At 67.1% G+C, this 200,839-nt stretch carries 204 protein-coding genes, 1 tRNA gene, 2 pseudogenes and 1 riboswitch (1 of these 208 only partly in view); of the genes and pseudogenes, 107 read left to right on the plus strand and 100 right to left on the minus strand.

The features are described from left to right. A protein-coding gene (gene mbfA, locus M9945_RS11320) for an iron exporter MbfA (protein WP_367944572.1) crosses the window boundary here: on the plus strand, window positions 1-137 show its 3' end. The gene continues 856 nt to the left of window position 1, outside the view; only the last 137 of its 993 coding nucleotides appear in the window; the start codon falls outside the window, past its left edge; it ends in the stop codon at window positions 135-137. 181 nt (window positions 138-318) lie between these two features. Continuing rightward, window positions 319-894, plus strand: a complete 576-nt coding sequence (locus M9945_RS11325; RefSeq protein WP_367944573.1) for a DoxX family protein — start codon at window positions 319-321, stop codon at window positions 892-894. A 62-nt stretch (window positions 895-956) separates the two neighbouring features. Here the strand turns inward: M9945_RS11325 and M9945_RS11330 are convergent, their stop codons facing one another. Beyond that, on the minus strand, window positions 957-1,805 hold the full coding sequence (locus tag M9945_RS11330) for a hypothetical protein (RefSeq protein WP_367944574.1): 849 nt from the start codon (window positions 1,803-1,805) through the stop codon (window positions 957-959). A gap of 284 nt (window positions 1,806-2,089) precedes the next feature. On the opposite strand from M9945_RS11330, the gene cckA reads away from it, so the two are divergent. From cckA to M9945_RS11345, 3 genes are all read left to right on the plus strand, one after another. Next, a complete protein-coding gene (cckA, locus tag M9945_RS11335) occupies window positions 2,090-4,681 on the plus strand; it encodes a cell cycle histidine kinase CckA (RefSeq protein WP_367944575.1) in 2,592 nt (863 codons plus the stop codon). 133 nt (window positions 4,682-4,814) lie between these two features. Beyond that, the gene (locus M9945_RS11340) at window positions 4,815-5,147 is read left to right on the plus strand and encodes a hypothetical protein (protein ID WP_367944576.1); all 333 of its coding nucleotides are present in this window, start codon (window positions 4,815-4,817) and stop codon (window positions 5,145-5,147) included. A gap of 215 nt (window positions 5,148-5,362) precedes the next feature. Then, window positions 5,363-6,178: a L,D-transpeptidase gene (locus M9945_RS11345; RefSeq protein WP_367944820.1), complete on the plus strand. Its 816-nt coding sequence runs from the start codon at window positions 5,363-5,365 to the stop codon at window positions 6,176-6,178. Window positions 6,179-6,229: 51 nt separating this feature from the next. Here the strand turns inward: M9945_RS11345 and M9945_RS11350 are convergent, their stop codons facing one another. The 3 genes from M9945_RS11350 to M9945_RS11360 all read right to left on the minus strand — a co-directional run bounded on the left by M9945_RS11350 (window position 6,230) and on the right by M9945_RS11360 (window position 8,616). Beyond that, a complete protein-coding gene (locus M9945_RS11350) occupies window positions 6,230-7,543 on the minus strand; it encodes a DNA polymerase IV (RefSeq protein ID WP_367944577.1) in 1,314 nt (437 codons plus the stop codon). 105 nt (window positions 7,544-7,648) lie between these two features. Then, window positions 7,649-8,320 carry a hypothetical protein gene (locus M9945_RS11355; protein ID WP_367944578.1) on the minus strand — a complete coding sequence of 224 codons (672 nt, stop codon included), beginning with the start codon at window positions 8,318-8,320 and terminating at the stop codon, window positions 7,649-7,651. Further along, window positions 8,317-8,616 (minus strand): DUF3572 domain-containing protein, encoded by a 300-nt coding sequence (locus M9945_RS11360; protein ID WP_367929705.1) that lies wholly within the window; start codon window positions 8,614-8,616, stop codon window positions 8,317-8,319. The genes M9945_RS11355 and M9945_RS11360 overlap by 4 nt, the downstream gene beginning before the upstream one ends. A gap of 191 nt (window positions 8,617-8,807) precedes the next feature. Between M9945_RS11360 and M9945_RS11365 the strand changes: the two genes are divergently transcribed. Further along, window positions 8,808-9,164: a response regulator gene (locus M9945_RS11365; RefSeq protein WP_367929713.1), complete on the plus strand. Its 357-nt coding sequence runs from the start codon at window positions 8,808-8,810 to the stop codon at window positions 9,162-9,164. A 37-nt stretch (window positions 9,165-9,201) separates the two neighbouring features. Beyond that, on the plus strand, window positions 9,202-10,575 hold the full coding sequence (locus tag M9945_RS11370) for a PleD family two-component system response regulator (RefSeq protein WP_367944579.1): 1,374 nt from the start codon (window positions 9,202-9,204) through the stop codon (window positions 10,573-10,575). Between the two features lie 392 nt (window positions 10,576-10,967). Here M9945_RS11370 and rpmG read toward each other — a convergent pair whose 3' ends face one another. The 7 genes from rpmG to topA all read right to left on the minus strand — a co-directional run bounded on the left by rpmG (window position 10,968) and on the right by topA (window position 19,133). After that, the gene (rpmG, locus tag M9945_RS11375; protein ID WP_367929707.1) at window positions 10,968-11,135 is read right to left on the minus strand and encodes a 50S ribosomal protein L33; all 168 of its coding nucleotides are present in this window, start codon (window positions 11,133-11,135) and stop codon (window positions 10,968-10,970) included. Window positions 11,136-11,277: 142 nt separating this feature from the next. After that, window positions 11,278-11,706 carry a VOC family protein gene (locus M9945_RS11380; RefSeq protein WP_367944580.1) on the minus strand — a complete coding sequence of 143 codons (429 nt, stop codon included), beginning with the start codon at window positions 11,704-11,706 and terminating at the stop codon, window positions 11,278-11,280. Window positions 11,707-11,788: 82 nt separating this feature from the next. Next, complete coding sequence (locus M9945_RS11385) at window positions 11,789-12,940, minus strand: MFS transporter (protein ID WP_367944821.1); 1,152 nt, start codon at window positions 12,938-12,940, stop codon at window positions 11,789-11,791. A gap of 76 nt (window positions 12,941-13,016) precedes the next feature. Beyond that, window positions 13,017-13,751 carry an NUDIX hydrolase gene (locus tag M9945_RS11390; protein WP_367929715.1) on the minus strand — a complete coding sequence of 245 codons (735 nt, stop codon included), beginning with the start codon at window positions 13,749-13,751 and terminating at the stop codon, window positions 13,017-13,019. Window positions 13,752-13,779: 28 nt separating this feature from the next. Further along, complete coding sequence (locus tag M9945_RS11395; RefSeq protein WP_367944581.1) at window positions 13,780-14,205, minus strand: DUF983 domain-containing protein; 426 nt, start codon at window positions 14,203-14,205, stop codon at window positions 13,780-13,782. Continuing rightward, window positions 14,205-16,502, minus strand: a complete 2,298-nt coding sequence (gene rnr / locus M9945_RS11400; protein WP_367944582.1) for a ribonuclease R — start codon at window positions 16,500-16,502, stop codon at window positions 14,205-14,207. Before rnr ends, M9945_RS11395 begins: the two co-directional genes overlap by 1 nt. 6 nt (window positions 16,503-16,508) lie before the next feature. After that, entirely contained in the window at window positions 16,509-19,133 is a 2,625-nt protein-coding gene (gene topA / locus M9945_RS11405) for a type I DNA topoisomerase (protein WP_367944583.1), read from the minus strand. Window positions 19,134-19,383: 250 nt separating this feature from the next. Between topA and M9945_RS11410 the strand changes: the two genes are divergently transcribed. After that, a complete protein-coding gene (locus tag M9945_RS11410) occupies window positions 19,384-19,626 on the plus strand; it encodes a hypothetical protein (RefSeq protein ID WP_367944584.1) in 243 nt (80 codons plus the stop codon). Here M9945_RS11410 and dprA read toward each other — a convergent pair. The 4 genes from dprA to M9945_RS11430 all read right to left on the minus strand — a co-directional run bounded on the left by dprA (window position 19,549) and on the right by M9945_RS11430 (window position 23,676). Beyond that, window positions 19,549-20,691, minus strand: coding sequence for a DNA-processing protein DprA (gene dprA / locus M9945_RS11415; RefSeq protein WP_367944585.1), 1,143 nt, complete (start codon window positions 20,689-20,691; stop codon window positions 19,549-19,551). The genes M9945_RS11410 and dprA overlap by 78 nt on opposite strands. Before the next feature lie 5 nt (window positions 20,692-20,696). Continuing rightward, window positions 20,697-21,284: a glycerol-3-phosphate 1-O-acyltransferase PlsY gene (plsY, locus tag M9945_RS11420; protein WP_367944586.1), complete on the minus strand. Its 588-nt coding sequence runs from the start codon at window positions 21,282-21,284 to the stop codon at window positions 20,697-20,699. Between the two features lie 131 nt (window positions 21,285-21,415). Continuing rightward, a complete protein-coding gene (locus M9945_RS11425) occupies window positions 21,416-22,708 on the minus strand; it encodes a dihydroorotase (RefSeq protein ID WP_367944587.1) in 1,293 nt (430 codons plus the stop codon). Beyond that, on the minus strand, window positions 22,705-23,676 hold the full coding sequence (locus M9945_RS11430; protein ID WP_367944588.1) for an aspartate carbamoyltransferase catalytic subunit: 972 nt from the start codon (window positions 23,674-23,676) through the stop codon (window positions 22,705-22,707). Before M9945_RS11430 ends, M9945_RS11425 begins: the two co-directional genes overlap by 4 nt. 156 nt (window positions 23,677-23,832) lie before the next feature. Between M9945_RS11430 and M9945_RS11435 the strand changes: the two genes are divergently transcribed. Then, on the plus strand, window positions 23,833-25,461 hold the full coding sequence (locus M9945_RS11435) for an acyl-CoA dehydrogenase family protein (protein ID WP_367944589.1): 1,629 nt from the start codon (window positions 23,833-23,835) through the stop codon (window positions 25,459-25,461). A 165-nt stretch (window positions 25,462-25,626) separates the two neighbouring features. Beyond that, the gene (locus tag M9945_RS11440; protein WP_367930290.1) at window positions 25,627-25,947 is read left to right on the plus strand and encodes a DUF6105 family protein; all 321 of its coding nucleotides are present in this window, start codon (window positions 25,627-25,629) and stop codon (window positions 25,945-25,947) included. Here M9945_RS11440 and ruvX read toward each other — a convergent pair. After that, on the minus strand, window positions 25,901-26,371 hold the full coding sequence (ruvX, locus tag M9945_RS11445; protein WP_367944590.1) for a Holliday junction resolvase RuvX: 471 nt from the start codon (window positions 26,369-26,371) through the stop codon (window positions 25,901-25,903). The two genes, M9945_RS11440 and ruvX, sit on opposite strands and share 47 nt — an antisense overlap. Window positions 26,372-26,455: 84 nt before the next feature. Between ruvX and M9945_RS11450 the strand changes: the two genes are divergently transcribed. The 11 genes from M9945_RS11450 (at window position 26,456) to M9945_RS11500 (ending at window position 34,952) form a co-directional block, all read left to right on the plus strand. Then, complete coding sequence (locus M9945_RS11450; protein ID WP_367944591.1) at window positions 26,456-27,163, plus strand: metal-dependent hydrolase; 708 nt, start codon at window positions 26,456-26,458, stop codon at window positions 27,161-27,163. A 95-nt stretch (window positions 27,164-27,258) separates the two neighbouring features. Continuing rightward, window positions 27,259-27,546 carry an Asp-tRNA(Asn)/Glu-tRNA(Gln) amidotransferase subunit GatC gene (gene gatC / locus M9945_RS11455; protein WP_367944592.1) on the plus strand — a complete coding sequence of 96 codons (288 nt, stop codon included), beginning with the start codon at window positions 27,259-27,261 and terminating at the stop codon, window positions 27,544-27,546. 3 nt (window positions 27,547-27,549) lie between these two features. Continuing rightward, the gene (locus M9945_RS11460) at window positions 27,550-28,017 is read left to right on the plus strand and encodes a GNAT family N-acetyltransferase (RefSeq protein WP_367944593.1); all 468 of its coding nucleotides are present in this window, start codon (window positions 27,550-27,552) and stop codon (window positions 28,015-28,017) included. After that, the gene (gene gatA, locus M9945_RS11465; RefSeq protein WP_367944594.1) at window positions 28,017-29,498 is read left to right on the plus strand and encodes an Asp-tRNA(Asn)/Glu-tRNA(Gln) amidotransferase subunit GatA; all 1,482 of its coding nucleotides are present in this window, start codon (window positions 28,017-28,019) and stop codon (window positions 29,496-29,498) included. The genes M9945_RS11460 and gatA overlap by 1 nt, the downstream gene beginning before the upstream one ends. 61 nt (window positions 29,499-29,559) lie before the next feature. Beyond that, window positions 29,560-30,180 carry a hypothetical protein gene (locus M9945_RS11470; protein ID WP_367944595.1) on the plus strand — a complete coding sequence of 207 codons (621 nt, stop codon included), beginning with the start codon at window positions 29,560-29,562 and terminating at the stop codon, window positions 30,178-30,180. Window positions 30,181-30,187: 7 nt separating this feature from the next. Then, a complete protein-coding gene (locus M9945_RS11475) occupies window positions 30,188-30,979 on the plus strand; it encodes a YdcF family protein (RefSeq protein ID WP_367944596.1) in 792 nt (263 codons plus the stop codon). A 220-nt stretch (window positions 30,980-31,199) separates the two neighbouring features. Continuing rightward, window positions 31,200-31,328 carry a hypothetical protein gene (locus tag M9945_RS11480; RefSeq protein WP_367930298.1) on the plus strand — a complete coding sequence of 43 codons (129 nt, stop codon included), beginning with the start codon at window positions 31,200-31,202 and terminating at the stop codon, window positions 31,326-31,328. A 173-nt stretch (window positions 31,329-31,501) separates the two neighbouring features. Then, window positions 31,502-32,908, plus strand: a complete 1,407-nt coding sequence (locus M9945_RS11485; RefSeq protein ID WP_367944597.1) for an L-serine ammonia-lyase — start codon at window positions 31,502-31,504, stop codon at window positions 32,906-32,908. Window positions 32,909-33,011: 103 nt separating this feature from the next. Beyond that, window positions 33,012-33,446, plus strand: coding sequence for a DUF1489 family protein (locus M9945_RS11490; protein ID WP_367944598.1), 435 nt, complete (start codon window positions 33,012-33,014; stop codon window positions 33,444-33,446). 73 nt (window positions 33,447-33,519) lie between these two features. Further along, window positions 33,520-34,260 (plus strand): VWA domain-containing protein, encoded by a 741-nt coding sequence (locus M9945_RS11495; protein ID WP_367944599.1) that lies wholly within the window; start codon window positions 33,520-33,522, stop codon window positions 34,258-34,260. Then, window positions 34,257-34,952: a DnaJ domain-containing protein gene (locus M9945_RS11500; RefSeq protein WP_367944600.1), complete on the plus strand. Its 696-nt coding sequence runs from the start codon at window positions 34,257-34,259 to the stop codon at window positions 34,950-34,952. Before M9945_RS11495 ends, M9945_RS11500 begins: the two co-directional genes overlap by 4 nt. Before the next feature lie 33 nt (window positions 34,953-34,985). On the opposite strand, the gene M9945_RS11505 is transcribed toward M9945_RS11500, so the two are convergent. Then, window positions 34,986-36,377, minus strand: a complete 1,392-nt coding sequence (locus tag M9945_RS11505) for a serine hydrolase (RefSeq protein ID WP_367944601.1) — start codon at window positions 36,375-36,377, stop codon at window positions 34,986-34,988. Between the two features lie 268 nt (window positions 36,378-36,645). Here M9945_RS11505 and M9945_RS11510 point away from each other — a divergent pair, with 268 nt between their 5' ends. The 5 genes from M9945_RS11510 to M9945_RS11530 all read left to right on the plus strand — a co-directional run bounded on the left by M9945_RS11510 (window position 36,646) and on the right by M9945_RS11530 (window position 41,260). Next, complete coding sequence (locus M9945_RS11510; protein ID WP_367930304.1) at window positions 36,646-36,975, plus strand: phasin family protein; 330 nt, start codon at window positions 36,646-36,648, stop codon at window positions 36,973-36,975. A gap of 272 nt (window positions 36,976-37,247) precedes the next feature. Continuing rightward, window positions 37,248-37,577 carry an ATP-dependent Clp protease adapter ClpS gene (gene clpS, locus M9945_RS11515; RefSeq protein ID WP_367930325.1) on the plus strand — a complete coding sequence of 110 codons (330 nt, stop codon included), beginning with the start codon at window positions 37,248-37,250 and terminating at the stop codon, window positions 37,575-37,577. 8 nt (window positions 37,578-37,585) lie between these two features. Next, a complete protein-coding gene (clpA, locus tag M9945_RS11520; protein ID WP_367944602.1) occupies window positions 37,586-40,045 on the plus strand; it encodes an ATP-dependent Clp protease ATP-binding subunit ClpA in 2,460 nt (819 codons plus the stop codon). 97 nt (window positions 40,046-40,142) lie between these two features. Next, on the plus strand, window positions 40,143-40,907 hold the full coding sequence (locus tag M9945_RS11525) for an AzlC family ABC transporter permease (RefSeq protein ID WP_367944822.1): 765 nt from the start codon (window positions 40,143-40,145) through the stop codon (window positions 40,905-40,907). Further along, entirely contained in the window at window positions 40,904-41,260 is a 357-nt protein-coding gene (locus M9945_RS11530) for an AzlD domain-containing protein (protein WP_367944603.1), read from the plus strand. Before M9945_RS11525 ends, M9945_RS11530 begins: the two co-directional genes overlap by 4 nt. 3 nt (window positions 41,261-41,263) lie before the next feature. On the opposite strand, the gene M9945_RS11535 is transcribed toward M9945_RS11530, so the two are convergent. The 4 genes from M9945_RS11535 to M9945_RS11550 form a co-directional block, all read right to left on the minus strand. Next, on the minus strand, window positions 41,264-41,698 hold the full coding sequence (locus tag M9945_RS11535) for an HIT family protein (RefSeq protein WP_367944604.1): 435 nt from the start codon (window positions 41,696-41,698) through the stop codon (window positions 41,264-41,266). Window positions 41,699-41,797: 99 nt separating this feature from the next. Further along, a complete protein-coding gene (locus M9945_RS11540) occupies window positions 41,798-43,012 on the minus strand; it encodes a GNAT family N-acetyltransferase (RefSeq protein WP_367944605.1) in 1,215 nt (404 codons plus the stop codon). 64 nt (window positions 43,013-43,076) lie between these two features. After that, window positions 43,077-43,802 (minus strand): glycerophosphodiester phosphodiesterase, encoded by a 726-nt coding sequence (locus M9945_RS11545; protein ID WP_367930309.1) that lies wholly within the window; start codon window positions 43,800-43,802, stop codon window positions 43,077-43,079. Window positions 43,803-43,806: 4 nt separating this feature from the next. After that, window positions 43,807-44,271, minus strand: a complete 465-nt coding sequence (locus M9945_RS11550; RefSeq protein WP_367944606.1) for a RidA family protein — start codon at window positions 44,269-44,271, stop codon at window positions 43,807-43,809. Between the two features lie 190 nt (window positions 44,272-44,461). On the opposite strand from M9945_RS11550, the gene M9945_RS11555 reads away from it, so the two are divergent. From M9945_RS11555 to M9945_RS11625, 15 genes are all read left to right on the plus strand, one after another. Next, complete coding sequence (locus M9945_RS11555; protein ID WP_367944823.1) at window positions 44,462-45,301, plus strand: cell envelope integrity EipB family protein; 840 nt, start codon at window positions 44,462-44,464, stop codon at window positions 45,299-45,301. Window positions 45,302-45,485: 184 nt separating this feature from the next. Continuing rightward, window positions 45,486-46,265, plus strand: coding sequence for a 30S ribosomal protein S2 (gene rpsB, locus M9945_RS11560; protein ID WP_367944607.1), 780 nt, complete (start codon window positions 45,486-45,488; stop codon window positions 46,263-46,265). A gap of 114 nt (window positions 46,266-46,379) precedes the next feature. Continuing rightward, window positions 46,380-47,303: a translation elongation factor Ts gene (gene tsf / locus M9945_RS11565; protein ID WP_367944608.1), complete on the plus strand. Its 924-nt coding sequence runs from the start codon at window positions 46,380-46,382 to the stop codon at window positions 47,301-47,303. A 100-nt stretch (window positions 47,304-47,403) separates the two neighbouring features. After that, window positions 47,404-48,129, plus strand: coding sequence for a UMP kinase (pyrH, locus tag M9945_RS11570; RefSeq protein WP_367944609.1), 726 nt, complete (start codon window positions 47,404-47,406; stop codon window positions 48,127-48,129). Between the two features lie 75 nt (window positions 48,130-48,204). Next, window positions 48,205-48,768, plus strand: a complete 564-nt coding sequence (frr, locus tag M9945_RS11575) for a ribosome recycling factor (RefSeq protein ID WP_367930314.1) — start codon at window positions 48,205-48,207, stop codon at window positions 48,766-48,768. Between the two features lie 62 nt (window positions 48,769-48,830). Continuing rightward, window positions 48,831-49,550, plus strand: a complete 720-nt coding sequence (locus tag M9945_RS11580) for an isoprenyl transferase (protein ID WP_367944824.1) — start codon at window positions 48,831-48,833, stop codon at window positions 49,548-49,550. Next, complete coding sequence (locus M9945_RS11585; protein WP_367944610.1) at window positions 49,547-50,380, plus strand: phosphatidate cytidylyltransferase; 834 nt, start codon at window positions 49,547-49,549, stop codon at window positions 50,378-50,380. Before M9945_RS11580 ends, M9945_RS11585 begins: the two co-directional genes overlap by 4 nt. 49 nt (window positions 50,381-50,429) lie before the next feature. Then, window positions 50,430-50,675: a hypothetical protein gene (locus tag M9945_RS11590; RefSeq protein WP_367944611.1), complete on the plus strand. Its 246-nt coding sequence runs from the start codon at window positions 50,430-50,432 to the stop codon at window positions 50,673-50,675. A gap of 125 nt (window positions 50,676-50,800) precedes the next feature. Next, window positions 50,801-51,943 carry an RIP metalloprotease gene (locus M9945_RS11595; RefSeq protein WP_367944612.1) on the plus strand — a complete coding sequence of 381 codons (1,143 nt, stop codon included), beginning with the start codon at window positions 50,801-50,803 and terminating at the stop codon, window positions 51,941-51,943. 216 nt (window positions 51,944-52,159) lie between these two features. Then, window positions 52,160-54,568: an outer membrane protein assembly factor BamA gene (bamA, locus tag M9945_RS11600; protein WP_367944613.1), complete on the plus strand. Its 2,409-nt coding sequence runs from the start codon at window positions 52,160-52,162 to the stop codon at window positions 54,566-54,568. Between the two features lie 54 nt (window positions 54,569-54,622). Further along, window positions 54,623-55,690: a UDP-3-O-(3-hydroxymyristoyl)glucosamine N-acyltransferase gene (gene lpxD, locus M9945_RS11605; protein ID WP_367944614.1), complete on the plus strand. Its 1,068-nt coding sequence runs from the start codon at window positions 54,623-54,625 to the stop codon at window positions 55,688-55,690. Then, window positions 55,683-56,150 (plus strand): 3-hydroxyacyl-ACP dehydratase FabZ, encoded by a 468-nt coding sequence (gene fabZ / locus M9945_RS11610; RefSeq protein ID WP_367944615.1) that lies wholly within the window; start codon window positions 55,683-55,685, stop codon window positions 56,148-56,150. The genes lpxD and fabZ overlap by 8 nt, the downstream gene beginning before the upstream one ends. Window positions 56,151-56,161: 11 nt before the next feature. Continuing rightward, on the plus strand, window positions 56,162-56,992 hold the full coding sequence (lpxA, locus tag M9945_RS11615; RefSeq protein ID WP_367944616.1) for an acyl-ACP--UDP-N-acetylglucosamine O-acyltransferase: 831 nt from the start codon (window positions 56,162-56,164) through the stop codon (window positions 56,990-56,992). Beyond that, the gene (locus M9945_RS11620; RefSeq protein ID WP_367944617.1) at window positions 56,979-57,866 is read left to right on the plus strand and encodes an LpxI family protein; all 888 of its coding nucleotides are present in this window, start codon (window positions 56,979-56,981) and stop codon (window positions 57,864-57,866) included. The genes lpxA and M9945_RS11620 overlap by 14 nt, the downstream gene beginning before the upstream one ends. Continuing rightward, window positions 57,863-59,044: a lipid-A-disaccharide synthase gene (locus M9945_RS11625; RefSeq protein ID WP_367944618.1), complete on the plus strand. Its 1,182-nt coding sequence runs from the start codon at window positions 57,863-57,865 to the stop codon at window positions 59,042-59,044. Before M9945_RS11620 ends, M9945_RS11625 begins: the two co-directional genes overlap by 4 nt. A 78-nt stretch (window positions 59,045-59,122) precedes the next feature. Here M9945_RS11625 and gltA read toward each other — a convergent pair whose 3' ends face one another. Together gltA and gltX are read right to left on the minus strand one after the other, a co-directional pair. Beyond that, entirely contained in the window at window positions 59,123-60,412 is a 1,290-nt protein-coding gene (gltA, locus tag M9945_RS11630; protein ID WP_367944619.1) for a citrate synthase, read from the minus strand. A 192-nt stretch (window positions 60,413-60,604) separates the two neighbouring features. Further along, window positions 60,605-62,026, minus strand: a complete 1,422-nt coding sequence (gltX, locus tag M9945_RS11635) for a glutamate--tRNA ligase (RefSeq protein ID WP_367944620.1) — start codon at window positions 62,024-62,026, stop codon at window positions 60,605-60,607. Between the two features lie 130 nt (window positions 62,027-62,156). Between gltX and M9945_RS11640 the strand changes: the two genes are divergently transcribed. Further along, on the plus strand, window positions 62,157-64,529 hold the full coding sequence (locus M9945_RS11640) for a ComEC/Rec2 family competence protein (RefSeq protein ID WP_367944621.1): 2,373 nt from the start codon (window positions 62,157-62,159) through the stop codon (window positions 64,527-64,529). Here M9945_RS11640 and M9945_RS11645 read toward each other — a convergent pair. Then, window positions 64,499-65,512 (minus strand): P1 family peptidase, encoded by a 1,014-nt coding sequence (locus tag M9945_RS11645; RefSeq protein ID WP_367944622.1) that lies wholly within the window; start codon window positions 65,510-65,512, stop codon window positions 64,499-64,501. The genes M9945_RS11640 and M9945_RS11645 overlap by 31 nt on opposite strands. A gap of 9 nt (window positions 65,513-65,521) precedes the next feature. Then, window positions 65,522-66,586: a branched-chain amino acid ABC transporter substrate-binding protein gene (locus M9945_RS11650; protein ID WP_367944623.1), complete on the minus strand. Its 1,065-nt coding sequence runs from the start codon at window positions 66,584-66,586 to the stop codon at window positions 65,522-65,524. Between the two features lie 150 nt (window positions 66,587-66,736). Here M9945_RS11650 and M9945_RS11655 point away from each other — a divergent pair, with 150 nt between their 5' ends. Both M9945_RS11655 and M9945_RS11660 read left to right on the plus strand, forming a co-directional pair. Next, a complete protein-coding gene (locus tag M9945_RS11655) occupies window positions 66,737-67,240 on the plus strand; it encodes a flavin reductase (protein WP_367930747.1) in 504 nt (167 codons plus the stop codon). A 21-nt stretch (window positions 67,241-67,261) separates the two neighbouring features. After that, window positions 67,262-68,167 carry an alpha/beta hydrolase gene (locus M9945_RS11660; protein ID WP_367944624.1) on the plus strand — a complete coding sequence of 302 codons (906 nt, stop codon included), beginning with the start codon at window positions 67,262-67,264 and terminating at the stop codon, window positions 68,165-68,167. Window positions 68,168-68,172: 5 nt separating this feature from the next. Here M9945_RS11660 and M9945_RS11665 read toward each other — a convergent pair whose 3' ends face one another. Further along, the gene (locus M9945_RS11665; RefSeq protein ID WP_367944625.1) at window positions 68,173-68,781 is read right to left on the minus strand and encodes a DUF1176 domain-containing protein; all 609 of its coding nucleotides are present in this window, start codon (window positions 68,779-68,781) and stop codon (window positions 68,173-68,175) included. Window positions 68,782-68,836: 55 nt separating this feature from the next. Next, complete coding sequence (locus M9945_RS11670) at window positions 68,837-69,010, minus strand: hypothetical protein (RefSeq protein ID WP_367944626.1); 174 nt, start codon at window positions 69,008-69,010, stop codon at window positions 68,837-68,839. A 179-nt stretch (window positions 69,011-69,189) separates the two neighbouring features. Here M9945_RS11670 and M9945_RS11675 point away from each other — a divergent pair, with 179 nt between their 5' ends. Continuing rightward, the gene (locus M9945_RS11675; RefSeq protein WP_367944627.1) at window positions 69,190-69,675 is read left to right on the plus strand and encodes a hypothetical protein; all 486 of its coding nucleotides are present in this window, start codon (window positions 69,190-69,192) and stop codon (window positions 69,673-69,675) included. Window positions 69,676-69,683: 8 nt separating this feature from the next. On the opposite strand, the gene gloA is transcribed toward M9945_RS11675, so the two are convergent. Further along, window positions 69,684-70,124 (minus strand): lactoylglutathione lyase, encoded by a 441-nt coding sequence (gene gloA / locus M9945_RS11680; RefSeq protein ID WP_367944825.1) that lies wholly within the window; start codon window positions 70,122-70,124, stop codon window positions 69,684-69,686. Between the two features lie 202 nt (window positions 70,125-70,326). On the opposite strand from gloA, the gene M9945_RS11685 reads away from it, so the two are divergent. Genes M9945_RS11685 through M9945_RS11700 form a run of 4 tightly spaced genes read left to right on the plus strand, consistent with a single transcriptional unit; the run spans window position 70,327 to window position 73,127 of the window. After that, on the plus strand, window positions 70,327-70,920 hold the full coding sequence (locus M9945_RS11685) for a cold-shock protein (protein ID WP_367930726.1): 594 nt from the start codon (window positions 70,327-70,329) through the stop codon (window positions 70,918-70,920). Between the two features lie 34 nt (window positions 70,921-70,954). Next, window positions 70,955-71,464, plus strand: a complete 510-nt coding sequence (locus tag M9945_RS11690; protein ID WP_367930727.1) for a DUF192 domain-containing protein — start codon at window positions 70,955-70,957, stop codon at window positions 71,462-71,464. Window positions 71,465-71,493: 29 nt separating this feature from the next. Continuing rightward, the gene (locus M9945_RS11695) at window positions 71,494-72,264 is read left to right on the plus strand and encodes an alpha/beta fold hydrolase (RefSeq protein WP_367944628.1); all 771 of its coding nucleotides are present in this window, start codon (window positions 71,494-71,496) and stop codon (window positions 72,262-72,264) included. After that, a complete protein-coding gene (locus M9945_RS11700) occupies window positions 72,261-73,127 on the plus strand; it encodes an alpha/beta fold hydrolase (RefSeq protein ID WP_367944629.1) in 867 nt (288 codons plus the stop codon). Before M9945_RS11695 ends, M9945_RS11700 begins: the two co-directional genes overlap by 4 nt. Window positions 73,128-73,145: 18 nt before the next feature. Here M9945_RS11700 and M9945_RS11705 read toward each other — a convergent pair whose 3' ends face one another. The 4 genes from M9945_RS11705 to M9945_RS11720 form a co-directional block, all read right to left on the minus strand. Continuing rightward, complete coding sequence (locus M9945_RS11705) at window positions 73,146-74,453, minus strand: hemolysin family protein (RefSeq protein ID WP_367944630.1); 1,308 nt, start codon at window positions 74,451-74,453, stop codon at window positions 73,146-73,148. A gap of 62 nt (window positions 74,454-74,515) precedes the next feature. After that, on the minus strand, window positions 74,516-75,298 hold the full coding sequence (locus M9945_RS11710) for an extensin family protein (protein ID WP_367944826.1): 783 nt from the start codon (window positions 75,296-75,298) through the stop codon (window positions 74,516-74,518). 154 nt (window positions 75,299-75,452) lie between these two features. Then, window positions 75,453-76,076 carry an extensin family protein gene (locus M9945_RS11715; protein WP_367944631.1) on the minus strand — a complete coding sequence of 208 codons (624 nt, stop codon included), beginning with the start codon at window positions 76,074-76,076 and terminating at the stop codon, window positions 75,453-75,455. 216 nt (window positions 76,077-76,292) lie between these two features. Then, window positions 76,293-76,721, minus strand: coding sequence for a DUF3775 domain-containing protein (locus M9945_RS11720; RefSeq protein WP_367930732.1), 429 nt, complete (start codon window positions 76,719-76,721; stop codon window positions 76,293-76,295). Between the two features lie 99 nt (window positions 76,722-76,820). Between M9945_RS11720 and M9945_RS11725 the strand changes: the two genes are divergently transcribed. The 4 genes from M9945_RS11725 (at window position 76,821) to M9945_RS11740 (ending at window position 79,680) form a co-directional block, all read left to right on the plus strand. Continuing rightward, window positions 76,821-77,168 (plus strand): DMT family protein, encoded by a 348-nt coding sequence (locus M9945_RS11725; RefSeq protein WP_367944632.1) that lies wholly within the window; start codon window positions 76,821-76,823, stop codon window positions 77,166-77,168. Between the two features lie 205 nt (window positions 77,169-77,373). Next, a complete protein-coding gene (gene greA, locus M9945_RS11730) occupies window positions 77,374-77,847 on the plus strand; it encodes a transcription elongation factor GreA (RefSeq protein WP_367930733.1) in 474 nt (157 codons plus the stop codon). A 41-nt stretch (window positions 77,848-77,888) separates the two neighbouring features. After that, on the plus strand, window positions 77,889-78,956 hold the full coding sequence (locus M9945_RS11735; protein WP_367944827.1) for a glycosyltransferase family 4 protein: 1,068 nt from the start codon (window positions 77,889-77,891) through the stop codon (window positions 78,954-78,956). Then, entirely contained in the window at window positions 78,946-79,680 is a 735-nt protein-coding gene (locus M9945_RS11740) for a glycosyltransferase family 25 protein (protein ID WP_367944633.1), read from the plus strand. Before M9945_RS11735 ends, M9945_RS11740 begins: the two co-directional genes overlap by 11 nt. Here M9945_RS11740 and M9945_RS11745 read toward each other — a convergent pair. The 7 genes from M9945_RS11745 to lgt form a co-directional block, all read right to left on the minus strand. Next, window positions 79,677-80,489, minus strand: coding sequence for a glycosyltransferase family 2 protein (locus tag M9945_RS11745; protein ID WP_367944634.1), 813 nt, complete (start codon window positions 80,487-80,489; stop codon window positions 79,677-79,679). The two genes, M9945_RS11740 and M9945_RS11745, sit on opposite strands and share 4 nt — an antisense overlap. A 92-nt stretch (window positions 80,490-80,581) precedes the next feature. Then, the gene (locus tag M9945_RS11750; RefSeq protein ID WP_367944635.1) at window positions 80,582-81,514 is read right to left on the minus strand and encodes a ribose-phosphate pyrophosphokinase; all 933 of its coding nucleotides are present in this window, start codon (window positions 81,512-81,514) and stop codon (window positions 80,582-80,584) included. 109 nt (window positions 81,515-81,623) lie between these two features. Beyond that, entirely contained in the window at window positions 81,624-82,196 is a 573-nt protein-coding gene (locus tag M9945_RS11755) for a hypothetical protein (RefSeq protein WP_367944636.1), read from the minus strand. A 75-nt stretch (window positions 82,197-82,271) separates the two neighbouring features. Further along, window positions 82,272-83,423, minus strand: a complete 1,152-nt coding sequence (locus tag M9945_RS11760; protein ID WP_367944637.1) for a M24 family metallopeptidase — start codon at window positions 83,421-83,423, stop codon at window positions 82,272-82,274. Continuing rightward, window positions 83,423-84,217, minus strand: a complete 795-nt coding sequence (gene pgeF, locus M9945_RS11765; protein WP_367944638.1) for a peptidoglycan editing factor PgeF — start codon at window positions 84,215-84,217, stop codon at window positions 83,423-83,425. The genes M9945_RS11760 and pgeF overlap by 1 nt, the downstream gene beginning before the upstream one ends. A 180-nt stretch (window positions 84,218-84,397) precedes the next feature. Next, window positions 84,398-85,486, minus strand: a complete 1,089-nt coding sequence (locus M9945_RS11770; protein WP_367944639.1) for a class I SAM-dependent methyltransferase — start codon at window positions 85,484-85,486, stop codon at window positions 84,398-84,400. Beyond that, window positions 85,483-86,322: a prolipoprotein diacylglyceryl transferase gene (gene lgt, locus M9945_RS11775; protein WP_367944640.1), complete on the minus strand. Its 840-nt coding sequence runs from the start codon at window positions 86,320-86,322 to the stop codon at window positions 85,483-85,485. The genes M9945_RS11770 and lgt overlap by 4 nt, the downstream gene beginning before the upstream one ends. Before the next feature lie 177 nt (window positions 86,323-86,499). Here lgt and M9945_RS11780 point away from each other — a divergent pair, with 177 nt between their 5' ends. The 4 genes from M9945_RS11780 (at window position 86,500) to M9945_RS11795 (ending at window position 88,826) form a co-directional block, all read left to right on the plus strand. Continuing rightward, a complete protein-coding gene (locus M9945_RS11780) occupies window positions 86,500-86,811 on the plus strand; it encodes an accessory factor UbiK family protein (RefSeq protein WP_367944641.1) in 312 nt (103 codons plus the stop codon). A 441-nt stretch (window positions 86,812-87,252) separates the two neighbouring features. Beyond that, entirely contained in the window at window positions 87,253-87,753 is a 501-nt protein-coding gene (locus M9945_RS11785) for a YbjN domain-containing protein (RefSeq protein ID WP_367930743.1), read from the plus strand. 7 nt (window positions 87,754-87,760) lie between these two features. Further along, window positions 87,761-88,126 carry a tRNA-binding protein gene (locus M9945_RS11790; RefSeq protein WP_367944642.1) on the plus strand — a complete coding sequence of 122 codons (366 nt, stop codon included), beginning with the start codon at window positions 87,761-87,763 and terminating at the stop codon, window positions 88,124-88,126. Between the two features lie 88 nt (window positions 88,127-88,214). Continuing rightward, the gene (locus tag M9945_RS11795) at window positions 88,215-88,826 is read left to right on the plus strand and encodes an AAA family ATPase (RefSeq protein WP_367944643.1); all 612 of its coding nucleotides are present in this window, start codon (window positions 88,215-88,217) and stop codon (window positions 88,824-88,826) included. Here the strand turns inward: M9945_RS11795 and M9945_RS11800 are convergent. From M9945_RS11800 to M9945_RS11810, 3 genes are all read right to left on the minus strand, one after another. Continuing rightward, window positions 88,807-90,102, minus strand: a complete 1,296-nt coding sequence (locus M9945_RS11800; RefSeq protein ID WP_367930752.1) for an ATP-binding protein — start codon at window positions 90,100-90,102, stop codon at window positions 88,807-88,809. The two genes, M9945_RS11795 and M9945_RS11800, sit on opposite strands and share 20 nt — an antisense overlap. Before the next feature lie 155 nt (window positions 90,103-90,257). Further along, complete coding sequence (locus M9945_RS11805; RefSeq protein WP_367944828.1) at window positions 90,258-90,962, minus strand: response regulator; 705 nt, start codon at window positions 90,960-90,962, stop codon at window positions 90,258-90,260. 68 nt (window positions 90,963-91,030) lie between these two features. After that, a complete protein-coding gene (locus M9945_RS11810; RefSeq protein WP_367944644.1) occupies window positions 91,031-91,591 on the minus strand; it encodes a MarR family winged helix-turn-helix transcriptional regulator in 561 nt (186 codons plus the stop codon). Between the two features lie 250 nt (window positions 91,592-91,841). Here M9945_RS11810 and M9945_RS11815 point away from each other — a divergent pair, with 250 nt between their 5' ends. Both M9945_RS11815 and M9945_RS11820 read left to right on the plus strand, forming a co-directional pair. Beyond that, window positions 91,842-92,732: a branched-chain amino acid aminotransferase gene (locus M9945_RS11815; RefSeq protein ID WP_367930746.1), complete on the plus strand. Its 891-nt coding sequence runs from the start codon at window positions 91,842-91,844 to the stop codon at window positions 92,730-92,732. 222 nt (window positions 92,733-92,954) lie between these two features. Then, window positions 92,955-93,257 carry a hypothetical protein gene (locus M9945_RS11820; RefSeq protein ID WP_367930754.1) on the plus strand — a complete coding sequence of 101 codons (303 nt, stop codon included), beginning with the start codon at window positions 92,955-92,957 and terminating at the stop codon, window positions 93,255-93,257. Between the two features lie 179 nt (window positions 93,258-93,436). Here M9945_RS11820 and M9945_RS11825 read toward each other — a convergent pair whose 3' ends face one another. Next, complete coding sequence (locus M9945_RS11825; protein WP_367930684.1) at window positions 93,437-94,066, minus strand: PAS domain-containing protein; 630 nt, start codon at window positions 94,064-94,066, stop codon at window positions 93,437-93,439. Between the two features lie 411 nt (window positions 94,067-94,477). On the opposite strand from M9945_RS11825, the gene M9945_RS11830 reads away from it, so the two are divergent. After that, window positions 94,478-95,164: a rhomboid family intramembrane serine protease gene (locus M9945_RS11830; protein WP_367944829.1), complete on the plus strand. Its 687-nt coding sequence runs from the start codon at window positions 94,478-94,480 to the stop codon at window positions 95,162-95,164. A gap of 104 nt (window positions 95,165-95,268) precedes the next feature. Further along, entirely contained in the window at window positions 95,269-95,700 is a 432-nt protein-coding gene (locus M9945_RS11835) for a CBS domain-containing protein (RefSeq protein ID WP_367930685.1), read from the plus strand. Between the two features lie 59 nt (window positions 95,701-95,759). Here M9945_RS11835 and M9945_RS11840 read toward each other — a convergent pair whose 3' ends face one another. Then, window positions 95,760-96,017, minus strand: coding sequence for a YjhX family toxin (locus tag M9945_RS11840; RefSeq protein ID WP_367930686.1), 258 nt, complete (start codon window positions 96,015-96,017; stop codon window positions 95,760-95,762). A gap of 308 nt (window positions 96,018-96,325) precedes the next feature. On the opposite strand from M9945_RS11840, the gene gatB reads away from it, so the two are divergent. Next, window positions 96,326-97,825 carry an Asp-tRNA(Asn)/Glu-tRNA(Gln) amidotransferase subunit GatB gene (gatB, locus tag M9945_RS11845; protein ID WP_367944645.1) on the plus strand — a complete coding sequence of 500 codons (1,500 nt, stop codon included), beginning with the start codon at window positions 96,326-96,328 and terminating at the stop codon, window positions 97,823-97,825. Window positions 97,826-97,832: 7 nt separating this feature from the next. After that, the gene (locus tag M9945_RS11850; RefSeq protein WP_367930688.1) at window positions 97,833-98,333 is read left to right on the plus strand and encodes an N-acetyltransferase family protein; all 501 of its coding nucleotides are present in this window, start codon (window positions 97,833-97,835) and stop codon (window positions 98,331-98,333) included. A gap of 9 nt (window positions 98,334-98,342) precedes the next feature. On the opposite strand, the gene M9945_RS11855 is transcribed toward M9945_RS11850, so the two are convergent. Further along, the gene (locus M9945_RS11855; RefSeq protein WP_367930689.1) at window positions 98,343-98,804 is read right to left on the minus strand and encodes a hypothetical protein; all 462 of its coding nucleotides are present in this window, start codon (window positions 98,802-98,804) and stop codon (window positions 98,343-98,345) included. A gap of 157 nt (window positions 98,805-98,961) precedes the next feature. On the opposite strand from M9945_RS11855, the gene M9945_RS11860 reads away from it, so the two are divergent. Then, window positions 98,962-99,357 carry an NADH:ubiquinone oxidoreductase subunit NDUFA12 gene (locus M9945_RS11860; RefSeq protein WP_367930690.1) on the plus strand — a complete coding sequence of 132 codons (396 nt, stop codon included), beginning with the start codon at window positions 98,962-98,964 and terminating at the stop codon, window positions 99,355-99,357. A gap of 104 nt (window positions 99,358-99,461) precedes the next feature. Then, on the plus strand, window positions 99,462-99,899 hold the full coding sequence (locus tag M9945_RS11865) for a DUF2155 domain-containing protein (protein WP_367944646.1): 438 nt from the start codon (window positions 99,462-99,464) through the stop codon (window positions 99,897-99,899). Between the two features lie 15 nt (window positions 99,900-99,914). On the opposite strand, the gene aat is transcribed toward M9945_RS11865, so the two are convergent. The 5 genes from aat to M9945_RS11890 all read right to left on the minus strand — a co-directional run bounded on the left by aat (window position 99,915) and on the right by M9945_RS11890 (window position 104,866). Beyond that, the gene (aat, locus tag M9945_RS11870; RefSeq protein ID WP_367944647.1) at window positions 99,915-100,532 is read right to left on the minus strand and encodes a leucyl/phenylalanyl-tRNA--protein transferase; all 618 of its coding nucleotides are present in this window, start codon (window positions 100,530-100,532) and stop codon (window positions 99,915-99,917) included. Window positions 100,533-100,549: 17 nt separating this feature from the next. Continuing rightward, window positions 100,550-101,893, minus strand: coding sequence for an acetyl-CoA carboxylase biotin carboxylase subunit (accC, locus tag M9945_RS11875; protein WP_367944648.1), 1,344 nt, complete (start codon window positions 101,891-101,893; stop codon window positions 100,550-100,552). A 14-nt stretch (window positions 101,894-101,907) separates the two neighbouring features. Then, window positions 101,908-102,381: an acetyl-CoA carboxylase biotin carboxyl carrier protein gene (gene accB, locus M9945_RS11880; RefSeq protein ID WP_367930694.1), complete on the minus strand. Its 474-nt coding sequence runs from the start codon at window positions 102,379-102,381 to the stop codon at window positions 101,908-101,910. Between the two features lie 273 nt (window positions 102,382-102,654). Further along, window positions 102,655-103,458: a DsbA family protein gene (locus M9945_RS11885; protein WP_367944649.1), complete on the minus strand. Its 804-nt coding sequence runs from the start codon at window positions 103,456-103,458 to the stop codon at window positions 102,655-102,657. Window positions 103,459-103,483: 25 nt separating this feature from the next. Continuing rightward, complete coding sequence (locus tag M9945_RS11890) at window positions 103,484-104,866, minus strand: M48 family metalloprotease (RefSeq protein WP_367930696.1); 1,383 nt, start codon at window positions 104,864-104,866, stop codon at window positions 103,484-103,486. 129 nt (window positions 104,867-104,995) lie between these two features. On the opposite strand from M9945_RS11890, the gene M9945_RS11895 reads away from it, so the two are divergent. After that, window positions 104,996-106,141, plus strand: a complete 1,146-nt coding sequence (locus M9945_RS11895) for a pyridoxal phosphate-dependent aminotransferase (RefSeq protein ID WP_367944650.1) — start codon at window positions 104,996-104,998, stop codon at window positions 106,139-106,141. Window positions 106,142-106,480: 339 nt separating this feature from the next. Here the strand turns inward: M9945_RS11895 and M9945_RS11900 are convergent, their stop codons facing one another. Continuing rightward, window positions 106,481-109,378: an Rne/Rng family ribonuclease gene (locus M9945_RS11900; RefSeq protein ID WP_367944651.1), complete on the minus strand. Its 2,898-nt coding sequence runs from the start codon at window positions 109,376-109,378 to the stop codon at window positions 106,481-106,483. A gap of 680 nt (window positions 109,379-110,058) precedes the next feature. Between M9945_RS11900 and M9945_RS11905 the strand changes: the two genes are divergently transcribed. After that, the gene (locus tag M9945_RS11905) at window positions 110,059-111,240 is read left to right on the plus strand and encodes an N-acetylmuramoyl-L-alanine amidase (protein WP_367944652.1); all 1,182 of its coding nucleotides are present in this window, start codon (window positions 110,059-110,061) and stop codon (window positions 111,238-111,240) included. A gap of 199 nt (window positions 111,241-111,439) precedes the next feature. Continuing rightward, a complete protein-coding gene (locus M9945_RS11910) occupies window positions 111,440-113,908 on the plus strand; it encodes a penicillin-binding protein 1A (RefSeq protein ID WP_367944653.1) in 2,469 nt (822 codons plus the stop codon). A 39-nt stretch (window positions 113,909-113,947) separates the two neighbouring features. Here M9945_RS11910 and M9945_RS11915 read toward each other — a convergent pair whose 3' ends face one another. Further along, window positions 113,948-114,607: a glutathione S-transferase family protein gene (locus M9945_RS11915; protein ID WP_367944654.1), complete on the minus strand. Its 660-nt coding sequence runs from the start codon at window positions 114,605-114,607 to the stop codon at window positions 113,948-113,950. Between the two features lie 187 nt (window positions 114,608-114,794). Between M9945_RS11915 and prfB the strand changes: the two genes are divergently transcribed. Next, a protein-coding gene (prfB, locus tag M9945_RS11920; protein ID WP_367930702.1) for a peptide chain release factor 2 occupies window positions 114,795-115,926 on the plus strand; the annotation gives its coding sequence in 2 pieces (ribosomal slippage) (window positions 114,795-114,860 and window positions 114,862-115,926; 1,131 coding nt in all). Between the two features lie 20 nt (window positions 115,927-115,946). Here prfB and M9945_RS11925 read toward each other — a convergent pair. Further along, a complete protein-coding gene (locus M9945_RS11925; protein WP_367930703.1) occupies window positions 115,947-116,399 on the minus strand; it encodes an Lrp/AsnC family transcriptional regulator in 453 nt (150 codons plus the stop codon). A gap of 144 nt (window positions 116,400-116,543) precedes the next feature. Here M9945_RS11925 and putA point away from each other — a divergent pair, with 144 nt between their 5' ends. Then, window positions 116,544-120,152, plus strand: coding sequence for a bifunctional proline dehydrogenase/L-glutamate gamma-semialdehyde dehydrogenase PutA (gene putA / locus M9945_RS11930; RefSeq protein ID WP_367944655.1), 3,609 nt, complete (start codon window positions 116,544-116,546; stop codon window positions 120,150-120,152). Between the two features lie 96 nt (window positions 120,153-120,248). Here putA and M9945_RS11935 read toward each other — a convergent pair whose 3' ends face one another. From M9945_RS11935 to M9945_RS11960, 6 genes are all read right to left on the minus strand, one after another. Then, window positions 120,249-120,773, minus strand: a complete 525-nt coding sequence (locus M9945_RS11935; protein WP_367944656.1) for a BA14K family protein — start codon at window positions 120,771-120,773, stop codon at window positions 120,249-120,251. Between the two features lie 123 nt (window positions 120,774-120,896). Beyond that, window positions 120,897-122,108, minus strand: a complete 1,212-nt coding sequence (glp, locus tag M9945_RS11940) for a gephyrin-like molybdotransferase Glp (protein ID WP_367944657.1) — start codon at window positions 122,106-122,108, stop codon at window positions 120,897-120,899. Window position 122,109: 1 nt separating this feature from the next. After that, on the minus strand, window positions 122,110-122,592 hold the full coding sequence (gene moaC, locus M9945_RS11945) for a cyclic pyranopterin monophosphate synthase MoaC (RefSeq protein WP_367944658.1): 483 nt from the start codon (window positions 122,590-122,592) through the stop codon (window positions 122,110-122,112). A gap of 3 nt (window positions 122,593-122,595) precedes the next feature. After that, window positions 122,596-123,396, minus strand: a complete 801-nt coding sequence (trpC, locus tag M9945_RS11950) for an indole-3-glycerol phosphate synthase TrpC (protein WP_367944659.1) — start codon at window positions 123,394-123,396, stop codon at window positions 122,596-122,598. Next, window positions 123,393-124,433: an anthranilate phosphoribosyltransferase gene (gene trpD, locus M9945_RS11955; protein ID WP_367944660.1), complete on the minus strand. Its 1,041-nt coding sequence runs from the start codon at window positions 124,431-124,433 to the stop codon at window positions 123,393-123,395. The genes trpC and trpD overlap by 4 nt, the downstream gene beginning before the upstream one ends. Before the next feature lie 10 nt (window positions 124,434-124,443). Then, a complete protein-coding gene (locus M9945_RS11960; protein ID WP_367944661.1) occupies window positions 124,444-126,330 on the minus strand; it encodes a SurA N-terminal domain-containing protein in 1,887 nt (628 codons plus the stop codon). 127 nt (window positions 126,331-126,457) lie between these two features. Between M9945_RS11960 and tpiA the strand changes: the two genes are divergently transcribed. Together tpiA and secG are read left to right on the plus strand one after the other, a co-directional pair. Then, window positions 126,458-127,222 (plus strand): triose-phosphate isomerase, encoded by a 765-nt coding sequence (tpiA, locus tag M9945_RS11965; RefSeq protein ID WP_367944662.1) that lies wholly within the window; start codon window positions 126,458-126,460, stop codon window positions 127,220-127,222. A 142-nt stretch (window positions 127,223-127,364) separates the two neighbouring features. Further along, window positions 127,365-127,736, plus strand: a complete 372-nt coding sequence (gene secG, locus M9945_RS11970; protein WP_367930712.1) for a preprotein translocase subunit SecG — start codon at window positions 127,365-127,367, stop codon at window positions 127,734-127,736. A 79-nt stretch (window positions 127,737-127,815) separates the two neighbouring features. On the opposite strand, the gene M9945_RS11975 is transcribed toward secG, so the two are convergent. Then, a complete protein-coding gene (locus M9945_RS11975; RefSeq protein WP_367930713.1) occupies window positions 127,816-128,226 on the minus strand; it encodes a universal stress protein in 411 nt (136 codons plus the stop codon). On the opposite strand from M9945_RS11975, the gene M9945_RS11980 reads away from it, so the two are divergent. From M9945_RS11980 to M9945_RS12020, 9 genes are all read left to right on the plus strand, one after another. Next, window positions 128,210-128,386: a hypothetical protein gene (locus tag M9945_RS11980; protein WP_367944663.1), complete on the plus strand. Its 177-nt coding sequence runs from the start codon at window positions 128,210-128,212 to the stop codon at window positions 128,384-128,386. The two genes, M9945_RS11975 and M9945_RS11980, sit on opposite strands and share 17 nt — an antisense overlap. A gap of 12 nt (window positions 128,387-128,398) precedes the next feature. Continuing rightward, window positions 128,399-130,027, plus strand: coding sequence for a CTP synthase (locus M9945_RS11985; RefSeq protein WP_367944664.1), 1,629 nt, complete (start codon window positions 128,399-128,401; stop codon window positions 130,025-130,027). Next, window positions 130,024-130,866, plus strand: coding sequence for a VOC family protein (locus M9945_RS11990; protein ID WP_367944665.1), 843 nt, complete (start codon window positions 130,024-130,026; stop codon window positions 130,864-130,866). The genes M9945_RS11985 and M9945_RS11990 overlap by 4 nt, the downstream gene beginning before the upstream one ends. Next, window positions 130,863-131,696: a 3-deoxy-8-phosphooctulonate synthase gene (gene kdsA / locus M9945_RS11995; protein WP_367944666.1), complete on the plus strand. Its 834-nt coding sequence runs from the start codon at window positions 130,863-130,865 to the stop codon at window positions 131,694-131,696. The genes M9945_RS11990 and kdsA overlap by 4 nt, the downstream gene beginning before the upstream one ends. Window positions 131,697-131,762: 66 nt before the next feature. After that, window positions 131,763-132,128 (plus strand): PRC-barrel domain-containing protein, encoded by a 366-nt coding sequence (locus M9945_RS12000; protein WP_367944667.1) that lies wholly within the window; start codon window positions 131,763-131,765, stop codon window positions 132,126-132,128. Between the two features lie 108 nt (window positions 132,129-132,236). After that, window positions 132,237-133,511, plus strand: coding sequence for a phosphopyruvate hydratase (gene eno / locus M9945_RS12005; RefSeq protein WP_367944668.1), 1,275 nt, complete (start codon window positions 132,237-132,239; stop codon window positions 133,509-133,511). A 72-nt stretch (window positions 133,512-133,583) separates the two neighbouring features. After that, the gene (locus M9945_RS12010) at window positions 133,584-134,030 is read left to right on the plus strand and encodes a YcgN family cysteine cluster protein (RefSeq protein ID WP_367929818.1); all 447 of its coding nucleotides are present in this window, start codon (window positions 133,584-133,586) and stop codon (window positions 134,028-134,030) included. After that, the gene (locus M9945_RS12015; protein WP_367944669.1) at window positions 134,027-134,440 is read left to right on the plus strand and encodes a ketosteroid isomerase-related protein; all 414 of its coding nucleotides are present in this window, start codon (window positions 134,027-134,029) and stop codon (window positions 134,438-134,440) included. The genes M9945_RS12010 and M9945_RS12015 overlap by 4 nt, the downstream gene beginning before the upstream one ends. Before the next feature lie 4 nt (window positions 134,441-134,444). Further along, on the plus strand, window positions 134,445-135,038 hold the full coding sequence (locus M9945_RS12020) for a GNAT family N-acetyltransferase (protein WP_367944670.1): 594 nt from the start codon (window positions 134,445-134,447) through the stop codon (window positions 135,036-135,038). A 6-nt stretch (window positions 135,039-135,044) separates the two neighbouring features. Here the strand turns inward: M9945_RS12020 and M9945_RS12025 are convergent, their stop codons facing one another. The 3 genes from M9945_RS12025 to cobS form a co-directional block, all read right to left on the minus strand. Continuing rightward, window positions 135,045-135,845 carry a glycosyltransferase family A protein gene (locus tag M9945_RS12025; protein ID WP_367944671.1) on the minus strand — a complete coding sequence of 267 codons (801 nt, stop codon included), beginning with the start codon at window positions 135,843-135,845 and terminating at the stop codon, window positions 135,045-135,047. Between the two features lie 77 nt (window positions 135,846-135,922). Next, on the minus strand, window positions 135,923-136,936 hold the full coding sequence (gene cobT, locus M9945_RS12030) for a nicotinate-nucleotide--dimethylbenzimidazole phosphoribosyltransferase (RefSeq protein ID WP_367944672.1): 1,014 nt from the start codon (window positions 136,934-136,936) through the stop codon (window positions 135,923-135,925). An 11-nt stretch (window positions 136,937-136,947) separates the two neighbouring features. Then, on the minus strand, window positions 136,948-137,694 hold the full coding sequence (gene cobS / locus M9945_RS12035) for an adenosylcobinamide-GDP ribazoletransferase (RefSeq protein WP_367944673.1): 747 nt from the start codon (window positions 137,692-137,694) through the stop codon (window positions 136,948-136,950). 214 nt (window positions 137,695-137,908) lie between these two features. Here cobS and cobU point away from each other — a divergent pair, with 214 nt between their 5' ends. The 10 genes from cobU to M9945_RS12085 all read left to right on the plus strand — a co-directional run bounded on the left by cobU (window position 137,909) and on the right by M9945_RS12085 (window position 148,219). Next, window positions 137,909-138,427, plus strand: coding sequence for a bifunctional adenosylcobinamide kinase/adenosylcobinamide-phosphate guanylyltransferase (gene cobU / locus M9945_RS12040; RefSeq protein WP_367944674.1), 519 nt, complete (start codon window positions 137,909-137,911; stop codon window positions 138,425-138,427). A gap of 136 nt (window positions 138,428-138,563) precedes the next feature. Beyond that, entirely contained in the window at window positions 138,564-139,769 is a 1,206-nt protein-coding gene (locus M9945_RS12045) for an NnrS family protein (RefSeq protein WP_367944675.1), read from the plus strand. Between the two features lie 145 nt (window positions 139,770-139,914). Continuing rightward, window positions 139,915-141,093: an AI-2E family transporter gene (locus tag M9945_RS12050; protein WP_367944676.1), complete on the plus strand. Its 1,179-nt coding sequence runs from the start codon at window positions 139,915-139,917 to the stop codon at window positions 141,091-141,093. Window positions 141,094-141,292: 199 nt separating this feature from the next. Beyond that, window positions 141,293-144,208 (plus strand): monovalent cation/H+ antiporter subunit A, encoded by a 2,916-nt coding sequence (locus tag M9945_RS12055; protein ID WP_367944677.1) that lies wholly within the window; start codon window positions 141,293-141,295, stop codon window positions 144,206-144,208. Continuing rightward, the gene (locus tag M9945_RS12060; RefSeq protein WP_367944678.1) at window positions 144,208-144,552 is read left to right on the plus strand and encodes a Na+/H+ antiporter subunit C; all 345 of its coding nucleotides are present in this window, start codon (window positions 144,208-144,210) and stop codon (window positions 144,550-144,552) included. The genes M9945_RS12055 and M9945_RS12060 overlap by 1 nt, the downstream gene beginning before the upstream one ends. After that, window positions 144,549-146,189 carry a monovalent cation/H+ antiporter subunit D gene (locus tag M9945_RS12065; RefSeq protein WP_367944679.1) on the plus strand — a complete coding sequence of 547 codons (1,641 nt, stop codon included), beginning with the start codon at window positions 144,549-144,551 and terminating at the stop codon, window positions 146,187-146,189. Before M9945_RS12060 ends, M9945_RS12065 begins: the two co-directional genes overlap by 4 nt. Then, window positions 146,186-146,671 (plus strand): Na+/H+ antiporter subunit E, encoded by a 486-nt coding sequence (locus M9945_RS12070; RefSeq protein ID WP_367944680.1) that lies wholly within the window; start codon window positions 146,186-146,188, stop codon window positions 146,669-146,671. The genes M9945_RS12065 and M9945_RS12070 overlap by 4 nt, the downstream gene beginning before the upstream one ends. Further along, window positions 146,668-146,949, plus strand: a complete 282-nt coding sequence (locus M9945_RS12075) for a K+/H+ antiporter subunit F (protein ID WP_367944681.1) — start codon at window positions 146,668-146,670, stop codon at window positions 146,947-146,949. The genes M9945_RS12070 and M9945_RS12075 overlap by 4 nt, the downstream gene beginning before the upstream one ends. Beyond that, on the plus strand, window positions 146,946-147,359 hold the full coding sequence (gene mnhG / locus M9945_RS12080) for a monovalent cation/H(+) antiporter subunit G (RefSeq protein WP_367944682.1): 414 nt from the start codon (window positions 146,946-146,948) through the stop codon (window positions 147,357-147,359). Before M9945_RS12075 ends, mnhG begins: the two co-directional genes overlap by 4 nt. A gap of 137 nt (window positions 147,360-147,496) precedes the next feature. Next, a complete protein-coding gene (locus M9945_RS12085; RefSeq protein ID WP_367929784.1) occupies window positions 147,497-148,219 on the plus strand; it encodes a DUF502 domain-containing protein in 723 nt (240 codons plus the stop codon). Here M9945_RS12085 and M9945_RS12090 read toward each other — a convergent pair. Together M9945_RS12090 and M9945_RS12095 are read right to left on the minus strand one after the other, a co-directional pair. Further along, window positions 148,158-149,090 carry a YbhN family protein gene (locus M9945_RS12090; RefSeq protein WP_367929783.1) on the minus strand — a complete coding sequence of 311 codons (933 nt, stop codon included), beginning with the start codon at window positions 149,088-149,090 and terminating at the stop codon, window positions 148,158-148,160. The genes M9945_RS12085 and M9945_RS12090 overlap by 62 nt on opposite strands. 284 nt (window positions 149,091-149,374) lie before the next feature. Further along, window positions 149,375-149,629 carry a hypothetical protein gene (locus M9945_RS12095; protein ID WP_367944683.1) on the minus strand — a complete coding sequence of 85 codons (255 nt, stop codon included), beginning with the start codon at window positions 149,627-149,629 and terminating at the stop codon, window positions 149,375-149,377. Here M9945_RS12095 and M9945_RS12100 point away from each other — a divergent pair. Both M9945_RS12100 and M9945_RS12105 read left to right on the plus strand, forming a co-directional pair. Further along, window positions 149,628-151,073, plus strand: a complete 1,446-nt coding sequence (locus M9945_RS12100) for a pyridoxal-phosphate dependent enzyme (RefSeq protein WP_367944684.1) — start codon at window positions 149,628-149,630, stop codon at window positions 151,071-151,073. The genes M9945_RS12095 and M9945_RS12100 overlap by 2 nt on opposite strands. Next, entirely contained in the window at window positions 151,070-152,239 is a 1,170-nt protein-coding gene (locus M9945_RS12105) for a PLP-dependent aspartate aminotransferase family protein (protein ID WP_367944685.1), read from the plus strand. The genes M9945_RS12100 and M9945_RS12105 overlap by 4 nt, the downstream gene beginning before the upstream one ends. 1 nt (window position 152,240) lies before the next feature. On the opposite strand, the gene M9945_RS12110 is transcribed toward M9945_RS12105, so the two are convergent. Next, entirely contained in the window at window positions 152,241-153,359 is a 1,119-nt protein-coding gene (locus tag M9945_RS12110; RefSeq protein WP_367944686.1) for a DegT/DnrJ/EryC1/StrS family aminotransferase, read from the minus strand. Window positions 153,360-153,621: 262 nt separating this feature from the next. Between M9945_RS12110 and M9945_RS12115 the strand changes: the two genes are divergently transcribed. Then, complete coding sequence (locus M9945_RS12115) at window positions 153,622-154,458, plus strand: universal stress protein (RefSeq protein WP_367944687.1); 837 nt, start codon at window positions 153,622-153,624, stop codon at window positions 154,456-154,458. A gap of 9 nt (window positions 154,459-154,467) precedes the next feature. Here the strand turns inward: M9945_RS12115 and M9945_RS12120 are convergent, their stop codons facing one another. Beyond that, window positions 154,468-156,306, minus strand: a complete 1,839-nt coding sequence (locus M9945_RS12120) for a PHA/PHB synthase family protein (protein ID WP_367944688.1) — start codon at window positions 156,304-156,306, stop codon at window positions 154,468-154,470. A gap of 161 nt (window positions 156,307-156,467) precedes the next feature. Here M9945_RS12120 and M9945_RS12125 point away from each other — a divergent pair, with 161 nt between their 5' ends. Continuing rightward, window positions 156,468-159,200: a cation-transporting P-type ATPase gene (locus M9945_RS12125; RefSeq protein ID WP_367944689.1), complete on the plus strand. Its 2,733-nt coding sequence runs from the start codon at window positions 156,468-156,470 to the stop codon at window positions 159,198-159,200. A gap of 6 nt (window positions 159,201-159,206) precedes the next feature. On the opposite strand, the gene M9945_RS12130 is transcribed toward M9945_RS12125, so the two are convergent. From M9945_RS12130 to M9945_RS12140, 3 genes are read right to left on the minus strand one after another with little or no spacing between them, the layout of a single operon-like run. Continuing rightward, window positions 159,207-159,410 carry a hypothetical protein gene (locus tag M9945_RS12130; protein ID WP_367944690.1) on the minus strand — a complete coding sequence of 68 codons (204 nt, stop codon included), beginning with the start codon at window positions 159,408-159,410 and terminating at the stop codon, window positions 159,207-159,209. A gap of 47 nt (window positions 159,411-159,457) precedes the next feature. Beyond that, on the minus strand, window positions 159,458-160,144 hold the full coding sequence (locus tag M9945_RS12135; protein ID WP_367944691.1) for a DsbA family oxidoreductase: 687 nt from the start codon (window positions 160,142-160,144) through the stop codon (window positions 159,458-159,460). A 13-nt stretch (window positions 160,145-160,157) separates the two neighbouring features. After that, window positions 160,158-161,972: an extracellular solute-binding protein gene (locus tag M9945_RS12140; protein ID WP_367944692.1), complete on the minus strand. Its 1,815-nt coding sequence runs from the start codon at window positions 161,970-161,972 to the stop codon at window positions 160,158-160,160. A gap of 244 nt (window positions 161,973-162,216) precedes the next feature. On the opposite strand from M9945_RS12140, the gene M9945_RS12145 reads away from it, so the two are divergent. Further along, the gene (locus tag M9945_RS12145) at window positions 162,217-162,849 is read left to right on the plus strand and encodes an invasion associated locus B family protein (protein ID WP_367929772.1); all 633 of its coding nucleotides are present in this window, start codon (window positions 162,217-162,219) and stop codon (window positions 162,847-162,849) included. A gap of 85 nt (window positions 162,850-162,934) precedes the next feature. Here the strand turns inward: M9945_RS12145 and hspQ are convergent, their stop codons facing one another. After that, window positions 162,935-163,267 carry a heat shock protein HspQ gene (hspQ, locus tag M9945_RS12150; protein ID WP_367929771.1) on the minus strand — a complete coding sequence of 111 codons (333 nt, stop codon included), beginning with the start codon at window positions 163,265-163,267 and terminating at the stop codon, window positions 162,935-162,937. A gap of 130 nt (window positions 163,268-163,397) precedes the next feature. On the opposite strand from hspQ, the gene M9945_RS12155 reads away from it, so the two are divergent. Next, window positions 163,398-164,360 carry an AEC family transporter gene (locus M9945_RS12155; RefSeq protein WP_367944693.1) on the plus strand — a complete coding sequence of 321 codons (963 nt, stop codon included), beginning with the start codon at window positions 163,398-163,400 and terminating at the stop codon, window positions 164,358-164,360. 69 nt (window positions 164,361-164,429) lie between these two features. Here M9945_RS12155 and M9945_RS12160 read toward each other — a convergent pair whose 3' ends face one another. Further along, complete coding sequence (locus M9945_RS12160) at window positions 164,430-165,617, minus strand: UbiH/UbiF family hydroxylase (protein WP_367944694.1); 1,188 nt, start codon at window positions 165,615-165,617, stop codon at window positions 164,430-164,432. Window positions 165,618-165,915: 298 nt separating this feature from the next. On the opposite strand from M9945_RS12160, the gene pcsA reads away from it, so the two are divergent. The 6 genes from pcsA (at window position 165,916) to M9945_RS12190 (ending at window position 172,532) form a co-directional block, all read left to right on the plus strand. Then, the gene (gene pcsA, locus M9945_RS12165; protein WP_367944695.1) at window positions 165,916-166,686 is read left to right on the plus strand and encodes a phosphatidylcholine synthase; all 771 of its coding nucleotides are present in this window, start codon (window positions 165,916-165,918) and stop codon (window positions 166,684-166,686) included. Window position 166,687: 1 nt separating this feature from the next. Beyond that, on the plus strand, window positions 166,688-167,665 hold the full coding sequence (locus M9945_RS12170) for a quinone oxidoreductase (RefSeq protein ID WP_367944696.1): 978 nt from the start codon (window positions 166,688-166,690) through the stop codon (window positions 167,663-167,665). 172 nt (window positions 167,666-167,837) lie between these two features. After that, window positions 167,838-169,406: an ABC transporter ATP-binding protein gene (locus M9945_RS12175; protein ID WP_367944697.1), complete on the plus strand. Its 1,569-nt coding sequence runs from the start codon at window positions 167,838-167,840 to the stop codon at window positions 169,404-169,406. Then, window positions 169,406-170,503 (plus strand): ABC transporter permease, encoded by a 1,098-nt coding sequence (locus M9945_RS12180; RefSeq protein ID WP_367931766.1) that lies wholly within the window; start codon window positions 169,406-169,408, stop codon window positions 170,501-170,503. Before M9945_RS12175 ends, M9945_RS12180 begins: the two co-directional genes overlap by 1 nt. Continuing rightward, window positions 170,496-171,410 (plus strand): ABC transporter permease, encoded by a 915-nt coding sequence (locus M9945_RS12185; RefSeq protein WP_367944698.1) that lies wholly within the window; start codon window positions 170,496-170,498, stop codon window positions 171,408-171,410. Before M9945_RS12180 ends, M9945_RS12185 begins: the two co-directional genes overlap by 8 nt. Before the next feature lie 54 nt (window positions 171,411-171,464). Continuing rightward, window positions 171,465-172,532, plus strand: coding sequence for a BMP family ABC transporter substrate-binding protein (locus tag M9945_RS12190; protein WP_367944699.1), 1,068 nt, complete (start codon window positions 171,465-171,467; stop codon window positions 172,530-172,532). Between the two features lie 119 nt (window positions 172,533-172,651). Here the strand turns inward: M9945_RS12190 and M9945_RS12195 are convergent, their stop codons facing one another. After that, window positions 172,652-172,954 (minus strand): hypothetical protein, encoded by a 303-nt coding sequence (locus M9945_RS12195; protein ID WP_367944700.1) that lies wholly within the window; start codon window positions 172,952-172,954, stop codon window positions 172,652-172,654. A 168-nt stretch (window positions 172,955-173,122) separates the two neighbouring features. Between M9945_RS12195 and M9945_RS12200 the strand changes: the two genes are divergently transcribed. Then, window positions 173,123-173,198: transfer RNA gene (locus M9945_RS12200), tRNA-Lys, on the plus strand. A 500-nt stretch (window positions 173,199-173,698) separates the two neighbouring features. Here M9945_RS12200 and M9945_RS12205 read toward each other — a convergent pair. The 12 genes from M9945_RS12205 to M9945_RS12260 form a co-directional block, all read right to left on the minus strand. Then, entirely contained in the window at window positions 173,699-174,274 is a 576-nt protein-coding gene (locus M9945_RS12205; protein ID WP_367944701.1) for a hypothetical protein, read from the minus strand. Next, window positions 174,274-175,362, minus strand: coding sequence for a phage portal protein (locus M9945_RS12210; protein WP_367944702.1), 1,089 nt, complete (start codon window positions 175,360-175,362; stop codon window positions 174,274-174,276). Before M9945_RS12210 ends, M9945_RS12205 begins: the two co-directional genes overlap by 1 nt. After that, complete coding sequence (locus M9945_RS12215; protein ID WP_367944703.1) at window positions 175,362-175,904, minus strand: hypothetical protein; 543 nt, start codon at window positions 175,902-175,904, stop codon at window positions 175,362-175,364. The genes M9945_RS12210 and M9945_RS12215 overlap by 1 nt, the downstream gene beginning before the upstream one ends. A 2-nt stretch (window positions 175,905-175,906) precedes the next feature. Then, the gene (locus tag M9945_RS12220; protein ID WP_367944704.1) at window positions 175,907-176,524 is read right to left on the minus strand and encodes an HK97 family phage prohead protease; all 618 of its coding nucleotides are present in this window, start codon (window positions 176,522-176,524) and stop codon (window positions 175,907-175,909) included. Further along, a complete protein-coding gene (locus M9945_RS12225) occupies window positions 176,524-177,807 on the minus strand; it encodes a phage major capsid protein (RefSeq protein WP_367944705.1) in 1,284 nt (427 codons plus the stop codon). Before M9945_RS12225 ends, M9945_RS12220 begins: the two co-directional genes overlap by 1 nt. 39 nt (window positions 177,808-177,846) lie before the next feature. Continuing rightward, complete coding sequence (locus M9945_RS12230; RefSeq protein WP_367944706.1) at window positions 177,847-178,155, minus strand: HNH endonuclease; 309 nt, start codon at window positions 178,153-178,155, stop codon at window positions 177,847-177,849. Beyond that, on the minus strand, window positions 178,146-179,780 hold the full coding sequence (locus tag M9945_RS12235) for a terminase large subunit (RefSeq protein WP_367944707.1): 1,635 nt from the start codon (window positions 179,778-179,780) through the stop codon (window positions 178,146-178,148). The genes M9945_RS12230 and M9945_RS12235 overlap by 10 nt, the downstream gene beginning before the upstream one ends. Then, window positions 179,777-180,157 (minus strand): hypothetical protein, encoded by a 381-nt coding sequence (locus M9945_RS12240; RefSeq protein WP_367944708.1) that lies wholly within the window; start codon window positions 180,155-180,157, stop codon window positions 179,777-179,779. Before M9945_RS12240 ends, M9945_RS12235 begins: the two co-directional genes overlap by 4 nt. Before the next feature lie 204 nt (window positions 180,158-180,361). Then, window positions 180,362-181,423 carry a bifunctional DNA primase/polymerase gene (locus M9945_RS12245; RefSeq protein WP_367944830.1) on the minus strand — a complete coding sequence of 354 codons (1,062 nt, stop codon included), beginning with the start codon at window positions 181,421-181,423 and terminating at the stop codon, window positions 180,362-180,364. Continuing rightward, the gene (locus M9945_RS12250) at window positions 181,357-181,605 is read right to left on the minus strand and encodes a hypothetical protein (protein ID WP_367944834.1); all 249 of its coding nucleotides are present in this window, start codon (window positions 181,603-181,605) and stop codon (window positions 181,357-181,359) included. The genes M9945_RS12245 and M9945_RS12250 overlap by 67 nt, the downstream gene beginning before the upstream one ends. Continuing rightward, a complete protein-coding gene (locus tag M9945_RS12255; protein WP_367944709.1) occupies window positions 181,605-181,826 on the minus strand; it encodes a hypothetical protein in 222 nt (73 codons plus the stop codon). The genes M9945_RS12250 and M9945_RS12255 overlap by 1 nt, the downstream gene beginning before the upstream one ends. Before the next feature lie 590 nt (window positions 181,827-182,416). Further along, a complete protein-coding gene (locus M9945_RS12260; RefSeq protein WP_367944710.1) occupies window positions 182,417-183,670 on the minus strand; it encodes a tyrosine-type recombinase/integrase in 1,254 nt (417 codons plus the stop codon). Between the two features lie 600 nt (window positions 183,671-184,270). Here M9945_RS12260 and M9945_RS12265 point away from each other — a divergent pair. After that, complete coding sequence (locus tag M9945_RS12265) at window positions 184,271-184,963, plus strand: Crp/Fnr family transcriptional regulator (RefSeq protein ID WP_367944711.1); 693 nt, start codon at window positions 184,271-184,273, stop codon at window positions 184,961-184,963. Window positions 184,964-185,004: 41 nt separating this feature from the next. On the opposite strand, the gene M9945_RS12270 is transcribed toward M9945_RS12265, so the two are convergent. The 7 genes and pseudogenes from M9945_RS12270 to M9945_RS12300 form a co-directional block, all read right to left on the minus strand. Further along, entirely contained in the window at window positions 185,005-185,778 is a 774-nt protein-coding gene (locus M9945_RS12270; RefSeq protein ID WP_367944712.1) for a sulfite exporter TauE/SafE family protein, read from the minus strand. A gap of 30 nt (window positions 185,779-185,808) precedes the next feature. Continuing rightward, window positions 185,809-187,215 (minus strand): amidase, encoded by a 1,407-nt coding sequence (locus M9945_RS12275; protein WP_367944713.1) that lies wholly within the window; start codon window positions 187,213-187,215, stop codon window positions 185,809-185,811. Continuing rightward, the gene (locus M9945_RS12280; RefSeq protein WP_367944714.1) at window positions 187,212-188,003 is read right to left on the minus strand and encodes an ABC transporter permease; all 792 of its coding nucleotides are present in this window, start codon (window positions 188,001-188,003) and stop codon (window positions 187,212-187,214) included. The genes M9945_RS12275 and M9945_RS12280 overlap by 4 nt, the downstream gene beginning before the upstream one ends. A 16-nt stretch (window positions 188,004-188,019) precedes the next feature. Next, the gene (locus M9945_RS12285; protein ID WP_367944715.1) at window positions 188,020-188,769 is read right to left on the minus strand and encodes an ABC transporter ATP-binding protein; all 750 of its coding nucleotides are present in this window, start codon (window positions 188,767-188,769) and stop codon (window positions 188,020-188,022) included. A 4-nt stretch (window positions 188,770-188,773) separates the two neighbouring features. Then, window positions 188,774-189,754, minus strand: a complete 981-nt coding sequence (locus tag M9945_RS12290; RefSeq protein ID WP_367944716.1) for an ABC transporter substrate-binding protein — start codon at window positions 189,752-189,754, stop codon at window positions 188,774-188,776. 270 nt (window positions 189,755-190,024) lie between these two features. Then, a pseudogene (locus M9945_RS12295) lies at window positions 190,025-190,440 on the minus strand (transposase); the annotation flags it as partial. A 235-nt stretch (window positions 190,441-190,675) separates the two neighbouring features. Then, complete coding sequence (locus M9945_RS12300) at window positions 190,676-191,875, minus strand: IS256 family transposase (protein ID WP_367944717.1); 1,200 nt, start codon at window positions 191,873-191,875, stop codon at window positions 190,676-190,678. A gap of 110 nt (window positions 191,876-191,985) precedes the next feature. Between M9945_RS12300 and M9945_RS12305 the strand changes: the two are divergent. Then, window positions 191,986-192,628 (plus strand): annotated as a pseudogene (locus M9945_RS12305) (transposase); the annotation flags it as partial. Here the strand turns inward: M9945_RS12305 and M9945_RS12310 are convergent. Next, entirely contained in the window at window positions 192,558-192,920 is a 363-nt protein-coding gene (locus M9945_RS12310; protein WP_367944718.1) for an S-adenosylmethionine synthetase N-terminal domain-containing protein, read from the minus strand. The pseudogene M9945_RS12305 and the gene M9945_RS12310 overlap by 71 nt on opposite strands. Window positions 192,921-193,183: 263 nt before the next feature. After that, a riboswitch (SAM-I-IV-variant riboswitch) is annotated at window positions 193,184-193,286 on the minus strand. A gap of 201 nt (window positions 193,287-193,487) precedes the next feature. Between M9945_RS12310 and M9945_RS12315 the strand changes: the two genes are divergently transcribed. Then, on the plus strand, window positions 193,488-194,498 hold the full coding sequence (locus M9945_RS12315) for a hypothetical protein (RefSeq protein ID WP_367944719.1): 1,011 nt from the start codon (window positions 193,488-193,490) through the stop codon (window positions 194,496-194,498). Between the two features lie 309 nt (window positions 194,499-194,807). On the opposite strand, the gene M9945_RS12320 is transcribed toward M9945_RS12315, so the two are convergent. From M9945_RS12320 to M9945_RS12350, 7 genes are all read right to left on the minus strand, one after another. Continuing rightward, window positions 194,808-195,089: a helix-turn-helix domain-containing protein gene (locus tag M9945_RS12320; protein WP_367944720.1), complete on the minus strand. Its 282-nt coding sequence runs from the start codon at window positions 195,087-195,089 to the stop codon at window positions 194,808-194,810. A 437-nt stretch (window positions 195,090-195,526) separates the two neighbouring features. Continuing rightward, the gene (locus tag M9945_RS12325) at window positions 195,527-197,056 is read right to left on the minus strand and encodes a phage/plasmid primase, P4 family (RefSeq protein WP_367944721.1); all 1,530 of its coding nucleotides are present in this window, start codon (window positions 197,054-197,056) and stop codon (window positions 195,527-195,529) included. 5 nt (window positions 197,057-197,061) lie between these two features. Continuing rightward, window positions 197,062-197,997, minus strand: a complete 936-nt coding sequence (locus tag M9945_RS12330) for a bifunctional DNA primase/polymerase (RefSeq protein WP_367944722.1) — start codon at window positions 197,995-197,997, stop codon at window positions 197,062-197,064. Window positions 197,998-198,070: 73 nt separating this feature from the next. Further along, on the minus strand, window positions 198,071-198,280 hold the full coding sequence (locus M9945_RS12335; RefSeq protein ID WP_367944723.1) for a hypothetical protein: 210 nt from the start codon (window positions 198,278-198,280) through the stop codon (window positions 198,071-198,073). A 93-nt stretch (window positions 198,281-198,373) separates the two neighbouring features. Beyond that, window positions 198,374-199,033 carry a hypothetical protein gene (locus tag M9945_RS12340; RefSeq protein ID WP_367944724.1) on the minus strand — a complete coding sequence of 220 codons (660 nt, stop codon included), beginning with the start codon at window positions 199,031-199,033 and terminating at the stop codon, window positions 198,374-198,376. Next, window positions 199,017-200,276 (minus strand): tyrosine-type recombinase/integrase, encoded by a 1,260-nt coding sequence (locus M9945_RS12345; RefSeq protein ID WP_367944725.1) that lies wholly within the window; start codon window positions 200,274-200,276, stop codon window positions 199,017-199,019. Before M9945_RS12345 ends, M9945_RS12340 begins: the two co-directional genes overlap by 17 nt. Before the next feature lie 316 nt (window positions 200,277-200,592). Next, window positions 200,593-200,839: hypothetical protein (locus M9945_RS12350; RefSeq protein ID WP_367944726.1), on the minus strand; the 247-nt coding region annotated here is incomplete at its 5' end.

Raw genomic sequence — 200,839 nt, forward strand, 5'->3', positions numbered from 1 at the left:
TGGTCTTCCTCGAATTGTGGGCCATCGTCTGGATCCAGAACCGCTTCATGGAAACGCCGTTCCTGCGCGCGACCTTCCAGGTCGTGCTCGGCGGCAGCCTCGTCCTCGCCGCCGGCATCCTCATCGGCGGAGCCTGAAGGCCATCCGGGCTTACCGAGCGTCAGCCCGGCGACGGACAGATTTCTCCTTCGTCTTCGCTTTTGCGCAAATTCGGCCGCGCCCTGCCGGCGCTAGGCTGGCTTGCCGCGCGTCATGCCGGCGCGCGCGGGCCGGCGCAGAAACGGCCGCGCAACATGCACCCCATGAGGAGGAACCCCGATGAGCAGCAATCCCGGCAACGCCGATTCCGTGAAACTGATTGTCCCGGCCCTTGGCGGCTTCTACCGATCCTTCGCCCAGCCCGCCGCCTGGGTGGCGCTGCGCGTCGCCGTCGGCGTCATCCTCGCCATCGAGGGCTGGTCGAAGATGATGGCGCCGATGGCCATGACCGGCTTCGTCGAGAGCATCGGCTTCTATCCCGGCTGGTTCTGGTCGCCCTTCCTCGCCGCCCTGCAATTCTTCGGCGGGCTGGCCGTCGCCGTCGGCCTGTTCACCCGCCCGGTCGCGCTCGCCAATGCGGTGATGCTGGCCATCACCTTCTGGTTCCACGCGGTCAATCCCTATGGCGACGCCTTCCTGACGCCGGCCGGCATCGAGGCGCTGACCTCGAACAGCGAGCTGTTCACGCCGCAGGCGATGCGCCGGCTGGCCGATGGCGGTACGCAGTTCCTCCATCAGGTGCAGGGCAAGGCCGAGCACCTGTCGCTGCTGTGGGCGCTGGGCATGGCGCTCTTCGCCGGCTATGGCGGCGGCCCGCTCTCGGTCGACCGCAACGTGCTGAAGAAGGAATTCTGACCGGGAGCCGGAGGCCTGCCCGGAATACCGGGCGGGCCGGCCCGGCCGCTGCCGGGTGGACCCTAGCGCTTGCCGGCGAGGTCGCTGAGCAGCTTGCTCATTTCCTCGTCGAGGGCGTCGTCCAGCGATGCGCTGGCGGCGGGCTGCGGCGCGGGCGCCGGCTGCGGGCGCGGCGCGCCTGACACTTCCTTGTCGAGCGTCACCTCGAGCTCCTTGGCGAGCGCGTCGTCGAGGTCGGCCTTCGGCACGTCCGGCTTGTGCACCGGCGGCGCGACATGCGGCGCGGTGCTCGCCGCCGGCGCGGAAGCGACCACGGGGCGCATCGGCTGGATGCCGGCGGCCGGGGCCGGCACGGGGCGCGGCGCGGCCGGAGTTCCATAGGACGAGGTGCCGTGCGCGGCGGCAGCGGGCTGCGAAGGCCGCGGCTCGGGCCGTGCCGGCGTCAGCGCCGCGACGGGCGCGGAAACCGGTTGCGGCGGCGTGGGGCGCGGCGGCGCGGCCGGCCGGGGCGCCGGCTCGGCATGGCGCGGCGCGCGCGGCTCCTCGGACGCATGGGGATGGTCGTGGAAATGCGGCGGATAGGGCTCGTCGCCGCCCGCCCGCCGCGTCGGCGAGGCGAGGCGGATGTTCTGCTCGACCACCACGTCGGTCGGGCCGCCGATCAGGATCAGGTGCTCGACGTCGTCGCGCCGCACCAGCACGAGACGGCGATGGCTGTCCACGGCGGTCGCGTCCATCACCGCGAGACGGGCCTTGCGGTTCCGCCCGCCCGAGACGAAGGTGCCGATGCTCAGGCTCCGCGCGATGCGGATCAGCACGAGCAGCACCAGCAGAACGATGAGGGCGACGATGGTCCACAACAGGGCCGAGGCGTAATCGGGCCCCACCAGATTCTCCAGCCATGCCTTCATGCCACCCTCCTTGGCGCGGGCCGTGCCGTCGCGCTTTCTTTACCCCGGCGGACAGTAGAGCATCGGGCCGGAAAGGGGAAACGCGTTCTGGGGAAAACCCGACGCCCCCGGCCGCGACGCCCAGGCCCCTGGCGAGCCCGATTCCATCGTCCTTCGAGCGGAACTTGCCCGCCGAAGCTTGAGCGAACCCTGCGCGCCGCCCTCCATGGCCTTGCGGACTGCGAACGCCATGATGTATGCCGGGCCATTCCACGAACCGTTATGGCCACGGCAGGCAGGAACGAATGGCGAAAGAAAGCGGCGATCAGGCCCGTCCTGCTCCTATCGTGGACCAGAGCACGCGCCCCGGCGTCATCGCTCGCCTGTTGATCTTCATCGTCGTGCTGATCTTCGCGGCCATCGCCTTCGTGGTGTTCCGCGACCGGATGGGCGATCCGTTCCTGCTCGGCCTGCTCGGCATCCTGGCGATGATCGGCGTCGGCTTCCTGTTCACCGCCGCCATCGGCTTCATCCACATCGCCCCGCGCTCGACGGCGGACGAATTGTCGCGTTCCTTCGTCGACACGATGGGGCAGGGGCTGATCGTCACCGACGTCAAGGGGCGGATCATCTACGCCAACCGCGCCTATGCCGAGATGACGGGCGCGGCCTCCGCGCCGGACGTGCGCACGGTCGAGGGGCTGCTTTCCGACAGCGTCGAGGCCTCGCCGGTCGTCTACCGGCTCGCTGCCGGCCTGCGCGACGGGGTGGCCGGCGACGGCGAGTTCCGCCTGCCGCGCGCCATCCGCGCCGGGGCCGAGCCGCGCGCCCACTGGTATCGGGTCAAGGCCCGCACCTTCAAGGTTCCCGGCTATCGCCAGCCGCTCTCGGCCTGGCAGATCGCCGACATCTCGGCCGAACGCGCCGAGCAGGAGCGCTTCTTCCTCGATCTGCAAAAGGCGATCGACCATCTCGACCACGCGCCGGCCGGCTTCTTCGCCGCCGACGCGTCGGGCCGCGTCACCTATATCAACGCGACGCTCGCCGAGTGGCTCGGCGTCGACCTCGCCTCCTTCACGCCCGGCTCGCTCACCCTCGCGCAGATCGTCGCCGGCGACGGCATGGCGCTGGTCCGCTCCGTCAGGGCCGAGCCCGGCCAGACGCGCAACGCCGTCATCGACCTCGATCTCCTGACCGCCGGCGGCGCGGGCCTGCCCGTGCGCTTCATGCACCGCGTGGTGGCAGGCCGCGACGGCGCGCAAGGGCCCTCGCGCACCATCGTCTTGAACCGCAACCAGGGCGAGGACGCCTCCGCCGACCTCAGGGCCGCCGAGGTGCGCTTCACTCGCTTCTTCAACTCGACGCCGATGGCCATCGCCGGCATCGACGGCGAGGGGCGCATCCTGCGCACCAACGCGCCGTTCCTGTCGCTGTTCTCGCCGGCCGTCGACCGCGACATGCTCGACCGTCGCATCAAGCTGGAAAGCGTGATCCACCCGCGCGACCATGCCGCCTTCGAGGCGGCGCTTGCCAAGGCGCGCCAGCACCAGGCCGACATCACGCCGATCGACACCGTGCTGCCCGACAACGAGGAGCGCCACATCCGCTTCTACGTCAACGCGGTCGCCGATGCCGGGCCGGGCGAGAGCGTCGAGGAGGCGGCCATCGTCTACGCCGTCGAGACGACGGAGCAGAAGGCGCTCGAGGCGCAGATGGCGCAGAGCCAGAAGATGCAGGCGGTCGGCCAGCTCGCCGGCGGAATCGCCCACGACTTCAACAACGTGCTGACCGCCATCATCATGGCCTCGGACCTGCTGCTCGCCAACCACCGGCCGTCCGACCAGTCGTTCCCCGACATCATGAACATCAAGCAGAACGCCAACCGCGCCGCCTCGCTGGTGCGTCAGCTCCTGGCGTTCTCGCGCAAACAGACGCTGCGGCCGGAGGTGCTGAACCTCACCGACGTGCTGGCGGACCTGCGCATGCTGCTCTCGCGCCTCGTCGGCAACGAGATCAAGCTCGGCATCGAGCACGGCCGCGACCTGTGGCCGGTCAAGGCCGATATCGGCCAGTTCGAGCAGGTCGTCGTCAACCTGACCGTCAACGCCCGCGACGCCATGCCGGAGGGCGGGGCGCTCACCGTGCGCACGCGCAACGTGCCCGAGGCCGAATGCGCCGCCTTCGGCCACCGCGAGCTGCCCGCCGCCGACTACGTCATGGTCGAGATCGAGGATTCCGGCACCGGCATCCCGCCCGAGCTCACCCAGAAGATCTTCGAGCCGTTCTTCACCACCAAGGAAGTCGGCAAGGGCACTGGCCTCGGCCTGTCCATGGTCTACGGCATCGTCAAGCAGACCGGCGGCTTCATCTTCTGCGTCTCCGAGCCGGGCAAGGGCGCGACCTTCCGCATCTTCCTGCCGCGCCACGCCGTGGAAGCGCAGCCGGCCCCGGCCGACGGGGCGGGCGAGGGCGACGGCGCGGCCGCGCAGGCCCAGCCCAAGACGCCGGCCGCCGCCACCGACCTTTCCGGCTCGGCCACGGTTCTCCTCGTCGAGGACGAGGACGCCGTACGCATGGGCAGCGTGCGCGCGCTCGTCTCGCGCGGCTACACCGTCCACGAGGCCTCCTCCGGCGTCGAGGCGCTGGAGCTCTACGAGGAGTTGGACGGCAAGGTCGACATCGTCGTCTCCGACGTGGTGATGCCGGAGATGGACGGCCCGACGCTGCTCGGCGAGCTGATCAAGCGCCAGCCCGACATCAAGTTCATCTTCGTCTCCGGCTATGCCGAGGACGCCTTCGCCAAGAACCTGCCGCAGGAGGCGAAGTTCGGTTTCCTGCCGAAGCCGTTCACGCTTAAGCAGCTCGCCACCACCGTCAAGGAAATGCTCGACTCCTAAGGTCGCTGACTCCGGCACTTCGCGCGGTTGGTAGAATTTGAATCGAGTTTCACGGCCGGATTGAACCGGATCGCTACCGCCGCCCTGCTACGAAGCGGATGAAGGGCTTTGGTACTGCGGTTTGGGGCTTGCAATGCTTGTTACAGGTTCACTTTACGCCGACTTGTTCGCGCGCACCGGCGTGTCCGGTTCGCGGCAGGATGCGTCCGCCTCGCGCGAAACCGGCGCGGCGTTCGTCCGCTCGTCCGCCGGCGATGCGGCGGCGGCCGGAGAGCGCCCGGCGCATTTCAGCGTGATCTCGACGATCAGCCCCGGCTCGCTCGCCGCCGCCTATCAGGTGATGCGGGCGCGGGAGGACGGCGGCGAGACGGCCGCGTCCGGGCCGGCGCAGGGCAGGGCGATCCTGTCGGGTCTCGGCATCCCCTCGGCGCTCGCCGCCTATGGCGAGGTGCTTGATTCCGACTGAGGACCGGCGGCGGCGATGTGGCATTCGTGCAACAGGTATGCGCCTGCCACGTTTCCGCCGCATCTCGCCCCAGCGGAAGCCCCATTTACCGGCCAGTGACGGAACCGGCGCTGGATGTGGCGCGTTCGCCTAAAACGATAACAGGTTCCGGATTTCTTCTGATGTGTGTCAAGACTGCCTCCCCGCTGCGCGAAGGGGCCTCGTCTGCGGGGGCGATGTCGCGCCGCCTGTTCATGGTTTCGATGCCGGCCTTTCTCGCCGCCTGCTCGACGACCGGAGGAGGGCTCGAGAGCATCGCCCCGACCGGCCCCGATCCTTACTACGTCGCGATGTACGGCCCGCAGCCTCAGGAGCAGTTCCCGCTGCCGGCGACCGATATCTCCAAGGTGGACGAGCGCTTCTTCCGCCAGCAGGTCGATTACCATCGCTACGAGACGCCCGGCACGCTGGTCGTCGACACCGCCAACCGCTTCCTCTACCTCGTGCAGGAGAACGGCAAGGCGATGCGCTACGGCATCGGCGTCGGCAAGGCCGGCCTTGAATTCGAGGGCACGGCGCGCGTCGCCCGCAAGGCCGAGTGGCCGCGCTGGACGCCGACGCCGGCGATGATCGCCCGCGAGCCGGACCGCTATGGGCAGTATGCCGGCGGCATGGAGCCGGGGCTGACCAATCCGCTCGGCCCGCGCGCGCTCTATCTGTTCCAGGGCAACCAGGACACGCTCTACCGCATCCACGGCACGTCGGAGCCGTGGTCGATCGGGCTCGCCGTGTCCTCGGGCTGCATCCGCCTGTTCAACCAGGACATCATCGACCTCTACAACCGCATCGCGCTCGATACGGTCGTCGTCGTGCTCCAGAACGAGCCGCTGATGTACCCGCAGAAGGAAGTGCCGGAATGGGTGGCGCGCCAGATCGGCACCGGCCAGCAGCCGGCCGCGCCCCAGCCGGTGGCGGAGGCCTATCCGGCCGAGACCTATCCGTCCGCGGATCCCGGCGCGCCCCAGCCGCGCCGGCCGGCGATCGGGATATGAGTGAGTAGGGAATAGTGAGTAGTGAATAGAAAAACTATATTTCACTACTCACTACTCACTACTCGCTCTCCCTTTCCCCCTGACCCCACGCCCGAACGTATAGCCCGTCTCCACGGCCTTTCCGCCGAATTTCGCCCGCAGCGCGTCGATGGCGCCTTCGGCCTGCGCGCGCTTGCGCGCCGACTGGTCAACGAGGTCCGGCGGGTCGGCGCGCGCGTCGTCGGTCAGGTCGGCGACGCCGATGCCGAGGAGGCGGAAGCGCGTGCCGTCCGTCTCCTTGCGCAGGAGGTCGAGCCCGGTCGAGAAGATGCGGTCGGCGAGGCGCGTGGCGTCGGCGAGGCGGCGATTGCGCGTGCGGATGCGGAAATCGGCGGTCTTCAGCTTCAGCACTACGGTCTGGCCGGCGATGCCCGCCTTCTTCAGCCGCGCCGACACCGTTTCGGACAGGGCCCGCAGCACCGGGGTCAGGTCAGCGAGCGATGCCATGTCGACGTCGAATGTCGTTTCGGCCGAGACGCTTTTCGCGTCGTGGCCGGGATCGACCCGGCGGTCGTCCTCGCCGCGCGATAGGCGGTAGAGCCGGTCGCCCATGGTGCCGTACCGGCGCAGCAGCTCGTCGCGCGCCATGGTCTGCAACTGACCGATCGAGACGATCCTGTCGCGCTCGAGCGTGGCGGCGAACGCCTTGCCGACGCCCCAGATCATCGACACCGGCTTGTCGGCGAGGAAGGCCAAGGCCTCGGCCTCGCCGATGACGGAAAAGCCGCGCGGCTTCTGGAGGTCCGACGCCACCTTGGCGAGGAACTTGCAGTAGGACAGCCCGACCGAGGCGGTGATGCCGATCTCGCGCTCGACCCGGCGGCAGAACTCGGCCAGCACCATGGCCGGCGATTTCCCGTGCAGCCGTTCGGTACCGGAAAGGTCGAGGAACGCCTCGTCGATGGACAGCGGCTCGACCAGCGGCGTCAGCGCCTGCATCATCGCCCGCACCTGTCGTCCCACAGTGGCGTACTTCTCCATGTCGGGCTTGAGCACCACCGCGTCCGGGCAGGCCTCCAGCGCCTTGAACATCGGCATGGCCGAGCGCACGCCGCAGATGCGGGCGATGTAACAGGCGGTCGAGACGACGCCGCGCTTCGCCCCGCCGACGATCACCGGCCTGTCGCGCAGCTCCGGCCGGTCGCGCTTCTCCACCGCGGCGTAGAAGGCATCGCAATCGATATGGGCGAGCGACAGCGAATAGAGCTCCTTGTGGCGCACGAGCCTCGGGCTGCCGCAGGACTGGCAGCGCGTGCGCGCCGTCCGTTGCGGGGTCAGGCAGTCACGGCAGAAACCGTGCTCGGGATCGTTGGCGGCACTGTTCATCGCTTGACCGCAGAAAGAGCGCCGCCACCCTATCGCATGCCGCGCCGAAACGGGAGCGGGCGCGGCGGCGGCGCCATGCTTGGCAACAGGATTCCGAAGCGCCGCTTAAAGCCGCAGTGCGCTGGCGATGCCGTCGCCGGCCTCGCGCCAGTCCATGGCGATGGCCGTGTCCTGCGGCAGCTCGGGCAGCAGCGGGCGCAGCGAGTTGTCGGCGATCAGGTGGAAGAGGTGGGAATCGGTGACCGAGACCCGCGCCGAGGCGAGGTTGTGCGGCATGTCGTCGACGAAGGCGACGGCGCGCCCGCTCTGGCCGCGCAGGTGGCGAATCGCCGGCCCCTTGGCCATTTGCGTGGTCAGCAGCGGGTAGGAGAGGCCGATGCGGTCGAGGAACGTGCGCCGCGTGTCGCGGTGGCGGTGCGGCATGGCGGTCAGCAGCACCACCTCGGCCTTGCCGGCGATCTTCGCCACCGCCTGCGCCGCGCCTTCGACCGGCGTCTGCCAGTCGGTCTGGAGGTGGAAAAAGCCGTCGAGCAGCGCCGTGACCCTGGCGTTCTCCACCGCAACGCCGGTCTCGATCTCGAAGACGTTGCCGAACAGGCGGAAGGTCTCGAGCCGCAGCGTGCAGCCGTTGCGCTCGAAATAACGCAGGAGCGGCCCGACGAAATGCAGCAGCACGTCGTCGACGTCGAGGACGAGCAGCGGCCGCTCGCGGGCGAATCGCTCGTCCGGCACCAGCGCCTCGATCTGGCGCAGCGTTTCGGGGTCCAGCGTCGTCATGTCGAGGCCTCGAAGCGGTCGTCGCCGAAGGGGAGGGCCGCAAGCGCGGCCGCGACATGGGCCGGCGTGACCGGCGCGGACCCGCCGCCGCTCGCCTCGCAGAAGGCGGTCAGCGTCGGCTCGTGCGCCATCAGGAATTGCAGCACGCCGGCGAGGAAGCCGGGTTCGGCCGCCGCGCGCCGGATCTGCCCGGCCTCGATGCCGGTGATGGCGAGGAAGCGCGGCAAGAGCACGGGATCGGCCGCGACGAAGCCGAGCGCGGCAACGGCGATTGCCTCGGCGGTTTCGCGGTCCATTCTGGCGGGAGAGGGCGGGCGCATGGGCAGGCTGTAGCGCAGGCTTGAGGGCCCGGGCAAGCGGGTTTGCCATTCGTCAATCAAATTGCGCTAGGGTAGGCGCGGATTATCAGCCGCCGTGGCGGCCGGATGCCGGGAGCGGGTGTGCGTCGATCCTGGCGGGGGTTAGGGAAGACATGCCGAAGAAGGTTATGATCGTCGAAGACAACGAGCTCAACATGAAGCTCTTCCGCGACCTGATCGAGGCTTCCGGCTACGAGACGGTGCGCACCCGCAACGGGCTGGAGGCGCTCGACCTCGCCCGCGCCCACAAGCCCGACCTCATCCTGATGGACATCCAGCTTCCGGAAGTGTCGGGGCTCGAGGTCACCAAATGGCTGAAGGAGGACGACGAGCTGCACACCATCCCGGTGATCGCGGTCACCGCCTTCGCCATGAAGGGCGACGAGGAGCGCATCCGCCAGGGCGGGTGCGAGGCCTATATTTCCAAGCCGATCTCGGTGGCCCGGTTCATCGAGACGATCAAGTCGTATCTGGGCGACGCCTGATGGCCGCGCCTTCCGTTGTCGTGGAGCTCGTCGCGCAATGACCGCCCGTATCCTTGTCGTGGATGACGTCCCGGCGAACGTGAAGCTCTTGGAAGCGCGGCTGCTCGCGGAATATTTCGAGGTCATCCCGGCCTTCAGCGGCGCGGAGGCGCTCGACGCCTGCGAGAACGGCCGGGTCGACGTGGTGCTGCTCGACGTGATGATGCCGGACATGGACGGCTTCGAGGTCTGCCGCCGGTTGAAGAACGATCCGGCGACCCAGCACATCCCCGTGGTGATGGTGACGGCGCTCGACCAGGTCTCCGACCGCGTACGTGGGCTGGAGGCGGGGGCCGACGACTTCCTGACCAAGCCGGTCAACGATTTGCAGCTGATGACGCGGGTGAAGAGCCTGGTGCGGCTGAAGACGCTGACCGACGAGCTGCGGCTGCGCGCCGCCACCACGCGCAACATCGGCATCGAGGAGCTGCTGAGCCGGCGCGACGCGGTGACGGAAGCGCCGGCGCACGTCCTGCTCCTCGAGGAGCGCGCCTCGGCGGCCGAGCGCGTGGCGAAGATGCTGCGCGGCCGCTGCCGGCTCTCGGTGGCGGTCGATCCCAACGCCGCGTTCTTCCAGGCCGCCGACGGCGACTATGACTGCATCATCGTCTCGACGGCCTTTTCCGATTACGACCCGCTCAGGCTATGCTCGCAGCTGCGCACGCTCGACCGCACACGCTTCGTGCCGATCATGCTGCTGGCGGACCAGGGCGAGGACGCGCGGCTGGCGCGCGGGCTGGAGCTCGGCGTCAACGACTATCTGGTGCGCCCCATCGACCAGCACGAGCTGATCGCGCGCCTCGTCACCCAGATCAAGCGCAAGCGCTACAACGACCATCTGCGCGAATCCGTCGCCCAGACCATCGAGATGGCCGTCACCGACGGCCTGACCGGACTGCACAACCGCCGCTATCTCGACAGCCACCTGACGACCCTGTTCGAGCGCGCGCGCAACCGCCGCCGGCCGCTGTCGCTGATGATCACCGATATCGACCGATTCAAGGCGATCAACGACACATACGGCCACGACGTCGGCGACGAGGTGCTGCGCGAGTTCGCCAGCCGCCTGCGCAAGAACGTGCGCGGGATCGATCTCGCCTGCCGCATGGGCGGCGAGGAGTTCGTCGTCGTCATGCCGGACACGGAAGGCCCCATCGCCGAGAAGGTCGCCGAGCGCATCCGCGCCCAGATCGCCGACACGCCCTTCGTCGTCGGCGCCGACAGGCGCGAGATCACGGTGACGGTCAGCGTCGGCGTCTCGGCGATGATGCGCGAGGCGGATGCCGTGGAGGCGATGATGAAGCGCGCGGACCTCGCCCTCTACGAGGCCAAGAACGGCGGCCGCAACCGGGTCGTCGCCGCTGCCGCCTGATGGCGGAATTTCTGTAAAAATTGATATGAATCAAGCGGCTCCAGCCGCTTCCTGCGCCAAATTTACCCTGTTTGTGGAGAGTTGGCGCCGTAGTTAAGAAAGTGTTGATTTTATTGCGCCTGTGCGCAACTGTGCCCGTGGGACATACGGGCGGGGTTGAACGGGGCGCAAGAGCCCTTCTTTTCCCTTTCCGTAGACGTAACACCCCATGATGCTCAGGTCCGCCGCATCTCCTGGGTTCGTGGGGTCGGCCGGTCGGCGCTGGTACATAGTGGCCTCCTCGTACCGCTGCCAGATTGCTGACCGGCCCCCTTATTTCCGGCACTTGATGGCCGAAACGAAAAACGCCGCCTGAAAAGGCGGCGTTTTTCTCGTCCGCGCCGGGGCGCGGATTACTTGATCTTCGTTTCCTTGAATTCGACGTGCTTGCGGGCGACCGGGTCGTACTTCCGCTTCGTCATCTTCTCGGTCATGGTGCGGCTGTTCTTCTTGGTGACATAGAAGAAGCCGGTGTCCGCGGTGGACAGAAGCTTGATCTTGATGGTCGTAGCCTTGGCCATTTTCGTGTCCGCTGTTCTTGAGGGTCAGGTCGCCGCATAGGTTCGGGCGGCGAGCCCGGCTGCGGAAATCTCGCGCGGAGACATAAACAAGCACGGCGGAAAGTCAAGCCCGTTCGTGCCCGGGCCGGCTTTCAGCCGGCATTCAGAACGTGATCCGGATCGAATCCGCGCTCTTCTTCGCCTCTCCGTGGTAGACGGCCTCGATGTTGTTGCCGTCCGGGTCGATGACGAAGGCGGCGAAATAGCCGGGATGATAGGGGCGTTCGCCCGGCGCGCCGTTGTCGCTTCCGCCATTGGCGAGGCCCGCGTCGTAGAACGCCTCGACGGCCGCGTGGTCCTGCGCCTGGAAGGCGAGGTGGACGCGTCCCGTCAGCCGCCCGAGCGCCGCGGGGCTGCTGACCGAGGAGACGAAGAGCTCGTCGGCCCAGAAATAATCGTCGCCGACGCCGCCGATCGGGATGCCGAGCGCGCCCAGCGCCGCCTCGTAGAACCGGCGGCTCGCCTCGACATCCTGGACGACGAGCTGGATGTGGTCGATCAGGCGGCCACGGTAAAGTTCGTTGGTTTCCATGCCGGCATCCTCGCTGCTTGTTTCGCGAGCCAAGGTAGCGCGTGACGATGTCCCGTCAATGACGGGGTTCAGCGGCGGGATTCTAGCGACGTCCGGCGATGCCGGCGAGCCGCACCGCCGCCAGCGCCAGATAGGCGGCGAAGAACAGCGCCAGCGTCCAGGCGAAGCCGTTGGGGCCGGCGATGTCCATGCCGATGCCGATGGCCTGCGGGCCGATCAGCATGCCGATGCCGTAGCAGAAGACGAAGGCGGCGTTGGCCGAGGCAAGGTCGCGCCCGGAGAGCTTGGAGCCGAGATGGGCGAGGCCGACCGTGTAGAGGCCGGCGACCACGCCGCCCCAGACGAACAGGATCGCCGCGCTCATGCGCCAGTTGCCGGCGACGAACGGCAGCGCGAGCACGCCGATCAGGCCGACGAAGGCGCAGAGCGCGAGCAGGATTCGCCGGTCGCGCATGCGGTCGCTGACGAGGCCGAGCGGAATCTGCAGCAGCACGTTGCCGAGGCCGACCGCGGTCAAAAGCAGCGCCGCGTCGGCCTCCGGATAGCCGATGCGCGCGCCGTAGACGGGAAACAGCGCGAAGCCGCCGGTTTCCACCGCGCCGAAGACGAGGACGGCCGCCGTCGCCGTCGGCACCAGCCAGATGTAGCGAGCGAATCCGCCGCTACTACCATGCGCCGATCCGGCGATGTCCGGGCTCTCGCGCCAGGCGAGCGAGACCGGGATCGCGGCGAGCGCGATCAGCCCGAAGGCGATGCCGAACGGCGCGAAGCCGGCCGACCCGATCTGCGCGAACAGCCACGGCCCGAAGGCGAAGCCGAGCGACAGCACGGTCGCGTAGATGCCGAGGATGAGGCCGCGCCGGTGCGCCGGCGCCGAGGTCGAGATCCAGAACTCGGACAGGATGAACAGCACCGTCAGCGCGAAATGCAGGCCCGCGCGCAGCGGAAACCACATCCAGAAATACGGCACGAAATAGAAGCCGACGAAGGCGAGGCCGCCGGCGAGGATCATCGCCAGCATCAGCGGCACGACGCCGAAGCGCGCGGCGAGCGGCGTGGCAAAGGGGGCGGCGACGATCGAGGCGATGCCGGCGATGGCCGTGTTGGCGCCGATCATGGTCGCCGAATAGCCGCGCGTCTCGAGGATGACGGACAAGAGCGGCACGCCGAGGCCGATCGCCATGCCGACGACGCTGATCGAGGCGATGGCCGCGGCGATCGAAAGCCAGCGCATGCCCTCGGCCTCGCCGGCGGCACCGTTGGAAGCGGACGGCGGCTCTACCATCACGTCACCTGCGATGAGGACGATGTCAGAGGATGTCGCGGCAGAAGCGGTTGTGCCGCATGTAGTAGAACGGCACGGGCGAGGCGGGCGACAGTTCGGGATCGTCGCGCAGCCGCGACAGGAGATCGCCGAGGATGGTGCGGGTGATCGCGGGGATATCGGCCTCGCCGGCCTTTTCCAGCGGAAGCCACATGATCTCCTCGAGCTCGTCCGTCGGGCCGCCTTCGGCCAGCTCGACGGCGACGTCGTCGCGGAACGCGGCGAGGAAGCGGGTGTCGAAGCGGCGCACGCGGCCGGGCGGCGTGATGGCGCGGGCGACGAAGCGCAACCCGTCGAGCGCGGGCGCGACGCGGTGCTCGACGAAGCCGTGCCAGTCGGCCTTCGGGGTGGCGAAATCGCCGGGCCGGCCGATCAGCAGGCCGGCCTCCTCATAGGTCTCGCGCACGGCGGACAGCGCGATGGCGCGCGCGCGCGCCGTCGTGGTGCGCCCGCGGGCGAGCTTCGATTCGACGTCCGGATGGAGGCCGGAGGCGACGGGGATGCGGCTGTCGGCGGGGTCGGTGCGTCCGCCGGGAAACACGAACTTGCCCGGCATGAAGGCATGGCGCATGTGGCGCCGGCCCATCAGAACGCGCACGTCGCCGCCCTTGCGGTCGAGCAGGATCAGCGTCGCCGCGTCGCGCGGGCGCTTCGGCCCGCTGCCGAGGGCGAAATCCTTGTTCTCGACGCGGTCGACTTCCGCCCGCGTCATTCCCGCCATGCCGATCCTGTCGCCCGTCATGCCTGCCTCACAATTCCGGATGTGTTTCGAGCGCGTCCGGCTTGCCCGAAAATCCATGCATTCTCAAGGCCCATTGCAGGCCGACGACCACGCCCTTGGTCGGCTGGAGCAGGCCGATGGTCATCACCAGCGTGATCGGCACCCAGATGGCGAGATGCTGCCACGTGGTCAGCGTGAACATGCTCTCGAATCCCATGAACGCGCCGACGATGATGTGGCCGACGACGACGATCACCAGATAGGCGGGCAGGTCGTCGGCACGGTGGTGGTGGTACTCCTCGCCGCAGACGTCGCAGGAATCGGCGACCTTGAGGAACTTCCTGAACAGGCGGCCCTCGCCGCAATGCGGGCACTTGCCCCTGAAGCCGCGGCCCATCGCCTGCGCCAGGGAGCGCGGGCTCTCGGCCGGCTGGCCGAAGATCTTCTCTTCCATCATCTTCTCCGGGAGCGGCCGCGGGGCTGCGGCCGTTGCGCGCCAGCCCTGCCGCGGCGCGCCTTGTGGAACGACTGTCTCGAGCCGGGCAGGGGTTTCGGCTCGCTCAGCATCGCGAAACGCATGGCGCCGGCCATCGGCGCGACCTCGACCAGCCGCACCTCGACCTCGTCGGCGAGCTGATAGCCCTTTGCGCTCCGCTCGCCGAACAGCGCATGCGCCGATTCGTCGTAGATATAGTAATCGTCGCCCAGCGATGACACCGGTATGAAGCCGTCCGCGCCGTTTTGCGGAAGCTGGACGAACAGGCCCGCCTTGGTCACGCCCGAGATGCGTCCCGCGAAACTCTCGTCCAGCCGCTGCGCCAGATGCGTGGCGATCAGCCGGTCCACGGTCTCGCGCTCGGCGGCCATGGCGCGCCGCTCGGCGGCGGAAATCAGCGCCGAGATCTCGTCGAGCCGCTTTTCCTGCTCGCTGGAAATGCCGTCTTTTCCGAGCCTTAGCGCGCCGATCAGTGCCCGGTGGACGACGAGGTCGGCATAGCGGCGGATCGGCGAGGTGAAGTGCGCGTAGCGTCTGAGGTTGAGGCCGAAATGGCCGATATTCTCCGGCGAGTAGATCGCCTGGCTCTGGCTGCGCAGCACCACCTCGTTGACGAGGGTCTCGTGATCGGAGCCCTTCACCCGCGACAATATGCCGTTGAAGGAGGAGGGCTTCATCTGCGCGCCGCGGGCCAGCGGCAGGCTGAGCGTGGCGAGGAATTCGCGCAGGGATTCCTGCTTGGCGAGCGAGGGCGCGTCGTGGATGCGGTAGATCAGCGGCAGGCGCTTGGCCTCCAGCGTCTCGGCCGCGGCCACGTTGGCCTGGATCATGAATTCCTCGATCAGCTTGTGGGCGTCGAGCCGGTCCGGCACGAAGACGCGGTCGACGGTGCCGTCCGGCTTCAGCAGAATCTTGCGCTCCGGCAGGTCGAGTTCCAGCGGCTCGCGCGCCGCCCGGCCGCGCTTCAGCACGGCATAGGCGTCCCACAGCGGCTTGAGCACGGCGTCGAGGATCGGCCCGGTCTTGTCGTCGGGTCGGCCGTCGATCGCGGCCTGCGCCTGCGGGTAGGCGAGCTTCGCGTGCGAGCGCATCATCACGCGGTGGAACGAGTGGCGGAGCTTGCGCCCGTCCGCGGCGAAGGTCATGCGCACGGCAAGGGCAGGGCGGTCCTCGCCCTCGCGCAGCGAGCACAGATCGTTCGAGATGCGCTCGGGCAGCATCGGCACCACCCGGTCGGGGAAATAGACCGAATTGCCGCGCCGGAGCGCCTCGCGGTCGAGCGCCGAGCCGTCGGTGACATAGGCGGCGACATCGGCGATGGCGACGGTGACGACATGGCCGCCGGGATTGGCCTCGTCCGCGTCCGGCGCGGCATGCACGGCGTCGTCATGGTCCTTGGCGTCGGCCGGGTCGATGGTGATCAGCGCCAGATCGCGGAAATCCTCGCGGCCGGCCATCGTCGCCGGCTTCGCCCCTTCCGCCTCGGCGATCACCTCGGGCGGGAAGATGTGCGGGATGTCGTGGGCGTGGATGGCGATCATCGAGATCGCCTTTTCGCTGGTCAGCGAGCCGAGGACGGTCAGCACCTTGGCGCGCGGCAGGCCGTAGCGGCCGCTGGAGGTCTGCTCGACCTCGACGAGGTCGCCGGCCTTCGCGCCGTTGGCATAGTCGGCGTCGACCGTCAGCTCCGCCTGCCGGCGCTCGACCGGCTCGATGCGGAACGAGCCGTCCTGCAGCACGCGGAAGATGCCGAGAACCGCCTCGCGCCGCTTCTCGAACACCTTCATCACCCGCGCCGTATAGGCCGGGCCTTCCTTCTCGCCCGCCCCCTCGCTTGCCGGGAACACCTTGGCCAGCACCCGCTCGCCGATGCCGGGAACACGCGCCTTGTCGCTGCGCGAGGGGCGGATCGAGACGAGCGGCGTCGCGCCGTTCTCCTGCGGCCACTCGGAAGGGCGGGCAAGCAGCAGGCCGTCGGGATCGCGAGAAAACACGTCGAGCACGACGACATGCGGCAGCGCGCCGGGGCGGGTGAACCGCTTGGCGCGCTTTTCCAAGAGGCCCTCGTCCTGCAACTCGCGCAGCATGTCCTTGAGCCAGACCCGGTCCGCGCCCTTCAGGTTGAAGGCGCGGGCGAGCTCGCGCTTGCCGGCCTGGTCGGGATTGTCCCGCACGAACGCGACGATCTCGTCGCGCGACGGCCGGAAGCCCTCGGACGCGCGTCCGCCTTTGCCCCCGGAAATCCGTCTTGCCAAGCTGCGCTATTCCTTCTTGCTTGCGGTCTTTTTGGCTGGAGCCTTCTTCGCCGGGGCCTTCTTCGCGGCTGGCTTTTTGGCGGGAGCCTTCTTCGCAGCCGCCGTCTTCTTGCCGCCCCCCGACTTGCCGCCCTTGGCGGCGATCAGCGCAAGCGCCTCCTCGACCGTCACCGAGGCGGGGTCCTTGCCCTTGGGCAGCGTGGCGTTGACCTTACCCCAGTTGACGTAGGGTCCATAGCGGCCGTCGCGGACGGTTATTGGTCCACCGTCGGGGTGGTCGCCCAGCTCCTTCAGCGCCGCCGCGGCGGTGCGGCCTCGGCCGTTGGCGAATTTCGACTTCTTCTCGGCGAGCACCGTGACGGCGCGGTTCAGGCCGATGGAGAATACGTCCTCGACGCTCTCCAGATTGGCGTAGGTGCCGTCATGCAGCACGAACGGGCCGTAGCGGCCGATGCCGGCCGAGATCATCTTGCCGGTCTCGGGGTGCTGGCCGACGTCGCGTGGCAGCGAGAGCAGCGCCAGCGCCTTCTCGTGGTCGATATCCTCGACCTTCCAGCCCTTGGGCAGGCTGGCGCGCTTGGCCTCCTTGCCGTCGCCGCGCTGGACGTAGGGGCCGAAGCGCCCGTTCTTCAGCACGATCTCTTCCTGCGTGTACGGGTCCTTGCCCAGCGCCTTGTCGCCGGCCTCGCCGTTGCCATCGCCATCGGCGGCCTCGCCAAGCTGTCGGGTGTAGCCGCATTCGGGATAGTTGGAGCAGCCGACGAAGGCGCCGAACTTGCCGAGCTTCAGCGACAGGTTGCCGGTGCCACATTTCGGGCATAGCCGAGGGTTCGAGCCGTCCTCGCGCGCCGGGAAGACCAGCGGCGCCAGCTCCTCGTTCAGCGCGTCGAGCACGTCGGTGACGCGCAGCTCCTTGGTCTCGTCGACATGGGCCGAGAAGTCGCGCCAGAAATCGCGCAGCACGTCCTTCCACGACAGCTTGCCGTCGGAGATCTCGTCGAGCTTCTCCTCCAGCGCCGCGGTGAAATCGTACTCGACATAGCGCTCGAAGAAGTTCTCGAGGAAGGCGGTGACGAGCCGGCCCTTGGCCTGCGGCAGCAGCCGACGCCGCTCGATCGTCACATAGTCGCGGTCTTCCAGCGTCTTCAGCGTCGCGGCGTAGGTGGAGGGGCGGCCGATGCCGAGCTCCTCCATCTTGCGGATGAGCGAGGCCTCCGAATAGCGCGGCGGCGGCTCGGTGGTGTGCTGCGTCGCCGTCACCGTCTTGCGCGCGAGCGCCTCGCCGGCCTTGATCTCAGGCAGGCGGCGGCTTTCCTCGTCCTCCGAATCCTCGTCCTTCTGCTCGGTATAGGCGGCGAGGAAGCCGTCGAAGCGGACGACCGAGCCGACGGCGCGAAGGGCGGCGGTGCGCGCCCCGTTCACCGCCTCGATCTCGACCGTGGTGCGCTCGATCTCGGCCGGGTTCATCTGGCTGGCGATGGCGCGCTTCCAGACGATCTCGTAGAGCCGCGCCTGGTCGGCATCGAGATATTTGCGCACGGCTCCCGGGGTGCGGCGGAAGTCGGTCGGGCGGATCGCCTCGTGGGCTTCCTGTGCGTTCTTGGCCTTGGTCGAATAGTAGCGCGGCTTTTCCGGCAGGTACTTTTCGCCGAACTCGGCGCCGATGGCCGAGCGCGCGGCGGCGATCGCCTCCGGCGCCATCTGCACGCCGTCGGTTCGCATATAGGTGATGAGGCCGACGGTCTCACCGCCGACATCCGCGCCCTCATAGAGTCGCTGCGCCACCTGCATGGTGCGCGAGGCGGAGAAGCCGAGCTGCGAGGACGCCGCCTGCTGGAGCGTCGAGGTGGTGAAGGGCGGGGCGGGGTTGCGCTTCGTCGGCCTGGCGTCGACCGACAGCGCCCTGAACGCCGCGCCCTCCAGCATCGCCTTGATGCCGGCGGCCTGCTCGCCGGTCTTGATGTCGAGCTTCTGGAGGCGCTTGCCCTCGAAACCGGTCAGCCTCGCCTCGAAATCCTCGGCGCGCGGCGTGGCGAGAAGGGCTGCGATCTGCCAGTACTCCTCGCGCACGAAACGCTCGATCTCGGCCTCGCGGTCGCAGACGAGCCTGAGCGCCACCGACTGCACGCGGCCCGCCGAGCGGGCGCCCGGCAGCTTGCGCCACAGCACCGGCGAGAGCGTGAAGCCGACGAGATAGTCGAGCGCGCGGCGGGCGAGATAGGCGTCGACCAGCGGCGCGTCGATGTCGCGCGGGTTGGCCATCGCGTCGAGCACCGACTGCTTGGTGATGGCGTTGAAGACGACGCGCCGCACCGGCTTGTCCTTCAGCACCTTCTTCTGGCGCAGCACGTCGAGCACATGCCACGAGATCGCCTCGCCCTCGCGGTCGGGGTCGGTGGCGAGGATCAGCGAATCCGCATCCTTCACCGCCTTGGCGATGTCGCCGAGCCGCTTGGAGGAGGGGCCGTCCACCTCCCACGACATGGCGAAGTCGTCATCCGGCCGGACCGAGCCGTCCTTGGCCGGCAGGTCGCGGACATGGCCGAAGGAGGCCAGAACCTTGTAGTTCGAGCCCAGATATTTGTTGATGGTCTTGGCCTTGGCCGGCGATTCGACGACGACGACATCCATGTGGTGACGCAGTTCCCCTCACGCGCGGCGCTTTCCGCCGGCGTCTTTACAGCAAAACAGACCGTGACATGGCCGTGCTTGACGGTCCGGTCAAGGGTCTTGGCTCTTTTCTTGGAACTGGACCAAGAATACAACCGGAAATCGTATTCTGACAGATTGCAATTATAGATAAATTCACTAGGCTCTAATTCACGCATAAGTTGCTTGTTCGGTTTTATGCAATCGACATGTGAGCGACGGAGGAAGGCGCATGCGACAAGAGCCCAACCGGAGACGCACCGAAACGCTGGATTACATGCAGTCCATGCTTGGACAGCTTCGCACCATGGCCGAGGCCGAGCGCTGCGACATGCTGGCCTACCTGATCGAGATGGCCTATGTCGAGGTCAGCGACATTGTCCGTGGCGAGCGGCCGCTACGGGTCGGGGAAGAGAAGCGAGACCGCGCCTCCGGCGTGTCGTTCCAGACGCCCGGCAAGATCAAGTTCCAGTAGCACCGTCGCGAGCTGCGCCGGGTGAAGGCCCGTGTGGCGCAGGAGTTCGTCGCAATGCACCGGCGTGGGGCCGAGCGCCTCCAGCACGATGGCGCGCTCGCCCTCTGCTGGAGGCGGCACGGAAGCGAAGTCCTCCGTTTCCTCGATGGGCAGCATCGGCGGGAATCGGGTTGCGCCGTCCCACGCGCCCGACAGCGGCGTCAGCGCCTCGACCACGTCCTGCGCCTGCGTCACCAGCGTCGCGCCGTCCTTGATCAGGCCGTTGGTGCCGGCCGCGCGCGGGTCGAGCGGCGAGCCGGGCACGGCGAAGACGAGGCGTCCCATCTCGCCGGCCAGCCGCGCCGAGATCAGCGAGCCGGACCGCTGCGCCGCTTCCACGACGACGAGGCCGAGGCCGAGGCCCGCCACCAGCCGGTTGCGGCGCGGGAAGTCGCGGGCGCGCGGAACGTGACCGAAGGGCATTTCCGAGATCAGCACGCCCTCGGCCGCGATCCGCTCGGTGAGCGCGACGTTCTCGGGCGGGTAGGGGCGGTCGAGGCCGCCGGCGAGCACGGCGACGGTGCCGGTGGCGAGGCTCGCCTCGTGCGCCGCCGCGTCGATGCCGCGCGCGAGGCCGGAGACGACGACGAAGCCGGCCCTGCCGAGCCCGGCGGCCAGCATCCGCGCCATGCGCGTGCCGGCGGCCGACGCGTTGCGCGCGCCGACGATGGCCGCCGCCGGCGGCTGGAACAGCGCGGCGTCGCCCTTGACCGCGATCAGCGGCGGCGGCAGCTCCATGCACCGGAGCATCGGCGGGTAGTCCGGCTCGCCGATGGCGGCGAAGCGCGCGCCGAAGCGGCGGGCCGTCTCCATCTCCTGTTCCGCTTCCGCCTCGGAGGGGATGCGCGAGCGCCTGCGCGCCCCGCCGGCGAGCGCCAGCTCGGGCAAGACGGCAAGCGCCGCCTCGGCCGAGCCGAACCGGTTGATCAGGCCGCGAAACGAGGCGGGGCCGACATTCTCGGTGCGGATCAGGCGAAGCCAGTTCAGTCGCTGGCGGTCATTGAGCGTCGGGCCGGCGGGCGCCATCGCCGTCACCCCTTCCGGCCGATTTTCGATTCCGTGCCAGCGAGAAGACGGGAAATGTTCGCGTGATGCTTGACGACGACGATGATGCTCATCACGGCCAGCGCCGCCGCATGGAGGGGCAGGCCGAGGAAATGGAGCGCCAGCGGCGAGGCGACCGCCGCGACGAGCGCCGAGAGCGACGAGTAGCGCGTGAGGATGGCGACCGCGAGCCAGACGGCGGCGAAGACCAGCGCCGCCTGCCAGGCGAAGGCGGCGAGCACGCCGAGATAGGTGGCGACGCCCTTGCCGCCCCTGAAGCCGAGCCAGACCGGGAAGAGATGGCCGAGGAACGCGGCGAAACCGGCGGCGATGCCCGCCTCGACGCCCCAGCGCTGGGCGACGAGGACGGCGAGCGCGCCCTTCAGCGCATCGAGCAGCAGCGTCGCCGCCGCCAGCCCCTTGTTGCCGGTGCGCAGCACGTTGGTCGCGCCGATATTGCCGGAGCCGATCTTGCGCACGTCGCCGAGGCCGGCGGCGCGGGTCAGGAGCAGGCCGAACGGCACCGAGCCGAGGAGATAGCCGAAGGCGAGCGCGATCAGAATGGTCGTCGTCATGCGGCTTTCCCCTCCCGCGAGCCGGCCCTTAGAGCGGCGGACGCCCGGATAAATCCGGGCTGCCGCTCTATCCGTTTGTTTCAGCCGCATTTATGCGACGTCAAGTGATTCCACTTGACTGCAAAATGCTCTTAGGCTTCCAGCCTGTAGACTGTGCGGCCGGCGACGAGCGTTTGCAAGACCTTGCCTTGCAGGCGCGCGCCCTCGAAGCAGGTGTTCTTGGAGCGCGAGCGAATGTCCTCCTCGCGCACCACCCAGGGATGGTCGAGATCGACCACGATCATGTCGGCCGCCGCTCCGGGCGCGAGCGTGCCGCCCGGCAGGCCGTAGAGCCGCGCCGGCGCGGTCGACAGCGCATCGACGAGCCGCATCAGCGGCACCTCGCCATTGTGATGGAGGCGAAGCGCGGCCGAAAGCAGCGTCTCCAGCCCGATGGCGCCGGAAGCGGCGTCGGCGAAGGGCAGGCGCTTGGTGTCGACGTCCTGCGGGTCGTGCGAGGAGACGAGGATGTCGATGGTGCCGTCGCGCAGCGCCTCGACCATCGCCTGCCGGTCGTCCTCGCCGCGCAGCGGCGGCGACAGGCGGAAGAAGGTGCGGTATTCGCCGACATCGTTCTCGTTGAGCGTCAGGCTGGCGATGGCCGCGCCGGCGGTGACGTTGGCGCCGTCCGCCTTGGCGCGGGCAATGGCCGCGGCCGACATCGCGGCCGAGATCTTGGCGGCGTGGTAGCGGCCCTTGGTCAGCCGCGCCAGCATCAGGTCGCGTTCGAGCGGGATCGCCTCGGCCTCGCGCGGGATGCCCGGCAGGCCGAGCCAGCTCGCGTAAAGCCCCTCGTTCATCACGCCGGAGGAGGCGAGGTCCGGGTCCTGCGTCTCGTGGTCGATCACCGCGCCGAAGTCGCGGGCATAGGTCAGCGCGCGGCGCATGACGAGGCTGGAGGCGATGGTGTGCCGCCCCTCGGTGAAGGCGACCGCGCCGGCCTCGCGCAAGAGGCCGAACTCGGTCATCTCCCGGCCTTCGAGGCCTTTGGTGATCGCCGCCGCCGGGAAGATGTTGACGAGCGCCGTGTCGCGCGCCGTGCGCAGCACGAACTCGACCAGCGCCACGTCGTCAATCACCGGGTCGGTGTCCGGCATGGTGATGATCGAGGTGACGCCGCCGGCCGCAGCCGCTTCGCTGGCCGAGGCGATGGTCTCGCGATGCTCCGCGCCGGGCTCGCCGACATGGACGCGCGCGTCGACCAGCCCCGGCAGGATCGCCCGGCCGGCGCAGTCGATAATGTTCGCGCCCTCGGGAATGCCCTGATTGCGCACTGACGCGCCGGCGGCGCGGATCGTCCCGCCCTCGACGATGACGGTGCCGGTCTCGTCGAGATCGCGCGAGGGATCGACGATGCGGGCGTTCTGGAAGACGGTGACGCTCATGCCGCGTCTCCTTCCGCGCCGTCGCGGCGCGGGTCGAGCAGCGCCTCCATCACGGCCATGCGCACGGCCACCCCCATCTCCACCTGCTCCTGGATGACGCTCTGCGGGCCGTCGGCGATCGCCGAGGCGATCTCGACGCCGCGGTTCATCGGGCCGGGATGCATGACGAGCGCATCCTCCTTCGCCGCCTTCAGCTTTTCCGCGTCGAGGCCCCAGTAGCGGAAATATTCGCGCACAGAGGGCACGAAGGCCCCGGCCATGCGCTCGCGCTGCAGGCGCAGCATCATGACGACGTCGGCGCCCTTGAGCCCGTCCTCCATGCGGTTGAAGACCTCGACGCCCATCTGCGGGCCGATGCCGGAGGGCAGCAGCGTCGATGGCGCGACCACGCGCACCCGCGCGCCGAGCGCGTTGAGCAGGATGATGTTGGAGCGCGCGACGCGCGAATGCGAGACGTCGCCGCAGATCGCCACCGTCAGTCCGGCGATTGCCCCGCGGGCGCGGCGGATCGTCAGCGCGTCGAGCAGCGCCTGCGTCGGGTGCTCGTGCGCGCCGTCGCCGGCATTGACCACCGAGCAGCCGACCTTCTGCGCCAGCAGCGCGGCCGCGCCGGCCGAGGAATGGCGGATGACGAGGATGTCGGGGCGCATGGCGTTCAGCGTCATCGCCGTGTCGATCAGCGTCTCGCCCTTCTTCACCGAGGACGAGGCGACCGCCATGTTCATCACGTCGGCGCCGAGCCGCTTGCCCGCCAGCTCGAACGAGGATTGCGTGCGGGTCGAGGCTTCGTAGAACAGGTTGATCTGGGTGCGGCCGCGCAAGGAGGAGGATTTCTTCTCCTTCTGGCGCGACAGGCCGACGGCCGCGTCCGCCCGGTCGAGCAGGAGCTCGATGTCGAGCGGCGAAAGGCCGTTGATGCCGAGGAGGTGTCGGTGGGGGTAGAGCGGGAAGGGCACGCGCGCTGTCATGGTAAAGCCGTGCTATAGGCATGCATGGGCCGACCGGCAAGCCGCTTTCGGGCAATGCCGGCGATTTCCAGCGGTGAATTTCCTCGCACTGCGGCCTCATTTGCCTGTAACTGGGCGCAAGCTCCCGAATCGACCGGCCTGACGGAGGCTTCAGACGTGACGCATCAGGTATTGAACCAAAGCCCGCCCCTGTCGGGATCGAGCGCCTGGCGCGCCGACCCGCTGCTGGTGCAGCTGGCCGAGGGCTGGCCGGAGCCCGTGCGCCGCGATCTCGAGCAGGTCGGCCGCTATGTCCGCTCGTCCGAGGCGCAGGAGATGGCGCGGCTCGCCAACGTCGAGACGCCGAAGCTGAGGACCCACGACCGGCAGGGCCGCCGCATCGATGTCGTCGAGTTCCACCCGGCCTATCACGCGCTGATGCGCCGCTCGATCGCGCTCGGGCTGCACTCCTCGATCTGGGAGGACGCGCGCGAGGAGGCGGGGCGTCGGCACCAGGTGCGCGCGGCGCGCTTCTTCCTCACCGCGCAGCTCGAATGCGGGCATCTGTGTCCCATCACCATGACCAGCGCCTCGCTGGCGGCGCTGATGGCGAGCCCGCAGCTCTTCCGCGATCTCGCCCCGCGGGTGCTGACCCGCAAGTACGACCAGTCGCAGAAGCCGATGGCCCAGAAGGCGGGCCTGACCTTCGGCATGGGCATGACCGAGAAGCAGGGCGGCACCGACGTGCGCGCCAACACCTCGCGCGCCGTGCCCGCCGGCGGCCGCTTCCACAGCCTCACCGGCCACAAATGGTTCATGTCCGCGCCGATGTCGGATGCCTTCCTGATGCTGGCGCAGGCCGAGGCCGGGCTTTCCTGCTTCCTCGTGCCGCGCCTGCGCGATGACGGCAGCCACAACGGCCTCGAGCTCCAGCGCCTGAAGGACAAGCTCGGCAACCGCTCCAACGCCTCCTCGGAGGTCGAGTTCGACGGCGCGCTGGCCGAGATGGTCGGCGAGCCGGGCAAGGGCGTCCGCACCATCATGGACATGGTGACGCTGACGCGGCTCGACTGCGCGCTGGCCAGCGCCGGCATCATGCGCGCCGCGCTCGCCGAGGCCGTCCACCACACCCGCCACCGCAAGGCGTTCGGCACGGAGCTCGCCGACCAGCCGCTGATGCAGCGCGTGCTGGCCGACATGGCGCTCGACGTCGCCGCCGCGACCGCGCTTTCCATGCGGCTCGCCCGCTCGTTCGACGAGGCCGCGCGCAATGCCGGCGAGGCGGCGTTCGCCCGCACCATGACCCCGGTGGTCAAGTACTGGGTGTGCAAGATCACGCCGCCGCTGGTCTACGAGGCGATGGAGTGCCTCGGCGGCAACGGCTATATCGAGGAGGGGCCGCTGGCGCGCGCCTATCGCGAGGCGCCGGTCAACGCCATCTGGGAAGGCTCGGGCAACGTCATGGCGCTGGATGTGCTGAGGGTGCTCGCCCGCGCGTCGCAGCTCTTCGAGGAAGTGCTCGCGGGAATCGGCCGCGACCTCGGCGCGGCCGGCAAGGGCGTGCTCGGCGTGCTGCGCGCCGCGCTCCAGGTCGCGGCCTCGGACGAGGGCTCAGCCCGCATCCTCACCGAGCAGCTGGCGCTGTCGGCCGCCGCCGCCGAGCTGCGCCGGCTGGGGGCAGGGCGCATCGCCGACGCCTTCGTCGAGACGCGCCTCGCCGGCCAGTGGCGCACCAGCTACGGCATGCTCGACGCGCGCCACGATTCGCGCACCATCCTCGAAACGCTCTATCCCGAACTCGGCTGAAACGCTCCGCCGCCGGCGCCGCCAATGCGGCGCACCGGGGTTTTCCCCGGTTCGGGCCCGGCCGTTAACCTTAACAAATGGTTTCCGTTGCCGCTCGCATGCGACGGGTTCAGTGTCGGCCGGTCGCGTCATCGGCGCGGCGTTCCGCTCTCGAGAGGCCGCGCCATGCGTTACATCCTGATCTTCTGGGCCGTGCCGATGGGGCTGTTCTGGGGCTGGTACTATCTGTCGTACCACGACATGAATTTCGGCTTCCTCGTTCTCTCGCGCGCGGTGCACGACTACGCCTTCGGCTTCTACGGCAACATCATCGGCATCGACCCGGCGACCATCGGCCCGATGGTCATGCGCGCCTGCGTCATCGACACGGCGCTGATCTTCTCGATCTACGGCTTCCGCAAGCGGCGCGAGATCGCGGCATGGTGGAACGCCTCGCGCGTCAGCGCGCCAGAGCCGCAAGCCGGTCGAGCGCCCCCTGCAGAATGAAGGCGGCCGCCGCCGAATCGATGCGCTCGCCGCGTTTCGCCCGCGACACGTCCATGGAAATCAGCGCCCGCTCTGCCGCGACGGTCGACAGCCGCTCGTCCCAGTAGACGAAGGGCAGGTCGGTCAGCCGCTCCATGTTGCGCACGAAGGCCCGTGTCGCCTGGACGCGCGGCCCTTCGGAGCCGTCCATGTTGACCGGCAGGCCGACGACGATCGCGGCCGCCTTCTCCTTGTCGAGCGCGGCGAGGAGCGCCTGCGCGTCGAGCGTGAATTTTTTGCGCGCGATCACCGGGCGCGGATGGGCGAAGGAGAGGCCGGCATCCGACATGGCAAGGCCGATGGTCCTGGTGCCGAGGTCGATCCCCGCGAGCGTCGCCCCCGGCGGGAGGACGGCCGGCAATTCGGCAATGTCGATCACCGGCATTTTTCGCTTCGCCCCTTTGCCTCTTCGCTTCCCGCTTCTATCCTGCCGCAGAGCCGAAAGCGAGCATGTGAAGGAGACCCTGCGATGAAGCTGACCTGGTACGGCCATTCCGCCTTCGCCGTCGAGGCGGGCGAGGCGCGAATCCTCATCGACCCGTTCCTGAGCGGCAACCCGTCATGGGGCAAGGGCTGGGAGGAAGCGGCCGAAGGCGTCACCCATGTCCTGCTCACCCATGGCCACAGCGACCATATCGGCGATGCCGTCGCCATCCTGAAGAAGACCGGCGCGCAGCTCGTCGCCAATTTCGAGCTGTGCATGTATCTCGTCGGGCAGGGGGCGAGCGGCGAGCGGATCAATCCCGGCAACACCGGCGGCACCGTCGATTGCGGCGGCTTCACCGTCACCTTCGTCCAGGCGCTGCATTCCTCGTCCTTCGGGCAGGATGGCGGGGCGAACGTCTATCTCGGCAACCCGCTCGGGCTGGTGCTGCATTTCGCCGACGGCCAATCGCTCTATCATATGGGCGACACCGACATCTTCTCCGACATGGCGCTCATCGAGGAGTTGCATGCGCCGAAGGTCGGCATCGTGCCGGTCGGCGACCGCTTCACCATGGGCGGCGCGGTGGCCGCGCTCGCCTGCCGGCGGTTCTTCAACTTCGAGACCGTGATCCCGGCGCACTATGCCACCTTCGGCCTGCTCGACCAGAACGCGGACAAGTTCGTCGAGGGCATGGAAGGCTCGAAGACGAAGGTGCTGGTGCCGAAGATCGGCGAGCCGTTCGCGCCTTGACGGTTCTTTCCCTGTTGCGCCCGGCCTGTTGCGCTCGTGGGGCAGCGCCGCTATAGCCCGGTGAGTTGTTTCCCATCCATTCGCCGGAGCGAAGAATGTCCGTCGATCTCGACACCGTGAAGCGCGTGGCGCGGCTTGCCCGCATTGCCGTGACCGAGGAGGAAGCCGGCCGCATGACCGGCGAATTGAACGTCATCCTCGGCTTCGTCGAGCAGCTTTCCGAGGTCGACGTCGACGGCGTCGAGCCGATGACCTCGGTCATGCCGATGGAGATGCGCAAGCGGCAGGATGCCGTCACCGACGGCGGCAAGGCGGCCGACATCGTCGCCAACGCCCCGGCGACCGAGGAGAATTTCTTCCTCGTTCCCAAGGTGGTGGAGTAGGCGGTGACCGTGGAGATCGCGGTCGAGACGCCGCTGCAGGACGACATACGCCGGCTCGTGGGCGAGTTGAACGCCTACATGATGCCGCTCACGCCGCGTGAGTTCCAGTTTCAGCTTACGGTCGAGCAGATGACCGAGCCTTCGGTGACGCTGTTCGTCGCGCGCGATGCCTCCGGCCGTGCGGTCGGCATGGGCGCGCTCAAGGAGCACGGCGACGGGCTCGGCGAGGTCAAGCGCATGTACACCCTGCCCGAGACGCGCGGCCGGCGCGTCGGCTCGCAGCTCCTTGAGCGCATCGAGGAGCTCGCCCGCGAGAAGGGGCTTGGCCACATCGTGCTGGAGACCGGCGAAGCGCCCGGTTTCGAGCCGGCGTGGCGCGTCTACGAGCGCGGCGGCTTTACGATGTGCGGCGCGGTGCTCGACTATCCCGATTCCGGCTATTCGCGATTTTACGAAAAGAAGCTTTCCTAATGACCGACCTGACGACACTGACGATTGCCGAAGCGCGCGACGGGCTGACGGCCAAGGACTTTTCGGCCCTTGAGCTGACGGACTCTTATTTGTCAGTCATCGACGCCTTCAACCCGACCTTCAACGCCTATGTCACCGTCACCCACGACAAGGCGCGCGCGATGGCGAAGGCGTCGGACGGACGGCTTGCCAAGGGCGAAAGCGGCGCGCTGGAAGGCATCCCGCTCGGCATCAAGGACCTGTTCGCGACCGAGGGCGTCCACACCCAGGCTGCCAGCCACATCCTCGACGGCTTCGAGCCGCGCTACGAATCGACTGTCACCGCCAATCTGTGGGCCGACGGCGCGGTCATGCTCGGCAAGCTCAACATGGACGAGTTCGCCATGGGCTCGTCCAACGAGACCTCGTACTACGGTCCGGTCAAGAATCCGTGGCGCGCCGAGGGCTCGAACCGCGACCTCGTGCCCGGCGGCTCGTCCGGCGGCTCGGCGGCGGCCGTCGCCGCGCGCCTGTGCGCCGGCGCGACCGCGACCGACACCGGCGGCTCGATCCGCCAGCCGGCCGCGTTCACCGGCACCGTCGGCATCAAGCCGACCTACGGCCGCTGCTCGCGCTGGGGCATCGTCGCCTTCGCCTCGTCGCTCGACCAGGCCGGGCCGATCGCCCGCGACGTGCGCGACGCCGCGATCCTGCTGAAGTCGATGGCCTCGGTCGATCCGAAGGACACCACCTCCGTCGACCGCCCGGTGCCGGACTACGAGGCCGCGCTCGGCCGCTCGCTCAAGGGCGTGAAGATCGGCATCCCGAAGGAGTATCGCGTCGAGGGCATGCCGCAGGAGATCGAGGCGCTGTGGCAGCAGGGCATCGCCTGGCTGAAGGACGCGGGCGCCGAGATCGTCGACATCTCGCTGCCGCATACGAAATATGCGCTGCCGACCTACTACATCGTCGCGCCGGCCGAAGCCTCCTCGAATCTCGCCCGCTACGACGGCGTGCGCTACGGTCTGCGCGTGCCGGGCCGCGACATCGTCGAGATGTACGAGAACACGCGTGCCAAAGGCTTCGGGCAGGAGGTCAAGCGCCGCATCATGATCGGCACCTATGTGCTGTCGGCCGGCTATTACGACGCCTATTACGTCAGGGCGCAGAAGGTGCGCACCCTGATCAAGCGCGATTTCGAGGATGCCTTCCACGCCGGCGTCGACGCCATCCTGACCCCGGCGACACCGTCCGCCGCCTTCGGCATCGCCGACCAGGAGCTCGCTTCCGACCCGGTCAAGATGTATCTCAACGACGTCTTCACGGTCACCGTCAACATGGCCGGCCTGCCGGGCATCGCGGTTCCGGCCGGGCTCGACGGGCAGGGGCTGCCGCTCGGCCTCCAGCTGATCGGCCGGCCGTTCGACGAGGAGACGCTGTTCTCCGCCGCCCATGCCGTCGAGCGCGCCGCCGGCCGTTTCACGCCGCGGAAATGGTGGTAGGCGCGGCCGCGCCTTCTCGCCTTCCGCCGCGCGATCCTGCTATCCTCGCCGCAGATTCGAGGTGGAGAGGCTGTTCATGGCGCGGGTGCCGCAGGTAAGGGACCATCAGGCCCGGACGGTCGAGACCTCCGAGAACCGGATCACCATCCGCGAGACGCTCGACGGCCTCGGCATCTACAACCCGGCGCGCCGCAACATCGTCCTCGTCCTCTTCCTCATGCTGTGGCTCACCGGCTGGGCGTTCGGCGAGTATTTCGCACTGTCGCAGATCCTGCGCGGCGGCAATATCTTCGGCTCGCTGTTCCTGCTCGTCTGGGCCTCGTTCTGGACGCTGGGCGGCCTTTTCGCCGCCAGGGTCCTGCTGTGGAACCTGTTCGGCTCCGAGCGGCTGTTCATCACCGAGGGCATGCTGGTCCATTCCTCGGGTTTCGGCCCGTTCCGGCGCAAGCGCATCCACCCGCTCGCCGAGGTCGGCGATTTCCGCCTCAACCTGAAGGGCGATCCTGCCGCCAACGCCATACCGTTGCGCTCGATCGAGTACCGGGCGGGCGGCAGCGTGCGCAGCTTCGGCGTCGGCATGACGCGCGAGGAGGCGGAAGCCTCGCTCGCCGCCATCCGCCGGGCGCTGCCGTTCGACGCGCCCGGCAGCGAGGTCCGTAGCGAGGCCCGTAGCGAGGATTGACGCGCCGGTGTTCTTCTATTTCTCCAAGCTGTTCTGGATCGTCGTCCAGCCGATAAACCTGATCGGCATCCTCGTGTTCGCCGGGATCGTCCTGGCCCTGCTGCGCTTCCGGTGGTCGGGGATCGCGCTGTCCTTCGCCGGCTTCCTCATCCTGGCGCTCGGCGCGTGGTCGAGCCTCGGGGCGGTGCTCCTCCATCCGCTCGAGGACCGTTTCGCCCGGCCCGATCCCGCGCCGCGCGAGGTCGCCGGCATCATCGTGCTCGGCGGCGGCTTCGAGGGCGGGGTCAACCTCGCCCGCGGCGGCTACGAGATGAACGCCTCCGGCGACCGCTTCGTCGAGGCCGCGGTCCTCGCCCGCCGCTACCCGCGAGCGCGCGTCGTCGTCACCGGCGGCACCGGCGCGCTGCTGCTGGCCGGCGAGGGCGACGGCGACACCGCGCCGAAGCTCCTGACGGCGCTCGGCGTCGCGCCCGGGCGCCTCGTCCTCGAGACCCGTGCGCGCAACACGCAGGAGAACGCCCGCTTCACCCGCGAACTGGTCGAGCCGCAGCCCGGCGAGACGTGGCTGCTGGTGACGTCGGCCTTCCACATGCCGCGCTCGGTCGGCCTGTTCCGCAAGGCCGGCTTCGACGTCGTGCCGTGGCCGGCCGACTACCAGACCGCCGGCACCGAGACCTTCGGCCTGGCGCAGGACAACGCCATGGATTCGCTGCGCAACCTCGCGCTGGCGATTCGCGAGTGGATCGGCCTCGTCGCCTATCGCGCCACCGGCCGGATCGACCGGATCCTGCCCGATTGAACGGCCACGATTTCGCCACGCAGGTTTAAAATCCGTCAACACGAGACGGCGTGTCTAATCGTTTGATTTTACATCGAATTGCATCTTTAAACGGTTTGACCTCGCCGCCGCTGCCACGGTTCCGCCTTTTTGTGCATTGCGAAGAGAGGGGGAAAGGTCTATCTAGCAGCCCTCTCGAACCGCAGTCGGGATCGGGACGGAAACTGAAGACAGGGAAAAAATGGACGAAAGCGTTCAGAAATCCTGCTGGGGCGTGACCGCCAAGGCAGTAATCGGTTTCGCCGGCATCATGATGCTGGCTTGGCTTTTCGGAGGCGCGGAAGTCGCGACGGTCGTCGCCGGCGGCTGACAGCCCCACCAGACTGAAGGATCTTTTTTCAAGGACGCGGCCTCGGGCCGCGTCTTTGCGTTTCGGGGTCTGTTTTCCCGTGAAATGTCGCCGGCCGCGCATCGCGTGTCGGCCTGCCTGTTGCGAAACGCCGGGAAAGGCGCGAAACATCGGGCGTCGTTTCGGAGATCGCGATGTTCCTTTCCGTGTTCGAGCTGTTCAAGATCGGTATCGGCCCTTCCTCCTCGCACACGATGGGGCCGATGACCGCGGCGGTGCGCTTCCTCGACGAGATCGCGGGGGGCGACTGGCCGCGTCCGGCGGGCGCGAAGGTCCATCGGCTGACCGCCAGCCTGCATGGCTCGCTCGCCTATACCGGTGTCGGCCACGGCACCGACCGGGCGGTGGTCCTCGGCCTGACCGGCCTGACGCCGCTGACCGTCGACCCCGACACGGTGGAGGCCGTGCTGGAGGAGGTGGCCCGCGAAAAGCGCGTCTCGCCGCCCGGCCATCCCTTCTACCGCTTCGATCCGGCGGCCGATCTCGTCCTCGACAGGAAGACGCCGCTGCCGGGCCACGCCAACGGCATGGCGTTCTGCGCCTGGGACAAGCAGGGGCGGATGCTGCTGCGGCGCATCTACTTCTCCATCGGCGGCGGCTTCGTGGTGTCGGAGGAGGAGTTGCAGCGTCTCAAGGCCGAGGGGCCGGTGCGCGGCAGCGGCGACAAGGGCGTGCCCTATCCGTTCAGGAGCGCGAAGGAGATGCTGGCGATGGCGGCGCGGAGCGGCCTTTCCGTCGCCGCGATGAAGCGCGCCAACGAGGAGGCCCACATGCCGCGCGAGGAGCTCGACGCCGGCCTCGACCGCATCTGGGAGGCGATGCGCGGCTGCATCGAGCGCGGCATCGCGCGAGAGGGCATCATGCCGGGCGGGCTCAAGGTGAAGCGCCGCGCCGCCCGTCTGCACGACAGGCTGCTGGAGGACTCGACCCGCAACATGCCGAACCCGCTGCTGGCCAACGACTGGCTCTCGGTCTACGCCATGGCCGTCAACGAGGAGAACGCCGCCGGCGGGCGCGTGGTGACCGCGCCCACCAACGGCGCGGCCGGCGTCGTGCCGGCGGTGCTGCGCTACTGGCTGCATTTCCATGTCGAGGCCGATCCGGCGTCGATCCGCGATTTCCTGCTGACGGCCGCGGCAGTGGGCGGGATCATCAAACACAATGCCTCGATCTCGGGGGCCGAGGTCGGCTGCCAGGGCGAGGTCGGCTCGGCCTCGGCCATGGCCGCCGCGGGCCTGTGCGCCGTGATGGGCGGCACGCCCGAGCAGGTCGAGAACGCGGCCGAGATCGCGCTGGAGCACCATCTCGGCATGACCTGCGACCCCGTCGGCGGGCTGGTGCAGGTGCCGTGCATCGAGCGCAACGCGCTCGGCGCGGTCAAGGCGGTGACGGCCGCCTCGCTGGCGATCAAGGGCGACGGTACCCATTTCGTGCCGCTCGACGCCGCCATCGAGACCATGCGCCAGACCGGCATGGACATGAACGAGCGCTACAAGGAAACGAGCCTCGGCGGGTTGGCGGTGAACGTCGTCGAATGTTGAGGAAGGAGCGATGAGGGAGTAGCGAATAGCGAGTAGTGAGTAACAGGTGGATAATTTCCCCTATTCGCTACTCCCTATTCGCTATTCGCTCTAGACTGACCCCATGCCTCTCCACCTGATAAAACTCTGCGTCGGCTGCGACAGCGTCGAGGACCTCGAGGACTGGATCGCGCTTAAGCTGGAAGAAAAGCGCCGGGCCGGCCAGCCGGTCGAGCAGTTCCACACCACGCGCATGGTGCCGAAGCGCGTCGACGATCTCGTCGACGGCGGCTCGCTCTACTGGATCATCAAGGGCGGGGTGCAATGCCGCCAGCGTCTGACAGAGATCAGGCCGTTCACCGACGCCGAGGGCATCGGCCGCTGCCGGCTGATGCTCGATCCCGTCGTGGTGCGCACCGAGTGGCAGCCGCGCCGCCCGTTCCAGGGCTGGCGCTACCTCGATCCCAAGGATACGCCGGCCGATCTTGCGGGCGCCGGGACAGGCGAGGAACTGCCGCTCGCCCTGCGGCGCGAGCTGACCGAGCTCGGCCTTCTGTAAGCGCAGCCTTGTGACCGGCTTGTGACCGGGTCGGGGGCTTGCAAGCGGGCCCCGGCAGCCACATCTTGCAGGCATGGGCAAGGACAGGATTCCGCAGCGCAGCGCCTCCGACACGCAACCGGCCGTCAAGCGGTCCGACAGCGCGGCCATTGACGCCTTCGTGCGGCAGGCGAGGGCGCTCGCCACTCCGGCGGGCGAAGGCGAAGGCAGGCTGATCCTCGCGCTCGACGCCACCATGAGTCGCCAGCCGACCTGGGACCTAGCCTGCCGGCTCCAGGGCGAGATGTTCGACGCGGTCGGCAAGGCCGGCGGGCTTTCGGTGCAACTCGTCTATTTTCGCGGCTTCGGCGAGTGCCGGGCCTCGCGCTTCGTGCGCGACACCAGTTCGCTCAAGGACCTGATGACGCGGATCGACTGCCGCGGCGGCCATACGCAGATAAGCAAGGTGCTGGCCCATGCGCTGAAGGAGACCGGCCAGCAGAAGGTCAACGCACTCGTCTATATCGGCGACGCGATGGAGGAGGAGGTCGACGATCTGGCGGCCAAGGCGGGCCGGCTCGGCCTGCACGGCGTGCCGGTCTTCGCCTTCCAGGAAGGGCACGACCCGGCCGCCGAGACCGCGTTCCGCGAGATTGCGAAGCTCTCCAAGGGCGCATGGTTCCGCTTCGACCGCGACGCGGCAGGCACGCTGTCGAAGCTGCTCTCGGCCGTCGCCGTGTTCGCCTCGGGCGGGCTGAAGGCGCTGGAGGCGAGGGGCCGGCCCGAGGACCGGCTGATGATCGAGCACCTGAAGAAGGCGGGCGGGCGCGGATGACGGTGCTGTTCTACGTCGTCGCCGGCGCCCTGGTCGTCGGGCTTTTCGCTGCCGCCTTCGTGCGCCTCGACGCGGCGCGGCTGGCGTCGGGCCTGCGCACCGCGGGGCCGGTCGCGGCCGGCATCGTCGGCGTCGTCCTGTTGCTCGCCGGCCGTGCCGCTGCGGGCGGAATGCTGCTCTCTGGCGCTTTCGCCTGGTACATGAATGCGCGCCGGCGCCGTTCCACGCGCCCGACGCCCGGCCGGCGTTCGCGGGTGCGCACCGCGGCGCTCGAAATGGAGCTCGACCACGACAGCGGCATGCTCGAAGGGCATGTCCTGACCGGCCGGCACGAAGGCGCGCGGATCGCCGATCTGGGGCTGGAGGATCTGCTCGATCTCGGACGGGAGCTGGCCAGCGACGCCGAGAGCGTCCAGCTACTCGAAACCTATCTTGACAGCCGTTTTCCCGTCTGGCGCGAGCACGCGAAGGCGGATACGGGCGGGCGGCAGGCTGGCGCGCCAGCTTCGGGCGCCATGACCAAGCAGGAGGCCTACGAGATCCTTGGTCTTGAAGCGGGCGCTTCCGCGGCGGATATCCGCAAGGCGCATCGCCGCCTGATGCAGCGCCTGCACCCCGATCTCGGCGGTTCCTCGTTCCTTGCGGCGCGGATCAACGAGGCCAAGGAAATTCTGCTGGATGGTCACAGGTAAACTCCCCCTTCGACGCGGGTACACGGGGCGGCGCTAGAGCTGCGCCGCGAAACAATCGATCTTCTGCTTCTTGAGCGCGTTGCAAGCGTTCCACGCCTGGTTCTTCGAGGCGAAGCCGCCGAAGCGCGCGCGGTAGTAGACCGTGCCCTTGTTCTCGAATTCCTCGATGAAGGCGTTGGCCGCGCCGAGGACGCCGGAAGCTTCCTTGCCGGTGCGCACGAGGGCGGCGAACGCCTCGGACTGCGACGGCGACGAGGCGATCTGCACCGCCCAGCCGCTGGTCGGCGCGGTCGAGGCCGTCTGCATCGGGTCGATGGCGTTGGCGAAGCGGTCGTCGGTGGCCGCCACCGGGGTCGGAACCGGCGCGGACGGCACGGGAGCGGCCGTCGTCGGCATCGGCGCGGTATTGCGCGGCGTCGCCGCATAGGCCGTCACGGCGGCCGCGACCTCGACGGTCTCGCCGGTCGGGCGGAAGGCCGGCATCGGGATGTTGGTGCGCGGAAGGGCGACGGCAGCGGCCGCGACGGCGGCGGTGCCCGGCGTCAGCTTGCGCGAGGCCACCAGCGGGCCGCTGTCCTTGCGCGAGGCGCGCGGCAGGTGGTCGCGGATCAGCGCCGCCATGTGGTCATCGCGCGAACGGCCGGACTGGCCGCCCATGACGACGGCCACGACCGAGCGGCCGTCGCTCTGCACCGAGGTGACGAGGTTGAAGCCCGAGGCGCGCGTATAGCCGGTCTTGATGCCGTCAACGCCCTTCACCCGGCCGAGCAGGCGGTTGTGGGTGGAGATGCGCTGCTTGCCGTAGGCGAAGGAACGCGTGGAGAAATAGTCGTAGCGGCGCGGGAAGTGCTCGCGCAGCGCGACGCCGAGGATCGCCATGTCGCGGGCGGACGTGTATTGCTGGGTGTTGGGCAGCCCGTGCGCGTTGCGGAACTGCGTCGAGTTCATGCCGAGCTGCCGGGCCTTGGCCGTCATCATCTGCGCGAACTTGGCTTCGGACCCGCCGAGAAGCTCGGCGACGGCGGTGGCGACGTCGTTGGCGGAGCGGGTGACGAGCGCGCGGATGGCGGTCTCCACGGTGATCGAGCCGCCTGCCTTGACGCCGAGCTTGGTCGGCGGTTCCGCCGAGGCGTTCCGCGAGAACGGCACCTGCGTCTTTTCGGTGATGCGGCCGGCCTCGATCGCCTCGAAGATCATGTAGATCGTCATCATCTTGGTCAGCGAGGCCGGATAGCGCCTTGCGTCCGCGTTGCGCGCGAACAGCACCTGGCCGGTGTTGGCGTCGAGCACGTAAGCCGCATAACGCTGATTGGCTGAGGCCCGATCCGTCGTGCCGCCGAGGGCGACACCCAATGCGACAATGAGAAGGCCGGCATACCCGGCGATCCGCGAAAGAAAGCTCGCCGACGCTTTACTCGAAACCATACCTGCTACGCCCGTTTGTTACCCGAAGAAATCCGGAGCGCCCTGTCCGCACCCTGAGACCTGACGATAACGGCCGGGCCGTTACCAATCCGTTTATGGTAACCGGCCCGTTCACCATTTCGGTCAACTTCAAATTAAGAACCGGACATCGTTCGGGGGAGCGCGTGGCGGAGGTTGGGAATCGCGGTTCTTGACAAATTGTGCAGTGCAACATAAATAGGGTGCAACGCATATGGAATGCGCCTCCACCCTATGAAAGGAACCCGTCATGGTTCAGTCGTTTGAAGACGCCGGCAAGGCCGGCAAGGAATTCCTCGACGCCGGCCTGAAGAATTTCGCCGCGATGTCGAAGAGCGCCCAGGCGCTCGCCGCCGAGGCCGCCGAGTACTCGCGCAAGACGTTCGAGGACGGCGCCGCCGCGCTCGAGAAGCTGACCGGCGCCCGCTCGCTGGAGAAGGCGGTCGAGATCCAGACCGACTATGCCCGTCAGGCCTATGAGAGCTTCGTCGCGCAGTCGACCCGCGTCAGCGAGCTCTACGCCGAGATCGCCAAGGAAGCCTACAAGCCTTTCGAGTCCGTCGTCGCCAAGGCGAAGTAACGGCCGCTTCCGCGATTCGCCGTTTCGGGCCTTCAAGGCCCGGCTTCAACCCGGCCCGCCCCGTCGCGCGGCCGGGTTTTTGCTGTCCCGCGCCCTGCCGGGGAGGGCGATGGCCGACAAATTCACCGGCTCACGCCGGTCCGCCATATTGTCAGCGGGAAAGAAGGGCTTACAATTCGTGCGGGAGTGCCTACATGTCGCACCCTGCGCAAGGTGTGAAGGAAGACGATGTGAAGACCGGCAGGCAAACCATGCCGAACTTTGCGGCAAGGATGCAGGGCGACGATGAACGCGGCGACGGGACTGGCCGCGGGACGGCGGTCATTACCCGCACGCAGCCCAAGACCAAGAAGCCGTCGCTCTATCGTGTCCTGATCCTCAACGACGACTACACGCCGATGGAGTTCGTGGTTCACGTCCTGGAGCGTTTCTTCCAGAAGGACCGCGAGGCCGCGACGCGCATCATGCTGCACGTCCACAACCACGGAGTGGGGGAATGCGGGGTCTATACATACGAGGTCGCCGAGACCAAGGTGGCCCAGGTGATGGATTTCGCCCGACAGCACCAGCATCCGCTACAATGCGTGATGGAAAAGAAATGAGGTTCTGAATGCCGGCATTCTCCCAAGGCCTCGAGCGGGCGCTTCATCAGGCGCTCACCTTCGCCAACGAGCGCCACCACGAATATGCGACGCTGGAGCACCTGCTTCTGGCGTTGCTCGACGACGCCGACGCCGCCGCCGTCATGCGCGCCTGCAACGTCAATCTCGACGAGCTGAAGCAGACGGTCCTGACCTATATCGACACCGAGCTCGACAACCTCGTCACCGGCTACGACGAGGATTCCAAGCCCACGGCCGGCTTCCAGCGAGTCATCCAGCGCGCGGTGATCCATGTCCAGTCGTCCGGCCGAGAGGAGGTCTCGGGCGCCAACGTGCTCGTCGCCATCTTCGCCGAGCGCGAGAGCCACGCCGCCTATTTCCTTCAAGAGCAGCAGATGACCCGCTACGACGCGGTCAACTACATCAGCCACGGCATCGCCAAGCGGCCAGGCGCTTCCGAATCCCGCGCCCCGCGCGGCGCCGAGGAGGAGAGCCAGGGCCAGCAGGGCGGCGGCGAGGGCGAGGACGGCCGCAAGAAGCAGCAGGACGCGCTCACCGCCTATTGCGTCGACCTGAACGCCAAGGCGCGCGCCGGCAAGATCGACCCGCTGATCGGCCGCGACAGCGAGATCAACCGGACGATTCAGGTTCTGTGCCGCCGCTCCAAGAACAACCCGCTCTATGTCGGCGACCCCGGCGTCGGCAAGACCGCCATCGCCGAAGGGCTGGCCAAGCGCATCGTCGAGGGCGACGTGCCCGAGGTGCTGCTCGACGCCACCATCTTCGCGCTCGACATGGGTACGCTGCTCGCCGGCACCCGCTATCGCGGCGATTTCGAGGAGCGGCTGAAGCAGGTCGTCAAGGAGCTCGAGGAGTTCCCCGGCGCGGTGCTGTTCATCGACGAGATTCACACCGTCATCGGCGCGGGGGCGACCTCGGGCGGGGCGATGGACGCCTCGAACCTCTTGAAGCCGGCGCTGTCGTCGGGCGCGATCCGCTGCATCGGCTCCACCACCTACAAGGAGTTCCGCCAGTTCTTCGAGAAGGACAGGGCGCTGGTGCGCCGCTTCCAGAAGATCGACGTCAACGAGCCGTCCGTGCCGGACACCATCGCCATCATGAAGGGGCTGAAGCCCTATTTCGAGGACTTCCACAAGGTCAAGTACACCAACGAGGCGATCAAGGCGGCGGTGGAGCTTTCGGCGCGCTACATCAACGACCGCAAGCTGCCCGACAAGGCCATCGACGTCATCGACGAGACCGGCGCCTCGCAGATGCTGCTGCCCGAGGGCAAGCGCAGGAAGACCATCGGCATCCGCGAGATCGAGGCGACCATCGCCACCATGGCCCGCATCCCGCCGAAGACGGTCTCGGCCGACGACGAGAAGGTGCTGGCCAATCTCGAAGCCGAGCTGAAGCGCGTCGTCTACGGCCAGGACACGGCGATCTCGGCGCTCGCCGCCTCGATCAAGCTCGCGCGGGCGGGCTTGAGGGAACCGGAGAAGCCCATCGGCTCCTACCTGTTCTCCGGCCCGACCGGCGTCGGCAAGACCGAGGTCGCCAAGCAGCTCGCCGCCTCGCTCGGGGTCGAGCTCCTGCGTTTCGACATGTCGGAATACATGGAGCGCCACACCGTCTCGCGGCTGATCGGCGCGCCGCCCGGCTATGTCGGCTTCGACCAGGGCGGCCTGCTCACCGACGGCGTCGACCAGCACCCGCATTGCGTGCTGCTGCTCGACGAGGTCGAGAAGGCGCATCCGGACCTGTTCAACATCCTGTTGCAGGTCATGGACCACGGCAAGCTGACCGACCACAACGGCAAGTCGATCGACTTCCGCAACGTCATCCTGATCATGACGACCAATGCGGGCGCGTCCGACCTGCAAAGGGCGGCGATCGGCTTCGGCTCGTCGAAGCGCGAGGGCGACGATATCGAGGCGATCAACCGGCTGTTCACGCCGGAGTTCCGCAACCGCCTCGACGCCATCATCCCCTTCGGCTCGCTGCCGGTTCCGGTCATCCATCAGGTGGTGCAGAAGTTCGTGCTCCAGCTCGAGGCGCAGCTCGCCGAGCGCCGCGTCACCTTCGAGCTGTCGCCGGAGGCGGTCGCCTGGCTGGCCGACAAGGGCTATGACGAGCGCATGGGCGCGCGTCCGCTCGCCCGCGTCATCCAGGAACACATCAAGAAGCCGCTGGCCGACGAGGTGCTGTTCGGCAAGCTGAAGAAGGGCGGCACGGTCCGCGTCGGCGTGGCCACCGACGAGGCGGGCGACGAGGTGCTGAAGCTCGACGCCATCGCCGACGAGGTGCCGGTGAAGCCGAAGAAGGAAGAGCCGGAGCCTAAGGCTGTACGCGCCAAGCCGGCGAAGAAGCCGGCGGCGAAGGCGAAGCCGAAGGCCGAGCCGAAAGCGAAGGCCGAGCGCGGCCCGCCCAAGCGCAGCTCCGTGCCGCAGCTTCCGCGCAAGTAACCCAACTGTCCCGCCACGCGCGGCAGGCCCCTGAAGGCCGCCGCGCGTGGCGGCATCCACTCCGGGCGGTTCGCCGCGCATCCCTTTCTCCGCTGCGATGGCCGAACCACAGTTCCAGATCGAGCCGGCATTCTCCGACTACCGCCACTGGTTTCTCCGCGGCGTGTGGGCGTCTTTTTCCGTTCCGCTGCTGATCCTGATGAGCGCCTTCGTCGGCTTCGCCGGCCTGGCGCGCGAAGCGGGAATCTCCCTGGCGTACACCGTGTTCATGACCGGAATCGTCTGGGCCCTGCCGGCGAAGGTGGTTCTCCTCGGCGGCATCATGACCGGCGCAAGCCTGCCTGCCGCCGCTTTCGCCGTGGCGCTGTCGTCGGTGCGGCTGACGCCGATGGTGGTCTCCATCGTGCCCGAGCTGCGCACGGAGAAGACGCGGCCGATCACCCTCTACTTCCTGTCGCATTTCGTCGCCGTCACCTCGTGGGTGCTGGCGATGGAGCATATCCGCGAGGTTCCGCGCCCGGTGCGCACGGCGTGGTATTGCGGCCTCGGCAGCGCCCTCGTCATCGTCAATATGGTCGTGGTGGTCGTCGTCTACCTGTTGGCGGCAAGCCTGCCGCCGATTCTCTCGGCCGCGCTGCTGATGCTGACGCCGCTCTATTTCCTGACCTCGCTGTGGGGCTCGGCGCGCGAGAGTGCCAGCCACTTCGCCATGGTCTTCGGCATCGTCCTCGGGCCGGTCTTCCACGTGTTGACGCCGGGCTTCGACCTGCTCTGCGCCGGCTTCGTCGGCGGCGGGGCGGCCTATCTTCTCCACCGCCTCGGCAAGCGCCGGCGCGGCAGGGGCGGCGAGGCGCGGCCATGACGTTCTCCGCGATCAACGCCTGGTGGTGGCCTTACGTCTTCATCCTCTTCGGCGGATGGCTGACGACGGACGGCTTCCGCTTCCTCGGGGTCTATTTCGGCGGGCGCATCGGCGAGGATTCGGAGGCGCTGGTCGCCGTGCGCGCGCTGGCGACGGCGCTGGTCGCCGCCGTCATCGGCAATCTCGTCGTGTTCCCGTCCGGCGCGCTGGCCGAGGCGCCGCTGTGGATGCGCGTCGCCTCGATCGCCATCGGCTTCGCCGGCTATCTCGCCCTGCGCAGGAACGTCCTTCTCGGCATCCTGATCGGCGAGGCCGTCCTCTTGGCCGGCCTCTACGCCGTCGGCTTCGGATAGGCGTCAGGACGCCGCGAGCGCGTCCCTGATCTTCTGCGCGTTGGCGGCAAGCACGCCCTGATCTTCCATCTGCCCGGTATGCGGCTTGAGGGCGACCCCCTCGAAGCGCGGGATGACGTGGAAATGCAGGTGGAACACCACCTGTCCGCCGGCCTGCTCGTTGAACTGCTGGACCGTGACGCCGTCGGCCGCGAACGCCTTCATCACCGCGCGGGCGAGCTTCTGCGTCGTCGCCATCACCGCGTCAAGGCTTTGCGTATCGACGTCGAGGATGTTGCGCGACGGCTTCTTCGGGATGACGAGGCAATGCCCGTCGCCGCGCGGCATGATGTCCATGAAGGCGAAGGTGTCGTCGTCCTCGTAGAGCTTGTGCGCCGGCAGCTCGCCGCGCAGGATCCTGGCGAAGATGTTGTCGGGGTCATAGGCGGACGCGGTCATGGGAACTCCGAGTGAGTAGGGAATAGTGAGTAGTGAGTAGCGAATAGGAGGGGGAAGGTCTACGCCGTTGCCCGCCTCCCGTTCACTACTCACTATTCCCTACTCACTACTCCCTTCCTTCTTGAACGGCCCGTGCTCCTCGAGATACTCGCCCACCGCCTCAACCTCGCGCCGCTCGCGCTCGAGATAGTCGGCGACAGCGCGGCGCAGGCCCGGATGGGCGATGTAGTGGGCGGAGCGGGTGGTGACGGGCCGGTAGCCGCGCGCCAGCTTGTGCTCGCCCTGTGCGCCGGCCTCCACCACCTTCAGCCCGTGCGCGATGGCGAAGTCGATGGCCTGATGGTAGCAGACCTCGAAATGCAGGAACGGATGGTCCTCGATGCAACCCCAGTTGCGGCCGTAGAGCGTGTCCGAGCCGATGAAGTTGATCGCGCCGGCGACGTAGCGCCGCCCGCGCCGCGCCATGACGAGAACGATGTCGCGCGCCATCTTCTCGCCGACAGCCGAGAAGAACGCCCGGTTGAGATAGGGCCGGCCCCATTTGCGGCTGCCCGTGTCCATATAGAAGGCGAAGAAATCGTCCCACACCGCCTCGGTCAGGTCGCTGCCGGTCAACCAGTCGATCTCGATGCCCGGCGCCAGCGCCTCGCGCCGCTCGCGCTTCAGTGCCTTGCGCTTGCGCGATGCGAGGGTGGCGAGGAAATCGTCGTAGCTCCGATAACCCTCGTTGAGGAAATGGAACTGGGTGTCGGTGCGGCGAAGGAACTCCGCTTGTTCCAGTGCCGCGATGTCCGCCGCTTCGGCGAAGGTGACGTGAACCGACGACGCCCCCGTCTGCCCGGCCAGCGCCTTCAGCCCCTGCGCCAGTGCCGCCCGTACTGCTGTGCCGTCCATGCCGCGTCGCACGAGGAGGCGCGGGCCGGTCGCCGGGGTGAACGGCACCGAGACCTGAAGCTTGGGATAGTAGCGCCCGCCCGCGCGCTCGAAGGCGTCGGCCCAGCCATGGTCGAAGACGTATTCTCCTTGGCTGTGGCTCTTGGCGTAGCAGGGCGCGGCGCCGACGAGAACGCCTCCCGCCGTTTCGAGCCGAAGGTGCAGGGGCTGCCAGCCGGTGCGGGTGTCCGCGCAGCCGCTTTCCTCGAGGATCGCAAGAAAATCGTGCGAAACGAACGGGTTGTACGGACTGCCGGACTCAGCACCCGAACCGGCCGGATCGATGCGCGAAGCGCCGTCGAGCGCTGCCCACTCCTCGGGAGAGAACGCCGCCATGCCCTGCGCGACCCGAAGGACGAAATCCCCGTCCTTCTCCGTCATGTTGTCATCGCGGCGCGTCGTCATGGCCTTGCAGATAGGTCGCGGCCTGGGCGCTGCAAGCGGCTCACGCCTCGAAGCCCTCGAAGGTCATCTGGTCGGCATGGGCGAAGGTCGCCGCCTTTGCATGCTCGTTGCGCACGGTCCAGGTGATGACCGGCATGGCCAGCTTCTCGCGCACGAAGGCGACGAACGGGTTGGGCAGGTCGGCGACGCTGAACGAGACGAAGGAGATCGGGTGCGCCAGCATCGAGAAATGCGCCTCCAGCGCCTGCTGCGTGATCTTCTCCGCCGTCAGCCCGGCCGGAATGCCGGGCGCATCTACGGCGAAGCGGCGGACCAGCCAGTGGTCGAACGACATGATCGCGGCCTTGCCATCATAGCCTGCAAGCGTTTTCGCCACCGCGGCAACGAGACCCCCTTCATTGCTTTGGGCATCCTCGCCTTCGACGCCCTTCAGCTCGATGACCAGCGGCACGCGCCCGCGCACCCGCGCCAGCATCTCGGCGAGGGTGGGGATGCGGTCTTCCGTGCCGCCGATCCGCAGTTGGGTGAGCTCGGCCGCCGTCATCTCGTGGACGAAGCCGTCGCGCCCCGCGAGCCGGTTGAGCACTGAATCGTGGAACACGACCGGCACGCCGTCGGCCGAGAGATGGACGTCGCATTCGATGGCGTAGTCGTGCTCGATCGCCGCGTCGAAGGCCGACAGCGTGTTCTCCCAGCGCGTGCGGTTCAGGTCGTGATAGCCCCGATGGGCGATCGGCCGCCGGGTCAGCCAGGACAGGTCGCCCATGATGTCAGGCGAGCTCGGAGATGGCTTCGACCTCAACCGGCGCGTTGAGCGGCAGCGAGGCGGTGCCGACGGCCGCGCGCGCATGCTTGCCCGCTTCGCCCAGCACCTCGACGAGGAAGTCGGACGCGCCGTTGGCGACGAGGTGCTGCTCGGTGAAATCCGGCGTCGAGGCGACGAAAACCGTGATCTTGACCAGCCGCGCGATCTTTTCGAGGTCGCCCGTCGCCGCCTGGAGCTGGGCCAGCACGTTGATGGCGCAGTATTTCGCCGCTTCCTTGCCGGCCGCCACGTCGAGCTCGCGGCCGAGCAGTCCGGTCGCGACGAGCTTGCCCTGATCGAGGGGGAGCTGGCCCGATGTCAGGATCAGCTTGCCCGACTGCGCGAAGGGAACGTAGTTGGCAGCGGGCGCGGGAGCGGCGGGCAGCGTGACGCCGAGCGCGGCGAGGCGATTTTTGATTGTGTCGGCCATGGTCTATTCCTTATGCTGATGCGCGCGGGAAGAGGCCGCGCGGCTACGCCATGCTTCTGCCACGAATGCTCGTCGTGGTGAATAGCGCCCCCGGCGAATAGTGCCCGGCCAGACCCTTGGCCAAGAGTGTGCCCGGCCAGGTCCCTGGCCAAAGAGTGAATGCGGTTTGCCGCATGGAGACCCGATGAAGATGCGCGCCGCGCTTGCTACCAATCTCGTTTTCGCCGCCTCGCTGGCCTCGCCCTTCGCCGCCACCGCGGCCGAGGCGGGCGCGGTGACGCTGGTCCCGCACCGCGCCGTCTACGACCTCGCGCTCGACAGCGCCTCCGACCGTTCGGGCATCACCGGCCTGTCGGGGCGCATGGTCTACGAGTTCGCCGGCTCGCCCTGCGACGGCTATACGGTGACGTTCCGCTTCGTCACCCGCATCGACACCGAAGACACCTCGCGCCTGACCGACCAGCAGACCACGACCTATGAGGACGGGGAGGGGGCGAGCTTCAACTTCGTCACCCGCTCCTTCGTCGACGAGGCGCTGGAGACCGAATTGCGCGGCTCGGCCCGCCTCGACAGCGACGAGACGCTCGTCTCGCTCGAGAAGCCCGAGAAGCAGGACGTGACGCTGGAGGCGGCGCAGTTTCCCACCCGGCACCTGAAGGATCTGCTCTCGCGGGCGAAGAGCGGCGAGACCTTCTACGAAGCCTCGCTGTTCGACGGCTCGGAGGACGCCGACAAGGTGATGACCACCACCGTCATCATCGGCAAGCCGGCGAAGGCGAATGCGTCCGACCCCGAGCTGAAGGCGATGGGCGACCTCGCCGGCGCGGCCTTCTGGCCGGTCGACATGGCCTATTTCGACCTCGCCGGCGACGGCGCCGACGGCGAGGAGCTGCCGACCTACCGCATCAGCTTCAAGCTCTACGAGAACGGCATGACGCGCGACCTCGTCATGGACTACGGCACCTTCTCCATGACCGGCACGCTGGTCGACCTCGCCACCTTCGACGCGCCGGACAACTGCACGCAGTAGGCTTTTTCGCCGCGCGTGGGTGCACGGTTGCGTTTTGCGGCCATACCCTCTATATACGCGCTCATTCCACACACGGGCTTAGGGTCTGCGTCCGGGAGAAATCCGGGCCGGACCTCCGGTGGCGGCAGGGCAAGCGCCCGAACCGTCGATGGCCCGTGGAGGCTAACCGGAAAGGAAGAAACGAATGGCTACGCCTGATTTCAGCATGCGCCAGCTTCTTGAGGCTGGTGTTCACTTCGGCCACCAGACCCACCGCTGGAACCCGAAGATGGCGCCCTACATCTTCGGCGCGCGCAACAACATCCATATCATCGACCTGTCGCAGACCGTGCCGCTGCTGCACCAGGCGCTGAAGCAGGTGTCCGACACCGTCGCCCGCGGCGGGCGCGTGCTCTTCGTCGGCACCAAGCGCCAGGCGTCCGACATCGTCGCCGAATCCGCGCGCCGCTCGGCCCAGTACTACGTCAATTCGCGCTGGCTCGGCGGCATGCTGACCAACTGGAAGACGATCTCGAACTCGATCCAGCGCCTGCGCAAGCTCGACGAGCTGCTGTCCGGCGAAGCCCAGGGCTTCACCAAGAAGGAGCGCCTGAACCTCGAGCGCGAGCGCGAGAAGCTCGACAAGGCCCTCGGCGGCATCAAGGACATGGGCTCGACGCCGGACCTGATGTTCGTCATCGACACCAACAAGGAAGCGATCGCCATCCAGGAGGCCAAGCGCCTCGGCATCCCGGTCGTCGCCGTCGTCGATTCGAACTGCGATCCCGACCGCGTCGATTTCCCGATCCCCGGCAACGATGACGCGGCCCGCGCCATCCAGCTCTACTGCGACCTTATCTCGCGCGCCGCCATCGACGGCATCGCCCGCCAGCAGGGCGCGCTGGGCGTCGACGTCGGCGCCGCGGCCGAGGCCCCGGTCGAGCCGGCGCTCGGCGAGGACGCCGGCGAGAGCAAGGACGCCTGATCCTGCCCGGTCACGGCCATGTGACCGACACCATGTAAGCAAGGCGGGCGCACCTGGACATTCCCATCCCGGTGCGCCGCTCCTTTTGAAGAAGACGGATTTGAAGAGGCGACAATGAGCATTTCTGCTGCACAGGTCAAACAACTGCGCGACATGACCGGCGCGGGCATGATGGACTGCAAGGCCGCGCTGGCCGAGACCAATGGCGACATCGACGCCGCCGTGGACTGGCTGCGCAAGAAGGGCATCGCCAAGGCCGACAAGAAGGCCGGCCGCACCGCCGCCGAAGGCCTGATCGGCGTCGCCGCCGACGGCACGAGCGCCGTGGTGGTCGAGGTCAATTCCGAGACCGATTTCGTCGCCCGCAACGAGGCCTTCCAGGATCTGGTGCGCTCCGTGGCCGAGGTCGCGCTCGGCACTGACGGCACGCGCGACGCAGTCGGCGCCGCCACCTATCCGACCACCGGAAAGCCGGTCGACGAGGCGATCAAGGACGCCGTCGCCACCATCGGCGAGAACATGAACCTGCGCCGCTCGGCGAAGCTCGCGGTTCCGGCCGGCGTCGTCGCCACCTACATCCACAACGCGGCCGCCGACGGCCTCGGCAAGATCGGCGTGCTCGTCGCCATCGAGACGACGGGCGATGCGGACGCCGCGCGCGCCTTCGCGCGCCAGGTGGCGATGCATGTCGCGGCCACCAGCCCGCTGGCGCTGACCCCGGAAGAGGTCGACCCGGCGGCCGTCGCCCGCGAGAAGGAGATCTTCGCCGCGCAGGCCCGCGAGTCGGGCAAGCCGGAGAACATCATCGAGAAGATGGTCGAAGGCCGCATGCGCAAGTTCTTCGAGGAAGTCGTGCTGCTGAAGCAGGCTTTCGTCATGAACCCGGACCTGACCGTCGAGGCGGCGCTGAAAGCGGCCGAGAAGGACATCGGCGCGCCGGCGAAGCTCGCGGGCTTCGTCCGCTTCGCGCTGGGCGAGGGCGTCGAGAAGGAAGAGAGCGATTTTGCGGCGGAAGTCGCGGCGGCCGTCAAGAGCTGATAGCGCCTCGATCTTCAACCGATCGAACGAAGGGCGCCGCGTGACATCGCGGCGCCCTTCGTGTATCGCCTGACCGCGTAGCGCGATAAGAGGATATTCCATGACGTCCAGGCCAGCCTACCGCCGTGTCCTTCTCAAAGCGTCCGGCGAGGCGCTGATGGGCGAGCAGGGATTCGGCATCGACGTCTCCGTCGCCGACCGCATCGCCGCGGACGTCGCCGAGGCGCGTGCCATGGGCGTCGAGGTCGGCATCGTCATCGGCGGCGGCAACATTTTCCGCGGGGTCGCCGTGGCTTCAGCGGGCGGCGACCGCGTCACCGGCGACCACATGGGCATGCTGGCCACCGTCATCAACTCGCTGGCGCTGCGCACCTCGCTCAACAAGATCGGCGTCGAGGCGGTCGTGCTGTCGGCCATCGCCATGCCCGAGCTGTGCGAGAGCTTCTCGCAGCGTCAGGCCACGGCCTACATGGATCAGGGCAAGGTGGTGATCTTCGCCGGCGGCACCGGCAATCCCTTCTTCACGACGGATTCGGCGGCGGCGCTGCGCGCGGCCGAGATCGGCGCCGACGCGCTGTTCAAGGGAACGCAGGTCGACGGCGTCTACACCGCCGACCCCAAGCGCGACCCCACGGCGCGCCGCTACGAGCGCATCACCCATGACGAGGTGATCCGCGGCGGCCTCGCGATCATGGATACGGCCGCAATTGCACTTGCGCGCGAGAACAACATTCCGATAATCGTTTTCTCGATTCACGAGAAGGGCGGTTTCGGCGCCATTCTGCGGGGCGAGGGCCGCGGCACCGTCGTCAGCGACGCCTCCTGAGGCGACACCCGGGCGCCGACAGAACGGGCGCGAACAGCAAGCAAGGATGCCGGCCTGCCGGCAGCGGAGAGTCGAATGAGCAGCACCGGAGTCGATTTCAAGGATTTGCAGCGGCGCATGGACGGCGCGATTTCCGCCTTCAAGCACGATCTCGCCTCGCTGCGCACGGGCCGAGCCTCGGCGAACCTACTCGACCCGATCCAGGTCCAGGCCTACGGCTCGCCGATGCCGATCTCCCAGGTGGCGACGGTCAGCGTGCCGGAGTCGCGCATGCTCTCCGTCTCGATCTGGGACAAGCAGCTCGTCGGCGCGGTCGACCGGGCGATCCGCGAATCCAATCTCGGCTTCAACCCGATCGTCGACGGCACCACGCTGCGCATCCCGCTGCCCGAGCTCAACGAGCAGCGCCGCAAGGAACTGGTCAAGATCGCGCATCAATATGCCGAGCAGGCCAAGGTGGCCGTACGCCACGTCCGCCGCGACGGCATCGACCATGCCAAGAAGGCGGAGAAGGACGGCGACATCAGCCAGGACGACGCCCGCGTCCAGAACGAGAAGGTCCAGAAGCTGACCGACGATACGATTTCCTCGATCGACAGCCTGCTGGCCGAGAAGGAAGCGGAAATCCTGCAGGTTTGAGCGCGGCGCGCCGCGAAACCCGGTATCGGCGCGCCGGCATGGGTTCTCCTGAAAGGGGCCGCATCGTGAAGCCTGCCCATATCGCTATCATCATGGACGGCAACGGCCGCTGGGCCAAGGCGCGCGGGCTGCCGCGCGCCGCCGGCCATCGCGCCGGGGTCGAGGCACTGCGCCGCACCGTGCGCGCCGCCGGCGATTTCGGCATCGACTGGCTGACCGTCTACGCGTTCTCGTCGGAGAACTGGTCGCGGCCGAAGGCCGAGGTGAGCGACCTGATGGGCCTGCTCAAGACCTTCATCCGCCGCGATCTCGCCGAGCTGCACCAGTCCGGCGTCAGGGTGCGGATGATCGGCGCCCGCGAGGGCCTGTCGCCGGACATCCGCGCGCTGGTCGAGGAAGCCGAGACGCTGACGGTGGCCAACCGCGCCATGAACCTCGTCATCGCCTTCAACTATGGCGGCCGCGACGAGATCGCCCGCGCCGCGCGGCAGGTGGCGGAGGCCGTCGCCGCCGGCACGCTCGATCCGGCCGAGATCACGCCCGAAGCGTTCGCCCAGTTCCTCGACACGCGCCTGATCCCGGACCCCGACCTCGTCATCAGGACCAGCGGCGAGCAGCGCCTGTCCAATTTCCTGCCGTGGCAGAGCGCCTATTCCGAGCTCGTCTTCATGCCGTGCTACTGGCCCGATTTCGGCCCTGCCGAGCTCGACGAGGCGATCAAGCGGTTTTCCGAGCGGGAAAGGCGGTTCGGCGGCGTGGTCGCCCGCACGGTCGCGTCATGAGCGGCGGGCAGGCGAGCAACCTCCAGCAGCGCGTCATCTCGGGCGCCGTGCTCATCGTCGTCGCGCTGGCGCTGACCTGGGCCGGCGGCGTCTGGTATCGCCTGCTCGCGGCCGCGATCTCCGGGGCGGTGCTCTACGAGTGGCTCACCATGACCGCCCGCTCCGAAAAGCCCTCGAACCGCTGGCTGGCCATCGGCCTTCTCGCCGTCCTCCTCATCCTGCTCGTCACCGGCGCGTCGAGCTCGTTCCTGTCGATGGCGCTGGTCGGGGCCATCGTCGTCACCGGCGCGCATGCGGCTAGGTTCGAGGCGGGCGTCTGGCCGACCTTCGGCCTCGCCTATGCCGGGCTGCTCGGCATCGCGCTTTCGGCGCTGCGCGGGGCCGACGCCGTCGGCCTCGCGGCGACGCTGTTCCTGTTCGCGGTGGTGTGGGCGACCGACATCCTCGCCTATTTCGTCGGCCGGGCCGTCGGCGGGCCAAAGCTCGCGCCTGCCATTTCGCCCGGCAAGACGTGGAGCGGCGCGGTGGGCGGGACAGTCGCCGCGGTTTTAGCCGGCATCTTCGTCGCCGGCCAGCTCGGCTCGCCGCTCGGCTGGGGCGCGCTGCTGGCGCTGACGCTGGTGCTCTCGGTCGTCTCGCAAGGCGGCGACCTCTTCGAATCCTGGATCAAGCGGCGTTTCGGCGTCAAGGATTCGAGCCAGCTCATCCCCGGCCATGGCGGCGTGATGGACAGGGTCGACGGGCTGGCCACGGCCGCCTTCGCGCTTTTCCTTCTCGGCGCGGCCATTGCCGGGCCGAACACGCCGGCGGACGCGTTCTTCGGTCGTTGACAGCAGAGGGCTCGCCCCGAGCGCGAGCCCGCAAATGAAGAGGTTCTTCATGACGGAACAGCGTGATGTGGCGAGCTGGCGCATCATCCTCGCCTTTCTTCTCGACGCGATCACCGCCTTCGTCGTGGTGGGCCTAGTGGTCGGCGTTGTATTCGGCGGCCTCACCGAGAACGGCTTCCAGCTCGAAGGCTGGAGGGCGCTGCTGGCCTTTGCGCTGATCGTCGCCTATTTCGTCGTCTTCAACAGGTTCCTCGGCGGAACGATCTGGAAGCGTATCCTGCGCGCCGTGCGCTGACGGCATCCCCGAATATCCGTCCCGTGACCTGCCGTTGCGAATTTGGTCAGGCTCGGACACGGAATTGCCGGTATTGGGCTTGATGTCAGCGCATTGCCGGCGCCGAGGGACGGACAGGGATCACAGTGAACGAATTTCTCGCCACATTCTTCAGCTTCGACAACATCGTCTTCACAACCATCATTCCCTTCCTGTTCGTGCTGACGGTCGTCGTCTTCGTGCATGAGATGGGCCACTATCTCGTCGGCCGCTGGTGCGGCATCGGCGTGCGCGAGTTCTCCGTCGGCTTCGGCCCCGAACTCGTCGGCTTCAACGACCGCCGCGGCACGCGCTGGAAGCTGTCGGCCATCCCGCTCGGCGGCTACGTCAAGTTCGTCGGCGACATGAGCGTGACCAGCGATCCTTCGTCGCAGGAGGATGCCGGGCTGAGCGCGCAGGAGCGCCGCACGGCCTTCCACCTCCAGCCCGTCTGGAAGCGCGCCGCCACCGTCTTCGCCGGCCCCGCCTTCAATTTCCTCCTCACCATCGCCGTCTTCGCGGTGATGTTTTCGATCTACGGGCGGATGATCTCAGAGCCGATGGTGGCCGAGGTGCGCGCCGGGTCTCCGGCCGAGGCGGCCGGCTTCCAGCCGGGCGACCGCTTCGTTACGGTCGACGGCACCCGCGTCTACACCTTCGGCGACGTGCAGCGGCTGGTCTCCGGCCGCGCCGGCGATCCGATCGTCTTCGTCATGGCGCGTGGCGAGGAGGAGGAGGTCACCCTGACCGCGACGCCGGAGCTGGTCGAGCAGACCGACGCGCTCGGCAACACCATCCGCGTCGGCATCATCGGCGTCGTCAACAACGAGGAGATGGGCCAGCCGCGCCATATCGAGTACGGGCCCGTCGAATCGGTGGCGGAGGCGGTCAAGGAAACCGGCCACATCATCGCCCGGACCGGCCAGTTCCTCCAACGTTTCGTGTCCGGGCGGGAGGACCGCTGCCAGCTCGGCGGGCCGGTGCGCATCGCCGACATGGCCGGCAAGGCCGCCTCGCTCGGCTTCGAATGGCTGGTGCAGCTCGTCGCAGTCCTGTCCGTCGGCATCGGCTTCCTGAATCTGTTGCCGATTCCCCCGCTCGACGGCGGTCATCTCGCCTTCTACGGGGTCGAGGCGGTGATGCGCCGCCCCGTCTCGGAACGGGTCATGGAGCTTTTCTACAGGGTGGGCATGCTGGCCGTGCTCGCCTTCATGGGCTTCGTCTTCTGGAACGATCTGTTCGGATGCTGAAGGAGCGCACTATCGACCGGACCGGTGGCGTTGACCGCTCATTTACCATAGAACGGCGCAGACGTGACGCGAATGTCACGCCGCGCATTTTAGTAAACGCATGTTAACCCGGAGCCTTGCTTGTAGGGAAAATCCGGGTAATACGGTAGGCGGACTGACCGCGTCGCCCGGTCTTCTCGCCGTGGGGACTACGAGAATAAAAGGTTTCAAAGCCCAATGAAGGCAGTTTCCAGTTTCATGAGCGCCGTTTCGGCGGTGGCTCTTTCGGCCGGCCTCGTGGTTTCCGGCGCGACCGCTCTGCAATTCGCCACCGCCAGCGTGGCCGAGGCGGCGGTCGTCAGCTCGATCGAGGTTCGCGGCAATCGGCGCGTCGATGCCGAAACGATTCGCAGCAATGTCGGTATCCGGCCGGGGCAGAACTTCGGCGCCGGCGATATCGATGAGGCGGTGAAGCGGCTGTTCTCGACCGGTCTGTTCTCGGACGTGCGCATCAACCAGGTCGGCTCGACCCTCGTCGTCAGCGTCGAGGAATATGCGATCGTCAACCAGGTGCTGTTCCAGGGCAACAAGAAGATCAAGGACGCCGACCTCGTCCGCCAGATCCAGCTTCAGCCCCGCAACTCGTTCTCCGATTCGCTGCTTGCTGCGGACGTGGAGACGATTCGCCAGGCCTATGCCCGCATCGGGCGCGACGACGCGACCGTTTCCTCGCAGGTCTCCGATCTCGGCGACGGCCGCGTCAACGTCATCTTCGACATCCAGGAAGGCGACCGCACCAAGATCGCCGACATCGCGTTCGAGGGCAACGACGCCTATTCCGACTCGCGCCTGCGCGACGTCATCGCGACCAAGCGGTCCGGTCTCCTGTCCTTCCTGTCGCGCAACGACATCTATGACGAGGACCGCCTGCGCGCCGACGAGGAGCTGCTGCGCCGGTTCTATTACAACCGCGGCTATGCCGACTTCCGCGTCATCTCGTCCAACGCCGAGTTCGACGACGCCAAGAACAGCTATCGCGTCGTCTTCACCGTCGACGAAGGGCAGCGCTATCGCTTCGGCTCGATCGACGTCGAGAGCACCGTCGCCGGTCTCGACGGCGAGACGCTGAAGGGCTCGATCAAGACCAAGGAAGGCAACCACTACAGCGCCAAGGCTGTCGAGGACACGCTGGTCGCGCTGAACGAGCAGGCTGCCGGCCTCGGTTACGCCTTCGCGCAGGTCACGCCGCGCGGCGACCGCAACTTCGAGAACCAGACGATCTCGGTGGTCTATTCGATCGACCAGGGACCGCGTGCCTATATCGAGCGCATCGAGATTCGCGGCAATGCGCGCACGCGCGACTATGTCATTCGCCGCGAGTTCGACATCAGCGAAGGCGACGCGTTCAACCAGGCGCTCATCCAGCGCGCGAAGCGGCGCCTGGAACGCCTTGATTACTTCGAGACCGTCAACATCGCCACCGCGCCGGGTTCCGAGGCGGATCAGGTCGTGCTGGTCATCGACGTGGTCGAGAAGTCGACGGGCGAGCTGTCGATCGGCGGCGGCTATTCGACGGGCGGCCAGAACAAGGGCTTCTCGGTCGAGGGCTCGATCGCGGAACGCAACTTCCTCGGTCGCGGCCAGGCCATCCGGTTCTCGGCCGGCGGCGGCAAGGATTCGCGCAACTACCAGCTTTCGTTCACCGAGCCGTATTTCCTCGGCCGCCGCATCAGCGCCGGCTTCGACATCTATCGCAACACGGCCGAGTACGACGACTACAAGACCGAGCTGACGGGCGGCACCGTGCGCTTCGGCTTGCCGATCACGCAGGCCCTGACGGCGCAGGTCGCCTACAACCTGACGCAGGAGAAGTACGAGTACACCGATTACTGCGATGAGAACGGTGATGGTATATTGACCGGAACCGAGTGCCGGTCGAGCGGTTCGGTTCGCATCTCCCGCTATCTTCAGCACGCGATTGAAGAGCAGAGCCCGTGGGTGAAGTCGTCGGTGAGCGGCACGCTGCTCTACAACACCATCGATGACATGAAGAACCCGCGCAGCGGCATCTATGCCAACCTGACGCTCGAGACCGCCGGTCTCGGCGGTGACGCGCAGTGGGTCAAGCTTTCGGGTCGCGGCACCTATTACAAGACCCTGTCTGACGAGATGGACCTCGTCGGCATGCTCTCGGCCGGTGGTGGCCATATCGAGAGCTTCGGCAGCGAGGGGCTGCGGGTGTTCGACCATTTCCAGAGCAACGACCGCATCATTCGCGGCTTCAAGCACAACGGCATCGGTCCGTTCGATTCAGCTGCGACCGGACGCGAAAGCCGGCATCTCGGCGGCACGACCTACTTCCACGGTTCGGCCGAGGTCCAGTTCCCGTTCCCGGTTCTATCCGAGGGTATTGGCCTGCGCGGCGCGGTCTTCGCCGACGCCGCCACCCTCTACGGCAGCGATCTAAAGGGGATTCCGGGCGTTACCATTGACGGAACCGGCATGGAGTGGCGCGCGTCCGTCGGCGCCTCCATCATCTGGGCTTCGCCCTTCGGGCCGCTGCGCGTCGACTATGCGGTTCCGGTTGCCAAGGAAGACAGCGACCGGGTTCAGAACTTCAACTTCGGCGTCTCGACCCGCTTCTAGCAATCGGGTAGCGCGCTTCCGGGCCTCGTTAGAGGCCCGGAAGAGAAAGCTTGCATGAGCGATCCGGTATTCTTTGCGCCGTCGCGCCGTTTCAATGCTGACGAAGTGGCGGCATTGACCGGCGCGACGCTTCTCACCCCCGACTATGCCAGCAACGAGATCGTGACCCTCGCCCAGGCCGATCGCGGCGGCAAGGGCGCGCTCGTTTTCGTCGACGGCAAGCGCAATGCCGGCATGCTCGCCGGCGTCGAGGCTTCTGTCCTTCTGTGCTCGCAGGACGTGGCCGCGCTCGCGCCGGCAGGCGTCGCCGTCCTTGTCTCCAGGCACCCGCATCGCGATTTCTCGATGATCGGGCGGCTGATGTTCCCGGCGGCGAGCCGGCCGGGCGCGATGACCGGCGAGACCGGCATTTCCCCCGCCGCCCATATCCATCCTTCCGCGCTCGTCGAGGCGGGCGCGATCGTCGAGGCCGGGGCGGTCGTCGGCCCTGACGCGCAGGTCGGCGAAGGCACGATCGTCGGCCCCAATGCCGTCATCGGGCCATCATGCCGCATCGGGCGCGGCGGCTCTGTCGGGGCGGGCGCGGCGATCCAGCATGCGCTTCTCGGCAATCGCGTTATCGTCCATCCCGGCGCGCGGATCGGCCAGGACGGCTTCGGCTACGTTCCGGGCGCGGCCGGTCTCGAGAAGGTGCCGCAGCTCGGTCGCGTCGTCATCCAGGACGATGTCGAGATCGGCGCCAACGCCGCCATCGACCGCGGCGCCCTGTCCGACACGGTGATCGGCGAGGGGACGAAGATAGATAATATGGTCCAGATCGCCCATAATGTGCGGATCGGGCGCTTCTGCGTGCTTGCCGCGCATTGCGGCATCTCGGGCTCCGTGACCATCGGCGACGGGGCGATGCTCGGCGGGCGGGCGGGTGTGGCCGACCACCTTAGCATCGGCGCGGGGGCGCAGATCGCCGCCGCCAGCGGCGTGATGACCGACGTGCCCGCCGGCGAGCGCTGGGGCGGCGTGCCGGCCCAGCCGATGAAGCAGACCATGCGCCAGATCGCCATGCTGCGTGCGATGGCGGGCAGGAACAGGGACGAGACGAAGAAGGCAGGACGCGATGGCTGAACAGGCGGCGGCGCTCGAAAGCGTCGATATTCTCGGGCTTCTGCGGCTCCTGCCGCATCGCTATCCGTTTCTCCTCGTCGACCGCATCGTCGACATCGACGGCGACAATTCCGCCGTCGGGATCAAGAACGTCACCTTCAACGAGCCGCATTTCCAGGGCCATTTCCCCGGCCAGCCGGTGATGCCGGGCGTCCTCATCGTCGAGGCGATGGCGCAGACGGCGGGCGCGATCTGCATCCGCTCGACCGGCGAGGACAAGCCCTCGCTCGTTTATTTCATGACAATCGACAACGCCAAGTTCCGCCGGCCGGTCGTGCCGGGCGACAGGCTGGAAATCCATGTCCGCAAGCTGAAGCAGCGCGGCAACATCTGGCGGTTCGCCTGCGAGGCGCTGGTCGACGGCACCAAGGCGGCAGAAGCCGAGATTTCCGCCATGATGTCGCCGAAGCCGGCCGCCTGAAGGGAACCGAGATGAGCGGAACCGTCATCCATCCGAGCGCGGTGGTCGAGCCGGGCGCCAGGCTCGGCGTCGATGTCGAGATCGGGCCGCTTTGCTATGTCGGTTCCGGCGTGGTGCTGGGCGACCGCGTCCGCCTCGCCAACCAGGTCTCCGTCATCGGCGACACCGCCATCGGCGCCGGCACGCAGGTCCAGGCCTTCGCCGCGCTCGGCGGCCTGCCGCAGGACAGGAAGCACAAGGGCGGCCCCTCGACGCTGACCGTCGGCGAGAACTGCGACATCCGCGAATCCGTCACCATGCATCGCGGCACCGATTACGGCCGCGCCGCCACCGTCGTCGGCAACAACGGCTTTTTCCTCGCCTATTCGCACGTCGCCCATGATTGCATCGTCGGCGACAACGTCACGCTGACGCATGCCTCCACCCTCGGCGGCCATTGCGAGGTCGGCGACGGCGCTATCATCGGCGGCCACGCCGCCGTGCACCAGTTCGTGCGCATCGGCCACCACGCCTTCATCGCCGGCATGGCCGCCGTCGTCGGCGACGTCATTCCCTACGGCATGGCCATGGGCGACCGGGCGCGGCTGCGCGGCTTCAACATCATCGGCCTCAAGCGGGCGGGAATGAGTCGCAGCGAGCTCGGCACCATGCGCGCCGCCTATCGCATGCTGTTCTCGCCGGAAAAGACCGTGGCCGAGAACGCGGAGGAGGTCCGCAAGGCCTTCGCCGATTCCGCGGCGGTGATGGACATCCTCGATTTCCTGACCAGCCGCGGCAAGCGGCACTTCACCGTGCCGGCGCTCGGCGACCGTGGCGAAGACGCCGGCGATGGCGGGGATTGAGCCATCCACCACCACTGACGAGGCCGGGCGAGGGCGCATCGCCGTCATAGCCGGCGGAGGCACGTTGCCCGTCGCCGTGGTCCGCACCCTGATCGCCAGAGGAAACGCCCCCTTCGTCGCCGTGGTCGAGGGCGAGGCCGACGATGCCGACTACGATGGCGCCGAGCGTTTTTCCGTTTCCGTCGAGGATCTCGGCCCGCTGCTGTCGCGCCTGCGCAAGGAAGGCGTCGGCCGGGTCGTGCTCGCCGGCCTTATCGAGCGCCGGCCGCGCCTTCTTTCCATACGCTGGTCGTTTCGGCTGCTGGCCGGCCTGCCGCGCGCCGCCGCCGGCCTCGTGAGCGGCGACGACGGCCTGCTGCGCGCCGTCATCGGCATGATGGAGGCGAACGGCATCGCGGTCGTCGGCGCGCACGAGATCGTGCCCGACCTGCTGACGCCGGAGGGCGTGATGACGCGCGCAAGACCGTCCGCGTCCGACCGGCGCGACATCGAGGCGGCGGCAATAGCCGCGCGCGCCATCGGCAGGCTCGACATCGGCCAGGCGGCGATCGCCATCGGCGGCCGCGCGGTCGCGCTCGAGGGTATCGAGGGTACGGACGGGCTTCTGGCGCGCACCGCGCAGATGCGCGGCCACGGCCGGCTGGCCGGCAAGGCCGGCGGCGTCCTCGTCAAGTGCTGCAAGCCGCAGCAGGACCGCCGCGCCGACCTGCCGGCGATCGGGCCGCAGACGATCGAAGGCGCGAAGGCGGCGGGGCTTTCCGGCATCGCCCTCGACGCCGGCGCCTCGTTCATCCTCGATTTTTCGCAGACCGTCGCGCTCGCCGACAGGGAAGGGCTGTTCGTCGTCGGCCTGAAGCCGGAGGCCGGCGCATGACCGGGCCGGGTCCGCTGCGCATCGGCGTCGTTGCCGGCGAGGAATCGGGCGACCTGCTCGCCGCCGACCTCGTCGCCGCGCTGTCGCGCCGGACGGGCCGGCCGGTCGAGCTCGTCGGCGTCGGCGGCCGTCATCTCGCCGCGCTCGGCCTGGAGCCGCTGTTCGACGGCTCGGAGATCGCCCTGATGGGCTTCACCGCCGTGCTGCGCGACCTGCCGCGGCTGATGCGGCGGATCGGCCAGACCGCCGCTGCCATCGCCGAGGCGCGGCCCGATTGCCTGATCACCGTCGACAGCCCGGATTTTTCGCTGCGGGTGGCGAAGAAGGTGCGCGCCGCCGCGCCCGGCATCCCCATTGTCCATTATGTCTGCCCCAGCGTCTGGGCCTGGCGGCCCGGCCGGGCGGCGGCGATGCGCGCTCATGTCGACAAGGTGCTGTGCGTCCTGCCGTTCGAGCCCGAGGCGCTCCGGCGGCTCGACGGCCCCGAGGGCGTCTATGTCGGCCACCGGCTGACGGCGCATCCGGGCGTTCTCGCCGCGCGGGCGGCGCAGACGGCCCGGACCGCCGGCACAGGGGACAGACCACAGCGGCTGCTCGTGCTTCCCGGCTCGCGCCGCAGCGAGGTGCGCCGGCTGCTAGGGCCCTTCGGCGAGACGCTGTGCGCCCTCGGCCAGCGCAACAACACATTCGAGGTGATCGTCCCGACCGTGCCGCATGTCGCCCCCCTTGTCGAGGAAGCCGTGTCGGACTGGCCGGTGCGCACGCGTGTCGTCACCGGCGAGGAGGGCAAGTGGCAGGCTTTCGGGGAGGCCGACGCCGCGCTCGCCGCCTCCGGCACCGTATCGCTCGAGCTTGCGCTGTGCGGCGTGCCGATGGTGTCGTGCTACCGCACGGACTGGATCCTGTCGGCCATCATGCCGTTCGTCACCGTCTGGTCGGCCTCGCTGCCGAACCTCATCGCCGACTGGCCGGTCGTGCCGGAGGCCTACAACGAATATCTGCGGCCAGCCTATCTCGCGCGGCTGATCGAGCAGCTATGGGCCGACACACCGGTGCGCGCGGCGCAGGTGGACGGCCTCGCCCAGGTGGCCGCGCGGATGACGACCGAGCGCCCGGCCGGCGACCTCGCCGCCGAAGAGGTGCTGTCGCGGATCGGGAGTGCTCAGGATCAGCTTTAGGAAATTGTCGCAGTGCCAGGATAAGGAAAGAAAAAGGGCGCTTCGAGCGCCCTTTTTCTTTCCGGATGCGAATGCCGCTCAGCGCTTGGCGATCGGCACGTAGTCGCGCGACGGGTGGCCGGTGTAGAGCTGGCGCGGACGGCCGATCTTCTGGCTCGGGTCCTCGATCATCTCCTTCCACTGCGCGATCCAGCCGACGGTGCGGGCCAGCGCGAACAGCACGGTGAACATGGTGGTCGGGAAGCCGAGCGCCTTCAGCGTGATGCCGGAATAGAAGTCGATGTTCGGATAGAGCTTCTTCTCGATGAAATACTCGTCGGTCAGCGCGATGCGCTCCAGCTCCATGGCGACGTCCAGCAGCGGGTCGTCCTTGATGCCGAGCTCGCCCAGCACCTCGTGCGTGGTCTGTTGCATGATCTTGGCGCGCGGGTCGTAGTTCTTGTAGACACGGTGGCCGAAGCCCATCAGGCGGAACGGGTCGTTCTTGTCCTTGGCGCGGGCGACGAATTCGGGGATGCGGTCGACCGAGCCGATCTCGGCCAGCATGTTCAGCGCCGCCTCGTTGGCGCCGCCATGCGCCGGGCCCCACAGGCAGGCGATGCCGGCGGCGATGCAGGCGAACGGGTTGGCCCCGGACGAGCCGGCTAGGCGCACCGTCGAGGTCGAGGCGTTCTGCTCGTGGTCGGCGTGGAGGATGAAGATGCGCTCCATGGCGCGGGCGAGCACGGGATTGACCTTGTACTCGTCGCACGGCACCGCGAAGCACATATGGAGGAAGTTGGCGGCGTAGTTGAGGTCGTTCTTGGGGTAAACGAACGGCTGGCCGATATGGTACTTGTAGGCCATGGCGGCGATGGTCGGCATCTTGGCGATCAGCCGGATCGAGGCGACCATGCGCTGGTGCGGGTCGGAGATGTCGATCGAGTCGTGGTAGAAGGCCGACAGCGCGCCGACGACGCCGCACATCACCGCCATCGGATGCGCGTCGCGGCGGAAGCCGGAGAAGAATTTCGACATCTGCTCGTGCACCATGGTGTGGTGCGTGACGCGGTAGTCGAAATCGTCCTTCTGCGATTTTGTCGGCAGCTCGCCATAGAGCAGCAGGTAGCAGACCTCGAGGAAGTCGCCGTGCTCGGCAAGCTGCTCGATCGGGTAGCCGCGATGCAGCAGCATGCCCTCGTCGCCGTCGATATAGGTGATCTTCGACTCGCAGCTCGCGGTCGAGGTGAAGCCGGGATCGTAGGTGAAGGCGCCGGTGGTGGAGTAGAGCGCGCTGATGTCGATGACATCCGGCCCGACCGACCCTTTTCGGACCTTGAATTCTTGGGTCTTGCCGTCGAAATCAAGCTTTGCGGTCGAACTGCTCATCACCATCACCTCTTAATTCAGGGCGCCCCGCCTCAGTGCCGTCCCTTGGGCCGATCCCTTGGGTCAATCCATTGGATTAAATAGGCAACCAACTCCCGATTGCGCGCCCTTGCTATCCGATTTGCGGGGGCCTGCCAAGCGATTCCGCAATTGCGCTTCGGCGCTGCACCATGGGGTGGAAACGCCGCCGCCTCACGCCGCCTGGTCGCGCAGGCGGGCGAGGCTTTCCTCGCGCCCGAGCACCGCGATCACGTCGAAAACGCCGGGCGAGGTCGAGCGGCCGGTCAGCGCCGCGCGCAGCGGCTGCGCCACCTTGCCGAGCTTCAGCCCGGCCTCATCGGCATAGGCGCGCACCGCCCCTTCGGTCGTCTCCACCGACCAGTCGCCCAACGCCTCCAGCGCCGGGATGAGGCCGGAAATCGTCGCGCGCGCGCCGGCGTCGAGGATCTGCGCCGCCTTTTCGTCGAGGGCGAGCGGGCGCGTCGCGAACAGGTACTGCGCGCTGTCGGCCAGCTCGACCAGCGTCCTGGCGCGTTCCTTCAGGCCCGGCATCGCGGCGAGAAGCATCGCCTTCTGCTGCGCGTTCGGTTCGGCCGGAATCGCGCCCCGCTCCGCGATGAAGGGCAGGGTGGCGAGGAAGCGCCCGAGAAGGTCGGCGTCGTCGCTCTTGCGCATGTAGAGCCCGTTCAGCGCCTCGAGCTTGGCGTAGTCGAAGCGGGCCGCGCCGCGGTTGACGTCCTCGATCTCGAACCAGCGCACCATGTCCTCGGTGGACATCACCTCGTCGTCGCCATGGCTCCAGCCGAGGCGGGCGAGATAGTTGCGCAGCGCCTCCGGCAGGTAGCCCATGGCGCGGTAGGCCTCGACGCCGAGCGCGCCGTGGCGCTTGGAAAGCTTGGCCCCGTCCGGGCCGTGGATCAGCGGGATATGCGCCATCACCGGCACCTCCCAGCCCATGGCCTCGTAGATCACCGTCTGGCGCGCGGCGTTGGTCAGGTGGTCGTCGCCGCGGATGATGTGGGTGACGCCCATGTCGTGGTCGTCGACGACGACGGCGTGCATGTAGGTCGGGTTGCCGTCCGAGCGCAGGATGATGAAGTCGTCGAGGTCCTTGTTGGGGAAGCGCACGTCGTCCTGCACGCGGTCGCGCACCAGCGTCTCGCCCTCCTGCGGCGCCTTGATGCGGATGGCGGGCTTGACGCCCGCCGGGGCCTCCGAGGGGTCGCGGTCGCGCCAGCGGCCGTCATAGCGCGGCGGGCGCCCTTCCGCGCGGGCCTTCTCGCGCATCTCGTCGAGCTCGGCGGGTGTCGCGTAGCAATGATAGGCCTTGCCGAGGCGCACCAGCTCCTCGGCCACCTCGCGGTGGCGTGGCGCGCGGGCGAACTGCGACACCGGCTCGCCGTCCCATTCGAGGCCGAGCCATGTCAGCCCGTCGAGGATCGCGGCAGTCGCGGCCTCGGTCGAGCGCTCGCGGTCGGTGTCCTCGATGCGGAGCAGCATCGTGCCGCCGGTATGCTTCGCGAACAGCCAGTTGAACAGCGCGGTGCGCGCCCCGCCGATATGCAGATAGCCGGTGGGCGAGGGGGCGAAGCGGGTGACGACCTTGTCGGACATGGCTTCCTGCCTGTGAGAAGGGAACGGGTGCGGGCGCGACGCCCGATGATCTTTTTCTGGCGCTCATGTAGCATAGGCGCTTCGACGTGCAAGCGATTACCGGGAAACCAGCCCGGGCGGGGAGCGCGGCATGGAGGCGAGGGAAGCGGGGCGCACCGACGAGCGCCGGCAGTTCGCGCTGCCGGGCGCGGCGCCGCTTGCGCCCATGCCGGCCCGGCGCGAGGCCGTGTCCGCCGACAGCCGCCCGGCCTTGCCGGAACGCCCTCCCTCCCATCCTCCGGTCGCGGTGGCCCGGGGCCTGCCGGCAACGCTGCGCCGCGCGCTCGACGGCGAGCCGGAGCGCGGCAACGGCTTCCTGTTCGCGCCGGTGTTCATGGCGGCCGGGGCGCTCTCCTATTTCACCCTCGCGGCCGAGCCGTCCTTTCTTCCGCTCCTGCTCTCCTTCGTTTTGGCGTCGGGGTTGGCCTTCGCGCTCCTGTCGCGCCCGCTTCTCCATGCCGCTCTCGTCGCGGCGGCGATGGTCTGCGCCGGCATGCTGGCGGGCAAGGTCGAGACGTGGCGCGCGGCGACGCCGATGCTGGGGTCCGAGATCACAACCCGGCTGACCGGCCGCGTCGTGCGCATCGAGCATCAGGCGAGCGGCCGCGTGCGGCTGACGCTCGACCTCGTGGCGACGGAGCGGCCGCAGCTGCGCTACGCGCCGCACCGTATCCGCGCCACCGCGCGCGCCGCGCCGGAGGGGCTGGTTCCGGGCGAGACGGTGCAAGGCGTGGCGCGGCTGATGCCGCCCTCCGGCCCGGTGCGCCCCGACAGCTACGATTTCGCCTTCGAGAGCTACTTTTCCGGGATCGGCGCGGTCGGGTTCTTCCTCTCCCGGCCCGAGCGGGTGGCCGAGACCGGCCCGCCGGACTTCGGCGAGCGGCTTGCCGCATGGGTGGAGGAATGGCGCGGGCGCATGGCCGCGCGCATCGAGGCGCAGATAAGCGGGCCGGAGGGCGCCATCGCCGCCGCGCTGATCACCGGCATTCGCGCCGGCATCCCCGAGGAGATCAACGAGGCGCTGCGCGTCACCGGCCTCTACCACATCATCTCCATATCCGGCCTCCACATGGCGCTGGTGGCCGGTACGCTGATGGTTTCCCTGCGCGCCGGCTTCGCGCTGTTCCCGTCCTTCTCCATGCGCCGCCCGGTCAAGAAATACGCCGCCGCCGCGGCCCTTGCCGCCACCGCCTTCTATCTCGCCCTGTCGGGCGGCGACGTCGCGGCCCAGCGCAGCTTCATCATGCTCGCCGTGATGCTCGCCGCCGTCATCGTCGACCGCGCGGCGCTGACCATGCGCAACCTCGCGATCTCCGCGCTCATCATCCTGATCGTCGCGCCGCACGAGGTCGTCGGCCCCTCGTTCCAGATGTCGTTCGCCGCCACCGCCGCGCTGGTCGCCGCCTACGCCGCGTGGCGAGACCGTCGCGAGCGGCGGCCGCGAGCGTCGATCAGTCGGGGGATGCCCGTCGCCATGCTGCGCACCGGCCTCGGCTACGCCGCCGGCCTGTCGATGACCTCGGTGGTGGCGGGGCTGGCGACGGCGCTGTTCACCGCCTGGCATTTCCAGCAGGTCTCGCCGCTCGGCCTCGTCGCCAACCTTGCCGCGATGCCGGTGGTGTCCGTCGCCGTGATGCCGATGGCGGTCCTTACCGCGCTGCTGATGCCGTTCGGCCTCGACGCCGCGCCGCTGTGGGTGATGGGGCAGGGCATCGCGGCGATGAACGCCATCGCGCTGTGGCTGGCCGAGCGCTCCGCCTTCGACGCGACGGGCGCGATTCCGCTTGCGGCGGTGCTGGTGCTGACCGTGGCGCTCGCCGTGCTGACCATGGCGACGAGCGCCCTGCGCTGGCTCGCGCTGCCGCTCATCGGGCTCGGCGTCGGCCTTCTTGCCGCGCGCGACCTGCCTGACGCCTTCGTGTCGGAGGATGCGGTCCTCGTCGCCATGCGGCTGGAGGACGGGCGCATCGCCGTCAACCGGCCGCGCCCGCGCGCCTTCACCCTCGACAACTGGCGGCGCGCCTTCGGCGGCGGCGAGATCGTCCGGCCGGTGGACGCGGCACCGGGCGAGGTGATGGAAAGCCGGCTGGCCACCGCCGGTTTCTCCTGCCGCGACGGTCTTTGCCTCGTGGACCGGGGTGACGGTGCGGTGCTGGCCCATGCGGCGGATGCCGCTGCCGCGCGCCCGGCCTGCGGCGTGGCTGGGCTGATCGTCATCGCCGATGCGACGGCGCGCAGCCCGTGCGGGCAAGGGGAAGCCGCCGTCATCACCGCCCGCGACCTCGCCCGCAAGGGCAGCGCCGAGATCAGGTTCGGGCAGGGGCCTGCCGCGATCCGCTTCGCGATCACCGAGCCTTATCGCCCCTGGCACGAGCATCGCCGCTTCTCGCGCGCCGCGCGCGGGCTCGCGCCATGGCGGCGGCAGGAACGCGATCAGCCGCGCAGCGACGACCAGACGGGATAGAGATCGCCCTCGGCCGGCGTCGCGGCATGGACGCCGCGCGCGATGGCGCGGGCCATGGTGGCGCCGGCGGCGGCGTAGAGCGCGGCCGCGCCCTCGATGCCGAGCTCGACACCGCTTTTGCCGGTGGCCAGCGCGAAGACGAGATCGCCGTCGGCCGGCGTGTGCGTCGGCCAGATGGCGCGGGCGAAGCCGTCATGCGCCGACACCGCCAGCCGCTTGGCCGCCGCCTTGGACAGCTTCGCGTCGGTGGCGACGATGGTGATGGTGGTGGCGCGGCCGGGCAGCGGTCCTTCCTCGAACTTCCAGCGCAGATCGGTCGCCTCCGGCGGCAGCGGCGCCGGCAGGCCGAGGCCGCCGAACTCGCCGCCGATCTCGAACGGAGCCGCCCAGAAATGCGACCCGCGCCCGACCGTCACCGAGCCGACCGGATTGACGGCGGCGAGCGCGCCGACGGTGACGCCGTTCGGCAGGCGGGTCGAGGCCGAGCCGAGGCCGCCCTTCAGCCCGGCGGTCAGCGCGCCTATCCCTGCGCCCACCGTCCCAAAGGCGAAGTCGGGGCCGGCATTCGCTACCGCCTCGTAGCCCATCTCGCGATAGGGCGGGTAGCGGCCCCAGTCCTTGTCGCCGCCATTGATAAGGTCGAACAGGATCGCCGCAGGCACCACCGGCACCAGCGCCGAACCAACCTTGAAGCCGACGCCCTTCTCGCGCAGCGCCGCCTGCACGCCGGAGGCCGCGTCGAGCCCGAAGGCCGAGCCGCCGGACAGCACGAAGCCGTGGAACTCGTGGAGCGTGTTGTGCGGCTCGAGCGCGTCGGTCTCGCGCGTGCCCGGCGCGCCGCCCAGCACCTGCACCGAAGCGACGCACGGCTCGTCCGGCAGGACGACGGTGACGCCGCTTTTCAGCCGCGCATCGCCGGCATTGCCGACCCTGAGGCCGGCGACGTCGGTGATGAGGTTCTTCGGACCGGGAACGAAGGGCATGGGCGGGCTCTATTCTGTTGGCAGGAAGCGTTCGCCGTCGTAGCGATGGAGGATGACGGGGAAACGCGCCGGATCGCCCTTGTCGTCGAACGACACGGGGCCGACCAGCGTCTCGAACCGCTCGCGCGCGAGCATGTCGGCGGGCGCGAGGTCTTCCGCCCGCGCCCGCCGGAGCGCCTCGATGGCGACGGTGACGGCCGCATGGGCGGGCAGGACATAGCCTTCCGGGACGATTTCCGCTTCGGTGAAGCGCCGGAGCGTATCGCCGTCGATGCGGTCGACCCATTCGGGCGGGGCGATCATCAGCGTCCCGGTCGCCAGCGGCACGTCGCCCGGCGCGCGCAGCGCCTCGCCGCCGGCGAAGGTCAGCGCATGGCCGAGCTGGGCCGCGTCGCGCGCCATGATGGCGATGTCGTCGCGGTCGCCGCCGACGAAGACGTGCGTGGCCCCGGCGCGCGCCAGCCGGCCGACGAGGCCGATCTGGTTCTCCATCTGCGGCCGGTAGGTGTCGAGGAACACCGGCTTCAGCCCGGCGATCTCGGCGGCGAGCCGCAGCGATTCGGCAAGCTCGCGGCCATGGATGGTGCCGTCGTCGACGATGGCGAAATGCTCGGTGCGCCATTGCCGCGGCAGGATGGCGCCGATGGCCGCCGCCTCGGCATCGGCGCGCGGTGCGAGCCGCCATACAAGCCAGCCGGTGCGCACGCGCCGGTCGGTCAGGCCGTTGGCGCGCACCCCGGGCGTGACGACGGCGATGCCGGCTTGCCTGAAGACGGGCAGCGCCGCCTCGATTGCTTCGAGGCACAGGAACCCGGCAACGGCCGCCACGCCGGCCTCCGCGAGCTCCTGCGCCGCTGCCTCGCCGCCTTCGGCCGTGCATTGGTCGTCGGCGACGACGAGCTCGGCTCCCGTATCGGCGGCCGCGATTTCCGCGCCCGCCCGCATCTGCGCGCCGAGCAGGGCGAAGGGCCCGTCGAGCGGCGCGGCGAGCCCGACCCGCAACGTGTCCGCCTGCGCGCCGCCGGCAAGGGCGAGCACGGCTGCGGCGAGCATCGTTTTCAGGGCGGGCTGCATGGTTCGCCTTTTCGGGAAGCCTCGTGCCGGACGGTCCGTCAACTTGGTAAAGGCTGGCGGGAAGGCGTGCAACAGGTTAGGAGCAGCATGTTTGCCGGCGGGGCCGGGGTGCCTATATGCGGCGGAAACCATCAAGTGCAGGTGAAAAACGTGCTGAACAAGAATGCTGTCGAGCCGCCGCTTTACCGCGAGGCGATGAGCCGCTTCGCCGGGGCGGTGCATGTGGTGGCGACCGACGGGGCGCATGGACGGCGCGGGACGACGATCATCGCCGCCTGCTCGGTCTCGGACGAGCCGCCGACGATCCTCGTCTGCCTCAACCGGATGAAGCCGGAAAACGACTGCTTCGCCGACAACGGCGTCTTCGCGCTCAACACGCTTTCGCCGCAGCAGCAGCCGCTGGCCGACGCCTTTTCCGGCCTGACCGGGCTCAGCCAAGACGAACGCTTCGCGCTCGGCGAGTGGGAGACGGGCTCGTCCGGCGCGCCGATCCTGCGCGGCGCGCTCGCCACCTTCGATTGCCATCTGGTCGAAGCGAAGGACTTCGCCACCCACCGCATCCTGCTCGGCCGGGTGACGGATATCCGGATCGGCGAGGCCGAAGAGCCGCTGCTCTACTTCCGGCGCGCCTATCGCCGGCTGGGCGGAGACTGACGGACGGGAGGAGACGGTAGGATGACGCGCACCGGCCACGGCAGGACCAGAGCGATGCCCGTCCTCGCGGCCGCCCTTTCGCTGCTGCTGGCGCTGCCCGCCGCCGCGGCGGAGCTGCTCTCTCCGTTCAAGGACAGGCTGTTCGCCTATCCGGCGACGCTGGCCGAGGCCGATGGCGGTCGCCACGTCACGGTCGACTATCGCGAAGAGCGCGACATCAACGGCCGCGACGAGGTCCCCGAGCGCCGCGTCCACGGCGCCTATGTCGATCTCGGCGTGCGCCGCGCCCAGAAGGATCTCATCGCCGAGACCGCCGCCGGGCGCATCGCCCACATGGCGGTCGGCCGGCAGGAGAAGGCGCGCTTCATCGTCGTCTACCTGCACGGGCAGGGCGGCAGCCGCCGGCAGGGCATGGACGATTTCACCTTCGGCGGCAATTTCAACCGCATCAAGAACCTCGCCGCCGGCAATGGCGGCCTTTACCTGACGGTGGATTTTCCCGATTTCGGCGCCGGCGGCGCGCGCCTCGTCGCCGAGCTGGCGGGCCACTACGCCGCCCGCTCGCCCGGCGCGCCGGTCTTCGTCGCCTGCGGCTCGATGGGCGGCGGCCTGTGCTGGCGCCTCGCCGACGACGCCGCGCTCGCGCCCCGCCTCGGCGGGCTGCTGCTGCTCGGCTCGCACTGGGACGAGGGGTTCTTCGCCAGCCGCGCCTTCAAGCGCAAGGTGCCGCTGTTCTTCGGCCATGGCGGCAACGATCGGGTCTATCCGGTCGAAAAACAGGAAGCGTTCTTCCGCGCGATCCTTGCCCGCGCGCCCGGCTATCCCGCCCGCTTCATCCGTTTCGAAACCGGGAGCCACGGCACGCCGATCCGCATGTCGGACTGGCGCGCGACGCTGAACTGGATGGTCTCGGCCGCCGGCCGCTGAGGCGCTCAGCGATAGTCGACGATCGCCTGCGGATTGATCTCGCCGTCATAGGAGGCGTCGACCTCGTAGTGGACGAGGCGGAACGTGCCGTCGACGAAGGTCCACGTGCCGGTGGACGAGGCGTCGCCCACGCCGCGCCATAGCGAATGGGCGGTGATGGTGCGGGTCTCGGGATCGTAGCCGGAATTGACGAGCTGGCCGGTGGCGGCGAAGCCGGTGATGGCGACGGCCTCGACCTTCTCGTCGCTCTCGCCGGCATAGCGCACGTCGTATTGCGGCTCGGCGAAATGGAGCGGCGCCAACGCGCCTTCGCCGTCGGTGATGTAGTAGACGTGGATTTCGTTGTAGGCGCCGCTGAAGCAGAAGAAGCGGAAGAGATGCGCCGTGCGCTCCGGGTCCTCCTCGGCGTCGTAGCTGTAGCGGAAGCCGATGGCGTGGCTTTCCGGCGCGTTGTCCTCGCTTCCCGGCCCGTCCGGGTCGCAGGTCGCGGCGGCGGTGGCCTCGAACATCGCCTTCGCCTTGTCCTTCAGCGCCGCGTCGCCGGCGGCGTCCTGCGCATGGGCGGCGGTGGCCGTGGCGGCGGCGAAAAGGACAGGCAAGACCATCAAGCGCATGATTCCCTCCATCGGACGCCGGATGGTACGCGCCGTGACGGCGCGACGCAAAGCGTCAGGAGGGGCGGCGCTCCGTCATCTCGCGCGCGATGCGCGGAAAATCGGCCGGGCGGATGCCGATGTCGGCCCGGTCGGCATGGCTCATCGATTCGAGAAAAGCGAGCGCGTTGCGGAAACGCTCGACCTCTTCGGGCCGCGGGCGGGAGAACATCTCGGTGAAGAAACCCATGGCAGGCTCCGATTCGCAAGTCTTCCTCCCTTGGAGATCATAGGCCGGCCGCCTCGAATTGTGCAGCGCAGCATGCACATGGCAGCCATGCAGAAAATCCGCTCGATTATGAGGGGAGGTTTTTAACCTGAACCTGCAACTCTGGCCCCGAGTATGCGTTGCCCCGGGTGGAGGTTTCTGTGGGCGTCAAGGCCGAGCTGGATTTCACCGAATTGCTGGACGATCTGCTTGCCGCCTCGGCCGAAGCCGAGGAGGAGGTTGACGACGCGGCCGCGCCGTCGCTGCGGGTCGACATGCTGGCCCAGATCGAGCGGCTTCAGGCGCACAGCCGCCCGCTCTTCGCCGACCGGGCGATGAAGGAATATGGCGACAACGCCGGCAACGCCGCTCAGGGCGGCGCTCAAACCCGCAAGGCCGAGACGCCGAAGGCCGCGCCCGATCTCCAGCCGGCGCTCGACGACCTGTTCTTCCTCGATCCGCAGTCGATCTCGCGCGAGCTCGGCATCGACGGCATGTCGAAGGCCGAGGAGTTCGACCGCGCGCGGCGCAGCTTCGCCCTGCGCTATCACCCCGACCGGGTGCCCGAGGAGATGCGCGAGCGCGCCGTCCTCAGGATGCAGATCGCCAACATGCTGATCGACGAGGCCAAGCGGCGCGCCAGATAAACGCCGGGTTACCAGCTTCCGATATTGGCCATCGACGCCCAGGGCTCGGCCTTCGGCTGGGCATCGCCCTTCTGCAGAAGCTCGATCGAGATGCCGTCGGGCGAGCGGATGAACGCCATGCGCCCGTCGCGCGGCGGGCGGTTGATCGTCACGCCCTTGTCCATCAGCCACTGGCAGGTGGCGTAGATGTCGTCGACCTCGTAGGCGAGGTGGCCGAAATTGCGCCCGCCCGCATAGTCCTCGGAGTCCCAGTTCCAGGTCAGCTCGACCAGCGGCGCATGGCTGGCGACGCAGGATTCCTCGTCCTGCGGCGCGGCGAGGAAGACGAGCGTGTAGCGCCCCTCGCTGCTCTCGTGGCGGCGAACCTCCTTCAGCCCGAGCTTATTGCAGTAGAAATCGAGGGAGTCGTCCAGATCTTTGACGCGGACCATCGTGTGGAGATAACGCATCGCATTCATGTTCCCGTTTCGTCGACTGGCGATGATATGGCGCGGCTGTCGCGGCTCGGCAACCTCCGAAAGGGCCAAAAACCGGCCCTTTCCCGGCGGGATATGTTGAAAAATACGGCTTGGTACTTGCTAACACACAAAGACGAAGTGCTATTCTGCCAACTCAGAATCAATCGGGTGGTTGCAGGGAAGGTGCGTCAGGATGGGGGACAAGGCCTCCTCGCAAGGGCGATATGCGGCCAGTGACCAAGCCTTGAAGCCGGACAACGGGGACGAGGTCGCGCTGACGGAGATTTCCGGCGCGATCAAGTGGTTCGACGTCGCCAAGGGCTATGGCTTCATCCTTCCTGACGAACCGGGCATGGACGACGTGCTCCTTCACGTCACCTGCCTGCGCAGGGACGGCTTCAACACCGCGCTCGAGGGCGCGCGCGTCGTCTGCCTGATCCATCGCGGCGAACGCGGCCTCCAGGCGTTCAAGGTCGTGTCGATGGACAACACCGGCGCGGTCCATCCCTCCGAGCAGCCGGTCCAGCGCACGCATGTCCAGGTGGTGGCCGAGAGCGGGCTCGAGCGCGCGCTGGTCAAGTGGTTCAACCGCACCAAGGGCTTCGGCTTCCTGACCCGCGGCGAGGGCACCGAGGATATCTTCGTCCACATGGAGACCCTGCGCCGCTACGGCATCGCCGAGCTGCGGCCCGGACAGGTCGTCCTCGTCCGCTTCGGGCGTGGCGACAAGGGCCTCATGGCTGCCGAAATTCATCCCGATATTGGCACGCTGCCGGCATCCCACTGATTTGCCCATTCAATCCCGGCAGGCAAGGTGAACCATGATGCGTTGCTTGCGGCCTCTCCTGCTTGCGTCGGCCCTCGTGCTTGCCGCCGGCCTCGCGCCCGGCGTGGCCGGCCTTTCGCCCGCGCAGGCGTCGGAGCCGATGATCCTGCCCGTCGACCCCGCGCCGCTCAGCGTCGAGACCGATGCCGGCGAGACGCGCTTTTCCATCGAGGTCGCCGACGACGACCGCGAGCGGTCCGCCGGGTTGATGTTCCGCACCGAGATGAAGGACGACCACGGCATGCTGTTCGTGTTCGAGCGCACGCGCCGGCTGTCCTTCTGGATGAAGAACACGCCGATGCCGCTCGATCTCGTCTTCATCGACGAGGAAGGCATGGTGGTCGACGTGCTGGCGGGCGAGCCGTTCTCGGTCGCGCCCATCGCCCCGGAGGCGCCGGCGCGTTTTGTGCTTGAACTCAAGGCCGGAACGGCTGAAAAGACCGGCATTGCCAGTGGCGACCGTGTCAGCCACCCCCGGATCGACGGCGTTTCGCGGGGGAATTGATCGGTCGCGGAAAGGGATCGCCGCAATCGATGTCCAGTTTCGTTCATGACGGGTTCGAGATCGCATTCCTCGACCGCCGGCCGGAAGCCGGCGCGGGAGAGCCGGTTCTCCTCATTCACGGCTTCGCCTCGACCCATCACGTCAACTGGGTCGCGCCCGGCTGGGCCAAGACGCTGGGGGACGCCGGCTATCGCGTCATCGCGCCGGACAATCGCGGCCATGGCCGCTCGCAGAAGAGCTACGACCCGGCGGATTACACCCCGCAGGTGATGGCCGAGGACGCCGCGGCGCTGCTCGATCATCTCGGCATTCCGCGCGCCCATGTCTTCGGCTATTCGATGGGCGCGCGCATTTCGGCGTTCCTGGCGCTGCGGCATCCCGACAAGGTGGCGACGCTGGTCCTCGGCGGGCTGGGCTACGGCATGGTCGACGGCGTCGGCGACTGGGATCCCATCGCCGCCGCGCTGGTCGCCGAAGACCCGGCGACGGTCGACAACCCGCGCGGCAGGATGTTCCGCGCCTTCGCCGACCAGACCAAGAGCGACCGCCTCGCGCTCGCAGCCTGCATTGCCACCTCGCGCGAGCTGGTGTCGGAGGAGGAGATGGCCGGCATCGCCGCGCCGACGCTGATCGGCGTCGGCACCAAGGACGACATCGCCGGCTCCGCCGAGCGCCTTGCCGCGCTGATGCCCGATGCCGAGCCCTTCGACATCGTCGGGCGCGATCACATGCTTTCCGTCGGCGACCGCAGCTGGAAGGCGAAAGTTCTCGAATTCCTGAAGGACCATCCCATCCCATGACCCCGAAGCCGATCGAATTCACCGGCGCCGAAGGCAACCGGCTCGCCGCCGACTTGTGGGACGGGCGCGGCCATCCCGTTCTCCTGCTGCATGGCGGCGGCCAGACGCGCCGCGCCTGGGACATGACCGCCCGCCGCGTGGCGGACGCCGGCATGCGCGCCGTCACCGTCGATCTGCGCGGCCATGGCGAGAGCGAGTGGGCCGGGAGCGGCGACTACAGCTTCGCCGCCTACGGCGCGGACGTGGCGGCGCTGGTGCGCCAGACGGCCGAGCGCTTCCATGCCGCGCCCTCGGTGGTGGGCGCCTCGCTCGGCGGGCTTTCGGCGCTCGTCGCCGAGCTCGATCACGGGCCGCTGCTCGATTCCCTCATCCTTGTCGACATCACGCCGCGCATGGATGTCGGCGGCGTCGACCGCATCCAGGGGTTCATGGGCGCACGCATGGAGGAAGGCTTCGCCTCGCTGGAGGAAGCCGCCGATGCCATCGCCGGCTACCTGCCCAACCGCAAGCGGCCGCGCTCGCTCGACGGCCTGCGCAAGAATCTGCGCCTCGACGCCGACGGCCGCTATCGCTGGCACTGGGACCCGGCCTTCATGAAGAGCGAGCGCAACATCAATTTCCGCTCGCGCGAGACCATGGAGCACCTGCTGGCCGAGCTGCCGCGCCTGCACCTGCCGGTTCTGCTGGTGCGCGGCATGCAGTCGGAGCTGGTGCACGAGGACTACGTCAGGGAGTTCGTCGACCGCGCGCCGTCGGCGAGCTATGTCGATGTCGGCGGGGCCGGCCACATGGTCGCCGGTGATCGCAACGACGTGTTCTGCGAGGCGATCCTCGATTTCCTCACCGACAGGAAGGCGGCGTAGTAGGCCGCACCGTCCCGCTCAGCCGCGGGCTTCGCGGTGGGTCAGGATGCTGCGCGAGGCCAGCACCTTGTCAATGCGCCGGCCGTCGAGGTCCATCACCTCGAAGCGCCAGCCCATGATGTCGACATGCTCGCCGACCTGCGGCAGACGGTGCATGTGCGAGAGCACGAAGCCGGCCAGCGTCTCGTAGTCGCGCTTCTCGGGCAAGGGAATGCCGAGCGTGTCGGCCATCTCGTCGATGGGCATGTAGCCGGCGAGCAGCCACGAGCCGTCGTCGCGTTCGACCGCCATCTCCTCGTCCTCGTCGACGTCGGAGCGGAACACGCCGACGATGGTCTCGAGGATGTCGGCCGGCGTCACCACGCCCTCGAAGTCGCCATATTCGTCATGGACCAGCGCCATCGGCACCTCGGCTTCCTTGAGCGTGGCGAGAACGTCGAGCGCGTCGGCATTGTCGTGGACGATGGGCGCGGGGCGCACGAAGGTTTCCAGGTCGAACGCCTGGCGCCCGACGAGCGCGGTCAGCGCCTCGCGGACGAGCACCACGCCGACCATCTGGTCGACGCTGCCGCGGCCGGCGGGCAGGATGGAGTGGCCGGATTCGAGGATCTTCCTGCGGTTGTCGGTCTTCGAGGCTTCGAGGTCGATCCATTCGACCTCGGTGCGCGGCGTCATGATCGCGCGCACGCTGCGGTCGGCGAGGCGCATGACGCCGGCGATCATCTTGCGCTCGTCGCTCTCGACGACGCCGTGGCTTTCGGCCTCGGCGATCAGGCTGGCGATCTCCTCGTCCGTGACCTTGGTGCCGCCCTCGTCGGCCTGGCCGAGCAGGCGCAGCACCGTGCGGCCGGAAATGTCGAGCAGCCACACCAGCGGCGCGGCGACGACGGAAAGGCCGCGCATGGCCGGCGCGATGCGCGAGGCGACCGCCTCCGGGTTGCGCAGCGCGATCTGCTTCGGCACCAGCTCGCCGATGATGAGCGAGCCGTAGGTGATGACGGCGACGACCGAGCCGACGCCGAGCGTGCCGGCCATCCCCGCGGGCACGCCGGACTGGATGAGCCAGTCGGTCAGCCTGAGGCCGAGCGTCGCGCCCGAGAACGCGCCGGACAGGACGCCGACCAGCGTGATGCCGATCTGCACGGTGGAGAGGAAGCGGCCGGGATTGGCCGCGAGCTTCAACGCCGTCTCCGCGCCCGAATGGCTGCGGTCGGCCATCGCTTTCAGCCGGCCCGGCCGTGAGGACACGACCGCCAGCTCGGACATGGCCAACAGGCCGTTGATGCAGATCAGAACAACGACGATGGCGATTTCGACGGTAAGCATGATGTCGCTGATACCATCAGCGCGGCGCGGGCGCGACAGGAATTTTCACGGAGGCCAACCTGCTAGCGGCAGGCGACGTAGCCGTTCCTGCGGTTCTTGATGTCGAAATGGAAGTGGTCGGCGTGGTCGGCGTCGTAGCCGGGGCCGAGGACGGTGGTGAAGTACTGGCAGCCGCCGGCGCGGACATTGTTGAGCAGCCCGCGCTCGCGGAACGCGAACCAGCCCGGCTTGCGCACGTCGATGTCGCGGCCGTTGCGCAGCTCGATCCGCATCACGTCGAGCGCGTTGCCCTTCGAGTGCTCGGAGGCGACGCCGCCCGAGCGGCGGATGTTGCGGCACGAATAGCTCGATCCCTGATGGATCGTCTTGACGCCGGAGAGATAGCGCCAGCGCGCGGAGGGCGTCAGCTCCTTGCGGGTCCATGTCGCGAAGGCGAGCGCCATGTCGCAGGACAGCGTCGCCGCCGGCTTCATATCGATCGAGCCGGGCAGCCCCGACACCTGCACCGGCCAGTCGATGCGGCAGGCGCCGCCGTCGTTGATCGGCGCGAGGTCGCGGAAGGTGACGCCGAGGCGGCGAAGCTGGCGGCGGCAATCGGTCTCGCTGGCCGGCATCTGCGCGCCCGGCTCGGCGAAGGGGCGTTGCAGGCGCGGATAGCCGACGCTCATCATCGCCGAGGGCGAGGCGAGGCGGGCAAGGCCGCGCGGCTGCGCCCCGACCGACGCGGTCTGCGTGCCGACATCGACGCGCGGCGTCAGGACGTCCGAGGCCGTGCAGGAGGAGACGGCCAGCGCGCCCGCGCCGATCACGCCGAGCGCCGTGGCGAGGCGCGCGCGCCGACGCAGCGCGCCGGCAAGCCCTGCCGCAAGTCTCAATGCCCGGATACGCAACACGCTGGGCTTCCCGAATTCCCTGTCCCTGGAACCGGAATGCTAGCGCCGAACGGTAAAGGAAACCTCAGTGCCGGCCTTTACCCCTGTGGCGCAAATGGGGCGGCGATCACTGGCAGAACGGGTTGCGCCGTTTCGCGAGGTCGAAATGGAAATGATCGGCGTGGTCGGCGTCCGAGCCGGGGCCGAGGACGGTCGCGAACGGGCCGCAGGCCCGCTTGTGCAGCTTGGAGATCAGGGCGAAAGCGCGCGGCTCCTTTTCGGCGTCGTGGGCGCGCACCTCGATGCGCGTGCCGTCGGCCAGCGTCAGCGCGCTCCAGTCGAGCGCGTTGGCGAAGGCGTGCTCGGACAGCTTCGCACCGCCCCTGCGAGCGCGGCAGACATAGGACGACGCCTGCTCGACGGTGACAAGCGGCGCGCCGAACTCCTCCCTGGCGAGCGGGGCGGCGTGGTCGCGCACGAACCGCGCCGAGGCTTCCGCCATGGCGCAGGTCAGTACCGCCTGCGGCTCCAGCGCGACGCCGGCGGAGAGTTTCGAGACGGTGAGGGGATGGGCGGCGGTGCAGCCTTCCGGCTCGCTTATCGGCGTGGCCTCTTCGAAGGCGGCGCCGAGCGCCTTCAGCCGCTCGCGGCAGCGCCTCTCGTCGTCGGGCACCGGAGAGGCGGCGGATTCTGACGCGGGCGAGGGTGCCTCGGCCGGCTTCTCCCGCGGCTTCGGCGCAGGCGTGGCCATGGTCTCCGGCACTTCCCGCGCCTGCGGCCTTTCGGCAGGGGGCGGCATCCTTTCCGGCAAATCCTGCGCATTCCCGCAAACGGGCGGGGCAAAAGCGAGAAAGGGGACGAGAAAGGCCGCGAGGCCTGCGCGTTTTGCCGTGGACATCCCTTCGAGATGGGCAAAGGGCGGGCATCCCGCAACGGCCCGCCGCTTCACTTCGCGTTACGCGCCGTTTCAGGCGCCGATGGCTTCCAGCCCTTCCTCCAGCCAGTCGCCGAGCATCGGCATGCCGAGCAGATAGTTCGACGCCCGTCTGCCTTGGCCGCGCTGGCGCGCCTCGGCGACGACGTCGTCCCATTCGGACGGATCGAAATCGCCGCGGCCGATCCAGGCGAGCGCGATCAGCTCGGCCGCCTCGTCGACATTGAGGTCGTTGATGAGGGCGCGGAGCTCCCGCTCGGTCAGGTCTTCCTCTTCCTCCTCGGCGAGGCCGTCATGCAAGTGGCCGTCGCGCGACTGCTCGTCCAGCTCCACCTCATGCTCGGATCCGGCCTCGTAGTCGCTGCTCAGGCCGGCGGCGATGGCTTTCGCCTTGAGGATGAACAGACGCACCGTGTCCGGGTCGATCGTCAGTTCCCATTCCTTCTCCAGGGGTCTGCGCATGAGAGCCTCCATTGACGGGAGGATGATAGCGGATTTGCCGTGATTTTGACGAGACGGATGTGCCAATGAGATTGCGACTTCTTGTCCGGAAACGATTCGATGTCCCTTCTGTCGCCCAAGATCCTGCCGATCCTGCTTCTCGTCGCCTCCAACGTTTTCATGACCTTCGCCTGGTACGGCCATCTGAAGTTCAAGGCCGCGCCGCTCTACGCCGCCGTGCTGTTCAGCTGGATGATCGCCTTCGTCGAGTACTGGCTGGCCGTGCCCGCGAACCGCATCGGCCACGAGGTCTATTCGGCGGCCGAGCTGAAGACCATGCAGGAGGTGATAACGCTCTGCGTCTTCGTCGTGTTTTCGGTGTTCTACCTCAAGGAGGCGATCACCTGGAATCACCTCCTCGGCTTCGCGCTGATCGCGGCCGGCGCGGCCGTCATCTTCCGGGCGTAGCCCGCTTCCGGCCCTGCGCCTGCGTGACCCGCCGCGCCCGGACGCTTTGCCGCGCGCCAAGATTTCGCGTGAAAAGCGTACAGGAATTGCTATATTTACGCATGAGAAGCATAGAACGGTTCGTTGGCCGAGGCTGCCGGACCGTTTTCTTTTTGTGTGGCGCGCCTTGCGGCGCGGGACGGAAAAGGACGAAAGGTCGAACGACATGAACAAGGTTCCGATGACGGTCGGTGGGTTCGAGGCTCTGAAGGAAGAGCTGCGCTGGCGTCAGCAGGAGGAACGCCCGCGCATCATCGAGGCGATCTCTGAGGCGCGCTCGCACGGCGACCTTTCGGAAAACGCCGAATACCATGCCGCCAAGGAAGCGCAGAGCCTGAACGAGGGCCGCGTCGGCGAGCTGGAAGACCTGATCGCGCGCGCCGAGGTCATCGACGTGACGAAGCTTTCCGGCGACACGATCAAGTTCGGTGCGACCGTTGTGCTCGTGGACGAGGACACCGAGGAGGAGAAGACCTACCAGATCGTCGGCGACCAGGAAGCCGACGTGAAGGCCGGCCGCATCTCCATTTCCTCGCCGATCGCGCGCGCGCTGATCGGCAAGGCCGTCGGCGACGAGATCGAGGTCAACGCGCCGGGGGGCGCGCGCGGATACGAGATCGTCCAGCTGCGCTGGGCGTGAGCCTGCCGCGCGAACCGGGCCCTGAAATCGCCCGCGTCGAGATGGCGCGGGTGGAGGTCGTCGTTCCGAATTTCAAGCAGCGGCTTTCCGGGGTGACCAGCACCATCATCCAGCTCGTCCCCCTCCAGAAGAAGATGATCGGCGTCGCGACGCTCGGTCCCGGCCTGCCGGACGAACTGCCGAGGATCGCCTGGTGGCAGGTCCCGGCGCTGCTCGGGCGGCCGAAGGGCGCGCCGTTCCGCGTCTGGCATGCGCGGCGCAATGTCGAGATGCTCGGCGGGCTGATCCTGCGCCACGTGTTCCGCGCGCCGCTGAAGCTCGTCTTCACCTCCGCGTCGCAGCGTGTGCACACCGGCTGGACTCGCTTCCTCATCGCCCGCATGGACCGGGTGATCGCCACCAGCCGCAAGACCTCGGCCTATCTCAGGGTGCCGAACACCGTGATCATGCACGGCATCGACACCGGACGCTTCCGCCCGCCGCGCGACCGCGCCGAGGCGGCACGGGAACTCGGCCTCGACCCGGAAAGGCTCTATGCCGGCTGCTTCGGTCGGGTGCGCCGTCAGAAGGGCACCGATCTCTTCGTCGACGCGATGATCGCGCTGCTGCCGCACCATCCGCAATGGTCGGCCCTCGTCGCCGGCCGGGCGACGTCCGGCCACGCCGCCTTCGAGGAAGAGCTGAAGTCGCGGGTGGCGCAGGCCGGGCTGGCCGACCGTATTCTTTTCGTCGGCGAGCATCGCGACATCGACCGCTGGTATCGGGCGCTGTCGCTCTATATCGCGCCGCAGCGCTGGGAAGGCTTCGGCCTGACCCCGCTCGAGGCGATGGCGAGCGGCGCGCCGGTGGTGGCGACCGATGTCGGCGCGTTCTCAGAACTGATCGTGCCCGGTGAGACCGGCAGCATCGTTCCCGCGAACGATCTCGGGGCCATGCAAGCCGCCGTCGAGCCCTATCTTGCCGACCCTGCCTTCACGGCAAAGCAGGGCGAGGCCGGCCGCCGCCATGTCGAGGCCAACTTTCGGCTTTCTGATGAGGCCGGGCGACTGGTCGAAATATACAGGCGGCTTGCCGAAGGCCGCGAAGCGAAGGGCCTCGATGCGTGTTGAAGGCTTCGTCATCCATCTCGCGCGCGCCACGCAGCGCCGGCCGCAGGTCGAGGCATTGCGTGCCCGCCTGCCGATGCCGGTCCATGTGATCGACGCCGTCGACGGCCGTGCGATGACGCCGGCCGAGATCGCCGTCGTCTGCCGGCCCGCGCTCTATCGGCCGTATTATCCCTTCGCGCTCAATTGCGGCGAGATCGGCTGCTTCCTCAGCCATCGCAAGGCGTGGCGCGAGATCGTCGAGCGCGGCCTCGACGCCGGGCTGGTCGTGGAGGACGACGTCAGCGTCGACATCGACGGGCTGGCGCGGATCATGGACCTCGTGAAGACGCGCGCCGGGCCGGGGGATTTCGTGCGGTTCCCGCAGAAGCACGGCGGCGAGACCGGGCCGGTCGTCGGCACCGGCAATGGTGGCGCGTCGCTCATAGAGCCTGTGACGCCGGCCTTCGGCATGGTGATGCAACTCGTCGGCCGCGACGCGGCGCAGAAGCTGCTGGCAGCGACGGAAACCTTCGACCGCCCGGTCGACGCCGTCCTCCAGATGCGCTGGCTGCACGGCGTGCGCATCCTTTCGGCACGGCCGCTGGTGACGAAGGAGATCAGCCACGAGCTGGGCGGAACGCTGGTCCAGGCAAGCCGGCGCGGCCTGATCGAGACCATCGTGCGCGAGGTGCGCCGCCCGCTCTATCGCGGCTCGGTGCGCCTGAAGAACCGGCTCGGGACCTAGGAACCGGGGTCGAAAGTGTCCGGCCGTCGCGCGGCGCGGTATTTCTGGTAGAGCATCGCCTCGGCCATGAAGGCATAGGCCGCGCCCGTCGCCGCGTGGATGAAGCCCGGCCAGCCGCACAGGAAGAACCGCTTGGCGAGGTAGAGCTTCAGGAAATAGAGCGGCGGGTTGAAGACCAGCCGGAAGAAGCGCGGCGACTTCCCCTTGCGCAGCAACTGCTTGGCCTTGAGGTTGGCGTAGGTCTTTTCCTTGACGATCTGCTCCTCCAGCGGCAGCGCGCGGGCGTGGAGGATCTTTCCGCGCGGGGCCGTGCGGAACTCGCCCTCGACGAAAAGGCTCTCATGCACCAGCGTGTCGGTGGCGTAGGCGGCGAAGCCGCGCCGCGTCAGCCGCACGGACGCGCCGTAGCGCACCGCCTCCGGCACGTAGCCGTAGGCGTAGAGCGACAGGCGGAAATCGAGGCGCCACGCATTGACGCCGGCGGACGCTGTGACAAGGCGACCGAGTTCCTCCCGCAGCGCCTCGTCGAGGCGCTCGTCCGCGTCGAGCGAAAGGCACCAGGGCTGGCTGCACTGGTCGAGCGCGAACTGCTTCTGCGCGGCGTAACCGGGCCATGGCCTCTCGAACAGACGTATCGGATAGCCCTTGCCGATATAGTCCTCGATCAGCGCCAGCGTGCCGTCGGTCGAGCCCGAATCGACGATGATTATCTCGGCGCAATCGGAAAGGCTCTCGATGCAGCCGCCGAGCCAGGCGACCTCGTCGCAGCATATGACATAGGCGGAAACGGGCAGGCGCGAACCGGTCATCGAGCGTCTCTGCTTTGCAGATGAGGCACGTATGTGGCAGAAGCCGCGCCGGTTGCCAACCGTCGGCGTTTCCCACCATCAGCCGAACAGGTTCAGTCGAACAGGCTTGAGACGGACTGCTCGCTCGCCGTGCGCGAGATCGCCTCGCCGATCAGGTCGGCGATCGAGATCACGCGGATGTTCGGCGCGGCCTCGACCGCCGAGGTCGGCTGGATCGAATCGGTGATCACCAGCTCCTTCAACTTGGAGGAGGTGATGCGCGTCACGGCGCCGCCCGAAAGCACGCCATGGGTGATGTAGGCGGTGACGCTCGTCGCGCCGTTGGCGAGCAGCGCGTCGGCCGCGTTGCACAGCGTGCCGCCGGAATCGACGATGTCGTCGATCAGCAGGCAGTCCTTGCCGCGCACGTCGCCGATGATGTTCATCACTTCCGATTCGCCGGGCTTCTCGCGGCGCTTGTCGACGATGGCGAGCAGCGCGTCGAGCCGCTTGGCGAGCGCCCGGGCGCGCACCACGCCGCCGACGTCGGGCGACACGACCGTCACGTTCGGCAGCTCGTAATGCTTCTTCACGTCGCGGGCGAGGACCGGAACCGCGAACAGATTGTCGGTCGGGATGTCGAAGAAGCCCTGGATCTGCCCGGCGTGGAGGTCGAGCGTCAGCACGCGGTCGGCGCCTGCCTGGGTGATGAGGTTCGCCACCAGCTTGGCCGAGATCGGCGTGCGGCCCGAGGCGCGGCGGTCCTGCCGCGCATAGCCGAAATAGGGGATGACCGCCGTGATGCGCCGCGCCGAGGACCGGCGGAAGGCGTCGATCATGATCAGCAGCTCCATCAGGTGGTCGTTGGCCGGAAAGGAGGTCGACTGAAGGATGAAGACATCCTCGCCGCGCACGTTCTCCTGGATCTCGACGAAGATTTCCTGGTCCGCGAAGCGGCGCACGCTGGCCTTGCCGAGCGGAATGTTGAGATAGCGGGCTACGGCCTCGGCCAGAACCCGATTGGAGTTGCCCGCAAAAAGCTTCATGAACGTTCCCCGGCGAAGGATATGTGCGGGCTTTTAACGGCGTCAGCCCGTATTGCAAGCGCGAAGGGCAAGATACGCCCTGTTTCCGCAGATTGGATCGGCGCCCTGCCTATCCCTGGCGTCCCGAAAGCCAGGTCGCGAGGCGGTCGATGGTCTCGTCGGCGATCGATTCCATCGTCGCCGGGCGCACGTCGTCCCAGCCGTCCGCGCCGGAGGAGGGGGCTTTCGCCTGCCCCTGGATGCGGTGGACTCGGGTGCCGGCGGGGTCGGTCACGTCCCAGACATAGATCACCGTCGTCTGGCCGCTGTCGGAGATGGCCGAGAAATAACCCTTCATGACCAGCGTCGCCGAGGAATCTCCGGTGCCGACCAGCGCGATGCCGTGCGCGCCGGCCCGTGCGGAGAGCCTGCCGGCAAGTGGCGTCGCCGCGTTGGCGGGCGCGCCGACCACGGGCGCGAACTGGACGCGCGCGTCGGTGGCGATGGCCGCGACCTGTCCGGGCGTCGTGCCCGGCGCGGCCGGCGTCGCCAGCGGAAAGGCCGTCGGGGAGGCGGGGGCGGGAGGGGTGCCGACCAGCGCGGTCGGCTCCAGCACCTGCGAGCTGGTGCAGCCGGCAAGGCCGAGTGCCGCGCAGACGAGGCCGGCCGCGGCGAAGACGATGTGAGGCGCGCGTGGCATCATGAAGCCCTCCTGCGCCGCGCACGGCACGACGGCGGCCGCCATCGGCCGTTGCGGCGACATCCGCGCATAATGCCGTCAGCGGACGATCAAGTCGAGACCGTGGCGCGAAAGCGGCTTCGGCGCGCCTTCGCTGGTCAGGTAGGTGCGGCCGAGCGTCATCGCCGTCCCCGAATCGGAGTCCATCACCACCATGTGCGCGAACAGCGTCATGCCCGGCGCGATCGGCTCGGGATTGCCGGCGAGGAACATCTGCGGCTCCATCCACGACGGCGCGAAGCGCGCGCCGACCGAATAGCCGCAGGCGTTCAGCCGGTGGCGGGTCAGGCCATGCGCTTCCATGATTCGGGCATGGGCGTCGAACACGTCGCCGAAGGTGTTGCCCGGCACCATCGCCTCCTCGCAGGCGACCAGCGCGTCATACGCGGCCTCGTAGAGCTCCTGATGCCGCTTCGTCGCCTTGCCGGTCAGGACCGTGCGCATCATCGGCGCGTGGTAGTGGTGGAAGGCGCCGGCCCATTCCAGCGTCAGCTGGTCGTTCTTGTTGAGCTTGCGCCGCCCGCTCTTGTAGCGGCACAGGAGCGCGTCCGCGCCCGAGCCGATGACGAACTCGTTGGCCGGATAGTCGCCGCCGCCGATGAACACCGCGCCCTGCATCGCCGCCAGGATCGCGCCTTCGTCGCCGCCCTGCTTGATGAGCGGCAGCGCCGCGTCTAGCGCGTCGTCGGAAAGCGCGGCCGCCTTTTCCGCCTTGGCGATCTCGGCCGCGCTCTTGAACAGGCGAAGGCGCGGGATGATGGCGGAGGCGTCCTCCGCGGTGCCGAAGGTCTTCAGCTCCTCGTCGAGCAGGCGGCCGTTCTTCGCCGTCAGCCCGTGCGTGTCGTATTCGACGCCGATGCGGCAGCCGAGAAGATCGAGATCGTTCAGCAGGTTGCGCAGCTCGGCCGCCGGGTTGGCCCCGTCGCGGTCGGTCCAGACGACGACGTTGTCGAGGGTCGAGGTCTGGCGTGCCTGCCTGATATCGGCCGAGCGTGTCATCAGCACCATCTGCCCGTCCGCCTTGACGACGAGGCACTGGAAGAAGCAGAAGCCGAACGTGTCGTAGCCGGTCAGCCAGTACATGCTTTCCTGCGCGAACACGAGCAGCGCGTCGAGCTTCCTCTGCGCCATCTCGATGGTGAGCCGGTCGCGCCGCGCGTCGAATTCTGTCTGGTCGAAATGCAGCGCCATCAGCGGTCCTCCAGCACGATTGCCGAAATCTGTCTTCCGTAGTCGCCTTCGCCCCGGTGCGTCGCGCGCCGGTAGGAGAAGAAGCTCTCCTCCTCGGCATAGGTGCAGCGGTCGATGCCGTGCGCCGTCACGCCGGCCTGTGAGAGACGGTCGAGCGTATAGCGGTTCAGGTCGAAAAGCGCATGCCCCGGCTTGGGGGACGGCCGGAAATAATCGCCGTTCGCGGCCGAGGCGGCGGCGAAACGGTCGACGAATTCCGGCCCGACCTCGTAATTGTCCGGCCCGATGGACGGGCCGAGCACGGCGACGATACGCTGGCGCCGCGCGCCGAGCTTCTCCATCGCCTCGATGGTCGATTCGAGAACTCCGGTCAGCGCGCCCTTCCAGCCGGCATGGGCCGCGCCGATCACGCCGGCTTCCGCATCGGCGTAGAGGACCGGGCCGCAATCGGCAGTCAGCACGCCGAGCGCCAGCCCCGGCCGGTCGGTGACGAGCGCGTCGGCCTTCGGCCGCTCGCCATCGAACGGCTCGCGCACGACGAGCGCGTCGGGCGAGTGGATCTGGTAGAGGCTGAGCAGGTTCTGCGGCGCGACGCCGAGCGTCGCGGCGATTCGTGCACGGTTCTCGACGACGTTCTCGCGCGCATCCTGCGAGCCGACGCCGGCGTTCAGCCCGCGATAGATGCCGTCCGACACGCCGCCGGCACGGGTGAAGAAACCGTGCCTCAGCCCTTGTCGCGCCAGCTTTTCGAGCGCGGGGGACCGGATCGGGTCCGGTTTTACGCTGTCGTGCATCCGCTGTCCTGTTGTCCTTCCGGCCGCCCTTTAAAGGCGTGTTTTCGTCACGCCTCGCGACCCCTCGTGGTTCGGCGCGGCCCTGTTGGTTCGCTCCGGATCGTGAGACAGGCGGGGGCGCGCTGTCAATCCGCCCCGTGGCCGCCCCGTGACCGCCCCATGGCCGCCCTGTCGCCGCTGTCAGCCCTGCGCGGCAAATGGCGGCAGCACCGTCCCCTTGCGCGTGACGCACAGCACCTTGAAAAGATCGCCCATCGCCTCCGGCCCGGCCAGCCGCTCGACCTCGCCGCGCAACCGCTCGCGCGTGGCCTCGTCCGCCGCCGCGCCGAGCGCCCCGGCGCGCTCCAGAAGGCCGAGGCCGACGAGGAAAGCGCCCTGCGTCGTCGTCCGTACCTCGAGGCCGTGCGCCTGCGCGATACGGGCAAGGGCGAAGAAATCGACATGGCTTGTCAAATCCGCCTCGCCGGGATTGGCGAGAGCGTCGTCATAGGCATGCTTGCGCACCGCTTGCAGCGTGTCGCCGAGCCCCGGCCGGAGATGGCCGTAGTCGATGAACAGCGCCGCGCCGCCGTCGCGGACGATGCGGGCGGAAATCCCGGCCATCAGCGCCTCGCGCGCCGGGGCGGTCTCGAAGATCGCGCCTTCGGGCGCATCCATGGCCCCGTGCGGCAGGAGGGCGGGGTCGATGCCGGCCGCGCCGGCCATGAAGCGGAGCGCGCCGTCGTTATCGAGGCCGACCACGCGCTCGGGCCAGCCCTGCGCCGTCCTGACGAACTGGCGCACCGGCAGCGCGTCGAACAGCTCGTTGCCGACGATGACGAGCGGCGTCGCGGGAAGCGCAGCGATCTCGGAGAACCATGTCGGCCGGCCGCGCCCGCTGGCGAGCCGCTCCTTCTGGAGCGCGGCGAGGCGCGGGCTCGCCTCGATCAGCGCGATGCGCGCGCGGGTGACGAAGCCGGTGTCGAGCCGGTCGAGCGTGCGCAGCATATCGGCCATCAGCGTGCCGCGGCCGGGGCCGATCTCGGCCAGCGTCATCGGCATCGGCCGGTCCATGGCCGCCCAGGCCGAATAGGCCCAGACCGCGACCAGCTCGCCGAACATCTGGCTGATCTCCGGCGCGGTGGTGAAGTCGCCCGCGACGCCGAACGGCTCGCGGGTTGTGTAGTAGCCGGCGTCCGGGTCGAACAGGCAGGACGCCATGTAGTCGGAAACGGAGATCGGGCCCGCGGCGGCGATGAGCTCCCGCAGCCGCTCCTTCAGCGCCGTCATGAGGCGGCGGCCTTCGCGCGCAGCATCGCCCACAGGCCGATCAGCACCATCGGCACCGACAGAACCATGCCCATGGTCAGCCAGCCGCCGGCCAGATAGCCGATATGGGCGTCCGGCTCGCGGAAGAGCTCGACGAGGATGCGCGCCGTGCCGTAGCCGGCGACCATCGCCCCGGCGACGAAGCCGGGCGCCTTCAGCTTCAGCGCCGAATGGGTGAGGAGCCGCAGCACGAGGAACAGGACGAGCCCTTCGAGCAGCGCCTCGTAGAGCTGGCTCGGATGGCGCGGCTCCGGCCCGCCATTGGGGAAGACGAAGGCCCAGGGCACGTCGCTGACCCGGCCCCACAGCTCGGAATTGATGAAGTTGGTGAGCCGCACCAGCCCGAAGCCGACCGGCACGCCGGCGGCGATGACGTCGAACAGGCTCCACGCGCTGAACCCGCGCCGGCGCGCGAACAGGATCATCGCGACGGTGACGCCCGTCAGCCCGCCGTGGAACGACATGCCGCCCTGCCAGACGGCGAGGATGTCGCCGGGCCTCTCGATGTAGCGGGCGAAATCGTAGAACAGGATGTAGCCGAGCCGGCCGCCGAGGACGACGCCGGCCGCCGCCGAGAGCAGGAAATCGTCGATGTCGACGCCCGAGATCGGCGCCTTGCCGCCCGCCCACAGGCGGTCGTTGGCGACAAGGCGCTTGGCGTACCACCAGGCGAACAGGATGCCGACGACATAGCCGAGCCCGTACCAGTGGACCGCCAGCGGGCCGATGCGGACGATCACCGGGTCGATTTCGGGAAAGGGCAGGGCGGCGAGCGGCAGAAAGAGGAGGTCGCTCAAGACGGGTGTTTCCTTGCCGGTTCAGTGGCTGCGCATGGGGCCGCATATGGAGCGCAAGCGCTGTCGAGGTCAAGGCAAAGACAAGCGCCGCGAAGCGGCCTGCGACGCCGCGCACCTTGCAATCCGCCGCGCCGGGGACTACTTCCCTCCTGTCGAGCGAAAGCAGGGCCGCCAGCCATGACCACCGGACCGAACCGCATTCTGGACGAATTCGCCAAGCTGATGACCGACGCGGCCGGGGCCGCGCAGGGCGTACGCCGCGAGGTGGAGACGGCGTTCCGCGCCCAGGCCGAGCGCCTGTTCAACTCGATGGACATGGTCCAGCGCGAGGAATTCGAGGCGGTGCGCGAGATGGCGCTGAAGGCGCGGGCCGAGAATGAGGCGCTGTCCGCCCGTATCGCCGTGCTCGAGGCGAAGCTCGGGCTCGCCGCGGCCGCCGAAGAGCCGAAGAAGCCGGCCGCGAAGCCCCGGGCGAAAAAAGCCGACTGACGGGCTGGAGCAGTAGGCGTTCTGACGAACGCAGCTTCCGTTGCTCCAGCTTCTTTCCTTCAGCCGCATTTATGCGACGTCAGACGATCCCGTCTGACTGCAAAATGCTCTAAGCTTTTCCACATTGCGGTGCAGCGAAAAAGTGCTTGCGCCAGAGTCGCTTAGGCGTTGCCGCGCGTGGCGCGCCGGCTTTCTATCCACACCGCAGATTGTTACGCCTCAAAAAAGGGGCTGTTCAGACGACTCCGCTGCAATAGACTGAATTTGCTGCATGATTCGAAGCGTGATTTGACGCTCGCATGCGCCGGGCGGCGGGGCCGGCCGGGCAGAGGTTGCGTCGCCCGCCATCCCGCTTTCCTCGAGTGCCGGTTTCCGTAACGCGTGCTCCGACCCATGGCGTACGCGAACGCCCTTTTGCGACTGACAGGAAGAGACTTCCTTATGAATCTTCTGGAACTCGACATTGCCCGCGACCTTCATCCGGTGGATGTCATCGAGCATGTCGCCACGATGAACGACTGGTCCTTCGAGCGCACCGGCGACGACGAGATCGCGATTTCGGTCGCCGGCACCTATGCCAACTACCACGTCTCGTTTTCGTGGATGGAGGATTTCGAGGCGCTGCATCTGGCCTGCGCCTTCGACCTCAAGGTGCCGGAGGCACGCACGCTGGAGGTGATGCGGCTGCTCTCGCTCATCAACGAGCAGATGCTGATCGGCCATTTCGACCTGTGGGAGCAGGAGGGCGCGATCATGTTCCGCCAGGCGCTGCTGCTCGCCGGCGGCGCGGAGCCGACCAGCCAGCAGGTCGAGGTGCTGCTTTCCTCGGCGCTGGAGGCCTGCGAATGCTACTATCCGGCGTTCCAGTTCGTCGTCTGGTCTGGCACCAACGCGCGTGAGGCGCTGGCGAACGTTTTGTTCGAGACGCAAGGGACCTGCTGAGGCCGCCATGAGCTCAGAAGCGTCAGGGGCCGTGCGGCCCGAGATCGGCTATGCCGACTTCGAGCGGGTCGACATCCGAATCGGCACCGTCGTCGCGGCCGAGCCGTACCCGGAAGCGCGCAAGCCGGCGATCAAGCTGCGCATCGATTTCGGCCCCGGCATCGGCGAGAAGAAATCGTCGGCCCAGATCACGCGCCACTACACGCCCGAGAGCCTCGTCGGCCGGCAGGTGATGGCGGTGGTGAACTTCCCGCCGCGCCAGATCGGCAAGTTCCTGTCGGAGGTGCTGACGCTCGGCTTCCCCGATGCCGACGGCGAGGTGGTGCTGGCGGTCGTCGACAAGTCGGTCCCGAACGGCGGCAAGCTGTTCTAGCTCTTTGTTTTTACGCAATTCCGGACGGAAAAGTGCTTCACACTTTTCCTGGAATTGCTCGGGCGCTTCCCGCGCCTCCGAGATGCCCATGACAAACGAAAATGCCTGCCTGCCGGGGAACCCGGCGCTCGGCGAGAGCGGTCTCGCCGTGATCCTGTCGGGCTGCTCGGGCGGCGGGAAATCGACGCTCCTCGATGCCCTGGCGGCGCGCGGCTACATCGTGTGGCCGGAGGCGGGCCGCCAGATCGTGCGCGAGGAGATGCATCTCGGCGGCGACGGCCTGCCATGGGCGAACGCGGAGAAATTCGTCACGCTCGCCGCCTCGCGCACCATGTACTTCTTCAACGCCGCCGAAATCGCGACAAGACCCGTCTTCTTCGACAGGTCGCTGGTCGATCTCACCTCCTTCCTCGAGCTGAAGGGCATCGACGTGCCCGCTCATCTCCAGCGCGCGGTAGAGACCTACCGCTACCGGCGCGACGTGTTCGTGGTTCCGCCGTGGCCCGACATCTTCGCCGCCGACGCCGAGCGCCGGAAATCGTTCGAGGACGCCTGCCGCGAATACGAGGCGCTGGTCGAAGGCTATCGCGCCGCAGGCTACGGGCTGGTCGAGGTGCCGAGGCTCGGCGTAGAGGCGCGCGCCGACTTCGTCCTTCGCCATCTCGACGAGAGCGTCCCCCTTAGGCCGGAATCGAGATGACGGCGCGCAGGCCGCCGAGCGGGCTGTCCTCCAGCGCGATGTCGCCGCCATGGCTGCGGGCGATGTCGCGGGCGATGGAGAGACCGAGCCCGGTGCCGCCCGAATCCTGGTTGCGCGCGTCGTCGAGGCGCACGAAGGGCTTGAACACCTCCTCGCGCTTGTCCGGCGGAATGCCGGGCCCGTCGTCGTCGACGACGATGAGCAGCACGCCGCCGGCATGGGTGGCGTCGACCTCGACGGTCTTCGCATAGCGCAGAGCGTTGCCGATCAGGTTGGAAAGCAGCCGCGAGAAGGCGTTGGGCTTGACGGTGATCTCGGGGTCGCCGGTCAGCGACGTGCGCAGCTGGCGCTTGCGCAGGCGCGCTTCCTCGACCTGCTTCTCGAGGAAGCCGGCGAGGTCGAAGCTGACGGCGCTTTCCCCGGTCTCGCCACGGGCGAAGGCGAGATAACCCTCCAGCATCGACTGCATGTCGTCGACGTCCTGGTTGAGCGCGTCGCGGTCGGCCTTGGAGCCGCCGAGGGCGAGCTGGAGCTTGAACCGGGTGAGAATGGTGCGCAGGTCGTGGCTCACCCCGCTCAACATCGCGGTGCGCTGCTCGATCTGGCGCTCGATGCGCTCGCGCATCTGGATGAAGGCGAGGCCGGCCCGGCGCACCTCGTCGGCGCCGCGCGGCTTGAAGTTGCTCGGCATCGGCCGGCCCTTGCCGAAGCTCTCGGCCGCCTCGGCCAGATTGAGGATCGGCCGGATCTGGTTGCGCAGGAAGGCGACGGCGATGGCGATCAGCACCAGCGAGGTGCCGACCATCCACAACAGGAAGATGTGGGTGTTGGAGGCGTAGGTGTGGCTGCGCCGGGCGAAGACGCGCAACACCTTGTCGTCGAGCCGGATGCGGATTTCGACGATCGAGGAATCGCCGACCGTGTCGAGCCAGAACGGCCGGTTGATCTGGCGGGTGATCTGCTGGCCGAGCGAATAGTCGAGGATGGAGAAGAACGGCTTCGAGCCGGGCGAGGGCAGCGGGTCGGGCGGCAGGAGGTCGATCTTGAGCTGGAGCCGTTCCTGGGCGATGCGGGCGACCTCGGCGAGGTCGCGGTCCTGCGGCCAGGTCTCGATCATGTCGATGATGGCGGCGATGTCGCGGGTGACGGCCGTCGACAGCCGCTCGGTGACGGTCTGCCAGTGGCGTTCCATGAAGACGAAGGCGATGACCGACTGGAGCAGGATCATCGGCGCGATGACGATGATGAGCGAGCGGGCGTAGAGCCGCTTCGGCATCCATTGCGCGATATACCGCCATGGCCACCGCGCGCCCTTGAAGGTTTTCGCGGCCGGGCGCGGAAAGCCGGGATCGGCCGAATGCGCCTCGCTCCTGCGCGTCTCGATGTCGGAACTCGCCATGCAGCCCTTCTCCGCCGCGCAGGGCGGCGCTTCTACTCGACGCTCAGCCGGTATCCGACGCCGCGAACCGTTTGCAGCCACACCGGGTTGGACGGATCGCGCTCGATCTTGCGGCGCAGGCGGTTGATCTGGACGTCGATGGTGCGCTCGCCGACCTCCGAATCCGAGCCGATCAGCTCGTGGCGCGGGATGGTGTCGCCGGCGCGCTCGGCGAAGATGGCGAGGATTTCCTGCTCCCGGTCGGTAAGCTTGATCAGGTCGCCGTTCTTCTTCAGCTCGCGCCGGGCGATCTGGAACGTATAGGGGCCGAAGACGATCTGCTCGACCTTGGGCGCGGGCTGGGGGCCGCCGCGCCGTAGGATGTTGTTGAGCCGCAGCAGCAATTCGCGCGGGTCGAACGGCTTGGGCAGGTAATCGTCGGCCCCGGCCTCGAGCCCGGCGACGCGGCTGTCGGTCTCCGACAGCGCCGTCAGCATCAGGATCGGGACCTTCTTTTCCTCGCGCAGCGAGCGGGTGAGCTGGACGCCGCTTTCGCCCGGCATCATCACGTCGAGGACGATCATGTCGAAGTCGAGCCCGGCGAGCTTGCGCCGCGCCTCGGCGGCGTTGCCGGCCACGGTGACGCGGTAGCCGTTCTCGCTCAGGAACTGCCTGAGCAGGGTGCGGATGCGCGTGTCGTCGTCGACGACCAGGAGGTGAGGGGCGTCGTCGCCCGGAACGACCGCATCGTGCGTCATCGACAGGTGATCCTCCGCTTGGGTGGTGGTCCCGCTCGGCCCGAGTGTAACCTGCCTGTCCATCGCGGTCATCCTGCCCGTTGCGTGCCGGGTGCGATCTGTTCGCGCAGCTCGGGATTGACCATCCCCATCAGGAAGCGCTCGACCACGGCGCGCTCGTCCGGCCCGGCCTCGGCCAGCGCCGCGGCGATGCGGCGCGACTGCGGCGCGGCCAGCGCCAGCGCCAGCGCCCGCCCGCGCACGGTCGGGTAGAGCTCGCGCTGGCGGCGGTCGCGCGGGCCCTGGATCTGGACGATATGGCCGGTGTCCAGCAGCTGCTTGAGCACGCGGGCGAGGCTCTGCTTGGTGATCTTGAGGACGTCGAGAAGCTCGGCGACCGTGAGGCCCGGCCGGCGGTTGACGAAGTGGACCACGCGGTGGTGGGCGCGGCCGAAGCCGTATTCGGCGAGGATCTGGTCGGGATCGGAGGTGAAGTCGCGATAGGCGAAGAAAAGCAGCTCGATGATGGCGAAGTCGAGGCCGTCCCCGGCCGACAGGGCAGCCCTGATCGGTTCGGTGCTGCGTTCGCCGGTCTGCGAGGCCTCGCTCTGGGCCGTGCCGGCATGGGCTGTCGTGGTGTTGCCTGTCATAACTCTCAGTCGCGTTTGTGCCAGTCCGATTTATGTCAGTGTTATTGACATAATTTAGGCGAAGGGATAATTTTTGACAATCTTCTGGGCCGTTCGCGCATGATTGTGAAAGATGGCGGAATTTTCTGCCGGTGTTTCCTTCAATCCGTCTCGCAATCGGCGTAGATTTATGGTTTCGCGCCTCCGGTTAGCGGAGCGCGCGCGGCGCGTCCAATGAAAACAGGGCTTTTCGCCCCCTAGGGAGACATAAATGGCATCCGTTCCTTTCGACCAGCTCGATGGTCATATCTGGATGAATGGCGAATTCGTCAAATGGGCGGACGCCAGGATTCACGTGCTGACCCACGGCCTGCACTATGCCAGTTCCGTGTTCGAGGGTGAAAGAGCCTATGGCGGCGAGATCTTCAAGCTGACCGAGCACAGCCAGCGGCTGCACGATTCGGCGAAGATCCTCGGCTTCACGATTCCCTATTCGGTGGCCGAGATCGACCAGGCCTGCCGGGACCTCCTCAAGATGCAGGGCTTCACTGATGCCTATGTCCGCCCGGTCGCCTGGCGCGGCTCGGAGATGATGGGCGTCTCGGCGCAGAACAACCGCATCAACTGCGCCATCGCCATCTGGCAGTGGCCGAGCTATTTCGACCCCGAGCAGCGGCTGAAGGGCATCCGCCTCGACGTCGCCGAGTATCGCCGCCCCGATCCGCGCACCGCGCCGTCGAAGTCGAAGGCCGCCGGCCTCTACATGATCTGCACGCTGTCCAAGCATGCGGCCGAGTCGAAGGGCTATGCCGACGCGATGATGCTCGACTGGCGCGGCCAGGTAGCCGAGGCCACCGGCGCCAACATCTTCTTCGTCAAGGACGGCAAGCTGCACACGCCGAAGCCGGACTGCTTCCTCGACGGCATCACCCGCCGCACCGTCATCGACCTCGCCAAGCGCCGCGGCATCGAGGTGATCGAGCGCGCGATCATGCCGGAGGAGCTGGACGGCTTCGAGCAGGCCTTCCTGTGCGGCACGGCCGCCGAGGTGACGCCGGTGGCCGAGATCGGCCAGTGGACCTTCACCGTCGGCGACATGACCAAGGCGCTGATGAACGACTACATGGCGGAAGTTCAGCCCAAGCGGGCCGCCGCCGAGTAACCGCGAAAGCCCCGCCGCCAGGGGCGGGGCGTTCCGGCCGATGCGCCTGACGGCGGCCCGTTCCCATCGCGGGGCGGGCCGTTCGTTCATCCCGGACCCGCTCGTTCGCGGGACTGTTGTCCCCGGCTTTGTCCGCGCCGGATTCCATTCCCCCTTTGACTTTGGTCAATTTTAGGCATTCCATCCGCAGGCCGACCGCCGGAGTCGGCTTTTCCGGAGGGAATTTCAGTGGACGCTCTTCTTCCAATCATCATTCAGGTCATTTCGGGTGTGGTCGGCGGTCAGGCCGTCGGCGCGGCCATCAAGACGGCCGCGATGGGCCAGCTTCCCAAGCTGCTCAGCGGCGCTATCGGCGGCGTGGCCGGCGGCCAGATCCTCGGCGCCCTGCTCGGCGGCGGCGGCGCGGCGGCCGATGCGGCGACGGGCGGCGGGCTCGGCGGGCTGCTGGGCGACGTGCTCGGCGGCGCCGGCGGCGGCGCGCTGCTGACCGGCATCGTCGGCGCGGTTCTCAAGAACAAGGGCTGAGCTTCAGCCTTCATGTGCAAAGGGGCGGTCTCGAGCCGCCCCTTTTTTCATGCGCGCAAGCCTTGCGGCATTGCGGCTAGAGCATTTTGCAGCCGGACAGAATCGTCCGGCGTCGCATAAATGCGGCTAAGGAAAGAAGCTGAGCAGCGGAAGCTGCGTTCGTCAGAACGCCCGCTGCTCTAGCCGTCCCGTCCTCCCTCGAAGACGACGAGATGCTTGATTCGGCGGCCGCCTTCGCCGTCCGCACTGGCATCGAGATGGTCGGGCATCAGCGAGGGGCCGTCGATCGTCGGCCGCTCGGCGAGGAACAGGCGCTCGTGGTCGGGGTCGACGACGCGCAGCGTGTCGATCCGGCTCTCCGTCAGGGGATCTGCGCCCAGCCAGTAGGGCCTCTCGACCGGGACGATGCAGCCGAGCGCGCGCAGGCTGCCATATTCGCCGTGCAGCGGCAGGAGCACCATCTCGAACGGGGCCGCCTTGCCGCCCGCCGTCACGCCCTCGAAGGTGACGGCGACGACCGCGTTGTAATGGAACACCGAATAGGCATGGCGCGAAATGATACGCTGGTCGCGACGCGACCACAGGAGAGGGAAGGCATAGCCCTTCAGCTCCCGGCCATGGGCGGCGCACAGGCGCGTGCCGGCCAGCCGGAAGATCGCCTCGCCGCGCGCGTCCTTCTCCAGAATGAATGTGTCGGCCAGCAGCGACTTGATGTCGGCGGGCTCTATCTCGGTCCGTTGCGGCGCGGGCCTTTCTCCGCGCAACCTGTCCCAGTACCGGAACAGGGCAATCGTTCCTTTTTGTTTCATACCCTCAGCGCCCCCTGTCCCATGGTGTCAGACGTTCCATGGGTGTGTCTCATTGGCGAACAGAAGCCCCGACGCGCGGGACCTTCTTGCCTCACCATGCACGGGCCATGCCACCCCCGTTAACCGTTGTTCACGGCTTTCCGTTTTATTAAGGTTAACGAAAGCTTTACGTTGCGAGCGGCCGTGGCGCGTGGCACGTCTTGGCCATCAAGAGGGGAGCGTCCGTACCACAGCACACGGCCGCGATACATCTCAGGGGTGAGCAGGGGGCTCGACCGAAAGCCGTCCGGGGCGCGAAAGCCGCCGTCCCGGACGGCTTTTCATTTGACCGCCCCTCTGATAGCCCTCCTGCCGATGAGCGACTACCAGCACGACCCTTCCGCGCAGGACGATTCGCCGCGCCACGATCCGATGCCTGTGCCGCGCGAGCGGGCGCGCGAGCCGATGTTCAACCTGCCGGGCGTCGTCATCGCGCTGATCGTCGCCTGCGTCGGTGTGCATCTCGTCCGTGTCTGGCTGCTCACGCCGCAGCAGGATTTCGAGGTCATCCTGCGCTTCGCCTTCATCCCGCTGCGCTATTCCGGCGACTACCTGCTCGACGCGGACGCTTTCCTCGCGCCGCTGACCTATGCGTTCCTGCACGGCGGCTGGGGGCATCTCGCGGTCAACACGATCTGGCTCGCCGCCTTCGGCTCGCCGCTCGCCAACCGCATCGGCGCGGTGCGCTTCCTGCTGTTCTGGGCCGTGACCTCGCTTGCCGCGGTGGCGCTGCACTATGTGCTGCATCCTTCCGAGGCCGTGCCGCTGGTCGGCGCGTCGGGGGCGATATCGGGAATGATGGGGGCCGCGGCGCGCTTCGGCTTCCGCATCGACCGCAGCGGCGGCCGGGCCGCCTTCGCCGGGCGCATCCTGTCGATCCCGCAGGTCTTCGCCTCGCGCATGGCGGTCACGTTCCTCGCCATCTGGTTTGCCGTCAACTTCGCCGCCGGGTTCGGCTTCGGCGCGCCGGACGACGGCGGAACCATCGCCTGGGAGGCGCATATCGGCGGCTTCCTCGCCGGTTTCCTGCTCACCCGGGCCTTCGACAGGGCGCGCTGATACTCCCTTGAAAAGTATCGGTCTTCGGCGCACCATGCTTATGCGGCGGGGAGGCAGGCCGGCCATGCGATATCAGCATGCGCCACCAACCGGAGGAGCGCGCAATGACTGTGAAGTCGATCCTTGACGAGAAGGGCCGCGACGTCGTCACCCTCGGCCCGGATGTGACGCTGGCCGACGCGATCGGCCTTCTGGCCGAGAAGCGCATCGGCGCGGTGGTGGTGACGGACGGCGACGGCCGCATCCTCGGTATCCTGTCGGAGCGCGACATCGTGCGCACCATCGGCCAGGCCGGCGCGCAAGCGCTCGACCTGCGGGTTTCCGGAGCGATGACGGCCAAGGTCACGACCTGCCGCGAGACCCACACCGTCAACCACGTCATGGAAGTGATGACGCGCGGCCGCTTCCGCCACCTGCCGGTGGAACGGAACGGCCGGCTCGACGGCATCGTCTCCATCGGCGACGTGGTCAAGCGGCGCATCGAGATGGTCGAGCGCGAGGCTGACCAGATCCGTGAATACATCGCCACCGCCTGACGATGGGGGCCGGTGAAGCGCCCGCCGGTGGGACGGACACTTCGAAGGCGGGCTTCCGCTCAGCGGTTGTCGGGCCGCGCCCGCACCAGCGCGAGGCCGCGCCGGGTGATGCGGTACGGCCCGCCCTTGCTGGAGGCGATGGCCGCGCGGCGGCGCAACCGGCGGAACAGCCCGATGTCGAAGCCTGCGTGACGCCAGTTGTCGCGGGTGTGGCAGTGGGCGGCTTCGATCCGCCCCTTTTCGTCCTTTTCGACGACGATCCATCCGCCCTGTGCGAGCAGATGCAGGATGCGCTGTTCGGCGCGCGTGATGTCCATGATGTGAATCCGGAAAAACCGGGCCTGGAAAGGCCACAGAAGATCGTGCCGTCGCTTGAAGCGGCAGCGGTTCGGTTTTTCACGCCCTGACGGTCGAAACGAGCGTCAGGGCCTCAGCGGGACTCACATGCGTGGCGCATAAACCACCTTTCGTTCGAAGCGCCGATATAGGGGCCTTGCGGCCGCATGCCAAGACTTGCCCGCGCCCGATCCCGCGCAGCGCTTGCATGCGCGCGCGGATTGATCTAGCGAAAGCCGTATCCCGAAGCGGTGCCAGACGGCCGATTTCCACAACCTACCGGATTGCCATGACGATCATCGACACGCGCACGCCCGATCCCAAGCGTCTCATCCCCGGCGCGACCGGCGACTGGGAAATCGTCATCGGCATGGAGGTCCATGCACAGGTCACGTCGCAGTCGAAGCTGTTCTCCGGCGCGTCCACCGCCTTCGGCGCCGAGCCGAACGCCAATGTCAGCCTCGTCGACGCGGCGATGCCCGGCATGCTGCCGGTGATCAACGAGGAATGCGTCAGGCAGGCGATCCGCACCGGGCTCGGGCTCAAGGCGCAGATCAACCTGAAATCGGTGTTCGACCGCAAGAACTACTTCTATCCCGACCTGCCGCAGGGCTACCAGATATCGCAGTTCAAGCAGCCCATCGTCGGCGAGGGCGTGGTCAGGGTGTCCGTCGGGCCGGACCGGCAGGGCAATTTCGAGGAGATCGACATCGGCATCGAGCGCCTGCATCTGGAGCAGGACGCCGGCAAGTCGATCCACGACCAGCACCCGACCATGTCCTTCGTCGATTTGAACCGCTCGGGCGTCGCGCTGATGGAGATCGTCTCCAAGCCCGACATGCGCTCGTCCGACGAGGCCAAGGCGTACCTCACCAAGCTGCGCACCATCATGCGCTATCTCGGCACCTGCGACGGCAACATGGACGAGGGCTCGATGCGCGCCGACGTCAACGTTTCGGTGCGCAAGCCCGGCGGCGCCTTCGGCACGCGCTGCGAGATCAAGAACGTCAACTCCATCCGCTTCGTCGGCCAGGCCATCGAATACGAGGCGCGCCGCCAGATCGGCATTCTCGAGGACGGCGGCTCGATCGACCAGGAAACGCGCCTGTTCGACGCGGTGAAGGGCGAGACGCGCTCGATGCGTTCGAAGGAAGAAGCGCACGACTACCGCTATTTCCCCGATCCCGACCTTCTGCCGCTCGAATTCGACCAGCCTTACGTCGACGCGCTGGCCACGGACCTGCCGGAGCTGCCCGACGACAAGCGCGCGCGGCTGATCGAGAAGCTGGGCCTCTCCGCCTACGACGCCTCGGTGCTGGTCTCGGAAAAGGCGATCGCCGACTATTTCGAGAAGCTCGCCGCCGGCCGCGACGGCAAGGCGGCCGCCAACTGGGTCATCAACGACCTCCTCGGCGCCTTGAACAAATCCGGCAAGGACATTGAATCGACTCCGGTTTCGCCCGACCAGCTCGGCGCGATCATCGACCTGATCAGGGAAGGCACCATCTCGGGCAAGATCGCCAAGGACCTGTTCGAGATCGTCTGGACCGAGGGTGGCGACCCGCGCGCCATCGTCGAGACGCGCGGCATGAAGCAGGTGACGGACACCGGCGCCATCGAGAAGGCCGTCGACGAGGTGATCGCCGCCAACCCCGACAAGGTGGCGCAGGCGCGGGAAAAACCCTCGCTCGCCGGCTGGTTCGTCGGCCAGGTGATGAAGGCGACGGGCGGCAAGGCCAACCCGCAGGCCGTCAACGACCTCGTCAAGGCGCGGCTCGGCATCGAGTAGCGGCCGGGTGTTCGTCCGCACCGCCTCGGCGCGCGACCTGCCGGCGATCCGCGCGCTGCTCGTCGCCACATGGCACGACACCTATGACGGCATCTACGGCGCCGAGCGGGTGACGGCGATCACCGACGAATGGCATTCGCTGCCGGCGCTGGCCGCGCGGCTCGAAAGGCCGGGCTCGGAGTTCCTCGTCGCAGACGACGGTGCCCGCGTAGGCGGCGTCGCCTTCGCGGCGATGGGCGACGACGGCGCGAGCGTTTCCCTGCAACAACTCTATGTCCTGCCCGAGCTTCAGGGCAGGGGGATCGGCGGGCTTCTTCTCGACGAGATCGAAGGCTGCTTCCCCGAGGCCGCCCGCATCGAGGCCGAGGTCGAGGAGAAGAACGCGAGGGCCATCGCCTTCTACCGGGCGCAAGGCTTTGCCGAGCGCGCCCGCCGCAGCGTTTCCGGCGCGGGCGGGGCCGCGATCGACGTTCTCGTCCTCGAGCGCCCCATCGTCTGGGCGGATTGAGGCCTGCGCTCAGTCCGCCTCGTCGACGAGGATCTCGTTGCCTTCCTCGTCCCACAGCACGGCGACGACGCACGCCTCGATGTTCTGGCGGTAGGCGAGGTCGCACAGCACCTTGCCGCCGGCGAGCGCCGCCTCGCGCGAGGGCCATCCGCAGCTGTATTCGCTCCAGTGGATGCCTTCCCTGTGCATGAGACCGACCGCAACCGACCAGCCGGACGGGTAGCACCAGGCGACGGGCGCGCATTCCCCGGCATCGCCGCCGTTCTCGACGCAGTTCCGCTGCGCGCAGGCGATGGTTTGCGCCGCATCCTCGCCCCGGCACATGCCGCTGCCCTGCTCGGGCGCGTAGGAAAAGGCGATGCCCTTCTGCTGCGCCTGCGCGGCAACGGGAAAGGCGAGCCCGAGCGCGGCGGCGAGGATGAATGCGGCCGGCCGCGCCGGCAGCCGGGATACGCGGCGGAGCGATGGCATCGCGGGTCTCCTTTCCGAAGATATTCCCTTGCGTCAGGCCGGACGATGCGTCATCGCCAAACGCGGCGCAATCGAATTCGCCGCACCGCCGCCGCTTGCAAAGCCGGCCCCGTGGCGGCATAAGGCACTGACGGCGGCTGGACGGCCGGAGGAATCGATGAAAGCCTTTCTCGCGCAGTTCTTCACATGGTGGAGCGGACAGACGCTCGGAACGCGCTTCCACACCTGGCGCCACGGCACGCGCGTGGGCGAGGACGAATTCGGCAACGTCTATTACGAGGGCGGCACCGATTCGGACGGCCGCACCCGCCGCTGGGTGATCTATAACGGCTATTCCGAAGCCTCGGCCATCCCGCCCGGCTGGCACGGCTGGATCCATCACCGCGTCGACACCCCGCCGAGCAAGGAAGACTACCGCCCGCGCGAGTGGCAGAAGCCGCACATCGCCAACATGACCGGCACCGCGGCCGCCTACAGGCCGAAGGGCTCGGTGCTCGGCACCGGCGAGCGCCCGCGCGTCAGCGGCGATTACGATGCATGGACGCCGTCCTGAACGTCGGGAAAATCGGCGGCCTGGCGATGAACCGCTTGTCTCGCCACATTTCCCGTCTATGCGGTGGTTATTCACCTGACGCCGGAACCGGACCTTCCCGCCGCATGGGCAACGACCAGATCATGACGTTTCACTTGTGCCGCCGTGTCGCGGCGGGCGTTTTCGCCGCGCTGGCGCTTTCCGTGGCGCCGGCCGCCGCCGAGCGCCTCTCCAACCCGGTCGCCGAGTTCACCGGCGTCGACAAGATCACCGGCCGCATCATCACCTTCGACGTCTATATCGACGAGACGGTGCAATTCGGCGCCTTGCAGGTGACGCCGCGCGTCTGCTGGTCCTCGCCCGAGACCGAGGAGCCGAAGACGGACTCCTTCGTCGAGGTCGACGAGATCACGCTCGACCGCAAGATCAGGCGCATCTTCACCGGCTGGATGTTCGCCGAAAGCCCCGGCCTCAACGCCGTCGAGCATGCCGTCTACGACGTGTGGCTGAAGGCCTGCAAGCAGCAGTCGGACGTTCCCCCGCCCGAGGCCGCCACGAACTGAGGCCTCACGAGGCGCTCAAGGCGCGAACTCGGCCTCGCCCTGCAAGGCCTCTTCCAGCATCGTCTCGTATTTCGCCCGCGGCACGTCGACCGCGCCGAAGCGCTTCAGGTGCTCGGTGGTGAACTGGGTGTCGAGCAGCACGAAGCCGCGCGCCCTCAGCCGCTCGACCAGATGGGCGAGGCAGACCTTCGAGGCGTCGCGCTCGCGCGAGAACATGCTTTCTCCGAAAAAGGCGCGTCCGAGCGTCACGCCGTAAAGGCCGCCGACGAGAGCGCCGTCCCGCCACGCCTCGACCGTGTGGCAGTAGCCACGGGCGAAGAGTTCGCCATAGGCTTCGCGGATCGGCTGGTTGATCCAGGTCGAGGGACGGGCCTCGCGCGCCTCGGCGCAGCCGTCGATGACGCCGGAATAGTCGCTGTCGAAGCGGATGTCGAAGCGGGCCTGCTGGATCGTCTTCCTGAGGCTCTTCGGCACATGGAACGCGTCGAGCGGGATGACGCCGCGCATTTCCGGCCGCACCCAGAACACCTCCGGGTCGTCCGCGCTTTCGGCCATCGGGAAGACGCCGTTGGCGTAGGCGCGCAGCAAGAGGTCCGGCGCGATACGATCTCCCGGCGCGAGAGGCCGTGTCATCCGCGCCCTTTCTTCCGCTACTCGCTTTTTTCGAGGTATTTTTCGAGCCAGTGGATGTCGTAGTCGCCGTTAGCGATGTCGCTGTTTCCGATGAGGTCCCGGAACAGCGGCAGGGTTGTGTTGATGCCGTCGACGACGAACTCGTCGAGCGCGCGGCGCAGCCGCATCATGCATTCGACGCGGTTGCGGCCGTGGACGATCAGCTTGCCGATCAGGCTGTCGTAATAGGGCGGGATGCGATAGCCGGAATAGACCGCCGAATCGACGCGGATGCCCAGGCCCCCCGGCGTGTGGTAGTGGGTGATGGTGCCGGGCGAGGGCGTGAAGGTCCTCGGGTCCTCGGCGTTGATGCGGCACTCGATGGCATGGCCCTGGAAGCGGATGTCTTCCTGTTTCATCGACAGCCCGCCGCCCGAGGCGACGCGGATCTGCTCGTGGACGAGGTCGATGCCGGTGATCGCCTCCGTCACCGGATGCTCGACCTGCAGGCGCGTGTTCATCTCGATGAAGTAGAACTCGCCGTTCTCGTAGAGGAACTCGATGGTGCCGGCCCCCGAATAGCCGAGATCGGCGATGGCGCGGGCGCAGATGCCGCCGATCCTCGCCCGCTCGGCCGCGTTCAGCGCCGGCGAGTTCGCCTCCTCCCACACCTTCTGGTGGCGGCGCTGCAGCGAGCAGTCGCGCTCGCCCAGATGAACGGCGTTGCCCGCGCCGTCGCCGACGATCTGCACCTCGATATGGCGCGGCTTCTCCAGGTACTTCTCGATATAGACGGCGTTGTCGCCGAAGGCCGCGCCCGCTTCCGAGCGCGCCGTCGCCAGCGCCACGGCCAGCTCGCCTTCCGAGCGCGCCACCTTCATGCCGCGCCCGCCGCCGCCGGCCGAGGCCTTGATGATGACGGGATAGCCGATCCCGGCGGCGATGCGCTTGGCCTCGCCCTCGTCGGAGACCGCGCCGTCCGAGCCCGGCACCACCGGGATGCCGAGGCGCTTGGCCGTGCGCTTGGCCTCGATCTTGTCGCCCATGGTGCGGATATGGTCGCCCGACGGGCCGATGAAGACGATGTTGTGCGCGGCGAGGATGTCGGCGAACTTGGCGTTCTCCGACAGGAAGCCGTAGCCGGGATGGATCGCGTCCGCGCCGGTGATCTCGCAGGCGGCGACGATCTGGTGGATGTTGAGGTAGCTGTCGCGCGAGGGCGGCGGGCCGATGCACACGCTCTCGTCGGCGAGGCGCACATGCATGGCGTCGGCGTCGGCGGTGGAATGGACCGCGACGGTCTTGATGCCGAGCTCCTTGCAGGCGCGCAGCACGCGCAGCGCGATCTCTCCGCGATTGGCGATCAGGATCTTCTGGAACACCGGGCCCGCTCCCGTCACTCGATGACGACCAGCGGCTCGCCGAACTCGACGGGCTGCGCGTCCTCGAACAGGATGGCCGTGACCGTGCCAGCGCGCGGCGACGGGATCTGGTTCATCGTCTTCATCGCCTCGATGATCAGCAGCGTCTGGCCTTCCTTGACCTTCTGCCCGACCTCGACGAACGGCGTGGCGCCGGGCGCCGGCGCGCCATAGGCGGTGCCGACCATCGGCGAGGGCACCGCGTTCTTCGACACGTCCGCAACCGCCGGCGCGGCCGCAGCGCCAGCGCCAGCCTGCGCGGCGGGCGCCGGCGCGGCAGCCGCAGCGACCGGCGCCGGCGCATAGGCCTGCACCGGAGCCGGCGTGCGCGAAACCCGGATGCGCAGATCCTCCTGCTCGACCTCGATCTCCGTCAGATTGGTCTCGTCCAGTATCCCCGCCAAATCGCGGATCAGTTGCTGGTCAATCCCGGATCGCTTCGTCGACATCTCTTCCCGTCCCTTGGTTGTTCTTCCGCCCGCCAGATCGTGGCGCCTCCGGCTCAGCCCGTCATTCCCGCATTCCCGAAGGCCGGCTACGGAAGCGCGGCCCGGGGCGGGCAGGTCGGTCTGGCGAAGGCGGCCTCGGGCACGAACGAATTCCTGCCTCACGCACACCGCGCACCTCTATAAAGGGCATATGCAGCGAGGCAAAGAGCGCAAGTGCGTTCTTTTCATGTCCACAGACGATGTGGCCCGCCCGCACGCATCGGGGGACGATCATCAGTTCTGCGCGCGCGCCAGCTCGACCTTTTCCTTCAGCACCGCCTTGCCGAGCGCGCCGAACACCACCTCCTGCCCGACGACGTAGGAAGGCGTGCCGGTGATGGCCAGTTGCTGGGCGAGCTCATAGGTCTCGTTGAAGGCGTCGGCGATGGCCGGGTTCTTCATTTCCTCGCGCAGCGCCGCCTCGTCGACGCCGAGCGCGAGCGCCGCGGCGATGGCGGTCGCCTCGGTGGCGCGGCCGCCCATCAGCAGGGTGCGGTGGAAGTCGCCGTACTTTTCCGGGGCGAGGGTGCGGAACGCCATCGAGACGATATGCGCCTTCTGCGAATCCGGGCCGAGGATCGGGAACTCCTTGAGCACGAAGCGCAGGTCGGAATCGTCGGCCACCAGCGCGGCCATGTCGTCATAGGCGCGCTTGCAGAAGCCGCAATTGTAGTCGAAGAACTCGACCACCGTGGTCGATCCCTGAGGGTTGCCGACGACGCCGTCATAGGCGGCGTTGAAGATCGCGTCCGAGGAATTGCCGATGGCGTCGAGCAGGGCGAGTCGCTGCTCCTCGCGCTGGCGGTCCTCCAGCTCGGCCTGCATGTCGGTCAGGATTTCCGGGTTCTGCAGCAGGTAGTCGCGCACGATCGCCTCGACGTCGCTGCGCGAGACCGCGCGGGCGAGCGACGGCTGCGCCTCGCCGGCGCCGTAGGGCGCGGCATTGAGGTCCGAGCGGTTCCCGGCGACGAAGCCAGCGGCGAGCATGGCGAAGGAGACGGCGACGCCGGTGATGCCGAGGGCGATGGCCTTGCTCATGGAACTGTCCTCAAATCTGCGGCCGTCAGCGGCCGGGTTGCCGGTAATTGATGATGTCCTGCGCGCGCACCCAGGAGGGCGACCCCTTGGCAAGCTTCTGCTGCGCGCGCGCGGCGAAGTTGCGCGCCTCGCGCGTGTTGCCGGAATAGAAATGGCCCTCGGCGGTCGCCAGCTCCGCCTCGCCGACGTCGCCGAGCTGGCCGTAGGCCTGGGCGAGGTAGCGGTAGCCGGCACCGTATTCCTTGGCCCGCGACAGGCCGGACTTCAGCTCGTTCACCGCCTTGCGCAGGTTCTCGGGCTTGCCGGTGGCCATCAGCGCCTGGCCGTAGCCGATCTGGATGATGCCGGACTTGCGCGGGTCGTTGCGCATCGCCGCGGCGAACGCCTCCGCCGCCTCGGCCGGCCGGCCGGCCTTCATCAGGACCTCGCCGCGAATCTCGTGGAAATACGGGTTCTTCGGCGCGGCCTTGACCAGCGCGTCGATCTTCGGCACGGCGGCGCGCGCATTGCCCGACAGCATGGTGCCGATGGCGTCGGCGTAGAGCGCCGGGACGCTGCGCGAGGTGCGGCCGAACAGGCGCGAGGCGGCCGCCTGGCCCTGCGTATAGGCCGCGATCTTGGCGCGCATCAGATCGTGGCGCTGCTGGAGCGCCGGCGGGTCCGCGCGCTCGAAATTCTTGCTGGCCCGCGCCAGCGTCTCGAGGTTGGCGATGCGCTCGCGCGGGACGGGATGGCTGATCTGGTAGGGATCGACCCGGACGCCCGACAGCGCCATCGAGCTCGCCAGCCGCTCGAACGTCTTCAGCATGCCGCGAGCCGATTGCCCGGTGCGCTCCAGATAGGTGATCGCGGAGCGGTCGGCCGTCGTCTCCTCGGTGCGCTGGTAGGCGAGCACCGAGCGCCGCGCCGCTTCCACGCCGCCGACCATGACGCCGGCGCCCGATTGCGCCAGCCCGCCGGTTCCGGTCGCCGCGCCGGCGGCGGCCGCGCCGGCGCCGAGCAGGGTGGCGATGACCGCCATGGTCTGCGCCCGCGAAAGCTGCTCGCGCAGGCGCTGCTGGTGGCCGCCGGCGATGTGGCCGGCCTCGTGCGCCAGGACGCCTATGATCTCGTTCGGCGTCTCCGCCATCAGGAGCGCACCGGTGTTGATGAAGATGCGCCGCCCGGTGACGAAGGCGTTGAAGGACGGATCATTGACGAGGACGATCTCGATGCCCGACTTGCCGAGGCCGGCGGCTTCGAGGATCGGTCGCGCATAGTCGGCAACCAGCGCCTCGATCTCGGCGTCGCGCACCACCGATATGCCGCGCTGGGCGGCAGCCGGCGAAATCGGCGGCAGCGCGAGCGCGACGCACAGCGCGGCGGTGGCGGCGAAACGGGGGAGGGTTCTCGAAAGCACAGACAGCATTGTGAGACACAGCTAGCCGACAGCGGGAACGGTGAAAAGCCACCGCGCGAACATTCATCAACTTGTGATCCCCATATCTTTCGGGCATTTGTGCGGCGCATCCCGTTCAAACAGCCGGAAGGACCAGATATGGCGGTCGCCGTTTCGAAACGCAGCGCGGTCAAGCCGTTCCATGCCATGGACGTGCTGGCCGAGGCGAACAGGCTGAAGGCGGCCGGCCACCCGATCGTCTCGCTCGCCGTCGGCCAACCGTCGGATCCCGCGCCGGCGATCGTGCGCGAGGCCGCCGCCGCGGCGCTCGCCGGCGGGCGCATCGGCTATACCGACGCGCTCGGCCTCGCCGATCTGCGCCGGGCGATCGCGGACCATTATCGCGACCACTACCGGGTCGAGGTCGAGCCGGCGCGCATCGCGGTCACCACCGGCTCGTCGGCCGGCTTCAACCTTGCCTTCCTCGCCATGTTCGATCCCGGCGACCGGGTGGCGATCACGGTTCCGGGCTATCCGGCCTATCGCAACATCCTCGCCGCGCTCGGCATCGAGGCGGTCGAGATCGGGCTGGAGGGGCAGGGGTTCCTGACTGCCGCGCTGCTGGAAGCCGCGCATCGCGAGAAGCCGCTGAAGGGCGTGCTCTTCGCCAGCCCCGCCAACCCGACCGGCGCGATCATCCCCGACGCCGAGCTTGCCCTCCTGGTCGAGGCGGCGCGCGCCATGGGCGTGACGGTGATTTCCGACGAGATCTATCACCGTCTCGCCTATGCCGGGCAGGACAGGACCGCGCTGTCGCTGGGCGACGACGTGACGGTGATCAACTCCTTCTCGAAATATTACTGCATGACCGGCTGGCGCATCGGCTGGATGGTGCTGCCGGAAAGGCTGGTGCGGCCGGTGGAGCGCATCGCCCAGAGCCTCTATATCTCCGCGCCGGAGCTGTCGCAGGTCGCGGCCGCGCGCGCCTTCGAGGCGACGGACGTGCTCGAGGTGGTGAAGGACCGCTACCGCGCCAACCGCGCCCTGCTCGACGCGGCGTTGCCCGAGCTTGGCCTGCCGCTGGCCGCGCCGATGGATGGCGGCTTCTACGCCTATTGCGACGTGTCGCGCCACACCAACGACAGCATGGATTTCGCCCGGCGGCTGCTCGCTGAATGCCATGTCGCGGCGACGCCCGGCCTCGACTTCGACACCGCCGAGGGCAGCCGGTTCATGCGCTTCTCCTATGCCGGCAGCGAGGCTGACGTGGCGACGGCGCTCGAACGGCTGAAGGGTTGGCTCTAAAGCGCGTCGCGCCTTATGTGCATTGCCGGCGCCGCCTGCGCTGCCCCTCATCCGGCTGCCGCCACCTTCTCCCCGTGAACGGGGAGAAGAAAACCATCATCCTTGCTTTCGCCAATCGTAAGTGCGGCAAAGAAGATGTAGGCGTCGCGGCATCCCTTCTCCCCGGTCACGGGGAGAAGATGCCCGAAGGGCGGATGAGAGGCAACGCGAGCGCTCGAAGGCCGCGCTCCCCCAGAGCGTGAGACGCGACGCGCTTTAGCTGAAGCTGGAAATGAAGAAACCGGCAAAACTGCCGGTTTCTTCTGCGTTTGATGGATCAAAGCCTCGGGCGGCAGGGGCTCAGAAGAACCCCTTCCGCTGCCACCATCCGCCCTTGCGCGGCTTCTCGCCTTCGGCGCTCGCGGCCGGGCGTGAGGAGGTGACGACCGGCTCGGCCGGCGCGCGGGGCGCGGCGGGTTCTTCCTCGACCTCGACGGTTTCCACCACCTCGGCGACGGAGGCTTCGGCAGGTTCGGCGGCGGCTTCCGCCACGACCTCGCTGACAGTCGCCGCCACTTCCTCGGCGGCTTCGGCCTTCGCCTTGGCCGTGCTCTTGCGGCGCGGGGCGCGCTTGGGCTTGGCAGGCGCTTCCTCGGCTTCCTCAGCCGTAGGGGCGTCGTCGAGAACCGAGACGGCCTCGACCACTTCCGGGTCTGCCGGCGGCTCGACCTCGATGGGCTTGGCCTTGCGCGGCGCGCGCCGGGCGGGCTTCTTCTTCGGCGCTTCCTCGGCCACGGCGTCCTCGATCTCCGCGACCTCGGCGACGACGTCGTCGGCCGGTGTCGCCTCGATCGCCGCCTGCGCGGCGAAATCGACGATCGCGGTCTCACCTGCTTCCTGCGCGCCGTCTTCCGCGGCACCGGCCTCGTCGCCCGCCTCGTCGCGGCGATTGCGGCGGCCGCCGCGCTTGCCGCGCCGCCGCTTCTTGGGCTGCCCGTCCGTGTCCTCGTCGGTGCCGGCCACTGTCGCGCCGGCCTCGTCGTCGTCCGCCTCGTCGTCGGCAGACCCGGAGATCGCCGCGCTTTCCTCGTCAGACGCGGTCGCCTGCTGCTCGCCCTGCGCGGGCGCGCCGTCGCGGTCCTTGCGCCGCCGGCGCCGCCGCTTGCGCTTGCGCTGGCCGTTGCCGTCCTCGCCGTCGGCCTGGCGGGCGGCCTGCTGCGGGCGCGCCTCCTCCTCGGCCTCGTCGTCCGCTTCCTCGACGATATCGTCAATCTCGTCCTCCGGCTCGTCCGGATAGACGGGCGCCGCGGCCGGCACGAAGCCGGCGGGACGCTCGGCGATCTCGCCCTTGACGACGACGTAGTGCTGCGCGCGTACGCTCTCGTCGGCCTCGACGGTGATGGTGAGGCCGAAGCGGTTCTCGAGGTCGGCCAGCGTGCTGCGCTTGTGGTTGAGCACGTAGATCGCGGTCGAGGTCGGCGTCTTGACGGTGATGTGGTTGCGCGAATCCTTCAGCAGGAATTCCTCGACGGCGCGGATGACCAGCAGCGCCACCGACGATTCCGAGCGCACATGGCCGGTGCCGCCGCAATGCGGGCACACCTGCATCGTCGATTCGAGCACCGAGGCGCGCAGGCGCTGGCGCGACATTTCGAGCAGGCCGAAATGCGAGATCCGGCCGACCTGGATGCGCGCCCGGTCGTTCTTCAGGCAGTCCTTAAGCCGCTTCTCGACCGCACGGTTGTTGCGGTTTTCCTCCATGTCGATGAAGTCGATGACGATCAGCCCGGCGAGGTCGCGCAGGCGAAGCTGGCGCGCGACTTCCTCGGCCGCTTCCAGGTTGGTCTGGAGCGCCGTGTCCTCGATCGAGTGTTCCTTGGTCGAGCGTCCGGAGTTGACGTCGATGGCGACCAGCGCCTCGGTCTGGTTGATGATGAGGTAGCCGCCCGACTTCAGCGTCACCTGCGGCTGCACCATCCTGTCGAGCTGCGCCTCGATGCCGTTGCGGGCGAAGATCGGCACCGTCTCGCGATAGGGCTGGACGACCTTCGCGTGGCTCGGCATCAGCATGCGCATGAAGTCCTTCGCCTCGCGATAGCCGTCATCGCCGGCGACGAGGATTTCGCTGATGTCCTTGTTGTAAAGGTCGCGCACCGAGCGCTTGATCAGCGAGCCTTCCTCGTAGACGAGGGCAGGGGCGGTCGATTGCAGCGTCAGCTCGCGGACATTGTCCCACAGCCGCATCAGATATTCGTAGTCGCGCTTGATCTCGGCCTTGGTGCGGCTTTCGCCCGCCGTGCGCAGGATCACGCCCATGCCCTGCGGCACTTCGAGGTCCTTGACCACGTCCTTCAGGCGCTTGCGGTCCGCCGCGTTGGTGATCTTGCGCGAGATGCCGCCGCCGCGCGCCGTGTTCGGCATCAGCACGGAATAGCGGCCGGCGAGCGAGAGGTACGTGGTCAGCGCCGCGCCCTTGTTGCCGCGCTCTTCCTTGACGACCTGGACCAGCAGGATCTGGCGGCGCTTGATGACCTCCTGGATCTTGTACTGCTTGCGCTGCGGCCGGCGGCGCTCGTGGACCTCCTCCAGCGCGTCGTCGGCCCCGACGGAGACGACCTCGTCGTCGCCGTTGCCGTTGTCGTCGCCGCTGTCGCTGCCATTGTCGTCGTCCGCGCCGGCGCTGTCGCCGGTTTCGGCGATCTCCTCGGAGACGACGTCCCCGGCCACCGATTCGGCCATCGCCGGGCCGTTGCCCGCGTCGTCCTCGTCCACGACGACCTCGGCGACCGCGTCTTCGGCGGCGGCCTCGTCGTCCCCGTCCTCGGGGGCGGCTTCCGCCTCATCGGCGGTCTCGCTGGCAGCAGCCGCCTTGCCGGCGTCGCTGGCCCGGCCGCGTCCACGGCCGCGCCGGCGGCGCTTGCCGTTGCGGCGCTCCTCGTTCTCCTCTTCCTCGTCCTCCTCGGCCTGCGCCTCCTCGGCCTCGGCGCGCAGCAGCGCCTGCCGGTCGGCGACGGGGATCTGGTAGTAGTCGGGGTGGATCTCGGAGAAGGCGAGGAAGCCGTGGCGGTTGCCGCCATACTCGACGAAGGCGGCTTGCAGCGAAGGCTCCACCCGCGTCACGCGGGCGAGGTAGATATTGCCTTTGAGCTGCTTCTTGTTCTGTGATTCGAAGTCGAATTCTTCAATCCGGTTGCCGCGAACGACGACAACCCGGGTCTCCTCCGGGTGGGAGGCATCGATAAGCATTTTGTTGGGCATAATGTCTTGTCTCCCCGGCGCGGGCGGAAAGACGACGCCGTGCTGTCGCGCGGCCGTGTCGTGCGTTTCCGGAAAACGCGCCGGATGATGGGGCGTTCGCTGCGCGCGGCCGGGACCGGCCAGCCATTCCGGCCGCGGCCGTGACGGCGCGGTTTCTTCCGGGCTGGGGCATGGTCGGGCTTGCGATCATCGCGCTACATGCGAACCGTTTCTAAAACCAAGGTCCGCTCCGACGGACCCGCTGATGTGCTCGTACCGAGCCGGCGCGGCCGGGGGCCTTGCCGTTTTCCTCACGCCAGGAACGCACCGCGCAGCGGACGCGACCTGCAAGAAAATTCGTCGGAAACACCGCTACCGGAATCGGTCGGGCCTCGAACGCCGCGAGGCTGATCTTCTCTGCCAGAGCGAAGAAGCATGCGGCAGGCTTGAACGATCACGGACATGATGGTGATCCGACAACGCTTTTATGATCTGGCGCAGGCCGTGGCAACCCCCGATTCATGCGCCGGCGTCGCGCGGCGATGGCGCCGGCCCGGATTAAAGAGTTGCTTAACCATGCGGCGTTACTTCTCCTTAAGAGTACGAACCCGGTCCTGTCGACCGCCAGCCGATGGAACGCCATGCAGACGAATCCCTGCCGGTTTTGCCCCATACTGGTCTGCCGGGCAGGGCTTTCGGCATTGATCTTTCTCGCAGTGCTGCTCGCCGCCTTCGCCGCGCGGGCCGACGACCTGCTCCATGCCCGCGGCTACAAGATGGCGGGTGACGCGGCGCGCATGCGAATCGTCGTCAACTTCAACCGCGATCCCGAATTCCGCTGGTTCGTGATGAAGGCGCCGCACCGCCTCGTCGTCGACATGCCTGAGGCCGGCTTCTCGTTCGATGCCGACGATCTTTCCGCGCGCGGCATGGTCGCCTCCGTCGATTACGGCAATCTCGGGCAGGGGCGCTCGCGCATCATCGTCTCGTTCGACGGCCCCTTCTCGGTCGAGCGCCTCGACATCCTCGCCAACGAATCCGACGGCGGTTTCCGCCTCGTGGCCGACATCGCCGCGTCTTCCGACGCGGCCTTCGACCGGGTAATGGCCGAGCAGGTCGAGACCACGGCCTCGACCCGCACCACGCCCAAGGCCGATCGGCTGGGCAAGATCGCCGCGCCCGGCGACCGGCGGTTCCGGGTGGTGGTGGACCCCGGCCATGGCGGCGCCGATACCGGCGCGGAGGGCGAGACGGGGACGCAGGAAAAGACGATCACCCTGGCTTTCGCGCTCGAGTTGAAGCAGGCGCTGGAGCGCAGCGGGCAGTTCGACGTGTTCCTGACCCGCGACAGGGACCTGTTCCTGCGGCTCGACGAGCGGGTGCGAATCGCCCAGAGCCACGAGGCGGACCTGTTCATCTCGATCCATGCCGACGCCATCCGCCTGAAGAACGTGCGCGGCGCGACGGTCTACACCGTCTCCGACAAGGCCTCCGACGCCGAGGCCGCCGCAAAGGCGATCCGCGAGAACCTTGCCGACGCCATCGCCGGCGTCGCGGTCGAGGAGGAGAATCAGGAGGTCGCCGACATTCTCGCCGACCTGATCCGCCGCGAGACGCAGAGCTTTTCCATCCGCTTCGCCCGTTCGCTCGTCGGCGAGCTTTCGACGGCGATTCGCATGATTCCGACCAATCCGCACCGGTTCGCCGGTTTCCGGGTGCTGCGCGCACCGGATGTTCCTTCCGTCCTGCTCGAGCTCGGCTATCTTTCCAACGCCCAGGACGAGGCGCTGCTGCGCGACCCCGAATGGCGGGAAAAGGCGGCGCGCGGCATCGTCGAGGCGATCGGCGTCTTCGCCGCCGCGCGGCAGGGGGCAGGGGGGTGAGCCCCTCGCCGAAAGGCGCGCCGCCGTTGCCGCCGCCGTTGCCACGGGGCCACAGGCGGTATTTTATTGCAGGAATCACGACAAGGCGCTTTCCTGTCGCCGCAATTTGCCCACAAGGGCGACCGAAAAGGAATTCGGACGCGGAAGGATGCGCGCCTTGCGGGCGCCGCATAGCTTCGGGTCGCTGACTGGAGTGGGCATGATACGGCTTATCGGATATTTCTTCGGCGTCGGCGTGACGCTGGCGCTCGTCGTCGCGGCGGGCGTCGCCATCTATCTCGGCTCGCTGAGCAACGACCTGCCCGACTACGAGGTGCTGGCGCGCTACGAGCCGCCGGTGACGACGCGCGTCCATGCCGCCGACGGCGCGCTGATGGGCGAGTTCGCCCGCGAACGCCGCCTCTATCTGCCGATCCAGGCCATTCCCGACCGCGTCAAGGCCGCCTTCCTGTCGGCTGAGGACAAGAATTTCTACAACCATCCCGGCGTCGACGTGACGGGCCTCGCCCGCGCAGTCGTCACCAACGTCCAGAATCTCGGCTCGGGCCGCCGGCCGGTCGGCGCGTCGACCATCACCCAGCAGGTGGCGAAGAACTTCCTGCTCACCTCCGATCAGACCTATGAGCGCAAGATCAAGGAGATCATCCTCTCCTTCCGCATCGAGCAGGCCTATCCGAAGGACCGTATCCTCGAGCTCTATCTGAACGAGATCTTCTTCGGCCTCGGCGCCTACGGCATTGCCGGCGCCGCGCTGACCTATTTCGACAAGTCGGTGAACGAGCTGACCGTGGCCGAGGTCGCCTACCTCGCCGCCCTGCCGAAGGGTCCGTCGAACTACCATCCCTTCCGCCAGACCGAGCGCGCCATCGAGCGCCGCAACTGGGTCATCGACCGCATGGTCGAGAACGGCTATGTCGAGGCCGAGGAAGGCACGAAGCAGAAGGCGCTGCCGCTCGGCGTCAACCCGCGCCGCACCGGCACCTACCTGTTCGCCGGCGAGTATTTCACCGAGGAGGTGCGCCGCGCCATCATCGCCCGCTACGGCGAGGACGCGCTCTACGAGGGCGGCCTTTCGGTGCGCACCACGCTCGATCCCGTCATGCAGGTCAAGGCGCGCAAGGCGCTGCATCACGGCCTGCTCAAATACGACACGCTGCGCGGCTATCGCGGCCCCGTCACCTCGATCGACGTTTCAGGCGACTGGGGCGTGCCGCTCGGCGAGGTCGCCCGGCTGTCCGACGTGCCGGAATGGCAGCTGGCCGTGGTGCTCGAAGCCGGCAAGGAGGGCCTGACCGTCGGCCTCCAGCCCGGCCGCGAAGTTTCGGGCGCGCTGTCGGCCGAGCGCAAGACCGTCTCCGTCGCCGCGGCCGACATGAGCTGGGCGCTGCGCCACACGGTCGACGGACGGCGCGTCAAGGCCGACTCGCCGGCCGAGGTGCTGAAGCCCGGCGACGTGGTGCTGATCGAGAAGAAGGAAGGCGAGGGCCCGGACAGCGAGGGGGGCTGGCTCCTGCGCCAGGTGCCGGAAGTGTCCGGCGGCATGGTGGCGATGGACCCGCACACCGGCCGCGTGCTGGCCATGGTCGGCGGCTTCTCCTTCTCGCAGTCCGAGTTCAACCGCGCGACGCAGGCTTGGCGCCAGCCGGGCTCGTCCTTCAAGCCGTTCGTCTATGCCGCCGCGCTCGACAACGGCTATACCCCGGCCTCGGTGGTGCTCGACGCGCCGATCTCGATCCGCATCGGCAACCAGGTCTGGGAGCCGAAGAACTACGGCGGCGGCGCGGCCGGCCCGTCGACGCTGCGCGCCGGCATCGAGCGCTCGCGAAACCTGATGACCGTGCGCCTCGCCAACGACATGGGCATGACGCTGGTCGCCGAATATGCCGAGCGCTTCGGCGTCTACGACAAGATGCTGCCGGTCCTGGCCATGTCGCTCGGCTCTGGCGAGACGACCGTCATGCGCATGGTCTCGGCCTATTCGATCATGGCCAATGGCGGCAAGCACATCGTGCCGTCGCTGATCGACCGCATCCAGGACCGCTACGGCAAGACCGTGTTCAAGCACGACCAGCGCGGCTGCGAGGGCTGCAACGCGGCCGACTGGCAGGGCCAGGCCGAGCCGGAGCTGGTCAACGACGCCGAGCAGGTCCTCGACCCGATGACCGCCTACCAGATTACCTCGATGATGGAAGGCGTCGTCCAGCGCGGCACCGCCGTCACCCTCGCCGAGCTCGGCCGCCCGATCGCCGGCAAAACCGGCACCACCAACGAGGAGAAGGACGCCTGGTTCGTCGGCTACACGCCCGACCTCGTCGTCGGCCTCTACATGGGCTATGACAAGCCGACGCCGATGGGCAAGGGCTCGACCGGCGGCGGCCTCGCCGCGCCGATCTTCAAGGAATTCATGGCCGACGTGCTGGAAGGCACGCGTCCTGTCGAGTTCCGCGTGCCGGAGGGCATGCACATGATCGCCGTCGACCGCAAGACCGGCATGCAGGCGCAGGCCGGCGCCGGCGGCGCCATCGTCGAGGCGTTCAAGCCCGGCACCGGCCCGGCCGACAGCTACTGGGTCATTGGCATGGACGAGATCCAGGCCGCCGAGCGCGCCCGCGAGCTGTCGCCCTCCGCCAGCGAGGCCATCCTGCAAGGCGGCGGCGGCCTCTACTGAGGCGGTGCGCCGCCGGCTGCCCCGGCATCGGGGCGGCCGTCAGTCCGGGCTGCTGCGCCCTTTGAGGGGGAAGTTCTCGCGCCACGGCCTCGCCTCGTCCACGACCCGCGCGATCGACGGCCGGGCGAGCAGCCGGGCGCGATAGTCCCGAAGCGCGGCGAGGGACTGCGGGATCGGATGGCCCCAATGGGCGTAGAACAGGGCCGGCGCGGCCGCGCAGTCGGCGATGCCGAACCTGCCGTTCGCAGCCCATTCGCGCCCTTCCATCCACCGGTTCAGCCACCCATAGCTCTTGTCCAGCACCGCCTTGGCCTCGGCGTCGAGATGCGGGTCGCGCTTGTCCTCGTCGCGCAGGACGTTGAAGACCATCCGCGACAGCGGCGTCATCACGTAGTCGTCGAAGATGCCGTCCATCTGCCTCGCCTCGACGGCGGCGCGCGGATCGGCCGGAACCATCGGCGGCGCGTCGCCGTGGTGAAGGTCGAGATATTCGATGATCGCCGCCGATTCGATCACCGTGCGCGCGCCATCGACCAGCACCGGGAACTGGCCTGTCGGGGCGAGGCGGCCGACGGCCTCGACATTTTCCGCGTGGTCGGCGTCGACCATCAGGAACTCGAACGGAACCTCGCGCTCGTAGAGCGCGATGAACGCCTTCCAGCAGAAGGCGGCGAACGGGTGGCCGTAAATGCGCACCATGGCGTCGTTCTCCCGGCCGCGCCGACCGGCGCGCCCTTCCGGCTCATCCTGCCAAATCGGCCGCATCCTTGCAAAGCGGATCGACGCCCGGCCTGAGCGGACGCCGGCACGGCCGTTTCGCCTTTACAGACGACTGCCCGCTCCCTATGGTCCGCGCCGATTCAGTTTTCAGGGACCATTGCTACGCATGCGCGCGGAAATCGAGACGCTCACCGACGAGATCAGGCAGGCCATAACCCTGCTGAGGAGGCATCTTTGACTGGGATCAGGCCGTAAAGCGACTTGATTACCTGAACGCGCGCGCCGAGGACGGCGCACTCTGGAACGACCCGCAGGAAGCGCAGAAGCTGATGCGCGAGCGGCAGGGGCTGGAGGACGGCATCCGGGCCGTGACCGAACTGACCCGCGCGCTCGACGACAACATCGAGCTGATCGCGCTCGGCGAGGAGGAGGGCGACCAGTCGGTCGTCTCCGACGCCGAAAGCGCGATCCGCTCGCTGCGCGGCGAGGTCAAGGCACGCCAGATCGAGACGCTGCTCTCGGGCGAGGCCGACGCCAACGACACCTATCTGGAAGTCCATGCCGGCGCGGGCGGCACCGAGAGCCAGGATTGGGCCAACATGCTGCTGCGCATGTATGTGCGCTGGGCCGAGCGCCGAGGCTTCAAGGTCGAGGTGCTGGAGGTGCATGACGGCGAGGAGGCGGGCATCAAGTCTGCGACCATCCTCGTCAAGGGCCACAACGGCTATGGCTGGCTGAAGACGGAATCGGGCGTCCACCGGCTGGTGCGCATCTCGCCCTTCGATTCCAACGCGCGCCGCCACACCTCTTTCGCCAGCGTCTGGGTCTATCCGGTGGTCGACGATTCGATCGACATCGCGGTTTCCGAATCCGACGTGCGCATCGACACCTACCGCGCCTCGGGCGCCGGCGGCCAGCACGTCAACACCACCGACTCGGCGGTGCGCATCACCCACCTCGCCACCGGCATCGTCGTCGCCTGCCAAGCCGAGCGCTCGCAGCACAAGAACCGCGCCAAGGCGTGGGAGATGCTGCGCTCGCGCCTCTACGAGGACGAGCTGAAGAAGCGCGAGGCCGCGGCCAGCGCCACCGAGGCGTCGAAGACCGACATCGGCTGGGGCCACCAGATCCGTTCCTATGTCCTCCAGCCCTACCAGCTGGTCAAGGACCTGCGCACCGGGGTCGAGAGCACCAGCCCGTCCGACGTGCTCGACGGCGATCTCGACGAGTTCATGGAGGCCGCGCTGTCGCAGCGCATCGAGGGCGGCGCGGGCCAGCCCATCGCCGACATCGACTGAGCGAGGCGGGGCGAGGGCGCCTACCTGTCCTTCACCGTCTCCATCGCCACATAGGTCGAGGTCTGCGCCACGTGCGGCAGGGCCGAGATGCGCTCGCCCAGCACCCGGCGATAGGCGGCGATGTCGCGCGTGCGCACTTTCAGCAGATAATCGAAGCTCGCCGCGATCATGTGGCATTGCTCGACTTCCGGAACGGCCAGCACCGCCTTGTTGAAGGCGTCGAGCGCCGCCGAGCGCGTGTCCGAGAGCTTGACCTGCACGAAGGCGACATGGCCTTCGCCCATGCGCGCGCGGTCGATGATCGCGGCATAGCCGCGGATGTAGCCGTCGCGCTCCAGCCGCCGCACCCGCGCCTGCACCGGCGTCTTCGACAGCCCGACCTTCTCGGCGAGCTCGGCCATCGAAAGCCGCCCGTCGCGCGCCAGCGCGGCGAGGATGCTGCGGTCCATGCGGTCTATCTGGTCTTCCGACATCGAAATTCCGGGTCGAAACTGCTTTATAGGGCCTCATCAATAGACCGGGCGGCCCATAAAGTCGAACGGTTTGGACAGGCCGCCTTTTCCGGCGCATGGTAATGTCGGCGAAAGGTCCAACCCCAATTTTTCCGACGGTCAACAATGGCATCGAACACGCTGGCATCGCTCCGCACGTCCATCCGCGACAACTACCTGCCCGACGAGGACGCCGCGCTCGCGCGCCTTGTCAGGTTCGCCGATCTTTCCGACGAGGCCCGCTCGGGGATTTCCGCCCGCGCGGCCGGGCTGGTCGAGGCGGTGCGCGGCGCGTCGAGCCCCGAGCTGATGGAGATATTCCTTTCCGAGTACGGCCTTTCGACCCGCGAGGGCGTCGCGCTGATGTGCCTTGCCGAGGCGCTGCTGCGCGTGCCGGACGCCGACACGATGGACGATCTGATCCGCGACAAGATCGCGCCGCACGACTGGTCGTCGCATTCCGGCTCGTCGTCGATCTTCGTCAACGCCTCGACCTGGGCGCTGATGCTGACGGGCCGTGTGCTGGAGGACGGCGAGGGCGGCATCGAGGGCACGCTGCGCTCGATGATCCGGCGGCTGGGCGAGCCGGTGATCCGAAAGGCGGTGTCGGCGGCGATGCGCGAGATGGGCGAGCAGTTCGTGCTCGGCCGCACCATCGCCGAGGCGATGAAGCGCGGCCGCGACTTCACCAAGAAGGGCTATCTCTATTCCTTCGACATGCTGGGCGAGGCCGCCCGCACGGAAGGCGACGCGCTGCGCTATCACCGCGCCTATTCGGATGCGATCGGCGCGTTGGCCGAGAGCGCCTCCAGCGACGACATCGCCCGCAACCACGGCATCTCGGTCAAGCTGTCGGCGATCCACCCGCGCTACGAGGCGACGCAGAAGGAGGCGATGCTGCCCGTGATGGTCGAGCGGCTGACGACGCTGGCGCTCGCCGCCAGGAAGGCGCGCATGGGCCTCAACGTCGACGCCGAGGAGGCGGACCGGCTCGACCTGTCGCTCGACGTGATCGAGCGCACGCTGGAGAATCCCGATCTCGCCGGCTGGGACGGGTTCGGCGTCGTCGTGCAGGCCTACGGCCCGCGCGCCGCCTTCGTCATCGACTGGCTGCACGCGCTGGCAACAAAGCTCGACCGCCGCATCATGGTGCGCCTCGTCAAGGGCGCGTACTGGGACACCGAGATCAAGCGTGCGCAGGTGATGGGGCTTTCCGGCTATCCCGTCTTCACCCGCAAGCCCAACACCGACGTCTCCTATATCGCCTGCGCCAGGAAGCTGCTCGGCATGACCGACCGCATCTATCCGCAATTCGCCACCCATAACGCCCATACGGTGGCGGCGATCCTCGCTCTTGCAAATGGCCGCAAGGACGCGTTCGAGTTCCAGCGCCTGCACGGCATGGGCGAGGCGCTGCACGAGGCGGTGCGCGCCAGCGAAGGCACGCGCTGCCGCATCTACGCCCCGGTCGGCGCGCATTCCGACCTTCTCGCCTATCTGGTGCGCCGCCTGCTGGAGAACGGCGCCAACTCCTCCTTCGTCCACCAGATCGTCGACAAGAGCGTCAGCGCCGCCGAGATCGCCCGCGACCCGTTCGATGCCGTGGCCGCGCAAGGCCGGGCTGCGAACCCGGCCATCCCGCGCCCGGCGGACATCTTCGGCGCCGGCCGCGCCAACTCCGCCGGCTGGGACATCACCGATCCGGTGACCATGGCGCGGATCGAGGAAGGCCGGGCGAAATTCGCCGCGCCGCATCGCTGGAAGGCGGGCGCGGGAAAGAAGGCGCGCCCCGTCGTCGATCCAGCGAAGCCCGACGAGGTCGTCGGCGAGGTGTTCGAGGCGGATGCCGCCGCCGTCGAGAAAGCCGTCGGCAAGGCGCTGAAGGCGCAGCCGGCATGGGAGAAGACCCCGGTGGCCGTGCGCGCCGCCGCGCTTTCGAAGGCGGCAGACCTCTACGAGGTCAATGCCGTCGAGTTCTTCGCGCTCTGCGCCCGCGAGGCCGGCAAGACGCTGGCCGACGCGGTTGCCGAGCTGCGCGAGGCGGTCGATTTCCTGCGCTACTACGCGACCGAGGCCGCCGCCGCCGAGAAGGGGACCAGCGCGCGCGGCGTCATCGCCTGCATCTCGCCGTGGAACTTCCCGCTCGCCATCTTCACCGGCCAGGTGGCGGCGGCGCTCGCCACCGGCAACGCGGCGATCGCCAAGCCCGCCGAGCAGACGCCGCTGATCGCCGCCCGGGCGGTCGCGCTCCTGCAGGAGGCCGGTGTTCCCGCCGACATTCTCCAGCTCATGCCCGGCGACGGCCCCTCGGTCGGCGCGCCGCTGACGGCCGATCCGCGCATCGCCGGCGTCTGCTTCACCGGCTCGACCGAGGTCGCGCGCATGATCGAACGTCAGCTGGCGAAGACCGCCGCGCCCGACGCGATGCTGATCGCCGAGACCGGCGGCCTCAACGCCATGATCGTCGATTCGACCGCCCTGCCGGAGCAGGCGGTGCGCGACGTGGTCGCCTCCGCCTTCCAGAGCGCGGGCCAGCGCTGCTCGGCGCTGCGCGTCCTCTATATCCAGAAGGATGTCGAGGAAAAGGTGCTGGAGATGCTGAAAGGGGCGATGGAGGCGCTCAACCTCGACGACCCGTGGCTCGCGTCGACCGATGTCGGCCCGGTGATCGACGACGAGGCGCGCGACGCGCTTCTCGCTTACGCGCGCAAGATGGAGGGCGAGGGCAAGCTCGTCGCCCGGCTGAATGCGCCGTCGTCGGGCCGCTTCGTCGCGCCGCACATCCTGCGCGTTGCCGGGATCGGCGAGATGGAGCGCGAGATGTTCGGCCCCATCCTCCATGTCGCGACCTTCGACGCCGACGACATCGACCGGGTGATCGCGGCGATCAACGGCAGGGGTTACGGCCTCACCTTCGGCCTGCACACCCGCATCGACGCGCGGGTGCAGCACCTCATCGACGGCATCCATGCCGGCAACATCTACGTCAACCGCAACCAGATCGGCGCGGTCGTCGGCTCGCAGCCCTTCGGCGGCGAAGGGCTCTCCGGCACCGGCCCCAAGGCCGGCGGCCCGCATTACCTGCGCCGCTTCCGCAAGGCCGCGTCTGCAGGCGGGGCGAAGCCGGCCGATGCGGCCGCCGTCTCGCTTCAGGCGCTGCGCGACCATACGCCCGATGCGTCCCGCGACGGCTGGTCGGCGAGGGCGGACCGGGTCGAGATCCTGCGCAAGCACCTGCGCGGCAAGGGCGCGTCGGCGATCGCCGCCGCCGCCTCGGTCGATTTCGGTCCCGTCGATCTGCCGGGGCCGACGGGGGAGGCCAACACGCTGCTGCTCTGCCCGCGCGGCACCGCGCTCTGCCTCGGCCCGGATGCCGACACGCTGCTGGCGCAGGCGATCCAGGCGCTGGCGGCGGGCAATGCCGTGCTTGCCGTCGCCCGCGGCGCCCGCGCCGCGCTCGCGCCGCTGATCGGCAAGGGATTGCCGCTCGAGGCATTGGAAGGAACGCTCGACCCGGCAAATCTCCGCGACATCGACGTCGATGTCGTCGCCTGCGATGCCGATCCCGATACGCTGCGCACACTGCGGACGGCGCTCGCCGGCCGCGACGGGCCGATCGTGCGGCTGGTGACGCAGGCGATTGACCCGGTGGTCTACGCCCATGAGCGCGCCGTGTGCGTCGACACCACCGCCGCCGGCGGCAATGCCAGCCTGCTGGCCGCCGCCGACGAGTAGGGCTGAGGCGCGGAAGGTCTCTTGAAAACGAAAACCCCGCCGTGAGGCGGGGTTTCCTTTCGGATGGCCGCGAAGGCCGGTCCGTTATCTGCCATCTCAGCCGTAAGGCGACCTGCACTGGCGGCGCGGGCCATTATAGGGCTGGAAGGTGTTGTCCGACGCGCGATACGAACGGTAGCGGTTGTAGCACCAATCGATATGGGCATTCCCGCGCGGACGATACCGGACCGGGGGCTCGTTGGCGATGGCGCCGCCGATGATCGCGCCGGCGATGAACGCTGCCGGCGGGAACCACCAGCCATTATACTGGCGATAGTCCGGACGATGGTGACGATAGCCGCGATGGCCGCGAAGATAATAGTAATCACCGCGACGCTCCCAGCCGCCGCCATAGCGGGGGCCCGGATGATGGCCACGTCGCCAGTTGCGGTCGCCGCCGCGCCAGTTACGCTCGCCGCGCCACTGACGCTCGCCACGCCGCCATTCCCGTTCAACCTGAACCTGCGTCGCGCCTTGCTCAACCCATGAGGGCGCAGCTTTCGGCATGGCAAATCCGGGCGTTGTCAACGGCAGCGTGAACATCATCGCCGCCGCGCACACAGTGGAAACGATCTTGAACATCACGTTCTCCTGATGGTCCGTCTATTTGCCCTTCTAGTGCAGAATAACAGGTTTTGTGCGGGATGGTTCCATAAAAAGTTGTGCCAGCGTACGCCATCGCACCGTCGCACGGCGACCGATTCCTCAGCGCAGGATAAGGACACGGCAGGCCTCTCCGGCCGCGGCCGGCGGCGCATTCGGCACGCGCACGATCAGCGCGTTCGCTCGCGCCAGCGTCTTCAGCATCGACGAATCCTGCGTGGCGAACGGGGTGACGGAGAGATATTGCCCCTGGACGACCGCTTCGGCGCGCACATAGTCCTGGCGATGGTCGTTCGCCGCCATCGGCGCGGCGAGGATGCCCTCGCGCACGTCCGGGGCATAGGGCAGACCGGCCAGCGCCGCGACCAGCGGCTTGAGGAACAGGTGCGAGCAGACGAGGCTGGAAACCGGATTTCCCGGCAGGCCGAGCACCCGCACGTCGCCGAACCGGCCGAACATCAGCGGCTTTCCGGGGCGCATGGCGATCTTCCAGAAGCCGGGCGACATGCCCTCGGCGGCGAGGGCGGAGGCGACGAGATCGTGCTCGCCGACCGAGGCGCCGCCGAGCGTGACGATCACGTCGGCGCTGACAGCCAGCGCGCGGCGGATCGCGGCGCGCAGCCTTGCCTCGTCGTCGGGCTCGATGCCGAGATCGGCCACCCGTCCGCCGGCCTGCCCGACCAGCGCCGCGACCCCGTAGGCGTTGCAGGCGACGATCTGGTCCGGTCCTGGCGGCGTGCCGGGAGGCACCAGCTCGCTGCCGGTCGACAGGATGGCGACCAGCGGCCGGCGCACGACCGGAACCGCTGCCCCGCCGGTGGCGGCGGCCAGCGCCAACGCGGCGGCGTCGAGGACGCGGCCCCTTGCCAGCACCGCTTCGCCGGCGGCGAAATCGAGGCCGGCGCGGCGGATATGGCGCCCGGCGGCGGCGCTTTCGCGCGCTGTGACGGTGCCGTCCGCGCCGGCATCGGCGTCTTCCTGGATCAGGATCGCATCCGCGCCGTCGGGAACCGGCGCGCCGGTGAAGATGCGCACGGCCTCGCCGGGGCAGATGCTGCCAGCGAATCGCCGGCCGGCAACCGAGCGGCCGACGAGCGCAAGCGTCGCCGGCACGGTTGCGACATCGGCCGCACGCACGGCATAGCCGTCCATGGCCGAGGCGGGGAAGGGCGGCTGCGCCCGCGCGGCGACGATGTCGGCGGCGAGGGCACGGCCAGCGGCCTCGTGGAGAGGAACGTCTTCCGCCGGAAGGGGCAGGACGCCGTCGAAGATCCGCGCCAGCGCCTCGTCGACCGGCAGGAGGCCGGCGGCCATGTCAGTCCGCCTGCCTGCGGTAATCGCCCGACTTGCCGCCACGCTTCTCGACGAGCCGTATGCCGGTGACGGTCATCTCGCGGTCCACGGCCTTGGCCATGTCGTAGACGGTCAGGCACGCGACGGACGCCGCCGTCAGCGCCTCCATCTCGACGCCGGTCTTGCCGGTGACGCGGGCGAGCGCAGTGACACGCAGGCCGGGCAGCGCCTCGTCCGGCACGATGTCGACCGACACCTTGGTCAGCAGCAGGGGGTGGCAGAGCGGTATCAGCTCATGGGTGCGCTTGGCAGCCATGATGCCGGCGATCCGCGCCGTGGCGATCACGTCGCCCTTCTTGGCGTTGCCCTCGAGGATGAGCGCCAGCGTTTCCGGCTTCATGACGACCGCGCCCTCGGCGATCGCCGTGCGCTCGGTTTCGTCCTTGCCGCCGACATCGACCATGTCGGCCTCGCCGCTCGCGCCGATGTGGGTGAGCGAGGCCATGGCCTATTCCGTCAGCCCGAGCAGGGCGCGGGTCGCAGCGGTGACGTCGTCCTGCCGCATTAGGCTCTCGCCGACGAGGAAGGTCTCGATTCCGCTTTCCTTCAGGCGCAGGCAGTCGGCATGGGTGAAGATGCCGCTTTCGCCGATGACGAGCTTGCCGGCGGGAATGAGCCGCGCCAGCCGCTCCGACGTTTCGAGACCGACCTCGAAGGTGCGCAAATTGCGGTTGTTGATGCCGAGGAGCGGCGAGGAAAGATGCTTCAGCGCGCGCTCCAGCTCCGCCTCGTCGTGGACCTCGACCAGAACGTCCATGCCGAGGCCGTGCGCCTCGTCCTCGAGCGCCTTGGCCTCGTCGTCGGTGAGGCTGGCCATGATGACGAGGATCGCGTCCGCGCCCCAGCTCCGCGCCTCGTGAACCTGATAGGGCTCGAACATGAAGTCCTTGCGCAGGGCGGGGAGGGCAGTCGCGTCGCGCGCCTGCATCAGGAACTCGGGCGCACCCTGGAAGGACGGGCGATCCGTCAGCACCGAAAGGCAGGCCGCGCCGCCGGCCTCATAGGCGCGGGCGAGCGAGGGCGGGTCGAAATCGGCGCGGATCAGCCCCTTGGACGGGCTCGCCTTCTTGATCTCGGTGATCAGCGCCAGAAGCCCGGCGCGATGCTTCGCCTCCAGCGCGGCGCGGAAACCGCGCGGCGGGGCGGCACCGGCGGCGCGCGCCCTGACCTCGGCGAGCGGCAGCGCCGCCTTGGCGGCGGCGATCTCCTCGCGCTTGTATGCCTCGATCCGGCGCAGGATGTCGCTCATGCCCCAGTCCCCCGGTTGGAGACCGTTCCCCGGTTGGAGACGTGGCCGAGCAGCTCCAGCACCGAAAGGGCCGAGCCGTTGTCGATCGAATGCGAGGCGATCTCGACGCCTTCGACGAGGGTTCTGGCCTTGCCGGCGACGACCAGCGCGCCGGCGGCGTTCAGCACAGCGATGTCGCGATAGGCGTTCTTCGCGCCGGCCAGCACGGCGCGCAGCGCGGCGGCGTTGTGGGCTGCGTCCGCGCCCTTGAGATCCTGCGGGTCGGCGCGGGGCAGGCCCGCTTCCTCGGGCGTCACCTCGAAGGTGCGGACCACGCCGTTCTCCAGCGCCGCCACCTGCGTCGTGCCGGTCGTCGTCATCTCGTCGAGGCCGTCGCCATGGACGACCCAGACCGCTTCCGAGCCGAGCTCCTTCAGCACGTGCGCCACCGGCTCGACCCATTGCGGCGAGAAGACGCCGACGAGCTGGCGCTTGACGCCGGCCGGATTGGACAGCGGCCCGAGAAGGTTGAAGATGGTGCGGGTGCCGAGCTCGACGCGCGTCGGCCCGACATGGCGCATCGCCGAATGATGCAGCGGCGCGAACATGAAGCCGACGCCGGCCTCGCCGATGCAGGTCGAGATCGCGTCCGGGCCGATCTCGATATTGATGCCGAGCGCGGCGAGGGCGTCGGCCGCGCCGGATTTCGACGACAGCGCCCGGTTGCCGTGCTTGGCCACGGGCACGCCCGCGCCGGCGACGATGAAGGCGGCGCAGGTCGAGACGTTGTAGGAGCCGGAGGCGTCGCCGCCGGTGCCGACGATGTCGATGGCGCCGGCCGGCGCCTTCACCGGCAGCATCTTGGCGCGCATGGTGGCGACGGCGCCGGAAATCTCGGCCACAGTCTCGCCGCGCACGCGCAGCGCCATCAGGAAGCCGCCGATCTGGCTCGGCGTCGCCTCGCCCGACATGATGACGTCGAACGCCTCGCGCGCTTCCTCGAAGGACAGCGGCGTGCCGTTGGCCACCTTGGCGATATGGGCTTTCAGGTCCGCCATCCGCGCGGCCTCAGAAGCTGAGGGCCTGCTGCATCGCCGCACGGTCGACGCTGACCGGATACTGGCTCTGCAATCTCGCGACGAGCTGGTCGAGAAGGTCGTCGGCGAGCCCGCTGGCGTAGCGGTCGCGCATCGCCTGCGGCAGCGCATCCGGGCCGGCATCGACCGGGTGGACGACGTCGGTGACATGGAAGACGATCTGAGTGTCGCCGCTCTCTCCGGGAGTGACGCCGGTCTGGCCGCGCCCGACGCCGAACACGGCGGCGATGCCCGCCTCGCCGAGATCGCTGTCGGTGCCGTCGCGCTTCAGGCCGCGGCGCGTCTGCGCCTCCAGCCCGAGCTCGCCCGCCACCTCGGCGATCGGCCGGCCGCCGGCGATCGCGTTTTCGGTCTCGACGGCCTTCTGCGCCAGCCGGGTCGAGGCCTCGTTGGCCGTCCAGTCGGCGGCGACGCGGTCGCGCACCTCGTCCAGCGTGCGCTCGCGCGCCGGGGCGACGGAATCGACCTCGTAGAACAGGAAGCCGACCGAGCCGATGCTGATCGGCGGGTTCTCCATGCCCGGCTCCGCCTCGAACGCCTCGCGCAGCAGCTCGCTCGACTGCGGAAGGTCGGTCAGCACCGTGCCTTCCGGCGTGCGGCCGTTGCGGTCGATGGCGTCGATGGTAACGACCTTGAGGCGCTGCTTGTCCGCGGCCTCGGCCATGGTGTCGCCGCCGGCGCGGGCGTCCTCATAGGCGTCGTGGACGTCGAGCAGCACCCGGTTAGCCTCGTCGAGCGCGAGTTCGTTGCGCACGGTCTCGGCCACTTCCTCGAAGGGCGTGACCCGCTCGGGGGTGATCGCGGTGACGCGCAGCAGGATCGGCCCGAACGCGCCCGGCACGACCTCGCTCACCGCGCCCTGATCGAGCGAGAAGGCGGCCTCGGCGATGGCCGGGTCCGCCACCTTGTCCTTCTCGAACGTGCCGAGCAGCACGTCGGGCAGGGTCTTGCCTTCCTCGGCCACGATGTCCTCGAACGTCGCGCCGCCGCGGATGCGCTCCAGCGCGGCCGCCGCCTTCGCCTCGTCGGCGAAGACGATCTGCTCGATGGTGCGCTGCTCGGCGCTGGTGAAGCGCGAGATCGTGCGCTGGTAATAGGCGCGGGCGTCGTCCTCCGAGATGGCGGCGGGGTCGGCGATGTCGTCCGGCTCGAGCTTGATGTAGGAGATCTCGCGGTATTCGGGCGCGGCATAGCTGGCCTTGTTGGCCTCGAACCAGGCAGCGACCGCCTCTTCGGACGGCGCTTCCACCGGCTCGACCAGCGAGCGCGGCAGGACGAGATAGTCGACCGTGCGGTCCTCGCCGGAATAGAGCGAGACCGCGCGCAGCAGCGCATCGGGCGCCTTCATGCCGTCGGAGACGGCCTCGACGATCTGCTGGCGTACCGCGACCTGGCCGCGGTTCTTCAGGTAGTCGTTGGCCGACATGCCGACCTGACGCAGCACCCATTCGAACTGGTTGCGGTCGAAGCGCCCGTCGGGGCCGCGGAACGCCGGGTCCTCGGCCGTCAGCGCCGCGAGGCGGTCGCGCGACAGGCCGAGCCGCATCTCGCGCGCCTGCTCGTCCAGCACCGCGCCGGCGACGAGCTGCGCCAGCACCATCTGGTCGATGCCGAAGGCCTGCGCCTGCTCGCGGGTGATCGGGCGGCCGAACTGCTGCGAGAACTGCGCGACCTGCCGGTCATAGGCGAGGCGGTACTCGGTGACGGAAACGCGCGTCTCGCCCACGCTCACCACGTTGGAGCCGAGGCCGCCGGCGATCTGCCCCGAAATGCCCCAGACGGCGAAGGACAGCACAAGCAGGAGGAGAAGCAGCTTGGCGACCCATGTTCCGGCGGCGTTTCTGAGGATGGTGAGCATGTCGTCTTCCGGTTAACAGATGCGAGAAAGGGCAATACCGTCCTTCCCGGCCGGTGTCGATTGCTTTGTGCCCGGTTTTTGCTAGGAAGCCAGCCAACATGGCCAAAGCAAGGAAGGGACAAGCCCGATGACCCCCGGTATCCGCCCGCTCGTCGCCGGCAACTGGAAGATGAACGGCACCAGCGCCTCGCTTGCCGAGGCGGTCGCCATCGGCAACGGCTTCATGCACGGCCTGGAGACCGAGACCGACGCGCTCGTGTGCGTTCCGGCGACGCTGCTCGCCCGTGCGTCCGACGTGCTGCGCAACAGCCCGGTGAAGACCGGCGGGCAGGACTGCCACGCCAGTGAAAGCGGCGCGCATACCGGCGACGTCTCGGCCGAGATGCTCAAGGACGCCGGCGCGTCCTTCGTCATCGTCGGCCATTCCGAGCGCCGCACCGACCACGGCGAGACGGACGCGATCGTCAACGCCAAGGCCATGGCCGCGTGGCGGGCCGGCATCGCCGCCATCATCTGCATCGGCGAGACCAGGGACGAGCGCGAGGCGGGCAGGACGCTCGACGTGCTGTCGACGCAGATCGCGGCTTCCGTGCCGGCGAGCGCCACGGCCGCCAACGCGGTCGTCGCCTACGAGCCGGTCTGGGCCATCGGCACGGGCCTGACGCCGTCCGCCGCCGATGTCGCCGAGGCGCATGCCCATATCCGCAAGGAGCTGGAAAAGCTGCTCGGCGCCGAAGCGGCGAAAGTGCGCATCCTCTATGGCGGCTCGGTCAAGCCGGGCAACGCGGTCGAGCTGATGGGGATCGCCAATGTCGACGGCGCGCTGGTCGGCGGCGCGAGCCTCAAGGCCACCGATTTCCTCGGGATCGCGGAAGCCTACCGCTCGCTCTGAGGCGAAATTCCGCCGCGCGGCCTTTTTTGCTCCGCATCGCGGGGCCATATGGGTTGGAAAGCGCGGCGAAGCCGTGTATTGAGCCGCGTCCGGCCGGCGTCGCCAGCGCCGCGCGCGGAACTAGAATTTGCGGAAGCGAACCATGCAGACACTCCTCATCGTCATCCATCTGATGGTCGTCCTCGCCCTCGTCGGCGTGGTGCTGTTGCAGCGTTCCGAAGGCGGCGGCCTCGGCATCGGCGGCGGCTCGGGCTTCATGACGGCGCGCGGCGCGGCGAACGCGCTGACCCGCACCACGGCGCTGCTCGCGGCCGCGTTCTTCGCCACCTCGCTCGCGCTCTCCATCCTCGCCCGCTACGGCGAGCAGCCCATCGACATCCTCGACCGCGTTCCGCAGACGACCGAGCAGGGCGCTCCGGCCGGCAGTGGCGGCGTGCTCGACCAGCTCGGCGGCTCCGATACGCCGCCTGCGCCGGCCGAACCAGCGCAGCCGCAGGTGCCGAGCGGCCAGTAAGCCGTCTTTCGGCTTCATCGGGGCAATAAAAAACGGGCGGTTACCGCCCGTTTTTCGTTTCCTGGCCTCGCGCGGCGCGTCAGCGGGTGACGAGCACCGAGCAATTGGCGTGGCGCACGACGCGGCCGGCGGTCGAGCCGATGAAATAGTCCTGAAGGCCGGGGCGGTGCGAGGCGACGATGATCAGGTCCGCCTTGGTTTCCTCGGCCAGCTCGAGGATTTCGTTGCCGGGGTGGCCGACGCGCACGGCGATCTCGGCCTTGACGCCGGCATCGGCGGCGATCGCCTTCAGCTTCGCCTCGGCATCCGCGCGCGACTGGTCCATCAGGCCCGCCGGCAGCTCTATCGCGACATAGCCCGGCAGCTCCTCGAGGATGTTGGCGAGAATGATGCGGGCGCCGTCGCCGCCGAGCCGGGTGGCGAGATCGAGGATGCGCCGGCCTTTCGTTTCCTGCGAAAGGTCGATCGGAACGATGATGGTGCTGTACATGGCTTTCTCCCTCTTGATGCGGCCTTCCGCCGTGGAAACCCATATCCTTTCGCATGACAGCTTCCTTGCGCTCGATCAAGCGGGCGCTGCGAAGGCATGCGTTCTGGGAAAAACCGGATTGCGCGATTTTCCGCTGGCGGAATCAGATTCGCCCGGCTAAGGCTCGGTTCCCATGGCGCGATATGTTTTCATAACCGGCGGCGTGGTCTCCTCACTCGGCAAAGGCATCGCTGCGGCGGCTCTCGGAGCATTGTTGCAGGCGCGTGGCTACCGTGTGCGACTGCGCAAGCTCGACCCCTATCTCAATGTCGATCCGGGCACGATGAGCCCGTATCAGCACGGCGAGGTCTTCGTCACCGACGACGGCGCGGAGACCGACCTCGACCTCGGCCATTACGAGCGCTTCACCGGGCGCTCGGCCGACCGTCACGACAACATCACCACCGGCCGCATCTACAAGAACATCATCGAGCGCGAGCGGCGCGGCGACTATCTCGGCGCGACCGTGCAGGTGATCCCGCACGTCACCGACGAGATCAAGAACTTCGTCCTCGACGGCAACGAGGACTACGACTTCGTCCTGTGCGAGATCGGCGGCACGGTCGGCGACATCGAGGCGATGCCGTTCCTCGAGACCATCCGCCAGATCGGCAACGAGCTGCCGCGCGGGCAGGCGGTCTATATCCACCTGACGCTGATGCCGTGGATCCCGACCGCGGGCGAGCTGAAGACCAAGCCGACGCAGCATTCGGTCAAGGAGCTGCGCTCCATCGGCATCGCGCCGGACATCCTGCTCGTGCGCGCCGACCGGCAGATTCCCAAGGAAGAGCGCCGCAAGCTGTCGCTGTTCTGCAACGTGCGCGAATCGGCCGTCATCCAGGCGCTCGACGTGGCCCATATCTATGACGTGCCGATGGCCTATCACAAGGAAGGCCTCGACAGCGAAGTCTTGGCCGCCTTCGGCATCGATCCCGCGCCCAAGCCGCGCATGGAGCGCTGGCACGAGATTTCCGAGCGCATCCACAATCCCGAGGGCGAGGTCACCATCGCCGTGGTCGGCAAGTACACCGGCCTCAAGGACGCCTACAAATCGCTGATCGAGGCGCTCGCCCATGGCGGCATGGCCAATCGCGTGCGCGTCAAGCTCGAATGGATCGAATCGGAGGTGTTCGAGCGGGAGGACCCGTCGCCCTTCCTCGAGAAGGTCCACGGCATCCTCGTGCCCGGCGGCTTCGGCGAGCGCGGCGCCGAGGGCAAGATCCTCGCCGCCAAGTTCGCGCGCGAGCGCAAGGTGCCGTATTTCGGCATCTGCTTCGGCATGCAGATGGCCTGCATCGAGGCGGCGCGCTCGCTGGCCGGCATCGAGAACGCTTCCTCGACCGAGTTCGGTGAAGCCAAGGAGCCGGTCGTCGGCCTGATGACCGAATGGCTCAAGGGCAACATGCTGGAAAAGCGCAAGGCCTCCGGCGACCTCGGCGGCACGATGCGCCTCGGCGCGTTCGACGCCTCCCTCGTCGAGGGAACGCGGATCGCCTCGATCTACGGCGCGACCGCGATTTCCGAGCGCCACCGCCATCGCTATGAGGTCAATATCGACTACAAGGAGCGGCTGGAGGCGTGCGGGCTGGTGTTTTCCGGCATGTCGCCCGACGGCGTGCTGCCGGAGACGATCGAATATGCCGACCATCCCTGGTTCATCGGCGTCCAGTACCATCCCGAGCTGAAGTCGCGCCCGTTCGAGCCGCACCCGCTGTTCGCCAGCTTCATCGCCGCGGCGGTCGACCAGAGCCGGCTGGTGTGAGCACGCGCGGCCTCGACCATCTGGTGCTGCCCGTCGCCGGGCTCGATGCATCGCGGGCGCGGCTGGAGAGGCTGGGCTTCACCGTCGCGCCGCAGGGCACCCATCCCTTCGGCACGATCAACGCCTGCGTCTATTTCGCCGACGGCACCTTCATCGAGCCGCTCACGGTCGGCGATGCGGCGATCGCCGATGCGGCCGTCGCCGCCGGCAACAGTTTCGTCGCCGGCGACCGGCGTTTTCGCGAGACGCGGGGCGAGGAGGGGCTTTCGGGCCTCGTCTTCACCACCGGCGACGCCGAGGCCGACCATGCGGAATTTTCCCGGCTCGGCATGTCCGGCGGGCCGATGGTCGAATTCTCGCGCCCGTCGATGGACCCGGACGGCAAGGCCGACATCGCCTCCTTCCTGCTCGCCTTCGCCGCCCCGGAAGGCGGCGCGGACGCCTTTTTCTTCGCCTGCGAGCGGCGCAAGGTGCCGGCCATCGACCGCTCGGCGCTGGAGCGCCATGCGAACGGCGCGACGCGGATAGCCGCCGTCGCCGCCGAGGCGGCCGACCCGGCGCGCTTCGCCGCTTTTCTCGCCGCCGCCGGCCGCGCCGACGCGACGCAGAAGGGCGGGACGACCGAGGTCGCGCTCGCCAACACCGTGCTGCGTGTCGCCGCAAGCGACGACGCCGTGCGCCCGCGCCTTGGCGCCATCGCGTTCGGCGTGCGCTCGCTGGATGGCACGCGCGCGCTGTTCAACGCCAACGGCATCGGCTACGACGAGCGCGAGAAACGCCTTCACGTGCCGCCGGCAAGCGGGCAGGGCGTCGAGTTCGTGTTCGAGGAAACGCCATGACCGCGCCGAATCCTTCTGTCAGCGTCGGCAATGTCCGCTTCGCCAACGATGCGCCGCTGGCGCTGATCGCCGGGCCGTGTCAGCTCGAGACGCGCCAGCACGCCTACGACATGGCCGGCAGCCTGAAGGAAATCTGCGCGAAGCTCGGCATCGGCCTCGTCTACAAGACCTCGTTCGACAAGGCCAACCGCACCTCTCTTTCCGGCAAGCGCGGCGCCGGGCTGGAAACCGCGCTGCCGATCTTCTCGGACCTCCGGCGCGACCTCGAGCTGCCGCTCCTGACCGACGTCCACACCGAGGAGCAGTGCGCGCTCGTCGCGGGCGCGGTCGACATCCTGCAGATCCCGGCCTTCCTGTCGCGTCAGACCGACCTTCTGATCGCGGCGGCGCGGACCGGCCGGGTCGTCAACGTCAAGAAGGGCCAGTTCCTCGCCCCGTGGGACATGAAGAACGTCGTCGCCAAGGTGACGGGCTCGGGCAACGCCAACGTGCTGCTTACCGAGCGCGGCGCGTCCTTCGGCTACAACACGCTCGTCTCCGACATGCGCTCTTTGCCGATCATGGCCGAGACAGGCGCGCCGGTGATCTTCGACGCCACCCATTCGGTGCAGCAGCCGGGCGGGCAGGGCGGCTCCTCTGGCGGCGAGCGCCGCTTCGTCGGCACGCTGGCGCGCGCGGCTGTCGCGGTCGGCGTCGCCGGAATCTTCATCGAGACGCACCAGGATCCCGACAACGCCCCCTCCGACGGGCCGAACATGGTGCGCCTGTCCGACATGCCGCGCCTGATCGAGACGCTTCTGGCCTTCGACCGCATCGCCAAGGGGCTGTAGCGGAACCTCCTCGCCGTCTGCCCCGTTGTTGATGCACGGGGGCGCAGCCGCACAGGAGAGACCATCATGGCTACCGCCACAGGACATACCCAGGCCATTCAGGCATCGCGCGTCATCGGCACCGATGTCTACAACACCGAAGGCGAGCATATCGGCACCATCGAGGATGTCATGCTCGACAAGTCGTCGAACAACATCATGTACGCCGTGGTCGGTTTCGGCGGTTTTCTCGGCATCGGCGAGAAGTACCACACCGTTCCGTGGGCCAGCCTCGACTACGAGCCGCATCGCGGCGGCTACGTCGTGCCGTTCACCCGCAGCCAGCTCGAAGCGGCTCCGGTCTACGACATCAACGACCTGACCAAGGATGACGGCACGCAGGCGCGCGACGCCTCCTACGATTACTACAAGGTTCCCCGCTACTGGCTCTGAGGCCCTGGCGGAACCACGGCGGGAAATGATGGCGGAGATTGCCTCGGCAGAAGCCTTTCGCTAAGACGGCGGCGAATTTTGCACCGCATCCAGGCGAAGGAACCTGCCATGACCGCCATCATCGACATCGTCGGCCGCGAAATCCTCGACAGCCGCGGCAATCCGACCGTCGAGGTCGATGTCGTGCTGGAGGACGGCTCCATGGGCCGCGCGGCCGTCCCCTCCGGCGCCTCGACCGGCGCGCACGAGGCCGTCGAGCTGCGCGATGGCGGCGCCCGCTATCTCGGCAAGGGCGTGCAAAATGCCGTCGACGCCGTCAACGGCGAGATTTTCGAAGCCATCGGCGGGCTGGAGGCGGAGAACCAGATCCAGATCGACCGCGCGATGATCGACCTCGACGGCACGCCCAACAAGGCGCGGCTCGGCGCCAACGCCATCCTCGGCGTCTCGCTGGCCGTCGCCCGCGCCGCCGCCGAGGCCGCCGCGCTGCCGCTCTACCGCTATGTCGGCGGCGCCGGCGCGCATGTGCTGCCCGTTCCGATGATGAACATCCTCAACGGCGGCGCCCATGCCGACAACCCGATCGATTTCCAGGAATTCATGATCATGCCGGTCGGCGCGGAATCCTTCCGCGAGGGCCTGCGCTGGGGCGCGGAGATCTTCCACACGCTGAAGAAGGGCCTGAAGGACGCCGGCCACAACACCAATGTCGGCGACGAGGGCGGCTTCGCGCCGAACCTGAAGAGCGCGCAGGCCGCGCTCGACTTCGTCATGGCCTCGATCGAGAAGGCCGGCTACAAGCCGGGCGAGGACGTCGCCATCGCGCTCGACTGCGCCTCGACCGAGTTCTTCAAGGACGGCAACTACGTCTACGAGGGCGAGCGGAAGACGCGCGACCCGAAGGCGCAGGCGAAATATCTCGCCAAGCTCGCGGCCGACTACCCGATCATCTCCATCGAGGACGGCATGGCCGAGGACGACTGGGATGGCTGGAAGACGCTGACCGACCTGACCGGCGCCAAGGTCCAGCTCGTCGGCGACGACCTGTTCGTCACCAATTCGGCCCGCCTGCGCGACGGCATCCGCATGGGCGTCGCCAACTCGATCCTCGTCAAGGTCAACCAGATCGGCACGCTGACCGAGACGCTCGACGCGGTCGAGACCGCGCACCGCGCCGCCTATACGGCGGTGATGTCGCACCGTTCGGGCGAGACCGAGGACTCGACCATCGCCGACCTCGCGGTCGCCACCAATTGCGGGCAGATCAAGACCGGCTCGCTCGCCCGCTCCGACCGCATGGCCAAGTACAACCAGCTCCTGCGTATCGAGGAGGAGCTGGGCGCGCATGCGCGCTATGCCGGCCGCGGCATTCTCAAGGGGTAGGGGCGCTCGATGACGGCCCGGAGGCCGGGGGGGGGCTTGACCCGCCGGCCCCGAACCGCCACATCCGCCGACATGTCGAGAGGCTTCTGGAAGACCACCGCGCTGGAAGAGATGACGCCGCTTGAGTGGGAGGCGCTGTGCGACGGCTGCGGCAAGTGCTGCCTCGCCAAGCTCGAGGACGAGGACACCGGCGACATCTACTGGACGAGCGTCGGCTGCCGCCTTTTCGACGACAAGACCTGCCGCTGCCGCGACTACGACAACCGCCTCGCCAGCGTGCCGGACTGCATCCGCCTAACGCCGCAGAACGTGCGCACCATTGCTTGGCTGCCGCAGACCTGCGCCTACCGGCTTGTCGCCGAGGGGCACGACCTCTACTGGTGGCACCATCTCGTCTCCGGCAGCCGCGAGACGGTTCACGAGGCCGGCATCTCGGTGCGCGGCCGGGTCACGGCCAGCGAGGACGATCTGCCCGACCCCGAAGACTATTTCGACCACATGCTGGAGGAAGAACCATGAGCGAAGCCGACACGATTGCGCTGGTCCGCCGCTATATCGACGCCTTCAACGCCGGCGACCGCGACACCATGCTCGCCTGCCTCTCCGACGACGTCGCCCACGACATCAACCAGGGCGAGCGCCAGATCGGCAAGGACAAGTTCCGCTGGTTCCTCGGCATGATGGACCGTCACTACCGCGAGCGGCTGGAGGACGTGGTCGTCATGGCCGGGCAGGGCGGCGGGCGTGGCGCGGCCGAGTTCACCGTCCACGGCACCTATCTCTCCACCGCCGAGGGGCTGCCGGAGGCCAACGGCCAGACCTACGCCTTGCCGGCCGGCATCTTCTTCGAGGTCGACGACGGGCTGATCTCGCGCGTCACCACCTATTACAACCTCGCCGACTGGACGGCGCAGGTCGAGAAAGGCTGAAGCCGTGACGGCTGCGGTCGAGGTCCGGCGGCTTTCGCGCCCGGAGGCGGAGGCAGCCTTCGACGACCTCGCCCGACTACGGATCGAGGTTTTCCGTGATTTTCCCTATCTTTATGAGGGAGACTTCGACTACGAGCGGCGCTATCTCGCCACCTTTATGGCGTCGCCCGGCGCGGTGGTGATCGGCGCGCTCGACGGCGGCGCGCTCGTCGGCGCGGCGACGGCCGCGCCGCTTTCCGACCATTTCGATGAGTTCGCCGGCCCGTTCGCGGCGCGCGGGCTCGACCCGGCCGACTTCTTCTATTTCGGCGAGTCGGTGCTGCGGAAGGCCTATCGCGGGCGCGGGGTCGGCGTCCGCTTCTTCGAGGAACGGGAGCAGGCGGCGCGCGAGGCCGGCTTTTCGCGCTGCGTCTTCTCCTCGGTCGTGCGCCCGGCCGACCATCCGGCGCGCCCGGCGGGCTACGCGCCGCTCGACGCCTTCTGGACGAGGCGCGGCTATGCCCGCATCGAGGGCCTCGCCACCGGCTTTTCCTGGCGCGACGTCGGCGAGGCGCACGAGACCGTCAAGCCGATGGAGTTCTGGCAAAGGACTCTCTAGCCGCGCTCACGCCTTGGGCGCATCGATCCAGATGCCCCGGTTCTCCTGAAACCAGCGGAAGCAGGCATGGTTGGCGTCGTCGCGGCCATGGCCGCGGACGGAGAATTTCAGCAACGAATCGCGGCCGGCGATGCGCCGCTCGATCGAGGGGATCGCCCCCGCGTTCAGCCAGATATTCACGCCGTTCGCGGCGAGGCAGCCCGAGAGCCACGGGTCGTCCACCGTCCACAGGATGTCGGGGATGTCGAAGGCGAAGTCGGGAATGAAGTCCGGCCTGATCATCACGCCGCCGAAGCCTTTCAGGACATCGACATGGCCGGATGAAACCCATGGCGGCGGCGCGTAGAGGCCGAGCGATGCGATCCGGGCCAGCCGGTAGCGCCAGCCCTTGCGGCGCGGCCGGGCGCGCGGGGTGGCGGTGCCCCTGAAGCCGGGAACGAAGCGGCCGGCCTCGACGATCGCGCAGTCGGGATGCGCGCGCCGCGCCGCCACGAAGCGGCCGAGCCATTCGGGATCGTAGATGCGGTCGTCGTCGCAGAACAGGATTTCGACGTCCTCGCCGCGAAGATCGCGCACGGCGGGAAGGATCTTCGTCGCCGGCCCGAGATCCTCGGCACAGCGATGGATCTCGACCCCCTCCGGCACCTCGGGCAGCGCGCCGTCCCAGTCCGGGAAGCGCCTGTAGCGATGCGGGATGTAAAGGCGGATCTCGTCGGGCGGGGTCACCTGCCGCAGGATCGACAGAAGGGTCGGCCCGATGCCGGAAAAACGCGACGGGATCGAGGAGAGGGAGACGATGACGCGCAACGGTGGTACTCGCTTTATCGGTATCGGTACGGGATTGTAGGCGTTGTCCTCGAAGGCGGCCATATCATGCGAAACTGTCAGCCTCCCGAGACTCCGGCCTCGGCGAAGGTCGCCATGCCGGCGTGGCAGGCCAGCGCGCCGCGCAGCACGGTGATGGCGAGGCAAGCGCCCGACGCCTCGCCGAGCCGCATGCCGAGGTCGAGGATCGGGTCGAGCCTCATATGATGGAGCAGCCGCCGGTGCCCGGCCTCGGCCGAGACGTGGCCGGCGAGGACATGCGCCAGCCCGCCCTCGTCCAGCCGGCACAGCGGCGCGAGCGCCGCGCTGGCGACGAAACCGTCGACGACCACAGGAATGGAACGGCGCCGCGCGGCGAGCGCCGCGCCGAACATCGCCGCGAGCTCGCGCCCGCCGACGCGGCGCAGCGCCTCCAGCGGGTCGGCGAGCGCCGCGCCGTGCAGCCGCAGCGCCGCGTCGACGGTCGCCGCCTTGCGGGCGAGGCCGGCATCGTCGACGCCGGTGCCGCGCCCGACCCAGTCTGCTCCGTCGCCGCCGAACAACGCGGCTGCGACGGCCGCGGCGGTTGTGGTGTTGGCGATGCCCATCTCGCCGAGGCAGACGAGGTCGGCCTGCGGGTCGAGCGCCTCCATGCCGGCGCGCACGGCGGCGACGAAGGCGGCCTCGTCCATGGCCGGTCCTTGCGTGAAATCGGCGGTCGGCTCGCCGATCGAAAGCGGCACGACCTTCAGCGCGGCATTCGCCTCGCGGGCAAGCTGGTTGATCGCCGCGCCGCCGGCGGCGAAATTCGCCACCATCTGCGCCGTCACCTCGGCGGGAAAGGCCGAGACGCCGCGTCCGGCGATGCCGTGCGAGCCGGCGAAGACCAGCACCTCGACGCGCTCCAGCCGCGGGACGGCGCGGCCCTGCCAGCGGGCGAGGAACACCGCCAGCGCCTCCAGCCTGCCGAGGCTGCCTGGCGGCTTGGTCAGCGTCGCCTGCCTCGAGGCGGCGTCCGCAGCCGCCAGCTCGTCGCCGGCAGGCAGCGCGGCTGCGAGGGCGCGAATGGCATCGATGGTGGTCGGCGCGGGCATGGCGGTTCCGGTCATGGCAGGAGGAAGACGGTCGCGGCCGACAGGAGGGCGATCTCGCCGGCCTGCTGCGCGCAGCCCAGCACGTCGCCGGTCTGCCCGCCGATCTGCGCCAGCGCGAGGCGCGCGACGAGCAAGGCGACGAGGCCGAGAACCAGCGACGAGACGACGGCGAAGGCGAGGCCGCAGGGCAGGAGGAAGACGAAGCCGAGCGCCAGCGCCGCGAGCGTGGTTCCATTGCCCATGGTGCCGATGCCGGCCGAAAGCCCGTCGGCGCGCGCCGGGGGCAGGGCTGCCAGCAGGGCCGGAAGCACCGCGCGCGAGCCGGCATGCGCCGCGACGCTCGCGAGGATCGCGCCGGCAATCGAGGCTTCCGCGAGCGCGGCGAGCGCCGCCCAGCGGGCGAGCAGCGACAGGCCGAGCGCCAGCACGCCATAGGAGCCGATGCGGCTGTCGCGCATGATGGCGAGCTTGTCGTCACGGCTCCTGCCGCCGCCGAAGCCGTCGGCGGTGTCGGCCAGCCCGTCCTCGTGCAGCGCCCCGGTCAGCGCGACCCCGGCGGCAATGGCGAAGGCGGCGGCAAGCTGCGGCGGCAGGCCGGGCAGCAGCGCCAGCCACAACGCCCCGCCGACGCCGATGCCGACGACTGCCCCGGCAAGCGGCGCGGCCCACTGGATGTCGGCGAAGGTCCGCTGCCGGCCGGCGTCGAGCGGGAGGGGCAGGCGGGTATAGAACGAGATCGCGCCGGCGGCGTCGCGCATGAGGACGGGCAATCCGGGAAGGTGAAAGGACAAGCGGCTTCGGCTCCGGCCGGAACGGGTGGAAGCCGATTTAGGGTTTGCCCGGCGGCGATGTCAACGCGCCGCGCGCCATGGTGCGACGAGGACGATTCGGGGTATGATCCTCGGGCAGGCGGGCTCGTCTGCAAATTGGGGGGAAGAACGATGAAGATCACGATGCAGGAAGGACGCGGCCATGGCTGACCGGCAGGCAAGCCTGACGCTGGTGGTCGGCGGCGCGCGCTCGGGCAAGAGCAGCCACGCCGAGGCGCTGATCGCCGCGCACCCGGCACCCTGGACCTATATCGCCACCGCGCAGGCGTTCGACGACGAGATGGAGGAGCGCATCGCCCACCACCGCGCCCGCCGCGACGGGCGCTGGCGCACTGTCGACGCGCCGCTCGACCTCGCCGAGACGCTCGGCGTGATGCCCGAGGGCGCGCCGGTGCTGGTCGATTGCCTGACGCTCTGGCTCTCCAACATCATGCTGGCCGACCACGACGTCGACCGCGAGATACGCCGCCTCGTCGCCGTCCTTGCCGCGCCGCGCGGGCCGTGGGTCGTGGTCGCCAACGAGGTCGGCATGGGAATCGTGCCCGAGAACGCGCTGGCCCGGCGTTTTCGCGATGAGGCCGGCCGGCTGAACCAGATGGTCGCGACCGTCGCCGACAGCGTCACCTTCACGGTCGCCGGCATGCCGCTCGCGGTCAAATAGACGCCGCCCGCCCGGCGCGTCAGGTATCGTGCGACCTTTTCGCCCTTGTGGTGGAGAGGTCGTGCTTGGTAAATCGCATTTGATATACCAGTTAGAGACGGTCCCCACGACAGGATCGTCCCCATGGAGATCCCGAATGGCGATACCGCGCACGAGACCGGACGGGCTGCCGGCGATCCTGTCCTATGGGTTTCGCCCGTTCTTCCTGTTCGGGGCCATCTATGGCGGGCTGACGGTGCTCGCCTGGGTGCCGATGCTGACCGGCGCGCTCGAGACGTCCAGCCTGTTCACGCCCGTCGACTGGCACGCCCATGAGATGCTGTTCGGCTTCCTGCCCGCCATCATCACCGGCTTCCTGCTGACGGCGATCCCCAACTGGACCGGCCGCCTGCCGGTGCAGGGCTATTCGCTGCTCGCCCTGGTCCTGCTGTGGGCCGCCGGGCGCGTCGCTATCTATTTCTCCGCCGACATCGGCTGGCTGGCGGCGATGGCGATCGATTGCGCCTTCCTTTTCGCCGTCGCCGCCGCGGCGGGAATAGAGATCGTTGCCGGGCGCAACTGGCGCAACCTCAAGGTGCTCGCCCCCGTCCTCGTCCTCTTCCTCGCCAACGTGCTGTTCCATGTCGAGGCGCAAACTTACGGCATCACCGATCTCGGCCGCAGGCTGGCGCTTTCCGCCGCCCTCGTCCTCATCATGATCATCGGCGGGCGCATCATCCCGAGCTTCACCCGCAACTGGCTGGCGCGCGAGAATCCGGGCCGGCTGCCGATCCCGTTCGGGCGCTTCGACGGCGTGGCCATCGTCGTCTCCGCCGTCGCGCTCGGGCTGTGGACCTTCATGCCCGGCGGGCCGCTTGCCGGGCTTCTGCTCCTCGCCGCCGGCGCGCTCAACGTCGCCCGGCTGGCGCGCTGGGCGGGCGAGCGGGCCTGGCGCGACGGGCTGGTCGTCGTGCTGCACGTCGCCTATGCCTTCGTTCCGCTCGGCCTCGTCGTCTCCGGGCTCGCGGCGCTGTTTCCGGCCGCCGTCCCTGCCGTCGCCGGCATTCACGTCTTCGGCATCGGCGCGATCGGGGCGATGACCCTCGCGGTCATGACCCGCTCCACGCTCGGCCACACCGGGCGCGAGCTGAAGGCCGACCGCGCCACCGGTCTGATCTATGTCGCCATCGTCCTGTCGACGGTGCTGCGCTTCATCGCCGCCTTCTGGCCCGGGCAAACGCCGATCCTGCATGTCTCGGCCACGCTGTGGATCGCCGCCTTCTTCGGCTTTGCCCTGCATTACGGCCCGATGGTGCTGCGCCCGCGGCTGAAGCCGCGCCAGCCGAACCCGCGCCCCGCCTGAGCCTGCCGCAACGAAAAGCAAAGAATTCCGCTGCCGGCCAATCGCTGCTTGACCGCGCTTCTTCGCCAATGCGACACAATTCATGGCGTATGCTTTCATGAAGCGTGCGACGCGCAGCAAGGACGGGAGGCCGCGACAGCCGGCGATGGACCAGACCACCAAGCCCAGCCAACAGCAGGAGCCGCGCTGGCTCGGCAGCACCGCGCCCGCGCGCCACGCGCTCATCCCGCCGCTGTCGCTGGCGCGCTGGCTGCTCGTCCTCGTCATCGCCGCCGGCGTCTACTTCTTCCACGGCTTCCTGGTGCCGGTGCTTGCCGCGCTGGTCATCGGCTTCGCCAGCTGGCCGGTCTATCGCGACATCCTGCGCCGCTGCGGCGGCAACCGGGCACTGGCCGCCACCATCGCCATCCTGCTCATTCTCGCCTTCCTCATCGTGCCGCTGGTCATGGCCATCAGCTACACGATCCAGGAGGTCGGCATCTGGTTCACCTGGGCGGTTGAGACCAACCGCACCGGCGCGCCGACGCCCGAGTGGATGGTCGCGCTTCCCGGCATCGGCCAGTGGCTCGACGAGCAATGGTTCCGCTATATCGGCCATCCCGGCGCGCTCGGCGAACTGGTGCAGATCGTCAGCGGCGCCAATATCGGCTCGATCTACCGCGCGGTGCTGGCTGCCGGCACCGGCCTGTTCGACCTCCTGCTGACGCTGCTGTTCATGATGATCGCGCTGTTCTTCGTCTACAAGGACGGCGCCAACTTCGTCGCCCAGCTCGACACGCTCGGCGAGCGCATCCTGCCCGGGCGCTGGGGGCGCATCTCGCGCGTCGTTCCGGCCACCATCAGCTCGACCGTCATGGGCATGACGCTGATCGCCATCGGCGAGGGCATCGTGCTCGGCATCGCCTACTGGATCGCCGGCGTGCCGTCGCCGGTGACGCTCGGCGTCATCACCGGCATCATGGCGCTGATTCCCGGCGGCGCGCCGCTCTCCTTCACCCTCGTCTCCGTCTATCTGGTCGCGTCCGGCTCGCCCTTCGCCGGCGTCGCCCTTTTCGCCTGGGGGGCGACGGAGCTGTTCATCGTCGACAAGACGCTGCGGCCCAAGCTCGTCGGCGGGCCGATCAAGCTGCCCTTCCTGCCGACCTTTTTCGGCCTCATCGGCGGCGTCAAGACCATGGGCTTCCTCGGCCTGTTCATCGGCCCGGTGCTGATGGCGCTGCTCGTCGCGATCTGGCGCGAATGGCTCCACGAGATGCAGACGCAGGAGGTCGTGGCGGCGGCGGAGCCTCCCGCAGTGCCGCCGGTCCTGCCAAGAGGCGAATAAGACGCTGATTCGACGCATTTTTGTCGCGTTCCGCCTGTTCATCCCGTCAGGATTCTGCCATTGTGCGTCTGCATCAGCACAATGTTGCACATTGCCGCTCCCGCCGAATTCAGGCTTGACGGGACCGGCGGTGTCATAGCCTTTCAACTCTCGGGCGCGCCGATGGCGGCGCGACAGATTCGGAACCCATGCATCGCGGATGAACGACGCCAACCTGCTCCTGCTCCTGATCCTGCTTCCCTTCATGGGCAGTGCGCTGGCGGCGATGCTGCCGGGAAACGCCCGCAACGGCGAGGCATGGCTCTCGGGCGGGGTGGCGGTCGCCGCCTTCGCCATCGCGGCATCGATGTTCCCCGAGGTCGCCAACGGCGGCGTGGTGCGCCGCGAGATCGAGTGGATACCCGAACTCGGGCTGAACTTCACGCTCAGGATGGACGGCTTCGCGTGGATGTTCTCGATGCTGATCACCGGCATCGGCCTGCTCGTCGTCATCTACGCCCGCTACTACATGTCGCCGAAGGACCCGGTGCCGCGCTTCTTCTCCTTCCTGCTCGCCTTCATGGGGGCGATGCAGGGCATGGTCATCTCCGGCAACCTGATCCTGCTCGGCATCTTCTGGGAGCTGACCAGCATCTTCTCCTTCCTGCTGATCGGCTACTGGCACCACAACGCCGCCGCCCGCGACGGCGCGCGCATGGCGCTGATCATCACCGGCGTCGGCGGGCTCGGCCTGCTGGTCGGCCTCATCCTGATCGGCCACATCGTCGGCTCCTACGACCTCGACGTGGTGCTGGCCTCGGGCAACGCCATCCGCAACCACGAGCTCTACACGCCGGCGCTGCTCCTGGTGCTGCTCGGCGCGCTGACCAAGAGCGCGCAGTTCCCGTTCCATTTCTGGCTGCCCAACGCCATGGCCGCGCCGACGCCTGTCTCGGCCTATCTCCATTCGGCAACCATGGTGAAGGCCGGCGTCTTCCTGCTCGCCCGGCTGTGGCCGGTGCTGTCCGGCACCGACGAATGGTTCCTGATCGTCGGCATCACCGGGATGGCAACGCTGCTGCTCGGCGCCTATTTCGCCATCTTCCAGCAGGATTTGAAGGGTCTGCTCGCCTATTCGACGATCAGCCATCTCGGCCTCATCACCACGCTGCTCAGTCTCGGCAGCCCGCTGGCGGCCGTCGCCGCGATCTTCCACATGATGAACCACGCCACCTTCAAGGCGTCGCTGTTCATGGCCGCCGGCATCATCGACCACGAGGCCGGCACGCGCGACATGCGCAAGCTGTCGGGCCTGTTCTCCTTCCTGCCGATCACGGCGACGCTCGCCATGGTGGCGAGCGCGGCGATGGCGGGCGTTCCGCTGCTCAACGGCTTCCTGTCGAAGGAGATGTTCTTCGCCGAGACACTGGAGCAGCATCACGGCTCGATCATCGACGGCATGGCGCCCTATGCGGCGACCATCGCCAGCGCCTTCGCCGTCGCCTATTCGGTGCGCTTCATCCACACCGTGTTCTTCGGGCCGAAGCCGGTCGACCTGCCGCGCGAGCCGCACGAGCCGCCGCACTGGATGCGCCTGCCGATCGAACTCCTGGTGCTGATCTGCCTCATCGTCGGCATCATCCCCGGCATGACCGTCGGGCCATATCTCCATGCCGCCGTGGTCGCGGTGCTCGGCGACCGCACGCCCGAATACAGCCTTGCGGTCTGGCACGGCATCAACACGCCGCTGATCATGAGCACGGTGGCGCTGATCGGCGGCGTGCTGCTCTACCTTTCCCTGCGCACCTATCTGGCGCGCGGCGAGGACGGGCCGCCGCTGTTCCGCGAGCTGCAGGGCAAGCGCATCTTCGAGCGCATCCTCGTCACCATCTCGTGGCGCTGGGCGCGCTGGCTCGAGGGCCATCTCGGCACAAGGCGCCTGCAGCCGCAGCTTCGCCTCGTCGTCTCCATCGCCTTCGTCGCCGCGCTGTGGCCGCTGTTCGCCGGCGGGTTCAATCCCGGCTGGCCGAGCCTTGCCGGCGTCGACCCGGTGTTCGCCGCCATCTGGGCCGTCGGGGCGATCTGCGCCGTCGGCGCCGCCTACCAGGCCAAGTATCACCGGCTGGCGGCGCTGATCCTGATGGGCGGCGCGGGGATCGTCACCTGCGTCACCTTCATCTGGTTCTCCGCGCCCGACCTCGCCGTCACCCAGCTCGTCGTCGAGATCGTCACCACGGTGCTGATCCTGCTCGGCCTGCGCTGGCTGCCCAAGCGCATCGAGAAGGTCGACAATTCGGCGCGGCCCATCGCCCGCATGCGCCGCCACCGCGACTTCTTCCTCGCGCTCGTGTGCGGCACGGGCATGACCATGATCGCCTATGCGATCATGACGACCCCGTCGCCCGACACCATCGCCGATTTCTTCCTGACCCGCGCCTATACGGAAGGCGGCGGCACCAACGTCGTCAACGTCATCCTCGTCGATTTCCGCGGCTTTGACACCTTCGGAGAGATCACGGTGCTGGGCATCGTCGCGCTGACCGTGTTCGCGCTGCTGCGCCGCTTCCGCCCCGCCGCCGACAGCGTCGGCGTGCCCGAGCAGCAGCGCATCCAGAACGCCTTCGACGACGAGCGGCCCGACCGCGAGGTCGGCGAGACCGTGCGCGACTATCTGCTCGTCCCCTCGGTCATCATGCAGTGGATGTTCCCGGTCATCATCCTGCTCGCGGCCTACGTCTTCCTGCGCGGGCACGACCTGCCGGGCGGCGGCTTCGCCGCCGGCATCATCATGGCGATCGGCTTCCTCCTGCAGTATATTGGCGGCGGCACCCGCTGGGTCGAGGACCGCCTGCGCATCCTGCCGGTGCGCTGGATCGGCTCCGGCCTGCTGCTCGCCGCATTCACCGGCATCGGCGCGTGGCTGTTCGGCATGCCGTTCCTGACCTCGTACTTCCAGTACACGGACATCCCGTTCATCGGCAAAGTGCCGACGGCCTCGGCCCTGCTGTTCGATCTCGGCGTGTTCTCGCTCGTCGTCGGCGCGACCGTGCTGATGCTCATCGCGCTCGCCCACCAGTCGGTGCGCAGCCATCGCGTGCGCGCCGTCGAGGCGGCCAAGGCCGAGGAGGACGCCTGATGGAACTCGTCCTCTCCCTCGGCATCGGCATCCTGACCGGCTCGGGCGTGTGGCTCCTGCTGCGCCCGCGCACCTATCAGGTCATCATCGGGCTGGCCCTTTTGTCCTATGCGGTCAACCTGTTCATCTTCTCGATGGGGCGTCTCAAGGTGAACGCGCCGCCGATCCTGCCCGGCGCGGCCGAGATCGACCCCGCCACCTTCGCCGATCCGGTGCCGCAGGCGCTGGTGCTCACCGCCATCGTCATCGGCTTCGCCACCACGGCGCTGTTCCTCGTCGTGCTGCTCGCCGCGCGCGGCCTGACCGGCACCGACCATGTCGACGGCAGGGAGCCGGAACGGTGATCGTCGCTCCCGAACATCTCGTCATCGCACCGGTGGTGCTGCCGATGGTGGCTGGCGCGCTGCTGCTGTTCTTCGACGACCGCGAGCGCCTGCTCAAGGCGACCGTGTCGATCATGACGGCCGTCGCGCTGCTCGCCATCTCGGTGACGCTGCTCATCGCCGCCCATTCCGGCGGCGAGCCGGGGGCGGGGCGCATCGTCGTCTATCTGCTCGGCAACTGGCCGCCGCCCTTCGCCATCCTCCTCGTGCTCGACCGCCTGTCGGCGATGATGCTGGTGCTGTCGTCGGTGCTGGCCATCCCCGCGCTGATCTTCTCGATCGGCCGCTGGCAGAAGGCCGGCCCGCACTTCCACACGCTGTTCCTGTTCCTGCTGATGGGGCTGAACGGCGCGTTCCTGACCGGCGACCTCTTCAACCTCTTCGTCTTCTTCGAGGTGATGCTGGCCGCATCCTACGGCCTTGCTCTGCACGGCTCAGGCACGCAGCGCGTGCGCGCCGGCATGCATTACATCGCCATCAATCTCGCCGCCTCGCTGCTGTTCCTGATCGGCGTGTCGCTGATCTACGGCGTCACCGGCACGCTCAACATGGCCGACCTGATCCTGCGCATCCCGGGGGTGCCGCCGGAAAGCCGCATGATGCTGGAGGCGGGCGCGGCGATCCTCGGCGTCGCATTCCTCATCAAGGCCGGCATGTGGCCGCTCTCCTTCTGGCTGCCGACCATGTACACGGCAGCACCCGCGCCGGTGGCGGCGATCTTCGCGATCATGAGCAAGGTCGGCGTCTACGTCATCCTGCGCCTGTCGCTGCTGTTCTCGGCCGCCGGCATGCCCGAGGGCACGTCGAGCTTCGGCTGGCAGCTGCTGTTCCTCGGCGGCATGGCGACCATCGCCTTCGGGGCCATCGGCGTCCTTGCCTCGCAGGCACTCGGGCGGCTCGCCGGCTATTCGGTGCTCGTCTCCTCGGGCACGCTGCTCGCCGCCATGGGCCTGTCGCAGACCGGCGTCACCGCCGGCGCGCTGTTCTACCTCATCAGCTCGACGCTGACGATTTCCGCCTTCTTCCTGCTGATCGAGCTGGTCGAGCGCGGGCAGGACGCCTTCGCCAACGTGCTCGCCGTAACGCAGGAGGCCTTCGGCGAGGGCGAGGAAGACGAGGAGGTCGAGCCGGAGGTCGGCGTCACGATTCCCGCGACGCTCGCCATTCTCGGCATCAGCTTCGGCCTGTGCGGCATCCTGCTCGCCGGCCTGCCGCCGCTGCCCGGCTTCCTCGCCAAGTTCGCGATGCTGACCGCCATGTTCAACCCGCTCGGGCTCGGCGAGGCGGGCGAGATCGGGGCGGCCTCGTGGTGGCTCGCCACGCTGCTGATCCTGTCGGGCCTGTCCGCGCTGATCGCGATGAGCCGCGCCGGTATCCGCGCCTTCTGGGCGCCGGTCGATATCGTGGTGCCGCGCGTCCTGCTGATCGAGATCGTGCCGGTCGGCATGCTGCTGGCGGCGACGCTGTTCCTGACCGTGCAGGCCGGGCCGGTCATGCGCTTCATGGAGGCGACTGCCGAGGGTCTGCACCAGCCCTGGTCCTATGTCGAGAAGGTGATGGAGCAGCCGCGCGCCACCGGCCGGGAGGCGCCGCGATGAGCCGCATCGTCCCGTACCCGCTGATGATGGCCTCGCTGGTCGTGGTGTGGCTCGCGCTCACCAGCTTCTCGCTTGGCCAGCTCATTGTCGCCGTCGCCGTCGCGCTCGTGGCGGGGCAGGGGCTTGCAGCGCTGCACCCGGCCAAGCCTCGCCTGCGTCGCTGGGAGCTGATCCCCAAGCTGATCGGCATCGTGCTCTACGACATCGTGCGCTCCAACATCGCCGTGGTCTCGATCATCCTCGGCGGCCCGCGCCGCGCGCGGCGCTCCGGCTTCGTCTCGATCCCGCTCGACCTGCGCGACCCGACGGGCCTCGCCGTGCTCTCGGTTATCATCACCTCGACGCCCGGCACGGCGTGGTTCGACTACAATTCCGCGCGCGGCATGCTGCTCGTCCATGTCTTCGACCTGGTGGACGAGGAGGGCTGGCGCGACCTGATCAAGAACCGCTACGAACACATGCTGATGGAGATCTTCGAATGAGCGAGACGATCCTCTCCGTCGCCGTCACCGCCGCCCAGGTCATGCTGGCCGCCGCCATGGCGCTGGCGCTGGCGCGGATGATCCGCGGGCCGCGCGCGCAGGACCGCGTGCTCGGCCTCGACACGCTCTATGTCAACGCCATGCTGATGCTGCTGGTCTTCGGAATCCGCACCGGCTCGACGCTCTATTTCGAGGCCGCGCTCGTCATCGCCATCCTCGGCTTCGTGGCGACGGCGGCGCTCGCCAAGTTCCTGATGCGCGGCGAGGTGATCGAATGAGCCACGCCGCCGATCTTCCGCTCTGGGCGGCGATCCTCGTCGCGGCCTTCCTGCTCGTCGGCGCGGGGCTGACGCTGATCGGCTCCTGGGGCTTCTTCCGGCTGAAATCCTTCTACGACCGCATCCATGCGCCGACGCTCAGCACGAGCTGGGGCACCGGCGCGATCGTGATGGCGTCGATGATCTGCTTCACCGTGCTGCAATCGCGCCTCGTCATCCACGAGATCCTCATCGGCATCTTCGTGACGGTGACGATGCCGGTGACGCTGATGCTGCTCGGCCGCGCCGCGCTCTATCGCGACCGCGCCGAGACGAACCCCGACGTGCCGGCGATGGACCCGCCGAAAGGGTCGCTCGTCGTCTCCGGCGAGACGGAGCCGGCGGCCGGACAGGACGCGGCACAAACGTGAGGCGATTGCGGCAGGACAAGGAAACGACGCGTCCCGCGCCTTAGGCTTCGATCATGGCGCCCGCCGCTGCCGGAAGCCGGCGACAGGGGCGAGAGGAAGCGAGCGGGACAACACCGGTAAGGGAGCGCGGCGCAGCCATGCAATCGGTCACGCGGCAGATCATCGCTGGTGTGCTCACCATCATCCCGCTCGGCGTCACCGCGTGGATCCTGTGGTTCGCGGTCGACATGCTGATCTGGATCGGCCGGCCGGCGACATTCGCGCTGTCCGGAGCGTTGCGCCCGACCTCGCCCGATCTCGCCGACCTCATCCTCGAAGGCTGGTTCCAGTCGGCGGTGGCGCTGGTCCTCGCGCTGCTGTTCCTCTACCTCATCGGCCGCACCGCCAACGCGGTGCTGGGGCGGCGTCTCCTCCATGCCTTCGACCGGCTGGTCGAGGCCGTGCCGTTCGCCCGCACCGTCTACGGCGCGACGCAGACGCTGATCCGCTCGCTCGGCGGCGACGGCACGCCGACCGGCCAGCGCGTGGTGCTGATCGAGTTCCCGTCCGAGCACATGCGCGCCGTCGGCATCGTCACGCGCGTCTTCCCGGCGAGGGGGAGCAATCCCGAGCTCGCCGCCGTCTACGTGCCGACGACGCCCAACCCGACATCCGGCTTCGTCGAGATCGTGCCGACCTCGCGGCTGGTCTGGCTCGACTGGACCAAGAACGACGCCATGGCCTTCATCGTCTCCGGCGGCGCGATGGCGCCCGAGAACGCGCCGATCGAGTGGCCCGATATGCCCCCGGCCGGGCCGTCTATTCTTCCTGCCGGGAAAACTGCCAGCGCTCGAAGCCGAGCACCACGAAAAGCGCCATGATGAACGGCACGATCAGGTAGAGCAGGCGGAACACCAGAAGCGCCGCCAGCACGTCCACCGGGTCCATTTCCGACAGGCCGGTGATGAAGACCAGCTCCAGCACGCCGAGGCCGCCCGGCGCATGCGACAGCAGCGCGGCCGAGAACGAGATCAGGAAGATGCCGAGCACTATCATGAAGCCGGGATTCCCGGCCTCGGGGAGGGCGAAATAGATGATGCCCGCCGCGCCGATCAGCTCGATGGGGGCGATGAAGAGCTGGCGCAGGACGATGGGAAGCCGCGGATAGGTCATCTCGACCCGCCCGAGCTTCAGCGGGCGCAGCCTCAGCGCGCTGCCGCCGACATAGAGCGCGACCAGCGCCAGCAGGAACAGGCCCGTCGCGGCGGAGGCGGCGACCGGCAGGACGTCGACGAAGCGCTCGGTCAGCCCCGGCTCGAGGACGAGCACGAGGCCGGTCAGCATGACCGTGCCGAGCGCGAAGGTGAACGAGCAGAAGGCGACGAGGACGCCGACTTCCGCCCCCGAAAGCCCCTTCGCCGTATAGGCGCGATAGCGCACGACCGAGCCGGAGAACACCGACGCGCCGATATTGTGCGACAGCGCATAGGTCGTGAACGAGGCGATGGTGATGTAGAGCCAGCCGACGCGCTTGCCGAGGTGGAGAAGCGCAAGGTGATCGTAGGCCGCGAGCGCGCCGTAGGCGACCAGCGTCGCCGCGATCGCCAGCAGCCAGTCGCGGCCGGAGATGGCGGCGAGGCTGTCCCACAGCTCGTCGAGCGAAAGCCCGCGCAATTCGTGGTAGAGCAGCCAGACCGAGAAGGCGACGGCCGCGATGCCGACGACAGGCCAGATATATTTCTTCACCTTCACCGGTGAACTCCCTTATTGGGCATGCCCGGAAGCCGGCACGCCATGCGTCCCCCACAAGGCCGATGGCCCTCGGCCGTTTCCGACAATTCGCCCGCCACCTCTCCTTGGCCGGCGATGCCGGAGCATCAGTGCATCTAGGCAGGCGCATGACGGCAAAAATGGCCGCCCGTTGCAGGCAACCGTCCCCCGGCCGTTCCGCGCCCTTCAAACCACCCGACTCCGCCACTCGACCCCGACTGTGCGGCGGAAATGGTAACCGAAGATAAAATGCGACGGATTCCTGCTTAAAACGTGACGCCGCGCATGACCAGTACCCCGTCGGTCACGTTTTTCCGGCTCTCATGGCCTGGCCGCGCCGAAGCGCGGGTGCCTGAGGCCAGATCGGGGAATCCGATTTCCGATTCAACCCGATGATTGGCAATCCGTTCCTTTGAATGGCCGGGTTTTTCCGCCAAATCGGAACCAATTTCGATGGTGCTCCGGTTTGCGCGACGGAACGCGGCCGGCGCGCGTCGCGCGGAACGGACCGGATCCCCCATGAGCCAGACCCTCAACGAGACCCTGAGCGAGAATCTCACGCCCGCGAGCGACTTTTCCCGTCTGGGACGGCCGCACGCTTCCGTGCTCGAGCTGATCGGCCAGACGCCGATGGTCGAGCTTTCGCGCTTCGACACCGGCCCGTGCCGGCTGTTCGTCAAGCTCGAGAGCCAGAATCCCGGCGGCTCGATCAAGGACCGCATCGCGCTGTCGATGATTGCCGACGCCGAGGCGCGCGGCGTGCTCGCGCCCGGCGGCACGATCATCGAGGCGACCGCCGGCAACACCGGCCTCGGGCTGGCGCAGGTCGGCATCCCCAAGGGCTATCGCATCGTGCTGGTCGTGCCCGACAAGATGTCGCGCGAGAAGGTGCAGCACCTGCGGGCGCTGGGCGCGGATGTGCGGCTGACGCGCTCCGACGTCGGCAAGGGCCATCCCGAATATTATCAGGACATGGCCGAGCGGATCGCCGCCGAGACGCCCGGCTCGTTCTACGTCAATCAGTTCGCCAACCCCGCGAACCCGCTGGCGCACGAGACGACGACCGGCCCGGAGATATTCCGGCAGCTCGACGGCGACGTCGACGCCGTGGTCGTCGGTGTCGGCTCGGGCGGAACGCTGACCGGGCTCGGGCGCTTCTTCGCCGCCGCCTCGCCGAAGACGGAGATGATCCTCGCCGACCCGGCCGGCTCGGTGCTCGCCGCCTATATCAAGACCGGCGAGCTGACCGAGGCGGGAAGCTGGACCGTCGAGGGCATCGGCGAGGATTTCATTCCGCCGAACGCCGACCTCTCGCTTGTGAGGAAGGCTTATACGGTGCCGGACCGGCAGAGCATGGCCGCCGCGCGCGAGCTTTTGTCGAAGGAAGGCATCCTCGCCGGCTCGTCCTCGGGCACGCTGCTCGCCGCCGCGCTGCGCTACTGCCGCGAGCAGAGGACGCCGAAGCGGGTGGTGACGCTCGTCTGCGATTCCGGCAACAAGTACCTGTCGAAGGTGTTCGACGATTTCTGGCTGGCCGAGCAGGGGCTGGCCGCGCGCGAGCAGCACGGCGACCTGCGCGACCTCGTCGCCCGCGCGCACCGCGAGGGCGGCACGGTCTGGGTCGGGCCGGAAGACAGCCTGCTCAACGCCTATGGCCGCATGCGCCGGGCCGACGTGTCGCAGCTTCCGGTTCTAGAGGACGGCAGGCTGGTCGGCATCATCGACGAGAGCGACATCCTCGCCCGGGTCGACGGCCCCTATGACGGGCGCTGGGACCGCTTCAACGCGCCGGTGCGCGCGGCGATGGCCTCGGACCTCCACACGCTGCAGGCGAGCCAGACACTCGACGCGCTCCTGCCCGTCTTCGACCGCAACGAGGTCGCCATCGTCTTCGACGGCGACGAATTCATCGGGCTCATCACCCGCATCGACCTGATCAACCATCTGAGGCGTTCGAGCAAATGACCACGAGCGGCAGCAACCGTCTGGCCTTCTCCACCCGCACCGTCCATGGCGGCCAGAGCCATGACCCCACGACCGGCGCGGTGATGGTGCCGATCTACGCCACCTCGACCTTCGCCCAGCAGAGCCCCGGCGTGCACAAGGGCTTCGAATATGCCCGCAGCCAGAACCCGACGCGCTTCGCCTTCGAGCGCGCGGTGGCGGACCTGGAAAGCGGCGCAGGCGCCTTCGCCTTCGCCTCGGGCCTGGCGGCCATCGCCACCATCCTCGACCTGTTCGACGCCGGCACCCATGTCGTCGCCTCCGACGACATCTATGGCGGCACGTTCCGGCTGATCGACAAGGTGCGCAGCCGCTCGGCCGGCCTTTCCGCGAGCTTCGTCGACTTCACCGACCTCGCCGCCGTCGAGGCGGCGATCCGGCCGCAGACGGAGCTCCTGTGGATCGAGACGCCGACCAACCCGCTGCTGAAGGTCGTCGATCTCGATGCCATCGCCGCGCTGGCGCGGCGCAAGGGCCTTGTCACCGTCGCCGACAACACCTTCTCCAGCCCCTATATCCAGCGGCCGCTGGAGCTGGGCATCGACGTCGTCGTCCATTCGACCACCAAATATCTCAACGGCCATTCCGACATGATCGGCGGCGTCGCCGTGGTGCGCGAGGAGGGCGCGCTGCTCGACCGGCTGAAGTTCCTGCAGAACGCGGTCGGCGCCATCTCCGGGCCGTTCGACAGCTTCCTCGCGCTGCGCGGGCTGAAGACGCTGGCGCTCAGGATGGAGCGCCACTCGCAGAACGGGCTGAAGATCGCCCGCTGGCTCGAAACCCGCCCGGACGTGCGCCGCGTCCTTTATCCGGGGCTGGAGAGCCACCCGCAGTACGCGATCGCGAAGCGGCAGATGCATGCCTTCGGCGGCATGCTGTCGGTCGAACTCGACCGCGACCTTGCCGGCACGAAGCGCTTCCTCGAACGCACGCGGCTGTTCACGCTGGCCGAAAGCCTCGGCGGTGTCGAGAGCCTGATCGAGCATCCGGCGCTGATGACGCACGGCTCCATCCCGCCCGAGCAGCGCGCGGCCATCGGCATCTCCGACTCGTTGGTGCGGCTTTCGGCCGGCATCGAGGACGGCGACGACCTGATCGCCGATCTCGCGCAGGCGCTGGGCGGGTAAATTAGCCGATGACGGCGGCGACGATGCTGTCCTGCACCTGCGAGGCGAGGTAGGGGTGCATCGGCAGGCTGATGACGCGGCCGGCAAGGTCCTCCGTCACCGGCAGGCCGGCCGGGTCGCGCGGGAAATCCGCATAGGCGCCCTGGACATGCAGCGGGATCGGATAATAGATCGCCGTCGGCACGCCGGCGGCGCGGCAGCGCGCCTGCAGCGCCTCGCGCTCGGCCGGCGACTTCACCTTGATCGTGTACTGCGCCCAGATGCTCTTCAGCCCCTCGGGGATGAACGGCGTCTCGTAATGGCCTGAAAGCGCTTGCGAATACCGCTTCGCCACGTCCTGTCGCGCTTCGATCTCGTCGGCGTAGATCGAGAGCTTCTCGATCAGGATCGCCGCCTGGATGGTGTCCATGCGGCTGTTGATGCCGATCCGGGCGTAGGAGTAGCGGTCCTCGCCCATGCCGTGCAGGCGCAGCGAATTGATCAGCGCGGCAAGCGCGTCGTCGTCGGTGAACACCGCCCCGCCGTCGCCGTAGCAGCCGAGCGGCTTGGCCGGGAAGAACGAGGTCGTCGAGATGTCGCACAGCGAGCCGGCGACGCGGCCGTGATAGACGCCGCCCCAGCCTTGCGCGCTGTCGCCGATCACCTTCATGCCGTTCTCGCGGGCGATGGCGATGAGCGCGTCGTAGTCGGCCGGCAGGCCGAACAGGTCGACCGGGATGACGCAGGCGGGCTTGAGGCCGATCTCGCGCGCGTGGGCGATGGCCCGCTTCAGGCTCTCGGCGTCCATGTTGAACGTGTCGGGCAGGACGTCGACGAACACCGGCGTCGCGCCGGTGAGCGGCACCACCTCGGCCGTGGCGGCGAAGGTGAAGGAGGGGACGAACACCGCGTCGCCCGCCTTGATGCCGAGCGCCATCAGCGCGAGCTGGATCGCGTCGGTGCCGTTGGCGCAGGAAAGGCAGTGCCTGGCGCCGCAGAATGCGGCAAGCTTGCGCTCCAGCTCCCTGACCTCTTCGCCCATGACGTACTGGCCGTGGTCGAGCACGCGCGCATAGGCGGCTTCGAGCGCGGGGCGCAGACGCGCCTGCTGGGCGGCGAGATCGATGAAGGGGAGGCTCATGCGCGGATCTCCAGTGGTTGACGGGGCGCGGCTGGGCAGGCTTTGCTGTCGCGGTCGTTCCCGACAGCCTTGCTGTCGTGGTCGTTCCCGCCGTCAGTATGGCAAGACGGGGTGGGAGGCAACTGCGGCGCGCCCGCGCGGTGCCGCGCCCCGGATCGCCTCGGTTCGTTCCGCGGGCAGTTTGATTCATGGCAAGGATCGCCGCCGCGGCACCGGATAGGCTGGCAAAATCGGCGATTTGCGGCGCAAGGAGAAGGCTTTCATGACTTTCAGGACCATTCTCACCGTGGCCGGGCTCGAGCGGGGAGATCACGATATCGATCTTGCTGCTTCACTTTGTGAAGAAGCCTCGGCGCATCTGTCCGTCTTCGTCGTTGCCTTCGCGGCCCCGCCGCCGGTCGGCACCTATGCGGCGATGATCTCCGACGCCTGGGTCCAGGAGCGGCAGGCCGATGCCGAGCGGCTGGAGGAGCGCCTCGCCGCGATCACCGCCCGCCTTTCCGGGCGCGAGGTCTCCGCCGACATTTCCGGCGTCTATCCCGAGACCGCGTGGGCCGACGACGTCATCGGCCGGCGCGGGCGCTATTGCGACCTGACGCTGCTCGGCCCGGAGCTGCTCTCGGGCGGCATGCTGAAGGACAAGATCGTCGAGGGCGCGCTTTTCTGGTCCGGCAAGCCGGTGCTGCTGGTTCCCGAAGGCGCGAGCGCGACCCTCCAGCCGAAGCGGGTGATGGTGGCATGGGATTCGCGCATCGAGGCTTCGCGCGCCGTGCGCGAATCGCTGGGCATCCTCAAGACGGCCGAGGAGGTGCGCCTCGTCCTCGTCGATCCGGAGGAAGGCGAGGACGCCCATGGCGACGAGCCGGGGGCGGACGCCGCCGTCTATCTGGTGCGCCATGGCGTGCGCGTCGGCGTCGACCGGCTGCCGAGCGCGGGCCGCCCGGTCGTCGAGGTGCTGCGCCGCCATGCGCTCGACATTGGCGCGGACATGATCGTCATGGGCGCCTACGGCCATTCGCGGCTGCGCCAGCGCATCCTCGGCGGCGTCACCCGCTCGATGATCGAGGAGCCGCCGCTGCCGGTGCTGATGGCCCGCTGAGGCTGCCGCCTAACGCTGGTGGACGTAGGTTCCCGGCGCATCCTCCAGTGGCGGCAGGCCCTTGTCGGGCGCGCCCATCGCGGGCGGCGCGACGCGCTGCGGGGAGGAGCGTCCGGCAAGCCATTCCTGCCAGGCCGGCCACCACGAGCCCTCGCGCGCCGGCGTCCGCTCGGCCCAGGCGTCGTCGCTGACGCACGGCTCTGCGTCGGTCTTGCCGGCGATGCGGAAATGCCGGTTCGCGCGGCCCGGCTCGCTGACGATGCCGGCATTGTGGCCGCCGCTCGTCAGGACGAAGGTGACGTCGGTGTCGCTCAAATAATGGATCTTGTAGACCGAGCGCCACGGCGCGACATGGTCGCGCTCGGTGCCGACGGCGAAGATCGGCGCGCGGATGTTCTGGATGGCGATCGGGAAGCCCTCGACCATGTAGCGGCCGGCGGCGAGGTCGTTGTCGAGGAACAGCTTGCGCAGATACTCCGAATGCATCCTGTAGGGCATGCGGGTGGCGTCTGCGTTCCACGCCATCAGGTCGTTCATCGAGGGCGGCTCGCCCATCAGGTAATGGCGCAGCATCCGCGACCAGATCAGGTCCTGCGAGCGCAGGAGCTGGAACGCGCCGGCCATCTGGTGGCTGTCGAGGTAGCCGTGCTGCCACATCGCGTCTTCGAGGTAGTCGACCTGGCTGTGATCGATGAACAGGCCCAGCTCGCCCGGCTCGGTGAAGTCGGTCTGGGCGGCGAGCAGCGTCATCGAAGCCAGCCTGTCGTCGCCCGAATGGGCCATCGCCGCGGCGGCGATCGCGAGCAGCGTCCCGCCAAGGCAATAGCCGGCCGCATGCACCTTCGCCTCGGGCACGATCCGGCCGATGGCGTCGAGCGCGGCCATGACGCCTCGCCTGCGGTAGTCGTCGAGCGAAAGATCGCGGTCGGCGGCGGTGACGTTGCGCCACGAGATGCAGAACACCGTATGGCCCGCGCCGACCAGATGGCGGATCAGCGAATTTTCCGGCGACAGATCGAGGATGTAATATTTCATGATCCAGGCCGGCACGATCAGCACCGGCTCGGCATGCACGGTCTCCGTCGCCGGGGCGTACTGGATCAGCTCGATCAGGTGGTTGCGGTAGACGACCTTGCCCGGCGTCACCGCAACCTCGTGGCCGGGGCGGAAATTCTCCGCGCCCTTCGGCGGCTCGCCGGAGAGCTGGCGCGAGACGTCGTCGACGAACTGCCTGTACCCCTCGACGAAATTGGCGCCGTTGGTCGTGGCCGCGCGCGCGATCACCTCCGGGTTGGTGAAGGGCGAGTTCGACGGCGAGAGCATGTCGAGCAGCTGCTTGGCGGCGAAGGACACGACCGCCTCATGATGCGGCGAGACGCCCGGAACCTCACGCGTGGCGTTGTGCCACCATTGCTGGGTGAGCAGGAACGACTGGTACATCAGCGAGAAGGGCTGCTTCCTCCACGCCTCATCGGCGAAGCGCCGGTCGCCGGGCAGCGGCTCGATGCAGCAGTCGGTGCCGTCCTCCTGCGCGCAATGCAGGGCATGAAGCCCGAGGCGCGAGGCCTTGCGCCAGCCCTTGGCGGCGAGCTCGGCGCGCTTGCCGGGAGCCTGCGCCAGATGAAGCGCCCAGTCCGCCCAGGCCATCCACAGCGCGGCCGGCGAAAGCCCGGCCGTCATCTGCGCCGACAGCGCGCCGGCGCTGCGGTCGATGGCGCGGAACAGCTCCTCGCCCAGCGGTTCCGGCTTCTCGGGAAGCGGGGCCTTGAACGATTTGCCGCTGTCAACTGTGCGTGTGGTGCTTGACGTGCGGGTTTCGCGCGGGTTTTTGCGGGAGGCGGTGGTCATGCGAGGCTCCGGGCGGCGCTGATCGTCAAGATATAGGCGCGAGGGGGCGCAGGCTCAACGCCGCTGCGTCAAGCGGGCGCAGGCCAATCTTTCATCGCCGGATGAACGGGGCGCGACAATCGGGCAAGAATTGCCCCGACAGGAAGAGGGAACGGAACTGCATGGGGAAAGCTGACAGCGCCGCCGGAGACACGACGCAGGATGCGGGACAAGCCTGGCACGCCCTCGGCGCGCAGGCGGCGCTCGACGCGTTCGAAAGTGGCAATGACGGCCTTTCCGCCGACGAGGCGGCGCGACGGCTCGCGCGCCACGGCGCCAACGCCCTGCCGCCGCCGCCGCGCCGGCACCCCGCGCTGCGCTTCCTGTCGCAGTTCAACAACACGCTGATCTACTTCCTGCTCGCCGCCTCCGTCGCCGCGTGGGCGCTCAGCCATGTCGTCGACGCCGGCGTCATCGTCGCCGTGGTGCTCGTCAACGCCATCGTCGGCTTCATCCAGGAGGGCAAGGCCGAGCAGGCGCTCGACGCGATCCGCGACATGATCGCTCCGAAGGCCTCGGTAATGCGCGATGGCAAGCGTATTTCCGTGCCCGCCGCCGCGCTGGTGCCGGGCGACATGGTGCTGCTGGAAGCCGGCGACCAGGTGCCGGCCGATCTCAGGCTCACGCGCACGCGCGCGCTGCTGATCGACGAGGCGATCCTGACCGGCGAATCCGTCGCCGCGCACAAGAGCGAGGAGCCGGTGGCCGACGACGCGCCGCTCGGCGACCGCTTCTCGATGGCCTATTCGGGCACGCTGGTCGCGGCCGGGCAGGGCGCGGGCGTCGTCGTCGCAACCGGCATGGGAACCGAGATCGGCCATATCAGCCGGCTGATCGGCCAGGTCGAGACGCTGACGACGCCGCTGCTGCGCCAGATCAACGATTTCGGCCGCCGCTTCACCGGCATCGCCATCGCCATTGCCGCGCTGCTCTTCGCCTTCGCCATCCTCGTGCGCGCCTACGCCTGGGACGACGCGCTGCTCGTCGTCGTCGCGCTCGCCGTCGGCGTGGTGCCGGAAGGGCTGCCGGCCGTCATTACCATCACGCTCGCCATCGGCGTGCGCCGCATGGCCGCGCGCCACGCCATCATCCGCCGCCTGCCGGCGGTCGAGACGCTCGGCTCCACCTCCGTCATCTGCTCGGACAAGACCGGCACGCTGACGCGCAACGAGATGACCGTGCGCCGCATCGTCACCGCCGAGGGCGAGGTCACGCTCGACGGCGTCGGCTACGAGCCGGCAGGCGCGCTGGTGAAGGACGGCGAGCCATGCGCCGCGCCGCCGCACGTCACGGTCAGCCTCGCGCGCTGCGGCTTGCTTTGCAACGACGCCGTGCTGGTGCGCGGGCCCGGCGGCCTGTGGCGCAGCGAGGGCGACCCGATGGAGGGCGCGCTGGTCGCCGCCGCGATGAAGGCCGGGCTTTCGCCGGAGAACGAGCGCGCCGGCCAGCGGCGGATCGACGAGATCCCCTTCGACGCCCGGCATCGCTTCATGGCCTCGCTCCACGCGGGGGCGGATGGCGCGGCGGTCTGGCTCAAGGGCGCGCCCGAGCAGGTCATGGCCATGTGTCGCGAGGAGACGACGGAGGACGGCACCCGGCCGCTCGACGAGGCCGGCTGGGCCGGGCGCATCGCCGCCGCCGCGTCCGAGGGCGAACGCGTTCTCGGCTTCGCCTGGCGGCCGGCGCCCGGCGAGAAGCGACTGTCCATGGAAGGCGTCGGTGAGGGGCTGGTCTTCCTCGGCATCGCCGGCTTCATCGACCCGCCGCGCGAGGAGGCGCTCGCCGCCGTCGCCGAGTGCCGCTCGGCCGGCATCGCGGTCAAGATGATCACCGGCGACCATGGCGCGACGGCCGCCGCCATCGCCCGCCAGCTCGGCCTCGCCGACGATCCGATCGTCGTCACCGGCGCGGAGCTGGAAGCCGTGTCCGATGCCGACCTGCCGGCGCTGGCGCGCGAGACCTCGGTCTTCGCCCGCACCAACCCCGAGCACAAGCTGCGCATCGTGCGCGCGCTGCAAAGCGAGGGCGCGATCGTCGCCATGACCGGCGACGGCGTCAACGACGCGCCGGCGCTCAAGCAGGCCGATGTCGGCATCGCCATGGGCCGCAAGGGCACGGAAGCGGCCAAGCAGGCGTCGGAAATGGTGCTGGTCGACGACAATTTCGCCACCATCGTCGCCGCCGTCCATGAAGGGCGCACGGTGTTCGACAACATCCGCAAGGTCATCGCCTGGACCGTGCCGACCAATGGCGGCGAGGCCATCGCAATCATCGTCGCCCTCGTCGCCGGCCTGACCCTGCCGATGACGCCGGCACAGATCCTGTGGATCAACATGGTGCTGACGGTGACGCTCGGGCTCGTCCTCGCCTTCGAGCCGGCCGAGCCGGACGTGATGCAGCGGCCGCCGCGCCGGCTGGGCGCGCCGCTGCTCTCGGCCTTCCTCGTCTGGCGGATCGCGCTCGTCTCGCTGCTGTTCGTCGCCGGCACCTTCGGCATCTTCGGCTGGGCGCTGTGGCGCGGCTTCGACGTCGACACCGCCCGCACCATGGTCGTCAACACCATGGTGGTGATGGAGATCTTCTACCTGTTCAACGTGCGCTACATGCACACCGTCTCGATAAGCTGGCGCGGCATCATGGGAACGCCCATCGTGCTGGCGGCGCTCGGCGCGGTCACGGTGGCCCAGCTCGCCTTCACCTACGCGCCGTTCATGAACGCGCTGTTCTCCTCGCGCCCGGTGCCGCTGCTCGACGGCCTGCTCATCGTCGCCGTCGGCGTCGTGCTGCTGCTGATCCTCGAGGCGGAAAAGACGTTCATGCGCCGCACCGGGCTGATGGACCGGCTGGGGGATTGAAGCCGGTCAGTATCCCAGCCCCGTCACGGCGAGAACCACCGCCGCGAGTACGAGGATGAAGACGATGCCGACGATCCTGAAACTGCGGGTGTCGGTGTAGGAGGCCGCCTTGTCGTAAGCCTCGTCGCCCATGTCCTCACGGGCAAGACGCTCTTGCAGCTTGTGCGCCGCGTCGCTCCGGTGCTGTATCTGCTTGTAATAGCGGGACATGATCGCTCCCGTTCCGTTCTTCCGCTTCGGGCGCCGTCTGCCGCGGCCTATTCGCCCTTGTCCAGTTCACCGCGCCCCTTGGCCGCCGCGATCTGGCGCAGGGCGTCGGCGAGGGTCTCGGTCTCCTGCGCGCCCATGACGGCGTATTTGCCTTCGAGGAGGAAACAGGGAACGCCGCGGATGCCCATGCGCGCGGCCGTGCCGATCTCCTCCTGCACGGCCTCGATGTCGGCGTTGGAGGCGAGCAGGGCCTCGATGAGGCCGGCGTCCATCCCGGCTTCCCCGGCCAGCTCCGCCAGCACGGCGCGGTCGCCGATGTCGCCGCCTTCCTCGAAATTGACCTCGAACAGGCGCTGGACGACCTGCCCCTGCGCGCCCTCGGGTGCCTTTTCCGACGCCGCCCAGCGGATCAGCCGGTGCGCGTCGAGCGTGTTGGCCGAGACGGTCATGCCGTCGAAATTGAAGCGGATGCCCTCGACCGCGCCGAGCGGCACGATCCGGTCGTGGATCTCGCGCAGGCGCTCCTCGGAGCCGAACTTCTGCAGCATGTAGGCCTTGCGCGGCAGGCCGCCGGGCGGGATCGACGGGTCGAGCTGGTAGGGCCGCCAGCGCACGGCGACCTCGATCTCCGGCGTTTCCACGACCGCGCGCTGCAGCCGCTTCATGCCGATGAAGCACCACGGGCAGGCGACGTCGGAAACGACGTCCACCGTAATCTTCGTCCTGTCTTCCATCGGTGCGGGTCCTTCAGCTTGCCGAGCGCCACCATGTCTGGAACTGCGGCCCGTAGAGCGGCGTCGCCTCGGGCCGCTCGATCTGCCTCCAGCGGGCTATCCAGCGGTTGATCTGCGGGTTGTAGAGCGGCACGACATAGGCGCCGGACAGCAGCACGCGGTCGTAGGCGCGCACCGCGGCGATGAAATCCTCGCGCGAGCGGGCGGCCAGCAGTTCCTCGATCAGCGCGTCGAGCGCTGGCTCTGCGACGCCGGCGAAATTGTAGGTGCCGTCGAGGTCGCGGCTCTTCGAGCCCCACCGGGCGAGCTGCTCCGCGCCCGGCGACAGCGACGAGGTGAAGTTCTGCAGGATCACGTCGTAGTCGTAGGTGCGCTGGCGCTGGAGATATTGCGCCGAGTCGACGACGCGGATCGTCGCCTCGATGCCCAGCCGCTCCAGCGTGCGCGTCCACGAGGTGGCGAGCGGCACGCCGGAATTGCCGTTCAGCATGATCTCGAAGGTCAGCGGCCTGCCGTCCGGGCCGACCATGCGCCGGCCATCGAGCCGATAGCCGGCCGCCTTCAGCGCCTCCATGCCGGCGCGCAGGAACTCGCGGTCGCGCCCCGAGCCGTCTGAGACGGGCGGCGCCCATGTCCCTTCCATGATCTCGGGCAGCACCGCGTCCGGGAACGGCGCGAGCAGCGCCTGCTCGGCCTCGCTCGCCGGGATGCCGTGCGAGGACAGCTCCGAGCCGTCATAGTAGCTTTTCGTGCGGCTGTATGCGCTGTTGAACAGGTTCCGGTTGGCCCATTCGAAATCGAACAGCGAGACGAGCGCGTGACGCACGGCGCGATCGGAAAAGACCGGCCGGCGCGTGTTCAGGACGAAGCCGTACATGCCGGAGGGCAGGCCGAACTCGAAATTGTCCTTGATGACGCGTCCGTCCTGCACGGCGGGAAAATCGTAGCCTGTGGCCCAGCGGCCGGTGTCGGTCTCGATATGGATCGAGGCCATGCCCTTCTTGAACGCCTCGAACAGCGTGTTGTCGTCGCGGATATAGGTGATGCGGATTTCGTCGAAATTGTCGAAGCCGCGCTTGGAGGGGATGTCGGCGGCCCAGTAGTCGGGATTGCGCTTCAGCACCAGCAACTCGCCGGGGCTGACCCGCTCCACCGTGTAGGGGCCGGAGCCGACCGGCGGCTTCAGCGAGGTGCGGTCGAAACTCTCGGCGTCGGTGGCGTGCCGGGGCAGGATGGGAAGCTGGGCGAGGAGAAGCGGGGCCTCGCGCCCGGCATCCTCGCGCAGCGTGAAGCGGACACCGCGTTCCCCGACCTTCTCGATCCGCTCGGCCGCCCTGATCCAGTTCTGGTAGTTGGGGCGGCCCTTCTCGGCCAGCAGCTCCATCGAGAAGATCACGTCCTCGACGGTGATCGGCACGCCGTCGGAGAAGCGCGCCCGGGCATTGAGCGTGAACTCGACGAAGGAGCGTTCCTCGTCGGTCTCGATCGACTCGGCGATCAGCGGGTAGAGCGTGAACGCCTCGTCGCGCGAGCGCAGCATCAGGCTCTCTAAGACGTTCATGCCGAAATACTGGTCAAACAGGCCGCGCGCGCCGTCGCCGAGCACGATGAACGGATTGAGGCTGTCGAAGGAGCCCTGCACGGCATAGTCGATGCGGCCGCCCTTCGGCGCGTCGGGGTCGGCGTAGGGGAAATGGGTGAAATCGGCCGGCAGCGCCGGCTCGCCATGCATGGCGATGGCATGGACGGGACCGTCCCCGGCCGAGGCCGGTAGCGGGGAAACCGCGACGACGAACAAAGCGAGTGCGGCGGCGATGCAAAGGCGCATGTCGATTCTCTTGGGTCTTATCCGTTCTGTGCCCGGATGCAGCCGGTTTCATGGCGGCGATTCGCCACAACCTAGCATGGGATGCGATTCCTCAGGGTCAAACTTCACGCTAGGTCTGGATTCGCGGGCGAGGGCGGTGTAACAGGCGGCCGAGAGTCATGCTGTCGCCGTAATTGGCCGACAACTAGCATGCTTGTGCCGACCCCGGCCGCGAACGCTCGACGTCTGAGAGGATAACGACCCCATGAACAGCCGGAAGACCGACGTGTCCCGACTTTCCATTCTTGCCGCCGCGGCCTTCGGCCTCGTCGCCGGCGCTTCCGTCCCGGCTTCCGCCCAGCAACAGCAGCAGCAGCTGCCGCAGGGCTGGTTCAAGGCCTGTTCCAAGCAGGAAGACGTCGACATCTGCAACGTGCAGAACATCATGGTCGCCGATACGGGCCAGCTCCTGACCGCGGTCAGCATGATCGAGGTCAAGGGCAAGGTGAACCGCAAGATCTTCCAGGTCACGGTTCCGTCCGGCCGCATGGTGCCGCCCGGCATCGGCATGCAGATCGACGGCGGCCAGACGCAGAAGGTCGACTACATGATCTGCCTGCCCGACCGCTGCATCGCCGAGGTGGCGCTGTCCGACCAGCTCGTCGCCGCCTTCAAGCGCGGCCAGCAGGTGACGCTGACCTCCGTCAACTTCCAGAACCAGCCGAACCCGATCCAGGTGTCGCTTTCCGGCTTCACCGGCGCCTTCGACGGCGCGCCGCTCCAGCAGTCCGACATCGAGGACCGCCAGCGCAAGATCCAGGAATTCGTCTCGAAGAACACCGACGATTTCGCCAAGAAGCTCAAGGAAGAGCAGGAGCGCGCCAAGCAGGGCGAGTGACCGGGCCGCATCACGGCGCAGAAACGATAAAGGCGGGTCTTGGGACCCGCCTTTTTGTTTGCGCCCGGTCTTGCCGGCGTCCGGCTCAGTGGCGGATGCGGCGCCGCGGCGCGTAGTTGCCGTCGCTCGTCATCTCGAAGAACTCGTTGAGCTGCGGGTGGCGCACCGGCTCGCCCGAGGCGTCGTCGAGCAGGTTCTGCTCCGACACATAAGCGACATATTCGGTTTCGTCGTTCTCGGCGAGGAGGTGGTAGAAGGGCTGGTCCTTGCGCGGGCGCACCTCGGCGGGAATCGCCTCGTACCACTCCTCGGTGTTGGCGAATTCGGGATCGACGTCGAATATCACGCCGCGGAACGGAAACAGCCGGTGCCGCACGACCTGACCTATCCTGAACTTCGCAATCTTGGCTTCACGCATGATCCACACCCGGAAGCCCTATTTGCCGCATTGCAGCGCGCAATTCAACTCCCGCACGGCTTGACCCCGGCCGTCGCGCGCGTTAGCGGCCGGATCGAACCCTCTCCCCGGCGCTTGCATACGGGTCGTCATGGCCGACATCCTTGGACTGGTATTGCCGTTCTTCGGCATGATCTTCATCGGCGCGCTCGCCGCGCGCATCGTCGGGCTGCCGATCGAGGCGCTCGGCTGGATGAACGTCTTCGTCATCTACATCGCGCTGCCGGCGCTGTTCTTCGTGCTCCTGTCGCGCACGCCGATCGAGGAGCTGACCGAGTGGTGCTACATCGCCGGCTCGCTGCTGGCGACCTTCATCGTCTTCTGCCTGATGTTCGCCGGCTCGCTCATCGTCTCGCGCGGCGAGATCGCCGAAAGCACGATCAAGGGGCTGGCGGCCGCCTACGGCAATATCGGCTATATGGGCCCGGGCCTCGCGCTCCTCGTCTTCGGGCCGGAGGCGGCCGTACCGGTGGCGCTGATCTTCTCGTTCGAGAACATCATGCACTTCACCATCGCGCCGCTGATGATGGCCGTGGCCGGCAGCGAAAAGAGCGCCGGGCTTGCGCTCGCGCTCGGCGTCATCAAGCGGATCGTCCTTCATCCGTTCATCCTCGCCACGCTCGCCGGCGGATTCGCCGCCTGGATGCAGGTCGAGCCGCCGGCTCCCGTTTCCCGGCTTCTCGACTATCTCGCGCAGGCGGCCGCGCCGTGCGCCCTGTTCGCCATGGGCGTGACGCTGGCGCTGCGCCCGCTGAAGCGGGTGCCGCGCGAACTCGGCGCGATCTCGATGCTGAAGCTCGTCGTCCACCCGATCCTGTGCTGGGTGATCCTGAGCCTGTTCGGCAATTTCTCGGACATCTGGGTCTATTCTGCGATCATGCTCGCCGCCCTGCCGACGGCCACCAACGTCTTCGTCATCGCCCAGCAATACGACGTATGGGTGCAGCGCGCCTCGGCGAGCGTCCTCGTCAACACGGTGCTCTCGGTGGTGACGCTGACGGTCATCCTCTACCTGATCGTCAACCGGATCATGCCGGCCGATCTCTTCCCATGATGCCTACGGCATTTCTTTTCATCGCATGTCTTTATCCCGAAACCGGTTCCCACTTTCGGGAGACATGCTCTACCGCCACGGCAGGAGGCCGGCGAGGCCGCCGCCGGTGCGCAGGCCCTCGCGCATGAAGAAGGCGCGCAGCGGCGGCGCCGTCCGCAGAAGCGACAGCCCGGCCGCCCGCACCGCCTGCGCCGGCAGCATGTCGGACAGCAGCGAGCGGTTGAGCATGTCCACCGCCGAGGCGCGGGCGAGGATATCGGGCCGGCGCGCGCGGTCGTAGGCGGCGAGCGCCGCTTTCGAGCCGGGGTCGACCGCGTGCTTCGTCGCCACCCGCGCCAGATCCTCCGCATCGCGGATGCCCAGATTGAGGCCCTGCGCGCCGATGGGCGGGAAGACATGCGCCGCCTCGCCGACGAGGGCGATGCGGCGGTCGGCGAAGCGGGCGGGCAGCGCCGAGGCGAGCGGGAACACCTGCCGGCCCGGCTCGACAGTGACCCGGCCGAGCATCGACTGCATCCGCGCCTCGATCAGCGCCGCGAGCGCCTCGTCCGACACGGCGGCCATCTCGTCGGCGCGGCGGCGGCGCGTCACCCAGACGAGGCTGGAGCGCATGCCGGGCAGCGGCACCTGCGTGAACGGGCCGTCCTCGGTGTGGAACTCGGTCGAGATGTCGTCGTGCGGGCGGGTATGGGAAAAGTTCAGCACCAGCGCCGACTGGCCCGCCTGCCACGTCCTGACGGAAATGCCGGCCGCCTGCCGCGCCTGCGAGCGCCGCCCGTCGGCGGCGGCGGCGAGCTTCGCCACAACGACGTCGCCGTTCTCCAGCTCCGCTTCGACAGCGTCCTCCGCCGGCGTCCACCGCCGGACCAGCCCGCCGAGCGGGCGAATCGCCGCATTGTCCTTCACCGCCTTGTCGAGCACGGCGTTGAGATGCGCGTTGGGAATGTTCATGCCGAACATCTCCTCGCCGATCTCGGCGGCGCGAAAGGTGACGGTCGGGCTGCGCAGCAGCCGCGACGTGGCATCGGTGATGCGCATCGCCCGGAGCGGCGCCGCCTGCGGCCGGATCGCCTCGAGAAGGCCGAGGCGCTCGAGGAAATCGAGCGACGGCTTCATCAGCGCCGTGGTGCGCCGGTCGCCGGCCGCAACGGGCGGGCCGGCGAGAGCGACAGAAAAGCCGGCCTGCGCCAGCGCCAGCGCGGCGGTGAGGCCGGCGGGGCCGGTGCCGGCGACGATGATGTCGGTCTCGATCTTCATGGGTCAGCCTCCTTTTCCTGCTGGCGCTGGTCGCGCTCTGTGGCGGGCGCAAGCGATATAGGCCCGTCTTCCACCCGCGATCAACAGGACCGATTGGCTCGGCCCGGCCCGCCGGCCCCGGCGCGGCAAGGGAGATCGGCGATTTCCGTGCATTCGCGCATCGATAGAGCTTGTGCCGGCGGTTGCCCTGCCTGTAGTTTCAAGGCTTTCCCACGCGCGGCACGGCCGCGGCGACGAGAAGCGAGAAAGGGGATGGGCCGGTGCATCTGACGAATTCCAGATCAGGCTGGCTGAGGCCGTGAGCGGCACGGCCTCGACGAAGCGGAAGCTGGCGGAGCGCATTCCGCGGCCGAAGAAGAAGGTGACATGGCCGCAGGCGCGGGCCTTCTCCGTGCATCTTCTGACCGCTTCCGGCTCGTTCCTCGCCTTCCTGTCGCTGGTGGCCGCGGCCGAGAAGCAGTGGACGGCGATGTTCCTGTGGCTCGGGCTCGCGCTCTTCGTCGACGGGATCGACGGGCCGATCGCCCGCAAGCTCGAGGTCAAGGAAGTGCTGCCGACATGGTCGGGCGAGCTGCTCGACAACGTCATCGACTATGTCACCTACGTCCTCATCCCCGCCTTCGCGCTCTACCAGAGCGGCTTCATGGGCGAGGGGCTGTCCTTCCTGTCGGCGGCGATCATCGTCGTCTCCAGCGCCATCTACTACGCCGACACAGGCATGAAGACGAAGGAGAACTTCTTCAAGGGGTTCCCGGTGGTCTGGAACATGCTCGTCTTCACCCTGTTCGTGGTGCAGACGGGTGAGTGGGCCTCCTTCGCCATCGTCGTCGTCGCGGCGGCGCTGTCCTTCGTGCCGATCCATTTCCTGCACCCGGTGCGCGTCAGGCGGCTGCGCACGCTCAACCTCGCCATGTTCTTCGCCTGGTGTGCGCTCGGCATCGTCGCGCTGTTCCAGAACATGGAGGCGTCGCTCTGGGTTCAGGTCGGCGTCGCCGCGACCGCGATCTACCTGTTCGTCATCGGCGGCGTGATGCAGCTTTTCCCGACCCTCGGACTGAAGAAGGAATGACATGGTCAAGGCAATTCGAATCCACGAGCATGGTGGCCCCGAGGTCCTGCGCTACGAGGACGTCGATCCCGGCAAGCCCGGCAAGGGCGAGGTCCTGGTCCGCCACACGGGGATCGGCCTGAACTTCATCGACACCTATTTCCGCACCGGGCTCTACCCGTCGCCGAGCGGCCTGCCGCTTACCCTCGGCGGCGAGGCGGCCGGCGAGGTGATCGGGCTCGGCGAGGGCGTCGACGGCCTTAAGGTCGGCGACCGCGTCGCCTATACCGGCGGGCCGGGCGCCTATGTCGAGCAGCGGGTGATGCCGGCCGACCGGCTGGTGAAGATTCCCGACGGCGTCAGCGACGAAGAGGCCGCCGGCATGATGCTGAAGGGCATGACCGCCGAATACCTCTTGCGGCGCACCTATGCGGTGAAGCCGGGCGACAACGTACTTTACCATGCCGCAGCCGGCGGCGTCGGGCTGATCTTCGGCCAGTGGGCGAAGCATCTCGGCGTCGACGTCATCGGCACGGTCGGCTCGGCCGAGAAGGGCGAGCTCGCCAAGGCGCACGGCTATGCCCACATCGTCAACTACCGCGAGACTGATTTCGTCAAGGCGGTCAGCGAGATTACCGGCGGCAGGAAATGCGACGTGGTCTACGATTCCGTCGGCAAGGACACATTCGAGGGCTCGCTCGACTGCCTGCGGCAACGCGGTCTTCTGGTCTCCTTCGGCCAGTCGTCGGGCGCGGTGCCGCCGGTCAATATCGGCATCCTGTCGCAGAAGGGCTCGCTCTATCTCACCCGGCCGACGCTGTTCAACTACATCGCCACGCGCGCCGAGCTCGAGGCGAGCGCCGCCGCGCTTTTCGAAGTGGTGCGCTCCGGCGCGGTCAAGATCAGGATCAACCAGCGCTACCCGCTGTCCGAGGCCGCGCAGGCGCATCGCGACCTCGAAGGCCGCAAGACGACCGGCACCACGGTGCTGATCCCCTGATCGCTGCCGCCATCGCGATCGCCGGCCTTCCGCTGGCCGGCGATTGCATGGGTTTGCATTGAAAGACTTGATGCACTTTCAAGAAAGGTAACAGTTTGCGCTGGGACAAGGCCACGCCTACCATGCCTTTCGGGAACAAAAGAACACGTCCGAACCGGAACCGGGAGGCACTGTGAGCGAAACGCGCGAAACCGGCGCCGTGCCTCTGCTCGAGGTGCGCGGGCTGACGAAGATATTCGGCCAGCTCAAGGCTTGCGACAACATCGACCTGACCATCGAGAAGGGCGAGATCCACGCGCTTCTCGGCGAGAACGGCGCGGGCAAGTCCACCTTCGTCAAGATGCTGTTCGGCTCGCTCGAGCCGGCCTCCGGCGACATCTTCTGGAACGGCGCCAAGGTCGCGATCAAGAACCCCGGCCATGCGCGCAAGCTGGGCATCGGCATGGTGTTCCAGCATTTCTCGCTGTTCGAGGCGCTGACGGCGGCCGAGAACATCCTTTTGTCGCTCGACGACGACACCTCGATCGTCGAGATCGCCGAGAAGGCGCACAGCCTGTCCAAGGCCTACGGGCTGCCGCTCGATCCCTACGCGCTCGTCGGCGACCTTTCGGTCGGCGAGCGCCAGCGCATCGAGATCATCCGCTGCCTCTTGCAGAAGCCGGAGCTTATCATCCTCGACGAGCCGACCTCGGTGCTGACGCCGCAGGAGGCGGACAAGCTGTTCGAGACGCTGGAGCGACTGCGCGACGAAGGCAAGTCGATCCTCTACATCTCCCACCGGCTGGAAGAGGTGAAGCGGCTGTGCGACCGCGCGACCGTGTTGCGCCACGGTAAGGTGGTCGCCCATTGCGACCCGCGCCGCGAAACCGCGGCCTCGCTGGCGCGGATGATGGTCGGCTCCGACGTGGTGACGGCCGAGCGCCCGCCCGCCGCCAATGCCGATGCTGCCGAGCTTCTCGGCATTTGCGGGCTGTCGCGCAAGCCGGCGGGACCGTTCTCGATTCCCCTGCGCAACATCTGGCTGAGCCTCAAGGCCGGCGAGATCCTCGGCGTCGCCGGCGTCGCCGGCAACGGCCAGGGCGAGTTCTTCGAGGCGGTGTCGGGCGAGGTGCTGCAGGACAGCGCCGACGTGATCCGCATCCGCGGCAATCCGGTCGGGCGGCTCGACATCTCGGGCCGGCGCCTGCTCGGCGCCGCCTTCGTGCCCGAGGAGCGCCTCGGCCACGGTGCCGCGCCCTACATGAAGCTGTCCGATAACCTCCTCCTGTCGCGCTTCAGGACCGACGCCAAGGCGTTCCTCGGCCGCATGGGCATCATCCGCGGCGATCCGATCCGCACGGCCGCCCAGCGCATCATCGCCGAGATGGATGTGAGGAAAAGCGCCGAAGACCCTGAAGCGGCTTCGCTTTCCGGCGGCAACCTGCAAAAGTTCATCATCGGCCGTGAGCTCGACCGCAAGCCCTCGGTGCTGATCGTCAACCAGCCGACATGGGGCGTCGACGCGGGCGCAGCCGCGCGCATCCGCCAGGCGCTGATCGACCTCGCGCGCGCCGGCTCGGCCGTGCTCGTCATCAGCCAAGACCTCGACGAGCTGTTCGAGGTGTCGGACGCCATCGCCGTCATGCATGACGGGCAGCTTTCCGCGCCGATCCCGGTCACGGAGGCGACGCCGGAACGGCTCGGCCTCCTGATGGGCGGCGCCGATGCAGGCCATGGGTCCGGCCACGGGGAGGCCGCGTGATGCGCATCGAACTCGTCAAGCGCCCGCAGCATTCGCGCCTGTTCTCCGCGCTGTCACCCTTCATCGCCTTCGCACTGACGCTGGTCGCCGGCGCGATCCTGTTCCTGGCTCTCGGCAAGAACCCGGCGACGACGCTCTACTACTATTTCATCGACCCGCTGATGGAGGTGTGGTCGCTGCACGAGCTGGCGATCAAGGCCGCGCCGCTGATCCTGATCGCGGTCGGCCTGTCGGTCTGCTTCCTGTCCAACAACTGGAACATCGGCGCCGAAGGCCAGTTCCTGATCGGTGCGGTCGCCGGTTCGGCGCTGCCCGTGCTGCTGCCCGATTTCCAGTTCTGGTTCGTGCTGCCGCTGATGCTGATCATGGGCATGGCGGCGGGGGCGGGCTACGCGCTCATTCCGGCCATCCTCAAGGTGCGCTTCAACACCAACGAGATCCTGACCAGCCTGATGCTGGTCTACGTCGCCCAGCTCTTCCTCGACTGGCTGGTGCGCGGGCCGTGGCGCAACCCCGGCGGCATGAACTTTCCGGAAACGCGCACCTTCCATTCCTACGCGATCCTGCCGGAAATCCTGCCCGCCTCCGGCCGCGCCCACTGGGGCTTCGTCTTCGCGCTCGTCGCCGCCGTGCTGGTCTGGTTCCTCCTGTCGCGGACGCTGAAGGGCTTCGAGGTCAAGGTCCTCGGCCAGAGCCCGCGGGCAGGGCGCTTCGCCGGCTTCTCGGCCGCGAAGATGACGATCTTCGCCTTCGCCGTGTCTGGCGCGCTGGCCGGCCTTGCCGGCATCTCGGAGATCGCCGGCGCGGTCGGGCAGCTTCGGCCCAACATCTCGCCCGGCTACGGCTTCACAGCCATCATCGTCGCCTTCCTCGGCCGGCTCAACCCGCTCGGCATCGTCGCCGCCGGCCTCGTCCTCGCCCTGACCTATCTCGGCGGCGAGGCGGCGCAGATCTCGGTCGGCCTGTCCGACAAGGTGGTGCGCGCCTTCCAGGGGCTGATCCTGTTCTTCGTGCTCGCCTGCGACACGCTGATCCACTACCGCATCCGCATCACCCGCCCGAAAGCGGCCGGCGCCGGGGAGCCCGAACATGCTTGAATCGGTCCTCATCACCATCGCAACCGCCGCGACGCCCCTGCTGATCGCGGCGATGGGGGAACTGGTCGTCGAGCGCTCGGGCGTTCTGAACCTCGGCGTCGAGGGCATGATGATCATGGGCGCGGTCACCGGCTTCGCCGTGACGCTGACCACCGGCTCGCCCTGGCTCGGCGCGCTGGCGGCGGTGGTCGTCGGCGCGCTGTTCTCGCTGCTCTTCGGCTTCCTGACGCTGACCCTCGTCACCAACCAGGTGGCGACGGGGCTGGCGCTGACCCTTCTCGGCCTCGGCCTTTCGGGCATGATCGGCGAGGGCTTCGTCGGCCGGCCCGGCATCAAGATGGCGCCGCTCTACATCCCCTACCTCACCGATCTGCCCTATGTCGGCCGGCTGCTCTTCGGGCAGGACCCGATCTTCTACATCTCGATCCTGCTCACTGCCGGCGTCGCCTGGTTCCTGTTCTACACCAAGGCGGGGCTGACGCTGCGCTCGGTCGGCGACAATCACGGCTCGGCCCACGCGCTCGGCATCAACGTCATCGCCATCCGCTACATGGCGGTGCTGTTCGGCGGCGCGTGCGCCGGGCTCGCCGGGGCCTATCTCGCGCTCGTCTACGTGCCGCAATGGGTCGAGGGCATGAGCGCGGGCAGGGGATGGATCGCGCTCGCCCTCGTCGTCTTCGCCTCGTGGCGGCCGTGGCGGGCGCTGGCCGGCGCCTATCTGTTCGGCGCCGTCACCATCGGCCAGCTCCACGCGCAGGCGCTCGGCTGGCCCATTCCTTCTCAACTGCTTTCTTCGCTCCCCTATCTGGCAACCATCGTCGTTCTTGTTCTAATCTCGCGGAACCGGCGGCTGACGCTTCTGAACACCCCGGCCTGCCTCGGCAGGCCCTTCGTTCCCGATCGTTAGTCGGCCAAGCGGACAAACACCCGGAAATCGTAACCTTCAGAGGATGCAACACCCATGAAAAAGTACCTTCTGGCCCTCGCGGCATCGGCAGCGGTCCTCGCGCCGGCGGCCGCGCTCGCGCAGGACAAGACCAAGGCCTGCTTCGTCTATGTCGGCCCGCGCACCGACGGCGGCTGGACCCAGGCGCACGACATCGGCCGCCTCCAGGTCGAAGAGGAGCTGGGTGACGCGGTCGAGACCGTCTTCGTCGAGAGCGTGCCGGAAGGCGCCGACGCCCAGCGGACCATCGAGCGCTTCGCCCGCTCCGGTTGCGACGTAGTCTTCACCACCTCCTTCGGCTTCATGGACCAGACGGTCGCCGTGGCCGAGAAGTTCCCCGACGTGAAGTTCGAGCACGCCACCGGCTACAAGACCCTGCCGAACCTCGCTTCGTACAACGCCCGCTTCTACGAGGGGCGCTACATTCAGGGCATGATCGCGGCCAGCGTCTCGGAGAAGGGCCTCGCCGGCTATATCGCCTCGTTCCCGATCCCGGAAGTGGTGATGGGCATCAACGCCTTCGTGCTCGGCGCGCAGACCGTGAACCCGGATTTCAAGCTCAAGGTGATCTGGAGCAACACCTGGCATGACGCCGCCCGCGAGGCCGACGCCGCCAAGGCGCTGATCGACCAGGGCGTCGATATCATCACCCAGCACACCGATTCGACCGCCCCGATCCAGATCGCGGCCGAGCGCGGCATCAAGGCCTTCGGCCAGGCTTCCGACATGATCGAGGCAGGCCCGGAGACCCAGCTCACCGCCATCATCGACACCTGGGGCAACTATTACGTCAAGCGCATCAAGCAGGTCGCCGACGGCACCTGGGAGACGGGCGCGATCTGGGACGGCCTGAAGGACGGCATCCTGACCATGGCGCCCTACACCAACATGCCCGACGACGTGAAGGCCAAGGCCGAGGAGATCGAGGCCAAGATCAAGTCCGGCGAGCTGCATCCCTTCACCGGACCGGTCAAGAAGCAGGACGGCTCCGACTGGCTCGCCGAAGGCGAAACCGCAGAGGACAGCGTCCTTCTCGGCATGAACTTCTACGTCGAAGGCGTCGACGACCAGCTTCCGCAGTAAGGCAGCACGCCGTCGAAAACGGAAAGGGCGGCCTGCGAGCCGCCCTTTTTCGTTGTGCCCGACCTGAAACCGGCCGCTTCCTCAATTCCTTGCGCCAGCCGCAGCGACCCCTTCAGCGCTCACCGGCATTCACCGACCGTATCGACCAGATAGGTTGTCTTGCCGATCCCTTTCGGCTGTACGGGCTTCAGATGCACGGCGAGATCGCAATCCCGCGTCCTGACCCGCCATTCGTGCAGCCCATCGCCACCGGCGCCGGTCGTGGTGATCGAGTCGACCGGAGCCTGCCGAAGGGAATCCGCAACCTCCGGACTGGAAAGAATGGTCCCGATCTGCTCCGCCGAGTCATGGAAGCCGGAAACGGCGGCGTGGGCCGGAGCGGCGGCGACGACTATCCCGAGGACGATGCTGGCAAGTTTCATGGTTGCATCCCGTGTGCATGGATCTGACGAAACAAGCCTATCACGCCGCGCCTTGGGCTGATAACGGCTCGGGTATTTTCCTGGCGCGGGCGGACAGTTTTGCAGTTGACCGAACCCCGTCGCATTCTTATGTTCCGGCCCAATTTCGAAGCGCCGACGCGCTTTCGGGAGCGCGTAGCTCAGCCGGTAGAGCAACTGACTTTTAATCAGTAGGTCCTGGGTTCGAGCCCCAGCGCGCTCACCAAAAAATACAATAAAATCAGCGTGATAGACGAAGGCGGCGACCTGAGATTGCTATTGCTTTGTCTCGGGGTAACGTATGGGGTAACGGCAGCCGATCCCCGTTACCCCGCCTGCAATCTCGCCGCGCGCGCACGTTCTCGATTCCTCTTGCGATGATCTTCCCGCACGCAGACGGGACACCGCTTTGTGTCTCGTCGCACCACGCCGGGAATTGAGCCGCCGCAGTCGATGCAGCGAACGGCGGTGATAGGGCCGACTGCCCGAACAGTGCGGGCCTTGTTCCGGCACGTATGGCAGCAATATCGTTGGCTGGCCTTTTTGGCGTTCTGGATCGGATTGCCGCAATGCTGGCATTTCAGGTTGTCCCGTATCGTCTTTCGCCATTGCCGTTCAAAGGCCGCGTCAGACGCATATCGGCAGGCTTCGCAACAATACTTCTGGATCGGATGCTTGCGGGTGAAGCTCTTGCTGCACCACGCGCAAATGTCATCCGGCAGATCGTCAAATGATACGGGTGCATTCATATCGGCAATACCTCTGCCCCTTGCGTTTCGGTTTGAATAGCCGGTCGCAGCCTTCGCATCGCTGCTCGGGCTGGCGCTCAATCCATGCGGCCTTTAATGCCTTCCACTGCGCATAGGATTCTTCGTCCCAACGCTGGCGCTGGCGGTCCATCTTCGCCGCATGGGCGCATACGTCGCTGCACCACAGGCGATTTCCTTCCGGGAGAGGCTTTGAGCACCGAGCGCATCGTTCCCGCAGGACCGGCAGTGCGCCGGGCTGGGTATATTCGGGTTGCCCCTGATACCAAGTCGGACGCTTCGCCCCGACGATGTTCAATGCCGCCGCGACGATCTCGGCAGCGACAGCATCGGCAGCAGCCCAACTCCAGCCTTGAAGGCACAGACTGGACCGGATGCCGTGTCGGCATGGTCCCTCGGCTGCGAACGGGGTCGGCTCGACCGTGCGCATGATGGCGACGATCTTGTCGCGGATGGCTTTCTGGCGATCACGGTTAAGCCGTCTCGCCGGCTCCTGCACGATGCGGAGCGACTTCGCGGGAACACGCGCAAGCATTATGCCGCTCCATCGTTCGGCCCCCAATTCACGGTCGTCAGCGCCCCGTTAAGTGCCGCCGGCTCCAGCCCGGCTTCCTTTGCCCTCGCCAGCGCCTCGATGATGGTCGAGAGCGCCCGCGCACGGCCACCTACGTCGAACGCCTGCACCGGGCGCATGAGGTCGATCATGATCTCGCTGCCGAGCTTGCGGCCGGCTTCCTCGCCGATCAGCATGGCGAGCGGCTGGAGCGTCCATTGTGCGAGATGCCGTTGCGCTTCGCGGACAAGCGGTCCCTGTGCCTGATCGGACAGGAGCGCTGGGAGAACGCCGAAGGCCGACAGGATCGAGCCACGCGCCGCCTGCCATGCTTCCATCGGCATTGCCGGCTGAATGTTCGGGGTTACGTCCGAAGGCTTCCAATCGGTGTTCGGAGCCGGACCACCGGCCGCGACCACGGAAACCGATTCGCGCATGAGCACGCGACCACGCCGACGCCTGAAGCCGCGACCAAGGGTTTCCATGTCCACTTCGGGCGATTCCGGGAAGGGCACGATCAGGGAGCCGAGCGGGGCATTGTCGTAGACTTCGGCGAGCGCGCTTTCGATGGCCTGCAAAAGTCCGGCCGTGAGGCGAGCGCGGCGCAAGGGAGCCTGCCCGGTCCAAGGCTGGACGGGATCGGCCCCGACGCGGAAATGAACCACCTCGGCCGCGAGCGCTGTCATGGTGCGACCGCCACCGGCTTCGCTGATCGAAAGACGATACGCCTTCGGCTCGCCGTCGCGCGTGCTCAAATCCCAATCGGCAGCCGGGATCAACCGGCGGTCGCCGATCAGGGCGACATACTCGCCGCGAAGGGCAAGGGAGCGGGCGATCATCGCCATCGTGCGCCGGTCGATCATGTCGGTGCCGGACACGTCGCCGAGCGCGAAAGCACCTTCCCAGAGAGACACACAGGATTGGACGGCCGCCGTCAGTTCGCCGACGCCGGATGCACCGGAGATATAGGCTTCGCGCGCGGCCATGATTTCGGCCGTGAAGCCGGATGCCGATGCGCGGGTTTCTATATTGTTCCGACCGGGAACGATACTTTTCAGCCATCCGAACATCAGTGCGGTTTCCTCCATTTGCGCAGGAGGTCGCCGGCCCCTGAATTTTCGATTGCCTGCGCCAGCCACGACGCCGAGCGGGTATGCGACAAGGAGATGCTGCCGGCCCCGATCCGTTCGGAGCGCGCACCGGCCTTGCCCTTGGACTGCGCCGAATATTCGGCCAGGCGGCGGAACGCCTCTTTGACCGACACCGGCACGTCCGCGTCTTCCTCGCCGACAGTTGCCGTGAAGCGATAAGGACCATGCCCGGACAGCATGAAGCCGCCGAGCGGTGCGGCCGGGAGCGTCAATTCCTCCCATGCGTCACCACGCCAGATTTCGGCCTTGGTGATCGTGGCAGGCGACAGGGGCGGTTCCCACTGCCCGACGCCCTCGACAATCCATTCCACGGCGCGTTCGCTCCAGCGCCACGCGGTATAAGCCTCGATGCGCTGCCAGATCATCGCCTTGTCGAGCGCGGCCGCAGCCGTGGAAAGGCCGGTCGGCGCGGCGGGATATTCTTCCGGGATTGCTTCGGTCTGCTTGATCGTCGTCGCCATCGTCAGAGCCTCCAGCGTCGAAGGGTCTGCCGATTTTTCGGCATACCCCTATCCGTGGTCTTCTCCCATGAGCGCAGATCGACATTCGTGTCGTGATAGGCAGGGCGGGTCACAAGGGAGAGTTCAAAGAGGATCGCCGCGAAGATGGTGCGGATCAGCGCCTCGCCGAGACTTTCATCCTCGTCGGTGATTTCTTCCGGCAGCGGCACAACCTCTTTCGGCGCAACACGGAAGCCGGGAGAGATGCCGCCGACCAAGCCTGCCGAGAATGCGGCGAGGAAGTCAGCGCCCCATGTCGTGCGCATGATTTCAGGGGTCAGGATCGCCTCGAAGTTCAAGGCCGATTTCGTGTCGCTGAAATTCAGCGTGCCAGCCTTGCGGCTCGCCAGCGGCTTGTCGAAGCTATGGCCGATCAGCAGATGCACGTCGCGCTCGGATGCCGGCTGTTGCAGCCCCCACGAAAACGCACCTTCGGCAAACTGTTCCTTTTTCGGCCGTCGCCCGTTGCCGCCGGAGTCGATGACCGCCAGCGACAGATACGGGAAAGAGCCTGCAAGGCGACGGGTGCCATCCCCCGCCGCCCGCAGTTCAAGCCCGGCGCTGTAAACCGGGCCAGTCATCAGCCACCGCCTTCGTCGGCTTCAAGTTCGATGCCGGTCAGCAGTTCCAGTTGCGTGCCGCGCGCCACGGTCACGTCAACCGTGGCAAGGCCGGTGATGCGAAGCCCGCCGGACGTGGCGTCCGAGTAAGGATCGCGGATCAGATCGACAGCGCCCCAGAGACCGACGAAAATCGGAGCAACGCCACCGGCATTCGTGGTCAGGAGCGCCGAAGTCGCCAGCGGATCGCCCGCAGGCGTGGCGAGCGCGTTGCTCGACATGGCGATGTTGCCGGCCGGAATATGGCGCACAAGGCGATCCCATTCGGAAACTGCCGTTCCTTCGATCAGCGTGTCATCGAGCACCGACCATGTTTCCGGCCGGATCAGCATCCGAACCGAACCGGGAGAACCGGCAGCGTTCGCGGTCATGAATCGCACCACGGCGGCACGGAACGCGGCCCACGATGCCAGCGCACCGACAGGCGTGGACGTGATGCCGTAAGTAGACTGCCCAGTGATGACGCCGAGCGGCTGGCCGGTCGCGCCAGTGCCGAGAAACACCGCCTTGTCGAGTTCGGCCGCAATCGTGCCGGCCATGTCGCGGCGCACTGCCTGCTCCAGCGCAGCGCCCGACTGTTTCAGCGCCTTGCGCGTGATGCGCATGGTGATGCCGAGATTATGATCCGGTGCCAGCGACTTGTCGGTCGTGGCGTAGGCGGTCGGCCCCGGAACGCTGGCAGTCTCGCCATTGGCCCAGCCGGCAGTGATCGCCGAGCTTGTCACCGGCCATTCGATAGCGCCGTGGTCGATGGTGATCGACTGTGCGCCCATGCGGCCCGCAACACTGTCCGGGAAAAGCCGGTCGATGATCGGGCGGGTCTGGAGCGGGTTCGGCGTGCCGCTGGCAACGGTCTCGCCTGCGCGCTGCTCCAGCGCCAGCCACGGCACAGGAATGCCACGAAAACCGCCTTGCGAACGAAGCTCCTGGACGACTTCCGCCGTCGCGCCGTCGAGCGCCCGGCCTTCATCGAGGGCAAGGGCAACCTGCCGAAGCTCGAAACCGTCGATCAGTTCGTTGAATTCGCGATCCGAGCGGGTTTCGAGGTCCGCGCCGGCTTCGCGCCGTTCCTGATCCTCGGCGATCAGCGCCGCGCGATAACGGGTTTCGTTGTTGCGGTATTCCGCATCGAGGGCAGACATCTGCCGGGTTTCATCTTCCGAAGGCGTGTCCTTGCCGACCAGCCCGGCGAGGGCTTCGCGGATTTCGGACTGACGCCGGGCGATAGTGACGCTGGTCAGCATTGGGAGGTTTCCTGTTAACAGAGGTAATATGATACCCCATCAGGAAGTAGGAATAAAGTCCTTGAGCAATGCCTTCCACTTGTCCCGTTCCGGGTCGATCCGGCCCAGCCCGATTTCAAGCCGGGTCTTCCGCGCATGGCATTTCGGGCAGAGGGATTGCAGGTTATCGAGGTCATAGGGAGCGCCGCCGTCCCGGATCGGAACCTTGTGATCCACCTCCAGCCGGCCGCGCTCGCCGCACTGGACGCATTTGAAGCCGTCCCGCCGCTTCGCCAGCAGCCGAACCGCCTTCCACTGGTTTGTCCGGTAGATCGCCGAACCGTGGCGAGGAAAGCGCCCTACGCCCATGCCACCCGCGACGGACGCGCAGCCGGCCGGGCGACACGACGCGCGCCCTCGGCAACAGCCAGCACCGCAGCAGCAGCCGCGTCGATCCGGCCCAGCGACCGGGCTTTCGCCAGCTTATGATTGCCGGCCGGGTCAACCAGCGTGATCGCATCCGCGAAGGCCGAGCGCAGCAAGAGGCTGGGGAGCGTCTTCACCTGCCCGTCGAACAGGGCGCGCCGGAACCGTTCAATGTCTTCCGAGCCGTCTTTCCAGCCGAAACCGCGCCAGATGAACGGCACTCGCTGGAGATTGGCCTTCTGCATGGCTTCGGTGAACTCGGCATGGCGGAAGCGGTCGCCGACAATGCAGGTGATCGTCTCGCCCTCGACCAGCTTCGCCACCTCGACCAGCCACGGCCCCGGCGGCACGGTATTCTCGCCGAGCACCGTCAGCTCGCCGCGTCCCTGCATCTCGACATAGCGCCCGGACACACCATCGGCCGCACCGCGATCCGAGAGGGAAGGAACCGCCGGGAAGGTGCCGACCGCCTCCAGCCGGCCAGTTTCCGGCCAATAGAAGGCGGCGGCCGACATGGAACGGGAGCCGCCTAGATCGACGCCTAGAATGCACGGCCCCTCCCGCGCTGGCAGATCGTCGGGCTTCACCTCGGCCGACAGCCATTCGTCCACCGTCACCAGCACCGACCGATCTTCGGTCGAGACACGTTCATTGCGGTTGAGGTTGCGGAAAGACGACAGCGCCGAGCCGCCGCGAGCGATCGCTCGCCGAGCCTGCGCCATCAACCAGTCGGCCGATGCGCCGATACCCTCGGCCGCGCCGGGATTGGCGATCAGCAGCGAATCCAGATCGTCGGCAGGTAGGCCGAAGGGCGGGCGATGCTCCTGCACGAAGGTTCCGGGCGGCGGTTCATCGAGCCATTTCGAGAAGGTATTCGCGTCGTCGGGCGCGCTGGTCGAGATAATCAGCGCCTTGCCGTTCCTCTTGCCGAGACCGGACAGGATCGCATTCTCCAGCAGGTCGCCTTTCTCCCGCTCCCATGCCGCCCGTTCATCGAGAATGGCGAGCGTCGGCGCACCGCCAAGGATCGACCGGCCATCGGCGGCGATGCAGCGGGCAAGCCCGCCGCCGTTGCCCTCGTACTCCACCTCCAGCCGCGAGCCGCGCCGGATCGTGAAAAGCTCCTGCTCGCCCTCGGGAAGCCCCTCGATGAAGCCGACAAGGAAGTTGAAGGCGGTTTTCGCCTGATCGCGGTTTCGGGCAGCAAAGAGGATTTCCCGCTTCGGCTGCTCATCCCACACACCGATCAGGCTTCCGAGCGCCAGCCCCGCCGACAGGGCAGTTTTCGCGTTGCCTCGCCCAATCGACAGACACGCGACCATGTTTCCAGGATCTAGCGCGCCCCGGACGAAGGATCGCTGGAATTCAGCCAGGCGCAACGGTTCCCCGGCCTTCGGTCCCTCCGGAATTTTCAGGGTTTCGAGGAACCGGATTGCCGTTTCTGCCGCCTCATTTCCCGGAATTTTATCGGGAGAGAGAAAGGAAGAGCCCGCTCCGCGCACGCGCCCCTCTCCCAACTTCGGGGCATTGGGACCATTCCTGCGGGTCTTCGGGCCTGCCTTGGTCATGCGCGCGCTCGCAGTTCGAGGGTCGCGCCTGCGGGGTCTTCGCCGATGTTGAGGATCGTGAACGTCTTGCCCTGCGCCTGCACAATGTCGGTGATGCCGATGGTCAGCTCGGCCGGGATCGTGGGTTGCAGGATGACGATGCGAACGTCGCCCATCTGCACCACGCCAGCCGCGATCAGTGCCTCGTCATAGTCCACGACGAAACCCTGCATCTTGTGCTCGACGGTGACTGTCTCGCCGGGCCACGGTTCCCAACTCGGCCAATCTTCCGGCGGATCGGTCTGTGTGGTGCGAGGCACTACGATCTCATAAGGCACGTTGGCGTCGATCAGGGCTTCGCTGATCGTCTGTGCCAGTTCACCAAGCAGGATAGACATGCTGCACCTCGTTGCTGTTGAGGTGCACCATATAGGAAATATGTCCTACTCTCAAACGAATGCCCGGTCGAACCAGTCTCGCGCGAATTTTCTGGAATTCGGCCCAAATCCCCTTTCTAACCCCTCAGAAGCCGCCAAAGGAGAGGGAGAGGAGAGGAGGAGAGAGGGTGTTCTGTTTCTTATTGGGGTACGATTCCATACCCCTTAGCCAAAGCGATAGAGCGGCGGGTCTTTCGGCCCTCTCCCGCCTGCATGGACGCATTCGATCAGCTTGCGCTCCAGCAATTCGGCCCGCGCGCTCTTGAACCTGGGGAGCGTCCATCCGAGAGATTCCGCGAATGCTTTAGCCAAGACGAAGTCTCGGCCCCAATGGTGACGACGTAGGATCGTGAGCAGCGCGAAGGCGTCCGGGTTGCTGGCGGCAAGGCTGTCCACCTCGTCAGCCTCGAACACGATGCGCGCACCATGCCCAAACCAATTCTTGCCCTCCATTTCGTATTTCCATGCCGATGCTACGATCTTGAGCACCTCGGCGTCGGGGAGCGGTTGGTAGAAAGTTTGGTTATGGTGCATCGCTTCCGCCAGAAGTTTTGATATTTCTCCGCCGCATCCCCGCGCAGCTTTCATGCAGTGACGCCAGAGAGCGTGATTGCGCCCGTCGCCGTTTTTCAAGTCGTTGCCCGGCAAAGGGTCCGCAGCAGGCATGGCCTGTTCACTGCCACTATTGACTATAGCGGGACGCATCGTCGGCAACCGTTCGAGGTCGTCGAGAGTACCTTGAATGATCTCATACCGCCCCTTGCTGCCGACACTGGGCGGGGCGACGACGAAGCCGTCACCAAGAATGTCTATGGGTCTTGCCGGATCGGGGCGCACGCGGCGGTTCTCGCCGTTGCGACGATACCAAGCCTGATAGTTCCCCGAGCCACTACGGACGATGAATGGTGTTGGCCCATGACGGGCAAGGGCATCCGCGAGCACTCTCTCGTCGGGCGTGTCCACGTCCAGAATAGTGATCCGGTTCCGGCGGCAAGCAAACCCGAACGCATCGTTGTCCGGGAATTTCATCGCCAGTTGACTGCTGACCTTGGGACCGATCTTTAGATAGCCCTTCACGGCCGGCACCTTGTTGGCACCGACCGGGAAGGTCGCCACGCCGTGCTCAGCGTAGCGCGGTTGCCATTCCGCGAAAGCACCCACTAGGCACCTATCGCGAACAGGTCGCCGGGCTGTTTGTCGTGGTGCCGGCGATGGTGGAACCGACACAGCCAATCGACAAGCAGCGGCTCCGAATAGTCCTCGTGGTGCGCCTCGGCAGCGGCCCCGCATATGCAGCAAGGCCGCCGGTGAAGTTCACCACGCCGGATAGCGCGGGCGACAATGCCGTGCGCCCGGATGGCCACACGGTTTGCGCGGTTCCATTTCAGTTGCGGCGAGATGCGTTCCATCACGCGCCCCCCGAAACATAGCCGCACAGGCCCTCGTCGGAGAGTTGCAGGCGAAGACGATTTACCTCGGCCTGCGTTCTCGCGAAGATCGTCTGCACCGGCTGGCCGGGGCGATGAACATTGATCGCGATGCCGACGCCCCAGCGCTCCACAATAAAATGGCCGGCGGGTTTTGCCGCCAGCCATGTGTCGAGGTTGTCGAAGGAAGGCCGAATGCTCATCAGGCGGCCCCCCTCATTTCCTGCGCGGCTTCCCACGCCTCGATGTCAGCAATACGCCAATACCGATAGCGGCCCAGATAGACTGGCTTGGGAAAGCCCATGCTATCGTCGGCAAGCCACCGCCAAAGCGTCATCTGCGAGATGCGGTAGCGGTCGAGAACGTGGCGGGCCGGGAGGAAGCCACCGGAGCCGGCAGCGGGGTCCGTCACAGATTGTGAAGTCGGTCCGGCAAGATTCCTATTGAACGCTGCCGCGTGTGTGTGGTTAGAAGTCACTGCGAGGGTCACTCCTTCGCAACAAGGGGAGGGTCTCGAAAGAGACACCTTGTCATTGAAGAAACAGCCGGGCTTCGCTTTCTCAGGGCCGCGCCCGGCTGTTTCAATTTCCTCGTCTGTAAATAACGAGTTAACCCAATTTACCCGATCCGCGAATCATCACGCAAGCCGTGAACCCGCGCTCCCCCGGCTTTTTTGTTCTCTTATCGTTCTATTGAGTGCCGACAAATCGGAACTATACGGAACCTAACGGAACACAATGGAAAATAACGGCATTTCCGGCATGAGAGCGGGCGAAAATTGCCTGTGGATAACCTAGGTGCGAGCCATCGAAATCACGTTGTCGATTGTCTTGCCGGACACCAGTGACTCGACATATCGGCCCCATGCTTCCAGCGCGGCTTGCTTCTGCTTTAGGTAGCCCGCGCGATTATAGGTTCCGGCAACACCGGCCCGGCTCCCGGACACGTGATTTAGAACCGCCTCGACTATGTGCGGGTCGATCGCAAGCTCGTCATTCATCATGGTGCTGACTGTCCTGCGCAGATCGTGAAGGGACCAGCGCGGCAGTGTCTCCCCGGCAAGCTCATTCATCTTGGTGCGGCACGCCTCAACGGGCTTGGTGAAGCCGCTAGGCGGCGTCTCGCCGTTTGTGGTGAAGACCAAGCCCCTATCGTTTTTGATACGCGGTGCGGCTTCCAGAATGGCGAGCACCGGGTCGGCAAGCGGCACGACATGCTCCCGACGGTTCTTCGTCCGATCGGCTCCAATGGTCCATAGGCGCTTTTCGAGGTCCAATTCGCCTTCGACCATTTCGTTGACTTCGGATTTCCGCTGCCCGGTCAGGAGCAATAGCCGGAATATGGTTTGGAACGGATGCCCCAGCGCGCCGGTCGCCTGCCAGAACAGCTTCACCTCATCGGCCGTCAAATGACGCTCGCGGGCTTCCTCGGCTGCCTTGTTCCAAACAACAGGCGTGGCGTCGATAATGTCCCGGCGGGCCGCCCAAGCGAACAGCGGCGAGATGGCTGCAAAGGTCCGGTTCGCGACGTATGGTGCCCGGTCAACTATGCCGTCGAGCAGTTCGATAACATCCCGTTTCTTGATCTCCTGAATGCGCTTCTCGCCCCATACCTCCGGCGTGGTCAACTGGTCGAGTAAGCGCTTGGTCTCGGCGACGGTGCGCGGCTTCGGCTTCGCATTCTTCCTCGTCGCCCTGCCAGCCTCGTAGTGCTTGAGGTAGGTTTCGACAATCTCCGGGAACAAGTCGCGCTTGGACTGTGCCTCATCTTTCTCGGCTGCCTTCCTCGCTCGCTTTTCAGCGGCCGGATCGTGGTCGGAGTTTTCGATTGCCGCCATCGCCAGCTTGCGCGCTGTGGCGAGTGGCGGGAAGCCGTCGAGGGTCAGCTTGCGGGGTTTGCCTTCGTGCCGATAGCGCACCGCCCAGGATTTCTTCCCGGAAGGCTGGATGACGAGATAGAGCCCCTTGCAGCCGCCGTCTGGTATCTCGCGCCGGGTCTCCCCCGGCTTGGCATTCTTGATGGAAATATCGGTCAGCCGCGCTGCCATTGTGTTACCCCGGCGCTGTCTGGGGTAACAGAATTCGCCCGATTGCGGCCGTTACCCGGTGTTAATATCACTAGGTAACATGCGCTAAAAATCCTTGATTTGCAACGGTTTGAAATCGTTACGAACAACTGAATTGGTAGGCGCTGATATGGTATCCAATCAGACTTTTAATCAGTAGGTCCTGGGTTCGAGCCCCAGCGCGCTCACCAAAAATAAGTAAAAACAATGACTTGTGAGAGGATGACGGTACAGAGTACCGTCATTGTTTTTGGTGTCCGCATAATGTCCGCAAAGGCGTCCAGCTCCAATTGTGATTCCGTTCTGCGGAGAGGATCAGTCCGGTAAGCGCACGCTGAATGGAACCGATGCACGTTTCGGCCCCTGTCCGCCTTGACGATCGCCGAGATCAACCCTCATTTCCGCATTGCCGATCTCCTCTTCGGTTGGTGCGGGGGATGACACGAAGTCGGTGGGCGACTAACGTAACCTCTCGGTTGGGTCAGATCGCACAAAGGCGAAATTGGGGTTTAAATGGCAAAATTGACAGGCCAGAGTTCGCATCGGGAATCGCGGCAACCAGCGACTGGTCGCGCGATTTACATGACCGAAGCGCTCCAGGAGATCAAGGATAACCACGACATTCTTAGCTATCTGACGGATGCGGAATGCGAGTTGGTGCTGAGTTGCGCTACGCGCCAGGTGCGGAGGCCAGGAGAGCACATTTTCGTTCAGGGAGAACCGCATGGTGGGATTTTCCTGATTAGATCCGGCCGTGCCCGGACCTACTATGCATCGTCCACCGGCCGGGAAATAACTCTGGCCCATTGGACTGCTGGCCATTTCGTTGGGGGACCGGAGATCTTCGGCGGCGGACAGCACATGTGGTCAGCAACTGCGCTGGAGGAATGTGAGATCGCATTCCTCTCCGCTCGGGAACTGAGACGATTGATGATCGATCTTCCCAAACTCGCCATAGGATTAGTTGACGGCTTGGTCTACAAGGGAAAATGCTACTCTGCCCTGTTGCAGATACTGGGTACGCGGTCCGCCGGTGGACGACTAGCGCATCTCTTACTGACATTAGCAGAACGCGAAGGTGTCCTCCAACACTCGCCTGTGGTATTCGGTCGGCAGTTCTCCCATGAGGAACTGGCAAATATGATAGGGGCCACCCGTCAGTGGGTGACTACTTCGTTGAAGCGCTTCGAAAAGGCCGGCATCGTAACATTCGAAAAACATCGAATAGTGATCTTGGACAAGGTGCGACTGAAACAAGCCGCACTGGCCGAATAGAACCCGTCTCGGCTTTGTTGACAGCCGTCGGTGCTTTCCGCTTAACCAGCGTAGCGGATCACGGCGTTCGCCAGGGCAAACACTCCGATCGCCGCGAGCATGAGAAGCGCCACTTGTCGGTAGACGAGCGGATTTGAACGCCTAAAAAAGTAGGCGCCCATAACTGCTCCGCCCAACAATAGCGGAACCGCGGCGAAGGCCAGGACGAAAGCTCGGCGCGGGTAGAGACCCGCACCTAAGCCGAAGGCCATCGCGATTGAAGCGCTGAACAGAAAGAACATCATCATGGAAGCGCGACTTGCCGCTGGGCTCATCGGAGACGCAAGGAAATACATGACGATGGGAGGGCCGCTCATCGCTGTTCCGCCACTGAGCAATCCGGATAGCATCCCCACCGATACCGTGGCAGGTGTGGTGAGGTGCCAGGAAATGCCCTGGGATTTCCGCCAGATCAGAAAAACCGAACCCAGAAGGAGGACGCTCAGGCCCAGCCGCATGTGTTCAGGCGGTATCGTTGACAGGGCATATATGCCGAACGGTGTGCCGAAAATCGCTCCCACGAACAGTCGCGTTACGGTCCTCCACTGCACCGAGGCGATGGAGCCATTGAGGAACCCAAGGGTCAGAACTATTTCGAATAGCAACGCTACCGGTATGACTTCGAGGGGGTCAAGGACCACAGTCAACATGGGAACTGCCGCGAGAGAGACTCCAAAGCCGCTGTATCCCCGGACGAATCCCGCAATTGCTACTGACAACGCAAGATAAAAGAACTGTAACGGAGACCATTCTCCGAAAACGGAAAAATCAATCATAGCGAGCCTGAATGGAAATGAGGATTGGGATCAGCCTGAACGCGACCCCGTCCACGGACCGAGCTCTTCAAAGACGGTGGCAGCATCGAGAATGTCGGATTCTGCGTTCGGGCGGCCGACAATCTGCAAGCCGATCGGCAGCCCTTCCGGCGTTCTGCCGCAAGGTATCGATAACGCTGGCAATCCCGTCAGATTATGGACCAGCGTATAGGTTGGCCAGGACAGAGCCAGCGGGCCGGTCCACCCCGGGGGGCTGGTGCGGTCCGCATCGAATGCGGCCACGGGAACCGTCGGTGTCAGCAGAAGTCGGTATCGCCCAAAGAGCTCGCGAAATCGCCGTCGAATCTCGTGTCGCGCGGCCTGTGCATCGAAGAGGTCTTTGACTGTCAGGCGCGACGAATGCTCCAGGCAGGCAGCCACCTCCGGATCAAGTAGTTCTCGATCGTTCAGAATAACGTCCTTGAGACGAAAGGCGGCCCCAGCAAAGAATTCCGCAGCGTGGACCGCATGCGGATCCTCGATGATTTCATCCACTTCTTCGACGACGCATCCTGCCTGCTCGAACACGCGTACCGCCGCCCTCACCATCCCAAGCACTGTCTCGTCGGGTTTTCCGAATCCGAGAGTGGGTGACCAAGCTATCCGCCAACCTGATATTTCCTTGATGTCGTGCTCCGTGAGCTGTGACGCGAGACTGGCGTGGTCGCGGTCGTCATAGCCGGAGATCGCAGACAGGAGCATTGTTGCATCCCTGACGTTTCTCGCGATCGGCCCAATGTGCAAGAGAGACGGAGCGGTTGCCGGTGGATACACCGGCACGCGACCAAATTGCGGTTTTAGTCCTACGACGCCGCAAAATGCTGCCGGTATGCGCAGAGATCCGGCGCCGTCCGTTCCTATCGACAGGGGCGTGACCCCAGCGGCAACGCTTGCGGCCGATCCGCTGCTGGAACCGCCAGCGGACTTCGAAGTGTCCCAAGGATTGCGGGTAATTCCCGTAAGCGGACTGTCGCTCGATGCCTTGCTGCCGAACTCAGTCATGGTCGTCTTGCCGACGATACAGGCCCCCGCCGCGATAAGCCTCTCGACAACGGGCGCGTTGAAGGCTGCAATTTGGTCTCGTGCAGTTTGAGACCCGAATGTCAGCCGCACCCCTTCCATCGCGATGTTGTCTTTGATCGATATTGGGATGCCGGTGAGCGGGTGTAGGAGATCCCCCCGCATTACCCTTGCCTCGGCCTTGCGAGCAGCATCCAAAGCCAGTTCCGGTGTCGTAGTTACGAAGGCATTGATCGCTGGTTCTACCGCATCAAGTCGCTCAAGAGAGCGGGATACTACTTCAACGGGGGAGATTTCACGGTTTCGAATAAGTCGCGCAAGTTCTCCTGCGGAAGCCCGATCGGTGTCACTCGTCGCTGACTCGTGAAACGCCATCATTGGCGCCTCGCAGCGCGGCTCTCAGCGCCGTACCATGGGAACAGGAACTTGATGACGTTCACGAACAGCAAGTCGGCGCAAAAGCCGAGAATTCCCAGCGTGATCAGGCCTACGAACATTTGATCGACCCGAAACACCTGCGCCGACATCTGGATAAAATAGCCGACCCCCGCCGTAGCGCCTGCCAATTCGGCGGCGACAAGCAAAACGAGGGCGACGGCGAGACTGATCCTCAAGCCGGCGAGGATGAGCGGCAGCGCACCCGGAAGGACGACGTTCCAAAGCATACGGAAGCCGCCGGCCCCCAGCGTCGCCGCAGCCCGCATTAGAAGGGGATTGACGTCTCTGACGCCCAGAAACGTGTTTACCCAAACGGGGAAGAACACGCCCCACGCGATAAGAAAGACCTTTGAGACTTCGCCAATGCCAAACCAGAAGATCGCCAGGGGAACGAAGGCGATGGACGGAATTGCCCTGAACATCTGGAGGAGCGGATCGCTCATGTGCCTGAAAACTGGCAGACGTGCAGTCGCAATCCCGACCGCGACGCCGATGACGGAGCCAAAGAAAAAGCCCAAGACAGCGCGCCAAATACTGGCCCTCAGGTGCTGGAGCAGCTCACCGCTGACAATAAGGTGGTAGGCAGAGGTCGCCACTGCCGTCGGTGCAGGCAGGAACGCCGGATTGACCAACCCCAGCCGCGCGATGAGTTCCCAAGTGAGAAAGAAGACGGCCGCCCCCAACGCCCCCAACGCCGCAGGAGCGCTGGACGAAAGAATCCTCCGCATGCTCGCTTGCGTCGACCTATTCAACGGTGTGGACGCCGATGGAATTTTCGAGGTGCTCGTAGAGCTCATTGAAGCTTGACGTTGTGCGAGTTCGCGGGCGGGGGAAGTCAACATTGATAACCTCTTGGACGCGGCCTGGGTGCGGAGACATCACGACGATGCGATCCGCCAGGAATATGGCTTCACCGATATTGTGAGTAACGAACACAACGGTCTTTTTCTCTGCGCGTTGAATATCGAGTACTTCCGACTGGAGGGTGCTCCTCGTCATCGCATCAAGGGCCGCGAACGGTTCGTCCATCAGAAGAACTCGAGGCTTCGTGACAAGCGAGCGCGCGATGGCGACGCGCTGCTTCATTCCGCCCGAAAGCTCGAATGGATACTTCTCCGCGAACTTGGTCAGTCCAACTAGGGACAGGTAGTAATCAGCCAACTCGCGACGTTCCTTTGCGGATATTCCGGCCATTCGAGGTCCGAATTCCACGTTGCCACGAACGGTGAGCCAGCCAAACAGGGAGTAATCCTGGAACACCACTCCTCTGTCCGGGCCCGGTTTGGAAATAGGCGCTCCCTCGATGCTGATCCTCCCGGTCGTAGGAGAAATGAAACCAGCGATAAGGTTGAGCAATGTTGTCTTTCCGCAGCCACTCGGTCCAAGAAGACATAGAAATTCGTTTTCCTGGATTGTCAGATCGACAGCCGCAAGAGCTTGGAATGCTCCGAAGTCTCGGGTAACCTGCTCAGACTTGATGAATTCAAGCGCCATTGTCTCACTGACCGGTACAGTTGTTCGTTTGATCGATAATTGTCGACACGACAACGTCGTTGAAGTCCGGCACTTTGGACCCCGCCGCAAGAAGGCCGCTATCGATAGCCCACTGCGCTTGCAGCGTCATATCCTGGACGATGCTGACCTTGTCGAGCGCGATCTCGAAAGGAATTCTCTCCCATTCCTTGGCGACGATGTCCTGGTCCATCTTGATCCGCTCGGATATGTAGGCGATCGACGCATCCTTGTTCTTCTTCATGTATTCGGCTGCCTCTTTCATCGCGCAGAGGGAGCGGACGAGCATCTCTGGATCGTTGTCGATCGTGCTTTGCAACGTCACGATGCCCGAGTAATTCACGTAAAGGCCAGGAGTGCGAATTGAATGGAACCGATCTTTCCCAAGACTCAGAGCCTGCGACAGGTGGGGCTCGGTCCATACGAAAGCGTCGATTTGCCCATTGGACAGACTGGTCACCATATCCGTCGGGCTAAGGTTGATTCCGGTGATGTCCTTGAATGACAGTCCTGCTTTCTCAAGTGCGCGTGAAAGGTAGACTTGCGCATTTGTCCCCTGCGCATAACCGACACGCTTTCCTTTGAGGTCTTCAAGCTTCTGTATGTCACTCGTCGCTACAACGTCGAAAATCTCGTACCCCGACATGGTCCCGATAATGCGGACAGGGAGATTGTTCACAGCAGCAAACACGACTGGAGTTTCTGCCACGGTACCCCAAGCGACGCCTCCACCAACGATCGCTTCCTGCGAGGTGCGACCGCTTGGAAAAAGCTGCACCTTCGCGTTCACACCGTGCTTCTCGAAAAAGCCTTGCTGATCCGCAACGAAAAGCGGAGCCCAGGGCAGACCGATGCCGGCGGCTACATTCACCTCGTCATCGGCTCGAGAAGGATCTGAAGCGATGCCTGCAATGCTGGCGGACAATAGGGTCGCAAAAAGCGCGGATTTGAATCGACGTTTCATCATGGACGTTCCCTCCCAGGAAGCCTCTCTGTTGAGGCGGCGCAATTCATGGACTGAACCAGAGGAGGTGTGAGCCGAAAAGCAATTAGTTGCCACGCCGGACACACATATTCTAAATTATTGGAATCGCTATTGGAAATGAATTTGCGCTCCTGCGATTGGAGCATCTTACGCGCTGCGCAATAGGATCCGACCGAACGAGGGAGAGACTCTCGTTCGGCTTTCGCCGATCACCACTGCATCACCCTGATCACCAGCAACCTTCCTTTTGACGATCCGAGCTTCAATGCCGGCCTGATCGCGGCGGCGGGACTTGTAGTGGTAGGTCGATGTGTCGAACTCCAGAATCCGGCAGGCCCGCCGGATCGACACGTCCCACTCGCTACATGTATGCGCCACCAGCTCGCGTTTGCGACCAGGCCTCACAGTTTTCGGCGGATTACGTCCTGCAGCATCTCCTTGTCCAGCGACAGGTCCGCCACTAGCTTCCGGAGCTTGCTGTTCTCGTCCTCGAGCTGCTTCAGCCGCTTCATCTCCGTCGGCAGCAGACCGTCGTATTTCTTTTTCCAGTTGAAGTAGGTCGCTTGGCTGATCCCCGCACGTCGGCAGATCTCCGCCACCGGAACCCCGTCCGCTCCCTGCTTCAAGATGAACGCCTTCTGCGCGTCTGAAAACTTCGATGCCTTCATCGTTCTCCGCTCCTCCCAGCCAGGATGCTACTGCGGAAAACTCCAGTTTTGAACGATCCAGTTTTAGGGGTTCAGATCATCACGGAGACGGACGATGCGACCCTCGCGGTTCACGGAAGAGCAGATCATCGGGATGCTGAAGGAGCAGGAGGCCGATGCGAAGACGGGATGACGTCCCGCGGCGTGGTGTAGCTGGCGGCATTGGTCGCCGTGCTGTCCGGCATTGCCGGGCTGATCAGCGCGCCACTGCTGGCAGGCTGATGAGGGGATCATCGCTCAATTGTCCGACGCTTTCCAGCGTCATGTAGCGGGCGCGCTGAACGGCCCACTCATCGTTCTGTTCGAGCAGCAACGCACCGACGAGACGCACGATGGCGTCGTCGTTGGGGAAGATGCCGACGACATCGGTGCGCCGCTTGATCTCGCCGTTGAGGCGTTCGATCGGGTTGGTGCTGTGCAGCTTGGCCCGGTGCTCCTTCGGGAAGGTCATGTAGGCGAGCACGTCGGGCTCGGCGTCGTCGAGGATGGCGGCGAGCTTCGGCACCTTCGGTCGGATCTGGTCGGCGACGGCGCGCCATTGGGCGCTGGCGGCTTCGGGCGTCTCCTGAGCGAAGGCGGTGGCGATAAAGGCCGAGACGACGCGGCGACCGCTCTTGCCGGCGTGGGCGAGAACGTTCCTCATGAAGTGGACGCGGCAGCGCTGCCAGGTGGCCGAGAGCACCTTGGTGACGGCCGCCTTCAGGCCCTCATGGGCATCCGAGACGACGAGCTTCACGCCACGCAGGCCGCGGCGCGTCAGCTTGCGCAGGAACTCGGTCCAGATCGGCTCGGCCTCCGAGGTGCCGATCTCCATGCCCAGCACCTCGCGTCGGCCGTCGGAGTTGACGCCGACGGCGATGATGACGGCGACGGAGACGATCCGCCCGCCACGACGGACCTTCAGGTAGGTGGCGTCGATCCACAGGTAGGGCCAGTCGCCCTCGATCGGCCGCTCGAGGAAGGCCTTCACCTTGCCGTCGATCTCCTCGCACAGCCGGCTGACCTGACTCTTCGAGATGCCGCTCATGCCCATGGCCTTGACCAGGTCGTCGACCGACCGCGTCGAGATGCCCTGGACATAGGCCTCCTGGATGACGGCCGTCAGCGCCTTCTCGGCCATGCGTCTCGGCTCCAGGAAGCCTGGGAAGTAGGATCCCTTCCTCAACTTCGGGATGCGCAGCTCGACGGTGCCGGCCCGCGTCTCCCAGTCCCGGTCGCGATAACCGTTGCGCTGGGCGGTCCGCAGTGGCGACTTCTCGCCCCAGGCGGCGCCGGTTGCCGCGCCCACCTCCATCTCCATCAGCTTCTGGGCAGCAAAGCTGATCATCTCGCGCAGCAGATCGGCATCTGCGCTCTTCTCCACGAGCGCACGCAGGTTCATCATGTCGTCGGTCATCGGTGTTCCTTCCAGTGAGGACTTGGCTTCGACAACCAGACCATACCGGAAAGCGCCGATGACCACCGCGCTACCCAGCTACACCACCTCCGGGGACGTCACCGAAGACGGCGGATGTCTGTCGCAAGCACGGTATCTCGGCAGCGACCTTCTACAAGTTCAAGGCGAAGTTCGGCGAGATGGATGTGTCCGACGCCCGTCGCCTGAAGGCTCTTGAGGACGAGAACGCCCGGCTGAAGAAGCTGCTCGCCGAGCAGATGCTCGACAACGCGATCCTGAAGGATGCCGCCGCAAAAAATGGTGACGCCCGACGCGAAGCGGAAGGCGGTGGCTCATGCCTGCGAGGTGTATGGGGTGAGCCAGCGTCGGGCGTGCCAGGCTCTGAGGATCGACCGTTCGACGGTGCGCTACACGAGTAACCGTCCGGACGACGCTCCGTTGCGCGAGGCGATGAAGGTGGTGGCGGCGGAACGCCGGCGGTTCGGCTATCGCAGGATCCACGTCATGCTGGACCGCCAGGGCATCGTGATGAACCAGAAGAAGCTGCGGCGCCTCTATCGGGAGGAGAAGCTGCAGGTGCGCCGTCGCGGCGGCCGCAAGCGGGCGCTGGGTACGCGCAGGCCCATGTTCGTTCCCGATCGCGCCAACGCCCGCTGGAGCCTGGATTTCGTCGCCGACACCTTTACCGACGGCCGTCGCTTCCGGGTGCTGGCTGTCGTCGATGACTACACGCGGGAATGCGTGGCGCTGATCCCCACCTGCCGTCGACATGGCCGACATCGGCCAGAACGCCGGTAGCAATCGCGCGAAGGTCGAGTTGCGCGGTTGTGGTGATCTCTCCCAGAAGGCAAAGGGTGCGCCCCTTGATGGCGGCCTCGATAGCGACGCGGGACATGGGGTCTTGCGCCAAGCAGACATCGAGAATGGTGTCGGAGATTTGGTCGCAAATCTTGTCGGGATGACCGTCTGAAACGCTCTCGGAGGTGAACAGGCCGTGAGAAACAAGCATGGGATGTCTTTCTCTCTTTAGTGCTTTCGGCGTCATGCCGCGGCGCACAAGCTGAAGATCAAATGCCGTAGGAACTAATCGATCGGCCTAGCGCGTGCCTCCTTCACGAACCCCACGCCGCCATTGTGCGGTCGGTTCGATGAGAACCGGGTCATGGACGGCGCTTCGACGCACATGTAGGTGTCGTCAGCGACACTAGGGGGGAGCTTGTTAGACACCCGCGAACGCAAGCAATGAAGTTCGTGATGATTGCGGATCATTTGGGAACTCTCCTTTTCGACTGCTAGGAGAGTTGCTCGCTACGCCCGTTTCGTTGCCACGACCGGCCGCATCCCCTTTCAGGAACCACCTTGCCCGGACGGGCAGGTTGGCGAGGGCAAAGCCCTCCTCTTGATGCTGAGGCAACTCGTATCCGAAGATTTGGCATTCGACAACATGTCGTTATCGGTGGCGCGCCCTGAGTTGTATGTGCGATTGTTAACTTGCATGACATGATTATCGCGGAGCCAAATCACCATCCTTACGGGGGGACAGCCCTGCTTCCATCGTCGTGCGACAGAAAATTGCATGTAGCCAAAAGAACCAACAACTTTCGAGGCATCAATGCGGAAATTTCTGATATTCACTGCATGCGTCTTCGCAATAGTGGTAAATTTAATTCCCACTTCACATGCTATGGAGATACGTTGTATTGAATATTTTGACGATGTTACTAGAGATGTTGTTAGGTACTTTAATAATCCCAAGAAAGATAAAAGTATACTTGACTTTGATTTTATATATGAAAAAGTACAGCAATGTTCTATTGTTGAGATAAGCGGTGCTATAAGTCCAGGAGACGCAGAGAAATTTACCGTATATATGGATGACCAGAGGCATATATTACTGGTTGTATTGATATCTCCGGGCGGATCGGTGAAGGATGCATTGACTATGGGGCGTATTATTAGAGAGCGAATGCTGCACACAAGCGCATCAACGTACGGTTTTCCGGAGGATTACGATTTTTCAGATCGAACTTGTGGTCTTCCCGGCCGTGGCCCTTGCTGCTCTAGTGCGTGCGCTCTAGCTTATTTTGGTGGTGCTGAATGGTCTATCGCTGACAAACTCGGACTTCATCGACCGACCAGCGATGAATTGGGTAACCTTGAATATGAGGATGCTCGATCTGGGCTTGCCAGTGTACACCGCGAAATAGAGAATTACCTGCATGAAATGGAAGCGCCACCCGGTGTTTTTGACACGATGATGGCGACGCCATCTAACTCCCTAGCCGAGTTTGTTGTCGACCCATTGCGCGTTCAGCAATATCAAGCCGGCCAAGGAACCTCAACATTTCCGCCTACAATATATGAATGGCTTGCGCCGAAGTGTCGCGGAGCAACGGAACCATTGTTGAAATGCATGAGTTCATGGCTGGTTGTTGAAAGCACTGCAAGAGCGAGGAGTCAAACAGACTTAAGTGTCGAGGATGTTGCTCTTAGAACGTACTCCGCAGAAGTATTACAGGAATACATTGATGAAAATAAAGATGATTTCTTCATGAGGCTTAGAGCAGAGCAGTGGCTGAGAAAGTGCTTGCTGAGTCCAGAGGAGACCCAGACAAAGTGCTAGTTTGCCGCTTGTCGGATACATTGGTATCGCTAAGACGGCAGCAATTGCAGCCGAACGAATTGCACTGCTTTGTAACTATTCGCGAGGAGATTGCTCGCTATGTTCGCTTCGTTGCCGCGATCGGCCGCATCCCGTTCAGGAATCTTTTGAGAAAGGAATTGGTGCGGATACAGCGCGGACATAAAAAGATGAAAATTTAAAAGACCTAAAAGAAACATATTGATAACTCATGAGTGCAACTGATATTTAATCAGATTCATGTCGCAACCACATTGGCTTCACCTGTCTGGCGAGCGCCACACCCAACAGCTAGCGATGCTGCATCTGTTGGATCAACCTCAGTATGGCTTCAGCGGTCTGCCTGACCTTTTGTGCCTCCTTTTCCTTTCGTGCGCGTATCCGCCGAACGGTTCGACCGCATTCCACCGCCGACCGGAACTCCGGATGGCGGTGTTTCCACTTTGTGAGCGTTCGTCGTGTCACGTCGAGCGTGTCGGCGATGCGCCCGAGGCGAACACCATCCTCGGCCAACCTGACTGCCACCGGCGTGAACAGGCTCGGTCGGCCGCGGGTTCTCTGGATTGTGGTCATCGTTGTTGGCCTCCTTTTTAGGGGTACAAATCCTAAATGGGAACTTATTCCTTGGGCTGGTCCACCATGACGGTGGTGGTCCCCATTGTGGTACCTTTTGAGTACCATGACCGCGGCGATCGGTTCTTCACTCCGGACCTACGGTGCGCGCGGTCTCAAACCTGCTGGCGGGGCAGGGCGGGGCTATGGTGTCGCTGAGAAGCGTTGGGTCAGGGTGGTCAGCGGTGAACGCTCACGCTCTGCTCTATACACTGCCATCCGCTCCTCGGGAATTGCCTCTCTATAGCCTGACAGTTGACTTTTCTCCCTGACCACCCTGACCGTCCCTTGCAAAATAAGGGTTTGTGAGCGACATACCCCAGCCCCGCCCCTGACCGCATCCCTGACATGGTCAGGCCAGAGAAGCGGATGCCGCTCGCTCCGCTCCCACGGCGCGGTCACGATTTCCGCTCCGAAGCAACGCTACCCTGACCAATCCGCTGCTTATGGTCAGTGGTACGACCACCTTGGAGTGTCTTCAGCGACTGGGAGTCAGCGCGCGCTAGTGTGCTTTCGTAGGCATCCGCGTTCAGCCGGAGGCCTGTGAAAGACTGTTCGCGCCCGGCTTCCGTGCGACCGCGTGCCTTGCCGACCTTCCCTTCTCCGGCAGCGTATAGTGCCCGAGCAAACGCTGCCGTGGCGAGCGGCGAATGGCCGTTGCGCTCAGCCCAACACCTGTACCGCCGATAGAGCTTTTCCTTGCCGACACGAAAGTTTGGCGCAAGATCGCATTCCTCGCGCATGAACACCCGCACCGGCGAGGAAAGGTCGGCGATGTCTTCTACCATTTCTCGTGCCGCCTTCGACTGCGTGAAGTGGCCCGTTCGGTCAAGATCATCGAGGCCGTCGAGCGCGACGTTCAGAATGCCCGGCAACTCAGCGTCAAGCTTCTTTTCAAGTTCACGATCTTCCTTGCCGGCGAAGGTCCGGGAGAACACCAGCATGACGAACCGATAGGCAACTGCGGTCGAGGCGTCGCCAAGATACGGCATCTCATTCGATAGGATCATGATGCGGGTGGGCAGTCGTCCGTGCCATGTCGGCCTGTTCTTGCGGGGGACCGGAACAGCGTCCTCGCCGGAGATCGACAGCAGTCTCTCGACCACGGTCTGCGTATTTTTTCCTGATGTCCGCGCATCCGAAATGATCGCCAGCGGCTTGCCGATGACGTGCTCAAGCCCGAATGTGTAGCCAAGGTCAGCCTGCGTCAATGCTGCTACGTTGCCGCCAAGCAATCCCGTAGCCACACGCGCAATCGTGCCCTTACCGGCACGCCGGAGACCGATCAGTCCAAACACGCAGTGCATGTCGGTCCTGCCGGAGACGAAGTACCCCAGCATCTGCTTGAGCGTGCGCGGTGTTTCGTCGTCCTCGTCCCAAAGCGAGGCGACAAACCGATCGAATTCGGGGCAGCGCGCTTCAGGCTCGTAAGCGAACGAAACGCTGTGCAGGTTGAAATAGAGAGGTGTATGCGGCCGCAGTTCCCGCGTGCCGATATCGAGCAAACCGTTCGAGCAGGAAATGAGGGGCGCAGTCTCCGGGCCGTCGAGCCAGCACGGTGCGTTGATCTCATCATCCAACCTGACAACGCCACGAAGCGCCGCGACCACGTCGCCGATCCGCCGCCGGTTTGGCGACCAAGGCATAGGGTCTTTTTTGCCGGATTTTTCGTACACGGCCTGCGCGGTAAACGCGTAAAGCCGGTCCTCGACTACGTCGGGCATGATCTCTGCCCAGTGCGTCCCCGACCAAGCCCACCAGCCGCCGCGCCAATAGTGGAGCGTCAGACCATTGCTGGTCAAGCATTCGCGTCTAGCAAAGCACATTGCGACGTCCAGCGGCGCTGTCGGCGGTGGCAGGTTGATAATCCGGCCACGTACCGACTGGATGTTGGTAACTGTCTCGACGGTTGCGTTTGTCGTCGTCATTGTTGTCAGTTCCTGTCGCGCCGTCCGGGGGGCGTCAGCGCCGACAACGCTGTTCTCACTTCTTCCATGTCGATCTCGATAGGCTTCGCGGTCGCCTCCACATGCCGCACGTCCGCCGAGGTCTCCCAGATGCAGACGTGCCCGCCTCTCGTCAGCGACACGAGGCACCTGTCCCTGCGCACCGCGTGCGGCCCCTCCAGCCAATCGGCCGAGCAGCGCGTGCCGTCGCCGGCCCACTCCCGCAGCTCGTCGAGTGTCCGCGTCTCGTCGTCGTTGCAGTCGAACACCATGTCGGGCGTCAGGTCGTAGACCCAGTCCGGGTCGCCCGCGCCGTGCTTCGACACCGTGACGAGCTGCCAGCCCGCCTCTTTCAGCGTCGAGGAGACGATGTCGCAGATGGCGAAGAAATCGTCCTGCGCCAGCTCCGGCAGCTCCTCCAGCCTGACATCGGCCAGCGAGGCGTCGCGCCACGAATATTCGACGAGGACGTTTCCGTGGTCGTCGACCGTGTGAGGACCGAACGCGCCGAACTGCCGCGCCGACAGGCCGCCGAAGATTTCCACCCGGTGCGCCGGGTCGTCCGGCTGCCCGCCGGGCTTGATCCAAGCGTGTGAGTACACACGCTTGAACGGTTCGCTCGTGCGGACGAACCACGCTTCCTTGAAGCCCTTGCCGCGACGGACGGGAAGGGGAACGCTCTCGTCGGCCAGACCCTCCAGCCGGTCGAAGACGCGCTCGGCGATCACGTCCATGATCTCGTCGTCGATGTCGAAGTCGATGGCCGCCAGCCCGCTCTCGATCCGCACGCCGGTCGAGATGAACCGCTTGTGCCGGCGGCCCCATCTCGCGATCTCCTCCGGCGTCACCTCGACGCGCGGCCAGTCTTTCAGGAAGCACTGCTTGCCGATGTTCGGCAGCGGCGTGTATCCGTTCGCCAGCATGCGAAGCCGGACACGCGTATTTTGGTTCATGTCGAAGCAACCGCACATGTCGATCATCCCGTTCGTGAGGGGGTCAACGTCGCCGAGGGTTTGGTTGGGTCTCGCGCTTCGCGAGCCAATCCCGCACAGACTGCGCGCGGTAAAATTTCCGCCCCCCAATCATCAAGCTGGGCAGGCCATCGGGCTGCTGCTCGTAGCGCATCAACGTCCGCGTCGATAGGTTCAACGCGTGAGCCAACTGGCCACGAGGAATGAAGTCGTTGAGGAGGTCGAGGGTTTGCATTGTGCCATCTCCTGTAAGCCCTGTAGCTACAGAAGATCACGGAATGACACTGTCCCCTACGACAGAACTACAGCAAAATCGGCGACTTATGTCCTAGAAAATTTCACCGGCCTTGACGCGCCGAACGACCGCGCGCACAGCCCGCTCGACATTTCCCGCTCGCCCTGTCGCGGCTTCGTGGAACGCTTCTGCGAACTCGAAAAACTTGCCAGTCTCGCTTATTTCGTGCGGAGAATACTGGAGCCAGAATAGCGCGGCGCTTTCCACCACGCTCTCCTTGTGGTGTGCCTTGCGTCGGTTGGCCGATCTGTTGGCTTTTGCGGCCTTGGCGGCGGCGATGATATTCCGCAAGGCTTGAATAACCTCGTCCCGTTCTAGTCCGGTCAAGGTCTCGATAGGCAGTGTGGTGTCGAGCTTGCGCATGTAATGCGCTGGCTCGATGGGGCCAAAAGCCTCATTCCCCCAAAAAGCCATATGCTGGTAGGGGCGGCGGCGAAGGGCATGCAGGTGCGTCAACAACTGGCCGACCTTCTTCGCCAGTTGGTCGAGATGCCTGTCGTCATCGGCTGGCACGAGATCGGGATTGGCCACGCGCGCAAGCGCGCGAGCAAGCTGCATATCAGACACCTGTGGCGCGCCCCGCGCTCTTTGCGAAGTGTCTCTGAGCCAGCGTTGGGCCTTATCTCTGTTGCCGGCGACAACACCCGCGAGGTCCAGAAGGTCGTCAACTGTCCACTTATCGTCGGTCATCATGCGCCGCCTTCATCGGTACGATCTCCGCGCCTTCGCCTTTCGGGCCCATCACGATGATGCCGACGCGCTCGGTCGCCTGCCGCAGCGGATCGTCCATCAGATGCGAATAGCGCGCAGTGGTGGCCGGCTGAGAGTGCCCGAGCAGCGCACCGATGATCGGCAGGGAAAGGCCGGCACTCGCCAGCAGAGAGGCGTAGGTGTGGCGAAGATCGTGAATACGTGCCGAAGGTTTCACGATGGTCCGTTCCCTGCCGCTATCCTTTACCGTCTCCACGGTGACGATGCCGGCGGCGACACAGACATCGTGCCACGCCTTCTTGATCTCCTCCCGGCTGCCCTTGCCGCCACGGCCGGAGAACACATACTCCGCGTCCTCCTTAGCCTGCTCCCGAAGCTCTGCGAGAAGCTGGCGGGCGGGCGCTGACAGCGGGACACGGTGCAGGGTCTTCTGCTTCGTCGTGCTGCCCGGCTTTGTCCAGACGCCTTCGGACAGGTCGAACTGATCCCAACGCGCGCTCAGGACTTCGCCCTTCCGAGCACCCGTCAGCAACAGCAGGCGAATGATGTTCGCGCCCTGCTGGTCCAGCATCGCGGCGAGTGCGCTGGTGAGGTTCTTCAACTCTGCCGGCGACAGGTAGCGGTGACGTTTCTGCTCCTCGTTTCGCTCGATCCCCTTCGCCGGGTTGTCCGTCCGCCACTTCCACCTGATCGCCAGCGCGAACATCTTTGACAGGACGGCAACGGTGCGGTTCGCCAGATAGGGCGCGCGCTTGCTGATCTTCCGGTGCAGGCCATCAATGTCGGTGAACTCGACTTCCGTCACCTTCTTGTGCTTGAGAGCGGGGAGGATTTCGCGGTCGATCAGCGCCTTGTAGTCGCGGCGTGTGGCGGGCCGCTTCTTCGTCAGGTGCTCCTCCTCGAAACGCAGGCAGAGGTCCGCCACCGTCTTAGCGTCGCGATCGGCCTCGACTTCGGCCATGGGATCGTCGCCAACGTCGATCCGCTTCTTCAACTCCTTCGCTTCCTCGCGAGCGGCGGCCGTCTTCCAATCGGGATAGGCACCGATGGTATAGCGGCGCTCGCGGCCGGTGCGGGTGCGATAGTTTAGGATGAAGGATCGTGCGCCGGCCGCCGTGACGCGGACGCCGAAGCCCTTCACGTCGCTGTCATAGGTGATCTTGTTGCCCTTGGCCGGGGCCGGCAGGTGATCCTTGACGATGGTATCAGTGAGCTTCAGAGACATTATCAGCAAGTTCCCGTGTCCGCACTGTGTCCGTCCAATTGACGGCGCTTCACTGGCTGCTAATGTCGCACGGTGTCTTGATTTGTCAAATGGTGTCCTTTTGAAAACAAGGCTTTATGTGCGGACACAAGGAAAAGCAAGGAAGTTCAAGAGCTTGGAAAAGACGCTCAGAAAGAACTTTTAATCAGTAGGTCCTTTCGAGCCCCAGCGCGCTCACCACGAAATTCCCAATGGTTTCATAAATTTAAGGCGACCGGGTATTAGGACGCAGCGTAGATCGCCGCGTTTTTGCCTCGCGCTGCCATTCGGGCGTCAGTCATTCGGCGTAGATCGGCAGAACCGTATCAATCGGATATTCGAGGATTACGATCCCCCAGCCAACCGCACCGATGACCCACCAGGACGTCAGGGCAGCTGCCGCGATGTCACGGATACGCTTCACGTGTTCCTCCACAGGAAATCGCTCGCAATATAGGACAGCAACGCCACCCACGTCATCGTGAGCGCCCACCCGATTCCGGCGGACAGCCACCCAGGCAATCGCGCCATGGTGCGGCTCTAGA

It is taken from the genome of Aquamicrobium sp., assembly GCF_023954335.1.
GTDB lineage: Bacteria > Pseudomonadota > Alphaproteobacteria > Rhizobiales > Rhizobiaceae > Aerobium.

What these genes read in the sequence shown, in the direction of transcription:
- M9945_RS11890 (WP_367930696.1), bottom strand. Translation starts at nt 104,866, where the DNA reads ATGCTGTCTGTGCTTTCGAGAACCCTCCCCCGTTTCGCCGCCACCGCC.
- M9945_RS11525 (WP_367944822.1), top strand. Translation starts at nt 40,143, where the DNA reads ATGGCCGAACCACAGTTCCAGATCGAGCCGGCATTCTCCGACTACCGC.
- M9945_RS11390 (WP_367929715.1), bottom strand. Translation starts at nt 13,751, where the DNA reads ATGGCGGGAATGACGCGGGCGGAAGTCGACCGCGTCGAGAACAAGGAT.
- M9945_RS11505 (WP_367944601.1), bottom strand. Translation starts at nt 36,377, where the DNA reads ATGGTTTCGAGTAAAGCGTCGGCGAGCTTTCTTTCGCGGATCGCCGGG.
- topA (WP_367944583.1), bottom strand. Translation starts at nt 19,133, where the DNA reads ATGGATGTCGTCGTCGTCGAATCGCCGGCCAAGGCCAAGACCATCAAC.
- M9945_RS11350 (WP_367944577.1), bottom strand. Translation starts at nt 7,543, where the DNA reads ATGAACAGTGCCGCCAACGATCCCGAGCACGGTTTCTGCCGTGACTGC.
- M9945_RS12275 (WP_367944713.1), bottom strand. Translation starts at nt 187,215, where the DNA reads ATGATGGCGTTTCACGAGTCAGCGACGAGTGACACCGATCGGGCTTCC.
- M9945_RS11380 (WP_367944580.1), bottom strand. Translation starts at nt 11,706, where the DNA reads ATGGAAACCAACGAACTTTACCGTGGCCGCCTGATCGACCACATCCAG.
- M9945_RS11800 (WP_367930752.1), bottom strand. Translation starts at nt 90,102, where the DNA reads ATGCCGAAGCGGCTCTACGCCCGCTCGCTCATCATCGTCATCGCGCCG.
- M9945_RS12135 (WP_367944691.1), bottom strand. Translation starts at nt 160,144, where the DNA reads ATGGAAGACAGGACGAAGATTACGGTGGACGTCGTTTCCGACGTCGCC.
- M9945_RS12045 (WP_367944675.1), top strand. Translation starts at nt 138,564, where the DNA reads ATGGCGATACCGCGCACGAGACCGGACGGGCTGCCGGCGATCCTGTCC.
- M9945_RS11625 (WP_367944618.1), top strand. Translation starts at nt 57,863, where the DNA reads ATGACCGGGCCGGGTCCGCTGCGCATCGGCGTCGTTGCCGGCGAGGAA.
- secG (WP_367930712.1), top strand. Translation starts at nt 127,365, where the DNA reads ATGCAGACACTCCTCATCGTCATCCATCTGATGGTCGTCCTCGCCCTC.
- M9945_RS12140 (WP_367944692.1), bottom strand. Translation starts at nt 161,972, where the DNA reads ATGCGCCTTTGCATCGCCGCCGCACTCGCTTTGTTCGTCGTCGCGGTT.
- M9945_RS12100 (WP_367944684.1), top strand. Translation starts at nt 149,628, where the DNA reads ATGAGCCAGACCCTCAACGAGACCCTGAGCGAGAATCTCACGCCCGCG.
- M9945_RS12255 (WP_367944709.1), bottom strand. Translation starts at nt 181,826, where the DNA reads ATGAGCATTCGGCCTTCCTTCGACAACCTCGACACATGGCTGGCGGCA.
- M9945_RS12205 (WP_367944701.1), bottom strand. Translation starts at nt 174,274, where the DNA reads ATGCTTGCGCGTGTTCCCGCGAAGTCGCTCCGCATCGTGCAGGAGCCG.
- M9945_RS11790 (WP_367944642.1), top strand. Translation starts at nt 87,761, where the DNA reads ATGAGCTCAGAAGCGTCAGGGGCCGTGCGGCCCGAGATCGGCTATGCC.
- M9945_RS11795 (WP_367944643.1), top strand. Translation starts at nt 88,215, where the DNA reads ATGACAAACGAAAATGCCTGCCTGCCGGGGAACCCGGCGCTCGGCGAG.
- M9945_RS11490 (WP_367944598.1), top strand. Translation starts at nt 33,012, where the DNA reads ATGCCTCTCCACCTGATAAAACTCTGCGTCGGCTGCGACAGCGTCGAG.
- plsY (WP_367944586.1), bottom strand. Translation starts at nt 21,284, where the DNA reads ATGACGACGACCATTCTGATCGCGCTCGCCTTCGGCTATCTCCTCGGC.
- M9945_RS12180 (WP_367931766.1), top strand. Translation starts at nt 169,406, where the DNA reads ATGCGCATCGAACTCGTCAAGCGCCCGCAGCATTCGCGCCTGTTCTCC.
- M9945_RS12335 (WP_367944723.1), bottom strand. Translation starts at nt 198,280, where the DNA reads ATGCAAACCCTCGACCTCCTCAACGACTTCATTCCTCGTGGCCAGTTG.
- gltX (WP_367944620.1), bottom strand. Translation starts at nt 62,026, where the DNA reads ATGTCCGACAAGGTCGTCACCCGCTTCGCCCCCTCGCCCACCGGCTAT.
- M9945_RS12000 (WP_367944667.1), top strand. Translation starts at nt 131,763, where the DNA reads ATGGCTACCGCCACAGGACATACCCAGGCCATTCAGGCATCGCGCGTC.
- M9945_RS12210 (WP_367944702.1), bottom strand. Translation starts at nt 175,362, where the DNA reads ATGTTCGGATGGCTGAAAAGTATCGTTCCCGGTCGGAACAATATAGAA.
- M9945_RS12225 (WP_367944705.1), bottom strand. Translation starts at nt 177,807, where the DNA reads ATGCTGACCAGCGTCACTATCGCCCGGCGTCAGTCCGAAATCCGCGAA.
- gatC (WP_367944592.1), top strand. Translation starts at nt 27,259, where the DNA reads ATGTCCGTCGATCTCGACACCGTGAAGCGCGTGGCGCGGCTTGCCCGC.
- M9945_RS12260 (WP_367944710.1), bottom strand. Translation starts at nt 183,670, where the DNA reads ATGGCAGCGCGGCTGACCGATATTTCCATCAAGAATGCCAAGCCGGGG.
- M9945_RS11540 (WP_367944605.1), bottom strand. Translation starts at nt 43,012, where the DNA reads ATGACGGAGAAGGACGGGGATTTCGTCCTTCGGGTCGCGCAGGGCATG.
- M9945_RS11590 (WP_367944611.1), top strand. Translation starts at nt 50,430, where the DNA reads ATGACGGAACAGCGTGATGTGGCGAGCTGGCGCATCATCCTCGCCTTT.
- M9945_RS11830 (WP_367944829.1), top strand. Translation starts at nt 94,478, where the DNA reads ATGCCTGTGCCGCGCGAGCGGGCGCGCGAGCCGATGTTCAACCTGCCG.
- M9945_RS12125 (WP_367944689.1), top strand. Translation starts at nt 156,468, where the DNA reads ATGGGGAAAGCTGACAGCGCCGCCGGAGACACGACGCAGGATGCGGGA.
- M9945_RS12010 (WP_367929818.1), top strand. Translation starts at nt 133,584, where the DNA reads ATGTCGAGAGGCTTCTGGAAGACCACCGCGCTGGAAGAGATGACGCCG.
- M9945_RS11395 (WP_367944581.1), bottom strand. Translation starts at nt 14,205, where the DNA reads ATGGAAGAGAAGATCTTCGGCCAGCCGGCCGAGAGCCCGCGCTCCCTG.
- M9945_RS12240 (WP_367944708.1), bottom strand. Translation starts at nt 180,157, where the DNA reads ATGTCTATCCTGCTTGGTGAACTGGCACAGACGATCAGCGAAGCCCTG.
- M9945_RS11330 (WP_367944574.1), bottom strand. Translation starts at nt 1,805, where the DNA reads ATGAAGGCATGGCTGGAGAATCTGGTGGGGCCCGATTACGCCTCGGCC.
- M9945_RS11855 (WP_367930689.1), bottom strand. Translation starts at nt 98,804, where the DNA reads ATGCCATCGCTCCGCCGCGTATCCCGGCTGCCGGCGCGGCCGGCCGCA.
- M9945_RS12300 (WP_367944717.1), bottom strand. Translation starts at nt 191,875, where the DNA reads ATGACCGACGACATGATGAACCTGCGTGCGCTCGTGGAGAAGAGCGCA.
- M9945_RS12220 (WP_367944704.1), bottom strand. Translation starts at nt 176,524, where the DNA reads ATGACTGGCCCGGTTTACAGCGCCGGGCTTGAACTGCGGGCGGCGGGG.
- M9945_RS11735 (WP_367944827.1), top strand. Translation starts at nt 77,889, where the DNA reads ATGGCGCGGGTGGAGGTCGTCGTTCCGAATTTCAAGCAGCGGCTTTCC.
- glp (WP_367944657.1), bottom strand. Translation starts at nt 122,108, where the DNA reads ATGGCCGCCGGCCTCCTGCCGGTCGACGAGGCGCTGGCGCGGATCTTC.
- M9945_RS11910 (WP_367944653.1), top strand. Translation starts at nt 111,440, where the DNA reads ATGATACGGCTTATCGGATATTTCTTCGGCGTCGGCGTGACGCTGGCG.
- greA (WP_367930733.1), top strand. Translation starts at nt 77,374, where the DNA reads ATGAACAAGGTTCCGATGACGGTCGGTGGGTTCGAGGCTCTGAAGGAA.
- M9945_RS12290 (WP_367944716.1), bottom strand. Translation starts at nt 189,754, where the DNA reads ATGATGAAACGTCGATTCAAATCCGCGCTTTTTGCGACCCTATTGTCC.
- M9945_RS12085 (WP_367929784.1), top strand. Translation starts at nt 147,497, where the DNA reads ATGCAATCGGTCACGCGGCAGATCATCGCTGGTGTGCTCACCATCATC.
- M9945_RS11585 (WP_367944610.1), top strand. Translation starts at nt 49,547, where the DNA reads ATGAGCGGCGGGCAGGCGAGCAACCTCCAGCAGCGCGTCATCTCGGGC.
- M9945_RS11325 (WP_367944573.1), top strand. Translation starts at nt 319, where the DNA reads ATGAGCAGCAATCCCGGCAACGCCGATTCCGTGAAACTGATTGTCCCG.
- M9945_RS11985 (WP_367944664.1), top strand. Translation starts at nt 128,399, where the DNA reads ATGGCGCGATATGTTTTCATAACCGGCGGCGTGGTCTCCTCACTCGGC.
- rpmG (WP_367929707.1), bottom strand. Translation starts at nt 11,135, where the DNA reads ATGGCCAAGGCTACGACCATCAAGATCAAGCTTCTGTCCACCGCGGAC.
- M9945_RS12015 (WP_367944669.1), top strand. Translation starts at nt 134,027, where the DNA reads ATGAGCGAAGCCGACACGATTGCGCTGGTCCGCCGCTATATCGACGCC.
- M9945_RS11895 (WP_367944650.1), top strand. Translation starts at nt 104,996, where the DNA reads ATGGCGGTCGCCGTTTCGAAACGCAGCGCGGTCAAGCCGTTCCATGCC.
- M9945_RS11620 (WP_367944617.1), top strand. Translation starts at nt 56,979, where the DNA reads ATGGCGGGGATTGAGCCATCCACCACCACTGACGAGGCCGGGCGAGGG.
- M9945_RS11780 (WP_367944641.1), top strand. Translation starts at nt 86,500, where the DNA reads ATGACCACCGGACCGAACCGCATTCTGGACGAATTCGCCAAGCTGATG.
- aat (WP_367944647.1), bottom strand. Translation starts at nt 100,532, where the DNA reads ATGACACGGCCTCTCGCGCCGGGAGATCGTATCGCGCCGGACCTCTTG.
- M9945_RS11705 (WP_367944630.1), bottom strand. Translation starts at nt 74,453, where the DNA reads ATGCTTACCGTCGAAATCGCCATCGTCGTTGTTCTGATCTGCATCAAC.
- M9945_RS11770 (WP_367944639.1), bottom strand. Translation starts at nt 85,486, where the DNA reads ATGACGGCGCTGAAGGAGCGGCTGCGGGAGCTCATCGCCGCCGCGGGC.
- tpiA (WP_367944662.1), top strand. Translation starts at nt 126,458, where the DNA reads ATGACCCCCGGTATCCGCCCGCTCGTCGCCGGCAACTGGAAGATGAAC.
- ruvX (WP_367944590.1), bottom strand. Translation starts at nt 26,371, where the DNA reads ATGCCGGTGATCGACATTGCCGAATTGCCGGCCGTCCTCCCGCCGGGG.
- M9945_RS11720 (WP_367930732.1), bottom strand. Translation starts at nt 76,721, where the DNA reads ATGCGCAGACCCCTGGAGAAGGAATGGGAACTGACGATCGACCCGGAC.
- rpsB (WP_367944607.1), top strand. Translation starts at nt 45,486, where the DNA reads ATGGCTACGCCTGATTTCAGCATGCGCCAGCTTCTTGAGGCTGGTGTT.
- trpD (WP_367944660.1), bottom strand. Translation starts at nt 124,433, where the DNA reads ATGGCGGACCTGAAAGCCCATATCGCCAAGGTGGCCAACGGCACGCCG.
- M9945_RS12285 (WP_367944715.1), bottom strand. Translation starts at nt 188,769, where the DNA reads ATGGCGCTTGAATTCATCAAGTCTGAGCAGGTTACCCGAGACTTCGGA.
- M9945_RS11370 (WP_367944579.1), top strand. Translation starts at nt 9,202, where the DNA reads ATGACCGCCCGTATCCTTGTCGTGGATGACGTCCCGGCGAACGTGAAG.
- M9945_RS11695 (WP_367944628.1), top strand. Translation starts at nt 71,494, where the DNA reads ATGTCCAGTTTCGTTCATGACGGGTTCGAGATCGCATTCCTCGACCGC.
- moaC (WP_367944658.1), bottom strand. Translation starts at nt 122,592, where the DNA reads ATGGCCTCGCTCACCCACATCGGCGCGAGCGGCGAGGCCGACATGGTC.
- M9945_RS11650 (WP_367944623.1), bottom strand. Translation starts at nt 66,586, where the DNA reads ATGCAGCCCGCCCTGAAAACGATGCTCGCCGCAGCCGTGCTCGCCCTT.
- kdsA (WP_367944666.1), top strand. Translation starts at nt 130,863, where the DNA reads ATGACCGCGCCGAATCCTTCTGTCAGCGTCGGCAATGTCCGCTTCGCC.
- M9945_RS11430 (WP_367944588.1), bottom strand. Translation starts at nt 23,676, where the DNA reads ATGACAGCGCGCGTGCCCTTCCCGCTCTACCCCCACCGACACCTCCTC.
- M9945_RS11480 (WP_367930298.1), top strand. Translation starts at nt 31,200, where the DNA reads ATGGACGAAAGCGTTCAGAAATCCTGCTGGGGCGTGACCGCCAAGGCA.
- M9945_RS11745 (WP_367944634.1), bottom strand. Translation starts at nt 80,489, where the DNA reads ATGACCGGTTCGCGCCTGCCCGTTTCCGCCTATGTCATATGCTGCGAC.
- M9945_RS11495 (WP_367944599.1), top strand. Translation starts at nt 33,520, where the DNA reads ATGGGCAAGGACAGGATTCCGCAGCGCAGCGCCTCCGACACGCAACCG.
- M9945_RS11440 (WP_367930290.1), top strand. Translation starts at nt 25,627, where the DNA reads ATGCGTTACATCCTGATCTTCTGGGCCGTGCCGATGGGGCTGTTCTGG.
- M9945_RS11835 (WP_367930685.1), top strand. Translation starts at nt 95,269, where the DNA reads ATGACTGTGAAGTCGATCCTTGACGAGAAGGGCCGCGACGTCGTCACC.
- cobU (WP_367944674.1), top strand. Translation starts at nt 137,909, where the DNA reads ATGGCTGACCGGCAGGCAAGCCTGACGCTGGTGGTCGGCGGCGCGCGC.
- M9945_RS11885 (WP_367944649.1), bottom strand. Translation starts at nt 103,458, where the DNA reads ATGAGCAAGGCCATCGCCCTCGGCATCACCGGCGTCGCCGTCTCCTTC.
- M9945_RS11410 (WP_367944584.1), top strand. Translation starts at nt 19,384, where the DNA reads ATGCGACAAGAGCCCAACCGGAGACGCACCGAAACGCTGGATTACATG.
- gatB (WP_367944645.1), top strand. Translation starts at nt 96,326, where the DNA reads ATGACGATCATCGACACGCGCACGCCCGATCCCAAGCGTCTCATCCCC.
- M9945_RS11485 (WP_367944597.1), top strand. Translation starts at nt 31,502, where the DNA reads ATGTTCCTTTCCGTGTTCGAGCTGTTCAAGATCGGTATCGGCCCTTCC.
- M9945_RS11700 (WP_367944629.1), top strand. Translation starts at nt 72,261, where the DNA reads ATGACCCCGAAGCCGATCGAATTCACCGGCGCCGAAGGCAACCGGCTC.
- M9945_RS11535 (WP_367944604.1), bottom strand. Translation starts at nt 41,698, where the DNA reads ATGACCGCGTCCGCCTATGACCCCGACAACATCTTCGCCAGGATCCTG.
- M9945_RS12160 (WP_367944694.1), bottom strand. Translation starts at nt 165,617, where the DNA reads ATGAAGATCGAGACCGACATCATCGTCGCCGGCACCGGCCCCGCCGGC.
- M9945_RS11425 (WP_367944587.1), bottom strand. Translation starts at nt 22,708, where the DNA reads ATGAGCGTCACCGTCTTCCAGAACGCCCGCATCGTCGATCCCTCGCGC.
- M9945_RS12095 (WP_367944683.1), bottom strand. Translation starts at nt 149,629, where the DNA reads ATGGGGGATCCGGTCCGTTCCGCGCGACGCGCGCCGGCCGCGTTCCGT.
- M9945_RS12130 (WP_367944690.1), bottom strand. Translation starts at nt 159,410, where the DNA reads ATGTCCCGCTATTACAAGCAGATACAGCACCGGAGCGACGCGGCGCAC.
- lpxA (WP_367944616.1), top strand. Translation starts at nt 56,162, where the DNA reads ATGAGCGGAACCGTCATCCATCCGAGCGCGGTGGTCGAGCCGGGCGCC.
- M9945_RS12120 (WP_367944688.1), bottom strand. Translation starts at nt 156,306, where the DNA reads ATGACCACCGCCTCCCGCAAAAACCCGCGCGAAACCCGCACGTCAAGC.
- M9945_RS11660 (WP_367944624.1), top strand. Translation starts at nt 67,262, where the DNA reads ATGACGCGCACCGGCCACGGCAGGACCAGAGCGATGCCCGTCCTCGCG.
- cobS (WP_367944673.1), bottom strand. Translation starts at nt 137,694, where the DNA reads ATGCGCGACGCCGCCGGCGCGATCTCGTTCTATACCCGCCTGCCCCTC.
- M9945_RS11915 (WP_367944654.1), bottom strand. Translation starts at nt 114,607, where the DNA reads ATGGTGCGCATTTACGGCCACCCGTTCGCCGCCTTCTGCTGGAAGGCG.
- M9945_RS12345 (WP_367944725.1), bottom strand. Translation starts at nt 200,276, where the DNA reads ATGTCTCTGAAGCTCACTGATACCATCGTCAAGGATCACCTGCCGGCC.
- M9945_RS12170 (WP_367944696.1), top strand. Translation starts at nt 166,688, where the DNA reads ATGGTCAAGGCAATTCGAATCCACGAGCATGGTGGCCCCGAGGTCCTG.
- M9945_RS11355 (WP_367944578.1), bottom strand. Translation starts at nt 8,320, where the DNA reads ATGACGACGCTGGACCCCGAAACGCTGCGCCAGATCGAGGCGCTGGTG.
- M9945_RS11345 (WP_367944820.1), top strand. Translation starts at nt 5,363, where the DNA reads ATGTCGCGCCGCCTGTTCATGGTTTCGATGCCGGCCTTTCTCGCCGCC.
- M9945_RS11865 (WP_367944646.1), top strand. Translation starts at nt 99,462, where the DNA reads ATGGGCAACGACCAGATCATGACGTTTCACTTGTGCCGCCGTGTCGCG.
- M9945_RS12270 (WP_367944712.1), bottom strand. Translation starts at nt 185,778, where the DNA reads ATGATTGATTTTTCCGTTTTCGGAGAATGGTCTCCGTTACAGTTCTTT.
- trpC (WP_367944659.1), bottom strand. Translation starts at nt 123,396, where the DNA reads ATGAGCGACATCCTGCGCCGGATCGAGGCATACAAGCGCGAGGAGATC.
- gatA (WP_367944594.1), top strand. Translation starts at nt 28,017, where the DNA reads ATGACCGACCTGACGACACTGACGATTGCCGAAGCGCGCGACGGGCTG.
- M9945_RS11555 (WP_367944823.1), top strand. Translation starts at nt 44,462, where the DNA reads ATGCGCGCCGCGCTTGCTACCAATCTCGTTTTCGCCGCCTCGCTGGCC.
- M9945_RS12330 (WP_367944722.1), bottom strand. Translation starts at nt 197,997, where the DNA reads ATGCTGGCGAACGGATACACGCCGCTGCCGAACATCGGCAAGCAGTGC.
- M9945_RS11860 (WP_367930690.1), top strand. Translation starts at nt 98,962, where the DNA reads ATGAAAGCCTTTCTCGCGCAGTTCTTCACATGGTGGAGCGGACAGACG.
- frr (WP_367930314.1), top strand. Translation starts at nt 48,205, where the DNA reads ATGAGCAGCACCGGAGTCGATTTCAAGGATTTGCAGCGGCGCATGGAC.
- M9945_RS11750 (WP_367944635.1), bottom strand. Translation starts at nt 81,514, where the DNA reads ATGAAGCTTTTTGCGGGCAACTCCAATCGGGTTCTGGCCGAGGCCGTA.
- M9945_RS11545 (WP_367930309.1), bottom strand. Translation starts at nt 43,802, where the DNA reads ATGGGCGACCTGTCCTGGCTGACCCGGCGGCCGATCGCCCATCGGGGC.
- dprA (WP_367944585.1), bottom strand. Translation starts at nt 20,691, where the DNA reads ATGGCGCCCGCCGGCCCGACGCTCAATGACCGCCAGCGACTGAACTGG.
- M9945_RS11980 (WP_367944663.1), top strand. Translation starts at nt 128,210, where the DNA reads ATGATGGTGCTGTACATGGCTTTCTCCCTCTTGATGCGGCCTTCCGCC.
- eno (WP_367944668.1), top strand. Translation starts at nt 132,237, where the DNA reads ATGACCGCCATCATCGACATCGTCGGCCGCGAAATCCTCGACAGCCGC.
- M9945_RS12190 (WP_367944699.1), top strand. Translation starts at nt 171,465, where the DNA reads ATGAAAAAGTACCTTCTGGCCCTCGCGGCATCGGCAGCGGTCCTCGCG.
- M9945_RS12325 (WP_367944721.1), bottom strand. Translation starts at nt 197,056, where the DNA reads ATGACGACGACAAACGCAACCGTCGAGACAGTTACCAACATCCAGTCG.
- M9945_RS12055 (WP_367944677.1), top strand. Translation starts at nt 141,293, where the DNA reads ATGAACGACGCCAACCTGCTCCTGCTCCTGATCCTGCTTCCCTTCATG.
- M9945_RS11975 (WP_367930713.1), bottom strand. Translation starts at nt 128,226, where the DNA reads ATGTACAGCACCATCATCGTTCCGATCGACCTTTCGCAGGAAACGAAA.
- M9945_RS12265 (WP_367944711.1), top strand. Translation starts at nt 184,271, where the DNA reads ATGACCGAAGCGCTCCAGGAGATCAAGGATAACCACGACATTCTTAGC.
- M9945_RS12320 (WP_367944720.1), bottom strand. Translation starts at nt 195,089, where the DNA reads ATGACCACAATCCAGAGAACCCGCGGCCGACCGAGCCTGTTCACGCCG.
- lpxD (WP_367944614.1), top strand. Translation starts at nt 54,623, where the DNA reads ATGAGCGATCCGGTATTCTTTGCGCCGTCGCGCCGTTTCAATGCTGAC.
- fabZ (WP_367944615.1), top strand. Translation starts at nt 55,683, where the DNA reads ATGGCTGAACAGGCGGCGGCGCTCGAAAGCGTCGATATTCTCGGGCTT.
- cobT (WP_367944672.1), bottom strand. Translation starts at nt 136,936, where the DNA reads ATGCCCGCGCCGACCACCATCGATGCCATTCGCGCCCTCGCAGCCGCG.
- M9945_RS12075 (WP_367944681.1), top strand. Translation starts at nt 146,668, where the DNA reads ATGAGCGAGACGATCCTCTCCGTCGCCGTCACCGCCGCCCAGGTCATG.
- M9945_RS12060 (WP_367944678.1), top strand. Translation starts at nt 144,208, where the DNA reads ATGGAACTCGTCCTCTCCCTCGGCATCGGCATCCTGACCGGCTCGGGC.
- M9945_RS11925 (WP_367930703.1), bottom strand. Translation starts at nt 116,399, where the DNA reads ATGTCGGAAGACCAGATAGACCGCATGGACCGCAGCATCCTCGCCGCG.
- M9945_RS11725 (WP_367944632.1), top strand. Translation starts at nt 76,821, where the DNA reads ATGTCCCTTCTGTCGCCCAAGATCCTGCCGATCCTGCTTCTCGTCGCC.
- M9945_RS12230 (WP_367944706.1), bottom strand. Translation starts at nt 178,155, where the DNA reads ATGGGCGTAGGGCGCTTTCCTCGCCACGGTTCGGCGATCTACCGGACA.
- M9945_RS11360 (WP_367929705.1), bottom strand. Translation starts at nt 8,616, where the DNA reads ATGGACCGCGAAACCGCCGAGGCAATCGCCGTTGCCGCGCTCGGCTTC.
- bamA (WP_367944613.1), top strand. Translation starts at nt 52,160, where the DNA reads ATGAAGGCAGTTTCCAGTTTCATGAGCGCCGTTTCGGCGGTGGCTCTT.
- M9945_RS11340 (WP_367944576.1), top strand. Translation starts at nt 4,815, where the DNA reads ATGCTTGTTACAGGTTCACTTTACGCCGACTTGTTCGCGCGCACCGGC.
- M9945_RS11815 (WP_367930746.1), top strand. Translation starts at nt 91,842, where the DNA reads ATGGCATCCGTTCCTTTCGACCAGCTCGATGGTCATATCTGGATGAAT.
- M9945_RS11755 (WP_367944636.1), bottom strand. Translation starts at nt 82,196, where the DNA reads ATGATGCCACGCGCGCCTCACATCGTCTTCGCCGCGGCCGGCCTCGTC.
- M9945_RS12145 (WP_367929772.1), top strand. Translation starts at nt 162,217, where the DNA reads ATGAACAGCCGGAAGACCGACGTGTCCCGACTTTCCATTCTTGCCGCC.
- M9945_RS11685 (WP_367930726.1), top strand. Translation starts at nt 70,327, where the DNA reads ATGGGGGACAAGGCCTCCTCGCAAGGGCGATATGCGGCCAGTGACCAA.
- M9945_RS11365 (WP_367929713.1), top strand. Translation starts at nt 8,808, where the DNA reads ATGATCGTCGAAGACAACGAGCTCAACATGAAGCTCTTCCGCGACCTG.
- M9945_RS11715 (WP_367944631.1), bottom strand. Translation starts at nt 76,076, where the DNA reads ATGGCCACGCCTGCGCCGAAGCCGCGGGAGAAGCCGGCCGAGGCACCC.
- M9945_RS11760 (WP_367944637.1), bottom strand. Translation starts at nt 83,423, where the DNA reads ATGGCGCTGCATTTCGACCAGACAGAATTCGACGCGCGGCGCGACCGG.
- M9945_RS12050 (WP_367944676.1), top strand. Translation starts at nt 139,915, where the DNA reads ATGGACCAGACCACCAAGCCCAGCCAACAGCAGGAGCCGCGCTGGCTC.
- M9945_RS11450 (WP_367944591.1), top strand. Translation starts at nt 26,456, where the DNA reads ATGAAGCTGACCTGGTACGGCCATTCCGCCTTCGCCGTCGAGGCGGGC.
- M9945_RS12250 (WP_367944834.1), bottom strand. Translation starts at nt 181,605, where the DNA reads ATGGAACGCATCTCGCCGCAACTGAAATGGAACCGCGCAAACCGTGTG.
- M9945_RS12340 (WP_367944724.1), bottom strand. Translation starts at nt 199,033, where the DNA reads ATGATGACCGACGATAAGTGGACAGTTGACGACCTTCTGGACCTCGCG.
- cckA (WP_367944575.1), top strand. Translation starts at nt 2,090, where the DNA reads ATGGCGAAAGAAAGCGGCGATCAGGCCCGTCCTGCTCCTATCGTGGAC.
- accB (WP_367930694.1), bottom strand. Translation starts at nt 102,381, where the DNA reads ATGTCGACGAAGCGATCCGGGATTGACCAGCAACTGATCCGCGATTTG.
- M9945_RS12195 (WP_367944700.1), bottom strand. Translation starts at nt 172,954, where the DNA reads ATGAAACTTGCCAGCATCGTCCTCGGGATAGTCGTCGCCGCCGCTCCG.
- M9945_RS11665 (WP_367944625.1), bottom strand. Translation starts at nt 68,781, where the DNA reads ATGCGCTTGATGGTCTTGCCTGTCCTTTTCGCCGCCGCCACGGCCACC.
- M9945_RS11840 (WP_367930686.1), bottom strand. Translation starts at nt 96,017, where the DNA reads ATGGACATCACGCGCGCCGAACAGCGCATCCTGCATCTGCTCGCACAG.
- putA (WP_367944655.1), top strand. Translation starts at nt 116,544, where the DNA reads ATGGCATCGAACACGCTGGCATCGCTCCGCACGTCCATCCGCGACAAC.
- M9945_RS11825 (WP_367930684.1), bottom strand. Translation starts at nt 94,066, where the DNA reads ATGAAACAAAAAGGAACGATTGCCCTGTTCCGGTACTGGGACAGGTTG.
- gloA (WP_367944825.1), bottom strand. Translation starts at nt 70,124, where the DNA reads ATGCGTTATCTCCACACGATGGTCCGCGTCAAAGATCTGGACGACTCC.
- M9945_RS11900 (WP_367944651.1), bottom strand. Translation starts at nt 109,378, where the DNA reads ATGCCCAACAAAATGCTTATCGATGCCTCCCACCCGGAGGAGACCCGG.
- M9945_RS11645 (WP_367944622.1), bottom strand. Translation starts at nt 65,512, where the DNA reads ATGCCCTTCGTTCCCGGTCCGAAGAACCTCATCACCGACGTCGCCGGC.
- M9945_RS11550 (WP_367944606.1), bottom strand. Translation starts at nt 44,271, where the DNA reads ATGGCCGACACAATCAAAAATCGCCTCGCCGCGCTCGGCGTCACGCTG.
- M9945_RS12315 (WP_367944719.1), top strand. Translation starts at nt 193,488, where the DNA reads ATGCGGAAATTTCTGATATTCACTGCATGCGTCTTCGCAATAGTGGTA.
- M9945_RS11785 (WP_367930743.1), top strand. Translation starts at nt 87,253, where the DNA reads ATGAATCTTCTGGAACTCGACATTGCCCGCGACCTTCATCCGGTGGAT.
- M9945_RS11640 (WP_367944621.1), top strand. Translation starts at nt 62,157, where the DNA reads ATGGAGGCGAGGGAAGCGGGGCGCACCGACGAGCGCCGGCAGTTCGCG.
- clpS (WP_367930325.1), top strand. Translation starts at nt 37,248, where the DNA reads ATGCAGGGCGACGATGAACGCGGCGACGGGACTGGCCGCGGGACGGCG.
- M9945_RS12310 (WP_367944718.1), bottom strand. Translation starts at nt 192,920, where the DNA reads ATGACGCCGAAAGCACTAAAGAGAGAAAGACATCCCATGCTTGTTTCT.
- M9945_RS11385 (WP_367944821.1), bottom strand. Translation starts at nt 12,940, where the DNA reads ATGCGCTGGCTTTCGATCGCCGCGGCCATCGCCTCGATCAGCGTCGTC.
- M9945_RS12185 (WP_367944698.1), top strand. Translation starts at nt 170,496, where the DNA reads ATGCTTGAATCGGTCCTCATCACCATCGCAACCGCCGCGACGCCCCTG.
- M9945_RS12105 (WP_367944685.1), top strand. Translation starts at nt 151,070, where the DNA reads ATGACCACGAGCGGCAGCAACCGTCTGGCCTTCTCCACCCGCACCGTC.
- M9945_RS12280 (WP_367944714.1), bottom strand. Translation starts at nt 188,003, where the DNA reads ATGCGGAGGATTCTTTCGTCCAGCGCTCCTGCGGCGTTGGGGGCGTTG.
- hspQ (WP_367929771.1), bottom strand. Translation starts at nt 163,267, where the DNA reads ATGCGTGAAGCCAAGATTGCGAAGTTCAGGATAGGTCAGGTCGTGCGG.
- M9945_RS11690 (WP_367930727.1), top strand. Translation starts at nt 70,955, where the DNA reads ATGATGCGTTGCTTGCGGCCTCTCCTGCTTGCGTCGGCCCTCGTGCTT.
- M9945_RS11960 (WP_367944661.1), bottom strand. Translation starts at nt 126,330, where the DNA reads ATGCTCACCATCCTCAGAAACGCCGCCGGAACATGGGTCGCCAAGCTG.
- M9945_RS11670 (WP_367944626.1), bottom strand. Translation starts at nt 69,010, where the DNA reads ATGGGTTTCTTCACCGAGATGTTCTCCCGCCCGCGGCCCGAAGAGGTC.
- M9945_RS12155 (WP_367944693.1), top strand. Translation starts at nt 163,398, where the DNA reads ATGGCCGACATCCTTGGACTGGTATTGCCGTTCTTCGGCATGATCTTC.
- M9945_RS11740 (WP_367944633.1), top strand. Translation starts at nt 78,946, where the DNA reads ATGCGTGTTGAAGGCTTCGTCATCCATCTCGCGCGCGCCACGCAGCGC.
- M9945_RS12235 (WP_367944707.1), bottom strand. Translation starts at nt 179,780, where the DNA reads ATGACCAAGGCAGGCCCGAAGACCCGCAGGAATGGTCCCAATGCCCCG.
- gltA (WP_367944619.1), bottom strand. Translation starts at nt 60,412, where the DNA reads ATGAGCAGTTCGACCGCAAAGCTTGATTTCGACGGCAAGACCCAAGAA.
- M9945_RS11810 (WP_367944644.1), bottom strand. Translation starts at nt 91,591, where the DNA reads ATGACAGGCAACACCACGACAGCCCATGCCGGCACGGCCCAGAGCGAG.
- M9945_RS11805 (WP_367944828.1), bottom strand. Translation starts at nt 90,962, where the DNA reads ATGACGCACGATGCGGTCGTTCCGGGCGACGACGCCCCTCACCTCCTG.
- pgeF (WP_367944638.1), bottom strand. Translation starts at nt 84,217, where the DNA reads ATGCACGACAGCGTAAAACCGGACCCGATCCGGTCCCCCGCGCTCGAA.
- M9945_RS12070 (WP_367944680.1), top strand. Translation starts at nt 146,186, where the DNA reads ATGAGCCGCATCGTCCCGTACCCGCTGATGATGGCCTCGCTGGTCGTG.
- pyrH (WP_367944609.1), top strand. Translation starts at nt 47,404, where the DNA reads ATGACGTCCAGGCCAGCCTACCGCCGTGTCCTTCTCAAAGCGTCCGGC.
- tsf (WP_367944608.1), top strand. Translation starts at nt 46,380, where the DNA reads ATGAGCATTTCTGCTGCACAGGTCAAACAACTGCGCGACATGACCGGC.
- M9945_RS11500 (WP_367944600.1), top strand. Translation starts at nt 34,257, where the DNA reads ATGACGGTGCTGTTCTACGTCGTCGCCGGCGCCCTGGTCGTCGGGCTT.
- M9945_RS12215 (WP_367944703.1), bottom strand. Translation starts at nt 175,904, where the DNA reads ATGGCGACGACGATCAAGCAGACCGAAGCAATCCCGGAAGAATATCCC.
- M9945_RS11530 (WP_367944603.1), top strand. Translation starts at nt 40,904, where the DNA reads ATGACGTTCTCCGCGATCAACGCCTGGTGGTGGCCTTACGTCTTCATC.
- M9945_RS11510 (WP_367930304.1), top strand. Translation starts at nt 36,646, where the DNA reads ATGGTTCAGTCGTTTGAAGACGCCGGCAAGGCCGGCAAGGAATTCCTC.
- M9945_RS12110 (WP_367944686.1), bottom strand. Translation starts at nt 153,359, where the DNA reads ATGAGCCTCCCCTTCATCGATCTCGCCGCCCAGCAGGCGCGTCTGCGC.
- M9945_RS11935 (WP_367944656.1), bottom strand. Translation starts at nt 120,773, where the DNA reads ATGTTCAAGATCGTTTCCACTGTGTGCGCGGCGGCGATGATGTTCACG.
- M9945_RS12115 (WP_367944687.1), top strand. Translation starts at nt 153,622, where the DNA reads ATGACTTTCAGGACCATTCTCACCGTGGCCGGGCTCGAGCGGGGAGAT.
- mnhG (WP_367944682.1), top strand. Translation starts at nt 146,946, where the DNA reads ATGAGCCACGCCGCCGATCTTCCGCTCTGGGCGGCGATCCTCGTCGCG.
- clpA (WP_367944602.1), top strand. Translation starts at nt 37,586, where the DNA reads ATGCCGGCATTCTCCCAAGGCCTCGAGCGGGCGCTTCATCAGGCGCTC.